The sequence below is a fragment of the Ensifer adhaerens genome (assembly GCF_028993555.1).
GTDB classification, from domain to species: Bacteria; Pseudomonadota; Alphaproteobacteria; order Rhizobiales; family Rhizobiaceae; genus Ensifer; species Ensifer adhaerens_I.
In genome coordinates, this window is the sequence record NZ_CP118610.1 from 1,913,590 (window position 1) to 2,136,166 (window position 222,577).

The following is a 222,577-nucleotide window of genomic DNA, read 5'->3' on the forward strand; positions in this document are numbered from 1 at the left end:
ATCTCGGTCACCGCGCGGAGGCCGAGACGGCAATCGCCCGCTATGACGCGCTTCGCGTCAGCCGTGGCGGAACCGCCGTCTGCATTTCGGAGCATCCACCGCTGGACCTGGCACAGCCGCATGCCAGCGAGAGGTTCTATGAGGGACTGCGCCTGGCGGGCGTGCCCGAAACCGTGCTGAACACCGAAGTCGGCATCCGCAACAGGCTGTCGGCCCACGAAGCCCGTGCGTTGCTTTTCGGGCACCGGCTGCGTGGACGCATGCTGGATTCAGGGGAAGAACACGAAGCCGTCGTTTCGCCCGAGGGCATTGCCACCTTGACGGGAGGCTGGGCCTCGCTTGGCGCCGGGCGGATGAGCAACGTCGAGGTCCGGTTTGAGAAGGATGAAGTTTGCTTCCTCTGGCTGCAGACGACGAACCTTTGTGGGGTGCTGTTGCGAAATCCCGGAGGACTGAGCGCCCGGGAAAACGAATTCTTCTGGTACCACGGCGACAGAGCCTTCACCTTCTCGCAGGTGCGCTAGAGCCTTTGCGCAACAGGCTACCCCACCCGCTCCAGCACGCTGAACTGGAAAGCCTGTGTCGAGTTCCACGGCGTCGTGTGCTGGTGCATTAATTGTTCAACCAGCCGGAACGACGGTCCGATCATCTCGGCCAGTGCCGCAGGGTCGTAGCGCACCACCGGCAGGCCGCTGCAGCGCTCCGGCCCGTCGGGGGCGAAGGTGGCGATGACCGCGTGCCCGCCAAGCGCCACGGCTGCCGTCAACCGCTCGATATAGGCGGCTCTGTCTTCCGGATCGGTCAGGAAATGAAAGGCGGCGCGATCGTGCCAGATGTCGTAGCTTTGATCCGGCTCCCACTCTGTCACATCGGCGGCAATCCACTGCACGTCATCAGCCCGTAACCCAAGCCTCGCCTTGGCCGCCTCAAGTGCCGACGGAGACAGATCGAGCACCGTGACCATCTTCACGCCCTCGTCAAGCAACGCGTCCACCAGCCGCGAGGCGCCACCACCGACATCGATCAGCGACGTCGAAGCAATTGTCGCATGCTTGCGGATCAGCTCGAGCGAAATTGCCGGCGTATCCTCGAACCAGCTGACCCCCGCCTCGCCCTTGGTTTGATAGGCATTGTCCCACTGAGCCTGCCTGTTTTTGTTCTGCATTGAAGCATCCGCTCTGTTCGCGCCCGGCCTCTGCCTTAAAGGAAACAGTCTAGAGCAGAACGGCCAAAACCGCGTGTGGTTTCGACTTGCACGCCCTGCACCGGTTTCGGCGAAAAGGTCGTCTTATCGCCCCAACAGCCCATCCAGCCAGCGCCGGTCAAGCACCGTCTCCAGTTCGTTCGCGACATCGTCGAGCGCCGCATCGACCGACTGGCGATAGTTGCCGGCGCCGCCTTCGATGCCGAAACTTTCGAGCAGTGCCGTGCGATAGGCATCGCTCGAAAACAGACCATGCAGATAGGTGCCCATCACCCGGCCATCCGCGGAAAGCGCGCCGTCCGGACGATTGTCGATGCGGACCGAAGGACGGTCGCAGTCAGCACCTTGCGTCTTGCCCAGATGGATCTCGTAGCCCTCGAGCGCCACGTCGTGCTCCAGCGACCAGGCGCGGCTGTTGCGCACCGTCTTTTCCGGCGCCATTTCGGTTTCAACATCGAGCAGGCCGAGGCCTTCGACCGCACGCTCGCCACCTTCGATGCCGAGCGGATCGGTCACGCGGCGGCCGAGCATCTGGTAGCCGCCGCAAATGCCGATGACCCGGCCGCCGCGGCGCACATGGCGCTCAAGATCGCGGTCCCAGCCCTGCGCCCGGAAATCGATGAGGTCGCCGATGGTCGATTTCGACCCGGGGATGACGACGAGGCCGGCGTCAGCGGGGATCGGGCTTCCCGGCCGGACGAAGACGAGATCGACCTCGGGCTCAGTGGCCAGCGGATCGAGATCGTCGAAGTTGGCGATGCGTGACAGCACGGGGACGGCAACCTTCAGCGCCCGCCCCTCGCCACGTGTCAGCTTCTCCAGAACGACGGAATCTTCGGCCGGCAGCCGTGCCGCCGCCTTCAGCCACGGCACGACGCCGAAACAGGGCCAGCCGGTGTAGCGATTGACGGCGGCAATGCCATCGTCAAACAGCGTGACGTCTCCACGGAACTTGTTGATGAGATAGCCGGTCACCATGCGCCGGTCTTCGTCCGGCAGGATCGCATGGGTGCCGACGAGCGAGGCGATCACCCCGCCGCGATCGATGTCGCCGACAAGCACGACCGGCACGTCGGCGCGTGTCGCAAAACCCATATTGGCGATATCGCCGGCCCGGAGGTTGATTTCCGCCGGCGAGCCGGCGCCTTCCACCACCACGAGATCAGCGCCGGCCGAGATCTGCTCGAAGCTTTCCATCACGGCGCCAAGAAGTTTCGGCTTCAATGCCTGGTATTCCCGCCCCTTGGCCTGCCCCGCCACCTTGCCCTGGACGACGATCTGGCTGCCGACATCGGATTGCGGCTTCAGCAATACCGGGTTCATGTGCACCGACGACGGCACGCGGGCCGCGAGCGCCTGCAGCCATTGCGCGCGGCCGATCTCGCCGCCGTCATCGGAAACGGCGGCGTTGTTCGACATGTTCTGCGGCTTGAACGGCCGGACCCTCAAGCCCTGATTGGAAGCGAGCCGGCAGAGCCCCGCCACCAGTACCGATTTTCCGACATCCGAGCCGGTTCCCTGCAACATGATCCTGCGTGTCATGGGACAACCGGTAACACTGAAACGGTCAGCGGCAAAGGTCTGTTTCGACACGATTTCGCCGCAATTGAGCGAGGCTTCTCACGCATTGTTTCGACCTTTCGCAAGGCTTGTCGAAAATGCCGCGGCTGGTAGCCAAAATGCGACATGGCGTGGCGAGTTTGGTATTCAGTTTTTCGCAGTGCACACCTATATCAGCGCCATAGCAACAAGCCCGGAGCAAAGGCCTCCGGCCTCTCAAGGTTTACGTCCATGCTGTACATCTTCAGCAAGCCCAATTTCGTCCAGATCGCCTGGAACTCCAAGGTTCCGTCCAGCCAGTCGCGCGTGCGCAACCTCGTCGTCGACGCGCCCTTCGGCCCGCTCGGCGTCATCCGTACGTCGAACGTCGGCTAAGTCTGCGATCGGGGCGGAATGCCCCTTCGAGCTCTCCTCCCAGAGCCTCTCCACCGCCCCCATCCGGGGCGGTTTTTTTATGGCGACGACGAATGGCACCGAAACGCCGAGTGCCGCAGTGGCTCGCCGTTTTCCGCAACCGGTCTGCTCAGGATAGGACAAACCCATGCGATGGGGTCGACCATCGGTAGGGCAACTGCGTCTCTCCAACGCTCCCGCCAACGCCTGCACGGTCGACGGCCGGAAAGCCTCATTCAGGTGAAGTTGCCGATCGGGGTACGGCAACTCGCTGAAGTGCACCCTCAGGCTGGAGAGCGTTCCGACTGCGTCAGCGTCCAGGAGGCGGCTTAAGCCGACGGCGTCAGCGGCAAAGATAGCTACCAGTCTCCGCTCCATCGAGACCCCCTCCCGAATTGCGGCAACGAGAGTGCGATAAAAGGCTTGGATGCGGCCCGAAAGAGCGGGCGGCGTTGTTGGCGGATGCCCTGAAATGCGAAGGCCGCATCAACCTCGAAACGAGGGATGCGGCCGCCAAAAAAACGCCTGGTCACTTCGGGGTAACGCACCGAAGGTTCGCGTGAGATCCGGGACGCACAACCTGATCCGGATCTGCGGCAGTCCCCCGCCGCGAGAAGAACAATTAGCCGGACATCGTTACCGGATGGTTATTGAGGATTTAACCAAAGATGAATTTCGGCTTTTTTTGAATTTTTTTCGCGACATGCGTGGCAATCGCCGTGGCGCAATCACGACAGGAAACTTCAGGATCTCGACAGGGATCCGAGCGACGTGGCGCATAGCGCCATTTTTTGCGGCAGGAATTGTCGTTATTGCTTAAATTCGGCCTTTCTGATGCTCGAAAAACGCGCGCCGAAGATGTCGCAGACAGAATGCGCGCCGCGCGGCGGCGACCCGACCTTCCGATTGAAGAGGTTGATTTCTCAACAAGAATACTTAGGCTTGGCTGGCGGTATAAGAGGAGATTGGCTGGCGACAGGGTTCCGCGGCCAGGGCTGAAAACGAACTCCCGCACCGTCCGCAGCAAGGGTGAACCTTGGCTTGTTTGATGCCGAAACCCAGGCTGCATAGTTGCTCCGGGCGACGGAGGATGCTCGGCATCCGCCGGAGGTTCCCGTTTGGATATTGGCTGCAAATAAAGACTGGGAGGTCTTGCAACATGAAGAAACTCCTCGCTTCCACCATTCTCGCCGCGGGCCTCTACGCTCTGGCGGGTTCCGCGCAGGCTGCGGAATGCGGTGAAGTCAGCATTGCCGAAATGAACTGGGCTTCCGCCGGCGTTGCCGCCCAGGTGGACAAGTTCATTCTCGAAAACGGTTACGGCTGCACCGTGACGCTGGTCACCGGCGACACCATGCCGACCTTCGCTTCGATGAACGAGAAGGCGCAGCCCGACATGGCGCCGGAACTCTGGGTCAACGCGGTGCGCACGCCGCTCGACGCAGCGATCAAGGAAGGCCGACTGATCGAAGCGGCCAAGATCCTGAGCGAAGGCGGTGTCGAGGGATGGTGGATCCCGAAATTCCTCGCCGACGCGCATCCGGACATCAAGACGGTGCAGGACGCGCTGAAGCACCCGGAACTCTTCCCGGCACCGGAAGACTCGAGCAAGGCTGCGGTTCACAACTGCCCGTCCGGCTGGAACTGCCAGGTCTCGACCGCCAATCTCTACAAGGCGCTGAACGCGGAGAAGGACGGCTTCCTTTTGGTTGATACCGGCTCGGCCGCCGGCCTCGACGGCTCGATCGCCAACGCCTTTGAAAAGAAGACCGGCTGGCTCGGTTACTACTGGGCACCGACCGCCATCCTCGGCAAATACGAGATGACCCGCCTCTCCTTCGGCGTCGATCACGACAAGGCCGACTGGGATGCCTGCACCGCCGTTCCGGATTGCCCGAACCCGAAGGTCAACTCCTATCCGGTCTCCGACGTCTACACGGTCGTGACCAAGTCCTTCGCCGACAAGGCGAGTGTTGCCATGGACTACGTCAAGGCACGCAAGTGGGACAACGGCACGGTCAACAAGGTTCTCGCCTGGATGGACCAGAACCAGGGCACCAACGAGGATGGTGCCAAGCACTTCCTCGCCGAGTTCCCGGACATGTGGACACAGTGGGTGAGCCCGGAAGTGGCCGAGAAGGTCAAGGCCGCACTCTGATTGAGCGGATGGCAGGCGGTGATTCAAGATCGCCGCCTGCCAGCTCCGGTCGGCTTGTGCCGGAGTACGAACAAGAAGGCAGCCTCGTGGCGGTTGCGCCTGGCGTCTATCGTTCAAGAGGCGGCGAACCGTGGCCCTGAGCGTCGCAATCAGTAAAGCGGACGCCACATTTCGCTGACACAGTTTACGTGCCGGGGCCCGAAGAGGTCACCCAAATGTGCGCCGTCCTCGACACGATCGATGACGAGACGCAGCCGGCTTCATAAAACTTCCGGCCAAGAAGGGGAAACATATGGCATCCATCTGCAGTGTCTTGCCAGCTTTGCTCTGCAAGTTCCCTGCCATTGACGAGAGCACGATCCGCTTGGCGCGCAAGGCCGTCGACGATAGCTTCAAGGGTTTCGTTCGATCGTACGGTAACGCCATCGACACGGTGGTCCAGCCGCTTCAATGGTTTTTGAATTACCTGGAGAGTCTGTTCGTCAGCTCGCCCTGGGTCGTCATCCTGGCTTTGATGATCGCGGTCGTCTATTTCAGCAGCCGCAACATCAACGTCACCATCGGAACCGCGCTGTCGATGATCGCCATCGGGCTCGTCGGCCTCTGGAACGACACGATGATCACGCTTGCGATGGTCACCGTCTGTACGTTGATATCGATCCTGATCGGCATTCCGATCGGCATCCTGATGGCGCGCTCGGACCGGGTGCAGGCTTTCGTCAATCCGATCCTCGACGTCATGCAGACGATGCCGAGCTTCGTGTACCTGATCCCAGTCGTCATGATCTTCGGCATCGGCAAGGTGCCCGGCCTCATCGCCGTCGTCATTTACGCCGTTCCGCCGATGATCCGTCTTACCAATCTCGGCATCCGCCTCGTCGACAAGGAAGTGCTGGAAGCGGCCGACGCCTTCGGCTCGTCCACCTGGCAGAAACTGAAGAACGTGCAGATGCCGCTGGCGCTGCCGACCATCATGGCCGGCATCAACCAGACCATCATGATGTCGCTGGCGATGGTGGTGGTCGCGTCGATGATCGGCGTCGGCGGCCTCGGCAAGAACGTTCTGCAGGCGATCGCCAACCAGTTCTTCACCGTCGGCTTCCTCAACGGCTTTGCCCTTGTCGGCATCGCCATCATTTTCGACCGTACCAGCCAGGCTTTCGGCAAGCGGCTGCAAAAGCACTCGGAGGTTATCCATGGCTAGTCACGCGATCGAGGTGAAGAACCTCTACAAGATCTTCGGACCCCGCGGCGGCGACTTTGTCGACGCCGTCAAGAAGGGCATGGGCAAGGCCGAGCTCAACGAGAAGCACGGCCACGTGCTCGGCCTGCAGGACATCAACATCTCCATGCCCCCCGGTGGCGTCATGGTGGTCATGGGTCTTTCCGGCTCCGGCAAGTCGACGCTCATCCGCCACATCAACCGGCTGATCGACCCGACCTCGGGCGAAGTGCTCTATGACGGCGTCGACGTCTGCAAGATGAACGACGCCGCGCTCAGGGAATTCCGCCGCCACAAGACGGCGATGGTCTTCCAGAAGTTCGCGCTGCTGCCGCACCGCACCGTGCTCGACAACACCGTCTACGGCCTCGAGATCCAGGGCGTGGAGCCCAAGGAGAGCGAGAAGCGCGCGCGTGGCTGGATCGAGCGTGTCGGCTTGAAGGGCTTTGAGAACCACTATCCGAACCAGCTTTCGGGCGGCATGCAGCAGCGCGTCGGCCTTGCCCGCGCGCTCACCAACGATGCCGACATCCTGTTGATGGACGAAGCCTATTCGGCGCTCGATCCGCTGATCCGCGTCGACATGCAGACCGTGCTTCTCGACCTGCAGAAGGAACTGAAGAAGACCGTCGTCTTCATTACCCACGACCTCGACGAGGCACTGCGCCTCGGCGACAAGATCGCCATCCTGCGCGATGGCCGCGTGGTGCAGCAGGGCACCGGCCAGGAGATCGTGCTGTCGCCTGCCGACGACTACATCACCGCCTTCGTCAAGGAAGTGAACCGTGGCCGGGTGATCAATGTCGAGACGATCATGCGACCGCTCTCAGGGAACGCCGAAGGCGTGCCGCTCGTGAGCGGTACGGTCCTGGAAGCGGCAGCCCGCACCATGACCGCCGCCCGCGTCGCAAGCGCTCATGTGGTCGATGCGAATGGCCGCCCGATCGGCGCCCTCGACCTGTCCTCCGTCATCGCCGCCATGGTGACGCCGGTAAGCCATGAGGATCGCGCAGCCGCGTAATCAAAAGGGCAATCGAGGAGGTCCGTCCTCATCGGCGCGGTCAAGGAAATAGCCCCTCATCCGCCTGCCCGCACCTTCTCCCCGTTCTGACGGGGAGAAGGGACTCGTGGCGGCATCTGCAATCCCCCGCAAGACTTTATGAATAGCCAGCCCAAAATCCGGCCGCCCGCAGCAGTCCTCGTCCCCTCGCCCCGTCTGCGGGGAGAGGGTTAGGGTGAGGGCAGGCTCAGAGGATACAGTCAGGCGATCAGTTCGTCGTGGTGGTCGCCGTCGCCGCAGCGACCGGCTCGGCAACGCTTGCGGCGCTCGCGTCCTGCTTCGGCGGCAGGAACTTGTCGAGCAGGCCGATCATCTCGTCGTCACGCGCTTGCGCTGTCTTGCCGCCCATGACGACGGCGACGAGCCGGGTGCCACCGCGCTTGGCCGACGTGACGAGGTTGTAGCCGGACGCGTCGGTATAGCCGGTCTTGATGCCGTCGACGCCTTCGTAGCGCTTCATCACGCCGTTGTGGCCGCGCAGCTTCATGCCGCGAAACTCGATCGTCTTGTTGGCGAAAAGCTGGAACTCGGTCGGAAAGTCGCGCATCAGCGCGAGGCCCAGCGTCGCCATGTCGCGCGCCGTCGTCACCTGGACCGGGTCCGGCAGACCGTTGGCGTTCTTGAACACCGTGCGGCTCATGCCGAGCGCCTTGGCCTTCTGCGTCATCATCTCGCCGAAAGCGGGCTCGTTGCCGGCAAGCGTCTCGCCGATGACGACCGCCGCGTCATTGGCGGAAAGCACGACCATGCCCATGACGGCTTCGCGCACGGTGATCTGGCGACCGGCGCCGACGGCCAGCTTGAACGGCTCGAGGCCGTTGGCATGTTCGGAAACCGTCAGCTTCTGATCCCACTTGAGCGTGCCGTTCTTCAGCGCTTCGAAAGCGAGATAGATCGTCATCATCTTCGTCAGCGAGGCCGGAAAGTTCAGCTCGTCGGCATTCTCGGCTTCGAGGATCGAGCCGGTCTCGGCATTGACGACAAAATGCGCCTGCCCGGCTGCGGCATAGGATGCGCTGCCAAGGAGCAGGCTCAGGGAGACCGCGGTGGACGCGACCAAACGGTATAGGGACTGCATATCGTGTTTTCTCGTTTCGACGCTCTCGAACGATCTCGGGAGGAGGATCGTGATCGCATAATGGAAGACATGCCGCAGATTACGGCAACGGCCCGGTTTTCGCGGCCGACACACCCCCGTCTTTTTACGGGCGGGAGCGCCAGGCGGCAAGCACCTGCGGCAATCGGCGCGCATTTATCGACGCCTGGGACATAAAGGACACGGGAGCCGGCGGAGGGTGAAGCGCCCACGCCTCGCCTGCCGGTTTCACCGAGACTTAACCTCATTGCGCCAAGGTGACATCGCATCCCTGCCCGGCCAGTGCCCGCACGGTCACCGGACGGGGCCCGCAATCGACGCCGCCCGGGATCGCGGCAAACTTGCTCAACCCGTTTCGGCACGCCATGCACTCGAACCCAGCCACGGCAAACCTATCCACCGCGCGTCAGCGGGTGCCTGCCGCCTTCGATGCCGGACTGGCGGAGCTCGTGAATGGCCTTGCCGCACTGCTCTCGGGCCTTGGCCTGTTTCTCATCGTCTTCACGCTGATCCCGTTTCAGGGCGCAGTAACCACGGACCCCAACGCCGCCAACGAAGGCAACATCATCAACCAGGTCGGCTACCTGGTACTCGGCGCGATCTATCTGTTCGCCATGTTCCTTACCGTCGACCGGCGGATATTGACGCGCCTCGTCTCGCCAAGCTGGATCGCGATCTTCGCGATCGCTTATCTCTCGTGCCTGCAATCCTATGACCCTGCCGCATCTGCCCGCGGCCTGACGCTGAGCCTGATCGCGATGATCATGGTGGCGGGCGTGCTGGTGCTGCCGAGGAGCGAACGGGATTTCGTCAATGCCGGCGCCAACGCCATCCTGCTTCTGATCCTGATCGACTATGCCGCGCTCTTCGTGGCCCCGGATCGCGCCATCCATTCCGCCTTCGGCGACGAGCCCTGGCACGCGGGTTTCTGGCGCGGACATCTGCTGCACAAGAACGTCTCGGCGCCGGTCTTTTCCATCCTCTGCATGTTCGGCATCTATTGCCTGCGCGCGGGAGCGCCGCTGCGAGGTTGGGCGATCACGCTTCTTGCCGCCAATTTCGTGCTTCATACCGGCTCGAAGACGACGATCGGCTTTCTGCCGATTGCGATCGGTCTGGTCTTTGCCGGGCGCGCCGTGCGCAGCCCCGGCCTGATGATCCTTGCCCATCTGGCCATGTCGGTTCTGGTCTTCGGCCTGACCCTCGGCAGCATCTATTTCGACACGCTGCTGTCCATTACCAAGGCGCTGATCGACGATCCGACATTTACCGGCCGCGACGACATCTGGAAATTCGCCAGTGCCAGCATCGCCGAACGCCCCTGGCTCGGCCAAGGCTATGCCAGCTTCTGGCTGTCGCCGGTGATCATGGGCATGGAAGCGAATTTCGAGGCGAGCTGGGACGTGCGCGGCATCGTCACCGGCCACAACAGCTACCTCGACGCGGTGCTGATGTTCGGCGTGCCGGGCGGCATCCTGATGACGGCCCTGCTCTTCATCAAGCCGCTCTTCGACTATAGGCGGGCCTATCGCCGCCCGCAGGCGCGCATCTTTGCCGACTTCTGCGTGATGGTGGTGATCTTCATGACCTATAACGCCATGCTCGAAAGCTTCTTCCTCAACCGCGCCGACCCGATGTGGCTGCTGACCGCGCTTGTCGTCTTCGGGCTCGGGCTTGCGGGTCGCATGGGCATGCGCGCACAAGCAACAACCTCCCGCCGCTGAACCCTTGCCAAGACATAAAGATATCTTTATATCTTGCTGCACTCTATTCTAGCCGGGAAAAACCGATGACAGCAGCATCCAATGTCCTCTCCGCTCTGCTTGCCGAAAAAGGCATCCTTCTCGCCGATGGCGCCACGGGCACCTCGCTCTTCGCCATGGGCCTGGAAGCCGGCGAAGCGCCGGAACTCTGGAACGAGAGCAAGCCGGACAACATCACCAAGCTGCACCAGGATTTCGTCGACGCCGGCGCCGACATCATCCTCACCAACACCTTCGGCGGCACCCGCCATCGCCTGAAGCTGCATCAGGCGGACGACCGCGTGCATGCGCTGAACAAGCGCGCCGCCGAGATCGCCCGCGCCGTTGCCGACAAGGCACCGCGCAAGGTCATCACCGCGGGCTCGGTCGGTCCGACCGGCGAACTGCTGATCCCGCTTGGCGCGCTTTCCTATGAGAATGCGGTTGCCGCCTTCGTCGAGCAGATCGAGGGCCTGAAGGCCGGCGGCGCCGAAGTCGCCTGGATCGAGACCATGTCCTCGCCCGACGAAATCCGCGCAGCAGCCGAAGCTGCCGCCAAGGTCGGCCTTCCCTACGTCTACACCGGCTCCTTCGACACCGCCGGCAAGACGATGATGGGCCTGCATCCGAAGGATATCCACGGTGTTGCCAGTGATCTCGGCAACGGCCCGGTTGCCGTTGGCGCCAATTGCGGCGTCGGCGCTTCCGACATCCTTTCCTCGCTGCTCGACATGACCGAAGCCGCCCCCGAGGCGACCGTCATCGTCAAGGGCAATTGCGGCATTCCGGAATTCCGCGGCTCGGAGATCCACTATTCCGGCACGCCGCCGCTGATGGCCGAATATGTTCGGCTTGCGGCCGATGCCGGCGCCAGGATCATCGGCGGCTGCTGCGGCACCACCTGTGGCCACCTCGCCGCCATGCGCGTGGCGCTGGACGAACACGTGCGCCGCGAGCGCCCGACCCTGGATCTGATCATCGAGAAGATCGGTCCCTTGCGCAACAAGACGGCCAACGAAACGGCAGCCGCGCCGACCCGCGAGCGCCGCAGCCGCCGCGCCTGACGCAGCGATAACAGACCGACAAGAAAACGCCCCGGCATCCTATGATCCGGGGCGTTTTCCATTGGGGTTCGTGTATGGCGCCCGGCAGCCACGCCCCTTTAAAGATCGGCGCTCTCGAAGCCCGGCAGGCTGTCAGGCTTGCGCCATGAAAGGACATCGCGCTCTGCTGCATCAATAAAGGAACGGTAGAAGTTGAAGGCGCGTCCCATCTGGCGAGACCCCTGCTCGGAGAAATGCCCGAAGTCTTCGAAGAGCGAGACGCCCTTGTCCGCGACCTTGCAGCTGTCCGCGTCACAGAGATAGTTCATGAAGCTGACGACCGGGTACTCGTCGGCGATATCGGCGACCACCTTCAGCACGTCCTGGTCATACTTGCGCACGTCCTTCAGCGCCGGCTCGCAGCGCTGATCCGGTTCGCCGAGCAATCGTGCCCTGGCAACGCAGAGCCCCGTGTCGCGGCCGTCATGCGGCGTCGGCGCCACGAAGACGGCTTCGAAGCCATTGGCCTCCAGCCAGGCGAGCGTCGCCCGCAGGCCATCGCTGAGAAGACTGACTTCCGACGGCATTTCCCTGCGGCCGTCGACGAGTACGGTCTCCTGCTGCAGATACTGGCTGAGCTGCGAGGAGAGAACGACGTAGCGGATCGACCGGTTGGCGAGCAGAAAGCGGCGAACGTCTTCATTGTAGCGTGCGCAGTCCTGCGGCCAGTTGCGGCCGAGCCGGGGAACGACGGGCGAAAGGTTCAGGAACGGCCCGCAATTGTTCTTGGCAAGCTGTACCAGCCGCACATCCGGCTTCGAGGCGATGACGCCATCGACGAGGTGGCGGGCAAAGGAATCGCCCCATATCGCGACTTCCGGCTTCGGATTGGTGGCGCATCTGAGATCGGCAACGGCATCGCACTTCTTGCCAAGGCCAACGCTCGGCTGTGTCAACTGCGCGAGCTCGCGGTTCCTTGCAACCAAACCGTCCGAACCGTCAAATCCGAAGCCAAGCGCAATCGCCGCCGATCCGGCGGCAAGCGTCGCACCGAAGACCGCGCCGCGGCCGAAGCGTTTTGGTTTGCGAAAGGGCTGCTCGACGAAACGCCAGCTGAGATAGGCGAGCACGAAGCACAGCACGATCAACAGCGCATAGCCCTCGGCCGGGATGCCGTCGATCGCCCTCAGCCGCGCGAAGGCGAACACCGGCTGGTGCCAGAGGTAAAGGCTGTAGCTGATGAGGCCGATCGCCACCAGCGGCCTCAGCGACAGCAGCCGGCCAACGGCGGTGTCGCTGTGCGCAAAGGCAAGGACGAGTGCCGTTCCGAGCACCACGGGCACCGTCGTAAAGCCGGGATAGAAGGCGGATTCCGGAACGAAGAAATAGGTTGCGATGATCGCTGCCAGACCGAGTGCCGAAAGCAGTTCGCGGCGGCCTCTTGCCAGGTCGAGCCTGTCGGGGCCAACAAGCGCAAGGGCTGCGCCGATGCCGAGCTCCCAGAGGCGGCTGGGCAGAAGATAGAAATTCGCCGCCGGATCGACCCGCGCCAGAAGCTGCGTCATGGCGAAACTCAGGGCGACCAGCGCCAGCACCACCTTCAGGGCCGTTGCCGCAGACAGGCGGCGCAAGCCAAGCAGGAGCAGCGGAAAGACGAGATAGAACTGCTCCTCGACCGCCAGTGACCAGGTGTGCAGCAGCGGCATCAGATCGGTGCTCGGCTCGAAATAACCGGTCTGATCCCAGAACAGGAAATTCGAGGCGAAGAAGTTCACCGCATAGAGGCTCTTGCCGAACGCGTTGAGCTCCTGCGGCAGCATCCACATCAGCGCAAACGGGATGGACACGGCGCAAACCAAAAGGAGCGCGGGCGCGAGCCGGCGGGCCCGCCGCTCGTAGAAGCCGACGATGCTGAAGTTTCCATCGCGGATTTCGCGGTGGATGATCGAGGTGATCAGAAAGCCGCTGATGACGAAGAAGACATCAACCCCGGCAAAACCGCCGGCAACGAGGCCGTACCCGGCATGGAACAGGAGGACTGGCACCACGGCAAGCGCGCGCAGTCCATCGATTTCGGGTCTGTAATGCATCAGCTGGGGAGAAACACTCGGTGGCAGGGGCCGCTGGTTAACACGGCCCTGACGACAGGACCATTGCCGCCCGGTCTATATCCACATTCGCGCGATTTCTGGGCACGGCCGCCAATCGACCCCGCGGCGACCGGACGTCGCCGCGGGAAAACACGAGATATCCGCCAATCTGCGGGCAGCCTCAGGCCAGTGCACGCAGCCCTTTGAGATACCGGCGCCAGGCTTCGAGCCCGATCTCGATGTCCTTGCGGCCGAAGCCGACACGGAAGCGATCGGTCGCGACCGGAAGAAGATCGGAAACGAAGAGGCTCGAAGGCAGGAGGAGCACGCCCGCCTCCTCCACCAGCCGCCGGCAATGGGTCTCGACGCCGTCGGCGCCCAGATAGCGGGCAAAGCCGACGCAGCCTCCATCCGGCGCCTGCCATTCATAAAGATCGGGAAATTCCGCAAAGAAGGCACCGAGCTTTTCAAGGTTGGCGGCGACCAGCGCCCGGTTGCGATCGAGGATAACAGAGCGCGCCTTGAGCGCGATCGTCGCCAGCACTTCCGACGGGCGCGAATTGCAGATCGACAGGTAGTGCTTCATCTTCTCCATGCGCTCGAGCAGCGCGTGATCGCGGCAGGCGATCCAACCGATGCGCAGACCGGGCAGCCCATAGGCCTTGGACATGACGTTCAGCGAGATGCCGCGCTCGAAGCAATCGGCTGCCTGCGGCAGGCGCAGCGCAGGATCGCGCTCAAGGCCGCGATAGACCTCGTCGCTGAAGAGATGGATGCCGCGTTCGGCGCAGAGCGCCACCAGAGCCCGGAACGTCTCCTGGTCGGCAATGGCACCGGTCGGGTTGTTGGGGAAGTTGACGCAAATCAGCTTCGTGTTGGGCCTCAAAGCAGCGCGCACGTCGGCGATATCGAGCCGCCAGTTGTTTACCGGCCGGAGCGGCACGCCGGTGACAGCGCCGGCGATCGTCACCGGCAAAGTTTCCATCGACTGGTAGTTCGGCACCGTCACGATCGCGTGGTCATCGGGCCCGAGCAGGGCCAGCATGGCACAGTAAAGCCCCTCTTCAGCGCCGGCAAAGCAGAGGATGTCTGCGGCCGAAAGCCCCTCATAGGTGGCGGCGATTGCCGCTCTTAGCGCCGGCGCGCCATAGGTCTCGGTATAGCCGAGCGTCACGCTCTCCCAGGCGGCGCGATCCTCATCGTCGGCCAGTGCCAGCAGGTCGCTCATGCTGGTCGTCTGGCTGTCGCTTGCGGTCATATGGTAGCGGGCGCTGAACTCCCAGCGGGAGAAATGGGTTTCCAGGCGGAAATCGGGCAAGGTCGTCATGGAAGGCTCCTCCTCTCGGGCGCCTGGCGGCACGCGAAACGGTTATGGGTCAGGCAAGCCCGGGAAAGCGCGGTCTTCGTCCGGAATTGCGCGTGTTTCAATCAGGGTGCCTCGCCGCGCGCTGCAGCGAGGTAATTGTAGATCGAGGCGCGCGATGCGCCGATGAGGCTTGCAAGGTGATCGACGGCATTGCGCGTCTGGAACAGCCCGCGCGCGTCGAGTGCCGCCGCCAAGGCGACGCGATCGCTCCGCTTCAACGCCGAAAGCGCGAGCCCCCGCTCTTTCAGCCAGCCGTGCAGCGTCGCGTTGATCTCCTCACGCCAGTCGCGCGCAAAAAGCGCCTGCGGCCTCGGCTGCTCGGCGCCGGCGAAAGCCGAAAGCAGCTTCACCGCCGTATCGATCATCGACATATCCAAATTGATGCAGAGCAGCCCTACCGCTTCGCCCGTTCCATCACGCAGCACGGCGGAGATCGACTTGAAGCGACGACCATCCGCGCCGGTCTTCTCGTAAGGACCGAGCACGGCGTCGGCACCGCCCACCGCGGCAAACTCTTCCTCGATCAGCGAATCCTCGCCGACCGCGCGGCCGGAAAAGCAGTTCCAGATCCCCGCAATCGTCCCCGTCCTGAGATCATGCAGCACGACCTCGCCATGCGGATAGAGCAAGGCGCTGATCGCTGCGGCCGTCGGTGCATGCATGGCGAGAATCGAGGTGAAGCCGGGTGCAATGGTCATGCCCGTTTATTTCCGAATTTGGACTTATTGTCAATATTGGATGATTTGTTGAAATTCGGCATATGCGCTGGCGCTTGCGCACCGATGGCCGCTGGCCTATCCCCGATGACAGGAAGATTCGCTGCTTGCGTGTTCGTGCCGGAAACGGACGAAACCATGCGGCATTAGTGCTACAGCGGCCCGTGCGCGTTTCGCAAAGCGCGCGGCGCGGCCGGAGACGCAGACGGGAGTCACACATGAACGCCGGCCCAGCCTCCTTTCCCGACCGGGATACAGTCGCCGAAAAGCTCGGGGCTTTCGGCGAGGCGGACCAGTCGTTCCTCCGACTCCTGATGGAAAACCCCGAACAGGACGAGCGCCTGATGGATGGCCTCTATCGCCATCTCGACCTCGCCTCCGAGGCCAAGTTCCTCAACTCGCTGAAGCTGGAAAAGCTCGGCCAATGGCTGGGCAACGAAGCCCCGGCCCGCCTGCAGATGCGGCTGATGGAAGCCGGCCGTTCCAGCCAGCACGCTGCCTATCAGGCGTTCAAGGCGGGGCTTTCTAAATCGGATGGATTGGGGCGCGCGTTTCCGAAGGCGTGAACGTTCACCTCGAAGCATGGCGCGAGAACAGCCCTCACGCTCTCCGCGCAGGCTTTGAGATGGAACGAGCGCGACGGGCACATGAGGCGGCGCGAAGCCCGCGCCCGACGAATGCCCCTCACTGTCGTGCCTGTCATCTCTCCCCGCAAGCGGGGAGAGCCGCTGGGTGCACCCTCCGGTGCCAAACCTCAGGCATCCTTAATCTCAGTCTTCGCGATGGGCGAAACCGCCGCCACCTGCTCCCTTCTCCCCGCTTGGCGGCGAGAAGGTGCCGGCAGGCGGATGAGGGGCTCCCTCACCGCGGGATGAGGGGCAAGACCGCCTGACCAGGCCTCAGTTGCGCGAACCGTCAAGCCCCTTGGCGAGCCGCACCAGATTGACGAACTCGCTACGATAGCCGAACGGATCAGCACCCTTGGCGGCCGATGCAAGGTTGATGACGGCGTCGTAGGAATAGTCGTTGAGAGCCGTCACGCCCGAGAGCTTCTGCCCGAAGGACGCAACCGCGACGGAGAAGCGCACGTCGCCCGATGCCTGATCGAGCGTCGGCACCGCATTGGCCTCGGTCACCGGCGTGGTGATCAGTTCGCTTTTGTCTCCGTCAGGCTTCTTGTAGCGGATCTTGAGGAAGGCAAGCTCGCCGCCACGCGGGCTTGCATCGGCTGCCGGTTTCTGTGCCTCCGCGTAACGCAGGTCGTCGTTGAGCACCGCGGGGCTACCCTTCGGCGTCACCTCATAGATTGCCGTCACGCTATGGCCGGAGCCGATGTCGCCGGCGTCCACCTTGTCGTTGTTGAAATCTTCGCGCTTCAAGGCACGCGTCTCATAGCCGATCAGCCGGTATTCGGCGATCGCTGCCGGGTTGAATTCCACCTGCAGCTTGACATCCTTGGCGATCGGGAACAGCGACGAGCCCGCCTCCTCCACCAGCGTCTTCTGCGCTTCGGCAAGTGTGTCGATATAGGCGGCCGAACCATTGCCGTTCTGGGCGATCGTCTGCATCAGCGCGTCGTTGTAATTGCCGCGGCCGAAGCCGAGCACCGACAGAAAGATGCCGCTCTTGCGCTTGTCCTCGATCAGCCGCTTCAGATCCTCGTCGCTCGACGGGCCGACATTGAAATCGCCATCCGTCGCCAGCATGACCCGATTGACGCCGCCCTTGACGAAGGCCTTTTCAGCGAGGCCATAGGCCGCGTCGATGCCTTCCGCACCGGCGGTCGAGCCGCCCGGCTGCAGCGTGTCGATCGCAGCAAGGATCTTCGCCTTATCTTTCACCGCCGTCGGTTCCAGCACCGTTCCGGCATTGCCGGCATAGGTGACGATCGAGACCGTATCCTCCGGCTTCAATCTCTCGATCAGCAGCCGGAAGGCGCCCTTGAGCAGCGGCAGCTTGTCCGGCTCGTCCATGGAACCGGAAACGTCGATCAGGAAGACGAGGTTTGCCTTCGGCGCCTGCGCCGGCACGACGTCATACCCCTTGATCGCCACATGCATCAGCCGCGTGCCACCGTTCCAGGGCGTCGGCATCACCGTCACCGTCGCCTTGAACGGCGCCGCGGTGGTTTCGGGCCGCGGCCAGTCATAGGGGAAGTAGTTGACCATTTCCTCGACGCGCACGGCGTCGCGCTCCGGCATCTGTCCTTCCATCAGCGAACGACGGACAAAGGCGTAAGACGCCGTGTCGACATCGACCGAGAAGGTCGAGACCGGGTCGGTCACAACGCTCTTGACGGGATTGCTGTCGGCCTTGCCGAAGCGCTCGCGGTTTTCTTCAGGCGCGATGAGCATTTCGTCCTGGACGACCGGCGCCGGCATGGCAGCCTCGCGCTTGGCCCCTCCGGCTGAAGATTGACGGCTCAACAACCCAGCTATTTCGTCGGCATTAAATTTCTCAGCTTCCCCCTCAGCGGCCGCAGCGGACCGTTGTTCCGCGGCCTTCGCCTCCTGCTGGTGCGCCGACAGCGCATCAGGAGCAAGCTGCGACGGCGCCGGCTTCTTCGTATCCTGCACCACCGTTGCCGGGAGAGCGGGTTTGGGGGTCGGCTGCGGCACCACTTCACGCTTGCGGGCAGCGTTCTCGGCATCCACCCGTGCGGCCGATGCTTCGGGCTCTGCCTTCTGCTTCTGGTCCCTCAGCGCGATCTCCTCAGCCCGCTCGCCGAAAGGCGCACTGTTGCGCGTCAGTTCGAGCGTCAGGAAGGCGGCAGCGGGCACGACCAAGAGAGTGGCCAATGCCGATCCGGCAAGCAGTTTCCGGTTCATGATGGGGCTCCATATCCGGTTGAAGATGGAGCTTGGACGAACCGGCTGGACCGATCCTTGGGTGGCCGTCGAATTTTTCTCGGCCTCGTCGAAAGACTGCATGGCGGCAGCGAGCGCGCGGGCGCGCGCTTCCGGAGAAGCCTTCGGCGGGGTAAGCCGGCCAAGCTTTTCGAAATCGTCGCTCATGATCGCACTGCCTCCTTGCCGAGCAATGTTTTCAGGCGCTTGCGCGCCTCGTGCACATGCCAGGATATGGTTGCTTCCGAGCAGCCGAGCACGTCAGCGGCCGCCGCATGGCTCAGTCCCTCGGCGTAAACGAGCAGCACCGCGTCGCACTGTTTTTCCGGCAGTTCCCGCACCGACGCCCATAGCGCCTCGCGCTGCTCGTCATCGGGATCGTCGGGCGGTGCGATCGTCGCCTGCTCGCTGGCATAGGCCTGCATGCGCCGGCCGTCCCGCGCCTGCCGCCGGCGGTGGTCCCGCGCGGCATTCAAAGTCAGCGTATAGAGCCAGGTGCGAAACCGGCTGGTGCCGCGAAAACCGCGGATCGCCGCACCCAGGCGCAGGCAGACGTCCTGGGCGATATCCTCGGCATCCGACGCGTTGCCGGACCAGCGCCAGGCGACCGCATGGACAAAATCATAGTGGCGTTCGACCAGCTGGCCGAAAGCCTGCCGGTCTCCACCTACCGCCTTTTCGACGAGTTCAGCGTCCAAATCCGTGCCCGCCCTCACCTCATTTGAACCTTAGACGTTCAAGGCCGCTCATTCCTTGGGTGGTCGGCATATTTTTTTTGCGGGATGAGGAAAAGTGCGCGCGGTTTTCCGCCCGCATCTCGCGCCCAAAGAAAGTCAGCGTGGAAATTTTCCGACGACGGCGATCATCGGCCCCATCGGAAACAGCCGGTCGTGGCGGTTGATGTCGGGCGAATAGACGCTCGAAATCGTGCCGTCGAGGAAGAGCGCGTTAGGGCAATCGAGTGCATCACGAAACAGCGTCGCGAAATCGTGGAAACGCACCGGGCGTTTCGAGATTGCGAAGACCACCTCGCCTTCCGATGTCACGCCGACGCCGTTGCGGGTTTTCAGGCTTGTGCTATCGGGCAGGAAGCGCGGATGCAGCTTGCCGTCGATCACCAGCATCGGCCCGGATTGGGTGGCGAAGCGCGGTGTGAGCTTGGCGTCGCGATAGGCCTCCGCCGCCATCACTCCCGCCTTGCCGTCGTCGACGTAGAACACTCCGTTCGGAAGTAGATGGAAATTGCCCCAGCCGGTATTGGTGTTGAGCGGCGCCTGCTCCTGGCCCTCCTCGATGTGAAGCCCCACCGGCGACAGGTCGTCGTGATACATGCCGCCGTTCATGGCAAAGGCCATGTATTCCTCGCGGTGGCGCAGTTCGAGCGACAGCGCCCGGAACGAGCGGAAAGGCACGCCCGCCTGATCCTTGTTGTAGAGGCGGATATCGCTTGTCGCCGGATCGAACGTGCAGGCGATGTAGTCCTGCCCGAGATGGCTGACATCGCGGCAGGCGCCGAGTGCAGGCCCGGCAAGACCGGCCGACAGGACAGCACCAACGAGAAAGGGTTTTGGAAAAAGCGGCATGGCAAAAGGTCCAATCGAATCAGACACCAAGCATGACCGAGATTGCGGCGGTTGTGGCGCAGGATCGGGAAGAATGCCATTCGATCAATGCGTGATGGAGCGTGCTGGGTCAGTGAAACCGTCCGGATATGCGCCTGGAAGCTGGAGAAATATTCCAGCGCGCGACGGGTGGAGATGCAGCATCAACCTGCGGCAAGCCGCCCCATGGTGATCACAAGCCCGTAGCATCCGGCCACAGCCGCCAGTCCGAAGATCACGCAAAGGCAGGCAAAACCGCCGACGCCGGAAAGCACATAGGACGTGGGATCGCGATCGAACACATTCTGCGACAGCGACGGGAGCAGCCGCTTTTCGCGCAGCGTCGTCGCCAGCTTCAACGCGTGGCGCCTCGTCTCTTTTCTCACCTCGCGGTAGTTGTTGCCGATGGCCCAGACGGTCAGGAGCAGGCCAAGCGTGCTGACGGCGAGTGCGAATTTTCTCAGGATGTCGATCGCATCGGGAACGAGGCCTCCGGCGAAAACCGAGCGATCAATCAGCGCGTCGAAGCCGGTGATGCAGGCAGCAATCACCGCAACATGGCCGGCGCCGATCGCCAGCAGGCGTTTATAGGCCTCGTTCAAAATCTGGCTGTTGGCGGCGTGGATGCTGTCGAGACGAGAGATCTGCGCTTCTACGTCCTCGCGCGAAAGCTGCGGAGGATAGTTACTCACGGATACGACTGGGCTGCCTCTCATACGATGGACTCCAACGCCACGCGGTCCAGATCGGTGTAAATTCGATAATATTATCTTTCCAAGACATCTCCAATTTTAGTCATTTTGGAGATTTCCACCATCTTTGCAGACAGGAAGGCCAGCCGGGCCGCCGAGACCACTGTGATTTGCGGGGCGTCGCCCCGCAATCATAAACGCCATCGATTTTCGTGGGTTAGCACGATGCGGCCTGAAACCCGGGGACACTTTCCTCGTCCCGCGCTAAAGGCTGAGCGCCGCCATGTGGAAGCGAAGCTGCCCCTCAGAATATCGAGAGTCGCTGCCGACGGGACAGGCAGCGCGCGAGAGGCAGCCGGCCGACAGGCAGCCGGCCCTGCCCGCCTCGCTGCGCAGATGGCCGCGACAGAGGCCGACCTCGAAGCGCTCTTCGGCGAGCGCATTTGCCGGACAGGCCGACATGCAGGGCTTTGCGGTACAGCGATCGCAAGGATGCTCCGCTGCGCGCTCGCCGGTTTCAGGAAGCGGCCTGTCGAAGCCAAGGGCGCCGCGATAGCCGTGCCACAGGCCAAAGCGCGGGTGGATGAGGATGCCGAGCGGCGAAGGCTTGAGGCCTTCTGCCTGCATCGCCCATTGCTGGAACGGCTGCCAGGGCGGATCGGACGGAAAAAAGCACGTTGCGCCAACGCTCTCGGCAACCGGCTGGATCACCGTCTTCGACCAGGTGTCGAGCGGATCGGCACCGCCGCGATCAGGCATGCCATCCCGCCAGGCGCCGAAGGGCGGCCAGAGCGAGCCGCCGATATTGCCTGTCAGCACCACGCTTGCCGCCGGCCGCCCATCGGCCAGCAGCGGTGCTGCCTCTGCGGAAGGGAAGTTCACCGTTCCGCGCAAAAAAAGTCCGTGCGGCGCCAGGGCCGCACGGATCATCTCGACAATCTTGTCCGCTGTCGCGGCAGGCGCCGTCATTTCGGTTTCGGCCCCTGGTGTTCGTAATGCGGGCGCCAGACCTCCTTCTGGATCATGTCGGCCACCTGCGCCGCGCCGCCTTGCTCCCTGGCTCGCTCGGGACCCTTTCAGGTGAAAGCGTCCGGCATCGAGTCCTTGCGCATGGCGATATAGGCCTTGAGCTTTTCGTCGATTTCAGGATCGAGGTAAGGCGCTTCGTAGTGCTCCAGCCAGCTGCGGCAGAGTGCATTGGCGCGCTGCTCGATCCGCTTTTCGCCTTCCACTTCCCACTGTTCGAAGGAATTGTTGTCGGCGAGCGGCGAACGGTAGAAGGCGGTCTGGAAGTTGGCCTGGGTGTGGGCGCAGCCGAGATAGTGGCTGCCCGGACCCACTTCGCGGATCGCGTCGAGCGCCTGGGCGTTTTCCGAAAGATCCACGCCTTCGGCCATCTTCTGCATCATGCCGAGCTGGTCCTGGTCGATCATGAACTTCTCGTAGGACGAGATCAGACCGCCTTCGAGCCAGCCGGCGGCATGCAGCACGAAATTGGTGCCGGCAAGCAGCGTCATGTTCAGCGTATTGGCCGATTCGTGCGCTGCCTGCGCGTCCGGAACCTTGGAGCCGCAGAGCGAGCCACCGGTACGGAACGGCAACTTGAGGCGACGCGCCAGCTGGGCAGCGCCGTAGGAAACGAGCGACGGCTCCGGCGTACCGAAGGTCGGCGCACCCGACTGCATCGAGATCGAGGCGGCAAAGGTCCCGAACAGAACCGGCGCGCCCTTGCGGATGAGCTGGGTGAAGGAGGCACCGGCGAGAACTTCGGCCAGAATCTGCGTCAAGGTGCCGGCAACCGTCACCGGGCTCATGGCGCCCGAGAGGATGAAGGGCGAAAGCACGCAGGCCTGGTTGTGCCGGGCATAGACCTTCAGCGCCCCCACCATGGTCTCGTCGAAGACCATCGGCGAGTTGGCGTTGATGAGGTTGAGTGTCACGCAATTGTTTTCGACGAAGTCGTCACCGAAGACGATCTTCGCCATGGCGATCGTGTCTTCCGCGCGTTCCGGCGCCGTGACCGAGCCCATGAAGGGTTTGTCGGAGTATTTGATATGGCTGTAGACCATATCGAGGTGGCGCTTGTTCACCGGGATATCGACCGGCTCGCAGACCGTGCCGCCGGACGAATGCATCGACGGCGCCATATAGGCGAGCTTCACGAAATTGCGGAAATCCTCGATCGTCGCATAGCGGCGGTTGCCTTCCAGATCCCGCACGAAGGGCGGGCCGTAGACCGGCGCGAAGATCGTCGCCTTGCCACCGACCTGAGCGCTGCGCTCGGGGTTGCGAGCGTGCCAGGTGAATTCCGAGGGCGCCGTCTTCAGGAGTTCGCGGCAGAGGCCCTTGGGGAAATGCACGCGCTGGCCACGCACGTCGGCGCCGGCTTGCTTCCAAAGTTCGAGTGCCTCGGCGTCGTCGCGAAACTCGATGCCGATTTCCTCGAGAATCGTGTCGGCATTGCGCTCGATGAGCTGCAGGCCTTCCTCGTCGAGGACCTCGTATTCGCGAATCTTGCGCTGGATATAGGGCAGAGACGGTCCCGGACCGCCACCGGTGCGCGATGCACGCCGTGCCGCCGCTCCCCGTCCCTCGCCACGCGCGCGGCGACCGCCGCCTTCACCCGCGCCCTGATCTGTCACGTCGCTCATTCGCTTTTCCTCTCCCGCGCATCACTTTTTGCGCCTTCAAGCATCAATTGGCCCTAATGCTACCAAGCATCGGGGGCCTTGCGGGTCTCAATGCGCCAAGGAGTGGCGCAACTCGAACACTACCGAGAAGCGACCACAAGGCGCTAAAAACCGCGTGGCGCGAATATATTGTTTTTGTTAAGAATATGCAGGCGTCAAAAGAAGCTGCCCTCCCGTCGCTTTTTGTCATATGCGACGTCGCTTTCGAAAACAGATTTTTAGAAATCGAACGCTATGGATTGATGGACGCGCCCGGAATTTTTGCGCGGCCGTGCCAGGAACCGAGGAACCCCAATATGGCAGACGATGAAATCATTCTCGAGGACCTTTCCGACGAAGAACTCGTGCAGCAGATGCACGACGACCTCTATGACGGCCTGAAGGAGGAAATCGAGGACGGAACCCACATCCTGCTCAAGCGTGGCTGGACGCCCTATGACGTGCTCACCCAGGCGCTGGTCGAGGGCATGCGCATCGTCGGCATCGACTTCCGCGATGGCATTCTTTTCGTGCCGGAAGTGCTGTTGTCGGCCAACGCCATGAAGGCCGGCATGACCATCCTGCGCCCGCTGCTCGCCGAAACCGGCGCGCCGAAGCTCGGCAAGATGGTGATCGGCACCGTCAAGGGCGACATTCACGACATCGGCAAGAACCTCGTCGGCATGATGATGGAAGGTGCGGGCTTCGATGTCGTCGACCTCGGCATCAACAACCCGGTCGAAAACTACCTCGAAGCCATCGAGCGCGAGCAGCCGGACATTCTCGGCATGTCGGCGCTTCTGACCACCACCATGCCCTACATGAAGGTCGTGATCGACACGATGAAGGAAAAGGGCATGCGCGACGACTACGTCGTTCTCGTCGGCGGTGCACCGCTGAACGAGGAATTCGGCAAGGCCGTCGGCGCCGATGCCTATTGCCGCGACGCGGCGATCGCGGTTGAAACCGCCAAGGACTTCATGAAGCGCAAGCACAACCGCCTGGCGGCCGGCTGAGCTTCGAAGACCGTGAAATGAAGAAGCCGGCCGCAGGGATGAAATCCGCGGCCGGCTTTCTTATGTGTGGTCGGACTGCTTTCGGCGGGTCGGTCAAACACTTGGGGGCAGACCGGTCCATCGTTTCATTGAAACGCTGAAGCGATCCGGCTCTCCGATCTGACGCAATCCGAGACAGCGCTAGTTGACGGAGTGTGCCACCTTCTTGCCGGCCGCCTGTGTCGCGTTGACCGTGTTTGCGGTATCTTGCCCAATGCCGCGGATGGTGTTGCCGCAGGCAGTGAGCGTTGACAGGGCGACGAGGACGGCGCCGACGATCGCAAGACTCTTAACTTTCATGGTCAGGGTTCCTTCCCGCTAATTGCCAAGTGGAATCAAGATGGAAAAAGTATCGTCCGCAATAGAACGTGCACAACCGAAAAAAGTTCACGTGATCGGTTGTGGCGCCATCGCGCGCGAAATCCTGGCGATCTGCGAGGCAAACGGGCTCGCGCATATCGACCTCAACTGTCTGCCCGCCATCTGGCACAACACGCCCGAAAAGATCACGCCCGGCATCCGTGACGCGATCGCCAGGGCGCGGGCTGATGGATTCGAGCGCATCTTCGTCGCCTATGCCGATTGCGGCACCGGCGGTCATCTCGACCGGTTGTGCGAGGAGGAAAAGGTCGAGCGCATCCCCGGCCCGCACTGCTATTCCTTCTTTGCCGGCAACGAGGATTTCGCCCGCCGCTGGGACGACGACATCACCGCCTTTTTCCTCACCGACTTCCTCGCCCGCCAGTTCGAAGCCTTCGTCATCGAACCGCTCGGCCTCAACCGCCATCCGGAGCTGCGGGACATGTATTTTGGCCACTACCGCAAGCTGGTCTACCTCTCGCAACAGGAAGATCTGGCGTTGCAGGAAAGAGCGAAGAAGGCGGCGGACTATCTCGGCCTCGAATACGAGTACCGCTTCACCGGCTATGGTGACCTGACGACGTCGCTACTAAGGGCGTGAGGCGGAGGCGCGCGGTGTCGCAGGTTGAGCCATCAGACGCCGACCTTGCTAGCGCGCATTTACTCTGTCGGCCGAATGGGCGTCGCTACCGGCCCGCACGCCCTGATCGGCCTTCCCGCGCATAAAAGAACGCTGCACAACCTGCTGGCTACAACTTCCCCCTTGGCCACAGGATTGCCCCTCATGAGCGCACTGCTTCCCGCCGAACTCGCCTGGTATGTCACCGGCCGCTTCTACGAGGCGAACGACGGCACCTTGGCCGACTACGGCTATTTCCTGCATCTGCCCTTGCTGGATGCCCGCATGTTTGACGGTGAACCGGGCGAAACGACCGCCCATTTCACCTTCGCCGCCAAGCCGTTCAAAGCGCAAGCGGCGGCAAACGGCGCGCTGTCCCTGGGGCTCGACCCGGTCGGCGAGTTTTCGCTCTATCTTCAGCGCAAGCCGGTTGGAACCTTCGATGACCCCGCCTCCTTCGCCGAGGGAGAATGCATCGCCACGTTCCGGCGGACCAGCCTGGTGGTGGGAACCACCGTATCCGACACCACGGGCGGGACGACGACTGCGTTGCTCGGCACCAATGTGTTTTCGGCCCGGCTGATAGCAAGCGCTACGTTTGATTTCGGCGGACGCCGCCACGATGTGGCACACTATCTCGGCCCGGGCATCACGCAGTTCGGTACGTCCGCCGGCACGCAGATCGAGCCGACGCCGGTGGCATACAAGCGGGTCCTGCCGTTTACGGGCTCGGCCATCGCGCTCGGGAGAGCCGGCCAGGACCGTCCTGGAACCTGACGCCGCCAGCGCTCTTTGCCGTTGGCAATGACAATTGCCCGGGGCGCTCATCGGCATGAGCGCTCATCGGCATGAGCAACCATCGATACGACCACATACCACAGGCATTCGCACAACGCCGGGCGCGTGCTGGCGGCGCGCCATGATCATGTCTTCCTCGGCGGCAATCACGAGCGCAACGAGCGGCGGACCTGGATCGTCATCGCGGTCACCGCAACGATGATGGTGATCGAGATCGCGGCCGGTCAGGTCTTCGGGTCGATGGCGCTCGTTGCTGATGGCTGGCACATGTCGACCCATGCCGCCGCGATGCTGATTGCAGCACTCGCTTATCTCTATGCCCGCAGGCACTCGAACAATCGCCGCTTCACCTTCGGCACCGGAAAGCTTGGCGACCTCGCCGGTTTCTCCAGCGCCATCGTGCTGGCCCTCATCGCGCTCTTGATCGGCTGGGAAAGCCTGAAGCGCCTGAGCGCACCTGTCAGCATCGACTTCAGCGAAGCCATTCTCGTGGCCGTCGCGGGCCTCGTGGTCAACCTCGTCTGCGCCTGGCTGTTGAAGGACGATCACAGCCATCACCACCATGATCACCACGGGCATCATCATGGAGGTGGAACCACGGGCCGCCTAGCGACGACGCCAGAAACCGGAGTAGCCGATGACCCATACCATCCGCGAGAAGCAGAAACTCATCAACCGGGTCCGTCGGCTCCGGGGGCAGATGGAGGCGGTCGAGCGGATGCTGGAGGAGGAAAAGGGCTGCGCCGAGGTGATGCAGGTGATCGCCGGCATCCGCGGCGCCGTTAACGGCCTGATGGCGGAAGTTGTCGAAGACCATATCCACATGCATCTGGCCGCAGCCGACCTGTCGCAGAAGGATCGGGACAAAGGGGCGGCAGAACTGGTGGACGTGGTGCGCGCCTATATGAAATAGGCCGGGCGACGCCCAGGCGGCAGCGGCCGTCCACGGCGGCACTCTCGAGCCGCCTGCGCAGACCTGATTCCCGCCGCAGCAGCAAAGGATTGTGGGCAAGCGGACCACCACGGCTTGCCGCCGGGGCACCGGACACTATTGTTCGACCGCAACGCACCAATGCTACAGGACATCCCATGAAACTCGGCTTCATCGGCACCGGCGCTCTCTCTTCCGCGATCGTCACCGGGCTCAAATCGCTTCCGGGCGAAAAGACCTCGGTCGTGCTGTCACCACGCAACGAAGAGATCGCCGCAGGCCTTGCCGCCGAGTTTCCTGATGTGCGCGTTGCGGTCGACAACCAGGCGGTGCTCGACGATTGCGACACGGTCATGCTGGGCGTCCGGCCACAGATCGCCCATGACGTGCTACCGCAGTTGCGCTTCCGGCCGGATCACCATGTCGTCAGCCTGATCGCGACCTTTTCCCGCGACGAAATCGCCGCGATGATCGGCCCGGTGAAACGGGTGACCAAGGCCTTGCCGATGCCGATGATCGCGATCCGAATGGGACCGACGATCATCTTCCCGCCGGACGCTGACATGGCGGCGTTTTTCGGAAGGCTCGGCACCGCGATCGAGGTCGCAAGCGAGAGCGAGTTCGATGCGCTGAGCGTGGCGACCGCCACCTATGCCAGCTACTTCAAATATCTCGAAACGATCCATGGATGGCTGAAAGACAATGGCGTCGACGACGCCAAGGGCCGCGACTATGTGGCCTCGCTGTTTGCAGCACTCGGTCAGGCACCGGAAACGACCCCGGATTCAAGCTTCGCGCATCTGGCGGCGGACTATGCGACACGCGGCGGCATCAATGAACAGGTGTTGCGAGAGCTGACTGAGCACGGAACGTTCGACCAGTTCAGGGAAAGCCTGAACGGCATCCACAGGCGCATCACCGCAGTGTCGTGACGTCGGCTGCGGCGCGGCCTCAGACGCGAAGCTCGATCACATCAGGCGGGTTCCTGGTGTAATCGGAGTAACGGATCCAACGGGGCTCGACCCGAAAGACCACGGCGCCCTTCTCGACGAACTCCCTCTCCGCCGGGACGCTTTTGACATGCGCCTCCTGATATCGCTCGAGATCACCGGCGGGGACCTTCGTCGCGTCGCCCTCATATTGCACGGTGATGTTGTCGTCCCAGCCGATGACGAGCGCGACGCGGCTCTGCGCCAGGAGGTTTGCGAATTTACGGGTGTGTTCGAACGTATCGAACACGATTTCCAGGTCGTCTCTCACCGAGAAATCGATGGCCGCGGCTTCAGGCCTGCCGTCCCGGCCACAGGTCGCGATCACCGCCAACGTGTGCTGCCGCAAAAATTCAAGGATCATGTGTCTGGCTTGAATGTCGCCCATTGCTGCATCCTCCTGGATGGCTGGGTGCGTTGCCGGTGGAAGCGAATTCGGTCCGTGCTGCCAACCTCAGCTTGACAAGGCGGTGGGGCGAGTCAAGGTGATTGCATGGCTATCGGCAACCATGCGGCGAACCGGCGGCAGCGCGGCGCCCTTGCCGTGAGGCCAGGCGGAAGAAGATCACCACGCCTGTCGGAGGAGACAGCAGTGAAAATCCTCGACTATGTGCCCTACGCCCTGGGATGCGCGGCCGGGCTGCTTCTGGCTCTGCTGATCGGTGCGATCTGCAACCTGACGGAAGACGTCGCACTGGTCGAATCCGTGGCTCTCGTCGTTCTCGGCGGCGGTGTGGCCGAATGGTACTGGAACCAGTTAAGCCGGCGGTAACGGGCAAGCCCGCATATCTGTGGCCCTGTTCACCCTGGGGCCGCCATGACCGACATCGCAAGTCCGAATCAAGCCGCCGGTAAAAGCCCCGGCCGGATCGTCGTGGTCACGGCCGGCGGCGAAAACCCGTGGATCATGGTCAATGCGCTCGCGGCGCGCTTTGCCGATGTCACCGTTTTGGAGGAACAGCCGGAATCAAAAGGCCTGTTCCTGCGCCGCCGCGCCCGCAAGCTCGGCTGGCTGACGGCGCTGGGGCAGCTCGCCACCATGATCGCGTCGCGCTTCGGCAAGCGCTTCACACGAAAACGGGCCGCGGAGATTCTGGAGACCTACCAGGTCTCGGGTACACCCGATGCGTCCGTCCCGGTGAGGCCAGTCAACTCGATCAACGATGCCGACGCCATCAGGCAGATCCGGGCGCTCGACCCCGATGTCGTCTTCCTCATCAGCTGCCGCATGCTGACGTCCGGCACCCTTGCGGCCATCCCCTGCCCGGTCCTCAATTTTCATGCCGGCATCAACCCCGCCTATCGCGGCCTGATGGGCGGCTACTGGGCGCTGGTCAATCGCGACGTCGAAAACTTCGGCGCGACCGTGCATCTGGTCGATGCCGGCGTCGATACCGGCGGCGTGCTCTACCAGTCACGCCAGACGCCGGCCAGAAGCGACACGATGCACACCTATCCGCTGCTGCAGACGGCCGCCTCCACAGATATTGCGATCGCGGGCGTCGCGGATGCGCTTGCCGGGACCCTGCGGCCCGTCGATGTCGCAGGCCCGTCACGGCAATGGTACCACCCGCCCATCTGGACCTGGGTCTGGAACGGTCTCAGACGCGGCATCTGGTAGGCGGAGCAAAGGGTTATCGGCCTCCTCACATGCGCGCTAAAAGCCTGAAACTGCGGGCAATCCGCTCCGATCGGCATTGGCACCACGGACCACCCGGCCGACGCTCGTACATCGAAAAAAGCACGCCCGCGACGGCTCGTCGCCACGCGTCGTTTTTGGACATATCCGACGTCGTGTCGAGATGAGCCCGCAAGCCCGCACATGCGCATTGTCGCATTACAGCGCCGCACGTCTTTTCAGACGCGCAAAGGTCGCTGTAGCGCTTTAGAGTGCTGCATGTTTTTGATCTTTGATCGGCACCGATTGAGGGAAACATGCAGGGGGAGGAGAACAACACCCGATGGCAGATCGCATTATCGTCTACTGGCGCGACATTCCGGCCCAGGTCATCATCAAGAAGGGCCGCACGACGGCGAAACGCGAGCTGTCGCTGCGCTTCACCGAGGCGATCGACATGTGCGCCATGCGCACCGGTGCTGCCGAAACCGACGATTATCTCGCTGAATGGCGCAAGGCCGATCCGGTGCCGGTCTCTGACGACCTGGAAGCCGAAGCCGATAGCGCTGCAGCCGAGCTCGAAGCCGCCTACGACCGCGAGCGTCTGGTGACACTGGTCAAGGCCGGAGGCCGCGACAATGGCTGACGCCAAGCCGCCAAGCGAACAGAAGATCATGAAGGGCAACGCGGCACCTGCGGCCAAGGCCGCGACTGGCGCATTTACGCCATCCGGCGTCTCGCCGAGCCGTCGCTCGCGTCACAAATACACCGTCCGGCTCTGGGCGGTGCGCAACTCGCGCTTCCTCGAATGGTTCTACCACCGCTTCGCCGACCTGTTCCTGCTGCTTCATCCGCTGTGGAATGCCATCGGCTATGGCCGGGTGGAGCGGCCGGTGACCTTCGTCGAGCGCCACGTCAAGGGTTTCCTCTTCGACTGTCGCATGTGCGGCCAGTGTGCACTGTCTTCAACCGGCATGTCCTGCCCGATGAACTGTCCGAAGCAGCTTCGCAACGGTCCCTGCGGTGGCGTTCGGGCCAACGGCAATTGCGAGGTCGAACCGGATATGCCCTGCGTCTGGGTGCAGGCCTGGAAGGGCTCGCAGAATATGGAAAAGGGCAACGCCATCATGAACGTGCAGAAACCGGTCAACCAGTCGCTGCGCGAAACCTCGTCCTGGCTGCGTGTAACGGCGGAAGCCGCAGCGCGCCGTGACGCGGCATCCAAGGAAGGCCAGGCATGAGCCCCGACATCAATCCATTCGATCCCGGTGCACCGCTCGAGCCCCTGCCCGGCCATTCCTCCCGCGGCCGCCTTGAGCGCGTGCTGCGCCGTGGCGAGTTCGCCGTCACCGCCGAGCTCAACCCGCCCGACAGCGCCAACCCGCAGGACGTCTACGAGCGCGCCGCAATCTTTGACGGCTGGGTCGACGGTATCAACGCGGTCGACGCCTCGGGCGCCAATTGCCACATGTCCTCGGTTGGCATCTGCGCGCTTCTGACCCGCATGGGCTACGCGCCGATCATGCAGATCGCCTGCCGCGACAAGAACCGCATCGCCATCCAGGGCGACGTGCTCGGCGCTTCGGCCATGGGCGTGCAGAACATCATGTGCCTGACCGGCGACGGCGTGCAGGCGGGCGACCAGCCCGGCGCCAAGCCGGTCTTCGACCTCGACTGCATGTCGCTGCTCGAAACCGTGCGCATCATGCGCGACAATTCGAAGTTCCTCTCCGGTCGCAAGCTGACGACGCCGCCGCAGGTGTTCCTCGGTGCTGCGATCAACCCCTTTGCTCCGCCTTACGACTTCCGCCCCTATCGTCTCGCCAAGAAGATCGAGGCCGGCGCACAGTTCGTGCAGAGCCAGTACTGCTTCGACGTGCCGATGTTCCGCGAATACATGAAGAAGGTGCGCGACCTCGGCCTGCACGAGAAATGCTACATCCTCGTCGGCGTCGGGCCGATGGCATCGGCCAAGACCGCCCGCTGGATCCGCTCCAACGTGCCGGGCATCCATATTCCCGATAGCGTGATCACGCGGCTGGAAGGCGCGCAGGACCAGAAGAAGGAAGGCAAGCAGCTCTGCATCGACATCATCAACGAGGTGAAGGAGATCGAAGGTGTCTCCGGCATCCACGTCATGGCCTATCGCCAGGAAGAATATGTCGCAGAAATCGTACATGAATCGGGCGTCTTGAAGGGCCGCAAGCCCTGGAAGCACGAGACGCTGCCCGCAGATGCGATGGTGGCCGAGCGGCTGGAACATATTCGCGAGGGCAAGGAAGAAAACCAGCAGCAGATGGCCGAAGCCGCGGCCCATCACCCGCTCCATCATTCACATTGAAACAACCGGCGCCGATCAAAAGGCGCCTATCATCGACTTCAAGGGCGTGATTACATAGCCCCCGCCAAGACAAAGGACCCTGCATGACCCGGACCATCGTCGCTTCCGCCACCCGCGAGATCATCATCGGCTTTGACCAGCCGTTCTGCGTCATCGGCGAACGCATCAACCCGACCGGCCGCAAGAAGCTTGCCGCCGAGATGATCGAGGGCAACTTCGACACGGTGATCAAGGACGCGCTGGAGCAGGTTGCCGCCGGTGCAACGATGCTCGACGTCAATGCTGGTGTGACCGCCGTCAACCCGAACGAGACCGAGCCGCCGCTGCTCGTCAAGACGCTCGAAATCGTCCAGGGCCTCGTCGACGTGCCGCTGTCGATCGACAGTTCGGTGACGGCCGCAATCGAGGCGGCGCTGCGCGTCGCCAAGGGCCGCCCGCTCGTCAACTCCGTCACCGGCGAAGAAGAAAAGCTCGAGGCGATCCTGCCGCTTTGCAAGAAGTACGACGTGCCTGTTGTTGCCATCTCCAACGACGAGACCGGCATTTCCGAGGATCCGGACGTGCGCTTTGCCGTTGCCAAGAAGATCGTCGAGCGGGCCGCCGACTACGGCATCAAGCCGCACGACATCGTCGTCGACCCGCTGGTCATGCCGATCGGCGCCATGGGCACCGCCGGCCAGCAGGTCTTCGCGCTTCTGCGTCGTCTGCGCGAAGAGCTGAAGGTCAACACCACCTGCGGCCTCTCCAACATCTCCTTCGGCCTGCCGCACCGCCACGGCATCAATGCCGGCTTCATCCCCATGGTCATCGGCGCCGGCATGACCTCGGCGATCATGAACCCCTGCCGCCCGCAGGAAATGGAAGCGGTGCGCGCCGCCAACGTCTTGAACGGCACCGACCCGAACTGCACCCACTGGATCAAGACCTACCGCGACCACAAACCGGCCGAAGGCGGCCACGTCGTGGCTGCTGCTCCGGCGGCAGCCGGCGGTGGACGCCGCGGCGGTCGCGCCGCCCGCACCGGCGGTGCGGCTGCGAGCGAATAGGACCCTGCTCCCACGCTGAAGCTGAACTTTAAAGGGAGAACGACATTGAGAAGCCATCTGCGCTTCTTGCTGTCTTCTCCCTTTAACCGTCGAAAAACAGGCCATCAGGACACAATAGCGACAGACTTCAAGACTTCCGTCCGGCAACGCAAACGTGGAGACCTCAGATGACACGCCGCCTTCGCCTCGATGCCGCTACCCTCTGGTTCGAAGCCCCTTTCGTGATTGCGCTCCGGCTGCAGGAAATGCAGATGGCCGCACTCACCGGCAAGACGCAGGACGTGACCGAGCTTCACCGCATGGTCTCCGAGAAGATCGCCGCGACCGCCGAAAGCGTCATGGCCGTGAACATGGCGCTCTGGAAAGCCGCCTTCGACAACACCATGCGGCTGATGACCGGCGGCACCGCGTCGGGCCACGGAACAGCGATTGCGTCGGCCGCACTCAGGCCCTATGGCAAACGGGTGCGCAGCAACGCCCGGCGCCTCGCGCGTAAGTGATCCTGTCTGCCGCAACCTAACTGTTTGAAACAGATCGGCCCATGTCGGGATTGGACAACTATCGGGCGGCGTTCCGGTGCAGTCTGAAACCGTTTACCCGTGCTTCGCTTGCCCTAGTGAAGCGACCTGATGAAAGACACCAAGCATGCGCATCGAAGGCACCTCCGAGATCGAGACCAACATGACCGAAGCCGCGCAAAAAGAACCTCTGGTGCTGTTCATGCCTTCGGGCAAGCGCGGCCGCTTCCCGGTCGGAACACCGGTTCTTGATGCGGCGCGCAAGCTCGGCGTCTATGTCGAAAGCGTCTGCGGCGGGCGCGCCACCTGCGGGCGCTGTCAGATCGAGGTGCAGGAAGGCAACTTCGCCAAGCACAAGATCGTCTCGTCCAACGAGCACATTTCTGAAAAGGGCGCCAAGGAAGAGCGCTACGAGAAGATCCGCGGCCTGCCCGACCGCCGCCGCCTCTCCTGCTCCGCCCAGATCCTCGGCGATCTCGTCATCGACGTGCCGCAGGACACCGTCATCAATGCGCAAGTGGTGCGCAAGGCTGCGACCGACCGGGTGATCGAACGCAATGCCGCCGTCCAGCTCTGCTATGTCGAGGTCGACGAGCCCGACATGCACAAGCCGCTCGGTGACCTCGATCGCCTGAAGGTGATGCTGGAGAAGGATTGGGGCTGGAAGGACCTGCTGATCGCGCCGCACCTGATCCCGCAGGTGCAGAGCATCCTGCGCAAGGGCAACTGGGCCGTCACCGCCGCCATCCACCGCGACATGGATTCGTCGCGCCCGTTCATCGTCGGCCTCTGGCCGGGGCTGAAGAACGAAGCCTATGGCGTTGCCTGCGACATCGGCTCGACCACCATCGCCATGCACCTGGTCTCGCTGCTTTCCGGCCGCATCGTCGGCTCCTCGGGCGCCTCCAACCCGCAGATCCGCTTCGGCGAAGACCTGATGAGCCGCGTCTCCTACGTGATGATGAACCCGGATGGCCGCGAGGCCATGACCAAGGCGGTGCGCGAGGCAGTCAATGGTCTCATCGGCAAGGTCTGTGCCGAAGGCGAGGTCGACCGCCACGACATTCTGGACATGGTCTTCGTCGGCAATCCGATCATGCACCACCTGTTCCTCGGCATCGACCCGACGGAACTCGGCCAGGCGCCGTTCGCGCTCGCCGTTTCCGGCGCGCTGCAGTACTGGGCGCATGAGCTCGACATCGACGTCAACCGTGGCGCCAGGCTCTACATGCTGCCCTGTATCGCCGGCCATGTCGGCGCCGATGCCGCGGGTGCAACCTTGTCCGAAGGCCCCTACCGCCAGGACAAGATGATGTTGCTCGTCGATGTCGGCACCAATGCCGAGATCGTGCTTGGCAACAAGGACCGCGTCGTCGCCGCCTCCTCGCCCACAGGCCCCGCCTTCGAGGGTGCCGAAATCTCCTCCGGTCAGCGCGCTGCCCCGGGCGCCATCGAGCGCGTGCGCATCGATCCCGTCACCCTCGAGCCGCGCTTCCGGGTGATCGGCGTCGACAAGTGGTCGGACGAGGACGGCTTTGCCGAGGCTGCCGCCTCCGTCGGCGTCACCGGCATCTGCGGCTCGGCAATCATCGAGATCGTCGCCGAAATGTACCTCTCCGGCATCATCTCACAGGACGGCGTCGTCGATGGCGCGATGGCGGAAAAGAGCCCGCGCATCATCCCGAACGGCCGCACCTTCTCCTACCTGCTGCATGACGGCGAACCGCGCATCACCGTGACGCAGAACGATATCCGCGCCATCCAGCTTGCAAAGGCCGCGCTTTACGCCGGCATCAAGCTGCTCATGGAAAAGCTCGATATCGAGCATGTCGACACCATCCGCTTTGCCGGCGCCTTCGGCTCGTTCATCGATCCGAAATACGCCATGGTCCTGGGCCTGATACCGGACTGCGACCTCGACGAGGTCAAGGCCGTCGGCAATGCCGCCGGTACCGGCGCGCTGATGGCGCTGCTTAACCGCGGCCACCGCCGCGAGATCGAGCAAACCGTAAGCAAAATCGAGAAGATAGAGACGGCGCTTGAATCAAAGTTTCAGGAGCACTTCGTCAACGCCATGGCAATGCCGAACAAGGTCGACGCCTTCCCGAAGCTCGCGACGGTGGTGACCTTGCCGGAGCGCAAGGTGGGCAGCGATGATGGCGAGGGTGGTGGACGCCGGCGGCGGCGCAGCCGGGAGTAGGACCAAACAAACGCGGCCCTGCGCTCGAAGGCGCGCCTTCTGCCCGTCATCCCAAGGCGCCCACCAGCGACCGGCGCAATGGCCCGCCTCGACGGTCATGAATGACGAGTGAGACGGTCTCGAACAGGACTTCAATGGTTATGTCGTTGAAGGAAATGAGCCAGAATCTGGGATTGAGCCCCGTCCATTTGGCAGCCTCGTCGCCGCCCGCGACTTCATTGAACTCCCACGGCTGGATCGGATATCTGCATCCCGGCAGACCATCGACATTCATCGGCGTAACTTGAAGGTTGATAACGTCATCAAACCTGAGGACGACGTTGCCACCGCCGCTGCGGGGCTTCATAGCAAATGAGAGCGCTATTTCCGTCATAGAACACGAGGGGATTTGCAACTGTTCCCAATTCCGGAAAAGCCTCGGGCGGTATTGATACTTGCATGATTTGATGGCGCGCTCAACTTCGGGTAACGACGAGATCGTTCCGGTCAGCCGCCCCTTTGTCAATGCCTTCGGCCGCCCCGGTTACGGCAGCCTGAGGCGGCCTTGCCGCATCCTGCTCTTCGGCGATGTGGACGCATGGAGATTTCAGCTTGCCTTAATCCCGATGGCGGGCGAACGTCACCCGACCTGTATTTTCGCGAACTGGCATCCAACACCGATGAACAACAAGATTCTCGACACCCTGACCGGCATGTATTTCACCGTCGACGACCCGGATGGCACCTACGGCACCGGCCAGGTCATTCGCCTCGCCGCCGAAGGCATCTATTTCATCCGCTACGACGGCAACGAGGTGGAACTGCCGATGGAGTTGGTCTCGATCGGCGAGATGCTGCAGACCACCGAAGAGGACTACAAACTCTGGAGGTTCTTCGATACGACCGAGGAACGAGACAAGTGGATCGAGTGGCTGGATGCACCGTCGAAGCCAAGGGTGATCTCGCTGGTGCGACCGACGCCAAACAAGTAACGAGCGCTCAGACGCCGGGCCAATTGCTCCGAGCGCGTGCGATCGGACTTTTGCAGCCCGGTCGCCTCATGAAGACGGCCACCGGGGTTCAAGCCGATGGCCGTCGTAGATCAGGAGCGCCGCTCAATAATAGGGCGACACGCATTCCTGGCGCGGCCCGTAGTAGGGCTGGAAGGTATTGTCGTAGGCGTTGTACGAGCGGTAACGGTCGTAGCACCATTCGACATGCGCAGACGGCGCGTTGGAATAGACCCTGCGGGGTGGCTGCGCGATTGCGCCGCCGATGACCACGCCGGCCCCGAATGCGGCCAGCGGATACCACCAGCCATCGCTGTGCCGACGGTAGCCGTCACGACGGTAACGGTAGCCCTCGTAGCCATTGTAATAGCCGTAACGTGGGCCCGCATTGTAACGGTTGCCGCCGTAACGGTAGCCGTTATACCCGCGCTTGTGCGGCGGGCCGCCGTAGTGACCGGGCTTGTGGTGGACCAGCTCGACCGGTTGCGAAGCTGACTGCCCCACTGAAACGGGGGACATGGGCACGGCCTGCGCAGAGACCGCCGACAGTGCCGTAGCCGCGGCTACGAGGACTGCACCTATTCTCTTCATGACATCATCCATCAGTTTTTCGTCGGGCCATTTTCGGGAATCCGCCATGAACCTGAGATGAACGTGCGCGGCCAGCCCCGGCAGTGGGCCTTAAAGCGCAGGTAACCATGGCAAGATTTCACGTCCTCGATCACCGCCGAAATACGGCAGCTGCCGTATGTCGCTGGAGCGGTGCCGGTTCTATGTCGAGGCTCTCGCGCCTGTTGCGCGTGGCTTGAACCGAGGAGACACCCCATGAGGATCATCATTGCCGCAACGGCATCGCTCGCACTTGCGAGCGCTGCCTTCGCTGCCATTTCGCCTGTGCCCGCCGAAAAGCAGCCCGTCGCCAAGACCGTCGGAACATTGGAACTTGCCGACGGGGGCAAGAAGCACACGAACCCCACGAGTGGCAAGACCAATCAAAATCGCCAAACCGGCAAGCGGTCTTACTACGACTGACATCATGAAGGGCGGCTGCGGCCGCCCTTTATGCTTGACGGCCGTCACCAGCACGACGGGCCCGAATTCACGACAGACGAACTGCCGTCGACCGACAGCCTCTCATCCCGCCTTCGCGACAAACGCGGCCAGCAGCCCCGCCCAACCGCCTTCGGAATCGAGCGACGCACGGGCCTCTTCCGCCTTCGCCCCGTAGTTCGAGAGGTTTCGGTGCTCCAGCCGCACGGTGGTGCCGCCGTCCGTCGCAGGTTCGAACGTGACTTCCACCTCGGTCCGGAAGCCCGGATCGAAGGTCCATTCGGCATTGAGCTGCCAGGCAAAGAGGATGCGGTTCGGCGGCTCGCAGGCGAGCACCCTGCCCCACTCCTTCTCCTCGCCCGACATGCCGATCTCATACCAGCGCCCGCCGGCCCGAGGCTCGACGACAACGGTCTTCTGGCCGCTTGTGGTCAGGCTGTGGGTCTTCAGCCACCAGTCGCCCATATGGGCCGTGAAGATCTCGAAGGCGCGCTCCGCCGGAGCGCTGACGAGCACCGATTTCCGCACCGGGACCGGCTCGATCACTTGCATGTGCTGCCTCCCATTGATCGTCACAGGTCGCAAGGCCGCAGGTCGCGCTGTTATGGCCGGCTGCCATCCTCTGGACGAAACAGTTGATGGTCATCGATCATCGAGCAAGCGGCAAGCTTTCGCCAGCAGAACCGGTCGAGCCCTTTCCGCAAGCGTCAGGTCGATTGGGTCTTTGGAGCAATTACGCCTCTGGACGACAGGCCCGTTGGCTCCCAGCCCGCTTGCTGCACCGACGGCGGCGCATGCCAGTGAAGTGGGCCGATCGGCATCAGGCCGGAAGCACCACGTAGACAACAAAAAAGGCCGGGGCGAAACCGCACCGACCTTCCTCATCATCGCTCTTACACCAGTGCCAGTACATCCGTGGTCAAAAGTCTGAAGCGACGCGGCGATTGCGAGCGGCGAGAATTTTCAGCGCTCATAAGCAATACCGATGGCCGGGTGTATACGGGCCGATTGTGTTCGAAACAAGTTCGGAAATGACAAAAGCGCCGCGCATTCGAGGAACGCGCGGCGCTTGAGTGATGGCGGTGGCGGCTGCAGCTTATTGCGGCGTCAGGTCGAAGCCGAACCACTTTTCCGACAGGCGCTTGATCGTGCCATCGGCCTTGGCGGCGGCAATGGCGTCGTCGAACAGTGCCTTCAGTTCCGGGTCGGTCTTGCGCAGGCCGACGGAGCTGCCGGCGCCGAGGAAGCCGCCCTGGAAGCGCGGGCCGGTGATGACCATGTCGCTGTTGGCCGGCTTTGCGACCGTGGTCTTCAGGTAGCCCATCGAGGCCATAACGAAATCGACGCGGCCGGCGACGAGATCGAGGTCGTGCTGCTCGGTCGTCTTGTATTCGCGCACCTCGACGACGTCCTTCAGGTATTCGTCGATGAAGCGTGCCGCGATCGAGGCGGTCTGGACACCGATGGTCTTTCCTTCGATCAAGGGCTTCAATTCATCGACCGCCTTGCGCGCGCCCGCCTCGTTGGAAGCGAGCGAGAACAGTTCGCCCTTCATCGGCAGCGTTTCCAGATCGCCGCCCTTCAGCGTGGCGAAGGCCTGGCCGGTGCTGCCATAGGAAACCGAGAAGTCGATGACTTCCTTGCGCTTTTCGGTTGCCGACATGCCGGCCATGATGGCGTCGAACTTGCCGGCGTTGAGCGCCGGGATCAGGCCGTCGAAGGACTGGGCGATGACGGTGCACTCGACCTTCATGTGGTCGCAGAGAATCTTGCTGAGCTCGATCTCATAGCCGTCGAGTGTGCCGTCCGCCTTGGTCAGGTTATAGGGCGGAAAGGCGCCTTCGGTGGCAATCGTGACCTTCGTCCACTTCTTGTCCTCGGCCTGAGCCGGCATGGACATCAGCCCCGCGGCAACGGCAAGCGCCGAAGCCATGATTGCGGTCGTCTTCTTCATTACAGCATTCCCCTTTTTGTGGATGTTGATTGGTGGTTTCGTAGCGATTGCCCAGCCGCAGCCGGCGCAATCAACTCTTGATGAACTGGCGGAAGCGTTCGGACTTCGAACGGGTGAAGACCTCGTGCGGCGGCCCCTCCTCCTCGATCGTGCCCTTGTGCACGAACACGACGCGGCTCGAGACATCGCGGGCAAAGCCCATCTCGTGGGTCACGACCAGCATGGTGCGCCCCTCCTCGGCAAGGCCACGCATGACGCGCAGCACCTCGCCGACGAGCTCCGGATCGAGTGCCGAGGTCGGCTCGTCAAACAGCATCGCCTTTGGCCGCATGGCAAGCGCCCGGGCGATCGCGGCGCGCTGCTGCTGGCCGCCGGAGAGATGCGAGGGATAGTGGTTGCGCTTGTCGGCGATGCCGACCTTGGCAAGCAGCGCCTCGGCCTCCTCGATCGCCTCTGTGCGCGGACGCTTCAGCACATGCACCGGCGCCTCGATGACGTTTTCGAGCACGGTCTTGTGGGACCAGAGATTGAAGCTCTGGAACACCATGCCGAGTTCGGAGCGAATGCGGTCCACCTGCCTTTGGTCGGCCGGGCGGCTGCGCCCATCGCTTGAGCTCTTCAGCCGGATCGCCTCGCCGGCGACCTCGATCGTGCCCGAATTCGGCACTTCCAGCATGTTGATGCAGCGAAGCAGCGTCGACTTGCCGGAGCCCGAGGATCCGAGAATGGAAATCACCTCGCCCTCGCGCGCATCGAGCGACACGCCTTTGAGCACCTCGACTGGGCCGAAGCTCTTGTGAAGATCGTGCACGCGGATGGCAACCGGTGCGGTGAAGGCAGCGGACATGTTCAATGGGCTTCTCCCTTGAGTTGGGCAGAGATCGCCAGCGGCGCGCGCAGTTGCGGGTTCAGCCTGTGTTCGGCGAAAGCGACAAGCCGGGTCAGTGCGAAATTGATGGCGAGATAGATGAACCCCGCGACGACGAAGACCTCGATCACCCGGTAGCTCTCCGAAATCAGCTTGGCAGCAACGCCGGTGATCTCCATCAGCGTGATGATCGAGGCGAGCGAGGTCGCCTTGACCATGGAGATCATCTCGTTGCCATAACCGGGCAGCGCCTGGCGAAGGGCCTGCGGCATGACGATGCGACGGAAGATCATGAAGCGTCCCATGCCGCAGGCCCTTGCTGCCTCGACCTGGCCGTGCGGCACCGAGATGAGCCCGCCGCGGATGATCTCGCTGGCATAGGCGGCCGTGTTCAGCATCAGCGCCAGCACCGCGCACCAGTAGGGCTCCCTGAGGAGCGGCCAGAAAATGCTGTGGCGCACGGCCGGAAACTGGCTGAGACCGTAATAGATCAGGAAGATCTGCACGAGCAGCGGCGTTCCGCGGAACAGGAACACGTAAGTGCGGGCAAAGAGATCGAGCGCGAGAATGCCCGACAGACGCGCAAGCGCCAGCCCGAGAGCCAGGACCGAACCCAGCGCAATCGACGTCGCGGCGAGCTCCAGCGTCAGCGGCAGCGCCGCAAGCAGGCTCCAGAAGGTTTCAAGCGCGAATTTGATATCCATCAGCCCCTCCTGACGCCGCGCGAGAACCGGCGCTCCGTGGCCTGAAGAACGAGGCCCGAGACCGTGGAAATGGCGAGATAGATCATTGCCGCGATGAAGAAGAAGTCGAACGGACGGCTGGTCGATCCGGCGCCGATCTGCGCCTGGCGCAAGAGTTCGACGACGCCCGTAACCGAGACCAGCGCCGATTCCTTCAGCACCACCTGCCAGACATTGCCGAGCCCCGGTAGCGCATAGCGCAGTGTCAGCGGCGCGGTGATGCGGCGGAACTTGAGGAGCCGCCCCATGCCGCAGGCGGTCGCCGCCTCGAGTTCGCCCGGATGCACGGCGCGAAAGGCGCCGCGATAGACCTCGGTCTGCTGGGCGCCCGAGGTGATGCCGACCGCAAGCGCACCGGCAATGAAGCCCGGGAAGCTGACGAACCCCTCCGCGCCAAACAATTGGCCGATCGCGGTCACCACGGCGCTGCCGCCGAAATAGAAGAGGTAGATGACCAATAGGTCAGGGATGCCGCGAAGGACGGTGGTATAGGTCTCGGCGCACCTGCGCACGATCGGGCCGCCGGAGATCTTCGCCCAGGCACCGAAGGTGCCGATGACGCCGCCGATCACAAAACCTGCGATCGCGATCAGGATCGTCATCCACGCGCCGGCCGCAAGCGCCGGCCCCCAGCCGTCCGCCCCGAAGCTGATGATGTCAAGGAAACCGGGCTCAGTCATCGCAGCGCCTCCCTTCGCTCGTCGATCGATGACTTAACCATGGCTCACCCCGGGGATCGGCGGGTCGACATCGTCAGGGATGGGATTGACGAAGGGCGTGCCCTCCAGCCTTGCCGCATGGTCGGCCTTGGCGGCGGCAATCAGCGCCGGATCGAGGATCAGTTCGACCGCGGTGCTCGCCATCACCTTGGCCGCATGCTCCATGCCCTTGTGGGCGGCCGGCAGCTTGCCCTGCGCGACCAGCTGCCAGGAATGACCGGGCGTGCCGATCGCGTAGGTGGCGCCACGCATCTGCACCGTCGGCACCACCCAGCTGACCGTCCCGACATCGGTGGAGCCGACCAGCGTTCCGGCGCCGTTCTCGGGCGGGAAAATCGTGTCGCAGAGCGCGACGCCCCGGCGCAGTTTCAGGCCAAACCGCTCGAAAGCAGACGCGATGTCCTCGCCGGTAAAGGTCTCCTGGAACTTTGCCGCCATGTTGCGGTCGTCCGCATCGAACGCGGGCGGCCCCAAGTGCTCGAGCTGGCGATGCATCAGCGCCTCGAGCGGCGTGTTGCCGACAAGGTTGGCGTCGCCGCTGACGATCTCGTCCGTGACCGTTGTTCCTGTCATCAGCGCTGCGCCCTTCGCCACGCTGCGGACCCGTTCGACGAGGTCCAGCAGTTCCGGCAGGCTGCGGGCGCGAACAAGATAGCGCGCCTTCGCCCGTGCCTGGACCACGTTCGGCGCATTGCCGCCCGTGTCCGTCACTGCATAGTGGATGCGGGCCGAAGACGGCATGTGCTCACGCAGATAGTTGACCCCGACATTCATCAGTTCAAGCGCATCGAGCGCGCTGCGGCCGAGATGGGGTGCGGCCGACGCATGCGACGCCCGGCCGCTGAAGCGGAAGTCGAGCTCGTTGCAGGCGAGCGAAATCGGGTTGTTGACGCCGGCAAAGGGTGCCGGATGCCAGGAGATCGCGATATCGACATCGTCGAACACGCCGGCGCGCACCATGAAGCCCTTGGACGAGCCGCCCTCTTCCGCCGGGCAGCCGTAATAGCGGACCCGCCCCTTGATGCCGTTCAAGGCGAGATAGTCCTTGACGGCGGTCGCCGCCATCATCGAGCCGGCACCGAGCAGATTGTGCCCGCAGCCATGGCCGTTGCCGCCTTCGGTGAGCGGCCGCTCCTCGGCAACACCCGCCGCCTGGCTCAGCCCCGGCAGCGCGTCGAACTCGCCGAGGATGGCGATCACCGGCCCGCCCTCGCCCGCCTCGCCCATCACTGCCGTCGGCATGCCGGCGATGCCGCGCGACACGCGAAAGCCCTCGGCCTCCAGCAGACGCGCATGCTCGGCCGACGAGGAAAACTCCTCATAGTTGGTTTCGGGCGTATCCCAGACCCGATCGCTGAGCACGAAAAACCGCTCGCGCTTGGCTTCGAGGAGATCCCAGACGGCATCGGCATTTTTCATCGTTTACTAACTTCCGCAACAATAGTAACCAGAATTGGCGCCAATTTATGATGTCATTTTTGGATACACAAGAGGGTCATGAAACATTTCGGCCGATGTGCACAACAGCGAAACGCGGACAAGGAAAGCCACTCTCACGCATTGAATTGTCCGGGACAGCATCATAGTTTCTCCAAAAATGGAGCCAATTTCGCTGCGGCAGGCGACGTGCGAGACGCGCTGGCGACGTGCGAGACGCGCCGGCGACGTGCAAGACGCGCCGGCGACGTGAGCCACGCGGCAGACATAGTGCGACAAGAGAGTGTATGGCAGGAATGAGCGACGATCTGACGGAAATGCTGGCGCCCGAGGAAAAGCCCGAGGAGCGGAAGGATGTCACCGATCTCCTGCTGCACGACATCCTGACCGGGACCTTGCCGGCCGGCACCTGGCTGAAGCAGATCGACCTGGAGCGCCGCTACGATTGCACCCGGCCCGAAGTGCGGCGCGCGCTCGACCGGCTGTCGCAGAAACGCCTGGTGCAGCACAATCCCAACCGCGGCTACCAGGTCTATGAGCTCGACGACCAGCGCACGCGCGAGATCAGCGACATCCGCGTGATCCTTGAGACCGGCATCGCCGACCGGATGATCGCCAACGTGACACCGGAATCCGTCAGGGAGTTGCGCAACCTCGCCAAGGCCTTCGACGAGATGTCGTTTCGCGGCTCGATCATGGAGCACTACGACGCCAACCTCGCCTTCCACCGCGCCCTGCTGATGCTGGCCGGCAACACCGAGCTCGTGAACATCATCGCCGAAATCCGCCAGCGGACGGCCTCGGCCCCGGTCTCGCAATGGCGCACCCGCGCCCGCATCGAGCAGTCGGCCCGCGAACATCATCTGATGGTCGATGCGCTGGAGGCTCGCGACCTCGAAGAACTGAAGCGCCTGATCGAGGTCCACATCCGCCAGGCGCCGATCAAGGCGTGAGGCCCGGGCCTCTCGGCGCTTTGCCGGTCAGGTGGCTACGCAGGGCCGAGGACAGCGCAAGGACCGTAACTTTGCGCCACTTGCAGTCATGCCGTACTGCCGTTGTTTGATGGTCTGTTGCGAGCGACGTAATTATGGATTTGCCGGCTGCGCTGATTGCCGAGGATCGCTGAGTTTTTGAGATGATGCAGACGTTGGCCGGCAGGACAATAGAGGAATTTCGCAGACGCGCGTTCTACATGGATGGAGAACTGCTGGCTGAACATGTCCTGCTGTTTTTCAAGATCGAGGGCTCTTGGTACTCCATTTCGTTTTCCGATGGCGACATGACGTTTCGGCGAGAACAGGAAGAGCCGCAACTGAGTGAACGCGATGGCTTTGACAAGGATTTTTCCTACCCGGTTTTCGCCGTAGATCTGCTCAGCAAATATGCGGGCAGAGAAATACGTTCTACCTCTCTCTATGTCGCTAAGATCCCCACCAGGGATTTACTCGGAATCTATGTATCCTACGGCGACAACGGGTTCAGCTTTCTCGATGAAGCGAATGGCGACTATTGCTATCTTCAGGATGGTGCGCTCGATACGACTGATGACCGCTTTGAACTCCTGAACCGGGATCTCTACCTGGAGATCTGAGGCGATATCAGTGTCCGCTTCGCTGGCGTTCGACGGGCGCCTCGCCAACGCGACATTGTCAGTCAAGATAAAGGGAATGGTCGGCGGCAGCGTCGGGATGGCGACCAGCAGGAAGATGGCGAAAGCCGCCTTCAAGTCGCGGCCCGTGACGGCCTTGTGCCTTGGATCGTGGCCGAGCGCCCTCACCCTTAAGAGCAGCGCCTCGGCTTCCTTGGGCAGGGATATCCGGCACACGTCGTCCGCTAGGTTATCGAATAACCTCTCGCGGGCAGCGACGGCGATCATGTCGGCCGTCATGCTGCCCCCGGTTGGACGTCACCGGACGCTTCACTCGGCCGCGAACTTCACCGTCACGCCGCGCTGGCGAAAATATGCCTGCATCAGCTTCCGGCCAGAACGGTTGTTCTGCACGAGCCTCGCCGGGTCGAATACAGCTTCCTTCAAACCCGCCCGCGTCAACGCTGCCTTGAGGGTCGCAATATGCACGTCGATGTCGGCATTGTCCGCCTGCAGCGATTCATAAATGCGGTTGGTTGCCTCTGCTACGGTCGGTTCGCTCACGATGACACTCCTGTTGCTGTGTGGCTGGCGCTCGCCACATTCATCGGCCTGACCCTATTGTGAAGAAAAATGCCGACGTCAATGGGTGGCGATGGATTGCAGCACCGCGTCCGCTTTCGAAACTGCGGCACGGAAGCAGACCAGCAACCAGGTCCTTTCGATCGAGACGGCACGGCCGCTTCTCTCCGGAAGCATTGATCTCCTCGGCCCTTCTCAGGCCTGCTCAAGCTCGAGAATGTTCCCCTCGGGGTCGCGTGCATAAGCAATGAGATACGGCTGATCCTTCGTCCCGAAGTCCGTGATGTCGCCAATCTGGCGCCCACCTGCCTGAACGATCTCTGACAGCACAGCGCGAATATCGTCCATCTGGAATGACAGGTGCCCAAAGCCAGGCTCGTTCACCCTTGGCTGGCCCCGATCATGCACGACCTTGTGCTCATGAATTTCCAGGAAGGGTCGGTCGAGTGCGGGAAATTTGAGCCAGATCGAGTAAATCTCGCAGTTCTCAATCCCGTTGCCTCTCCCCACTTTTTCTCCGGACAACATCCTGGGTTCCCGAAGGGGTTCGCATTTCAAGACGTTCACGTAAAACGCGGCGAGCGCTTCCGCCTCGCGGGCGACCAAGTTGATGTGAGCAAGCTTCATGCAGCTATCCTGGTGAGGCAGCAAACTTAGGGATCGGCAAGGAAATCGAAAGAAATTCTGAAAAGCAAGCAAACTCAGGCACTTCGAAATATGTGGGTCAAAAAACCGGCGTCTGGCAACGTTATTCTTTTCCCTCAGATTGTCCCACGCTGACACAGCCCGCAGGGCATGCGAGGCGGCTTCGTAACTGTTACAACATTGCCTAATTTTAGCATTCTGTAATTCTCTTCGTTTCACCGGAGGAGAAGCGACATGCTAAGACTTGGAACGCTATTTCTTGCCACCTTGAGCTTGACGGCAACTTCTGGTTTCAATGCCAATGCGCAGGAAACCACGGGTGAATTGGGTTCGCCCAGCGCAACAACGACGATCGACGGTCGATATCTGCCGAACCCGCCGGCCGCCTTCGGCGGAGAAATCAATCTCGACGCGAAAACCTCAAGACCCTATTGGCCACCACGGATTGTCCCCCGAAAGGGCGCCCCGAACATCCTTCTGATCATGACCGATGACGCTGGATACGGCGTTGCGGGCACTTTCGGAGGCGTTATCCCCACGCCGGCACTCGACCGAGTTGCAAACGCGGGGTTGCGCTTTACGCAGTTCCATTCCACCGCGCTCTGCTCGCCGTCCCGCGCCGCACTTATCACCGGCCGCAATCACCATTCAGCGGGTTTCGGGGTCATCTCCGAGCAGGCAACCGGCTATCCCGGCTATGACTCGATCATCGGCATAGAGAACGCTACGATCGGCGAGATCCTGAAGCAGAACGGCTACGCCACGTCCTGGTTCGGAAAGAACCACAACACGCCCGCTTTTCAGTACAGCGCCGCTGGCCCGTTCGATCAATGGCCGACGGGGATGGGCTTCGACTATTTCTATGGTTTCATGGGTGGCGATAGCAATCAATGGGAGCCGTACCTGTTCCAGAACACGACCCAGATTTTCCCCTGGGTCGGTAAGCCCGGCTACAATCTCATAACGGACGCGGCCGACAACGCCATTGATCATATAAAGCAGCTAAACGCAGCAGCACCTGACAAGCCGTTCTTCGTTTACTACGTGCCCGGTGCCACTCATGCCCCCCACCATCCGACCAAGGAGTGGATCGACAAGTTCAAGGGCAAGTTTGACATGGGGTGGAACGAGCTGCGTGAACAGATTTTCGCCAATCAGAAAAAACTCGGCGTCATTCCCGCCAACACGCAGCTAACGGAATGGCCAGATAGCCTGCCGAAATGGGATTCGCTTGACGCAGAAAGCAAGAAGCTGTTTGCGCACCAGGCCGAAGTATTTGCCGCCTACGTTGCTTACTCGGACCATGAGATCGGGCGGGTTATCCAGGCCGTCGATGATCTGGGAAAGCTCGATAATACCCTTGTCATCTACATTGAAGGTGACAACGGAACCAGCGCCGAAGGAAGCGCGCTTGGAACCCCAAACGAACTGATCACGATCGAAGGCATGCAGATGCCGGTCGCAGAGCAGATGAAATTCTATGATAAATGGGGCTCCAACCAAACCTATCCGCATATGTCGGTTGCCTGGTCATGGGCGTTTGACACCCCGTTCAAGTGGACGAAGCAGGTTGCCTCACACTTCGGCGGTACGCGCCAGGGCATGGCGATGTCCTGGCCAGCACGGATCAAGGAAGCCGGTGGAATTCGCACTCAGTTCCACCACATGATCGATATCGTACCTACGATCCTCGAAGCAACAGGCATAACGGCCCCGGTGATGGTCGATGGTGTTGCCCAAAAGCCGATCGAAGGCGTCAGCATGGTCTACAGCTGGGACAACGCTCAAGCTCCATCTGCCCGCAAGACCCAATACTTCGAAATGTTCGGCAATCGCGGCATCTACAGCGACGGATGGTATGCCTGCACGACACCGCCCGCAGCGCCGTGGTTGATGGGCACGACAGCGATGCCCGACGTCGTCGACGGCTATAAGTGGGAGCTGTACAATCTCACGGAGGACTATTCCCAGAACAACGACCTTGCCGCAAAAATGCCCGAGAAGCTGCACCAGATGCAGGAATTGTTTCTTATGGAAGCGGCGAAGTACGACGTCTTCCCATTGGACAACTCGATCCTGGAACGTCTTGCCACGGCACGGCCGAGCGCCACCGCCGGACGGAAGGAGTTCAGCTACACCGGCGTGATGCCAGGTATTCCGACAAGCAATGCACCCAGCGTCATCAACAAGTCCTACACGATCACCGCAGAGGTCACCGTTCCTGAAAACGGCGGCGAAGGTATGCTCGTCACCACCGGGGGACGCTTCGGTGGATACGGGTTCTATCTCCTCAAGGGCAAACCCGTATTTCTGTACAACTTCGTCAATATGGAGCGCTTCCGTTGGGAGGGGCAGGACACCCTTTCATCCGGCAAGCACACGCTGGTGTTCGATTTCAAATCTGACGGACCCGGCATGGGCAAGGGCGGCACTGGCGTCCTGACGGTGGACGGCAAGGAAGTCGCGAACGCGAAAATACCACACACGATCCCGGCGCTCATGCCTTGGGATGAGACTTTCGATGTGGGCGTCGATACTCGCACAGGTGTAGAAGAAACTGATTATCAGGTCCCGTTCGCCTTTAACGGTGAAATCGCAAAGCTTACCGTCAATCTGCAGCCGTAGACCCTGATTTGCGGGCTTTGGGGATTTGCGTCCCAGAGCCCGCAGTTTCAGACCGCAGACTTTGCCATGCTGTATGAGGACCCGGAGGTCGACCGACGGGGATCTTTAGGCAGGCTTGGACACACACGCGAAGTCGTTCCGGCCCCTCAATCCGACGCCATCGACCGGCGGTGCGGACCCCTGAGTTGGAACGCCGGTTGCGATTGACCCGAGCGCGGCCTGAAGCGAAGGCTAACCGCCAAACAGGATCGTCACCGCCACCAGCACCGCGCCGATCGCGGTCATCGCAAAGGCCATAGGCCAGGGGCTGCGGCCCATATATTGCCCAAGGCGCGCGCCGACGACGAAGAGCATGACGAGCGCGATCCCGTTGGAGACGCGCATCGCCAGGGCGACATTGTCGATCAAGAGGAAGGGAATGCTGGGCGGCAGCGTCGAGGTGACGACGAGCAGGAAGATGGCGAGAGCCGCTTTCAGGTCATGCCCGGTGACCGCCCTGTGCCTGGGATCGGAGGCAAGCGCCCTCACCCTGAGAAGCAGCGCCTCGGTCTCCTTTGGCGAAGACACGCGGCCCACGTCGTCCGGCAGGCTTTCCAGGAACATTTCGCGGGCGCGATCGATCGGCTCGCGCCGAAGAGCGTCAAGAAAGCCGCGGCGGCGCACCCTCTCGACCGCCGTCGTCAGCACATACATGACGCCATCGACGATGCCCCAGGCGATGTTGCAGCCGAGAGCGGCAACGAGCACAGCATTGACCCCACCTTCGCTGCCCGTGACGGTGCTCATCGTTCCCGTGAAGGAAAGCGCCATCAGCAGCCCGAAGATGATCTCCGAGAGACGGTCGATCGGATCGAGAACGGAACGCGGACGGTCGCTCAAGGTTGTTCGCCCCGCGAGAAGAACCGAAGGGTGGCAGGCAGGGGGCGGACGGCGGCGAACCGCATGCGGCCTCCCTATTGCATCTGCAGGTCCGCGAAAGCGTCACGCACGTGGTCGGCGACCGCCAGCACCGGCGCCGGCGCGTCCGTGATCACCTGCAGGCCGATATTGTAGTGGCCGAGATCCGGCAAGCCGTCGCGTTCGCCGAGTTGCACCATCTCACCCTGCACGAGGTAACGCGGCAGCGGCGCGATCGCGAGGCCGGCGAGAACGGCGGCGCGCTGGCCGGTCGTATAGGCGCTCAGGAAAGCGATGCGGAACTTGCGGCCGGCGCGCGACAGCTTCTCCACCGCATCGGCACGCCAGACGCAGCCATCCTCCCACATCGATACCGGCAGCGGGTCCTTCAGATGCGCGTTGCCACACTTGGCGCCGGCCCAGACCAGCTTCTCCTGCATCAGGATTTCGCCGTTTCTCGGGGTTCCCGCGGTGAGGCTGTTGAAGATGGCAATGTCGAGCCGGTGCTCGTCGACCTTCTTGCGCATGGCGTTGCTCATGCCGATCGAAACGTCGATCGTCACGTTCGGATAGGACTCGGCAAAACGCTTCAGCACTTCGGGCAGGATGCGTTCGCCCACGTCCTCGGGCGCACCGACGCGAACGACACCATTCATATCCGGCAGCAGGAAGCGCGAGACCGTTTCGTTGTTGAGCGACAGCAGCCGGCGGGCATAGCCAAGCAGCAACTCCCCCTTCGGCGTCAGCGTTACCGAACGCGCATCGCGCAGGAAGAGCGTGCAGCCGAGCATCTCCTCGAGCTTCTTGATCTGCATCGAGACGGCAGAGGGTGTGCGGTAGACGGTTTCGGCCGCGGTGGTGAAATTTCCGGTCTCTGCAATGGCCACAAAGGTCTTCAGCACGTCCATTTCAAGAAGCGGAAGCGCGTGGCGCATCATCATGTTCATGGCGACAACCTCATTCAAAAAAACTGAAAGAATGCTTCACTTCATTTCGTTTGATTGAACATCAGCGATGACCGATAGTCAAGCTCAAGGACGAGAAAGGAAGGAGAAGCCCATGTCCACCGCCGCGCTTTTTATCGCCGCTTCGAAGAGTTCCCTCTGTAACAGCCCCGTGTCGCCGGTAGTGGTACAAATTGAGCATCGAAGGAGCAACGACATGGTCCTCAACGCCCTTACCCAAATGATCGCCGTGCTTGACGGTGTTGCCAGGCAGCGACGCGAAAAACAGATCGCGCGAAACCGGGTGGAAGCCCGCCGCGAACTCGCCAGACTGCCGAAGAGAGTCCGTGACGATGTGATGTTTGCGGACCCGCTAATCAATCACCATGTTTGATGGAAAGCATCAAACATATTCGTTGGAATGATAGATCAGGTTGCGGCATAAGTACCATCGTGGTCGCGACCTGCTGAGACACTCAGAAGGAGCCATGAAATGTCCAACACTCAGTTTTCATCGGCCTCGGAACGGGCATCCTCCCACTCGTCCCTCCCGGGTCTCTTCAATCTGCAGGTTCGTGCCTGGGCAGCGTGGAAGCGCCATCGCCAGGAACGGGCACTGGAAAACCTGTCCTATGACACCCTGAAGGACATCGGCTTCCCGTCGGTGGACGATGCGGTGCATAAGACCGAACAATGAACGACGGCGTGACCTGCCTCTTCTGAGCGTCACGTTGCGGATCGATCGAAGGGCATCGCCGAGGAGGCGGTGCCTTTTTTCTTTGCGCTCGAACGTGCCGTCTCGCAATCCGAAACGCAAAGCGGCCTAAGTCAGGAACTGAGCGAGAAACGACGGCCGGCTGAGGAAGCAGCCGGCGACAAGCCCCACGAACCCGAGCGCCAACGCCCCCACGATGCCGTGGCCCACCCACCCGGCGTGGGCACCGATGGCGGTTGCTGCGATGATGACCGAAACCGTCCACAGGACTTTCACCAGCGAGGCCATGCGCCCCAGAATTGTTGGCTGATTCTGCCCCACGCAAAGTACCCTTCCAAAGAGACTGCCGCTTCGCATGTAATGTCGAAAGCACACGCCGCCAATGGTGTGTGATCATCGGCCGATTTGGCTCGCACCTTTCCTCGCTGTGCCGTGAATCAGACTAGCCGGTGATCGCAAGAGGTTCACTTGTCTCTTACCGACACCCGCGCCAGCCGTCTGAGCGTCGCAATCGGGAAACACAACCCTGGCGGGTTCTTTGTGATTGTTGCGTATCTCTGGCGGTTCTTGTCAGATAACGTCAATGGCCCCGGCAAAACTGTCGCTTTCCTTACAAAAGCCTCAAAGGCCGGCCGAACCGCCTTTTGCCGCGCGATGTCGCAATGCGAAATCCCTTTGCGGTCGCTGCTTTCCATGCGAATGTCGCAAACAGACAAGCCGAAGAGTATCTTCCAAGCGACGAATATACCCGCATCGCCAAGCATGGGAAGCCTCATGAACAAGCCACTGACCAAAAAGCGTTCTCTCGTCTTCTTCCTGGTGCCGAACTTTTCCATGCTGCCGTTTTCGGCCGCGATCGAAACGCTCCGCATCGCCAACCGCATGCTCGGCTACGAGGCCTACAGTTGGCGCCTCGCTTCGTCGGACGGCGAAAAGGTTTTCTCTTCCAGCGGCATCGCACTCGAGGTCAACTCGTCGCTGACCGACGAACGCAAATTCCTCGGCGGCGAAAACCGTCCGTCGATGGTGCTGGTCTGTTCCGGCATCTATGTCGAGGATTTCAACAACAAGTCGGTCAATGCGTGGCTGCGCGAAGTTTATAACCGCGGCGTCGCCGTCGGCAGCCTCTGTACCGGCGCCCATGTGCTGGCGTCTGCCGGCCTTTTGACGGGCAAGCGCTGCGCCATCCACTGGGAAAACCTGCCGGGCTTCTCCGAAAGCTTCCCGCAGGTCGACGTCTATGCCGACCTCTACGAAATCGACAGCAACATCTACACCTGCGCCGGCGGCACCGCCTCGCTCGACATGATGCTGAACCTGATCGACCAAGATTTTGGCGAGAACCTCGTCAACCGTGTCTGCGAACAGGCGCTGACCGACCGGGTTCGCGGGCCCCATGACCGCCAGCGCCTGCCGCTGCGCGCCCGCCTCGGCGTGCAGAACGCCAAGGTGCTGTCGATCATCGAACTGATGGAGGCCAACCTCGCTGAGCCGCTTTCGCTGCTCGAAATCGCCGAAGGCGCCGATCTGTCGCGCCGCCAGATCGAACGGTTGTTCCGCCAGGAAATGGGCCGGTCGCCCGCCCGCTACTATCTGGAGATCCGTCTCGACCGCGCCCGCCATCTGCTCATCCAGTCGTCGATGCCGGTCGTCGAAGTGGCGGTTGCCTGCGGCTTCGTCTCCGCCTCGCATTTCTCCAAGTGTTATCGCGAACTCTACAACCGCTCGCCGCAGCAGGAGCGCGCCGACCGCAAGCTGACGCTGCAGATGGCGCGGTAAAGAGCAAGAGAGCGACAACGGAAGGGCGGGGTTTCTCCGCCCTTTTTTTTCTAGCGGTCGCTATTGGAACAGCGCCTGTTCCTCTTCTTCATCTTCGGGCTTGAACCGAGCATCCAGGCTCCACGCCTCCGTGCGACATGCGGTCAAGCCCGGGGATGACGGAGCCGGGTGATGGCGCCTTCACCCCGTTGCACGCACCGCCATTTTCGGTTGAATGGTCGCCGTTTCAGCAGCTTGGAGCAATGCGTCTATGGCACCGGTCGAAATCAATCCCGCCAATGTCCGCGAATTCAGGGATTTCCAGAGCTTTTACGACTGGCTCAGCGCCCATCATCAAAGCGAAAACGAAGTCTGGATCAAGACCCACAAGGTAAACTCCGGCCTCGCCTCGATCACGCCGAAGGAGGCGATCGATGTGGTGCTCTGCTGGGGCTGGATCGACGGCGTGCGCAAGGGGCTCAACGACAAGAGCTTCCTGCAGCGTTATTCGCCGCGCGGCAAGAAGAGCATCTGGAGCCAGATCAACGTCGACAACGTCGCACGGCTGATTGCCGAAGGCCGCATGACCGAGCACGGTCTGCGCCAGGTTGAAGCGGCCAAGGCCGACGGACGCTGGGACCGGGCATATGCCAGCGGCAAGGACATGAAGATCCCCGACGACCTGCAGGCCGCGATCGATGCCGAACCCGCGGCCCGCGAAATGCTGGGCAAGCTCAGCGCCCAGAACCGCTTTGCGCTCGCCTTCCGCACCCACAACATGAAGACCGAGGCCGGCCGCAAGAAGAAGATCGCGACCTTCGTCGAGATGCTGAAACGCGGCGAGACGATCTACCCGCAAGTGCGGAAATAGACCGGGCGCCCGCGCCGCATCCGCATCACTGGCCGGCGCGACCGAAGCGCTGGACCGCACCTGCCATATTGCGAATGACCGGTGGGCCGAACCGGTTGTTGCCCTCTTCGCCCGCAAGGAAACCCAGCATGACGAGGCCCAACAGCGGCCCGACGACCGGAACGAAAAGCGCAAGGTTCCACCATCCGGAACGACCATGGTCGTGCCAGCGCTTGGTGTTGACGGTGAAGCTGAAATAGAGGTTTGCGATGAGGATGACGAAAACAAGCAAATGCATGAGGCTGAAGCCCGCCGCATAGTTATCGACGCCAGAAAGCGCCAACAGCGCCGCTCCGGCAAACACCGCAGCCGCCGTCGCAATCCAGACAACGATCTGCGCCAACCACCAGGTCTGGCGCCCGATGCGGCCATCAAAACTCGTAAACGTCTGCGAATTCATGTCGTCCCCTCCCCATCCGCCTGCCCGCTTCCAAGCGCGCCCGCGCTGAGCGGCCGTCATCGTCATATAGAAGGTCCGTTAATAAACGGGTAGATGTCATGATGTCAGAAAGCGCCTCATGGTTGTGCCAACAAGTTGCCTTTGACCTGACCGTCTTGATAGTCGTCGGAGGCGGGGCAAAGCTCGCTTGCCGCGCCCTCCGCTCACGAACGAGCCAGACCCTAACCGTTGAAGGCCCGCTCCAGTGCAGCTATGTCGGGCTTGATCATGCCGAGCATCGCCTCCGTCGCGCGCTTGGCGCGCGCGCGATCCGAATGGGCGACCATGTCGCCGAGGACCCGCGGCGCGATCTGCCAGCAGAGGCCCCAGCGATCCCGGATCCAGCCGCATTGCTCGGGCTCGCCGCCGCTATCGAGGATCGCACTCCACAGCCGGTCGATCTCCTCCTGGCTGTCGCACTGGATCATGATCGAGAAGGCGTGGTTGAACGGATCGAGGGGGCCGGCTTCGAGCGCCATGAACTGCTGATTGCCAAGCATGAACTCGATGATCGTCACGCTGTCGGGCGGCCCGCTCGGGCTTTCGGCCGGAAGCGTGCTGATGCGGGTGATTGCCGAGTTGGGAACGAGGGAAATATAGAAGTCGACGGCCTCGCGCGCCTCCTTCGCAAACCAGAGATTTGAAACGACAGTCGTCATGCGTCGGCTCCTTCTTCATACCGCTTGATCATGTGTGGCAACCGAAGGACGTTCGACTCCGTTCCAAGTCGACACGTGGCGCATCTTTTTCGGAAGGCGAACCTGCGGCTCGGGCCCGGGAGCTTACGAGGCCAGCGCGTCGAGCAGGGCCAGTTCCGAGATCACCCGGTTCCGGCCGGCGTGTTTGGCCATATAGAGGAACTGATCTGCGGCGTGCAGGTAGTTCTCGAAGGACTCGGAGCTTTCGATGGTGGCAAGGCCGATCGAGACGGTGATCGTCAGTTCCTCGTCGTCGGCGACGATGCGCGATTTCGCCAGTTCGAGCCTCAGTGCATCGCAGAAGGCAAAGGCGCGGCGGACATCGCAGCCGTTGAAGAGGATGCCGAATTCCTCGCCGCCGAGCCGGGCAAGCAGGTGCTCTTCGCCCACCAGCACCGAAAGCCGCTTGGCGACGTGTTTCAGCACGATGTCGCCGATCTCGTGACCATAGGTGTCGTTGAGCCGCTTGAAATGATCGATGTCGAGCACGGCGATCGCCGTCGGCTCGCCGCGCCTCAGGCACTGGTCCACCAGGCGCGGACCGGCGAGGAAGAAGTGACGACGATTGTAGAGATCGGTGAGATAGTCGCTTGCCGCCTGGCGCTGCAGGGTCTGAAGGCGCTTCTGCACGCCGGCGGCCTGCGCGATGCGGCCGTTGAACTCGGCTTCGAGGAAAGGTTTCTGGATGAAATCGGTGCCGCCCGCCTCCAGGAAACGGGCGCCGGCCCTTCGATCGCCGCTGTCGGAAAGCCCGATGACCGGCAGTGCGCCGTCGCCCTGCCGGCGCTCCACTTCGGCAAGCAGAGCGGCACCGGTCATGTCGGTGAGATCGAGATCGGTGACGACGAGATCGACCGCCTCGCCGCAGTCGAGCACCTGCAGCGCATCGGCAGCCGACGCGACTTCGCAGACGGAAATCCGCTGCCTTCTGAGGATCCCGGCAAGCTCGTTGCGCGAGGCGGCATCGGAATCGGCAAGCAGCACCGTCGTCTTGCCATTGGTGAGCGCGCGGTCGACGGCGCCGATCAACAGATTGATCGATTCCGGCTGATGCTTGATGACGCAATCGAGCACGCCCCGTCCGAGGATTTCTTCGCGCGTCTGGTCGTTGAAGGCCGCGGTGAAGACGACGGCCGGTACCTGGTGGTCGAGGACGAATTCGAGCGCCTCACAATTGGGCGCATCCGGCAGGTTGAGGTCGAGCACGGCGAGCGAGAAGCTTTCCGGCGCCTGTTCCAGCGTCTCCCGGAGCGCGGCGAGCGAGTTGCAATGGGTGACGCGGATGCCGTGGACGGACTCGAGTCCGTATTTCAGCGCCGTCGCGAACATCCGGGAATCTTCGACAAGGAGCATGCGCTTGTCGCTGTGTTTTTGCACAGAATTCACCCGGCCTGGCGTGCGGCGCAATCTCACGTCCCTGCAACCCCTCTCGAGCCGCAGGCGTGCTTCCCTCAAAGGGGTGACGCTGGCTCCGAAAAATATGAATGAACCCTGCCACTGACCGCGCCGACCTATTGGCCGGCGTGGTCTGGTGTGACCGGGCTCCCCGCTCCTGCTGGGGCGGATTGAAGACCGATCGGATTGCAATTTCGTTAATAGAGCAACCTGGGCGCGGCATTTTTGATGCACGTGCCCAATAAATTTTAGGGGTTTTTCCCGCCTTGGCGAAATGGCCTACGCGGGAACCCTAACTTTTTCACTGAGCGTGCGGATCTTCGTCAACGTGTCCAGGTTCTGGTTGACGCGGCAGTAGAATTCCTCGTTGACGAAGGGGCGAACAACAAAGTCGTTGCCGCCCGCTTTCAGGAAACGCGCCGAGAGCAGCCGGTTGGTGGAGGACGAAACACCGATGATACGCAGCTGATGCGGCCCGTAGGAACCGCGGATACGCCGCGTCAGCTCGAAGCCGTCGATATCGGGCATGTTGTAGTCGGTGATGACAAGACCGATGTCGGGATTGTTCTTGAGAAGTTCGAGCGCCATCGCACCGTTTTCCGCCGAGCTGGTGCGGAAGTTGTAGCGCTTGAGCTGCGTCGTCAGAAGCGCGCGCGCCGTCGGGCTATCGTCGACAATCAACACATGGTGCTTGTGGTTGGTGAGGAAGCGGCAGACGGATTCCGCCAGCATGTCGACCGCAAAGACGCTGTCCTTGATCACGTAGTCGACGATCTCCTTGGCGAGGATCTTCTCGCGCGTCGACTCCTGGAACGAACCGGTAAACACGACGGTCGGCACGCTCATGTCGATCAGGTAGTTGAGCGCCTCACCGTTCTCCGCCCCCGGAAGGTTGATGTTGGAGATGGCGAGCGACGCCGGAAAAGTCGCGTTTTCGACGGCGAACTGCAGGTCATCATAGTCGCGGCAGACGATGACATCGATGTCGAACAGCTCTTTCAGCCGCTTCGAAACCATCGACGAGAAGAGGTTGGAGTCCTCGGCAAGCACGATACGGTGCTCGGCAAGGGATTCGCCGGAATAGTACATTCCGGAAACGCCAAAAAACGACATTGAACGCCTATGTAAAAGAGTGTCCCCCAACAGCGCCCAAGCGTTCTTCATGCCCGCAAAGTCACTGTAACTTGCAGCCGCCATGCTAGAGGACAAAGGCTTTCTCTGGTGTTAATGAGCGACCGCCGAAATGACGAGGTCGCGTGCGGACATGGCAGTTTCCGCACGCTGCCATCGCCAACGGCCGTCAATGCCGGGGCGCCACCCCGCGCCGCTCGTCGGCCGTCTTGCGAATGACGTCGGCGATCTCCGGATTGCTGCTCGACAGCATCTGGAAATCCTCCGAGTAGAGCGACAGCAGCGACACCTCTGTGGCGGCGCTGACGGTCGCCGAGCGCGGCTCGCCTGAAATCAGCGCCATCTCGCCGAAGAAACTGCCGGGGCCGAGCTCGATGGGGGTCGGCGAAGAGGTCGCGATGGCGACGCGTCCCTCGACGATGAAGAACATCTGGTCACCCGCCTCGCCCTTGCGGCAGATGATGGCGCCGGCTGGAACCACCCGGGGCCTGAGCGCCCGCACGATCTCCACGAAGGCGGCTGAACCGAGTTTCTGGAACAGCGGCACCGCCGCCACCAGCTGCCAATTGCGCACGAAATCCTGGCGGCGCACTTCTTCGAAAAATCCGGTGGCAAGAATGCCGGCCCAGAGCGCAAAGATGCCGATGCCGCTCATCATCACCAGACCGGCGAGCACCCGGCCGGCCAAAGTCTGCGGGATCTCGTCGCCATAGCCGGTGGTCGAAAGCGTCACCACTGCCCACCACATCGCCTGGGGAACGCTGCCGAACTTGTCGGGCTGGACATCGCGCTCGATGAGATAGGCGATCAGCGAGGCACCGAAGAGGACGATGCCGAACAGCGAGGTCACACCGATGAGATTGGGGGCAGCCCGTGACACGACGCGGCCGAGCAGCCGGAAGAAGGTCGATTCACGCAAGGGCTTCAACAGCCAGATGCCGCAAAAGAGACTTTGATCGCGGCTATCGACAAGCAGGAATGCGGCAAGCGGAACGAACACCGCGGCCGCATCGATAAGGAGTTCCGCGATCGGCGTGCGGCGGTCGGCGGCTTGCCACAGGACGAGCGTGTCGGCCAGCTGGACGACGTAAAAAAGCCAGAGGCCGCCGAGCAGAAGCTCGAGCGAAAGCCTCGCCGTCGCGCCGATGTTGCGTGTCGTCAGAGCCGCTACGGCCGCGAGCCCGAGCGCTGCGAGCAGCCCGTTGACCGGTGTGGATATTCTCAGGAAAGGCCGTGCCGACATTCACTCCCCCAGCGGCCGCTCGCCTTGCGGCGACATCTCGCGGCCGCACGTGCCACCAGCGCAGTAACGCTTTGATCTAGAGCACAATTCTAGTCCTGAATCGATGCTCATTTAAGGGGATGTGAATGGAGCACGATCCAATTTCTAATAGCGCATGTCGGCCGGGCTCGCATCGCCCGCCGGTCGTCGATCCTCCTGGTACTGCTCGGCCCCTTCCACCGGCCTCAGCCACGGCTCGCGGCGCTTGATCCAGAGCTCGTAGCTCGGCTTCAGCGATGTCGGCGCTTCCGAGAGAATACCCAGCTTGACCTCCGCCTCGACCTCATCGACCGAGAACACCCGCGACCCGCAATGCGGGCAGAAGCATCGCCCCTGAAACGCCGAGGTTTCACCGCTGTGTTCGAACCGGTCTGCGGGCCAGATGCCATAGAAGGTGAAGGCGGAGCCGCTTTCCTTCCGGCAGTCCATGCAATGGCAGATTCCGACGCGACTTGGTTCGCCGCGAACCGAAACCTCAACCTGCCCGCAGAGGCATTTTCCCGAGAGACGCGTCATGGCTTTGTCCTGACCTGCAACTGTTGACGGCATGACGAAAACGGTGTCGCGCGTATTCGGTTCCCCGGCGTCGGTCTGTGCCGAAGCGTCACCGCACCTCTTCAACGACCGGCGGCACCCAGCGCCCTTCCTTCACGACGTCCTTCGGCACATAGGTGCGGAAGGTCAGCGAGAACGGCTTTCCCTCCGGCGCCGGCAACCAGTTGGCCTCGGCCACTCCCGTGACCGGCTTTGGGCCGATGGCGATCTTCAGCGAACCGTCTGCCTCCGCCGTCAGCTTCGAATTGCTATTGAAGTTGTATCGCTTGAGGTCGTTCGGAACGACGCGGTAATCCGGCACGCCGACGAGGATGACCGACCAATAGGCGTTGACGACGGCTGACGGCAGGTCGTTGGCCGGGAAGTGGATGACGTAGCTGTTGGAGCCATTGACCGGCTTTCCGGCTGCATCGCTCACCAGCGAGAAATAGACCACCTCGGTGGGAGAATTCCCCCAGATGCCGGCATAGTTGGTCACCGTGCGCTGAAGATAGTTGGAGCCGTAGATCCCAATATGGGTACCGACACCCCAGCCATTCTTGACCTCGACGGTCCTGGCTATGCCATGCTGGACAAAGTCCGGCGCGATCTTGTCCCGCAGTGCCTTGTCGACAGCCGCGCGCGCCTCCGGATTGCTGGCGACGTAAGCCGCAACGAAACGCACCTGCTGCTGCATTTGCGCCGCGATCGGGGAGACGTCGAGCGCGCTGCCGAGGATCGCGTCGACGTTGTCGAACGCTTCGGCGCCGATAAGCGTCTGGTTGTCGAAGTTCGGCACTTCAGGGGCCGGCACCGGCGTCACCTCGCCGAGCGGCGTCGCCTTGAACTGCTTCTGCAGCGCCAGTGCACCCTCGGGATCACCCTTGATCTCGACCCGGGCCAGCATCTTCGCCTTGGCGGAGTGCAACTCGATCCGAGCGGCATCGGCGGGGATCGCCACCGTCGAGCCCGGCCTCACCAGCGCGAACTTGCCGAACGGCTTCGACGGGAAGGTCCGTTCGTTGATGTTGACGATGACCTCGCCCCATTCGTCGAGGATCTGCGCGGTGTAGTAACGCCCCTTGATCTCGGGCACTTCGAGCAGCACGCCACCGTCGTCATCGCTGGCAAACCAGGCTTCGAGATAGGCAACGTCGAAGTTTGGGTTGACGAAATCGGCCGACCCGAGCGGATTGTACTTGATGGTGTTCCAGGCGAAGCCCTTACCCTTGGTATCGGTCTGCTCCTGACGGATCACGAGCAGCCGCCCAAGAAGATAGATATAGGCGTCCTCAATCGTCTTTTCGTCGGGTGCGGTCTGTCCTGAGGTTTGCGCCAGCGTCATCGAGGGCAGCGGCAGCGAGAGCGCTATTGCGCCGGCAAGCACGTACTTGCAAAGGGTGTTCATCGGGCACCTCATTGTGTTTGCAACGACTACATGGCCGATTTACTTGGCCACCGCGACAGCCGGCGGCGTCCAGGAGCCGTCGGTCACGGCGACCTTTGGCCAATAGGCGCGGACATAAAGCGAGAAATCGGCGCCTTTCGGCGATGGCAGCCAGTTCGCCTCCTTGTCCTTTCCCGGGCTTTCGGACTGGACATAGATGGTGAGCGAACCGTCGGCATTGTGCTTCAGCGTCTTGTTCTTGGTGCCCAACGAATAGCGGTTCAGTTCGTTCGGCTCGAAGAAATGGTGCTGGTTGTAAAGCGTCAGCGACCAGAAGCCGTTGACGGGCGGCGTCTCGTCCTTTGCGAAGGTGACCGTGTAGCGCTTGCCGCCGTTCAGCCGCGTCCCGGCCTCGTCGAAATCCTGATAGAAGTACTTCGTCTCGTTCGGCGAATTGACCAGGATGTTGGACTTGGCGACGGCGGTGCGGGTGAAATAGTCCGTGCCGAAGGCCGCTTCGTTGGAGATCGTGCTCCAGTGATGCGGCAACTGCTGGCCGTAGTTGCGGAACTCGAACAGCGGCTTGATCAGCTCTTCTTCCGCGGCCTTCGCCGCCTCGGTCATGACAGCCTTGAGCTTCGGATCGGTCTTCGCCGCTTCCAGCACCGCCAGCACCTGGGCGTAGCGGGCTTCTTCGCCCGGCATCGGCGGCGCATCGGCAAGCACCAGCGGCAGTTCGTCGAAGAACTTTTCCGGCACCACCCATTTGACCTCTTCCGACCCGACGGGCGCGGCCTCGGCCGGACCCGGCAGGTTCGCCCAGTCGGTGGATTTGATCGTGCCGTCGTACTGCGCCAGCGGATACATCATCACCTGCCTCAGCGGCTCCTGGATCGCCTTTCGATCCGCGTCGGTGTCATCCATGAAGAGGCGTGGCGCGACGAAGCCGCTATTGGTCGAGGAGCGGAAGACCTGGGTGATGCCCTTGGGCACCTCGCCCTTCCAGTTCGGTCCGACAATCATGTAGAATCCAGGCGTCGTCGCATACATCTTGCCGAGCCTGACGATGCTGTCGGTTCGCGTATCCACCATCTGGTAGACCCAGAAACGATCGCCGAAATCGGGCACCTGGATGACCACCGGCGACAGATCGAGCGCCAGCGATCCGGCACCGTAGACTACATCCTGGTTCGGACAGGCGACGAGCCGCTCACCCGGGTCGACATAATCCGTCAGCATGGTGACGGTGTTGAGCGGGGCCTGGATGACCGGGCCCGATCGCGCCGGCGCCTTTATCGGGGCAGAGGCGAGCCGGCGATTGTAGACGTTAACGAGCGGCCAGGCCCAGAAATAGGCGTCACGCGCAACGAGTGCCGCATAGGCCTCCGTCACCTTCACGCGCGTGTCCGGGCCGGGAGGAAGGGCCCTTGCCCATTGCGGCGACGATTGCAGGTCCAGGCCGGACGCGCTGCCGGCGCAACCGAACGCGGTCATGAGGGACAGGAATGCGAGCGCGTTCTTGGAAGTCATGGGTTCCTCCACCGTTCTCCAACAGGAGACTTCAGGCACCGCCTCGAAGGAAGTACGTAACGGTTACAAAAAGCGAAACCGGCGCTGGAATCCGGCACTCGGGCCGCCCCGACAAACCGTCTGCCCCACACGCGATTTTCAGTATAAGATACCACCATGAGTGAAGCCCAGCCTCTCTTCGACATGCTGCGCCAAACCGTGCAGCCAGACATCGCCGATGCGTTGGAGCGTTTCATCCGGGAAGCGCCGGACCGCAAGCTTTGCCGTGTCAATGCGCTGGCCTTTGCCGCCGAGCACGGGCTCAACGAGGAAAAGGTGATCGCGGCTTTCCTGCACGCCTCCCGGCTCGGTCTCTTCGAGCTTTCCTGGAACGTGCTCTGCCCCGGTTGCGGCGGCGTTCTTGATTCCAACACCTCGCTGAAGACGGTGCAGAGCGACACCTATACCTGCTCGCTCTGCGCCGCCGGCTACGAGCCGACGCTGGACGAGATGGTGGAGGTGACCTTCACCGTGAACCCGCGCGTCCGGCACATCGAGGCGCACAACCCACATGAGCTGCCGCCGTTTGAATATTTCCGCCAGATCTACTGGGGCTCCGGCATCGAGCTGCCGGAAGAGGACTACGAGGCCCAGATCGACGATTTCGTGCTGGAAGCGCTGGAGTTGCCGCCCGGCGAGAAGGCGGTCATTTCACTGCAACTGCCGGCGGAGTTCATCATCGTCTTCGAGCCGGTGACGCATGCGGCGCAGTTCATCGACGTCAAGGGCGAGCCGACCAAGGAGCGGCGCACGCTGTCGCTGGTCTTCGATCGCGGCCACCGCCATGACGAGGCGCTGACCATGCAACCGGGGCCCTTACGCATCCAGGTGGAAAACCACACGGATGTGCGCACCCTGCCCTCCGTCTGCATCGCCAACGACACGTTGCACGACATTCTCGGCCGAAGGCGCCCGTTCCTCACCGCCAAGCGACTGCTTTCCAACCAGACGTTTCGCGACATATACCGCACCGACACGATCGACGTGGACCAGCGGCTGAAGATCACCAGCCTCACCTTCCTGTTCACCGATCTGCGCGGCTCGACCGAGCTTTACGAGCGGGTCGGCGACCTCGCCGCCTTCGATCTGGTGCGCACCCATTTCACCGTCGTCAACGAGATCGTCGCGGCGGAAGCCGGCGCCGTGGTCAAGACGATCGGCGATGCCGTCATGGCCACCTTCCCGACACCTGACCGGGCAGTCGCCGCCGCCATGCGCATGCGCGATGCGATGCGCGAACTGAACGACGCGCGCGGCGCTGAAGACCTGCTCCTGAAGATCGGTATTCACGAAGGGCCGTGCATCGCCGTCAACCTTAACGAGCGCCAGGACTATTTCGGCCAGACGGTCAACATCGCTTCGCGCGTCCAGCACCTTGCCACCTCGCGCGAGATTTTCGCGACCAGCGCGGTGCTCGAGGACCCGCGCGCATCGAGCCTCTTGAGCGACCGCGGCCTCAATCCGCAGTCGCACAATGTCGCTCTGCGCGGCATCACCAACGAGATCAGCATCTTCTTGATCCCGTAAGCGCGGCTGGCCTTCTGGATTGCCGCAATTCCGGACGGAAAACCGCTTCACACTTTTCCTGGAATTGCCTGAAACGACCGCAATTCCGGACGGAAAACCCTGGAGTTGCTTAGACCACCGGCGGTATCAGCGTCAGCACGTCGCCGTCAGCGGGGATCACCAGCTTCGTCAGGGGTATGCCATGGGCATCGGCTGCTGCCCTGAGCTCGCTCCGGCTGACCGTCGCGTGATCCAGCGCCTCCATGTGCGTTGCAATGACGACGCTGTTCTTCGCCGTCTCGCAAACCTTGATCGTCTGCTCGGCATCCATGACGATGAGATCGCCACTCCATTTCGCGCCGCAGGAATGGGTGACGATGATGTCCGGCTTCGTTTCACGGATCGTGTTCTCGATCGCCGGATAGAAGACCGTGTCGCCGGCCCAGTAGACCGACGGTTCGCCCTTCGCCTCGAGAGTAAAGCCGATGACCGGCCCCATGTCCTGGACGACGGGGCCAAGCCCGTGGCTGCCGTCGCGCCGGGTCAGCTTCAGCCCCTGCCAACGAGCCTCGTCCATCAGCGGCGTGACGTCACGGAAGCCGGCGGCGCGGATCGCCTGCTCGTCGCCCGGCTGGCAGAAGATCGGCAGGCCCTTCGGCACGCGCTCCTTGGCGGTGTCGTCAAAGTGATCCTCATGCAGATGCGAGATGATCACGAGTTCGACGCCGGCGAGGATCGTATCGATATCGACCGGCAGCTCGACCGTCGGATTGGGTGAGCGTCCGGCAAAGGACGGCAGGCTGTCCTTCGGACCGAGAAAGGGATCGATGAGCACGGTGTGGCCGGCATAGTCGAGCTTGAGCGTGGCGTTGCGGATAAGCTGGAGTTTCATGGCGAGTCCTCCCTTGCCGGAACCGGCATTGACCTTTGCGGCGATCCTTGCGCAACCCGCGATGAAATCAAGCCCTGAAATCGCGCCCGCGTCGCTCGTCGTCAGCCAGTATGCGCGCGACATGCGACGGAATGAAAAAGTAATCAAACCGCAACCACTGTTTGAAGGCCGTTCTTAACTTCGCCCATGAAGGATAGCCGCTACCATCAACTCCGTGGAGTTTCCGACGTGGAAGGGACCAATAGCGGCACACGTTACGCGCGGGCATGGGGAACGGCCGTTGGACTGTTCGCGGGCGCCATTGCGGCCTTCTCTTTTGTCGCGCCGACCTTCGCCCGCCTTCTCGGCGCGTCCGGCGAAGCGGAAACCACTGCGCTCGTGGTCATGCTTGCCGCCTGGGCGATACCCGCGGCCTATATTATTCTTGCGGCGTGGCTGGCGAAAATCTCGGCCGCGCGCGCCAAAGCGCTTGGCATGCCCGCCGCGATCGGTGTCTGCATTGCGCTCCTGGCGCTCGCCAACTTCCCCGTCAGCATTGCCACAGGCGCACTTCGCTCCACCGATTTCGCTGCCGGCCTTCTGGGCAAGACGCTCATGCCACATGCGATGATCGGCGCCGTGATCGCGCTCGCCACGCTCAGCCAGCTGCCTGCAGCGCGCAAGCCGCGCACGGGCCACCATGCCGTCGCCTACGTCCTCTGGCATTCCCTGCTCGTCTTTCTGACGGCGATGGGCCTCGGCATTGTCGTTTGCCAGATCTGGCTGCTGGCGCTGGGATTCCACGGACTGATTGTGCTCTGGTCCCTCGTGAGGGCACTCATCTATATGGAGCACGTCACGCTCTATCCGATGCTGCCGCTGGCGTTGTTTTTCGCTGCCTCCATCTATTTCGTATGGAGCAATCGCAATCAATCAAGCGCATCGGCAGACGCGGTTCAAGCGAAGGCCGGCGCAGAGGGCGTGAGCCAGCGCGAATGAAGCCCTAGCGTTGGTCAATCCGCACTCCGCCTTCCTAACCCGGCTCCATCGTCCTTGCCCCTCACCGCCAGCCGCAATCCCATGGCTGCCCCCTTGCCGCCCGGTGACAGGCAAACGCGCGGCCGCAGGCGTGGGTTGCGGCAATCGTCGTGCGGCCGCGGCCCGAGCCGCGAGTAAACATCTGCCGGAAGGCGACGTCCGCATTTGCAGGGCAATTGGCATAGTTCTTTTTCGGCAGCTCGGCGGGCGGGCTGATCGCTCGGGTGCCGGTGTTCTTCGCCGGTATCTTGGCGGTTCCCTGGGTTTCGCTCGGCTCGGGCAGCTTCGCCTCGCGCCGGATCGTCACGCAGCGACCGTCCTTTGCCTCCTGGTTTCGCGCGCAGGAAAGCGGGCATATCCGCGCCTTCTCGGCCTTCAGGCGCTCGAGCACGTCGCTGGAAGGTTCGAGCGTCGCAAGCTCCACCTTGCTGTGCCTGGCGAATGCTTCGAGCGCCTTGCGGCTGCCTGAGCCCCACAGCCCATCCTCGCTGCCCGCCTGGCAGCCGAGCCGGTTCAGCTGCTGCTGGATCGATCGGGTCAGCGCGCGATCGTCGGTACTCGCTGCGGCTGCCGCCAGGTCAACCGCCGCCACGAGCTGGCCGGCCGGCACGTCGGTCACGCCCCCGGGAGCAGAGACCCGCTCGATGATGCGGATCTTGGCCCGCGCAAGCGAAGCGAAGGCCCCATCGGGATATTGCTGCAGATAGGCATCGAACAGATCGCGGTCCGTCGCATCCTTGATCGTTTCCCAATAGGCAAGCTCGGCGGCCTGATTTGTCGCCGGCTCCTGGGCGGCGGCCGGCTGGCTGCCATCGGCAGGCTTCAGCACCACCTCGCCGGTCAGCGAGGAATTGTCCCAGGGCACCTGCTTGCCGCCGGTTGCCGCCAGAACGTCGCGGCGGACCTCGATCAGCTCGCGGGTGATGTCGCGGCCCGGCTCGCCGAGATGCTTGAGAAGCGCCGAGGTAAAGGGCGAATTGCGCCCGCTGCCATCGAGCGCGACATTGCCAGGCTGGGTGGCAAAGGCGATCAGCGTGCCGATGCCGGTGCCGACCTTGGCAAGGCCGCGGCCAACGGACGCCGAGCGCGTGCCCATGGAGCGGGCGAGATTGACCGCGAGCGGATTGTCGCGGCAGGCATCGAGCAGCACAACATTGACCCGCGTGCTCCTTTCCATTGCCGACAGGATCAGGTTCATCGGCACCGCCTCGAAATCGAGATCGACATGGGAAGCGAGCCTGGCGTCGACGGGGGCAAGATAGTTTTCGCCATCCACCTGAAGACCGTGGCCGGCATAGAAGAACAGCGCCAGATCGGCGCCATCGAGCCGGCCGACGAAATCGCGCAATACGCGCCGCACGCCCGAGAGGTCGAGATCGACACCAATCACCACCTCGAAGCCGAGCCCTCCGAGCTTCGCCGCCATGTCGGCAGCGTCGTTGCCGGGATTGGGTAGCGTTGCCACGTGCTGATAGGCGGAGTTGCCGATGACCAGCGCCACGCGCTTCTCGGCAAGGGCCTGCGAGGCGCAAAACACCAACAGAACGGCCAAGGCGGTGCGAAGGAATGGCATGGTTCCCCTCCGGCAATGCGCGAACGACCGTGGCGATCGACGCTGGCCGAACAGCCGAGCGTGCTACCGGGCATGGGTCGTGTCAATGCGCTTCAAAGGGGTGGCAAAGGCCTTCGCCAGCCCCCTGTCTCTCGTCGTAGTGACGGACGGGAGTGCCGGTTCATTCGCCATCCAATGGGATTAGCGCGCCGTGACTAGCGGAGGGTGCGAAGGCACCCTGCTCGCAAATGGAAACACCGAAAGGGGAAAGCTGCTCTCGATTCCGAGAGCCAGAGCGTCTTCTGTGCGGTCCTCTGAACGAACCGCGCTCCAGGGGCGCGGAAGAGGTCCGCGCCCTTCAGTGACCGGTTTTCCGGCTACTTCACCACGACATTGCCGTTGACGATCTCGACATTCTCGTCGCCCTGCAGGCCGATGCGGTCGCCGCTCGGCGCGGTCACGAAACAGCCGCTCGGGCAGATCATTTCCGTTGCTCCGGATGCAATCGCCACTTCCATGCGGCTCTCGCCTTCCACGACGACCAGGACGGCGGTCTCGCTATCCTTGTTGGTGACGGTCGCGGCGGAGGCTGCCTCAGCCACCAATACGCCGGTCACCATGACGCCGGAAAGCAAAGCAATTACAAATTTCTTCATTGCCCATCGGCGCACAGGGCGCCGCCCTCTCGTCGAGCCGGCCGCCCCGTCGGTTTCGCGACGCTGCGCCGGCCACCTCTTCAGCCGATGACAACGTAATCGGTCACCAGGAGAATTGCATGCTTTTTATGGCAGCCTGGCTGAATGGGCGCTGAATGCTCCGTTTATCAGCGGTTTGGGTTGTCAGCGGTCTCCGGTGTCAGCGGTCTGGGCTCGACCTGCGGCTGGCCGTCCGGCGCTTGCCCGCTTCCTCGAGATCGCGCTCCTCGTTAAGCGGTGCCGCGGACGTCTTCTTCTCCGAAACGTCAGCCTTGGCGGACGCTCTTGCCTCGGCCGACGTGGCACCCTTCGGTTCGCCAACTTGTTCCGGATGATGGCTCTCGATGCCCGTCTGGTCCTCGACCGGTACGTCCTCGATCTTGACCGGGAACGGGGCGCCGATGCCCTCGTCGCGGAAACGCTCGTAGATCGACACGCGCAGGTCGTTGCGCACGCCGCCGCCGGTGAGCACGTCAGCGACATAAATCCGGAGCTCGAAGGTCATGCGCTCGTCGCCAAAGGCGGTGAAGCCGACGGTCGGCGACGGGTTCTTCAGCACCATCGGATGCGCGGCGGCAATCTCGGACAGCAGTTCCATGATCCGACGCGGCTCGCTGGCATAGGTAACGGTGACGGCGATTTCGGAGCGGCCGAGCTTGTTGCGATGCGTCCAGTTGCCGACCGAGGCGTTGATGAGCAGCGAGTTCGGCATCATGATCGACTGGTGCTGGAAGGTCTCGATCTCGGTTGCACGGACCGAGATGCGCTTGACGAAACCTTCCGTCGTGCCACTGACGATCCAGTCGCCCACCTTGAACGGTCGCTCGACAAGCAGGATCAGGCCCGAGACGAAATTCGAGACGATGTTCTGCAGACCGAAACCGACGCCGAGTGAGAGGGCACCGGCGACGAGCGCGAGGTTGGACAAATCGATGCCCGCCGCCGACAGGCCGATGAGGCCCGCAAGGCCGACGCCGGTATAGCCGATGCCGGTGCGGATCGAGTTGCGCACGCCGGCATCGACGCGGCTGCGCGCCATGATGTTGCCGTCGATCCAGCGCTGGACGAAGCGGGTGACGACATAGCCGAGCGCAAAGAACAGGATGCCCGCGAGAATGCCGACGAGTGAAATGGTGATCGAGCCGATCCGGATCTCGGTCACCATCCGGTAAGCCCAGGACTCGATGTCGGCGACCTGGAAGCCCCACTGCAAGAGGATCAGCGGGATGAAGACCATCACGACCAGCGCATAGATGCTGAGGCCCGCGGCAAGACCGATCTGGTCGAGCGCCACCTGTTCCAGATTGTAGCGCCGCTCGAGATAGCGCCCGGCGGCCGTCTCGGCGAACGCACCCTGCTTGGCAACGGCTCGGCCGGTGAGAATCCCGATGTACATCGTCACCACGATCGCGCCGGTGATGATGATCTGCGTGGCGATGAAGCGCGCGAGACCGACATAGCCGGAAACGGCTGCGATGATCAGCAGGGCGCCGGTCGCAAGCAGCGCGAAGGACACCACCCGCGGCCAGGCATGGCCATGAGCATCGAAGGACTCGTCCTTCCTGAGTGTCGGCTTGATCCAGGCCGACGCCATGATGATGAGGCCGATGACGATGGAGGCGATGTAGCTCTTGACGACGGTGAGGACCACCGGCGAGCCGAGCGCCTCGCTGACGCCGCCGAACAGGTAGTCAAGACCGTTGACCAGCGCCATGGCGAAGATCGCGATCATCAGCATCCTGGCGCCGCGATCGGAAACCCTGACGAGCCGCCAGCGCGCATCGCGCGGCGACAATACCGCCTGGGCGAGCCTCGTCACGAAGAACACCACAACGGCCACCCCGAGCGTGATGGCAATGATCGGTGCGATGTCGGAGCGCAGCACGTTGAAGCCACGCAGGAACAGGAAGCTTGAAATCGCAAAGGCCGCCGAGGCGATCGTCGGGATCAGCGTCGACCAGAAGGCAACCGAGAGCCGCCGGAAATAGCTCGGCTCCTCATCGGTAATGTCATGCTCGATCAGCGGGCGAAACAGCCTGCGGCTGCCGGAAAGGAACACGAGCGCCGCCAGCAGCGACAGGAACAGCGCCGTCAGGAGCGGCACGCGCTTGTAGTTCCAGGCAAAGCTCAGCCAGCTGCCGACACTGCGCGAAAGCACGCGGGTTTCGTCCGCCGTCGCCGTCAGCGCGTCGTCGAACATGCCGGTCGAGACTTCGGTGTTCTTCAAGAGCGTGTTGGAAAACAGCGCGCGCCTTGTCGCGGTAATGGTGTTGGAAAGCTTCGTCGCCTGGATCGAGAGACCCTCGGCCTCGCCGGTCAGCGCATTGATGGCGCCGCGCTCGGCCATCAGTCGTTTGCGCTCGGCCGTTACAATGTCGGCCTCGGGCGGCTGCCCCTCGGCGGGCGGATCGCCAAGTTCGGTGAGGCGCGCCTTGATTTCGTCGAGGCGCGGACGGGTCGAAACCGAAACGCCGATGATCTGCTTGGCGAGTGCATCGACCTGAACCTTGAGGTCGGCAAGCACGATGTCGTCGTCCTTCGCCTTTTCGACGCGGTCGGTCAGCCCTTTCAGTTCTTCGCCAGCCTTGGCAAGCTGCTCGGCCGCCTGGCTCTGCGCCGGCGGTGTGGCATCCGCCGGCACTGCCTCTTCAGCCGGCGGTGTTGCCGTCTGCGCCGGCTGAGCCGCCGTCGCGGCTGGCTGGGTACCAGCGGCTGGTGTCGCACCGTTGCCAGCGGGCTGCGCACCACCCTCAGCGGGTGCCGCTGCCTTGCCGGCCGGTTGCGTTGCGGTCTGGCCCGATTGAGCCGGTTGCGCCTTCTGCGTCGGCTCGGCTGCGTTCTGAGTTGTGGCTTGTGCCGGTTGCGTTGCCTTTTGCGCCATGACCGGACCGGCGGCGGCGAGCGCCAGCAGGCAGACGAGAATGGCAGGCAATTTTCCGACAGAACGCAATTTCATGATCCTTGCAGGTTGAGACCGTGGTGCGGAATCGCGTCAGCGGTCGTCACAATGCGATGTGAATACGAAAGACGGCGGAAAGATGCAAAACAGGCCGCAAATTAGCTTCCAATGCCGGATTTTTCGTCAGAAACCGGCTCCGGGCTGTGCCAGATAGGCAAGCTCGGCGTCCGTCGAGACGCGCGCCAGGAACGCATTTCGATGCGGGAAGCGGCCGAACTCTTCAATCACCTCGCGGTGGCGGATGGCATAGTTGAGATAGTCGGCATCGCCGAGTTCGGTAAAAAGCTTCACCGACATGGTCTGGTCGGTCAGGTTTTCCGAATGCTCGAACGGCAGATAGACGAAGGCCCGCGCTTCACGCCTGATCGCCATATCGGCGCCAATGCCGACGGCGAGCTTCGCCTCGTGCAGCGCCAGGCAATCGGTCGCAAACGCAAGCGGCGTGCCGCGATACATGTTGCGCGGCATCTGGTCGAGCAGGATGATCGCCGCCAGCCGGTTCTCAGGCGTTGCGCGCCAGATCTCGCTGACCCCACGGGCAAGCGTCAGGTGCGACGCCTGGAAACGCCGAATGCAGGCCTGATCCAGTTCGTGGCTCATCGTGAACCAGTCATCATAGGTGAGCTCGCCGAACCAGAAGTTCAAAACGTCGTCCGGCGTGCAGATTTCAACTTCGCTCATCATGTGGTCCCTCGTGCCGCTCTTCCGCCGGTCCTGCCCCCTTTCGAGGCCTGATCGGCAGCCATGCATGCGCTACAGCGCCGCGCGTCCTATCAGACGCGCAAAGGTCGCTGTAGCACTTTGAATTGCTGCATGTTTTGTCCTTCAATCGGCTACCATCAAAGGAAACATGCAGTAAGACATAGGCGCGGGCCGGCCCATGTCCATGCATGCCCGATGTCGATACACGCCTTACGCGCGCCGCGTGAGGATGGCAACAAAGGCGATGCCGCCGACAATGCCGGTGACGACGCCGATCGGCATGTCCTCCGGTGCCATGATGACGCGGGCCACGAGGTCGGCCATGATCAGCGTCAAGGCGCCAAAGAAAGCCGAGAGCGGGATGACCCGGACATTGTCGCTGCCGGCGAAAAGCCGCACGAAATGCGGCACCATCAGCCCGACGAAGCCGATCGCGCCGGAAAAGGCCACCATCACCCCGGTCAAAAGCGCGGTGACGACGAAGAGCGTCAGACGGAAACGACGCACGGGAATGCCGAGCGTCATCGCCGTCTCGTCACCCATGGCAAGCGCGTTGATCTCGCGCGATCGGATGACCAGCCAGCCGAGCGAGGCTGACAGCACCAGCGCCGGATAGATGAGATGCGGCCATTGTGCCAGGCCAAGGCCGCCGAGCATCCAGAAGATCACCGTGTGGGTCGCCCGCGGATCCCCCAGGAAGATCATGAGATTGCCGATCGACGTCAGCACGAAGGCGACGGCGACGCCGGCAAGCACCAGGCGATCGGCACTGGTACCGAGCACGCGGGACACGAAGGCGACCAGCACGGTTGCGAGCAGCGCGCCGCCAAAGGCAAAGAGCGGCACCGTGAGAAGACCGAGGATCATTCCGGTGTGAAGCAGCGCGACAATCGCCCCGAGCGCGCCGCCCGAGGAGACGCCGAGCAGATGCGGATCGGCGAGCGGATTGCGCGTCACCGACTGCAGCACCGCGCCCGTCAGCGCCAATCCGGCGCCGACGAGCCCCGCCAGCATGACCCGCGGCAGGCGCACGTCCCAGACGATGCTTTCGCGGCCCGCCGACCAGAAGGCCTCGACGCTGCCGGGCGCGAGCTTGCTGGCGACGATCGACCAGACGGTCGTCACCGGGATCGGCGCCGAGCCGAGCGACACGGCCGCAGTCACGGTCAGGAGAAGGAGCAGCAGCGCTGCCAACACCCCGACCCCGCCGCGGATCGCCCGTACGGGAACCACCCGCGAAACGGCAGCGGAACCAGGCGACGTATCCTCGGCCAGCATCGCTTACAGGCCTTCGCCGTGAAAGACCTTGGCGAGCCGGGCAATGGCGTCGATGTTGCGCGGCCCCGGTGTCGCCTCGACATAATCGAGCACCACGAAGCGATCGTTCTTCACCGCATCGATATTGGCGAAGGCCGGATTGTTCTTCATGAAGGCGATCTTGTCCTCGGCCTTCACCTCGCCGTAGTTGACGATGACCACCACTTCCGGATTGCGATCGATCACCGGCTCCCAGGAGACTTCCACCCAGCTCTTGTCGACGTCGTCCATGATGTTGGCGCCGCCGGCAGCCTCGATCATCGCCGTCGGAATGCCGAAGCGCCCTGACGTGAAGGGCTTTTCCTCGCCGGAATCATAGACGAAAACGCGGGTCGGCTTCTCCTGGCTCGCCGAAACCTTGGTGATTTCGGCGAGCTGGGCGCGGTAACCATCGACCAGCGCTTGCGCCCGATCCTCGACGCCGAAGATGCGGCCGAGATTGAGCAGATCGACGAACATGTCGTCCATCGTCGGCTTCTCCCTGGCCATCACGTGGATGCAGGATTCGGTGAGTTCGTAGACGCCGATCTTGAACGGCGCCAGCGTCTCGGGCGTCACCTCGCCGCCGACCTTCATGCCGTAGTTCCAGCCGGCGAAGAAGAAGTCGGCGTCGGCGTTGAGCAAAACTTCCTTGGTCGGATATTTTTCCGAAAGCTCCGGCAGTTCCTTCACGCCCTCGCGCAATCTTTCGTCCAGCGTCTTCCAGCCGGATACGCCGGTGTAGCCGACCATGCGGTCCTGCAGCTTCAGCGCCAGCATCATCTCGACCAGATTGACGTCGTTGGCGATCGCCCGCTTCGGCGCGGCATCGAAGGTCACCTCGCGGTTGCAGCTCTTGACGGTGACCGGATAGGCGAGCGCCGGCGTCGCCGTGGCGATGAGAAGCAGCAAGGCAGAGGAGGCAATGTTGATCTTCATGAAATGGATCCCTGTCGCGGAAGTGAAAACGAAAAACGCGCACTGCCGACGATGGCGGTGCTGTGGGCGGTGGCGGTGACGCCGAAGGCGGAGGAAAGCGCCCGCGGGCTCAGCACCTCATCGGGTGTGCCAAAGGCGGTGAGGCGCCCCGCCGTCACGATCGCCACGTCGGTGGCGAATTCGGCGGCGAGATTGATGTCGTGCAGTGTCGAGACGATCGTCAGCTTCAGCGTCTGCAAGAGCTCGAGGATTTCGAGCTGGTGGCGAATGTCGAGATGATTGGTCGGCTCATCGAGGATGATGATGCGCGGCTCCTGGGCAAGCGCCCGGGCAATCAGCACCCGCTGCTTCTCGCCGCCCGAAAGTGTGGCGAACTGGCGACCGGCGAGATGAACGAGATCGAGATGGGCAAGCGCGTGCTGCACCCGCTCGCGGTCCGTGTCCGTCCAGCCGTTGAGCCCTTCCCGCCGCGGAATGCGCCCCATCATCACCACGTCGCGCACGCTGAAGGGAAAATCGCCGGGCATTTCCTGCAGCACGACGGCAATCGTCTTTGCCGCTTCGCGCGCCGAGATCGACCACAGGTCGACGCCGTTGACCTCGATGCGGCCCGCATTCGGCTGCACCGCGCGGTAGAGGCAGCGCAGCAGCGAGGTCTTGCCGGCCCCATTCGGCCCGAGGATCGCAAGCCGGCTGCCCGCCTCGATCGCGAAGTCCATGTCTTCGACGAGTTTCAGCCCCGGTCGCGGCCCCCAGCAAAGCCCCTCGACACGAAGGGCCGCTCCTGTTGCGGTGCAGGTCATGATCTCATTCCTCCCCGCAATCTCATTGGAAGTGGCCCGCAACGTCTTCGGAGACGAGCATGGCAGCCGGAATGCGGGCAAGTGTCTTGCCCTTGAGACCGCGCGGCCGCTCGGCAGCACGCGTCATGCCGTCGCCGCGCTTCGCATAGGCGGCGGCAAAGCGGACGAGATCGTCGATATCTTCTTCCGGGGCGATATCGCCGAAGAGATAGGTCGCCTTGCCCGTTGCCTGGAAGGCGACGGTGCAGGGTCGGGTGCATGCCGCCATGCAGACCGTGCCGGCAATCGAGAAATCGCGGTCGAGCGGCTCGCCGAGCGCGGCGATGCTGCGGTTGAGACGCTTTATCAGCTCGGCACCCGGCAGGCAGGGGCCGCCGGTGAAGCGGCAATCGGTGCAGACCGTTATCTTGTGCTGTCGGGAAATCGGCTCGGCCATTTTCTCTCTCCGCCGGACTGACGGCAAGAGATGGCGAAGCGGCAGGATGACGGATGACCGTCGTGCGAAAGCCAGTTCTTTTCCATCGGAACACCCCGTCCGTTGTGGTTGATCGGTTCGATGGCAGGTCTCCTGGCTCGCGGGTCGCGGCGCATTCACGTCTTCCCGGCGTGTTGCCAGTGACATGGTGTGAATGCGCTGTCCGCTCACAGTTGCGGGGGCAGCCACGGTTTCGGTCCCGTCAGGGTCGTCCGTTCCGTGTTCCCTTTTCAGCCGCCTCCGCATTGTCGCGGACGCAGCACCATCGCGTCCTTCCTCGCATGAATCGGCGGATGAAACAACCGCTGGGGGCTTGCGCTCGGGATCTATCAACATGCGGCGTTTCGTCATGCGGATTTGTTATAAAATAACATTACAAAGATCAACTTGAAAATGATGCACAGCCGTTCAACTGCTCTCGACGGCGCAAGGGCGTCGCACGCGGGGCACGAACGGCGTATCCTTGATCTTTGGCTTGCGCGGAAAGGAGCTCTGCCATGGCGGCCTATTTGATCGCGGATGTCGATATCGCAGATGCAGCGGCCTTCGAGGAATACAGAAGAGAGGTGCCAGCTACGGAGGTCCGCTTTGGCGGGCGCTATCTCGGCCGCGGTGGCGCAACCCATGTGCTTGAAGGCGACTGGGAACCGCACCGGCTCGTCATCATCGAGTTCCCGGACATGCAGGCCTTGCTCTCCTGGTACCAATCGCCAGAATACCAGCGCCTGAAGGCGATCCGTGAGCGCTGTGCCAAGACACGGATCATAGCACTCGAAGGCGTCGCCATCTGAAGCGGAGCGCAAGACTGGCCGCAATCGCCGGCCTTCCCAGTCACTTCAAGCTTCGCAGCACGCGGATGAAGCCACTGCCGGGGCATGTGCTCCGGATTCATCGACATGGGGCGTTTCGTCAGGACAACAGCATAGCTAAGCCAGAGTTGAGTAGCCGGCGAAATTTGCAGTGACGCGGCCGCGCGTCGATTGTAACCGAAGCCCGTCGTCCTCCCGAAGCTGCCTTCCCACGCCGATCGGCCGACCGAGCGGGCCGACACTTGCAGACCGACGCCGAAGCGCCCCTCCTCGGCCCGCGCTGCGCCCGAAATCCGGCACGTTTAACGTACGTTACGCTCACGTAACCCTATGTCCGTTGAGAAAATCAGCGGCCGAAGCGACAATGGCGAAAGCTAGGATTGGGCATCGACAAGCCAGCGATAAAATCAACTTAGCCGCGCAAGTCCCGAAATGAAGTGATGGCAGTTCAACTCTCTACAGGGGATGGCAGTGAATCCAATTGACTTCTTCGTCGACACGCTTCGGACCTATCCGCCCGTCGCCGTCTTCCTCGCCCTTGGCATCGGTTTCCTGATCGGCCCGATCAAGGTCGCGGGGTTCAATCTCGGGAATGTCACCGCCACGCTTCTGGCGGGCGTCCTCATCGGGCAGCTGGGCATCCAGGTTTCCGGTGACCTGAAATCCACCCTGTTCCTCATCTTCCTGTTTGCCGTCGGCTACGGTGTCGGCCCGCAATTCGTGCGGGGCCTCAGCACCGACGGACCAAAACAGATCGCCTTTGCGCTCTCCGTCCTCGTGCTGTGCCTCATCGTTCCCTATCTCTGCGCGCTGATCGCCGGGCTGCCGCTCGGCTATGGCGCCGGCATGTACGCGGGATCGCAGACGATTTCCGCTGCAATCGGCGTTGCGACCGACCAGATCAATTCGCTCGGGTTGACGCCGGAGCAGGCCAAGACCTTCGCCGACCAGATCCCGATCGCCTATGCGGTGACCTATATCTGGGGCACGATCGGCTCCGCGATCATTCTGGCGCAGCTCGGCCCGAAACTTCTCGGCATCGATCTGCCGGCCGCCTGCAAGGAATATGAGGCCAAGCTCGGCGGCGGCACCGAGAGCAGCGAACCGGGGATTACCCGCGCCTATCACGACTTCGGCCTTCGCGCCTATCGCGTCGATCAGGCAAGCGGGCTGACCGGCAAGCCGGTCAAGGACATCCTTCCCGGCATCCGTGTCTTTGTCGAACGTCTGCGTCGCGGCGACCAGATCATCGAAGCCGACGGCAACACCGTGCTGCAGCCAGGTGACGTCGTTGCCTTTTCGGGCCGGCGTGCCGTGCTCGTCGAAAACCTCGACAGCAAGCTCATCGAGGTCGAGGACAAGGAGCTCCTGAATGCGGAAGCCGAAGTGGTCGACGTCTACGTCACCAGCAAGGCGCTTGCCGGCCAGACGCTCGCCGAAGTGAGCACCATGGACTGGGCGCGCGGCGTCTATGCCCGCAAGATCGTGCGCTCGCTGGTCGAAATCCCGGTCCTTCCCGGCACCACCGTCGAACGCGGCGATATTGTTACCATCGGCGGCGCCAAGAGGCACGTCGAAGCGGCGATCAAGGCGCTCGGCTTTGCCGATCGCCCGGTCGAAACCACCGACATCGCCTTCCTCGGCTGGGGGCTCTTCATCGGCGCGATGATCGGCGCCCTGACGCTGACGATCGGCGGCATCCCGATCGGCCTTTCGACGTCGGGTGGCGCGCTTCTGGCCGGTCTCGTGCTCGGCTGGCTGCGCACCACCTATCCCGCCTTCGGCCGCATCCCCTCGCCGGCCCTCTGGCTGATGAATACGCTCGGCCTCAACATCTTCATCGCCGTCGTCGGCATCGGCGCCGGCCCGGGCTTTGTCGCAGGCCTGCAGGAAGTCGGCATTTCGCTGTTCATCTGGGGTGTTGTCGCCACCTCCATCCCGATGATCGCCTCGGTGCTCCTCGGCCACTACGTCTTCAAATTCCACCCGGCGATCCTGTTTGGCGCCTGCGCCGGCGTCAGAACGACGACGGCAGCGCTCGGCATGATCCAGGAGGCGGCCAAGAGCAAGGTTCCTGCCCTCGGCTACGGCATGCCCTACGCCATCGGCAACACGCTGCTGACCATCTTCGGCCTCGTCATCGTCATAATGCTCGCCTGAGGCGGGCACGCAGAACCAAGGCTTGCACATTGTTCCAAGTTCATAAGATCACAGGGAGTGTGGATCATGTTGGACAGAAAATTCTACGACAGCATTTCCGATCTCAGCCCGTTCGAAATCAAGGACGAACTGATCAAGCTCGCCAGGACGAGCTCGCAGAAATCCGCCAGGGCCTTCCTCAACGCCGGCCGCGGCAACCCCAACTGGACGGCGACACGCGCCCGTGAAGCCTTCTTCCTGCTCGGCCAGTTCGCGCTGACGGAAGCCAAGCGCGCCTATTATGATCCCAAGGCAGGTGTGGCCGGCATGCCGCCAAAGGACGGCGCCCATGCGCGCTTCCAGAAGTGGATCAAGAAACAGTTGCAGAATACGGAAAACGTGGACGAAGAAGACGAAGGCGTGCCGGCGGCCAAGACGCTCGGCGATGCCGTCGCCTACGCCATCAAGACCTTCGGCTTCGATCCTGATGGTTTCCTCCACGAACTGACGGACTCGATCATCGGCGACAACTATCCGGTTCCGGACCGCGCGCTGCACCACAACGAGATCATCACCCATGAGTATCTGATGTGGGCGATGTGCGCCGGCCACCGGCCGAAGGCGAAGTTCGACCTATACCCTGTCGAAGGTGGCACCGCCGCCATGTGCTACATCTTCAAAGCCTTGAAGAACGCGCGCCTGCTCAACGCCGGCGACACGATCGCGCTCGGCACGCCGATCTTCACGCCCTATCTCGAAATGCCGGAGCTGGAGGACTACGACCTCAAGACCATCAATGTCAGCGCCGAACAGGAGGACCGCTTCCAGTTCACCGACGAGGACATCAAGGCGCTGGAAAACCCCAAGGTGAAGGCGCTGTTCCTGGTCAACCCCGGCAACCCGTCCGCCGTTGCGATGGATCCGGATTCGATCAAGCGCCTCGTCGATCTCGTCAACAAAAAGCGCCCTGACCTGATCGTTTTGACCGACGACGTCTACGGCACCTTCGTTCCCGGCTTCCAGTCGCTGCTCGGCCATCTGCCGCGCAACACGATCGGCGTCTATTCCTATTCGAAGTATTTCGGCTGCACCGGCTGGCGCCTCGGCGTGGTCGCGGTGGCGCAGGACAATATCTTCGACGAGAAGATCAAGGCGCATCCGGAGCCGATCCAGAAGGTCCTGGAAAAGCGCTACAAGGCGATGACGCCGAAGCCGCGGGACGTGAAGTTCATCGAACGCATCGTTGCCGACAGCCGTGACGTGGCACTGAACCACACCGCCGGCTTGTCGCTGCCGCAACAGGTGATGATGTCGCTGTTCAGCCTGGTCGAGCTGATGGATGTCGAGAAGCTCTACCAGAAGGCCTGCATCGCCATCTGCACGAAGCGGTTCTGGAACCTCATCGAGGGCATGGGCGTCGAGTCCAACCCGGGCATCTATTTCGACCACTATTACGGCATCATCGATTTCGAGTTCTGGCTGCGCAAATATGTCGGCGAGGATGTCGTCGAATGGGTGAAGGACAACATCCATCCGCTCGACATTCCCTTCCGGCTCGCCGAGGACCACGGCATCGTGCTCCTCAACGGTTCGGGCTTCGATGCACCAAGCTGGTCGGCGCGCGTCTCCTTCGCCAACCTCAATGACGACGCCTATTCGCAGATCGGTCGCGCCGTGCGCTCTGTCGCGCGCGGCTACGTCCAGACCTACCAGGCGGCCAAGGGCCTGAAGATCAGCTAGCCGATCGAGGTGGCCGGCAGACCCCCGGCCGCCTCCCCCTTGCAGCGCCGCGCGTCTTGTTCGACGCGCAAATGTCGCTGTAGCACTTTGAATTGCTGCATGTTTTTGCCCTTCGGTCGACCACGATCAAGGGAAACGTGCAGGAGGGCGAGAGCAGACGTCCTTTTGTCCAGCCACCCAGATCTCCCGGCGGAATTCTACCGGCGAGTAGCAGCGTATTGTCAGGCCGAAGGCGCCCCTTCGGCTGGAGTTGGGAGTAAAGCGGCGTGATCGATCAGCTGTTCGGCATCCTCAGAGCGCATCCGGAGCTTGCCCTGTTTCTCGCGCTCGGCATCGGCTACGCCATCGGCAAGATCACCATCTTCGGAGTGACCATCGGCGCCGTCACCGGCTGCCTTCTGGCAGGCGTGCTGATCGGCCAGACCGGTGCCGTGTTGTCCAACGACGTGAAGCGGGCGTTCTTCCTGCTGTTCCTTTTCGCCATCGGCTACCGCACCGGCCCGCAATTCTTCCAGAGCCTGAATGCCGATGCCCTGCCCCAGATCGCCGTCACCGTGACGCTTTGCGTCGTCGCCCTCGGCGTCGCGATCATTCTCTCGATGCTCTTTGCTTTCGATCTCGGAACGGCGGCCGGCGTGCTGGCAGGCGGAGCGACGGAATCGGCGACCGTCGGCGTCGCCATCGACACCTTCCGCAAGACGGCACCGTCGCCCGAAGCGGCCAACCAGTTCGAATCCGCCGTGGCGACCGGTTTTGCCGTCGCCTACCTCGTCGGTGTCGTCAGCGCCATTCTCGTGCAGTCGCAACTGGCTCCCCGGATGTTCGGCCGCAGCCTGAAGGAGGCCTGCGCCGAACTCGAAGCCGAACTCAACATCACCCCGCAAAACAACGGTGACACCGCCCGCCGCGAGATCGAAGCGCGTGCCTTTGAGATCGCAGACAACCTGGTCGGCCTTACGGTTGCGGAAGCGGAAGCGAGGGTTCCTGAAAACCAGAAGGCCTATATCGAGCAGATCCGCAGGGGCAGCAAGATCATCACACCCACGGGCAAGGAGCGTCTGCAGGCGGGTGACATCATAGCCGTTGCAGGCCTTCGCGGTTTCCTCGTCGAATATTCCAGCCGGATCGGCACCGAGATCGACGACCGCGAGCTTCTCGATATCCCTGTCGAGACCCTCGATGTGGTCGTCACCAACAAGGAAGTGGCCGGCAAACGCCTGTGGCAACTCAGGCAGCAGCCCGAGGCACGCTCGGTCTTCCTGCGCGGTCTCCTGCGCGCCGGCCAGCCGATCCCGATCTTTCCCGGTCTGACGGTGCGCCGCGGCGACGTCATGTCGATTGCCGGCGCGCGCCGCCATGTCGAGGACGCCGCAGCGCGGCTCGGCTATGCCGACCGCGAGACGACGGCAACCGACATGGTCTTTGTCGGCGTCTTCATCTTTCTCGGCGGCCTGATCGGTATTCCCGCGCTGAAACTCGGCGCGCTGGAGATCGGGCTTGGCGTTGCCGTCGGCGTGCTGATTGCGGGTCTCGTCGCAGGCTGGCTGCGCTCGGTCCGGCGCACCTTCGGCTTCGTGCCGGAAGCGACCCTCTGGTTCTTCGACAGCGTCGGGCTCTGCGCCTTCATCGCCTGTGTCGGCATTTCGGCCGGCCCGAGTTTCGTCGCCGGTCTCGTCCAGTCCGGCCCGGCACTGGTCATCGCCAGTGCGCTGATCTGCGTGATTTCGCACTTGGCCGCGCTCGCGCTCGGCCGCTGGGTCTTCCGCATGAACGAAGGCGTGCTCGCCGGCACCTGCTGCGGCGCCGGCACCTCGGCACCCGCGCTCGCCGCCGTGCAGGAGGCGGCGGGAAGCAAGGTCCCGACATTGGGTTATGGCCTCGGCTATGCGATCGGCAATGTGCTCCTGGCACTCTGGGGTGCGGTGCTCGTTACCGTTCTCGGGTAGCGTCTCAACCGCCGGCGTCAGCATGTCCCTTTGCTGGGCCATGCGGTGCCTGACATCAGGTCTGGATACTAACGCAACGGCCACACCAGCATCAGCGTCGGAATACTGACGATGACGATCACCAGCGACAGCGGCAGGCCGAGGCGCGGGTAGTCGCTGAACCTGTAGCCGCCCGGCCCCATCACCAGCGTGTTGCACTGGTGACCGATCGGCGTGAGGAAGTCGCAGCCGGCACCGATCGCGACCGCCATCAGGAAGGCCTCGGGCTTGTAGCCGAGCGCGCCGGCAAAGCTCGCGGCAATCGGCGCCATGACCAGCACGGTGGCGGCATTATTGAGGAACGGCGTCACCGCCATTGCGGCGAGCAGGATCAGCGTCAGCGCGCCGGCAGGTGGCAAGCCGGCAGCGACGCTGCCGAGCCACCCTGCGATGACCTCCGTTCCCCCTGTCGTTCGCAGGGAATCGCTGACCGGGATCAATGCGGCGAGCATCACCAGGATCGGCCCGTCGACGGAGCGGTAGAAATCGCGCAGCGGGATGATGCGCAGCACCACCATCGCAAGGGCGGCCGCAAAAAAGGCGATCGGCACGGGAACGAGGCCAACGGCCGTCGATCCCATCGCCGCGGCGAGAACCAGAAGCGGTAACGGCGCCTTGCGGGTGGTGCCGAGCAGGATCTCGCGCTGGGCGAGAGGAAGACAGCCGAAATCCTGGAGAAAGGAGGTCAACTCCTGCCGCGAGCCCTGCAGCACGACAATATCGCCGGCGCGCAGACGAATGCTGCCGAGCCGCTGCTTCAGTCTCTCGCCCTGCCGGCTGACGGCAAGCAGGTTGATGTTGTGGGTGTTGAACAGCGCCAGGCGCTGGGCCGACATGCCGTCGAGTGGCGAACCGCTGCCGACGACGGCCTCCACCGCCTCGATCTCGGATCCCGGCTTGTCGCGTCCATGGGGCGCGCGGTCGCCGGCAATCTTGAGCCTGGCTTGGGAAACGATGCGATCCAGTGCCGCCGGCCCGCCCTCGAGCAACAGGATATCCTCGGCCTCGAGCGTGACATCGGGCAGCGGCGCCAGGTGCATGCCGCGGCGAAAGACGCCGATGACGACGGCACCGCCGTCACCGAGCTTGACCAGATTGCTGAGCGGCTTGCCGATCGCCGGCGAACCGGCAGCGACCACCGCCTCGGACGTGTAGTCGGTGATCTCGATTGCCTGGTGCACGGAAACCTGCTGGCTGGTGCGCTGCGGCACGAGCTTATAGGCAAAGAGCAGGAAGATGCAGCCGACCAGCGCCAGCGTCGCACCGACGGGCGTGAAGTCGAACATCGTAAAACTCTCGCCGGTCAGCTCCTGGCGGACGCGCGACACGACGATGTTCGGCGACGTCCCGACCTGGGTCATCAGCCCGCCGATCAGCGAGCCGAAGGCCATCGGCATCAGAAAGGTAGAGGGCTGGACATTGGAGCGCCGGGCAAACTGGAAGGCGACCGGCAGCATGATCGCGAGCGCCCCGATGTTCTTGATGAAGGCGGAAAGCACCGTCACCGTGATGACCAGCAGCGCAAGCTGCGCCCGAACCGAAGAGATATTGGGCAGAAACCTCTGGATCGCTGCATCCACCACGCCGGAGCGCGCAACGCCGGCGCTGACGATCAGCGCGCTGCCGACGATGATGACGATATCGTCGCTGAAACCATCGAAGGCATGATCGAAAGGCACGATGCCGACGGCCACCGCCAGCATCAGCGCCGAACAGGCAATCACATCGTACCGAAACCGCCCCCAGATGAAGAACGCCATCATGGCGCCGATGACGAGAAACGCGAGAGACTGTTCGGCGGTCATGCAATACCCGGTTTGGACAGGAAGGGACGGACGGAGACATGCGGAGGGCACGAAGCCGAAACGCATGATCCGCCGGAACGTTCACGAGAGAAGTAACGCATCTTTCCCTGCTCCGGAATTCGACAGCGCGACAAATCTGGGTACGAACGCGAAATTCTCCGGCGCGCGCCAAGGCCCCGCCGCGACGGTGCCGACCCGGAAACACCGTTGCCGCCCTACACTTTGGCAAAGGGTGTTGGAACAACGACGCCGCCGTTTTGCTGCCGGTGCAAGCGGACCGTCCTGCTTCGTCCGCCACGTCGCCCAGGCTTGTTCGGTGCAAGCGCAAGGCTTGCCTCACCAATTACGAGCCCTTGGATTTACATCAGGAAATTGTACAATAGATCAAAGTGTTGCAGCACGTGCCGCTGTCCGTCCGATGATTAAGAAATCCGGCTGCAGCGCCGAGAGCCAAGCGTACCCGTAAACGAGGATCGCCGACATGAAACACGCCCTTGCCGCCCTCTCCGTCGTTCTGCTTCTCAGCGGCTGTACCGCAAGCGGCGGCGGCTCCAGCTACTACGGCTATTCGTCGAACCTCGCACCGATCCCCGGCAGCATCACCTATGGCGGCCAGCCGCGCACCAAGCTCACGAAATCGCCTGTCGGCAGCATCGTGCCGCACCAGTTCATCGACCAGTACGGCCGCAAGGTCTACGAAACCTACATCATCGAGCCGGATCGGTCCTTGCGTCTCACCAGCCGGCGCTGGCAGCCGGACGATTTATTCGACTTCGACGACTAGCGGCACGCCGGGGCGTTACGGGACGGACCGGCAATCGCGGCTGCCGAATTGCGTGACCACCCAATCGCGCAACACCTGCGTCGCCGGCCGGTCGGCCATGCGCGGGCTATAGACAAGATCGTAGCGGTCGCTATCGAGCGCCAGCTCGAAAGGCTGGACGAGAATGCCCGAGGCAAGCTCTTGCGCCACCAATGTCAGGCTGAGGAGCGCGATGCCCTGCCCCGCAACAGCCGCCTGGACGGCGTGGATTTCATCGGTAAAGGAAAGTCGCGCGCTCGCATCGACATCGGAGGCGCCCGCTTGTTCCAGCCATTGCCGCCAGACGGGAGCGCGGTGATCGTTACGACGTGATGGGCCCCAGTCGAAGTGAATGAGTGTTGCCCGTTTGAGATCGGCCACGCTTGCCGGCGCCAGCCGCGGCGTGCAGACCGGGGCGAAACGATCGGCAAACAGCGGCTCGGTGATGAGGCCGGGGTAGTGCCCGCCACCGAAACGGATCGCCGCGTCCGCATCCGTCTCCAGGTCGATCGTCCGGTTGGAAGCGTCGAGCCGCAACGTCCAGTCCGGATAAGCCTCGCGAAACGAGCCGGCGAGCGGCGCCAGACGCTTGGCGACGAAGGCGACGGTGGAGGTCAGCCGCGCCACCTTGGCCCCCTGCTGGCGACGCACGTCGGCAATCGCCTGCTCGAAGCGATCGAGACCATCGCGCAGCACCGGAAACAGGGCCTTGCCGGCAGCCGTCAGATGCACCTGGCGCGTCTCGCGCTCGAAGAGCTTGACCTCCAGCATCTCTTCCAGTTGTCGGATCTGGTGGCTGACGGCGGTCGCTGAAACATTCAGCTCTTCCGCCGCATGCTTGAAGCTCAGGCGGCGGGCAGCCGCTTCGAAGACCCGCAAGGCGCCGAGCGGTGGCAACTTTCTCATCACGTCTCCATGGATGAAGTATACTCATCTATCAGCTGAGAAATCACTCTTTGTCAGCCGGCTATATCCCAAACATATTGGCTTCAACAGGCAAGGCAACAGCGCCGAGCTGAGAAAATCTCACGTATGAAAGGACCAAGCATGTCTCTCGAACAGGTCATCACGAAGCCGGATCCCTACGCGCCCTTCCTGCTTTCCCAGGCGATCAAGGCCAACGGCTTCGTCTTCGTCTCAGGCCAGGCAGCGATCGGCGACGACGGCGAACTCGTCGGCGTCGGCGACTTCGATCGCCAGGCCGAGCAAGCCTTCCGCAACCTCGACCGGGCACTCGAGGCAGCCGGCTCCGGGCTCGACAAGATCGTCAAGGTGACGATCTTCCTGCGCTCCATGAAGAACTTCGAAAAGATCATCGAGCTGCGCCGCAAGTGGTTTTCCGCGCCCTACCCCGCCGACAGCATCATCGAGGTCTCCTCGCTCTACTCGCCGGACGCGCTGATCGAGATCGAAGCGATCGCGCTCGACGCAGGCCGCTGACATGAACGCACCACAAATCCTCCCATCTCCCGTTTTCACTGGCGCCACCCTCAAGGGACTTGATTTTGCCAACCGCCTGTCGGTCGCGCCGATGACCCGCATCAGCGCTTCGGCGGCAGGCGTGCCTGGCGAACGCATGCAGCGCTACTACGAACGCTATGCCCGCGGCGGCTTCAGCCTGATCACGACCGAAGGCATCTACACCGACAAGGCCTATTCCCAGACCTATAAGGACCAGCCGGGCCTGACCGACCGGGAACAGGCCGAGGCCTGGCGAAAGATCGTCGACGCGGTCCATGCCGAAGGCGGGCGCATCTTCGCACAGCTCATGCATGGCGGGGCGCTGGCACAGGGCAATCCGCACCGTCCCGATACGATCGGCCCCTCGGCCGTCCGCCCCAAGGGCAGCCAGATGACCGGCTACCATGGCGACGGCCCCTATGCCCTGCCGCGCGAAATCAGCGAGGCCGAGATCGCCGAAGCGATCGAGGGCTTTGCCAATGCTGCTCGCCTGGCGATCGAGGTCGCCGGCTTCGACGGCATCGAGATCCACGGCGCCAACGGCTATCTGCTCGACCAGTTCTTCACCGACTTCTCCAATCGCCGCACGGATCGCTGGGGTGGAGATATCGTTCAGCGGCTCGGCCTGTCGCTCGAGGTGTTGAAGGCGGTTCGCGCGGCAATCGGCCCCGGCGTCCCGCTCGGCCTGCGCATCTCGCAGGGTAAGGTCAACGACTTCAGGCACAAATGGGTGGAGCGCGAACCAGGGGCAGCGCGTGTGTTCGAGACGCTGGCCGAGAGCCCGGCCGATTTCGTGCACGTGACCGAGTTCGAAGCCTGGCAGCCCGCCTTCGAGGGTGGCGACACCTCGCTCATGGCACTTGCCCGCCGTCATGCGCCGCGCCTGTTCCTCATCGCCAATGGCAGCCTGCATGATCTTGCGCGGGCCGAAGATGTGATGGAAACCGGAGCGGACATGATCGCGCTTGGCCGCGGCGCGCTCGTCAATCCCGACTGGCCGCGACTGACAGCCGAACGCAGCGATTTGCGCCCGTTCGACCTGCCGTTCCTTGCACCGATCCGCGACATCAAGGATAGCGAACTCACCCTCTGACAAAAACGGACCGACGGGCGCGCTCAGAAGGCGCCCGTCGGTCACTCATAGCTGCGCCCTCGAAGGGTGGCAGACCCGAACGGTTACGCCGCTGCGACGAAACGATACGCCGCTCCGTTTCGCTCGGCCCGTCCGATCCCGGGATAGGCCCAGTGATAGCCAAGCAGCGCGAGCCTCTCCGAGGCCGCCCGATCGATCAGAGCCTTGCGGTTCTTCAAGGCCAACTCCGCATCCGTATCGAAGCCGAAATGCCATTCGGGATGTTCGAAGAAGACGACATTGCTGGTCACGGCATCGCCTGTGATCACCAGGCCATCGTGGCCAGCACCATCGCCACCGGCAAGCTGAAGCGAGATGTGGCCGGGCGTATGGCCCCGCGTGTCGAGCACCTGCATGCCGCTGACGATCTCATCGCCGGGCTTGACCAGGGTCAGGCGGTCCTTCACCGAAAAAAGGTCGCGCTGCGCGCCCTTGGCAAAGCCATGCAACGCCTGCGGCATGGTCTTCTCGAAGTTCGGATCGGTCCAGAACTGCCATTCGGCCTCAGATACGAAGTATTGCGCGTTCGGAAAGGTCAACTTGCCATTGGTGCCGAGGGTGCCTCCGGCATGATCGGGATGGGCGTGGGTCAGCACCACCTTCGTCACCTCGCCCGGATCGATGCCGGCGGCCAGCAGATTGGCGCTGAGCTTGCCGGCGCTTTCCTGGAAGTGATTGCCCGAGCCGTCGTCGACCACGATCAGATCGCCGCCAATGCGGATGACAGGGATATTGGTATGAAACGGCGCGCGCTCCGGCGTACCACCGAGCCGGCGCATGATGGCGGGCCGCTCCTGTGCCGTCGCATCCGGCAGCACGATGCTCACCGGCAGCATGATGAAGCCATCACTGACGACGGAAATGTCGAAACTGCCGTGCTGAAGGCGATGGACATCGGCGGCGTAGGCACCTTTCGGCAGGAGTGCGGAAGCGGCAATCGCGCTGGAACCGGCAAGGAACTCGCGGCGGTCGGGGCCGGATGCGTCGGTGGAGGTGCGGGAAGAGGTCATCGTTCTGGTCCTTGGCTGAAGCGTTTGGCGAAGGGTGCCGGTGCGCCCCGTGGGCCGCACCGGCGAGTAGGCGTTAAGCCTTGGCAAAGGCGAGCAGATCGGCGTTGAGCTGGTCCTTGTGCGTATCGGTGATGCCGTGCGGCGCACCGGCATAAACCTTGAGCTCCGCATGCGGGACAAGCGTCTTCGAAGCCCGTGCCGCCGCATCGATCGGCACGATCTGGTCGTCGTCGCCATGAATGATCAGCGTCGGTACGTCGAACTTCTTCAGGTCCTCGGTGAAGTCGGTCTGCGAGAAGGCGACGATCGAGTCATAGGTGTTCTTGTGACCGCCCATCATGCCCTGCAGCCAGAAACTGTCGATCATGCCCTGGGAAGCAACCGCACCCGGGCGGTTGAAGCCGAAGAACGGACCGGACGCGATGTCGCGGTAGAGCTTGGAGCGATCCTTGAGGCTTGCCGCCTGCAGGCCGTCGAACACCTCCTTCGGCAAGCCGCCGGGGTTGTTGTCGGTCTTGACCATCAGCGGTGGCACCGCCGAGATCAGCCCGGCCTTGGCGACGCGGCTGGTGCCATGGCGGCCGATATAGCGGCTGATCTCGCCGCCACCGGTGGAAAAGCCGGCAAGGAAGATGTCCTTCAGATCGAGCGCATTGATGAGATCGGCGAGATCGTCGGCATAGTGATCCATGTCGTTGCCGTCCCAGGGCTGCGACGAGCGGCCATGGCCGCGGCGGTCATGGGTGATGACGCGGAAGCCATTGTTGGCAAGGTGGAACGCCTGCGCCTCCCAGCTGTCCGACGACAGCGGCCAGCCGTGGCTGAGCACGACGACCGGACCATCCTTGCGACCCCAGTCCTTGTAATAGATCTCGACGCCATCGCGGGTGATGATGCGGCTGCCCATGGTGTTTGCTCCCTCAGTACCGGACACGCCGGCGGTTGATGCGTCGGCCGCCTTGGCCGGCTTGCTGACCGTCGAAACGGCGGCAGCGGTCGCCGCCGCGCCAAAGGCGGCCGAAAGGACGTTGCGGCGCGAAAGGCCACTGGAAACGCTTGCGGAAACTGCTTTTGCCTGTGTCATTGTCCTCACCTCTTTGGTCTCTGTTGCCCGGCTTCCATTCCCTGGAAGCGATGGTTGAATTGATAAATCGGCGGGCCTAACCTCTCGACCGGCAAAGCTGACAACGATGGGGGCAGAAGTGACAAAACGACCGGAAAGCGAACCGGCGGAAATCGGCATCGTCGTCTACCCACGCGCGCTGATGTCGGCGATCCATGGGCTGACGGACATGTTCCAGGTGGCGAGCATGCAGTCGGTCGAACAGAGCGGGAGGGACGCTCCGCAGATCCGCATCAGCCATTGGAAGCTGCAGGAAGACGGCTCGGTGTCAAAATCGCGCGACACCCACGAGGGTCCCTCTTCGGGCCTGGTAGCGCTGATCCTGCCGCCGACCCTCTCCGATCTGCCGGTCGGCGATCGCATCGGCACCCTGCCCGCCTTCGTGCGCGAGCAGCATCAACGGGGCTCGACCATCTGTTCGGTCTGCGGCGGCGCCTATCTGCTGGCCGAATCCGGCCTTGCCAACGGGCGCACCATCACCACGCACTGGTCGCACCAGGAACTGATCGCCGACCGCTACGACAACATCCGCGTCGACACCGACAGGTTGCTGATCGATGAGGGCGACATCATCTCCGCCGGTGGCATGATGGCCTGGATCGACCTCGGACTGAAACTCGTCGACCGGTTCCTCGGAACCGACGTCATGCTGGCAACGGCACGGTACATGATCATCGATCCCGGCGCGCGCGAGCAGAGCTACTACAGCGTCTTCGCGCCGAAACTCGACCATGGAGACAACATCATCCTGAAGGTCCAGCACTGGCTGCACGGCACCAGCACCAAGGGCGTGACGCTGCAGATGATGGCCGAGCGCGCCGGACTTGGCGACCGCACGTTCCTGCGCCGTTTCCAGAAGGCGACCGGCTTCAACCCGACCGAATATTGCCAGCGGCTGCGGATTGCCAAGTCACGCGATCTCCTGGAGCGCTCGCATCTCTCGATCGAACAGGTCGCCTGGCAGAGCGGCTATGACGACACCAACGCCTACCGCAAGATCTTCCGCAAGATCCTCGGCCTCTCGCCAAAGGAATATCGCCTTCGCTTCTCGGTTTCGGACGGTGCCAGGCGAATGGCTGCAGCAGCGCCGGGTGCGATTCCGGCCCTGTGACCAGCGAATGAAGGTACATCTGATAACATCGACAAGAATCTGCATCCGCTCAAGGCCCACCCGACGCGGCAGTCGGATGCGCATGTCCGGGCATGATCTGCGCGCTGACGCCGTCCGCGCAAGACATCAGCGAGCCGACCCGGACCGCGGCAATGTCGCCTTGGTGCCCTGACGGGAAAACGAAAAAAGACGCCGCGCGCCCGTTGGGGCGCGCGGCGTGCATCGATTTTAGAGGTTTGGACCGGTCCTCTCAGGGCGATCGCGCAGTCCGGATCTCAGATGTGTCGGAACATTGCCGACACATCGCGTCGCCCCACGGGCGCTGCCGGCGCCGCCGACTTGGGCGGCCCCGTTAGCCCTTGGCCATGACGACAAAGACGACGCGGCGGATCACCTCGGCGAAGCTGACGCCCAGCGCCATCGCCGCAATGCCGGTGACGCCCAATGCACCGATCCCCATCAGCTTCCAGCGCTTGACGTCGTCGGTCACCGGTTTCATCTCCGCGACATCCGCACCGATCGCCGAGACTGACGCCTCGATTTCGCCCACGCGATCGACCAGTTGCTCCATGCGCAGATGCACGCTGCCATGAATGGCCGCGTACTTGTCCTCGGCACGGCGGCTCCCCTCCTCGATCCGGCGGATGGATTCCTGCAGGCCGCGCATGCCCGCAACCAATTCGCCGAGCTGGCGGTGAACGGCAACATCCATTTCAACTGCCGACATCGGCGCGCTCCCCGTGCCTGGTGCATTCCGCCCGTGTCCAGATTTCCGCCGCGCAGAGGCCAACGGCTGTGCGATCGATCCGGCGTTGATCGGCCACAGTCGCGCCGCGCGCGCCGATGAGATCAGTTCCGACCACGCCCCGCAGACCGGGAACACTGGCCGGTTGCGAAGTTCCACAGCCCGCCTGCATCAAGGCAGGAATCGTAATCAAGGCGCTTTTCGCGAGCGCGGCTCTGAGCGTCATTGTTCTGCCTTTCGATGGCATTGGCGATGGAACGAGCGCCGTCGGCCCGGATCTCGTGGACGAGCCAGATCAGGCCGGCGAGCAACAAGCCGCCGGCCAACAGCTTCGGCCAGGTCAGCATCATCTGGCCCAGCCAAGGCGGCGCGCGAGCATGTACCAGGTTTCGCAGAGGATGCCGGCAACAAGGCCGACGCCAACCTCCAACAGCATCTGGATGTCCGGGTCATCGGCAAGAACGGGACCGGTTTCCGGCGCCAGCAACCCCTTTGCAACAAGCAAGCCGGCGCCATAGCGCAACACGATGCGGATCATCACGGCACTCATCTCGCCCACCTCGCGAAAATTGCGACAATCGCGGTGACGAGGCGCTCGAAGATGCTGCCAGCAGACCGTGCCGCGACGCTGTCGCCCTCGCCTTTTACCCCCACCCCCGACTTTCCCGGCCGAAGCACCACGACGACGCCGGGCTCTGCCGGCGCCGCCTTTTGTTGGCCATTCCGGCCATACCCGGCTTCCCGCAACGCCGCCTCGAATGCCCGGCCATAGGCCTCGATCTTCGGACCATTTTGCCTGATATCCCCGTTGAGGATTGCGCGCGATGCCGCATAACGATAGCCCGTTCCCGCCCCGGATAGGCTCTCGTCCGTGTCGAAGTCGGAAAGCCGTTTCCCGGTAAAGAGCCCTTCCGTCATGCCGTCGAACAAAATGCGCACCGCAGTCGCCATCTCGCAGGCCTTTTCGGGCGCGGCCTCGAGGCCGAACGTCGCATAATTCGCCTTGCCGGTTATCTGAGCCAATCCGCGCCCGCGATAACGCCACCCATCATCCGCCTCGACATTCCCGAGCCGCCCGCCATAGACCCAGTTCGCAAGCTTTCGCGGATCGCCGGCGTAAGGCGCGGCGCTCGCAAGTGTCGGGAATCGAGCGGGCCAAACCTGGGTGAGCCGCTTCGCGGAGTAGCTGAGATTTTCCTCAACCGGCTGCATCGCGCCGCCGGTTTCATGGTAGGCCTGCGCAAGGATCGCGGCGAGATGGCAGAGGCTGACACCGTGGCGGCGCCCATCTTCAAGGATAGCCTCAACGCCCGTCTGCTGCTGTGCAGATGGAGAGATGCCAAACACCGCGCTGCTCCGTCGCCTGAGAGCAGCAAAGAGTACCGATCGGTTCATAGGTCACCTGTATCTCTAGAGATTGACCGCCGCGAGCCATAGGGCATCGACTTGCAGATCTGACAGGCCAAAGCCAATCGCGATCGTAGCGACAAGCGGGTGGATGCGGTGAAACGTGTCGCCATACTCCCATTCGATCTGCGCCCTGTCTCTTTCGGCGCCCAAAGGCATGGCAGCAATCGTGGTTGCCACAGCTTCTGGCGAAACGCCTGCGCCGACGAGACCGAGGCGGAATTGCCGCGCTGAGAGTGACGGCATCACTTGACGGCTCTCCTCATCGGTTGGGGGAACGTAGTCGACGAACGGAAAATCAGAGTTGTCGGTGAGCCACTTGCGGATGGCCGGATTGAGACCAAAGCCATCTTCCGGCCGAGAAACATAGTCGCAATCGTAGACAGCATCTTCCAGGTCGGTAATGTTGCATTTGACCAGCAACACGCCGTCTTCCCTGGTTTTTTGAACGGAGTAGACGTCATTCAACGAAAGAGCCATCACGCTGTCCTTTGCATCTGAACCATCGAGTTGCCGCTGGAATATGTGATCTGCCCGCGCGCACGCCAGGTTCCGCCCAACTGTGCGCTGGCCCCTACATCTAGGGTAAATTGATAAGCGGCAGTGGAGAGGTAAGTTGCGTACCCCTGGTTTCGGTTTCGTGTACCGTTCGAGTAGCTCAACACAGAATGGCCAACGGGCAGGTTGACCTCGTCCTGGTTGGAACCGGTGTAGACGGTGGCACGCGCACTAAGGGCGTCACTTAGGTAGGCACCATATCCAAGCATGCCACCAGAAAACTGCATGTTGCCATCACCAAAAACGGCGGCACTGCCAACGTACATCGTGCCGCCAACGGCATGGTTTCCTGTGTTGGTGATATGACCGCCTCGGGCATCGAAGACGATGCGGCAATTGCCTGAGCTGCTATCATAAATGCCGACTCCATACCAAGTGGAGATGCGGAGATTGTGAGAGGCATACGTCGCGTTGTCGCCATTGCCCGCGACCAAGCCGTTGTTGCTGCCAAGGGCACCAGAGGTAAAGAACCCAGTCGGTGTATAAATACTACCGCCCAGATTCGCGTTGGCTGCAGCGTCCCACCATACCAGGGTCGAGGCGGTTGACCACTCATTGTTGGAATACTGGACGTAGAACGAGCCGCTCGCGTCGCTGAGCAGGCGATGGTCACGGTTGGCGTTGGCGTTGAAGCGGAACTCAGCCGTGCCGACATTGTTACCGACCTCGAACATGTGGCCGCCCCAGAACCCGCCCCCATCTTCTCGAAGGGTCAACGATCGGACAAAGGTGCCAGAGGTGTTGTAGAGAAACGTTTGCATGGCGCCGATCGCATTGTTGTGCACGATGACGCCCCGGTTGTTTCCGGCCGAATTCATGAAATAAAGGTAGCGGTCCCCGTTAGAGCGGATCTGAAAGTCGTTAGAGGCGAGGAAATTCGGCGCCCAAACTGCGCCGGTAAAGCTCGCACCTGCGGTCGTTACCAGGGGTGTTCCGCCGTAAGTGGGGCCGAGAGCGCCGGAGAAATTGTAGCGGAAGCCCACTTCGGCGTTAAGGTCGATGTTGCCGCCACCATTTGTAGCATAGCCGATGTAGCCGGCTCGGTTTCCGTCTGCCTTTCTAAAATCGATGTACCCAGTGTTGGTGGTGTTTCCTGCGCTGAGCACTGCATACCCTGTAACGGAACCATTGTTGACGACTACAGAGCCAACGAATGCTTTGCCCGACATCGTCGCGGGCAGGCGTGCATCTGCAATGGTACCGGTTATAAGAGTGCTTGCATCGTTGGCGCCGATCGTCGCCCGCACGCCCGCCGCATCCACATCGTCGAGAATAGTCCTTGCGAAAGGCGTCAGCGCCGTTGTCGCATAAGCGTCCGTCCCGGTCGTATAGAGCATCTGGTTGGTCGTCGTCGTCAATCCGGCGATCGATTGCAGGCCCGCGTCCTGTGCCTGGACATTGGTGCCGATTTCAAGTCCGAGTGCAGTCCTGGCGCCACTTGCGCTTGTTGCACCCGTGCCGCCCGAGGTCAGCGGGCGCGGCGCGTTGGCATCTGCCGTCAGGTCGTCGATGAGCGTGTTATAGGGCACGCTCTGGATCGTGGTATTGGGCACGCCTTTGGTGCCGGCGGGAGGCGAATAGACGCCACCTGTTCTGGGCATGGCTTGTCTCCATGGAAGTGCGGGGCCGCAAGCTTCCCTGTTGTTCCTGTTTTCGATGGGATGAACGGCCGTCGCACGGGCACGCTCCGAGCAACAGCCGGTAAGTTGGCCTCAGTGGCTACAGAGAACGGCCAAGCAAGCCGGCGACAGAGCGCAGTGAAGTCAAGGGAGGCCGCGAAACCGGCGTTAGCGCTTCTTCCGCCCGGCGGAAAAAAGCCGGCCGTAGTCGACACGGCGCATACCGTCCGGATCGCGGCTGACGGCATCGGGGCGGATCTTCTCCACCTCCTGCGCCATCACGCCCACGTGTTTCGGGTAACGCCCCGGTTCGCCCTTGTAGTGGTATTCGTAAAGCGAATGCCCATCCAGCTTGCCCACCTTCTTGATGTCCTTCTTCAGGCGCCGATCAGAAGGAAGCGCATTGAAAAGACCCGTGACACCGCCGAGAATACTGGAAAGGCCTTCTCGCTTCTGATTGTATGCGGCCACACGGTTCTGATAGTCCTGCTGCACCAGCCCTGCATAGTCCACCGGCTCGATCCGCTGGCCCTGCGTTGGCACGAAGTTCGGGCTGCTCACCTGGGCGCCGGACAGCAGGCTCGAAATCTCGTTGATCGGCTGGTTGCGCTGGGCATACATCTCGTTGAGATATTGCGCCCGCGCCGCGTTCTGCGCCGCTAGTTGAGCCTGCTGGGCGTTGAAGCTCTGGTCCTTCAACGTGTTGTTGGCCGCCGCCGTCGACTGGCTGTTCTGGTGCATCTGCTGCAGAGCGTCGTTGCTGAAGCCGGCTGCGGCGAGTGCCTGGTTGAAGTTTTGCTGCTGCGCGGAATTAGACAATTGCAGGTTGTTGGCGTTCTGAGTGTATTGCTGGCTTTGCGCCTGGTTGGCGAACTGGCCGCTCTGCAACATCTGCCCGTAAGCCTGCTGCTGCGCGGCATTCTCGAAGGCCGCTGCCTGCTGCGAGAGCCCCACGAGCCGGGATTGCTCCTGCCCCGCATTGAGGATGGCGCCGAACCGCGCGTCATTCGCCTGGCGGTTTGCCTGGTCGATCGCCCGGTTATAGGCTTCCGAGCCCGGCTGCAGCCCCTGGTTGGCGAGCTGTGTCTCCAGCGCTGCGCGGTCCCGGTCGAGTTGCGGGTTCATGCGCGCCATCAGCGCATCCTCGTAACGCTTCGTGTCGAAGTTCGTCTCGTAGCTGCGCCTGATGTCACCCGAATTGCCAAGCGAGGTCTGTATCGACCCGGCATTGGCAACCGTTCCTTGAGCACTGCCCGTATTGGGCAGCGTCGTCTGCAGCGTCGGGCCGGGACCGTATTGCTGATACTGCGGCAGGTTGATCGCATTGGGATTGCCGGCCGCCGGCGCGCCGGAAAGGTCGATCGGCCGCCCCAGAAGATCGTTCAGTCGAGACGACTGGTTATTGGCGAGTGTCGCAAGATTCTTCTCCGCAGCATCCGTCTGGTCCTTGATCGCCTGCTGCGCCGGCGAAAGTGTCTGCGTCGCGGTCCAGTTCGGAATGTCGTAGAAAGCGCCGCTTAACGGGTCTTTCCACTTGGTACTGCCTGTCTGTGAATAGGTCAGGCTGCCGTCCGGCGTCATCTGGTTGATGTTGCCGAGCGTTCCATTGGCGATGGCCGTGCCGATATTGGTCGCGGTCTGCGCCGCCGCAGTCTCGCGTGGATCCGGCGGCTTCGGAGCTTTGGATTTTCCCATGGTTCCTACCTCTGGTTGACGGGATGGGCCCGCCAGTCGTTGTCTGTGAGTGTGAAGACGATTTCGGCTTCCTCCCGCCCGCGAAGACGGGGAATTCGGTGTGGCGAAAAGCCGAAACGCTCTGCGATCGCGATCATGCCCGCATTACGCTCGGAAACCCTGAGCACAACCATCTGGCAGCCGATCTCCTGGAATGGATAGGCGAACATGCCCTTGAGCACCGGCCGCGTCAGCCAGCGTTTGCTGGTGGAAGCGGCCGAGAGTTCGATAACGCCAGCCTCCGGCGCATAGTCGTGGAACACCACGCCGGCCAGGAGCCCGCCATCTTCGACAACGCCCATGGTGACAAAGTCGGCAAATCCGCGTTCGCAGCCGGCGATGTGGCTCGCCACGAAATCCGCGATCATGCGGTTCACGGTGGCATTGTTGGCACCACCCCAGATGATCCTCATGCGCTCGCTTCGCCGGCCTCGACCTGCAGCGTCGCGAGGTCGACTTCCAGATCGAGCTTGGCCGCTCCGCCGGAGGTGATGGCGCAGCCGACTGCCAGCATGTCACCGGTCGCCCTCACATTCTGCCGGAAGCTGTAGCGAAGCTGCTGCGTCAGCGCGTCCCAAACCGCCTTGTCCCACAATCCGATATCCCATTCGGAAGAAACGACATCACCAGCAGTTACGCTGACGGCCGCAGGGATCGACCGGTCGAAGTCGGCTCGAGCAAACAGCCGCACGTTCGGCTTGCTTTTCGCCCGGAAGAACATGTGGGCGAGCGTGGCCTGCGCGCGTTGGCCGAACTGACCCGGGGGGGCAAACTGCGAGAGATAGGCGGCCGTAAAAGTCAGTCCGTCGTCTGTCCCCGTCGTATCGCCCTGCCAGCAGAAGCCACTGTCGCCACCAAAGAACAGCCCGCCCTGCAGCGTCTCGTAGCAGGTCGCCCGCCAATTGCTGATCGTCGACCAGCGACCGCTGAGCACATTGAGCACAAATGTCGTATCGGCAACGACGCTGTTGCCGGGAAAGGCGATGAACACCAGATTCTGCTCCGGCCACTGTTTCACCACCCAGCCCACGCCGGTCGCATTCGCCGCCCGCCGCCAATCGTCCTCGATCGGGCGCGAAACCGAAACCTGGCTCAGCGCCTGGCGATCGCGCTGGAACACCTGAGAGATCGGTGTCAGCCCGTCGCTGGTGGCGATCAGAATATCGCCTCCGGCGCGGATCCAGGCGTTCTTGCCGAGCGGCCGGCCGATCTGATAGACGCCCTTCAGCGCAAAGCTGTTGGCGTCACTCGGGTCGGAGCCGGCATATACCGCCACCTCGCCTTCGGTCGAAACGAAGACGCACAGATCGGATAGGCCGTCGCCGCTTTCGAGCGACCAGGAAAAGCCGATCAGCAGCGAGCCACCCTTCTTCATCACGCCGCCCAGCGGAAACAGCAAGGCCGCCCCGCCGACGACGTTGACCGGCAGATAGTAGGCGTCGAGCGTTGCATTCTTCAGAAAGAACTGCCGGTTCTTGAACAGCCAGCCATAGTTGAGCTGCGCCATGGTCGTCGCGTCGGGAAAGGTGATCGCCGGCGTCGTCGCCCAGGTGCTGCCGTTATAGACCCGGCGCTGATCGGCGCCGTTGAGGCAGATGAGAAAGGAATTGCCCGCATTGGTGTGCTGGAAGGTGCACCAGTCGCCGCCCGAAAGTCCGCTGACGGCAGCGGCCGTCGTTGCAGGCGGTGCTGCCGGGGATGTCATGTCGTAGATTGCCGTATCCGTCGCCATGAACAGCTTCTCCATGGCGCCATACTTGTACTTGAAGGCACTGCGGATCGTACCGCCGTCGGCCACCCGGCCCCGCTTTTGCGAACCGCCACGAATGCGGCAGCCGACGAGCGTCGGCAAGAAGTTGCGCAATACGGTCGCCGATCCCGGCTGTTGCGCCGCCATGTCGGCGGTCGTCACGAGCCCGTTTTTCGGCGCCGGGAACGTGATCGGCTGCGAGGTCTGTTGCCGGCCGATGCTGGTTGCACCGCGATTGCTCTGGCCAAGGCGCCCTGGCCTTATGTCCACTCTCATGATGCCCCCCGGTCGGCGTTCAGTTCCTGCAGCAGGTCCGCCTCGAATTCCGCGAGACTGTCGTCGAAGGGCAGCCCCTTTTGCCGCTTCCAGCGCCAGAGGATGCCCTTGCCCAGCAGCCGCTCTGGAAAGAGCATCGTGTCGTCATCCGCCTTGAGCGTGTCACGTTCCTGGTAGGGGTCTCCCAGCACCCAGTTCTTCGAGACGTAGTCGACAACGGCTCCGACGCCAGCTGATGCCGGGGAAAACAGCATCTGGCTCCCCCGCAGGAAAAAATAGGGCTGTGCGGATGCGGTGCCGGTCGCGGTCGCCCATTGCGAACTGTTGGTGATCGGGCGAAAGAAGGCGCCGGATGCCGTGCGCACCGCGCCCCCCGGCGTCAGCCGTTGGTAGTCCGCCGGCAAGGTCAGTGGCGAGAGGATTGCCACATGCTGCTTCAGCAACCGCCGCCAGTCACCGCGTCGGGAAATCTCCTCGCCCGCCTCTTGCGCCAGCGCCACCATGGTCTGCGCGTTCGGATCGTTGGAGCCGTAGATGCTGTCGAAACGATCGAGCGAAACGATGTCGCAAACCTCGTTGATTACGGAAAGCAAGGTCATGGTGTCGCCCCTCCCACCGTCATCTGGGCATCGCCCCAGCGGGCGCGTTCGTCGGCAATACCGAGCCCGGCAAGCGCCGACATCTTCAGCTGTTGCGCGGCCCCAACCTTTCCGGCGTCGCGCTCCCAGATGGCGATCTCCTCGACCAGTCCGTAGAGATAGGCGTCGGGGGCCTGCTCCAGCAGCCAGTTCGTCGGGTTCAAGGCCGAAAGCGGCGGGATCTTGCGGTAGTAGGTCATGGTCAGTCCGTAGCTGCCGGCCGGAAACGATTTGATCCGGTTGCCGACGATCGCATAGCCGAGTGGCGTGCCGCCACCCACCGGACCCGTGTCGGAAAATTGCTGCAAGGCCCCCGCGCGGATCGGCCGGCCGCTTGCCGTCAAGACCTGCCGTGCTTCGAGAAAGTTCGCGGGCAGAGGCGCGTCGCCGTCGACGACGTCGATCGCCGCGGTTGCTTCCATCTCGCTCACACGCAGCGCCCTGTTGAGTTTCAGTTCGGCCAGACCGACGAAGCGCGGAAAGAGGTGGGCGATATCGTTGCGCCCGCTGTATTCGCCCGCATCGACCAGCAGCGCGGCATAATCGGCAATGCTCATAGCCTGCCCTCCTTTGTGCGCCAGGCGCGGTTGTCGCCATCGTTGAGGAAGCGCTTGACGAAGCGGTCGTCGCCTTCGGAGTGCGCCGTCACCAGGCCCGAGGCATGCGCGATGTTGAGCGGAACCGAGGCAACGCGATGCCAATCGCCCCGCCAGATCCTTTCAGCGCTGTTGCGCACCTCCTGGTTTTCACTCACCAGGTTGTCGACGGGATAATCGACGCGGTAGACGTCCTTCTCCCCGTCGAAGTGGTGCCAGACGGAGCGGCCGCTCATCCTGTCATGATCGTAGAGCGTCCAGGCTCCATCACGGATCACCATGGCTCACTCCCCCGGCAGCGGGTCGGCGCGCTCCGCCTTGGCTGCCGCGATCAGTGCCTTCGCCTCTTCAAGGCTGACGGACACGACAGCACCAGCGGGTGTGCGTTCATCGTCACACAGCCAGACGTCGTAGACGAGACGAACAGGCACGGGCTTCTTTGCTTCGGACATTGATGTCTCCATGAAAAAAGGCGGCTCCGGAGAGCCGCCTTGGCAAGAGTTGTTCATTTGGAAGGGAAACGGGCACGGGTCAGGCGCCCGCATCCGATGTCTGGTGTCATGCAATCAATATTGGCTGCGCCCGCGCCGGGTCCCAAAGCGGCAACAGCGGGTATCCGACAAAGTACCGCCAGCAAAGCGGCTACTGAACGACATGACCAGCGGATGCCTCGACGATCGTCGATAGGATCTTTCTATCGCCCAAATTCCGATACGGTCTTCATCGCCGACGCAACGAAGAGATCGAACTTATCGGAGAGTGCCGTACTAATATCTCGAGACAGGAACAGGTCGTAAACCGAAGGCGAGGCCTCGACGCCGGAGGACCCAGCCCCGGCAACGCGACAACCAAGCCGTGTTCCAGGAAAATCAGGATTATCGGATGCCGTTATCACGAACGCGCTGGCCCGTGGCTTCGCTGCCAACGCGTCGTTGCGGGCCGTTTCCAGCACACGCTCGACGTCTTCCGACTGCTCGGATGCATAAAACCCCCACGCGTAGTCGCTCTTTCCCGGCGCGGCCCGTTGAGCGTAACCGGTGAGGTGAAGTCCATAAGCCTCGACAGGCTTAGAGAACGTGACGACGGAAGTCCGCGGCTCGCCTGTGTCGAGAAGGTTGTAAGGGTGAGCCACGATATCCGCCCTGTTGAAAACAGCCTTCTCCGCGTCAAGGACCTTGAAGAATTGGGCGTCACACGCCAACAACGCAGCCAACACCTTCTCGGCGCTTTCAGGCGGCATCGTGCATTCGGGCGCTACATAGCCGCCACTTCGTTCGCAAATTGCGCCGCGGCTCATGTCTTCAAACGAATACGGATCGATTGTCGCAAATACCAGCCCAACCAGCACGACGGACAGCCCGAAGAGGGTGACAACGGTATAGACCATTGCCTTTTGCCACTTTTTCATGCCGCCTCCTTGTCTGCAGAGCATATCTCGATCTGATCCCCATTAGAACATTTCATGAACGAATGCAAGGTTGCGATCGAACTCGCACTACAGCTTATGCGGAAGGTTATTCACCCCATGACTTCATCATCTGCTTGAGCGTGCCGCGACCGGGAAATAGCCCGCTCCAGAACCCTTCTTCCTGTATCGGGGGCTTCGACTGCCAGTTGTCTGCGTTGGCCTGCATTCTCTGCAGGTCCCTCTTTTCGTGCAGTGCCTCCAGAGGTGGCAAGTCGCGTGGGGGTGGTCCTGACCAGGATGGACGCTCGGACGACTCCGAATAGCTTTGGAGACGTGGGTCGGGCACTTTGTCGCTGATCGAACGGATCAGGTCGCCGTTCCGCCGGGCATAATCCACCAGCCCCATGACATCCGCTTCGCCAAGATCGCGCTCCTTGGCGTAGCGTCCTATCTGCCGTCCGACATCATTGTTCCACTCATCACGCAGGTGGTCCTTGGTGTTGTCATTCCCGCTCCACTTGTCGGAAAGCCAGGATTGCCACTCTCGGGCGGTGCCGAGAGACTTGGCCAATCCCGGAAAGTTCTCGCGCTCTATCATGGCGCTCACATAGGCATGCGCATTCGCGTTTCTAATACCGCTCAGTTCTCGCAGCCTTTCAGGCGATAGGTGACTGAGCTCCGGATAGTTTTGGCCGTTGAAAGCCTCGACAGCCTTGTTGTGCCTGCCACAGTTCACGTATTTGGCAATTGGATTGGCCAAGTGCTTTCACCTTGATGAATGGGTATTCGGAGGCGATCCGGTAGGTGGCACCCGCGAGGCACGGCAACGAAACGGCAAAGGGCGGGCAAAACGCCCGCCCCACGCGTCGCGCTCGTCAGATCAGCTCGCAGCGCTCAAACCAAAAAGATCGGCCGCAACGCCGAGGCCCTTTTCGTTGTGCACCTTCAGCGTGCCCTCGCCGATGATCACGCCCTTGTCGGCATCGCCGGTCTTGGCCACCGCCTTGTCCTCCTGGATGTTGCGCAGCCAGAGGAAGGAGAGCATGTCGGTGTCGAGGAGAAGGCGTTGCGTGCGAGTTTCGCGTTGCCCGCCTGCACCCGGTTCGGGCGGATCATCACGGTGCCGAACGGGCCCTCGTAATAGTCGGCGGTCGCCACGATCGTATTGCGCTCGCCGCCTTGCGAGACAGCGTAGCGGAACGGCGCCACGTTGGCGTCGGACATGAAGGTGACGAACACCGATTTCACGTAAGGCGAGACCGAGACGTGACGGAAATTGGCGCCGTTCTGGTAGCCCGTCTGGCATCATCTGATCGAGGATCGCCTTGGTAAACGGGCGCTGGGTGCCGTCAGTCGGCGGCCTAAGGATATCCCCTGGTCGCTACTTCCCATGTTCGTTCCGAAAGAGGTCGGCCGGCACCGGCGGCGTCTTGCCGGAAGCGAGAGGTGTGGTGCAACCGATGAAACCGTCAGCGAAGCCGAGTGCCTCGGAGGGCGTATAGCCGGTTGCTTCGGCTGCCAGGTCAAGCGACCAGCCTTCGTTCCGGGCATAGCTGCTTCCCGTAACCGAACCTGCCCGATCGGCGCGCGGCAGAAAGCGCCCGGTCTTCGGGTCCTTGGCGGATTTGCTTGTCATGGGATTTGCTCCGCGCAGGCTCAGCCGCTGCGCCTGTTGGCAGCCGCGGCTTTGAGGGAGAAGGCACGCGGCCCTGGCTTCGGCCCGTCACCCGCCTTCGCTCCAAGGGCGCAGCACAGCTACCAATCGTCAGTGCCGTCACCGCGGATGGCGCAACGCGCGCCAAGCGTGACAGCCGGTCACAGAAATTTGCAGGTGTCACGCCCGATGTCACGCCGGCAAACTTGACTTCAGGTTGTATTCGGTCATCAATAGTTCGCGTCGGATCGCCCTGCCTCGGGCCGTAGCGGCGGAAATGCATGACATGTGCGGCTGCTCGCAGGCGGCCGCCAGGAAAGACCCAAAGTAGTTCAAATTTTTGAATAATTTATCAGTCTAGCAGGCCCGCTGCGGGAACCATGCGATGGATGCGATAGGTGTCAGATGATCCGCAACACGATTAGCAGGTTGAAGACCATTTTCACCCCAGCACCGTCCGCAGCGAATATCTCGCCCAGGTTGCTTGAACTCGCGACCTCGGGGAACGTCGATGCCCAGGCAAAACTGGGCGAAATCTATTTCAACGATGGCGGCGAGGAACACTACGCTGCGTCGCTGCACTGGAACCGGCAGGCCGCCCGCCAGGGACATCCGACCGCTCAGGCCCGTCTCGTCACCATCTATCAAAGGGGCCTCGGCGTCGATCGCGACACAAGGGAAGCATCGCGCTGGCTTCGCAGCATCGGGCAGCCCCGCCCTCGCGGTGAGCCCATCCGCGCCGTTTCCGGCAAGATCGCCAAACAGGAAGCTTAGCGCGCCGGCCGCGGTCTCGAAGCAGCGCAACGCCCCGTAGAGCCGCCAGACGGCCTTGCGCCAGGCACCGCTCGTCCCAAGCTGTCCCCGGAATCAAAAAGGCCGCTTCAATGAAGAAACGGCCAGCCTGTAATATCCTTAGCCCGCTTCCGGCCACTTGGCAAGCCCTCTCGCCTAAATTTGTTTCCGTTTTGTTCGTTTTTTTTGCCAGGCGTCCACATCGCTCGCCGCACGCTGATCGCGCGCCACGTCCGCCCGCTCTGTTTGGTGATATGATTGCGCCCGGCATGCGGCGCTGCCGGTGGCCAGCAATCTCCTCGACGAGCGACCGCTTGCCAGGGCGACGCGCCCGATGTCCGGATCGATGGTGCGGCGGCCAAAGGCCGTTCCCACGACGGGAGGATTTCATGACCCTACGATATCTGATTGCCGTGACCGTCGCGGCGCTTGTCGCGCTCGTCGGCTGTACCACCGACCAGGCCAGCCGCAACACCGCCCCTGCCCCAAGCCAGGGAAACCAGGGCATGCAAGGCGCCCAGGGCATGAGCCAGGGCGGCGGAAGCTCCGGTTACTAAGCATCCCGCGCACGTGCGCAGCAGCCTTGCGACAAAGACGTGCGACAGAACAAAAACGTGAGCGCGAATCCGAAAGATTGCGACACGGTTTGGCAGCGCCAGAAACGGCGACCCCTGAAAAGAGTAACGCCGCCCGCAGGTCGCGTATACCGCAGCCGCGGATGACAGGGCAAAGCACCGGCCAGGCGTGGTGCCTTCCGGGGCGGTTTGCCTCGCATCGGCGTTGGCGGATTGAACTTCCGGCGCCGAAACGCGTTAGGTAACCATGACGCGCATTCTCGGTGCCGCGCCATTTGTTTGCGCGCATTCTGTGTTAAGCTTCCCCTCGGGAGGAAAATGCCATGGAGAATTTCTTCGCACTCGCCGCCATCGTCGTCGGCTCTGCCATCCTGGGGCTTGCGCTCGCCTACGGCTTCCGCCGCAAGGACGCCCACCGTCCTCCCGATCATGACGACGCCCGGTTGAAATTCTAGAGCGTCACCATTCCCAGACGTTGGCCCACCCACTCGCGCTTCCTCTCGGCCGGTCGTTCGCGGCTGCCCGTATCACAACCGGCGCCGATGCGCGGGAGCGGCGGGGCCTTTGCAATTCCTGCGCGAATCGATGAGACAGGCCGCTGGCGTCCCGGCATCGCGAGCAGCACCACCCCCTGGGGAATGAGGAAAAATGTGACCGTCGCGTCCACGGTCAGGGTTTTGCGCCACAGCAGCCGGCGCGAGCGGCCGTGCCACAGGTTGGCGGTCCACACCTGGCCCAGCGAACCGCTTCCTGTTCCCGCGCTACCGCTTCGATGACTTGCCAGTCGAAATGCGTGTCGTGCGACTACCGGTCCGGGGCCGGAAAACCCTTCACAGGAAGCAGCCCTTCAGGAAAAGTCCGCCAGCTCTTGATGCCGGCGGACCAACGTTCCGGTGCGTTTCGCCTCAGTAATAGGGCGAATAGCACTGCTGGCGCGGGCCGCCATAGGGCTGGAACGAATTGTCCCAGGCGCGATATGAGCGATAGCGGGCATAGCACCAGTCCACATGACGCGGGTTCACGCCCGCATCCGCCCGGCGTGGCGGAGCGGCAATGGCACCGCCGATGACGACGCCGGTGCCGAAGGCTGCCAGCGGATACCACCAACCGTCATTGTGGCGGCGATAGCCGTAGCGCTCGTAGCGATAGCCGCGGTAGCCGTTATGGTAGCCATAGCGATAGCCGCCGTCCCAACCCGGGCGCGGACGATAGCCGCCATGCCAGCCTGGCCGTGGGCGGTAGCCGCCGTCCCAACCGGGCCGCGGGCGATAGCCGCCATGCCACCCCGGCGGACGCCGGCGATAGTGGCCGCCGTTCCATTCCCGGTGCTGCACCAGTTCGACGTCGCTCTTCTGCACCCGCTCGATGGCAACAGCCGGCACGGCGTTCGCCGGCGTGATGCCCGAAAGAGCCGTAACCGCCGCCATGACGACGATGGCAATCTTCTTCATCTCATCACCTGTCCGTTTGGAAACAGGCGCCAGTTTCGCGGAAGGACGTGAACCCACAATGAATGCGATATTTCTAAAACGAAATGCAACCCAGAGGCAGCATCCGGGGCCCATGTCTCAGGCGCGCGCGGCTCTCTCCCCACGCAGCGTGAGCGCATGCGCAATCAGCGTTTCCACCGCCTGGCCATAGGTGATGCCGTCCGCCGCAAGTGCCTTGGCATACATGCTGATATTGGTGAAGCCGGGAATGGTATTGATCTCGTTGATGACGAGGCTTCCATCCGGCCGCAGGAAGAAATCGACGCGCGCCATGCCGGCGCAGGCCAGCGCCCGGAAGGCCCGCTCGGCCATCTCCCGCGCCTGCCCGCCAACCTCTTCGGCAAGATCCGCCGGCGCCTTCACGATGGCACCGCCGGCGTCGACATATTTGGCGTCGTAGCTGTAGAAGCCATGGCTTTCGGCGGGAATGATCTCGCCCGGCCGCGATACCGTGAGGCGGCCACTGGCGTCTTCCAGCACCGAGCATTCGATCTCCCGGGCCCGCACGAACTCTTCGATCAGCACCTTGTCGTCGTGGCGAAACGCCTCGTCGAGCGCCACCGCAAGTCCTTTGAGGCTATCGACGCGGCTGACGCCGACGGACGAGCCCTGCCGCGCCGGTTTGACGAAGACCGGCAGCCCCAGCGTTTCCAGGATGGCTTCGCCGGAATAGGCGTCGTCCTGATGAAGCGCGATGGCACGGGCGACCGGCAGCCCCTCGGCCGCAAGCAGGCGCTTGGCAAGCACCTTGTCCATCGCCGCCGCCGAAGCCGCAACGCCGCAGCCGACATAGGCGACATCGGCGGTCTCGGCATAGCCCTGCACCGTCCCGTCCTCGCCGAACGGCCCGTGCAGCACCGGAAAGATCAGGTCGACGGCCGGCAACAGCCCTTGCGTTCCATCGGCGGCAATGGTGACCGCCCGCCCCTTGCCGCCCGGGATCAGCGCCACCTGCGTTCCGATAGCCGGAATGGCCCGCGGCAGCTCGCCGTTTTCAAGCTCGAGCAACAGCCAACGCCCGTCCTTGGCAATGCCGATCGGCACGATCTCGTAGCGGCTGCGGTCGAGCGCGGCGACGACATTGCGCGCCGACATCAGCGAAACCTCGTGCTCTGCCGAGCGGCCGCCAAACAGAACGGCAATGCGCAACTTTCTCGTCATGTGAACTCTCTCCAGAATCGCAAGCAAATGGAGATCGGAAGGAAGCGGCTGAAAATGGCAACAAGAGGTCAAGGACGCGCGCGATTGATCATCTTACGCTTCCTTCAACTTTTTGGTGCAAACTGAAGGAGAATTTGCCACGCGTGCTGCGCTGCTCGGCCGATCTTCCTCCATTGACCGCACAAGCAGACGGCATGATGAAAACTGGGAGTACGGCATGCCGGATACCGTCTGGGTCAGCAGCGTGATGAGCGATTACAGCATCGGAAACAGGCAAGGCATTCGCGAAAAGTTCTATGGCGGCGACTGGGCGCCTCCGACCTTTCAGCTAGGCGTTGCCCCGCAGCACGTACTTCAGGCGCTCTTTCGCTACAACCGCGGCGAGACCCTCGAGCGAACCGATTTTCCCGAGGCAATGTATGTGTTTGCCGAAAACAACTGGAAACGGGTGGGCGAACTCTCTTGTGCCGGCCCCTTCTACGCGGTGAAGGGCAGACTGGCCGAGGTGCTGAAGAATTTCGATCTCGGCAAGGGAGGCTTGATCGAGTTTCCGATCTATGCGGCCGACAAGACCACCCGGCTTCCGGGCCCCTTTTATCTGCTCAACTTTGGCGCGGTAAAAGACAGTTTCGTGGCGAGCGAAAGTCGCAAGCTTCGTCCGCGCAGAACGATCGACAAGGACGGATACGAGTTGTGGGCGACATACGATCTCGAAGACGGCGATCTGGCGCTGACGGCAGCGGCTTTCGAAGGCGCCGACCTCTGGCACGAGCGCAAGGTTGGAACCGGCTTTTCATGAGCAGCCGGCTCCATGACGCCATCCTCGCGGCAAAGGTGAAGGTCAAGTTTCAGTTCGCGCAAGCACGGATCGCCGGTTGACGGAAACGCGCGCCTCGCCATCGGCAAATGACTGCCGTACGCGCCGCGCACCCATGGGTTCCTCCGCCTTCGACTGATTCCACTTGAAGCGGAATATGCCAGCGCCAAATGTCGCCATGGTTGCTGACTAAATGATGCGGTACTTGAGGCACGAGACGAGATTTCAGGGAGAACGACCGATGGCCGAGATTCTGCTGTTCCACCACGCCCAGGGGCTGACACCGGGAATGTTTGCCTTCACCGACGAACTCCGCGCCGCCGGCCACACCGTGCACATGCCTGATCTCTTCGAGGGGCAAACCTTCGCAAGCATCGCCGACGGCCTCGCTCATATCGAGACGGTCGGCTTCGAGGCGATGCGCGAGCGCGGCATTCGCCTCGCCGATGCACTTCCCCAGGGCCTCGTCTATGCCGGCTTCTCCTTCGGCGTTCTGCCGGCACAGAAGCTCGCCCAGACCCGGCCCGGTGCCCGTGGCGCGCTTCTGTTTTATTCCTGCATCCCGATCAGCGGTGAGTGGTCCTTCGGTCCCTGGCCGGAGGGCGTGCCGGTTCAGATCCACGGCATGGACAACGACCCGATCTTCGTCGGCGAAGGCGACATCGACGCCGCCCGCGAGATCGTCGAGAAGGCCGATGATGCCGAGCTGTTTCTCTATCCCGGCGACCAGCACTATTTCGCCGACAGCTCGCTGCCGTCCTATGACGCGGCGGCAACGGCGCTGCTGACGAAACGGGTGCTCGCCTTCCTCGAGCGGGTCTGACCGACGCCAGGACAAGCCCAAAGGTCGGACGGCGCTGTCGTGATCAGACAGCGCCGCTCCTCATTTGCCGGATCAGTTGCCGGTCGGCATCGAGAGACTGAAGCCGTCCTTGCTCAGCTCATCGCGCAGCCACTGGAACTGCTGGTATTTCGATATTTCGATCGGACCGGTGTAGGTCCCGCTTTGAAGCTTGCGCGGCGGATATTTGACGTAGGTGGTCATCAATTGCTTGATGGAGTCACTGATGGTCACCATCGTCCAGGTGCGCTCGGTGTAGTTGTTCATGAAGATGTCGTAGCGCTCCTGCGGGTCCTGCCAGAGGTCGAAGACTTGCGGGACCGTTGCGACGTACTTGTCCGGGCCCTTCCAGCCCAGATTGCTGTCGACGGCGAGACCGCCCGTCGGCTGTCCATTGTCACCACGCAGGTTGAACACCGCCTTGTAGTTGCCGACGCGGGCAGCGCCGGGAGACAGTTCATTCTCGGTGAAATAGAACCATGAGGTGCGTTCCGACTTGCCGGTTCCAAGCAGGATTGGCGACATGTCGAAGCTGTCGAAGATGATCGGTTGGCCCTCGCGGTCCTTGTCCGGCAGAGCAACGCCGGCAACCGAAGCAAATGTGGCCATCAGATCGAGGCCGCCGACGATGTCATGGTTCTTGGAGCCGGCCTTGATCTTGCCCGGCCAGACGGCGATGGCGGGAACGCGGTTGCCGCCCTCGCGCACCGTGCCCTTGGTGCCACGGAACGGCGTATAGCCGGCATCGGGATAGACGTCCTGCCAGGCGCCGTTGTCGGTCGTGTAGAAGACCAGCGTATTCTTGTCGAGGCCGGTCTCGCGCAGCTTGTCCATGATGCGGCCGATGCGGGTATCCAGTTCGACGATACTGTCGGCATATTTCGATTTCGACAGCGATTTATGCTCGAACTCCGGGGCCGGCATGTTCGGCTGGTGCACCTTCATGAAGTTGACGTCGATGAAGAACGGCTTGTCGGTTTTTGCCGCGTCGTCAAGAAACTCCAGAGCCGCCTTTTCGACGTAACTGTCGAAATAGGGGATGCCGACGACCCCAGCCGCGCCATTGACCGTGGGCGTGTCGACATACTGGCCATTGATCTTGAAGTCCTCGACTGCCGTTTCGCCGGCCTTACCGGAGAGCGAGCCCTTGGTTACCTTCTGGAACATGGCCCTGAGCTTCGGGTCCATATCCGGAAACCAGGTCGGATCGGCGTAGGTGTAGGCGTTGAGGTGGTAAAGGCCGCAATACTTCATGACGTCGAAGCCATGGGCGTTCGGCAAGGCGTAGTCCGCCTCGCCGAGATGCCATTTGCCGGTGAAATAGGTCTGGTACCCGCCGAGTTTCAAGACGGAGGCCAGCGTCCACTCGGCGGCCGGAAGACCGCCGCCTTCACCCTGGAATGCCACCGTCGTCATGCCACTGCGGTTGGGAATGCGCCCGGTGATCATCGCGGCGCGACCGGGCGTGCAGCTCGGCTGGGCATAGAAATCGTAGAACAGCATGCCCTGTTCGGCCAGCTTGTCGATGTTGGGCGTCGGCATTCCCCGTCCTTCACCGCCGCCATAGGGGCCAAGGTCCCCATAGCCGGTGTCATCGGAAACGATGAGAAGGATGTTGGGTTTTGGCGTCGCCTGCTGCGCATGCGCCGGGGCCGACAGGCCAGCGACAAGGCTCAGCCCTGCCACGCACGACGCCAGAAGTTTCATCGGAAAAGTCCTCGACACGGTGCGTGACGAATTTGATCGATCAGGTTCCTTTATCACTGTCAGGTTCCTTCCTGCGACGAGCCGTCGCGCGAAAAAAATTGATCTGAAAAGTATCGCGTCTCCATTGAGGTCCGACGCGCAAATCCATGCCTGAATGTTCAAACAGATCCCGGCTGCCGAAACGGCGAGATCACTACCAGGCGGCGATGGCGAAAAACCATTGTTACCTGCGCGGGAAATCTGCTCCTTTGACGCGTGAGCAATCAAGTACGTAACTGTAACGACAGCCGTAACGTATCGCGCGCGCCGGCGGGCCCAGTGCGCGCACCAGGCCAAAAACTGGCGGAAGCGACCGTTCGCCTGGACCGCCAACGCCAATGAACACCGGCTTTCCCCTGAAGAAAATCCAGGCACTGGAAATCTGATACAAATACGCAATACTGAAGTAATCTGGGATTACCGCAAATCATTCGCGGAGTTTCAAAGAATATTACTGCAAGAATTGAACTTGTTTTGGAGTAACGGTGCTTATATATTCGGACGAAAACCTTGAAGTCATCCATCGCCCGGGCTCATCCCCCTATCTGCTGGTGACCTTCAACGAGATGGAAATCCAGGCGAACGGCAGCCGCTATTGGGGCCAGCGCTTCTGCGAGAAGGCGGATCTCTCGGCGCTTGGCTTCATCAGCCGCCGCCCCAACTGGTTTCCGGCGGCAAGCGTGGTGAAGGCGGTCGAGGCGGCCGCGCCCATCCTCAAGGCTGCGCCCGAGCGCATCCTCTACGGCCACTCCCAGGGTGGTTATGCAGCCCTTCGCTACCGCCGGCGCTTCAACGCCACCACCGCGATCGCCTTCTGCCCGCAGGTCTCGATCGATCCCCGCTCCGTGCCCTACGACAACCGCTTCCTCAGGCATTTTTCGCCCGAGCTGCACGCCAATATGGGGATCTCGCCCGACCAGGCCTCAGGCCGCGCCTTCATCTTCTACGATCCCTTCCACGCGATCGACCGCCGCCACGCCGAGCGCATCGCCGCATTGCAGGCCGAAACCCATCTCGTGCCCGTGCATATGACCGGCCACGGCACCGTACGCGTCTTCACCGGCACCGAGCGCGCCCTTTCCCTCATCGCGGCCTGCCGCAGCAACGATCGCGCCGGCCTCGGCGCCCTTGCCCGCGCCGCCCGCACGGATGCGCCGATGCGCCCCTACCAGATCGCCGTTGCCGCCATGCCCCGCCACCCCGCCTGGGCCGACCGGATCAACGCCCGCTTTGGCGAGCGTTTCGCGCCGATGGAGCGGGTCAACTTTCTCTACCACCGCGCCAACCGCCACATCGGCGACGGCGATATCCTGGCCGCCCGCGACCTGCTCGAAGCCGCCCTGTCGCTACTTCCCGGCGATCCCGCCATCAAGCATCGCCTCAAGGAGCTCGACGCCCGCATCCTTCGCGAACGCAAGGTTGCGAGCGCGTCCTGAGGCGCAGCGTCAAGACGCGCGCGTCTCTTCCAGCGGCAGAACCACCTCGGCCGTGACTCCTGGCCGGTTGTCGCGGATGCTGACGTCGCCTGAATGCAGGTCGGCGATTGCGCGAACGAGGCTTAAGCCCAGACCGCTTCCCGCCGTCGTCCTGCTCTTGTCGAGCCGATAGAGCCGGCGGAACACCTTTTCCCGCTCGCCGGCGGGAATGCCGGGGCCGTCGTCGCTCACGGCCACCACGGCCTTTTCGCCCTGTCGGGCGAGCGAGATCGAGATTGCAGCGCCGGGCGGACAATGGCGGATGGCGTTTTCGACGAGGTTGACGAACATCTGCGTCAGCAGTTCCCGGTCGCCGCGGATCGTCAGCGCCGGTGCCGTGTCGATCGATGCGGTGAGCACATGGCCGCTGTCCTCGGCAACGTCGCCGTAGATTTCAGCGACCGAGGCAACGACATCGCTGAGGTCGATATCCTGAAAGCGGGTCCGGCGCGCGCCCGCCTCGATCTGCGAAATCCTGAGCAGCGCTTCGAATGTTTCGTTGATCTGGTTGGCCTCGGCACGGGCGTCCGAAAGCGCCTCGCTCACGGGCTCGCCGCGTTCGTCGCCGGCGATAGCCGTCTCGATCTGCATCTTCAGCCGGTTCAGCGGCGTCTTGAGTTCGTGGGCGATGTCGGAACTCACCTGCCGCATCGTCTCCATCAGCGCCGACAGCCGGTCGAGCGCCTCGTTGATCTGGCCGGAGACGGCGTCGATGTCGTCGCCGTTACCTCTGAGCGGCACGCGTGTGCCGAAGGCGCCGTGGGAGACTGCCGCCATCGCGCCTGCGATGCCGTCCAGCCGCCGTTGCGCCTTTCGTGCCAGTAGCGCACCGCCGAAAATCGCCCCGGCCATGGCGACCAGGGTTGCCCAAAGGAAGCTCAGGAACGCGATATGTTCGAGCCTGTCCGTCGCCGCAAAGCTGCGCCCGACGATCAGCCGATTGTTCCCGACCATGCCCGAAAACGTGCGATAGCCGGTACCGCCGTGCAAACCCAGCGCCTCGGGCCTTACGGTCGAAAAGCCGTCCGGCAGCGGTGCCGTCGAGACATCGCCGGCGATCTGCCGGCCGTCCCCGCCGATGACGCAGAAGACCCATTCACGCGCCCGGTTCACGCGCGAATAGGCGTCGACCATCGCGATCAGGTCCTCCAGATCGTCGGTGGAGGCGATCACCGCATGCAGTTCCGTCACCGAATTGTCGAGCGACTGTTGAAGCTCCTGCCGCAGGAACTGATAGGTGCCGAAGCCGGCCGCAACGAAGGTGAGGAAGAACACGAGCCCGAACGTCACCGCCAGACGAAACGGGGTGGAGCGCCACAGGCTAGCCGGGTGCATGAAGGCTGTACCCGATGTTGCGCACCGTATGGATGAGCGGCACCTCGAAAGGCTTGTCGACCTTGGCGCGCAGGCGGCTGACATGGGTCTCGACGACGCTCGTCTTCGGATCGAAGTGAAAGTCCCAGACCTTTTCCAGAAGCATGGTCCGGGTCAGCACCCGGCCCTCGCCGCGCATCAGCACCTCGAGCAGGGTAAATTCCCGTGGCTGCAGCTCGATCCGTTCGCCCGCCCGCGTGACCGAGCGCCGGACGAGGTCCAGTTCCAGGTCGGCGACGGCGAGCACCGTCCTTTGCTCCAATACCGGCGGCCGGCGCGCCAGCGCATTCACCCGCGCCATCAGCTCGGAAAAGGCAAAGGGCTTGACCAGATAGTCGTCGGCCCCGGCCTCAAGGCCCTCCACCCGGTCGTCGACGCCGCCGATCGCGGTCAAGAACAGCGCCGGCACCTTGATCCGCGCCGCGCGGATCGCTTTCACCACCGAAAGGCCGTCGAGCCCCGGCAGCATCCGGTCGACGACCAGCACGTCGTAGGTCTCGCGGGTCGCCTGGTATAGGCCGTCACGGCCGTCGGCCACCAGGTCGCAGACGTGCCCCGCCTCCAGCATGCCGCGATGCACGAACTCGGCAGTCTTGCGGTCATCTTCAATCAGCAGAATTCGCATCGGATAAGCCCGGATTGTGCCTGCGCCGGCGCCGCCAGTATTGCTGCACCGCGGCTTTCGGTCCAGTTGCAGCTGTGCGGCCGGCGCATTTGCCTGCGCCATTTCGGGCACAGATGCGCACCGCTGTCACCTTACGAATTGGTATGGTTGCGGCAAAGCGGAGGCAAACTCCACCGGCCAGTTTCAGCCCTGCACTCTCGCAAGGTCAACCAGCCGATGGAGACACCCCGTGAAGCATCTCATCAACTGCGCCCTGGTCGGCGCATTCGCCATCGCCGTGCATTCGGCGGCCCTCGCCAAGGTCCCGTGCGAAGACACGCTGAGGGACGTGCGCGGCGCCCGGTCGGGCGCAAAGCTCAGCGACACCGATGCCGCCAAGGTCGACGCGCTGATCGACAAGGGCATCGACCGCTGCAATGCCGACGATGACGACAGGGCAAACGGCTTCTTCAAGCAAGCCATGACCGCGATGGGCAAGTGACCCGAAACCGGAGCGATAGCCATGCGTCCCCAGTCTCTCGACATGTCCAACATCAACCGTGTTCCCCGCGTCACGGCGGATTTCTGGCTGATCAAGCTGATGGCCGTCACCATGGGCGAAACCGCAGCGGACTATCTCGCGGTCAACATGGGCCTCGGGCTCACCGCCACATCGCTGATCATGAGCGCGGTCCTCATCGCCACGCTCGGCCTGCAATTCGCCCAGAAGCGCTACGTGCCCTGGGCCTATTGGCTGGCGGTTGTGCTGATCAGCATCGTCGGAACACTGCTTACCGACAACCTCACCGACAATCTGGGCGTCCCGCTCGAAACTTCCACGGTGGTCTTCACGCTGGCGCTCATCGCCACATTCGCGGTCTGGTATGCCAGCGAACGAACACTGTCGATCCATTCGATCTACACGACCAGGCGCGAAGCCTTCTATTGGCTGACGATCCTGTTCACCTTCGCGCTCGGAACGGCAGCGGGCGACCTCGTCGCCGAGCGGTTCGAGTTCGGCTACCTGGCGACGGCCGTGATTTTCGCTGCGGTCATCGCGGTGATCGCCTTCGGCTACTATGCGTTCAAACTGAATGCCGTTGCCGCTTTCTGGCTGGCCTATATCTTCACCCGGCCCGCCGGCGCATCGATCGGCGACCTCCTGGCGCAACCGATCGAATATGGCGGCCTGGGGCTCGGAACCATCGTCACCAGCACCGTGTTTCTGGCGGTCATCCTGCTCACGGTCACCTATATGATGTTCTCCTACGAGCCCGAAACCGCCGCTACGACTGAGAGGCAGGCCGCCAAAGGGTGATGCCGCGCTCAGCGTAAGGCCGGCGCGAACCCGCAACCGAAAACCGCCTCCCCCCTCCGGTTGTCGCCCGGTTTGCCGGTCGCATTGAACGCCGTGCGTTCCCATCAACGCACGGCGTTCAATGAAATCCGCGCTTGAAGACGGTTGGCATCGCTGCATCAGTCGCGTGAAAGCGGCCGCAAAGCGGCGTACGGCCGCCCCGGCACCGTCAGGGTCGGCCTCAGATGGCCGTCAGCGACACCCGCTTTTCGAGCCTGGCTGCATCTTCCTTGCGCTCGCTGTAGCGGTCGACGAGATAGGCCGAAGCGTCCCGGGTCAAAAGCGTGAACTTCACCAGTTCCTCGCACACGTCGACGACGCGGTCGTAGTAGGAGGATGGCTTCATGCGGCCGTTCGCATCGAACTCCTGGTAGGCCTTGGCGACCGACGACTGGTTCGGGATCGTGATCATGCGCATCCAGCGCCCGAGCAGACGCAGCGTGTTGATGGCATTGAAGGACTGCGAGCCGCCCGAGACCTGGCAGACCGCAAGCGTCTTTCCCTGCGTCGGACGGATCGCCCCGATCGACAACGGAATCCAGTCGATCTGCGCCTTCATGATCCCGGTGATCGTCCCGTGCCGTTCCGGGCTCACCCAGAGCTGGCCTTCCGACCAGGCCGAAAGCTCCCGCAATTCCTGGACTTTCGGATGGCTCACGGGGGCATCATCCGGAAGCGGCAACCCGGAGGGGTCGAAGAAGCGCACTTCGGCGCCGAAGTGTTCCAGCAGCCGCCCGGCCTCCTGCGCCAAAAGCCGGGAATAGGAGACCTGACGGACCGAACCGTAGAGGATCAGGATGCGCGGCGGATGGCTTGAGAAAGGTGGCCGAAGCGCGTCGAGGTCGGGCTTGCGCAGATGGCTGAGATCGGCGGCGGGAAGATCAGACAATGCGACGCCCCTCCTCGTCGAGAACCTTCTCGCCGTCTTCCTTGACGAACGCGCCCTTGAATGCGTCCGCCGGGAGGATATCGAGAACGGCTTCGGACGGCCGGGCCAGTCGCGTGCCGACAGGGGTGACGACGAAGGGGCGGTTGATGAGGACAGGATGCTCGAGCATCGCCGTCAGCAGCGCGTCGTCGGAGAGTGCAGGGTCGTCGAGACCGAGTTCGGCATAGGGCGTTCCCTTCTCGCGGATCGCCTCGCGCACCGTAAGTCCGGCGTCGCGGATCATTTCGGCAAGCTGCTCCCGGCTCGGCGGCGCCTTCAGATATTCGACCACCGTCGGCTCGATCCCGGCGTGGCGGATGAGCGCCAGCGTGTTGCGTGAAGTCCCGCATTGGGGGTTGTGGTAGATGGTGACGTCCATGGTCATTCGGTTCCCTTGACCGTTGTTGTCGAAGTTGCGGTGTTCCGTTCGGCCAGCATCCAGCCGGTAAGTGTCGCGGCGACGAGCGCGCCGATCACTTCGGCGACGATAAAGCCCGGCACGTCCGTCGGCCGGATGCCCGAGAAGGTATTGGAGAGGGCGCGGGCGACGGCGACGGCGGGGTTGGCAAAAGAGGTCGAGGCGGTGAACCAGTAGGCGGCGGTGATGTAGAGCCCGACCAGCGAAGGAATGGCCTCCGTGCGGAAGCGCAGTGCCATGAGGATCGTCAAGACCAGGCCAAACGTCGCCACCGCTTCAGCCAGCCATTGGCCCGCGCCTGTGCGCACCGTCTCGGACACCTGCAACAGCGGCAGGTCGAACATCGCATGAGCCATCAGGGTGCCCGCCACGCCTCCGGCGATCTGTGCCGCGGCGTAAAGCATCGCCGCGAATGCCTCGATCTTACGCCCTGCCGCAAACACCATCGTCACCACAGGATTGAAGTGCGCCCCGGAGATCGGACCGAAGATGGTGATCAGAACCACCAGGATTGCGCCGGTCGCCACCGTGTTGCCGAGCAGCGAAACCGCTCCATCATCGGAAAGTCGGTCGGCCATGATGCCGGAGCCGACGACGGTCGCGACCAACAGGGCCGTGCCGAGGGCTTCCGCAGCAAGGCGGCGTTTCAGATCGAATGTCATGTTTCGGCTCGCTTTATGGAACGTTCCGGCCGATCTCGTGCAGCCGTGTTTGCAGCGCGAGCCTGTCGAGGCTCGTCATCGGCAGGCTGGCGAAGATCGAGATGCGGCTGCTCAGCATCCGGTAGGCCTCGGCAAAGGCGAAGTGCCGTTCGGCCTCGCTGCCTTCGGCGGCCGCCGGATCGGGCACGCCCCAGTGCGCTGTCATCGGGTTGCCGGGCCACACCGGACAGGCCTCGCCGGCGGCGGCGTCGCAGACGGTGAAGACGAAGTCCATCTGTGGTGCGCCGGCAACGGCGAATTCGTCCCAGGGCTTCGATCGGGCAAAGGACGTGTCGTAGTTCAGCCCCTTGAGGAGCTGCACCGTAAACGGATGCACCGCGCCCTTTGGCTGCGATCCGGCCGAGTATGCCTTGAACTTGCCGAGGCCCAGCCGGTTGAGCACTGCCTCGGCAATGATCGAGCGGGCGGAGTTGCCTGTGCAGAGAAAGAGAACATTGTAGGGTTTGTCGCTCATGTAGCTCTCCCGGCTTGCCTCATCGAGTTTGCGCCTCGTCTTTGCAGCGCCGCACGCCCATGAGACGCCCCAGGACACCTGCAATGCCTTGAATTGATTTATGCTTTTACCTCAAGAAATCCCTGTTCGAGGCACTGTGCAGTCGGAGCGCAGCAGGGGCTCAGATCGGCAATGAGGGGGGCGCAGAGGCTCGCATTCCCACCGCAGCAGTCCTTGAGCAGATAGAGCACCACGGCGCGCAGGCGTTCGAGATCGGCGCGATAGAGGATCGAGCGGCTTTGCCGTTCGCTGCGCACCAGACCGGCCTGCGAAAGCGTCGAAAGATGCGCCGACATGGTGTTCTGCGGCACGTCTGCCAGCCTGGCGAGTTCGCCGGCGGCAACGCCATCCGGTTCGCGCTCCACCAGCAGCTTGAAGGTTCTGAGGCGGGTGGGCTGCGCCAGGGCCGCCAGGGCGGCGATCGTTTGATTCTCATCCATATATCCAGAATAATGGATACATAGAACGAGTCAACAGGCCGGAGCACACTTTGGAGGCATTGCCGGCCGCACGCGACTCGCAGTGGCCTCGATGTTCAGCTCTTATGCTTTCAGGATCGCATCATATGCTGCCGAGAGGCCCGCCCAGAGACGGGGCGCCCGATCCCCTCCAAATTCTACGCCTGCCCCCAAATTCTTGCAGCGCTCGCCCTGTAGTTGTTCTATGCAAATAGGCGCAACGATCCTTTGAAGACGTCTTCGCCGGAAACCGACTGCCTGAAAAGTGGATGCCTGCATGGCGAAGAAACCGCGCATCAAAGACCTACGCAACAAAGCTGAGGCAGTCGCAGTGCCAGCAGCACTGCTGGTTGCTTCGTTCGCCATGGCGCATTTTGAATCCGCGTCTATCATTGGAAGAACCGGCGCCATATATTTTGCGATATTCTTCGTCTCGCTATACAAATACTATCGTACATACCGGCGCGGCAGGAGTAAGAAATACCTTTTCAACAGCGAGTTAGGCTATTACTGGGGAATGCTTCTTTCCCCAAGCTTTTCGTTGCTCGTGACGTTCCTGTTTATGAGTGCGTATGACCCTTTTTGGCGCATACATGCGGGATACGCGCTGGTGGTGCTCACGTCAGGAATGATTGCGTGTGATGCGATAATGCGCAAACGCGTCCGCCATGTCGTAGAGTACAATCGCTACACGGTAGTGTACGGGTTTCTATTTTTATGTATCTGGTACTATTTAAACTGGATCTTCTCAGTCAGTCAGTCGTTCATATGCGACAAAAGATGCCTTCATCAATCGCATTTACTTGGATACCAGGACAGCATTAACATCATAACATTCATATCCTACGGCTTGCTTTCTGCCCTTATCATTCTATGGGCTTTCATGATTGCCGCATGGAAGAGTGGCGATGACCGCCCTCGTGCGAGTATCAGCGAAGGCTAAGCCTGCATCTCGGCCCGCAACTCGCGCACGCCGCGGCCGAGATGGCGGCGCAGCAGCGTCCTGAGTGTCGCCGCATCGGCATAGCCGACCTCGCTCGCCACGGTCTCGAGATCGACCCCGATCGAGACCAGATGCTGGGCGCGCTGAACCCTTAAGTCCTGCACGAAGGCAAGCGGCGACTTGCCGAGCACCGCCTCGGTCCGGCGCTGCAGCGTCCTCGGGCCGACGGACAGGGCCTTGGCCGCCACAGGCAGCGAGAAGCCCGTCGCCAGATTGGCCCTCACCCAACGCTCGAAGCGGTCGACGAGCGGATCTGTCTGCGCCAGGTAGCTCGGGACGATGTAGCGCGCCTGTGACGACCGCTTGTCGACCAGCATGAAGCGGGCGGCGAGCGACGCGATCTCCGGGCTTGCCTGGGCCACCAGAAAGAGTGCGAGGTCGAGATGCCCCATCATCGCGCCCGCCGTCACCAGCCGGCCCGACACCGTGATCATCTGGCTGTCGTCGAGCCTGATCTTCGGATAGCGCTTGCGAAACAGTGGCGCCATCGGCCAGCTGGTCGTCGCCTCCGCATCATCGAGAAGCCCCGTTTCTGCCAGCAGGAAAGTGCCGAGACAGGCGCTGGCGAGACCCGCTCCCGCACCGTGACTATCCCTCAGGTAGCCGATTGCTTCGCAGACATCCGGACGCGCCAGCGCCTGTTGCAACTGTTCCGGCTGCCGCGTGTTCAGCGCCGGCACCGCCACCCAGTCCGGCCGGGGCCCCCCGATCGCCTCGACGGCAGCGGTCATGCCGAGCGCGGTGCGAACCTCGCGCCGCACCCCCACCACCTTCACGGTGAGCAGCGGGCTCTGCATCCCCTCGCCTGCCGCAAGGTCGTTGGCGACCGAGAACGTGTCCAGCAGCACGGCGAGGCCGCTGTCGAACACACCATCGAGCGCAAGAACCGAAAGCTTCATGACGCAATCACCACTAAAATTGTCATTTACGACTGTAGCCCGGTGCGCGGCTGCGATCTAGCCTCCGGGCCAGTTCAACAGTGAGGTTGTCATGACCAGCTCCCCGAAAACGATCCTTGATACAATCGGCAACACGCCGCTTATCGACCTGCGCACCATCCGGCCCGCCAACGGCGCACGCATCCGCCTCAAGCTCGAAAGCCAGAACCCGACCGGAAGCATGAAGGACCGCATGGCGTTGGCGATGATCGAAGCTCCTGCGGCCGACGGGCGACTGAAGCCCGGCGGTGCGGTGGTGGAATATACCGGCGGCAGCACCGGCGTGTCGCTCGCGCTCGTCTGCGGCGTGAAGAAGCATCCACTGCACCTCGTGACGTCGGACGCTTTCTCGAAGGAGAAGCTCGACCATATGCGCCTCCTCGGCGCGAAGCTGACGATCATTCCGAGCGACGGCGGCAAACAGACGGAGAAGCTGACCAGGGACATGATCCGCGAGGCGCACCGGATCGCCGAAGAAACCGGCGCTTACATCACCGCCCAGATGGAGAATACCGATCAGCTCCAGGCCTACACGAAAATGGCAGACGAGATCTGGGACCAGACCGGTGGCCGGATCGACGCCTTCGTCCAGGCTGTCGGAAGCGGCGCCTCGCTCCGCGGGATCTCGGAGCGAATGCGCCGGCATGACCATCGCATCCGCATGGTCGCGGTCGAGCCGGCCGAATCCGCGGTTCTCTCCGGCGGCCCCTCCGGCGCCCACAAGATCGATGGAGTCGGCGCCGGCTACATCGTTCCGCTCTGGCAAAAGGAGATCGCCGACGCGATCGAGCCGGTCTCGACCGCCGACGCGAAAGCGATGGCCTTTCGCCTGGCTACCGAGGAAGGCCTCTTCTGCGGCACCTCCACCGGCGCCAACGTGACCGCAGCGCTCCGGGTCGCCGAACGTCTGGGACCTGAGGCAACGGTCGTCACCACCCTGTGCGATACCGGCATGAAATATCTCTCGACGTTCGCGAGAGATCTCGGTGAAAGGCTGTCCTGACGGCTTCAGTGGTCCTTGGTCGCAGAATGGGCTAACTGTGCTTCTTCATGCGTCCCGCACAGAGAAGGCCAAGAACCGTACCGACGATGACGCACACCCTGCCCGATCTCGCCCACATCCGCGCGCTCGAAGAGGCGCTCCACCGCCCCGCGGTGCGCCGCTCGCGTGCAGCACTTGAGGACCTGCTTGCCGAAGGCTTTGTCGAGTTCGGCGCCTCCGGCAGTGTCTATCACCGCGCCGAAATCATCGACCTCCTCGTTGAGGAGAACGGCGAGGACACCGCCGAACTTCGCACCGGCGACTACCGGCTTACGCCCATCTCGCCCGATGCCGTGTTGCTCACCTACCGAACGCACCGCATCGAGGCCGACGGGTCGCAGCGCCATGCGCTCAGAAGCTCGATCTGGAAATGGGACGGCTCGAAATGGCAGATGCTGTTTCATCAGGGTACGATCACGAAACCTTTCGCCTACGACTGACGCCACCGCCCCATTGGCGGCAACACGATGTGCGCGCGTCTCGGCCCTGATCGGACAATTGCTGCCCGAGGTGCCGGGTTGTGTCGGGTTCTCAGGCAGCCGATCGTCCTTGAGACAGACCAAGCGATGGAGGACATGATGACGATTACGATCACCGCCTTTGAACGCTCGCCCGATCGCGGCCGGGGGCTGGCGCGGGACATGCGCGTTCGCTGGGCGCTTGAGGAGGTCGGCGAGCCATACGACGTCTGCCTCGTCTCGTTCAAGGAAATGAAAGAGCCCGCCCATCTGGCGATCCAGCCCTTCGGGCAGATCCCGACCTATGAGGACGGCGATCTCGCCCTGTTCGAATCCGGCGCGATCGTGTTCCACATCGCCGAAGAGCACCAGGGCCTGTTGCCGGATGGCAGAAATGCCCGGGCGCGGGCCCTTGCCTGGATGTTTGCAGCCCTCAACACGGTGGAGCCGCCGATCTTCGATCGCAGCCTCGCCACGATCCTGGAACGAGACCAGCCCTGGTACGCACACCGCCTGCGCGCCCTTGAAGACGTCATCCGCATGCGGCTCGCCAGCCTCTCCAAGCACCTTGGCGATGCCGACTGGCTCGATGGACCTTTTAGCGCCGGCGACCTCCTGATGGTGACGGTGCTGCGCCGGCTGCATGGGTCCGGGATTCTCGAGGAGTATCCGAACCTCGCCGCCTACGTCGCCCGCGGCGAAGCACGCCCCGCCTACAAGCGCGCCTTCGAAGCCCAACTCGCCGTCGCTGCCGCCGCCTCGGCAGGCTGACAGATTGTCCGCCGCAAGAAGGTCCCGGCGCGCCCGGGCTTCGCTCTGGAGCGCTCGTCGTGGAGGGATCGTGGCTCGCCCGCTATCAACGCCTCCCAAGCGTCTCGCCCGACGCGATGTTCTAAGCTCGCTCGAACATCGACTGCCTCGGGTCGAGCGGCATCAGCATCTCGGTGCGGAAATGGCAAGCGTTCGGCCCGTCACACGAACCGCCGCACCAGCGCAAGCGTCAGCATCAACGCCGAGACGGAAACGACGAGGCTCGTCAGCAGATAGGCGACGGAAGCGGTCGGCTGCCCGCGCTCCCACAGCGACACCACATCGAGAGAGAAGGTCGAGAACGTGGTGAAGCCGCCGATGATGCCGGTCGCCAGGAACAGCCGGACATCATGGGCCGAGGGGTCAAGTGCTGCAAACAGCCCGGCGATCAGCCCCATCAGGGCCGAGCCGATCACGTTGATCGCAAGCGTGCCATAGGGAAAGCCGGCCCCCAGCATCCGCACGGCGAGAAGCCCAACGCCGTGGCGAAGCACGCCACCGATACCGGAACCAAGAAAAACAAGAAGAAACCGCATTCAGGCCTCCTGCGCGCCCGCCAGGGGCGATCGTCAGCAGGCGTCATCAGCATCAGTGCGGTTGTAGGGGAAACGCCATTCCCGTGCATGGATATATAGGCCGAAACCGCTCGCCGATCAACGTCTGGGCCGCGAGACCGACGCGATCGGCCGCCCGCCCGCTTGCGAATGCAGCGGCGGACGTGTCCGGCAAAGGCCGGGCAACGCCAATTCCGGCCATTCGATTTCCGGGTTATAGTCGCCTGACAAAGCCCGTTCCAGTCGTCTTCCCCGACCTTTGAGGAGCAACCGGCATGACCCGCGATCAGATGCTCGCCCACCTTCGCGCCGCCGACGAAGTCGCGCGCGAGGCAGCCCAGCATGGCCATCATCCGTTCGGCGCGGTCCTGGTCGGCCCCGACGATCGCATCCTGATGCGCCAGGGCAACCTCGACACCGTGCGCCACGCCGAGACCGAACTTGCTCGGCGCGCCGCGGCCGCCTATCCGGCTAAATTCCTGTGGTCCTGCACGCTGGTTTCGACCGGCGAGCCCTGCGCCATGTGCACCGGCACGCTCTACTGGGCCAATATCGGCCGTCTGGTCTATGGCTACGAGGAGGAGAAACTCCTTGCCGAAACCGGCGACCACCCCGAAAACCCGACCATGAACCTCGCGTCACGCACCGTCCTTGCCTCCGGCCAGAAGCCGATCGAGGTCGTTGGCCCCTTCCCCGAGATCGAGGACGAACTGCTCTCCCCCCACCGCAGCTTCTGGAAACGCTGACGCGGCTCACCCGACAGCGGAAAGTGCGGCCATATCCGCAAACACCGGAGCGACCCCGCTGGCATTTTCAAGAACGGCCGCACCGGTATCCGCCTTACTGCACGTTTCCTTTGATCGTAATCGATTAATGGACAAAAACATGCAGAAATTCAAAGTGCTAGAGCGCTGCGAGTCTGACAAGACACGCAGCGCTGCAGGGCGTCAGTTCATGTACCTGGCCAGATAGGACAGCACCTTCTCGGGGTGGCGGCCAAACCAGTTGTAGCCGTCCTCGAAGCGCTTGGTCGTACCCTCGATCCAGTAGAGTTCCTTGTCATTGCTCGCCAGCGCGTCGAAGGTGCTCTCGGCGTCACTCGGATTGTTGATGACGGCATCGTCGAGCACCTGCCACATGAAGACCGGCAGCTTGACGTTCGGAGCCCACAATCTGCCCGACATGTCAGCGGCAGCAAATCCGCCGAGCTTCAGAATCTCCAGGTCGATCAGTTCCTGGTACTGAGCAATGCCCTGATAGCCCGAGAGTTTGGTGAAGACCGACGTCATGTTCGGGACGAGCGGGCTCAGCAGGCACTTGACGTTCTCGAACAGCTCGGGGTGCTTGGTGATCGCCGCATATTGCGAAACGCCGCCCAGGCACTGGCTGAACAGGGCAACGTCCATTTTGCCCAGGCGCGGATGGGCGTCGACGAATTTCTTCACGCCGACGCAGTCACGCCATTCCCACTGGCCGACGCCGCAGACGCCGCCATTGGCAGCCCCGCTCTGCCCGTGATTGCGGAAGTCGTAGGTCAGCACGTTGTAGCCGGCGTCGGTCAGATGCTTGTACTGGATGACGAAGTCGATCTCGACCGGCTCGATGAAGTTGCCCCACGGCGCGCCCATGTGGCCGGGATAGCCGGCGCGGCACATGGGAAGGGCGTGGTTGAAGATGACAAGCTTGTTGCTCTCGCCGCCCTTGGCCGGAATGTACCAGGCTTCAAGCGGCGTGCCGTCGTCCGACGGGATCGACAGGTCGTGCCAGCCTTCCATGCCGTATGTGTCGGGGTTCTTGAAGATGAAGCTGCGCGGCATCTTGACCATGCCGGCGAGCGCCTTGACCTTGGCGTGATCGTCCGCGGAGATGGTCTTTTCCTGCTCCAGGGCCTTCTGCATTCTTTCCTTTGAAATTCCGGTCATGACGAGGCTCCTTTGCCTGTTCGAAGATGCCGCAACCCGAGACCATGCGCTTTATGCCAGACAGGATCTCGGTGGGTATGGGCTACATTTTACGTGGGCGAATGGGTCGAATAAACCGTCTGGACATGACATCAGTGTTAAGTGATAACTGACAATATGCCGCTAGATCCGTCTCTGCTTCCCGCCATGGCGTGGTTCGTGCACGTCGCCCGCCGCCGCAGCTTCACCAAGGCCGCCTTGGAAATGGAGGTGACGCGTGCAACCGTGTCGCAGCACCTGAAATCCCTTGAGCGGCACCTGAACGTGCGGCTCTTGAACCGCACGACGCGCGACATGTCGTTGACCGAGGAAGGCCAGCGTCTGTTCGACGTGCTGCAGCCCGCACTCGCCGCGATCGAGGGCGCGGTCACGGACCTCGGAGAGGCCGGCACGGAACCGTCGGGCACAATCCGCCTGTCCGTCTCACGCGTCGCGGCGCGCTCGTTGATCGAGCCGCATATGGCAGCGTTCCTGGCGCGCTACCCGAAGCTGCGGCTGGAGCTGGTGACTGACGACGGCTTCTCCAACATCGTGGCTGAAGGGCTCGACGCCGGCATCCGCTTGGGTGAGAGCCTGGACGAGCACATGATTGCGGTGCCCATCACGCCACCGCTGGAGATGGCGATCGTCGGTGCGCCGCAGTATTTCGAACGCCATGGCGTCCCCGAGACTCCTCTGGAGCTGAAACACCACAACTGCCTGTCCTATCGCTTCACCTCAAGCGGCACCATCGACCGCTGGACGTTCCTTACGCCCGGCGAGGAAGCACGCACCGTGGTCTTTGAGCCCCAGGGTAATGCCGTCTTCAACGACGACGGCAGCATGTTGCAGGCGGCACTCGAGGGCCTCGGTCTGGTGCAGCACCTTGACCTCTGCGTTCGTCAGCATTTGCAGGACGGCACGCTGATGCGTGTCCTTCTCCCGTGGGCTCATCCCCGTCCCGCTTTCTATCTCTACGTGCCGTCGCGTGCCCAGATGCCCGCCAAGACCCGTGCGCTCGTCGACTTTCTTGTCGAACAGCGCAAAACGCTCGCACGGCAAACCGCGCCATAGCGCTTGACGATGGTTCCATGCGCTTGAGCTGCAATCAGCTTGGGTCGCGCCCTTGGGCACCGGACGACCGATGAGATCGCGGCCAGCCCCGGCCAAATCTGGGAGCTGTGAAGGGGAGCGAACGGGTACTGCGACGTTCCTTCTCCCCGCCATGCGGGGAGAAGGTGCCGGCAGGCGGATGAGGGGCGGACTTCATCTGCCTCACGCCTCCTTCTCCCGCGACAGTCCCAGGTGCCAGTGCAGTTCCTTCAGCCCACGCTTCAACCAGAGAAGTTGCGGCTCGGGCATGGTGCGCAGCATCTCGTAGTCCATGATGCAGACGTTGAAGACGGTGGTTTTCACCTGCGGTCCGTCCTGCAGCTTCAGGAGCACGCCTTCGAGCTCCATCATCCGGTTGGCGGCCCGTCGGGCGCTGCGGGCGCGCTCGGCGCTGGTCTCGCCGGCAAAGCCCTTGACGCTGAAGAGCGACTGCGCCCGGACACTCGGAAAGGGAATGCCGGTGAGGCTGTAGTAGCGCGCCATTTGCCGGGCGTACTCGTCGCCGGCCTCGCGCTCATGCGCCGTCAGCTTGCCGTCGAGGAACATGCGGCCGAGCGTGTAGCCGGCAAAGGGGCTCGCCACATCGACGTCGCGCTTGCCGGAAAAATGCATGCGCTTGCGCGCATCGAGCGCCACCGAACGCACCTCCCGTTCGGTTTCGCCGTGCTTGATCTGCCCACCGGGATAGCGCGCCACATTGGCCTTGCGCGGCCGGCCGGCCCGGCTGGCGCGCTTGATGCGGATGCGTTCTGCCTTGGATGTCATCGTACCGTTTCCTCGTTTCATTCATACGTCATCGCTCTGCCGGAACCGCGGGCTCCGGCTGCGCGCAGGCAAAAAAATCACACAAAAAATCAGAAGCTTGCCGTCACCTGCTGGCACCGCGCCTGTTCACCGCATGCAGCACCGACGTGTGGTCGCGGTGGAAGATGCGGCCGAGCGCCGGCAGCGACAGATCCTTGCGCTCCTCGTAGACGGCGGCCATGCAGCGGTGGCGCGGTTCGACCAGGCGGCGCTCGCGGCCAACGCCGATGATCTCCTCCCAGCTGATGCCGGGATAGGCACCGAGCACGTCCTCGATGATCTCGCGCACCGGCCGTCGGCTGAAAAGATCGCCGCCCGCTGCATCCGCCGCGCCGCAGATCACCCGCGCCTGCGATAAAAGCCGCGCCTCCGCATCGGCGAGCGCCAGTTCCAGCTCCGCGATCCGCCGCGTCTGCGTGCGCACCTGAACCGCAACCATGCCCGCCAGATCCTCCAGCGTCGCGGCGGGCGCCGTCTCGCCGTCAGCCACGGCCTGCCCGAAAGAACCATCGGCCCGGGCGTGACCTGACGCCACCACGTTCTGCTCCGCCCCATTGCCTGCCGTCATCCGCGTCGCCATAACCTCTGCACTGCCGTCCCTGCGCGCCTCTCCACCACGTCGCCGGTGGCCACTCCCCGTATCGTCACCGCCAGCCCCGGGCACGGTCCTCGCCCGCGCGCCAACGCCGCTTGTCCCGGCGCCTGCTGGCGTCTGTCCCGTCGTGCGTTCCGTTGCCTCAGGCTGCATGGTGGATCACCCGCGGTGCAAGCGCGCCTGTGGTCTCGGCGGCCGCCTTGGCAGCTGCGTGTGTCTGGCGAAACGCTTCGAGCCTTGCGCGAACGCGGGCGCGGCTGGCGTCCGAACGGGCGCCATCGCAGGGTTTCAGAGCGGCGATCGTCTCGCGCTTGCGGGCAAGCTCGGCCCGCATGCCCAGCGCCTCCGCCTTTGCCAGTGCTGCCAGCACCGGCGGTTTCGGGATCGTGCCCAGAAGCACGTTGGCGTTGGCCGCATAGTCACCGCGGATCAGCTTCTGCGTCGCCGCCGCCAGGCCGCAGCCCGGCACGCCGGACAGCGCATAGTGGTAGACGGTGAGGATCTTCTTCGGCTCGATCCCCTGCGGCATCGTCATGCCGGCCGTCTGCATCGCATCGAGGCTGCGCAGCACCGCCGCCTCGTTTGCCGGCGCCAGCCGTTCAGTGAGCGCGGTAATCTCCCGGCTCAAGGTCGAAAGCCGGGCCTGCGCCGGCAAGGTCATCATTTCCAAAAGGGTCATTGTTTCGGTTTCCTTTGATTTCGTTCTCAATCGCTTGTCTGCATTCCCGCTGGTGGCGGGCAAAGGCGGTCTCGTGCGGCGGCGCCTGCTGGCGGTGCCCGCGTCGCTGTGTTCTGGCGTCACCGGCCCGGCTCCCCGCCCTCGGTCGGCCGGCAGTGCTGGATCCACCCGCCCTCTTCGGCGGGCCGGCATTGCGCATCCAGTTCCGCCAGGTGGCCGCCCAGTCGAGCTTGGTGGCGTTGCGGCCGGATTTGGCGGTCCAGTAGTCGCGAAACTTGTCGAATTCGACTGTCGCCTCGGCCGGCCCGAAGCCGAGCCCGGCGGCAAACGCCCAATCCGGCTCGAAGGCCGCGGGCAGCCGGCTGGCCCTGCGGCCGTGCCCCGACCGCGCCGCATCGTCCGCCCCCAGCTGGAGATCGAACTGAGAGCCGCCCCCGGCCGGAGTCGTGTCGGGAGAGTTAGTTTCTTTAGGGGGTGCGGGGGAGCTTTCTTTATCAGAGAGGACACCCACCGCTGTCGCCGTGACATCGCGTGACGTCACGCGCGCCCGGTGACGCTGCTGTCGTTCGCGATCGCCTGCCCGGCGCCGCTCGAGCTCCGACTGCTGCCCGGCTTCGGCGGCCCGCACGGCGCACAGGATCATCTCCGGCGACGCACCGGATTGAACCAGAGCCTCGACGATCGCGGTGATGCGCATGGCCGCTACTCCCCGTCCGGCCGGGATGCGGCAAAGGCCTTGCCGGCCACCGCCGCAAAAACGCCGCCGCCGATGCGCACCGAAGGCGGCCGAACACCCGCGCCCTTGCTTTCCAGGGATCGTCCATCCCGCTCTCTAGAGCGACGTGCGTAAAACGGTACGCACAAAGGGCGCTCCAGCACTTTGATTCCGGAGCATCTTTCCGCCGCCAGTGTTTCCACTTGAGAGCGGGATACCCCAGACTTTCCTGTCAGACTGTCCTGCGCCATGCCTTTTTCCCATGCCTTCGCCTTTGGCCGCCCCGTCTGGCACGGCCATCCCATCGCGCACATCGCGCGCCAATTCCGGTTGTCTCCCCACCGTGCCGGCAAGCCGCCTCCGGGATCGGCCCCGAATGGGCGGACCGGTCGGGCCCTTCGGTCCCTCGCGCCGTGCATCCGGAAGGAAGGCACGCAGGGACGACGGATGCCACGTCGGGCTGGCGAGCCGGCAAAGCACCCGCAAGGGGCGCAGCCGCCTGCTCCCGGCGCCCGGACCGCGCACGCCGCCAGCCGCAACCATTGCCGGTTCGGCAGACGAGGCATGCGCCAGTGACGGCTTGCCGGCGCCGAATTGAAGCTTGAGGAGGACACTGCGCGCGGCTTCCCGTCCGCATCCCGCTCGAGCCAATTTCGATGGCGCTCGTGATGCTGGGTCGAACCGACCCAAACATCGTCATCGAAGGGCGAGAGGCTCCGGGGAGGAAACGGAACCTCTCGCCGGCTGCAAGCCTCCGAAATCGTCGCCGATCGGGAAAACAGGCAGCCGTTCTTAAAAATGCTCGCCGCACTCGCTGCGGCGACCGATCCGTGGGCCATGACAAAGCCGCGCGCCCGTCAAGGCGCTGGCAAAGCCAGCTTCATCGGAAACATCGGGTGATTTGCACCGCTCATTTCCGTTGACATCCTATTCATAGTAGGATTTCCTACCCTCATCAAGAGGAAATTTCCTATTGGACGTAAGAAACGGAATCTGGGATGCCAGTGCCATGGACGAGTTGCGCCGCCTTATCCGGGAAGCAGTCGACGCGAAAAGGACGACCTACAAGGATCTGTCGATCGCGATCGCGAAGAACCATGCCTATATCCAGCAGTTCGTCGAGCGCGAGACGCCGCGCGAACTGCGTGAGCGCGACGCCCGCACGATCGTCGACCTGATCCAGGGCGCACCCGCCGCCGGCGAAGCGCCGCTCAGGCGCGCGCCCGGCTTTGCGCCGCAGATCGTGCCGGGCGAACAGCTCGTCGGCCATCGCGACCTGCCGATCTTCGCCGCAGCGCAAGGCGGCGACGGCCACGTCATCGTCACCTTCGATGCGGTCGAATATGTCAAGCGCCCGTCGGTGCTCGAGGGCGTCAAGGGCGCCTACGGCATCTATCTCACCGGCAGTTCGATGATCCCGGCCTATGAGCCCGGCGACATGGCGCTCGTCCATCCGCATCTGCCGCCGGCGCGTGACAAGGACGTGGTGCTCTATCACGTGCCGCCCGCCAACGATGCCGAAGCGATCATCAAGCGGCTGGTCTCCTTCAACGACCGCGAATGGACGCTGCGGCAGTACAACCCTTTCCTCGAATTCACCGAGAGCCGGGTCGAGTGGTCCTTCTGCCACCGGGTCGTCGGCAAATACAGCGCCCGCTAAGGCCCGCAAGGACAAAGCGGAAATATCCCCGTATATTCAATAGTCTATACCGCTTCCCTGATTCAATTCGTGCAGCGCCGCCTGGCTGGTTACGCGCTCAACCGTCGAGCGATGGGCGCCGGCTTGCCGCGGCGATCGCCCCGGCAAGGTCCAGGACTTATGGCCTTGCCGCTGATGCCTTGAATTTGCTGCCGCTTTCGGCGGCATGGCGGACTTGGCCGAACCTGCCACAGGCCCGACCCGGTCGCCAACGACTCCTGGCAGACATGACGCGTAGCAGCCCGACTTCGCTCTGGGACAACTGGTTACCGACCGGCGCGGCTGTGCTATCGTGTCATCAACCGGACTCTGCAAGCGAGCCTACTGCATGTTTCCTTTAATCGTAGCCGATTGAAGCACAAAAACATGCAGCAATTCAAAGTGCTACAGCGACCTTTGCGCGTCTGACAAGACGCGCGGCGCTGTAGGTGACCAACAGGGACACTACCGCGTGGTTGAGAGGTCCGTTCAGCGCCGTCTGGCTGCCATCCTTGCCGCCGATGTAGTCGGTTACAGTCGCCTCATGGGCGTGGACGAGGACGGCACCTTGACGGCCGTGCAGAACCTCCGCGCCGAAGTGATCGAAACCAGGATCGCCGAGCATCAGGGTCGGCTGTTCAAGTCGATGGGGGATGGCTTCCTTGCGGAGTTCCCCAGCGTGGTGAAGGCGGTGGCCTGCGCAGTTGCGTTACAGAAGGATATGGCAGCACGGAGCGCAGAGCTGTCAGGGGACCGAGCCATCCAGCTGCGCATTGGCGTCAACCTGGGGGATGTGATTGCTGAGGATGGCGATGTTTTCGGGGAAGGCGTGAACGTCGCTGTGCGGATCGAGGGACTTGCCCCGGCGGGCGGCATTACGGTCACCGGCATGGTTCATGACAACATAGGAAGTCGCCTTGATCTCTCGTTTGAAGACATGGGTGAGCAGCAACTCAAGAACATCGCCCAGCCGGTCCGGGTCTATAGCCTGGGCGCTCCCTCAGGAACATCGGTGCGAGCAACAGCGGTCGAACGAATCAAACCGTCCATAGCAGTACTGCCATTTACCAACATGAGTGGTGATCCCGGGCAGGAGTACATTTCCGATGGGATCACCGAGGATCTCATTACAGAACTCGCCCGCTTTCGCGGCCTGTCCGTCGTCGCTCGCCACGCATCGTTTCATTTTGCCAACAAGGGAAAAAGTCCTATCGAAGTAGCGCGCGAACTGGGCGTTGCCTATGTCGTTGAGGGTAGTCTGCGCAAACTGGGCGACCGAATTCGCATCACAGCCCAGTTGGTCGATGCCACGACCGGCACGCACGTCTGGGCCGACCGCTACGATCGCGATGCGCAGGATATCTTCGCTGTCCAGGACCTTGTCGTTGCCGCAATCGTAACAATGCTGGAGGGCCGTATGGCCGCTGCAGAAGCAGCAAAGGCCCGCGCAAAACCAACGACCAGCTGGTCTGCATATGACTGCCTGTTACAAGGCCGCAATCTATGTGACCATCAGCGTGATGCCGAAGCCGTACCACTGCTTGAGCGGGCAATTGCCATCGATCCGCATTTTGCACTTGCGCATGCCTGGCTGGCGATAGCTCTTACCATCAGCAATATCATTGTGCTCCATGACGATCAGATGGCCAAGGCTGAGAGCGCTTCGAAACAAGCGCTGGAGCTAGATGCCAACGACGCCACGTCTCACTGGGCAAGAGCGCTCTACTACCTTTGGACAGGCGACCATGACCATTCACGCGTCCATTTTGACAGGGCGCTGACACTCAATCCGGCCGATATACAGATCAAGGGCGACTACGCGAACTGGCAGCGTGCCAGTGGCAGGCCGGCCAATGCGTTGGCCACAATCGATGCCGCCATAGGCTTGGGTCCCTTCGTGCCCGATTGGTTTGCAGCGGTTCGCGGCCTGACGCTCTTTGACCTTGCTCGGTATGCTGAGGCAGTCGAAGCGCTCGAGAGTGCCCCTGTACAACGCTCCTGCGGCCTCTTGTACCTGGCCGCCGCGCGCGCGCAACTGGGCGACTTGACGGGTGCAAGTGAGGTGATCGCCAAGGTGAAGCTGATGAAACCGGATTTATCGCTTCGGAATGTGATCCAGGTACTGCACTACGCACTCCCTGAAGCTCAGCAACACTTGATTGATGCCCTGCGGAAGGCGGGGCTGCCGGAGCAGTATGTGCGCCCCTTGCGAGCAGTTTGAGTTAACTTCTGCCTGTGGCCCCTTGCTTCTTTTAGCTGCGCTACAAACATCGGTCGCTTTTGGTGCATGGCGGACGCCGGCAAGTCGTCCGCCCGGCTGATTTATGGGTTCACGGCCTAGCAAGGCAAGCGCCCGCCGCCCATGCCGCCGCCAGTCGTTCCGTCCGTTGCGTCCCGCATGTCGACACTCAGGCCGCCATCTCCTCCTCGATCTCCATCGGCAGATCGCCCGCCATGAAGAGCACCGTGGCATCCTCGAACTCTCCCGTCGCAAGATCGCCCGCGCGGCTGAAGGCCACGACGCCCACCTTGGTCGCTGCCAGCCTTTCGGCCAGCCGCACCGCATGTTCGGCCCCGGTCGCCTGCACCGGATTGTCGGCAAGCAGCGCCCCGCGGCTTCCCAGCGTGAAGCTCTGAACGACGAAGTAGGTGATCATCCCATGCTCCTTTTCCGCCACCTGGAATGGCGGCCCCAAGGTGGCGCAATCAATCGAACAAAACAAGAACAAATAATCGCCTATCGACAACTCAAAGCGGAGCCGCGAAGAAAATTCCTGCCGACGGCGCCTTTCCTATTGACGGATAAATAGGAAATTTCCTATAATTCAACCTCAACAAAACCGGAGGGACCGATGGCACCCGAAAGGCGCCAGCGCGCACCTCGAACAGGCCGAGGTGAACGATGCCCGACGTGCTGATCGCGGATGCTGTTGCGGGCCCTGCCCCGTTCCTTCACGGACGTGAGGTCATTCTCGCCGTCATGACGCTCGGCACCGGCTATTTCTGCGAGGAGACCGATACGGTCGGCACCACCTACAGGACCGCTGCCGACTGGCTTCGGGTCCATGATGGCGAGCATGTCGCAAGGTTGATCCGCTTCGATCTCGACGCCCTTCACGGCGAGGACGTGACCGAGGCAGTCGCCGACGCCTGGCTCGAAGGCTACGACCAGGGCCCGGAAGAGGAACACAAGCTTCCGGCCTTTGTCCGCACCTCCGACGCCTGGGAGCGTTGGTGCGCGGACTTCGACGCGGACCGCGCGCCCTATAGCCAGGCCGTCCACGGCACCCTCAACCACCGCCAGCAGTTCGGTGCCGATCTCAGATGACCGTGACGCTCGACAAATCCGCCCTCTTTGCCGCCATGGAAGCCTTCTGGGAATCCGAAGGCGGCAATGAGCGCGGTGTGGAGGCAGCGATTGCGGCCTATCTGCAGCGCCAGGACCTCACCGCTTTCAACGACATGGCCACGCGCAAGCGCGCCGCATTGGCCACGGCAACCGCCCGGTTCGGGACATCCGCCCGCGGACGTGACGACGATGCAAAGTGCCCAATTTTGGCAATCTTTATTAATTTGCAAAAATGCTAATAAAATGAGCGGGGAGCATCAAGAGGAGAGATTCGATGCCGCGCCTTGCTCATCTCTATTTCAAGACCGCAATCATTTTCCTGATCATCGGCCTCGTTATCGGCCTGCACATGGCAATCAGCCAGGATCATGCCGCGACGCCCGCGCATGCCCACACAAACCTGCTCGGCTGGGTCACGATGGCGATCTTCGGCATCTATTATGCGCTCAACCCCGCCAAGGCCGAGCGCCGGCTCGCCATGATCCAGTATTACGTCTACACCTCCGGCGTCGCCGTGCTGGTGCCGTCGCTCTATCTGATGGTCACCGGCAGGCCGGAGATCGAGCCCATCGTCGCCGCAGCCTCGATCGTCGCCTTCGTCGGCGTTCTGCTGTTTGCGGTCGTGATCTTTTCGAGCAGCGAAACGGCCGCTCAACCAAACGCATTGCGGCCGCGCTAGCGCCGGTCGAAGCGCCAGGCGCCGACCGCGCCACCACGGAACACGAACACAGGAAAGGCAGAAGTGCCTTTCCTCGTCCGCGTCGGTGCGCCCGCTACTTCGATGTCGACTTCAGCACTCGGTGCGTCGCGTTGTCGAGTGCGTGGCCGGTCTCGACACTATCCTGTCGAAAGCCGCGCGCCGTGTTGCCACAGGCCGAAAGGGCAAGAAGCGCCAGGCAGAGCACCATGAGCATCGCCTTTGCATCATCGTCTCCGTCCGTTTCTCCTCTCGGAAATGCGACCGATCGCGGCAAAGTCAATCGGCCGCTCTCAAAACCGGATACCGCCAAAGACGGTTGCCGCGGCGCTTGCCCACCGCCCGCTCCTTCTCGGGAATTATTTTAGCAAGCGTACCGGAATCGCCGAATCAGCCCTTCCCCCGGCAGCCGGATGCGCGTTAGCTTCCGTACCGCGCAGTACGTTCTTTCTGGACTGCGCTTCCCCGCACCCCGAGCCATTTTGGGTGCCTGCTTGCCCCGCCCTCGTGCGGGGCTCTTTCTTTCTCCGCCGCCTTTCTCCGCCGCGTGCAGCGACGCGTCAGTCGACCTTGAATACGGCGTCGCCGACAAAGACGATCACATATTGCCCGCCTTCGTCCGCGTGCGCCCAGCGCTGCAGCGTCTCGGCATAGGGCGTCTGCCTCCAGATCTCCGGAAAGTCCGGATCGACGAGAACGGTAATCTGGGGGCCTTGCCGATAGATCATCATGCGCGAGCGCGCCGGATCCCAGGCATCGTCCAGCCCCTCGTCCGTGCGCCAGAGACAGAGGAAGTCGCGACAGAGCTGCGGCCGCTGCGCATAGATCCGGCACCCCTCACCGGCAATGCAATGCCGGCACCAGTCGTTCGCCGCTTTTGCCAAGGCGTCGATATCCGGCAGCCGGCAGCAAAGGGTGCAGGTGCCGCAGGCGCGCTCGCGAAGCGGTGTGGATGTCGAAGGGGCCGGAATGATCATCGGCGGAGCCTATATCACATCGCCCTTCCTCGAGGGAACGCATCGGCAGCACGCACACATCTCCGCCTGTCGCCGAGCCAGGCGCGGGCATCATGCGGCGACATCACGTGGAAAAGCGTTTGCGCACAGCGTATTGCCTGTGCTCGACATGCAATGCTGCGACGCCCGACACACCGGATCGATGGCACGCCGCAACGTCGTGACCGGTGTTTTTCATCCGGACCGTCCTATATCATGCCTGAAGAATCCATATCGGAATTGGAATGAAAGACATTGCCTATCCCTTCAGGGATCACTCCGAGGCCGAGATGATCTCTGACCGAAACCTCTTCGATCGCCTCATCACCTGGTACGAATCCGCCAGGGCCGAGCGTCGCGAACGGACGAAGAGCCGCGAGGTTGATTTGCGCTGCGTCAGCCCGCAGGGGCAAACGTCGCTCTACCCTGATGATCTCCCCCTGGTTTTCCTCACCCGCAACAATGTCAACCTGATGCCAGGCTTTCTGGCGCATTACCGGTCGCTGGGCGTTACCCGCTTCATCTGCGTGGATGATGCCTCGACCGATGGAACGCGGGAATATCTGCTCGGCCAGCCCGATGTCGACCTGTGGGCGTCTGCGCTGCGCTACGGGGAAGCCCGGCGCGGCAGCCTCTGGCGCGAGGCGCTGTTTGCGCGTTATGGCGGCGACCGCTGGTACGTGAACGTCGATTCCGACGAGTTCCTGATTTACGACGATTGCGAGAGCCGCACGCTTTGGTCGGTGATCCATGCGCTCGAGGATCTGAAGATTTCACGGCTGCCCGCACCGAAGCTGGACATGTATCCGGTCAATCTGCGCACGGTAGACGTCGATCGGCTGAATACCCGCGCCCCCTGGGAGGTCGCCGATCATTTCGACAGTCGCGGCTATTTACTGGCAACGGACGCCCGCGCCATCACCGTCAAGGGCGGCGCGCGCCACCGCGAGTTCGAATCCGATCTGGAACTGATCAAATATCCGCTGATCTTCTGGGACGAGGACTGTCGCTTCGGCGCCAGCATCCATCAGCCGCTGCCCTATCAACGCAACTTCGCTTCGGTGCTCGGCGCCCTCCTGCATTTCAAGTTCTTCGCCGACTATGAGGAACTCATCGAGGACGCCGTCGCCGACAGGCAGCATGTTCGTGGCTCGGCTGCCTCAGCCAGGGTGACGGAAGCGCTCACCGGCACCGGTGCGCTGCAGCTCTTTTCCTATTCCTCGGTGAAATTCGGCGGTTCGAAGCAATTGCTGCGGCTCGGCTTCATCACCCCCATTCCCAAGGGCGCCGCTGGCGGCAAGCGCTAGCCTCGGGGCCACTCGCCCGCGCCAGTCGGCCCGCGCCGCAACAAAGCGCGCGCGCTCCGGCAGGATGACCCCATCACCGTGCCGCTTCCGGCCATATCTCCAGGCCAACGATGAGCGGCATGCCCGGTTACCGCGCGGCCGATGGACCGTTTTTCAACCGACCCGCGAGCTTGGCCGTTGATAATTCGACCGACCGCTCCATTTACACCTCAGAGGCACTTAACCTGAGGAGAAGCCTGCATGAATCGAAACACAGTCATCGGCATCCTGGTTGTGATCGTGCTCATCGTCCTGGGCGTCGTGTACCTGAAACCGGGGGCCAAGCAGGCCGCCGAGACGGCACCGGCGACGACGACAACGACGCAGCCCGCAACGACCGAGCAGCCAGCAACGACGCAGCAGCCGGCAACGACTGACCAGTCGACGACGCAGCCCGCGACCACTCAGCCGTCGACGAGCGAACCGGCAACGACGCAGCCGTCAACGCAACCGGCAACGACCCAGCCGTCGACGACCCCGTAACGGCGACGAAACGCGACCACCCCTGCCGCACCGGCGGCCAGCGGGTGGTCGCATGAAACAGGGGGCAATCAGGCAGCCCCCGGAACAAGCACGTGTTTTCTTTCGGTTCGCTGATGATATGAATCCGGCAACCGCAAAGGAGCCCTGAATGCGCGTCGCGTTGCTATGCTTGCTGCTTCTGACGTCCTGTATCCCGCACATCCCCGAAGAGGTTCTCGACGCCAACTGGTGCAGGGACATGGCGGCGGCAAAGGCCAAGGCCACCGGTACCGGGCGAGCGAACCTTGCCGCAGCGATGATAAGACACGACTGCGCCGCCAAGTTCGCCGCCGAACAGCGATCCGCAGCCGCCCCGACGGATCAGGGTGATCCCCCTTCCAGACGACCCAAATCGTGAAGCCGATCGAGGGAAAGGAAGAGGCCCGCTGACGCGGGCCTCAGTTGTGTCTCGTAACCGGATAGCCGACCGGCATTTGCCAGAGCGATATGTCGGCGATCGCAGGCTTCCTCATGCCCTCCTCCACGCCGATATCGCGGAGCATGCGATCGGACAGATGGCTGACATGGTCGAGCGTCCGGCGACGCCTCCAGGCAGCAAGAAGGAAGGCACCGACGATCCGCCGGAAGCCGAACGTTTGAAACAGGTCGTCCATGATCGCTGGCAGGGTGCCGGCGGAGGTAAGTCGCAATTCGCGCATGATTGATCCCGCCGCCGCGAGCGGCCGGGTCCTCTAGATTATGGATGCGCGCGGACACGGAAACGCGTTCCGGGAGCCGGTCACATCAAGTCAAAATGGAAAATACGAAAAGGCGGAACTCGGGTCGCGTTTACGCGCCGAAGTAATTCACAGAATTGTGACCCACTCGTCGTGACGAGCAAGCCATTCCACCAGAGGTGAGCATCTGAACAAGATTATGATTCATCGTATGCCTCCTCTAGTTTGAGCTCCGATTTGATGAAATTTACACGAGTTTACTTCTGCGGCAAGAGGACAATCGCAAACTGTCCGAATGACGAAGTGCCTGTTGCACGGGAGCAACAGGTGATGGTTGCGGAACAGAAACCAGGGACCACCACTGCGACCCGCCGGCGCACGGCCTGGCAAGCCGGAATCAGACGCATGTTTTCGGGACCACGTGAACATGTTTGCCGACGCGGCTGAAGCGAAAGACGAAAACATCAAGCTGTTGGTAGATTTCAAAAGACTGTCGACAAGCGGCTTCCGCACGGCGAGCACGCTACTCCACACGCCGGAAGCGCGGATTGCCGCCGCCGCGCCTGCCGGACTGCGGATAGTCCCGAGCTCAAGCGAGTCGCGGTGGCTTCGTCGATGAAGTGCTCAACCCGGCTTTCGGAATGCGTGACTGCGCGACGAAGCTTCGGCGCACGTTCGACTGCCGCCTGCCCCGCAAAATCAGAATGCTCGTCCACCGCGTTCACGGTTCGGCGCCACAAGGCATAAACCTGAGGAAGTTGAATTCAATCAGCGTTTTAGGAGAAGTTTTGGTGGGTGATCACGGGCTCGAACCGTGGACCCGCTGATTAAGAGTCAGCTGCTCTACCAACTGAGCTAATCACCCATCCGCGACCGCTTCGGAGTGTCCCGTCGCTGTCGTGAGGGGGCGTATAAAGGCGTTCGGTTGGGTTGTCCAGCGCCTTTGTGAAAATCTTTTGAAAAATCTCATCGGGCCAAGGCAAACCCTGTGGAGAACGCCCGCATCCCTCCATGGATGCAGGAAACAAGGGAGGCGCGACGAAAACGTGTGTGACAGCGGCCGGTTTGATCCGGGTGGCCGCGTCATCGGCGTGCGCTGATCGCGCGGCCCGGGGAAAGCAAACGCAATCAAATCGAGGCCAGATGGAAACGCTGTGAGTTTATGATCGTGTAATGCAAATATCCTCTTGAGTGTCATCGGGTCGTGCGTTAAAGCGACGCCATGGATGGGTGATTAGCTCAGTTGGTAGAGCAGCTGACTCTTAATCAGCGGGTCCACGGTTCGAGCCCGTGATCACCCACCAAACTTCTCCTAAGACGCTGATTAAGCTGAATTTTCCAAAAACGTTATCTCCGCCTCACACGTAGAGTTCGCCGGCGGCGATCTTCACCGCGTGGCCGCCGATGCGGGCATTGCTGATCTCTCCGCCCGAGATATCCAGATGCAGGTGAATGAAGGACGGCCGCCCCATCTCCACCCCCTGCTCGACGAGCACCGGGTGATGGCCGTCGACGAACTGGTCAAAAAAATGGATGGCGCCGGAGAGAGCGGCCACGGCCGAGCCGGTCGCCGGGTCCTCGAGGCTGCCGGCACCGGGACCGAACTTGCGGGCGTGGAAGCGCGCCGTGTGGTTCACGCCGCCGCGGCAATAGACATAGGCCGAGGCCAGCCGTCCCTCGGCCATCGGCGTCAGCTGCTCCCAACGCAGCGAATCGAACTCGATCGAAGAAACCGCAGCAACATCGTGCACCGGCACCATGACGAAGGGCGCGCCGGCACTCCAGAACGAAGGCACGTGGTTCTCGAAGCCGATCTGCGATTGTTTCAGGCTCAATGCGTCGGCGATCGCCTGCCGGTCGAAGCGCGCATCGAGCCGTACCGATTTGCGCGGCAGGTCGAACTCGGCAAAGCTTGCAGCCCCCGACTTGAGGCGGACGGCACAGCGCACCGGGCCCACCTTTTCCTCCAGCACCTGCACCACGTCGATCCCCTCTTCGATCGCGCCTTGCTGCGCCTCGGCGATGGCGATCGCCGCGCCGACGGTCGGATGTCCGGCAAAGGGCAACTCCTGGGCGGGGGTGAAGATCCGGAGCTTTGCCGTATGGGCCGCACCGCCCGGCCTGCGGATGAACACCGTCTCCGACAGGTTGAACTCCTGCGCGATCGCCTGCATCGCCTCGTCGTCCAGCCAATCGGCGCCGAAGACCACAGCCAGTGGATTGCCTTCGAGTTGCCTGTCGGTAAAGACGTCGTAGATCGCGTAGCTCAGCGCCATTCATGTCCCCTTGCGAATAGACCTCGAAACTTTGCAGTGTCGGGACGCATGCGGCAAGGCTTAAAAGCACCGGTACACAGCTCGGCACGGATCACGTTTTCTTTAGCTGTTGGGCGCCGTACCCGGGCGGTGTCATATGTTCGCAATCAAATGCCCGCTATTGCGGCACTGCGAAGGAACGGCGCGGGGCGCCAGCGTTGGGAGAAGCAAGATGGTGATGCTGATCTGCCTGCACGGAAGCAGCGGCAGGCCGGCGGACTGGGGCAGCTTCCCCGAGGAAGTGGCGCCGACCATCAGGAGCCACCGGCTGCAAGGCGGCATCCCGTCGAACGACGGCCATACCTTCTTCACGAAATTGCCGGATGGGACGATAGACCCGGCGGAGATCGCCACTCGCGCCGATGCGCTTGCGGCACATATCGCAACATTCGAACCCGGCGCGGCGCCGCTCCTGATGGGCTATTCGAGTGGCGCCACCATCGCCGCTGCCATTCTGCTGCGGCATCCTTCCGCCAGCGCCGGCGCCGTCCTGCTTCGCCCTCAGCCGCCCTTTCCCGATGCTTCCTTTCCGCCCCTTGGCTGCCCGCCAGCGCTAATCCTTGCCGGAAGGCATGATGCCCGCCGCGTGCCGGGCGCGGCCGAAACGCTCGCCCGCCAGCTTCGCTCCGCCGGCAGCGACGTCGAAATGCACATGCTCGACACCGGACATGGCCTTGATCCGGCCGGGCAGGACCGTCAACTCGCCAAAGCCTGGCTGGCGCGCTTCGCCGCTCCGGCGAAGGACGGAAATTCCCAGGCATAAGCGTGCAAGTTCAAAGCGCTAGATCAGCCGGTTGACTCAAAATCAGAGCGATGTTTCTCGCCGAAACAGCCACTCGAGAATGGGCGGAATGAACGGCGGATAGTTGTGAGCCCGAGGGTCCGGGCCAAAGATCGCGATCGCCTCGTCGATTTCCGGTTCGGGATCACCAGCGATATGTGCCGCCACACGGGCAACGAGCGCGGCTGCCGTTTCAGGATGGCGGTAGACGCGCAGAACCGTCACGGCGCGGTCCATGTGCAGGAGGTGGTAGCCGGACTCGGCGACGGCAAGCGCCAGATCGATACCGGTTTCTTCCAGCGCCTCACGGCGGATGTTGCCGGCGACGTCGCAGCGGCCATCGACGATATCCTCGGGCTCCAGCGAGCCAGAAGGGCTGTAGACGCGGGCCGGATTGGCCGTGTGCGAACCCATGCGCACCAGGATCAACGCACCGTCGCAGGAAAGGATCGCCGGCATGGCAAAGAGATGGAAGGCGCCTTCGACCCGCGTCCTCCGCCACCAGAGAAAGGTCGAATAGGGCACCACATGCCCCTCGCCCCGGACCCGCCCGTCTTCGATCCTCAGCGCCCGCTGCAGCACCATGCGGCCGTCGAAGAGATGCGGGTTGGCTGCAATTTCCCGCTGCCAGTTCTCCTGCGCCCGTTCGACCTCTTCGAGGTGAAACGGATGCGCCGCGCCGTTGACGCGGATCTCGACGTCGTCGATCGGAATGATGACGCCTTCGGCCGGCCACAGCGCCGTATTGCTTTCAAGAGCGCCCATGGTCACACATCCAGCGTTATGGCGACGGGGCAATGGTCCGACGCTTTCGGCCGGTCCCAGCCGGTGCGCGGATAGCGCTCCACTTCAAGCCCCGGCGGAAAGATCGTGCGGAACGGCTGGCCGCCGCGGATGACCTCGGGCACCTGGGAATGGTTGCGCTTGGCAAGTGCCGGCGACAGCCAGATATAGTCGAGCTGGCAGAGATGCCGCTCCTGCGGCCCGCGGCTGTGAAACAGCGTCCAGCGGTCCATCACCGGGCGGCGCAGCATCGGGTTTTCAACAAAGCCGTCATGGCTGAAAACGTCGAGCGCACTTTCCTCCTCCTCATGCGGCACGAACTGGTAGCCGTTGCGCCGGTCGCCGAGGATGTTCACCTTCTCCTGGTAGTCGTTCATGTCGCCGCAGATCGCAAACATCTTGTCGGCCGTCTTCCCGCGGCCGAACCGGCTTTCGATGATGTGGCGCACGGCGCTGGCCTCGGCCACCCGCAGCGGCATCGTCGCCTGCCGGCCGTCGAGCCCCTCGCGCGCCGGCCCCATCGACTTGAAGTGCACCACATAGAGCGTCAGCGGCCGTCCGCCGATGCGAAGGTCGAGCTCCAGGCAATCGCGCTTGAAGATCCGGTCGGCCGGCCGGTTGGTCAGCGCTATTCTGTCGTTGAAAAGGTCGAGATCCTCATAGGTCAGCCCCGCATGGCTCTTCACGTCCAGGCACTCGATCGGCTGGCCGTCGCGGGTCTCCTCGCGCATCATCACCGCGACATCGATGCCACGCGAATCATTGCCCTCGATCAGGTATTTCTGCCGGTAGCCGTTGCCGACCATCCGGAAGAGGTAGTTGTATTCGAAGGCCTGCAGCGAGGCCATGTTGTCGGCTTCCTGCAGGCAGAGGATATCCGCATCGCAGTCGGCAATCGCCAGCGCCGACATCTGCCTGGTATCATCGGTATGCGCGATGGTGCGCGCCTCCTCCAGCCGCTGGTACTCCGCCTCGCTCTTGACGTCGAAGAGCCTGAGCACCCGGTCCTGTTTCAGCTGGTTGCGAAAGCCGGAGAAATCGAAGCGGCTCAAGAGGTTTTCGATATTGAAGGTAGCAAGGCGAAGCGACATTTATCAATTCCGTGGCATGAAATGCCGGGAGCTTAGAGCAATTTCAGGAAAAGTGCGAAGCGGTTTTCCGCTTCGAAATGCGGCACTACAAAGAGCAATTCCAGGAAAAGTGTGAAACGGTTTTCCGTCCGGAACTGCGCCCATTACAAAGCGTTAGATCGAGCGGCGAATGTCGCCCCAACACCGCACCCGCGTCTGCCGCCTCCAGATTGATCCATGTCATCCAGAACGCGAACCAATGTGCTCAAATGGCGTTGGCGAAGTGCCCCTGCGCTCATGGAGGATGGTTTGAAAACGGAAATCGAACTCAAGCTCGAGCTCTCTCCTGAAGATCTTGACCGTTTTGCCGCATCGGGCCTCCTCGGTGAGCCGGCACGCAGAGAGCAGCAGCGCTCCGTCTATTTCGATACCCGCGGCCGTGATCTCCACCAGTCGGGCTTCACGCTCCGCATCCGCACGGTCGGCGCGGCGCGGACCCAGACGATCAAGGTGACCGGCCCCGGCGCATCGGTCTTTGCCCGTCCGGAATGGGAGCAACCGCTCACCGCCGATGTGCCGGTCGTCGATCACACCACCCCGCTTGCCGCCACGTTCGACCTTGAGCCCGATGATCTGGAACCGCATTTCACCGTCGAGGTCGAACGCAGCACCTGGGAGGTGGACCAGGACGGCACGCGGATCGAAGTGGCGCTCGACCGCGGCATGGTCACCTCAGGCAATCGCCAGACCGCCGTCGGCGAGATCGAACTCGAGCTGAAGGACGGCGACCCGAAGGCGCTTTTCACCCTCGCCCGCCGTATCGAGGCGGTCGTTCCCATCCGCTTCGGCATTCTCTCCAAGGCCGAGCGCGGCTTCCACCTGATCGACGCCCTGCCGATCGTATTCAAGGCGGAGCCGGTCGTGCTCGGCCGCGAGATGCGGGTGACGAAGAGCTTCCGCGCCATCGCGCTCGCCTGTCTAAGGCACTACCGCCTGAACGAGGACGTGCTGCGTGAACGAAAGAACCCGGAGGCGCTGCACCAGGCCCGCGTCGCCCTTCGCCGCCTGCGCTCGGCCTTCTCGCTCTACAGGGGTATTCTTGGCGATGCGGAAAGCGAGCGCCTCAAGGCCGAGCTGAAATGGCTGGCCGGCGTCTTCGGCAAGGCCCGCGACGTTGACGTTCTCTTGACGCGCGAGCCCGAGCCGGAATTGCGAGGTCGCTTGAAGACCGCGCGCGCCGGCCGCTACGCCGAGGTTTTCGAGGCCCTCGACGGCGCACGCGGCCGCGCCCTCCTCTTCGATGTCAACGAGTGGCTTCACTGCGGCGACTATCAAGCGAACGAACCCACCGAGCTTCGCGACCAGTCGGCGGTCGATTTCGCCGAAGCCGTTCTCGACCGGGCGCGCCGCAAGCTCAAGAAGCACGGTCGCTCACTTGCCGAGGTGAGCGACGAAGAGCGGCATGAGGCCCGCAAGGACGCCAAGAAGCTGCGCTATGCCGCCGAGTTCTTTGCAGCCCTGTTTGACGACAAGCGGGGCGCGAGACGCCACAAGCGGTTCATCGATGCCATGACCGGGCTGCAGGACCGGCTCGGCACGCTCAACGACCTCGTATCCGGGCCGCATGTTCTGGAAGCGATCGGCCTTGAGGACCACCCGGACGCCGAAACGCTTGTCGTTCACGCCGACAAGGACAAACTGATCGACCAGGCGCAAAGCGCGCTCGACGACGTAACCGATACGAAGCGGTTCTGGCGCTGAGTGGCACCGCGCTTTCAGAAGAACGCGCAAGGGCGCTCGATAGCTTTGATTCCAGGCCAATTTCCAGAAAATACATGAAGCGGTATCCCTGGGATTGCGCGGCTTTAAAGCGTCAGACCGTCGCCCCGTGCCAGTTCAGCAAGAGGTGTGACGCGGTTTCAGCAACGGCTTCGCCGGTCCCGCCCCTATTTCGGAAACAGCAAGACGACCGCGGCGCGCACGCCAAAACCCTCGGGGCCGTTTTCCGGCGCGGTCGCCCAGTAGCGCGCGCCGAGCTGCAGGCTCACCGGCTGCTCGCCGAACTTGGTGAGCTTGGCGACGGTAAAGTTGATCGGCACGCTCCAGTCGTCGTGCTTCCAGTCATAGGTGCTTTCGGTGTTGAGCGTGAAAGTCCAGGCATCCGGCGTGGTGTAGGACAGGAACGGCTGCAGGAAGGTCGAGCTCACATCGTCGCGATCGTCGTTGCCGGCGACCGACCAGACGTGGTTGGCAAGCACGCCGTAAGTCCAGTGCCCCTCCTGTTTCAAAAGCACAGCCGTCGGGCCGAGCCCCCATTTCTCGCCGCCAAGCAGATCGTCCGTTGCCGTCGGCAACAGGAAAACCGGGCCAGCGCCCCAGATGAGGCCGCCTGCCGTCGGCTCTTTCGGCGAGAAGAAGAAGCTCTGCAGCGTATCGCCAAGACCGAACTGGTGGCCGCTGTCGCCGGCAATGTCGTTCTGGTTGACGACGGGCAGGATGGTTCGCGAAATCACGTTCCAGTCGTCGTTGAGCGAGATCGGGATGACCGGCTGGATGTTCAGCGTCACCTTGTTACCGTCACTAGGCCCAAAGCCGCGATCATAGTTGAACTGGAAGGGCACGCTGATCAGCGACGCCACCGGGTTCGACAGCTGCTTGGCAAGGTCGGCGTCCTGGGCATTTACGGACGAAGCGGGTGTAAGCGTTGCCGCCAGTCCGAACAAAGCTATGCGCGCATGCATCGGCTACCTCCAGTGCGAATCGGTAACTGCCCCTCTCTGGCATGGCCAACAGTAACACGGGCCTGCTGGTGCGAGGCCTGCCGCCCGATCGGACATGAAGCCCGGCGCGCAAGCGCTGCGGCCGCCACAGACCTGCCGAGGCAACCGGAGCGCCACATTGTCCTTGCCACGAAACGACTGAACGATTCTTCGCGCTTTCGCCCCAGCCTTGGAGGTCGCGCGATGAGTTCCACGCCCCGCCGACGGGCGATACTCCCCCAGGAAATGAAGCAGATCGAGATTACCTTCAACGACATCCTGCGCGAGCAGGCTCTGTCACGCCGCAGCGAAGCGGCCGAATGGATCGCCAAACGGCTTCTGGCGCTCTACGACAGCGGCGTGCATGACAACAGCACGCTGAAGGTCCTGGTCGACCCCGCGCATTGATTGTGTGCGGCTAGCCCCGTCTCGATGACGGGACCAGCCTGTTTGCCTTACGCCGCCGTGATCTTCGGTGGCTGCCAGGAACCGTCGATGATCCCCTGCTTGCCCCAGTAGGCGCGGATGTACAGCGAGAAATTGCCGTCCGGCGCTGGCAGCCAATTGCTCTCCTTGTCGCCGCCGGGATTCTTGGCGCCGGCATAGAGTGTCAGCGAGCCGTCGGCGTTGCGCTTCAGGGTCTTGTTCTTGGTGCCGAGCGAGTATCGCTTGAGTTCGTTCGGGTGGAAGAAGTGCTCTTCGGTATAGAGCGTCATCGACCAGAAGCCATCGACCGGCGGCTCCTGGCCCGCGGCAAAGGTGATGGAATAGGTTTTCGTGCCCTGGAGTTGCGCGCCCGTGGCGTCGTTGTCCGTATAGAAATACTGGGTCTCGTTCGGCTTGTTGTCGAACATGTTGGATTTCGATGTGCCGGTGCGGTTGAAGTAGTCGACGCCCCACCTGGCGTTGTTCAGCGACCGGTTCCAGCCGTTACCGGCCGGCACGCCGTTGTGCTCCCAGCGGTGGAAAAGCTGGATGACATCCTTTTCGGTCGCAACGGCTTCTTCGACGATCCGTTTCTTGAGTTCCGGGTCCTTGGCCGCCGCATCAATCAATTGCCGGAACTGGGCATACATCGCCTCTTCGCCCGGTTGCGGCGATACGGTGTCGAGAACCTCGGGAAACTGATCGAAGAATTTCTCGGGGATCACCCATTTCGTCTCGGCCTTGCCCTCCGACTTGGGGCCCTGAATATCCGGCGCCTCGCTCCAGTCCACCGTCTTCATCTTGCCGTCGAAATTGCTGAGCGGATAAAACACGACCTGGTCGATCTTTTCCTGGATCGCACTCTTGTCCTCCGCCGTGTCATCCTGGAAGACGCGCGGGATGCCATTGGCAAGCGACGTCGGCGACCGAAACACGCCGCTGATGCCGCTGGGGGTGTCGCCCTTCCAGTTCGGGCCGACCAGAAGGTAGAAGCCGGGCTTGCTGCCATAGGGCTTGCCGAGATCGGCGAACTGGTCGGTCCTTGCGTCATAGAGGGCGTAAACCCAGAAGCGGTCACCGAAATCCGGCACCTGCGCGACGACAGGCTCCTTGTCGAGATCGAAGAAGCCGAGGCCATAGACCACGTCCTGGTTCGGGCAGGCAATGAAGGTTTGGGCCGGGTCGATATAGTCACTCAGCATCGCCACTTCGCTGAGCGGCGCAGCAGGCAAAACGCCGTTGAGCTTGCCGGCGTGTGGTGCCTTGGTGATCGCCGTCCGGCGGTTGATCATGTTGACCATCGGCCAACCCCAGATATACGCCTGCCGCGCCACACTGACGGCATATCCCGGCTGCATCTTGACGTCACTCGAAGGGAGCGCGAGCTGCACCGCGGATCCCGCTGCCTCCTGCGCCAGCACGGGCACTGCGGAGGCAACCAGCGAGGCCACAGTCGTCGCGGCAGGAATTGTTGCGCCCGCTCCGATCGCCGCCAGCGAGGCTGCGCCGAGGCCGCCTTTCATCACGTCGCGACGGGAGATTTCCAAGAGCGTGTTGGATGTCGTTGTCATCGTCGATCCCTATGTGTCCATCGGTTGATGTGTAAGAGGGAGCGCCCGGAGAGGACGCTCCCGACGTCAGGTCGCCGTCACTCCACCTTCACCAGGTCATCCGGCTTCCAGGTCTGGTCGTAGAACTCGGTCCCGGTGCCGTAGAGGCGCAATGTCGCGATGAAGTTGCGATTGGGCGCCGTCTGGATCCAGTTGTTGTCGGCGGCATCGGCCGGCTTGCTCGGCCCGAAATAGAGATTGACCGAGCCGTCGGCGTTCGCCTTGACCTTGTTGAAGGCGTTGATCGACGGCAGGAGCTGCGGCGTTTCCACCATCGTCCCGTCGGTAACGTTGTAGGCCGTCACCGCCCAGAAGAGCTTGGCCGGCGGGTTTGGCGGCAGGTGCAGCTTGTAGGCTTTCGCGCCATCGAGGAAGTCGCCATCGGCGTCGCGAACGGCGGTTGGATATTTCGAGCCGGAATCGAGCGTGTGCATGGCCATGGCAGGTGCCGAGGAATAGGCCACCTGGAAGAAACCCGCCCGCTGGTTCACGTCGAGATAGCTCTCCTGGAACCATTCCGCCGTGGCGCCGGCCCAGACGTTTTCGTACTGCCGGTCGGTGTAATAGAGATTGCGCTTGTCGGAACGGCCGGTCTGGCGCAGCGCCATGATCATCCTCGGCGCCGTCTCCACCGCCTTCTTCAGCAGTTCCTTCTGCTTCGCGCTCGGTTCGAACGGTTGGCCCTTGATGATGCCGATCGAGGCAAGGACGCCGCGAAGCTCGGGGGTAATGGCGGACACCGGCTCGTAGTCGACAAAGGCCTTCAGCTTGGTCCAGTAGCTGTTGTCGACCGGATACATCATGTTGATGCGTTTTCCCGAGCCGTTCGGAAACTCCATCGGCTTGGCGTCCTTCTCGGTCGCAAAGAGCGGATAGATCCGGGTCCGCTCGGCATTGGCGACGGCCGGTGCCGGGTCGGGCCCGTTTTCGCCCTTGCCCATAACGGTGCGGAAGAACAGGAAGACGTTGTAGGTCGAGGATGTGAAGGTGTAATAGCCCTTCGGCACTTCGCCGTCGTAACCCGGCGGCAACAAGAGATAGAGCCCGCCGCGCGCTTCGTCCGGCCCGATCGCACCCACATCGGTAATCGTGCGCTGGAAGAAGTCGGTGAACATGCCGATGACGTTCGGCGGCGCTGCGATGACGAGCGGCCCGGTCTCCTTCAGGTCCAGGTAGTTCATCGAATAGATGACGTCGGCATTGGGTGTGGGCACCCAGGCGCGCGCATCCATGCGGTCCTTCCAGATCGGCAGCACATTGTAGCCCTTGCCGAACGCAGCCTCCGAGCCGTCGCGCATGCCGATGACGTTCAGCGCCGGCAGCATGGTCATGTAGGTGTGGACGGCACGCTGGTAGTAGAGCTCGTCAAGCAGGCTATCGGCCTCGGCCTTTTCCAGCCACTTGCCACCGTTGATCTGCTCGACGAGTGGCGGTGCCGCACCTTCCTGCGCAAAGGACGGCGATACAAAGATCATCGTGGTCAGCGCGGTCGCGGCCGCAAATGCGAGACCTCGGGTCATGCCTTCTCTCCTCAAATCTCTTTTGAGGGCTGCATGCGAACCGGCTCTGGGGAGCGACCGCTTCTGACAGCAACCCTGGTTTCACAGCGGAATTAAACGCGGCACCTGAACCTGCGGCTATGCAGATCGTGCCAAAATGACAAAAGACAAAGGCGCCGAAGTCGGGCCGTTGCTTCCGGCTCAGCCAAGCTGTTTCTGCCCTTTTCCTCCTTGCAGGCTGGCGCCTGTCCACGAGAACCCATTGCGTTCAAGGACCTCGCCCGACGCCTCAATGTCGTGTGCTGCTGGTCTTCGGCGCGCCCCGCAAGGCAAGCGCCAGCGTCGCGCTCGGTCGCTCGCCGAAGAGTTCGTTGTACCAGCCGGCCATGCGGCCAAGCTCGCTGATGCCCCATCGGTTGGCGATGAGCGCAATCGTGCAGGCAGCCTCCTCCCGGTCTGCCAGGTCGTGGCGGATGCGGTGCAGGCGCAGCCGTCGCACGTAGCCCTGCGGCGTATCGTCAAGCAGATCGGCGAAGGCGCGAAACAGCGTGCGGCGCGACGTGTTCGCGGCGCGCGCGATCTCGTTGGGCGAAATCGGCTGGGCGAGATTGGCTGCGATGTAGGCACGCGCGCGCTCGACGATCCTTGCATGCGCCTGCGCGCTGCTGCGCCGGTTGAGCCCCATCGGCTCCCGTCCGACGAGATCGACGATCGCATCGAGCAGCGCATTGCCGACATTGCCCTCACCGAAGCGTGGCACGCTGTGGCCGGCATGAATGCGCTCGAAGGCTTGTTTCAGCCGCATATTGATCGCCGCCGGCATCGGCCGATGGTAGAGACCGGTGCCGCCCAGGACAGGCCTGTCGAGCACGAGTTCCTCATCTGCGGCGATTTCTTCCAACCGTTCGATCGAGAGCGACGCCGTCGCATAGAGCGAACCGGGCGTGTAGAAGGCATCGTGCTCGTCGCCGGCGTGAAACACGCCCACCGCGCCGCTTACCGTTTCGTTCAGCCAGTGCCGCGTGCCCGCGCCCATGCGCAAGCCGACGCCGACCGTCAGGAGGTCCCGTGACAACGGTCCGCGGAGCGCGATCTGGCCGTTGATCAGGCCGCTGCTGTAAAGGATGTCATCCTGCTGCGAGAAGACGAGGCTTCCCGACAGGGGCAATCTCGACATCTGCGTCACGTCGAGGCCGGCACCATAGACCCCATCGCTCAGATCTTCGATCCGGGCGATGGGTAACCTGACCCAGGCTCGCGAAAGCTCGTTCATGGGGCGCCCCAAAGGGTGGACCGTACACCGCCACCCTGCCGAAATCCGCCGGCTCCCGTAAGTACGTAACTGTTAATGTTGGCACCGGGCAGCCTCGAAGCGTACATGGCAAGCGACCGCTTCGAGGCTGCCGCAAGCCCTCAGCCTTCCCTGCCCTGGCTCTTGATGGCCTGGTCGATCCGTGCTGCCAGTTCGTCGCTCACAGGCACCATCGGCAGGCGCATTTCCGGGCTGTCGATCAGCCCTTCGCGCCAGAGCCAGTGCTTGATCGGCCCCGGGCTCGGCTCGGCAAAAAGCAGCCTGGGCAGATCGGCAAGACGCTGCCAGTCGGTAAGAGCGCCCGGTTGATCGCCGGCGATGAGCCGGTTGCGAATGGCTGCAAAGGCGGCGGTGTGGACATGCGCCGAAGCCGTGATCCCGCCTTCGGCCCCTTGCGTCAATGCCGTGTAGAACAGCGGATCCTCGCCGGTCAGCACCGCGAAACCCCGGGGCTTGTGCCTCAAGAGATCGAAGGACTGCGTCGCATCCGCCGAGCAATCCTTGACGCCGACGATGTTTGCCCGCTCCGCCAGCCTCAGCATCGTCTCGTTGCCGAGGTTTGCCCCGGTCCGGTAGGGAATGTTGTAGATCAGGATCGGCCGTGCCGTGGCATCGGCAAGTGCCGAGAAATGGGCGAAGAGCCCGCGCTGCGACGGCCTGGTGTAATAGGGGCAGGCAATCAGATAACCGCTGATGTCCCAAGTCGAGGTTCGCTCCAGCGCCTTGACCGTCTTCCGCGTATCGCTACCGGAAAGGCCGAAATAGACAGGCATGGACTTGCCCGCCGCAGCCAGGGTCTCGTTGGTGATCGCAATGAGCCGCTCGCATTCCGCCTCGTCGAGCGCCATGCCCTCGCCGGTGGTGGCCCCCAGGATGAAGCCGTCGATCGTTTCTGCGGCGTAGTGCTTCACGAGCCGGCTGAGCGAGCGCTCGTCGAGTTCGCCATCACGAAACGGCGTGATCAGCGGCAGCCAGAGACCGCCGAGCGTTGAATGTGTGGCTTCCATGAAATTCCATCTCCTTCAAGAAACCGGAGACGGAGCGCAAGCGAAAACCCCGTCCGAACCGGCGGGGTCGATCTGATCCTTGTGCTTGCTATGCTCTGCGCGCAACGACCGATAGCCCCGGGTGCGGGGCTTTTTTCACGGTCGTCAGTTTGGCGAGACGGCAGGTCATGGCGGGAAGGTCGAACAGTCCTCGATCTTTGTCAAGCCGCAACCGAAGGCATCGGCCCGGTCGGCGACACCTTCTCGGCAAGATGGGAGCCGTGCCGCGCGCCGACACACCATGCCGAGAAATGCCTCCGCGATTTCAGACGCCTGTCAAAGAGGACATGAGCTGCCGCTCAGTCCGGACATTCCGCACCCGTATCCACCCAGGCGGCAATCAGCGCGGCGAGCTCCGGTTGCGAGCCGGGCGGTGCGCTGCGGCCCTCGCCCGGATGCCAGGCCCAGCCGACCAGATGATCCTCGCCCATGTGCTTGACGAGATCCGCATGGGAACGGTTGCCGTTGCGCTCCGTGTCCTTCACCTGCCGGCAGATCTCGCCAACACTCAGGCCCTGCCAGGCCATGCTTTCGGGTGCCAGCTGCCAATGGGCATTGCCGGGAATCGATTTGAGCCGGCTGCCAACGATCTGGCGGTTCTCAGGCCCGTGGCAGGTGCTGCAGGCAAGGCCGGCCGGCCCCATCGAACTGTCGGCCGCAATCATCAGCGGCACATGCGGGTGCATGTCCTCGCCCTGCGTCGGGCTGCGTGTCGCCGGATGGCAATTGATGCAGCGTGGGTGCGTGAGCACGCGGCTTGCTTCCGCGAAGATCGCCTTCGAGCGCGCACTCGCATCGGCGATCGATGCGAACTCGGCGACCGGCTTCAGCGCGCCGCCCGAGGTTTCGGCATGACCTCGGATCGGCTCGAGGGCGGCGATAAGACCGACCGCAGCGAGCGCCGCGGCAAGCGAAAGGACAAGGGTTCGCTTGGCCACGGTCACACCCTCCTCAGATCGGTCTGGTCGATCGGCAGGGTCCTGAGCCGCTTGCCGGTCACCGCGAAGATCGCGTTGAGCAGTGCCGGCGCCACGCCCGGCGTGCCGACCTCGCCGATGCCACCGGGCGCCTCCGCGCTCGGCACGATAAACACCTCGATCGGCGGGGTCTCGTGAATGCGCAGCACCGGGGCATCGTCGAAGTTACTCTCGACGACGGCGCCGTTTGCGACGGTGATACGCCCGTAGAGCGCCGCACTCAGGCCATAGACGACACCGCTCTGGATCTGCGCCACCACCGTGTCCGGATTGATCACCTGGCCGCAATCGACCGCACAGACGATCCGCTCCGTCTTGAGCTTGCCGTCCGTGCCAATGCTGACTTCGGCGATCATCGCGGCAAAGCTGCCGAAATCGTCCGAAAGGGCGATGCCCCTTCCCCTGCCTTCGGGAAGCGCCGTCGACCACCCGGCCTTCTCGGCAACGAGGTTCAGCGTCGCGAGCAGCCGGGGTTTGTGCTGAAGCAGTCGTCTTCGATATTCGAGCGGATCGATGCCGGCAGCACTCGCCAGTTCGTCGATGGCGCATTCGATCGGCGGGATGTTGCGCGTGGCGCCGACGCCGCGCCAGTTGCCCGTCAGCATGCCGTCCGGCGCCTCGTGGCGGGCGAAGTCCGTGTAGCGGTTGGGGATCTGATAGGGTGATTCCGCCCCCGCCATCTGGTCGAGGTCGACGCCGTCCTTGGTGAAGCCAGGGAACCAGCGCGCCATGACCGAGGGGCCGATCACCCGGTGCCGCCAGGAAACGGGCAAACCGTCGGCCCCGAGCGTCGCCGTGACCTTGCTGTAGTTGAGGTAGCGATAACAGTCGTGGCGGATGTCTTCCTCGCGGCTCCAGGTTACCTTGACCGGACCCTTGACTTGCTTGGCGATCTTGGTTGCGAGGATCACGCCATCGACATCGAGCCGCCGGCCGAAGCCGCCGCCGAGCAGATGGTTGTGCACCTCCACCTTTTCGATCGGCAGGCCGGTGACGTCGGCAGCCGCCTGCCGCGCCCGCCCCATGATCTGGGTCCCGACCCAGACGTCGCAGCCATTGGCCCGCGCATGCACGGTGCAGTTCATCGGCTCCATGGCCGAATGGGTGAGGATCGGCATGCGGTAGACAAATTCATGCACCGGCCCGTGCTCGGCCTCGGCCTTCGCCACGTCGCCTTCGTTCACATGCGGCAGCGCCTTGCCGACGATTGCCTCGTCCATTTGACGCTCGAGATCGGCTTGCGAGACCGCAGCACTCGGCCCCGGATCCCATTCGATCGCAAGTGCCGCCAGCCCTTTTCGCGCAGCTCCGGTGTTGTCGGCGATCACCGCAACCGCCTCGTCGATGCGAACGACCTGGGATACGCCCTTGATCGCCATCGCCGGTGCCTCGTCGGCCGAACGGAGCTTGCCGTTGAAATGCGGACAGATGGCGATCGCGGCATAGGACACACCCTCCGGCCGGGCATCGATGCCGAATTTCGCCGTGCCGTTGACCTTTTCCGGGCTGTCGAGACGGTGTACCGGCTTTCCGATCACCCGGTAGCTGGATGCCGGTTTCAGCGGCACCTCCTGGGGCACGGCCTGCGTTGCCGCCGCCGCGATCAGGCTGCCATAGGCGGCCCGGCGGCTTCCGGCCGCCTCGACCACGTGCCCCGCCTCGGCCTTGCAGGCGTCAGGTGAAACGCCCCAGTCCGCGGCCGCAGCGCCGACCAGCATGATGCGGGCGGCAGCACCCGCCTTGCGCATCTGCTCATAGACGCCGCGAATGGCGAAGGAGCCGCCGGTGATCTGGTCGCCGAGCAGCGGATTGGCATATTGCTTGGGATCGGCGGGCGCATGTTCCAGCGTCACCTGGTCGAGGCCGACCTCCAGCTCTTCGGCGAGCATCATGGCAACCGCGGTGTAGATGCCCTGCCCCATCTCCACCGACGGCATGACGAAGGCGATCTTGCCTTCCGGCGGGATGCGGATGAAGGCATTCGGCGCGAAGGGTTGGACTTGAGCGGCCGATGGCTGCGGCCTGAAGCCGATCATCAGGCCTGCCCCGGTGAGCGTTGCGCCGATCAGTAGCTGGCGGCGCGAGACGGCAAGGTTGGTCCTGTCGAAAATGGACATCGCATCACCCCTGTGCTGCCAGCTTGATGGCGGCGCGAATGCGCGGGTAAGTGCCGCATCGACAGATGTTCCCGGCCATGACCGCGTCGATGTCGTCGTCACTGGGTTTGGGATTGGCGGCAAGAAGGGCCGTCGCGGACATGATCTGCCCGGATTGACAGTAGCCGCACTGGACCACGTCGATCTCCAGCCAGGCCTGCTGCACCCGCTTGCCTTCGGGCGTGTCGCCGATCGCCTCGATCGTGGTGATCGGCTTTTCGGCCGCTTCCGCAACCGGCAGGATGCAGGAGCGGACCGGCAGCCCGTCGACATGCACCGTGCAGGCGCCGCACATGGCGATGCCGCAACCGAACTTGGTTCCGGTAAGGCCTATCGTGTCGCGCAGGATCCAAAGAAGCGGGATATCGCCGTCCACGTCGACGGCATAGTTCTGACCATTCACAGTGAGATTGTAAGGCATGACACCATCGGCCGGAGCCGTCCCCTGTACATGCGAAGGCGCGAAAATACCAACGAGGGCGGCGATCGGCCAAATTACATTTCCGTGAGGTCGCGGTTTCGAAAGGCGTCGATCCGACGTCGGTGGCCCATCTTTATCCGGTCGCGGTTCGAGCGAACCCCGGGGAACGGCTAGCCTGAAGTGCCGTGTATCGCATTGGATTAAAGGCAGATTTCGGCGATTGCCCCATCATCCACGCGGCCTGCTGTGATCCGAGGATCGCTGCCGATCGCTGGGCGCCAGACGTGGCAGAGATATCCGAAAGCTGCTGTCAGGCCTCACGGAGCCAGGGTGTTCTTGTGGATCACCCCGTCCTTCATGATGATCTTGAAGTTGGTCTCGGGATCGGCAACGAGCGCGATGTTTTCGAGCGGATTGCCCTCGACGAGCAGGAGGTCGGCAAGCGCCCCCTCCTCGACGACGCCGAGTTTGCCCGGATAGGGGTTGCGCGGACCGGAGAGCGCCAACAACTGCGCATTGGTTCCGGTCGCCATGACCAACGCCTCGGCGGGCGTGTACCAGCGGGTCAGCGACGCGAGAATGGCGCCCTGCTGCTTGGCGAGATCAGCGGAAAACAGCACGTCGGTACCCCAGGCGGTCTTGATCTTGTATTTCTTCGCAAGCTGGTAGGTCCGGTCGATGCCGGGCCAGACCTCCTCGGCCTTTTCGCGCTGCACGGAGCCCTCGGGCAAGCCCAGCCGCATCATTTCCGGTAGCGGTTGCAGGCTCAGCCACACGTCACGTTCGGCCAACAGCCGGGCGGTGTCCTCGTCCATGAGGAACCCGTGCTCGATGCATTTTACGCCGGACAGGACCGCCAGCCTGACGGCGTCCGAGGTGAACGCGTGTGCCGCGACGTAAGTGTGCCAGTTCTCGGCAATTTCGACGGCAGCGCGTAGTTCCGCCTCGGTGAAGGTCGTCACGTCGAGCGGGCTGTGCGGCGAGGAGACGCCGCCGCCGGCAGTGATCTTGGCTTGCGTCGCGCCTTGCATGAACTGCTCGCGAACGCGCATGCGCACTTCGTCGGGGCCGTCGACGATGATGCTGCCGCCGATCACTTCCATGCGGGTGAGCGGGCCTCCGCTCCGGCGTGGCAGGTCGGTGAACGAGCGGAAATCCCCGTGTCCGCTCGTCACGGTGATCATGGCGCCGGAGGGATAGATGCGTGGGCCCGGAATGACGCCCTCATCGATCGCCCGCTTCAGGCCGAAGGCGGGACCGCCAACGTCGCGCACGGTCGTGAAGCCGCGCATCAGGGTGTCCGTGGCCTCGGCCCCTGCCAGAAGCGTGGTGTAGCCGACATCGCCAAAAGCCTCGGCGGGGGTGACGCGAATGAGCATGGCATGCCAATGGGCATCGATCAGCCCCGGCATCAGCGTTCGGCCGTTACCGGCAATCCTGAGCGCACCTTCGGCCGCGATGGGGTCCGTCGAAATTCGCTTAATCAGCTTGCCTTCGACCAGCACGTTGGACGGAGCCGAAAGTGCTGCCCCCTTCCCGTCGAAAATCCGCACGCCCTCAAACAGGATGTCCTCGGCTGCGGCGATCTGACAGGAGGCGAGCAGAAAGGCCGCGGCCAGCCACCTGGCTGCGGCGGGTATGGCTGAGAGAGATCGCGACCGCGTCGAGCGCGTAGACCGGTCACAATCGGACCGGACGTGTCCATGCCGTTCCATAGATCCGCCAAACATGGCCGCATTCCTGCTTCAGGAGGGAAACCGGGCGAAGGAAGTGTCGGCCCACACGTTCTGGCTGTCAAGACGCGATGCTTTGGCGAGCGTCGCGGAAACAACGCTCAAGCAGGAACGCGCATCGTCGCTACACCCCTCCCCGGGAAGAACTGGCTTGAAACGACTGGGGATGCGCGGCACAGGCCGGCGCATCCCCGAAAAAACACTGTCGCTGACGCCGGATTGCCCCAAAGCGTCTGATGGCGGCCTTAGACCAGATTGGTCTCGACATTGATGTTGCCGCGGGTCGCCTTGGAGTACGGGCAGATCTCGTGGGCGGCGTGGATCAGCTCGTGGGCAACGTCGCGATCGAGGCCGGCCAGGCTGACGTTGAGGCGTGCGCTGAGGAAGTAGGAACCGTCATCGACGCTGAGATTGATGTCGGTCTCGACTTCGGGGCCGGCCGGGAGCTTCACCTTGCGCTGCAGTGCGGCAAGCTCGATCGCGCCGATGTAACAGGCCGACCATGCGGCGCCGAACAGGTTTTCCGCGGCCGGATGCGGCTGCGACAGCTTGAGCTCAAGCGTACCGTCGCTGCTGCGGGTGCCGCCATTGCGGCCGCCGGTGTTGTGGGTCTTGCCGGTGAATACGAGCTTTGCGGTCATGTCATTTCCTCTCTGTTTGATTTTTAATCGTATCCGCTTCAATCGGATGCGATGTATATAGATGAAGTGGAATGCGCCGTCAACACCATTGCGATTTAATCGGATACGATTTATATTAAGTACAGATACGGAAAGAGAAAAAAAAGGAGATCCCATGCCCACCTCCAAGACTGCGAGCCCTGAGACCACGCCTGCAAAGGGCGGCAAGAAGCTCTCCAACTTCCTGTGCTTTGCGATCTATTCCGCAAACCTCGCCTTCGGCCGCGCCTACAAGCCCCTGCTCGACAAGCTGGGCCTGACCTATACCCAGTACGTGACCCTGGTGGCACTCTCGGAAGAAGACGACCAGACGGTCAGCATGCTCGGTGAAAAGCTGTTCCTGGAATCGAACACGCTGACGCCGATCCTCAAGAAGCTCGAGGCCGACGGCTACCTGCAGCGCCGGCGCGATCCCTCGGACGAGCGGCAGGTACGCCTGACGTTGACGCCGGCCGGCCGCGAGCTGGTGGATGCCGATCCCGGTTCGGCACTCCTTGATGCCACCGGCCTCGGCGACGACTTTCCGGTCGTGCAGCAATCGGTTGCGACCCTGCGTGACAACCTGCTGCGCTCCACCCAGCCTGGATCCCGCAAGGAATAGCTTCGCCCCACTCCGGGAGACGTCACCGAAAGGGCGGCCGGTGGCCGCCCTTTTCATTTTACCGATCGAGTCACCATCGGCGCTAGGCCACCTGGCGCTTGCGCGGCTCCATCATCTCGGCCGCCTTGGCATAGCCGCCGTCCATGCCATCCAGAAAATGCAAGTGCGCATCCGGCCGGGCTGATGGAACCAGGCAGGTCATCAGCGCATGCGATTGCCGGTGCAGCCCGAAATTGACCTCACCCCTTGCCCTTGCCGCAAGGAGGATCGCTTCGGCCCGATCGATCTGCCCGACAGCGGCGTCCACCGTCAGGCGAAGACCGTCGTCGTATTTGCGGAAGTCCGAATTGGCGGCAACGCCCAGCCAGCGCTCCGGCGCGATATGGACCCGCTCATCCTTCGGCACGCCCATTTCCGTGGGCAGCGGATGCGACTGCCGCGGCGCCTCGTCAAAGACGGCCATCACATCTCTCGCAAGCTCCGCAAAGCGCTCGGGCGCCACAGCGTCCGTCGGCTCGACCAGCAGCGACAGGATCTGCCCGTGCCGGCTCGGAAACGGCCGCCACTCGCAGGCAAGCCCCGTCAGATCCGGTTCGGTGCCGTCCCGGTCCGGCTCGAGCTGGTAGCGCCCGTTCTTCAGCTGCTGCTCCGCCCATTTGAGCCCGCCGCCGGCAAACATCGCGTAAGTGGCGTCTTGCGAAGCGGCGTAGCGTGCGATCTTCACGTCCTGCCCGTTGGCGCGGATTTCCCGGACCGTCAGAAGGCCGACGCGAAGGTCGAGGCGAAATCGATCCTTCACGAAGGCCGCAATCTGCCTGAGCGCCGCGGTTGCCGTCATCTCCCCCTCGGGCGGCAGCGCCAAGGCGGCGCCATCGCCACGAAAGACGAAGGGGAAATCGAAATTTCCCCAGGCATTGCCGATCGCCGCGATGGCCGAGGCGCCGGTATAGTTGACGTCCTCGTAGCGCCCGGACCTGATTGCCCCGGTGGAGTCGACGACATCGGTGATCCCCACCAGCCAATCGTCGGGCAACGGCTGATAGGCATCCAGGTCCAGCACCAGCGAAAACTCGCTATAGGCCTGCACGCGTTGGGGTTCGAACTGCATCAGCTTCCTCCAGTCGACGGACTGATCGCCACAGCCGGGGCGCTTCGCCAGGGATGCCGGAGCGCCTGCGGGCACAACGCCATCCATGGGCTGCTGCCCCACATTAAGTCGGATGCGATATAAATACCGGAACACGCAATGTCAATACAATGCGATTTAATCGGATACGATAATAGTCGCGGGGAAGATAGCTATACCAAAGCGTGGGTATCCTGGCGGATTGCCGCGGGGCTCTGGTGTCGCCCGATGGTTTCGAAGAACGCGCTCACGCGATCGCGGTGATTTCCAGCTCCTGCTCGCCGACGCTCATGACATCGCCGACCGCCTTGCCCATGAGGATTCTCGCCACGGGCGAGACATAGGAGATCGATCCCGCCTTGGGATCGGCCTCATCCTCGCCGACGATCCGGTATGTCTGCACCCGTCCGTCGTCGCGGCTGAAGGTGACCGTGCTGCCGAAGGCGACGGTATCGGTCGATGCGGGATCGGGCATGAGCTGCGCGCTGCGCAACCGTTCGGAAAGGTAGCGCACGTCGCGCAGCGGCCCCGCCTGCTGGCGGCGCTTTTCGTTGACGTCGTCGATCGTGGCCGCCGCTTCGTAGGCGACACGCGCCTCCTGCATCTGGGCCTCCAGCGCCTTCAGCCCGGCTTGCGTCACCAGGTTCGGATGCGGCGAAATCGGACGATCCGGCAACAGTGTTTCGGCGGCCGTTTCGGCACTTTCTTCCTTGGTGAAGGCAACGCTCAATCTTCAGAACTCCGTCCAACTGCAATAGCTTTCGGCGCCGGGTCCATTATCGGCCCGTCGCTTGCCAATCAACACTATAGCCGCCGAAGGCAGGCGCCGGCCACCGGAATGTCCACACTGCGGTGCGAACCAACCGCGGCCCTGCCGCGTCCCGCCGCCTGATCGTCATGGCGCTCGTGCTCTCGATCGAGTGGACCCCGAAGGCGAGCCGATCTCAAGGATGATCAACCGGTCGGCCCGGTTTCCGCGGCTCCGGCCGCCACCACCAGCTTTTCCTTCGCGCCGGAACCGGAGCGCTCGATCGCGTCCACCACCCTCACCCGCAGGTCTTTCGGCTCCGCACCGACAGCCGCGAGCGCCGCGCGCACGGCCCGCTCCACCGCCGCGCTGACGACGGCAGGGTCCGCTTCGGCAAACACGGAGATGGTGATTTCCAACCCACATGGCAGCGGGGTGAACTGGTACTGCCGCACCCCGGCAGCGCCCACCAGCGGCGAGCGCAGCCGGTGCGCATGCACATCGACGCTACCACCGCCACGCTTTGCAAAGCGCAGCATCTCTTCCCGCCGCCCGGCGATTGATCCCAGCCGCCAGAACGGCAGGCCGCATCGACAGGGCTCGCGCGCCATCGCCACGATGTCGGAAATCTCATAGCGCACCAGCGGCAGCGTGCGATTGGTCAGGCTGGTGACCAGCAGTTTCGCACCCTCCACCCCTTCGGGCACCGGGCGATTGTTTTCGTCCACCACCTCGAAGACGAAGGAATCTTCGGCCAGATGCATCCCGTCGCCCAGCATGCATTCATGGCCCATCGGCCCTGCCTCGGTGCAGACATAGCTGTTGGCGACGATCGCCTGCCAGGTCTTGGACGCAATGTCGCGCACGTCCTCGGTCAGCGTCTCGGCGCTCGTGCGGATCAGTCGCGGCTTGATCTTCAGGCGGCCGGCGCGCTGTTCGCCGGCGAGAACCCGCACGAACGAGGGATAGGTGGAAATGACCTCCGGCTGGCTGGCGTTCAGCGCGCCGACGATCTCTTCGATCGGCATCAGCACGTTGAGCCGTGGCCCCGCCGGCCGGATCGCGCGAAGTTCCGCGCCGATATGATAGGAAATATGCACGGGAGACGAGGCGAAGATGGCAGCCGCCTGCGTCTTCTCGTCGATGCCGACGATCGCCTGGAAGCGCACCATGTTGGCAATTGCGGCAAGCCAGGCCCTTCCGTCATAGACCGCGACGCCACGTTCGCCCGTCGTGCCTCCCGTTGCAAAGGTCCTGTATTCCCCAAGCAGCAGCGAGCCCGAAGCCGCCCCGTCGATATGCTGCTCGACCTGATGCCGGCTGAGCCTTGAATCGGTGACGAGCCGGTCGAAATTTTCCATGAGCAGCCGTTTCGTCAGCACCGGCAACGCCGAAAGCGGCGCATCCGATGCCACCAGATCGCCGATCGTCTCGCGGTAATAGGCCGACGCGCCGACCGCGTGGCGCAGCGCCGATCGCAGTTCGCGCTCTTGAAACGACAGCAATCTGCCTCTCGACCATTGGCAACGCAAAAGCCGCTCGTGCGAATGCCTGAGAAGTTGCTGGGTATCCAGGTTTGCAGATGCTGCAGTCATCGATGCGATCCCTGCGACTGGCCGCTCGCATGCCGGGCGCGCTGCCGAGTTCCACTCTCGACTGAGGCGATAATGAGTGTAGCGCGAAAGCTGTGATCCGTGCGACAACCGCGCGAAATCGGTTCCACCTCTGGTGGAGACCGCAGCCCTGAGCCGCGCGGCGGCACCATGCGATGGAGAGAAAGTTGGCTGAACCATTTGTCGTCTATGGCGCATCAGGCTCGGGATCCGTTCCGATCGAGGCGGCCCTCAGCCTTCTCGAATTGCCCCATCGCGTCGTGGATTTCGCCCCCTGGGACGGACAGGAGGCGGCGGACAAGCTTGCCCGCATCAATCCGCTTCGGCAGGTTCCAGCCCTTGCGCTGCCGATGGGTGAACTGATGACCGAAAGTGCGGCGATCCTGATCTGGCTCGCCGATGCCCACCCCGACGGGCGGCTTGCGCCGGGATTGACCGACCCGGCACGACCGGCCTTCCTCAGATGGATGACCTTCGTATCGGCGGCCATATACGCCCTCTACTGGATTGCCGACGACCCATCCCGCGTCGTCGAACGGGAAGAGGACCGCGCGGCCGCCAAGGCGCGCGTGTTCGAGCGCATCGCCCACTGCTGGCAGCGGATGGGAACGGAACTACGCCCGGGAAAATACCTTCTGGGCGAGGAACTGTCGGTTCTCGACCTCTACGTCGCCACGGCGTCGCGCTGGTCACCCGGGCGCCGGCGCTTCTATGAGGTCGCACCTTCCCTCGCCGAACCGATCCGCCGCGTCGACACCGATCCTCGCCTGGCGACGCTCTGGGCCGAACGCTTTCCATTCACCGAGGGCTGGGAGCGCTAGAGCGGCGGGAACAAGTTCGACAGCCAGCTGGGGGACATCAAAGCCGAGCAAGGTGAGATCAATCAGCGCCTTAGCGCGGAGATTTTCGCCTGAAGCTCTGCTGCGTTGGCAGCTGCGAGGTTTGCTCCGCGGAAGAAGGGGTCTTCGGTAACTTCCAACCCGCCCCAAGGCGGGGGAGCCAAGGCCGCCAGCGCTTCGGACGAACTGGCCTCGACCTCGGACATGATCAGCCCGCAGAGCGCATTCTCGAAGACGTCGATACAGTAGAGCGATCCTTCGAAGTCGAGGCGATAGCGGCGCTTGCGAACCGCTTTTCCCGGCAGCTGTGACAGGAGTTCGTACTCTTCAGCCGTAAGATACATGTTTACGATCGGGGCAGACGTGATCCTGTCCGATGGGTATTTCTTGCAGAACTTGAACTCAGGCGGTCGGGCATCGCTGAAGGCAATTGCACGAGCTCTCAGCCGGCTCCCGTCTACGTAGAGGTCCTCGATCATCCGATAGGGACGCTGCGACAGATCAGGGCAGCGATCGACGAGAAAGCGTCGCTCGTGCTCGAGCTGAGCATACTTGGGAATCTCAATTTTGGCAGGCATCGACATTCATTTCATCTCATCGTCCGGCGCGGCACGCACACAATAGGTCTGGTTCGGATGACTGCAAGCTCCACCATCGCAGCCGGCAGCAAGGCGGTGGTTGCGGCGTGCCGGCCTTCCATGCAAGGAACCGCGACGATGACCGCCGAGACCACGCCACCGCTGCTCACCGAAGACGACCTGCGCCACATCACGCGCTGGGCGGTCGATTGCGCCGCGCGGGCCCTGCCGGTTTTCGAGGCCGTCGCGCCGGCCGATCTGCGTCCGCGCCAGGCAATCGCCGAGGCAGGCGTCTTTGCCGGAGGGGGGCCGCGCACCGCGCAACTGCGCAAGGCCGCGTGGGGCGCCCAGGCAGCCGCCAGCGAAGTGGCGGATCCCGCGGCCAAGGCTGCCGCCCGCGCAGCGATAGCCGCCGCCGGTGCGCCCTATACCCACCCGATCGAGACGCCGCACCAGATCAACCATGTGCTCGGCCCCGCCCCCTATGCCATCCAGGCGCTCGCATTTGGCGCAAGTGACGAGGCCGGCGCCATCGAAGCGGAGCTGCTCGGCGCAATCGCTCGAGCCTCGCCGGAGATCCGGCGCATCGTCGAAAAGATGCCCGGGCGCAAGCCCAGCAAGGGCGCCTTCCACGCTTTGCTTTTCGAGCTCGACCAGCGCTTGCGCCGCTGACCCGGCCACGCCTTGTTGCCGCAAGCGGTCAATCGGCGGCACGTCCCCGCTCGTTCTTCGCCTCCTCGCCGATCCAGGCGATGACGGTTTGCAACGCGGCGGATTTTCGGTACCGCGGCCAGACGAGATAGAAATCCGAGGGTCCGGTCATCGACCCCTCGAAGATGCGGATAAGCCGCCCCTCGGCGAGATCGCGCGCCACGAAATCCCGGTTCGCCAGCACGATCCCCTGACCGGCCGTCGCCGCCTCGATCGCGTGCGAGGTCTGGTTGAAGCTGATGCCCTTGAACGGGGCCTGCCGGCGTTCGCCGAACTGCCGCTCGATGAACTCCGGCCAGAAATTGTGCGCGTCGTGCAGCAGCGTGTAGTGGCCAAGCTCCTCGGCGGTGCGAGGCGCCTCCCCGCCGTTGAGCAGCATCGGGCTGCAGACGGCGATGATCTCCTGCTCGAACAAAAGCTCCACCGCCAGCCCCGGCCCGAAGGGCGGCCGCCCGTAGCGCACCGCGAGATCCACGCCATCGGCCTGGAAGCTCGACATGCGGTCGGTCGCGAGAATGTGCAGGTCGAGATCGGGATGACGCGCGGTGAAATCCGGCAGCCGCGGGATCAGCCATCGCGACGCGAAGGATGGCGTCGTGCTGATCGTCAGCCGCACCGGCTGCGGCTTCAGCCCGTCGGTTGCCCGCGCGATGATTTCGAGCGCGCGCCTCACATCGGCTATGTAGCGGCGCCCCTCGCCCGTCAGCGCCAGCATGCGCGGCAACCGTTCGAAAAGCTTCACGCCGAGCTCGGCCTCGAGCCCACGGATCTGCTGGGCGACCGCCCCTTGCGTCACGCCAAGCTCCTCGGCCGCCAGCCGAAAGTTCAGATGGCGGGCCGCCACCTCGAACACTTTCAGCCCATTCAGCGAAGGGAGCTTTCCCGGTGCGTCACTCATCCAATAGTTTTTCTACTGCCATATGAAAGCGAAACTTCCTCGTCGTCGCATGAAGGAGATGCTATTTCAATCACGAGAGCCGCAAAATCCGGCATCATCCTGAATGCGACGAGGAGAATGGACACATGGCAGTAGAAAAAGTAGCCGTTATCACCGCCGGCGGCAGCGGCATGGGCGCCGAGAGCGCGAAGCGTCTGGCCGCCGATGGCTACAAGGTCGCGATCCTCTCCTCCTCCGGCAAGGGCGAGGCGCTGGCCGCCGAACTCGGCGGCATCGGCGTCACCGGTTCCAACCAGTCGAATGACGACCTCAAGCGTCTGATCAACGCCACCATGGAAAAATGGGGCCGGATCGATGTGCTGGTCAACAGCGCCGGCCACGGCCCGCGCGCCCAGATCCTCGAGATCACCGACGAACAGTGGCACACCGGCCTCGACGTCTACCTGATGAACGTCATCCGCCCGGTCCGCCTCGTCGCCCCGATCATGCAAAAACAGAAGTCCGGCGCCATCATCAACATCTCCACCGCCTGGGCATTCGAGCCTTCGGCGATGTTCCCGACCTCGGCCGTCTTCCGCGCCGGCCTTGCCTCCTACACCAAGATCTTCGCCGACACCTATGCGGGCGACAACGTGCGCATGAACAACGTGCTGCCCGGCTGGATCGACAGCCTGCCGGCAACCGAAGAGCGCCGCGACGCCGTGCCGATGAAGCGCTACGGCACCAGCGCCGAGGTCGCCGCCACCGTCGCCTTCCTCGCCTCGGACGGCGCCGGCTACATCACCGGCCAGAACCTCAAGGTCGACGGCGGCCTGACGCGCTCGGTCTGAGCGAAAGCGACATCCGTCCAACGGCTGACGCGCGTCAGCCGTTGGCACCTTCCTCCGGCTGCGTCCGGCAGTCTCTCAGAAGTTAGGGCTTGCTCTCGGCCACCGCGGCCCTGCTCATGCCCTCACGCCCCCAATGCCCTCACGCCCTCAAGCCCTCAAGGGCGTCGCTCGCGGCATCGGCAAGTCGGCCCGCCACAGGCGTCCTCAACGGCATGGTGAGCGTTGCGCGAAAATGAGCCTCGGAAACCTGCCCCGCGACAAGCGAGCCTCCCTCCGGAAAGCGGGCCCTGACGCGCTGCTCGACATTGGCGAGCCCGACGCCAAGGCCGGGCCGACTGCTTCCGGGGAAGGTCTCGCCAGCGGCAGACACGTTGTCGACCGAAAGCTGCAGCCGGTTCTCCTCCTGCGACGCGCTGATCGTGATCTTCAGATCTCCGGATGAGCGCCCCAGGCCATGCTTGACGGCATTTTCGATAAGCGGCTGCAGGATCAGGCTCGGGACCAGCGCAGCCCGGAGTTCCTCGGGAACGTCGAGCGTGACGCTGATGCGATCCGAGAACCGCTCCTTCTCGATCGCCAGATATTCCGATTGCAGCGCCAGTTCCTCCGAAAGCGCCAGATCCCGCAAGGGGTCCATCTCCAGCGTCTTGCGCAGGAAGGACGAAAGCGAAATCACCACCCGGCTTGCCTGCGACGAAGCGCCCTCTTCGATCAGACCGACGATGGAGTTCAGCGTGTTGAACAGGAAGTGCGGATTGATCTGGTAGTAGAGCGCCTGCATCTTGGCCGCCAGCGCCTCTTCGCGCGAGATCGCCAGCCTGCGTTCCTGCGCCCGAACCTTGAGATTGTACATGTAGGCGATGAAGAAGCAGGACCAGCCGAAGAACAGGGACACGCCGTAAAACAGCGTGTAGCAAAAGTTCTCGATCGTGTATTCGACACCCACGGACGGCTTCACATAGGTGAAGAGCTGATAATCCACGGTGGTTGCAGCCGTCGACGCCAGTATGGACAACACGGCCGCCACGAACACCTGTGCGGCGATGTTCCTTGCCCGCATCATCGCCACGATATGGGAAATCACCAGCGTGATGACCACCGAGACGAGCGAGACCACCAGCTTGATGGGGGCGTAGTCGATCGGATTGACGCCGAGCATCACCCAGAGCGAGCCGGTTATGAAAAACTCGACCGCCCAGAAGCCCAGCACCAGCTTGACCACCCTGGAGAAGAACTCGGCGGCGCTCGTGTCCGAGTGATCCATGTCGAACGTGTTTCGATAGAAACTTCCGAGCACCGTCATTGAGGCCACCATCCGCATTCAACCGTTAGTCGTCATGCCGGTTATTTGCCTCAATTGGCCGAAAATCAACCAGAGCCCGCTGAAACAGGCGCAAGTGCGCGAACTTCCCTGCGGACGAACTTCCGGTGCGGTCCATTGACCATGGTAAGGGTTTGAACCTATACCGACCCCCGCTCGCCTGAATTGCGCAGAGGAATTGTCGATGCTGGAGCTTGTGCTGAACCACTAACGTCTCGCCCCGAGACGTTCATCCGTGCCGCCGGCGAACGATATCTTTCGTTCGCGGTCATTGGCACGCGACCACGGTTTCAAGAACAGGTTCATCATGACCACCATCGAATTACGTTCCGAACGAGCGACTGACGTCGCAACCATCCGCCAGATCACCAAGGCCGCCTTCGCGCCGATGCCATACAGCAGCCAGACGGAGGCCGAGATCATCGACGCCTTGCGTGCAGCCGGCGCCCTGACCCTCTCTCTGGTCGCCGTCGAAAACGGCGAGATCGTCGGCCACGTCGCCTTCTCACCCGTCGCGATAGATGGAGAGGATATGGGCTGGTACGGGCTCGGTCCGATCTCGGTCCGGCCCGACCGCCAGCAAGGCGGCATCGGCGGCAGGCTGATCCGCGAAGGTCTCCAACGCCTTGCCACAACCGGCGCCAAAGGCTGCGTCCTTCTTGGCGATCCCGGCTACTACAAGCGCTTCGGCTTCGAGAACCACGAGGGCCTGCGCTTCGAAGGCCCGCCAGCCGAGTATTTCATGGCCCTGGCCTTCAATGGTCCGGTGCCGTCAGGCCGGGTCAGCTTCCACGACGGCTTTGATGCCAGCTGATTGATCGCAAGTCGCAGGAATGGAGCGGGATGGGAAACTCATCCCGCTCCAAACCGCGTCAACGCCCACCAGAAATTCACGCCCCCTGCTCCCAACCAGCCGCAAAAACGGCTGTCCTGTGGCCCCGCCGCACAGGCGCAGCACCCGTGAATATCGCGCTATCCCGTTGTCTTTCTTGCGGAAGCTCCTAACTCCCTAGCGGAAACCCAACACAGGAGTTCTGCATGAACCGAAACGGCCTCTATCTCGTCATCGCTTTGCTCGCCATCGCTGTTGTTGGCCTCGGCCTCTACATCTACCAGGAGGAGACGAAGCCGGGCGTCGAGATCAAGATCGGCCAGGACGGCGTTTCGGTTCAGGAAAACTAGGGTTCAGGCAAAGCGCCTCAACGATGAGGATGAACTCAGCGCAAAGCTGAACCACGCCTGTCGCTGTGATCGCGAAGGCAGCCCAAAACCTTCAAGGCGAGCCTCTGCCTCTTCGGCGCTTGCACGCTTGCCTGTTTCCCCGTCGCAGAAAGGGCCGCCTGTTCAGTGACCGCAACATCAGGACCGCCCCGGCAAACGGCCGCTGAGCATCCTGATTTTGCACCTCGAATGCCCGCCCATGACGACAACAGGCGCAAACACGGTCAATCATCGCACCGGCGGGTGCGCTCGTCGCCGCCCACTTCGACGCAGCCGCCAAGACCGGTTATACTGCCGGCCTCGCTGCCCGGGGGCGCAACGTGGAACCGGAGAGCCTCTCTCGAAGGGAGTTCGTGGCACTCGTGGCCGCCCTCATGGCCATCGAGGCGCTGGCGCTCGATATCATGCTGCCGGCGCTGCCGGATATCGGCGCCGCCTTTCAGGTGGCCGACCCGAACGACCGCTCGCTCGTGCTTACCGTGTTTCTGATCGGCTTCGGCCTGCCGCAGGTGGTGTTCGGGCCGCTCAGCGATCGTTTCGGCCGCCGGCCGCCGATCCTGATCGGTCTCGCCGTCTATATCGTCTGCGCGCTGGCTTCGCCGGCCATGAGCCACTTCCCGGCCCTGCTTTGGCTGCGCTTCGCTCAAGGGGTGGCGGCCGCTGCCATTCGCGTCGGCATTCTCTCCGCCGTGCGCGATCGCTACCATGGCGCCGCCATGTCCGAGGTCATGTCGGTCGCCATGTCGATCTTCCTGCTCGTGCCGCTTCTGATGCCCGGTGGCGGACAGATCATCCTGCTCGCGGGTCCCTGGCAACTCATCTTCGTTGCCATGGGCGCGCTTGCGGCAATGGTGGGGCTTTGGACCGTGCTGCGCCTGCCCGAGACGCTTGCGGCCGGCAATCGCCGCTTGCTCGACTTCGCCAGCGTTGCGGATGGTTTTGCCCTGGTGATCCGCAACCGCGCGGCCTTCAGCTACGGCCTGTCGGGCGCTTTCCTGCTCGGCATCATCCTGGCGCTGATCAATACGTCGCAACAGATCTATGTCGATATCTATCGCCTGGGCCCCTATTATCCGCTCGCCTTCGCGGCCATGCCGGCGGCTGCAATCCTCGGCTTCCTCACCAATTCGCGCCTGGTCGCAAGGTTCGGCATGCGCCGGCTGGCCCATGGCGCCATGCTCACCTTCCTCGCCGGCAGCCTCCTCTGGCTTGCGCTGGTCCAGTTGGCCACGCCGCCGCTCTGGCTGTACCTGCTGATGGTCGTGCTGGTCACACCCATGGTCACCTTCGGCTTTCCCAATACGGGCGCGCTCGCGATGGAGCCGCTCGGTGCGATCGCCGGCACCGCGTCTGCCATCTTCGGCGCAACCCAGACCGTCGGCGGCGCCATCCTCGGCTTTGCCGTGGCGCAGTCTTTCGATGGCACGCTGTCGCCGGTCATGGCGAGCCTCTGCCTCTTCGGCACCTGCGTCCTCATTTGTTTCCTCGTCGCCGAGAAGGGCCGCCTGTTCGGCGATGGAAGCATGACGACCGCTCCGGCACCGGACGCATGAGCAGCTTGATTTTGCCCCTGCAATCGTCGCCCATGGCAGCAGCCATCCCGACTCGTCGTCGCATGACGATCGCGACACGAGAAAACCGCAACTTGCCCGACAGACCAAAGGTGCCTCGTTGACAACAAGCCTTGCACGGATCGCCGCAACCCTGCTCGCAACCTCGATCGCATCTGCCGCCGCGGCGGGCGAGACGATCCGCGCGCCCTCGGGCACCTATTGCGGCGCGCTTTCCTCCGCCGGCGTCCTGTCGGATGCGCAAACGCACTTCGAGACCGATGCCAGCGGCACGATCATTGGGAAATACGTCTTCTCCGACCAGGGCCAGCCCGTTCCCGGAGAGCTTGCCGAGACCGGCGACGACGGCGACGGCAGCGATCTGACCCGGACCTTCATGTGGCGCGACAAATATGGCTACGGCCAGCTGATCGTGACATTCACGCCGAACTTTTCCGAATTCGAAGGCAAATGGAACGCCGGCGGATCGGAATTCCTGCCGTGGAACGGCCGGTGGTGCCAGCAGACGATCAGCTAGGGTGTCCACCGTTCCCCAGACCGGCGCACGGTCGCCAGCGGGCTCCACCAATGCCCGCTATCTTATCCTGAGGATCGTGCTCCATCCCGGTTTCAACCCCATCGCCGCCAACTTTTCACCAAGCGTCATGATCGACTGCATCAGTTGATCTGGGCCCTCAACGACTTTGTTGTCGATCTTGGCGACCAAGCTGCAGCCCGTGTGCTGCTGGAACATCGCGACCGCGCGAAGCATTTGCTCCAGAACGTGCAGTGGTGACGGTGTGCGTGGGGGCGTGAAGGAGAAGCGCACCTCATGAAAATTCTGCTCGCCCGTTGCTACCATCTCAGGAAGCACATAGCCCAGCTTTCCGTCATCGGCTTCGACCCAAACCAGATAGTCGGTCTGGTCGGTGGGATCCGCCCATTGAAAACAATCCATGTCGCCCCACCGAAATCCGATGGAGTGCAACAGGTTCCAAACTTGCCTGCCGTCAAATTTTTGACCGCCCCTGTGATAGGCGGTGACGCTAACGGAGTCTGGTTCGAGCTCGAGAATAGCCTTCACACGATCGAACGTTGACGAGATTCTCGCTATATCCAAAGGCGTGCAGTCAAAGCGAAATGGCAATCCGGCAAGCTGTGCGGCCAGGCGTTGGTGCGCCCGAACAATTGTTTCTGAGTCGTACTCGTTGCCTCGACCAACCGACCAGGCGGCGATCAACTCGCACCCTTCGTCAGGCGCGTCCGTGGAACTGAGAAACGTCGTGCGTCCGGACGGCGTTACCACATAGTAGGTCGGGCAAAGTACGGCCTTGTGCACGTCGCCGTAAAGTGCGTCCTCAATCGCCTTGCGCGAGAAAGTTTCACCGGCGGGAAAGCGTGCCACAACGTCAACATCCGGATCCGGCCCATAATCCCGGTCTTCCGAAGGCCCTGTTTCGCCATCCGGATCGTCAGTTAGGGGCGGAGGAACCAGCTCCAGCAAACGTTCGAGCCTCGCTGTCCCCGGCATGGCCGCCTCCGCTCTGGAGAGAGACACGCCCGAGGGCACAAGCTGCAGATCGCCAATTCTGACCACAACCGGCCCCGGGTCCGGACGCGCCTCGCTGGAAAAGAGATTCCTCAACCACTTCATACTTTTAAATGCCAATTTTCTTCTCTCGCAATCGGAGGATTATGTTTCATTGCTGCTGCCTTTGTTGGCTCCGAAGTTCAAGCGAAATCAGCCACCGGCTTTAAGGCCACGTCTTCCTCACGCCGCGATCACCCCGCGCATCAGCCCTTCCAGCCAGTCGGCAAACACCTTCAGCCGGCGCGACAGGTGCTGGCGGTGCGGGTAGAGCAGCGCCATCGGCATGGGAGCAGCGTTGTGCTCGGGCATCACCTCGACCAAACTTCCGTCCCGCAGATGGTCGAGCACGTCGAAGGCCGGGATCTGGATGAGGCCGAGGCCAGCGAGGCAGCAGGCGATGCTGCCTTCGGCGCTGTTGACGCTGATGCGGCCCGGCACCTGCGCCGTGCGCGCCTCGCCGGCTTCCATCCACTCCCAGTCCTCCACCCGGCCGCTCGATGGCGAGGCATAGTTGACCGCGAAATGATCTTGGAGATCGGCCGGCGTCCTGGGCGTGCCATGGCGCGCAAGGTAGTCGGGGCTTGCTACATTGATCAGCCTGAGCGTGCCGAACGGCCGGGCAATGAGGCTCGAATCCTCGAGCGGCCCGACCCTGAGCGCACAGTCGACGCTTTCCTCGATCAGGTGTACCGCCCGGTCGGTCATGCCGAGATCGATGTCGATGCCCGGGTAGCGTGACAGGAACTCCGGCAGCGCCGGCGCCACGATCAGCCGGCCGATGCGGCTCGGCAGGTCGACCCGCAGCCGCCCGCTCGGGCCGGAAGCGCCGCGGCGAAACAGGTTCTCCGCCTCGTCCATGTCGGAGATCAGTCGCAGGCAGCGTTCGTAGAAGGCGGCGCCATCCTGCGTCGGCGCCACCTTGCGGGTCGTGCGGTGCAAGAGCCGTGTGCCGAGCCTTGTTTCAAGCGTCTGCACCGCCGCCGAGACCGATGAGCGCGGCAGCCCCAATGTGTCGGCGGCGCGGGTAAAGCTCGCGCATTCGACGACGCGGGTGAAGATGCGGAAAAGCTCGATCCTGTCCATGCTGTGCCACGTCCATTGTTCGTCAATCCTGACAAGTCATGTCATGACCGGGTGCTTTATGCTAGCCGCGCCGACGATATTCTCAACCCTGCGATGCCTGTCGCTCCGCTGACCTCTCGCGTTGGCGGTGGTAAGGCCCGCGCTATTTGAAACGCGGCGTGCGGCGTTCGGGACGGTCAACGTGCTCAGGACGGGCCGTCAGCGCCGGGGCAAACCGGAAAACTGCGCGCGCTTGCGCCGTAATTCCCACGAGCATTCCCGCTCGCCGCAAACCGGCCGCAGCTGGCGGCCGACAAAAGGAGACGACCATGGCAGACCACAGCATCACTGGAAAATCCGTTCTGATCGCCGGCGGCGCGAAGAACCTCGGCGGCCTGCTTGCGCGCGATCTCGCCGAACACGGCGCCCGCGGTGTCGCGATCCACTACAACAGCGCCGCTACCCGGGCGGCCGCCGAAGAGACCGCGGCCGCGATCAGGGCGACCGGCGCCGCAGCGCACGCCTTTGCCGGCGATCTCACCAGCGCGGCCAATGTCGAGAAGCTCTTTGCCGATGCGAAATCCGCGCTCGGCGGCATCGACATCGCCGTCAACACCGTCGGCAAGGTCTTGAAGAAGCCCTTCGTCGAGATCACCGAGGCCGAATATGACGACATGAGCGCCGTCAATTCCAAGTCCGCCTTCTTCTTCCTGCGCGAGGCCGGCAGACATGTCAGCGACAACGGCAAGGTCTGCACCCTCGTCACCTCGCTGCTCGGCGCCTTCACGCCCTACTATGCGGCCTACGCCGGCACCAAGGCGCCGGTCGAGCATTTCACCCGCGCAGCCGCCAAGGAATTCGGCGCACGCGGCATCTCGGTCACGGCCATCGGCCCCGGCCCGATGGATACGCCGTTCTTCTACCCGGCCGAAGGGGCCGACGCCGTCGCCTACCACAAGACGGCATCCGCCCTCTCCGGCTTCTCCAGGACCGGCCTTACCGACATCGAGGACATCGTCCCCCATATCCGCTTCCTCGTCTCCGACGGCTGGTGGATGACCGGCCAGACGATCCTCGTCAACGGCGGCTACACGACGAAGTAGGTCCGCCGCGGGTCTCGCCTCTCGTGTGCCCGGTGAGGCCTCTCATCCGCACGGTGAGGAGACGCTCCTCATCCGCACGGTGAGCAGACGCTCCTCTCATCCGCCTGCCGACACCTTCTCCCTGCGGGCGGGGAGAAGGCACGTGCGGCATGCTTTGCGACCCACGTTCAGGGCGGCTCGAGGCGTCATGTGCTTGCTCAATCCCCCGCCCCCACGAATGGGACACGGGTTAGCGTGAAGGGAGAGCAACGAATGGCGCGTTGCAGCAAGGCCCGCACCTGCGACGCAAAATACGATTGGAATTTTAGACCGTTGTGTAATGTGATGCGGATGAGCGCATGGCGCGCGACGGGGCTCGATGGGTGAAGTTCATGGCGTATAACTGCTTTTTCTGCCGCCACCTGCTGGCGAGCATGGCGCTGCTTCTGGCAGTCGCCCTGCCCGCCTTTGCCCAGACGACGCCAGCGCCGATCACCGTCATTCTCACGCCCGGCCAAAGTGCTGCCGACATCGAGCAAACCCTGCGCGCCGCCACAAAGATCGGTGGGCCGGTCACCATCGAATGGCACGACGCGACAAGTAAGTCTGCAGCGCCGGCCAGCGCAGTGACACCTGACAACGGCCACACCGCGACACCGGCCGTCGCCGCCACGCCGGCAGCCGCCACGTCGCAGCAAGCCGCTCCAGCCGTCGACCCGGAGGATTCCTTCGACACCCTTTCTGCCCGCTTTCTCAATGGTTTGCAGATGGGCCTTGCGGGCATGTCCGGCATTGCCGGCGTGATGGCTGACGTCGCGGCAGGCATCCGCGCCGAAGGCTGGTCGGTGGTCTCGGTTGCTGCCATCGCCATGCTGGCCATTGCCGCGGGGCTCGCCGCCGCCTTCGCCAGCCGCGCCCTTATCCATCGGCTGTTCGGCGCCAACTTCGAGGTGGTCGACCTCTTGCACCGCATGCGCGCCTCGGTGATCCGGCTCGGCTTCGACATCGCCTATCTCGTGATCTTCGCCACCGTTGCCCACACGATTGCGCCTCTGCTCCTGACGCGCGGCACGGCCTCTTCCGAGCTTGCCCATGCCCTGATCACCATCGCCGTCGTCTCCGCCGTCTATGCCGTCGGCGCCCGTTTCCTTTTCGCGCCGACGCGGCCCGAGATCCGCCTGCTCGATATTCCCCACCCGCGCTTTCACGCCAACATGCTTGCCGCCTATGGCGCGATCGGCGCCGTCGTCGGCGCCAGCGTGCGTTTTGCCCACCAGCGCGGGCTGGAGCTTGCCGCCACCGATGGCTGGCTGCTGATCGGCGTCAGCATCCTCACGCTGGTCAAGCTCCATTGGTTCATTGCAGGCAGCGGTGATATCCGCGCGCTCTTTGCCGGCGAGAACCCCGGCCCCGTGCGCCGCGCCATCGCCTTCGGCGTGCCGGAGTTTTACGCGCTGAGCGCCATCGTGCTCTGGCTGATGAGCGTCATCGTCGCCGGCAGCCCCAACAGCGCCGCCTGGAGCTTTGCCGGCGGAACCACGCAGATCATCCTGCTCGCGCTGCCGATCCTCGCCTTCGGCATCCATTCGCTGGCCGGCGCCGCCGCCGAGCGCCGTCGCACGCCCGCCTCCTCCAGGCTGCATGCGGCGATCTCGGGCAGCATCCAGACGGCGCTTGCCGGCGCCACCTGGCTGATCGGCCTGCACATCATCATCGAGCTCTGGCGGCCGATCATGGTCCAGGACGACACCGCCGCCGCCGTCGGCTGGATCGTCGTTCTCGAGCGCATCAGCCTTGCGGTCGTCGCCGCCTGGGTGATCTGCAGCTTCCTCTGGCGCAGCTTCGAGGCCTTCTCGCCATCTGCCCGCGTCGCCATGCCCGGCGACAGCGAAGACGAAACGGTGATCCATCAGGCAAGCCGGCTGTCGACCATCCTGCCGCTCGTGCGCAACCTGATCTTCGGCGGCATCTTCGCCGTCACCAGCCTCGTCGTCCTCTCCGCGCTCGGCATCAACATCGCGCCGCTGCTGGCCGGCTTCGGCGTGCTCGGCCTTGCGCTTTCCTTCGGCTCGCAGACGCTGGTGAAGGACGTCGTCTCCGGCATCTTCTTCATCGCCGACGATGCCTTCCGCGTCGGCGAATATGTCGATACCGGCAAGCTCAAGGGCACGGTCGAGCGCATCTCTTTGCGTTCGCTCCGGCTGCGTCACCAGAACGGCCAGATCCACACCGTCCCCTACGGCCAGCTGCAGGCGGTGACCAACTTCAGCCGCGACTGGAGCACGGTGAAGTTCGAGCTGAAATTCGAACGCGACGCGGACCCTGAAAAGATCCGCAAGACCATCAAGAAGGTCGGCCTTTCCATGCTGGAGGATCCGGAGATCGGCGGCGAATTCCTGGTGCCCTTGAAGATGCAGGGCATTCAGGACGTCACCGAAAACTCCCTCGTCGTGCGGCTGAAATTCACCGCGCGGCCCGGCAACCCCAGCATCCTCCAGCGCGAGGCGATGAAGCGCCTGCTGCCGGCACTGCGCGAAGCCGGCCTCGACCTCGCCTCCAACGCCGTCACCGTGCGCTCGGGCGCTGCCGGTGCCGCAGAAGCGGAGGCTGCGGCCGCAAACCTGGCGCTGGCCAGGAAGCCGGTGGCACCGGAAGCAGCAGACGCGGAAGGGTAACCGTCAATCCGGCGCGACGCGGCGACGGACGTCCTGCGTTCGTCGCGGGTCATCTCGCTCGTCAAGCCGACCAAGTAAGGCCGACCAAGTAAGGCCGACCAAGTAAGGCCGATCAGGCCAAGCAAGGCCGCGCAAGTAAAAGGCGCGGCCGGCAGCCAATACCCGCTACAGTTTTGACATCATTGTTGCATTACCTCAAATGCACAGACGAGGCTCAGGCGCTGCAGCACCCTGCCGACGCTGCCATGTTGCCGCTAGCACCGAGGATGTTGTCTGATGCGATCCATGCGCCTCGCCCCGTCTGCACTTGCCCCGTCTGCACTTGCCCTGTCTGTTCTTGCCCTTTCGCTTCTGCCCTTGGCCACCGTCCACGCCGAACCGCCCACCTACGCGCTGCACTATGCGCTGATGCTGGACGGTGAGGATCCCGTGGCGGGCGAGGTCGCCTGTTTCGTCGGGAAGCCCTGTGAATTCACACCGTCCCCGGCCAGCAAGATGACGTTCAAGTTCAGCAGGCGTCAAAACGAAATTGAGATCACCTGCCCCGAGCGTGAATGTTCGCTTGCCTATGGCGAAAGCCGAACATATTGCGGCACCTGCGAGGAAGTCGGCGTCTTCGAGGGTCGCGACAATGGCGGCGTCGAAAAGCTGTTGGTGCTGCGCAGCTACCCGCAGCTCGGCACGCTGCTGTTGCGCTACCGGACACCGTAACGACCGTCGCAACGACGGTTGCGCGTCGGATAGGACGCGCGGCGCTGTAGGAGATAGCACCAGGCCCTCGCGGCCACGGATCACCACGCGCCTTATGGTCGTCCCTTCAACCCTCCCGTAACCATCCCGAAAATTCGCGGGTCGCGCTCCTCACGAACTACGGCAAGTGCCGTATGTCGCGCGGTCGCCAATACATCTAGGCCCAAGCGGTCCCGCGCGTGCTGCGTGGATCGAACTGAGGAGACTGCCCATGAAAACCATCCTTGCCGCTGCGGCATCATTCGCGTTCGCAACGTCCGCCTTCGCGGCCATGCCCCAGGCCGGCTCTGCCGTGCCCCAGCCCGGCTTTGCCGCGCCGACCGAAAAGATGACCGTTCTGAAGACGGAGCAAATGATCGAACTGGCCTGGGGGCCAGGCCGCAACCTCGGCGTCAGCACGAACAGGAACGGCGGACCGACCAAGGGAAAGACGTATACCGGCTAATGCGCTGCGCTCAGGGCGGCCTGGCCGCCCTGAGTTTTCACCCCGCCTCCTCGCGTGAGGCGCGACCGCTCCTCCTCGCTCCATCGCGGCAGATCACAAGCGCGTCCAGCGGCAGGGCGTTGCCGTCCCTTGCCCCCTGTCCCCGCGGGAACAACATGGGCCCGGTTCCGTTGCTAAAACGAATGCACAAAGGCCGAAGGCCTTTCAATCGGGGCATGAGTTCCGGTTCGGTCAACGCCCGGCCCAGCGAAGGATCATGGTCAGGCAGAAAGCACTCGGAGCGCCCCAATGCGTATCATCCTGGTAGCACTTTTCGCATCGGTCATGAGCATACTGGCGTTCAAGTATGCCGACCACTCACTCGGCAACCACCAGATCGTCGCAACGGCAGACGAGCTCGCCGCGCTCTGAGCGGCCTTTGAAAATAGCCCGGTTCCTCCCGCCCCGGGGGCGGCACCGTCACACGGACCGGCTCAGTCGATGCTCGCAGAAGTCGCCAAGCCCCTCGCGCATAGGTTTCATTTCGCCTTGCAACGATTTCGGTCTTCTGCAATCATCGCCGCATGCAATCGTCTCGCGCCATCATTGCTGCCAAACCTCTGACCGCTCCGGCGGCCGCATTCCCTATTTGCGTCTCTGGATAGCAGCGGGAACGGCTTGGCCGACCTTCTCGCCCCAGGGGCGGGAAGATCAGGCCGATCCTTCCAACTGATATCGAGACGTTCCCGATGCGACATACGCGCCTTCGAAGCCCGGTGACCCTGCCATGAGCCGATCATCCGGTGCTTCCTTCACCTTTCTCCTGCTTGTCATCTGCACAGCACTTTCCCTTGCCGGCACGGATCTGATCCTGCCGGCGGTTCCTGTCCTGCCGGCCGTGTTTTCCACCAGCGAAGCGACGGCGCAGATGGTGCTTGCCGCCTATGTCGGCGGCAGTGCGCTCGGCCTGCTGCTCTTCGGCCGCCTCGCGGATCACTTCGACCGCAAGACGTTGATGGTCGCAGCGCTTGCCGCCTTTGCCGCCACGTCCCTTGCCGGTGCCTTTGCGCCTGATATGGCCGTCCTGATCGGCCTGCGGTTCCTGCAGGGTATCGCTGCCAGCGCCGCACCCGTGTTTGCGCCTGGCGTCATCCGGCAATTGTTCAGCGAGAAGAAAGCCGTGCGCGCCGTCGGCTTTCTCGGAAGCGTCGAGTCGCTAGTTCCGGCCCTGGTGCCGATCGCCGGCGTCGCACTTCTTGCGCATTTCGGCTGGCAATCGTCGTTCGAGCTTCTCGGTGCGGCCGGCGCGATCGTCTTCGTCCTGATGCTGGCGATCGGCCTTCCGCGCCAGGAGCGAGCCACCGGCAGGCAGGGAACCTATCTGCAACTGCTGACCGATCCCGTCTTCATGCGCTACGCCCTGAGCCAGGCGATGACACTCGGCGGCCTTTTGACCTTCGTGTTCGGTATTCCCATGGTGATCGTCGAGACGATGGGCGGCACGCTCAACGATTTCATCGTCGTGCAGATCGTCAACGTCGCCGGCTTCATCGTCGCCGCTAATCTGACCGCGAGGATCGCCGAGCGCTTCGGCACCGAAGAAGTCATCATGGCCGGCAGCGCGATGGCCGCCGCGAGCGCGCTCGCCCTCCTCGCCTACGGTCTTGCAGGCGGAACCAACCCGCTTCTCGTACCCGTTCTCTTCCTGCCCATGGGCATCGGCCTGGGCTTGCGCGGCCCCATCGGCTTCTATCGCGGCATCGTCGCTTCCGGCAGCAATGATGCCCGCGGCTCGGCGCTGATCGTCTTCTTCGTCTTCATGACGACGACATTGGGCACGGTGGCGGCAGCACCCGTTATCACCAAGGGTCTGCCGGCGCTTTCCCTCGTCGTCAGCGCAATCCACCTGCTTTCGGTCGCCATCCTCTGCGCACTTCCGAAGCTGAAGGGGGCTCCCTCTGCATAGCCGGATCGCGACAGACGACCGCGCCCCCTGAGCGCGCGGTTTCGTCCCATCGGCAGGAACTCTCCCGGGGACCCCGCAAACCTGGCCAGCCGGGGCGCCCCCCGGCTGCCGCGCGCCCGCCTGGCGCGTCCGCTTTGCGCTTCCATCCCGGAGCGGTTCTGGTAAGACCGGAACACGCAAAACGGAGTGCTGCACCATGAAGAATGACAACCTCTGGTACTGTCTTGTCGGCACGAATGACACCAACACCGGCATGCTGCGGTTCCTCGGCGCTGTGGTCGCCTTCATCCTCGTGTTCGGCGCGTTTTTCTGGCTGCTGGGCATGTAAGCCCCGCAGCTTGCCGACGACGCGGGCCGCCGTCGCAGGGGGGGCCCCGCCTGCCCAACCGCAGCTCCGTCGATCGGTCCGCCACCCGGGAATTGGTCGCGCCCACTTGCGCAATGACTAATACGCGACGAACGATGAGAGAACGCTCCAAGCACGAAAGCGGTCTCGCTCTAACCGTTTCCCCCAATTGGGTGAGGAACAATTCGTGAAAGCGAACCGCACCGGGTTAGAGCGCCGGCCGTTCGCCGTTCTCGGTTCCTCGGTGTTGTCTCACGATCCTCCGGCGCGGCTCCAAACGGACAAGTTGCGATTGATGATCGAGCAATTTATACGATTACAATCATGAACCTTCGTTTCGTCGCCGCCGGCATGTGTGCCGCGCTTTTGTGCGCAATCGCCATTGTTCTGTTCGCACCTCGAACGGAACCGCTGACGATAAGCTATTATAAATACGAGTGGGGGCTGCCGGCCTTGCGAAAGCGCCCGGATGCCGCACGGGAATTCATCGCCATTTGCGCTCCGGAAATCCAATCCGAACTCAAGGAGACGGACCTCAAGGAAACGTCCTACGCCAATCGAGCCGAGATGGCGCAAGATCTCTGCCGGCGCTATTTCGCCGTGGTGATTGATGGCAGGCTTACGCTTGCGGAGATCAACCTCACCGGCCCCTTTCCGCTCTCCTTGCTTGAGGAGGCTGAACGCCGGCAACCGCGCTTCCCGCGATGACGGAAGCTCGCAGCAACTGCGCCGGCGGGCTGCACGTTGCGTACCCGCCCCAACAAAAAGGCCGGAGCGCGCGGCTCCGGCCCTTCTTTTCTTTCGCTCTCAAAACTCGTGCCAGTACATCCGTGGTCAAGGTCGAAAGCAACGCGCAACTGCGAGCGTGATGCTCAACAGTTTGCTTGTATTAACTTTATAGGACCGGGCGCATTTGTGGACAACCTGTCCCTTTGGGCTACGGCACACGCCAGGGATTAGTTTTGGCGACGCATCGCGGTCGCAAGGCCGGTCCGGTTTCCAGCTTTTGACGCCGAGACAATCAGCGATTACTTAATTATAGTCGTCCTGGAGCGCCATGCGTTCATCCGAACGCAAGAATGTCGTTCCAGTATGTTGTTTCTAGGTATCTTTCCGCTTTCAAGTGAACCCACTTGAAGCGAGGTGCTCTAGAATAGGAGCCGCAGGGGCCGGCACTTGGCGGATTCCATCCGCAGCGTGCCCCCTTTCGCGGTTGTCGTCAGGGTCGTTCGGCGCGCCTGGGGAGGCACATGTCGGGGTTCGATCACAGGCACATGAATGGCGCGATCCTCGCGGCGATCCTGGTGCTGGCCGCCCTGTTCCGCCTGCATGACGTTCAGCAGCCGCTCGTCGATGCCTTCAGCTGGCGCGAAGCGAGCACGGCAATGATGGCCGACAACTTCTTCCTGCGCAGCTGGAACATCTTCTTCCCGGAGGTGAGCTGGACCGGTCCGGATCCCTCCTATCAGGGCCGCGAACTGCAGGTCATCTCCTATATCACCGCCCTTCTCTATGCCGTCTTCGGCTGGGACGAGACCTGGGGCCGGCTCGTCGCCATTGCCTTCGGAATCCTTGGCGTCTTCGCGCTGCATCGGCTGATCGCGCGGCTCTGGGACGAGGCCCACGCCCATGCCGGCGCCTTCCTGCTGGCGATCATGCCGGGCGCGGTGATGATCGACCGCTCGTTCCTGCCGGATCCGGCCATGCTGGCGCTGGTGACGACGGGCGCCTGGGCCTATGTCGCCTATCTGCAGAACGATCGCCTGCCCCTTCTTATCGTGGCCGGCCTGCTGACCACGACCGGCGTGCTGGCCAAACTGCCGGGCATCGCGGTCGTCGTGCCGATGACCTATGCGACCTTCGCCATCCTGCACCAGCGCGACCGGCTCAGCCTCGGCCGGCTCCTGGCAATCCTGCCCGTCGCGCTCGTCGCCGGTGCACTCATCCTTGGCTATTACTGGTGGGCGCATTATCTCGGCACCAACTATCCGCCTTACCATGTCGCCGGCAGCGGCTATCTCTGGAGCGACGGGCTTTCCCGGTTCCTCGACGAAGCCTTCTACATTCCCGCCACCTGGAGGATCGCCAGCAGCTGGCTCTTCACCCTGCCGGTGGTGGTGCTGACCGGCATCGCGCTCCTGACCGCCCCGCCGGCGGCCGGCGACGCGGGGGCGCAGGCAAGGCCCGGTGGCGCGCCCTGGTTCTTCCATGTCTGGTTCCTGGGGGCGGCGATCGTCTATGTCTTCGCCGCCCGCGAGATCAAGACCAACCCCTGGAACTTCCATATCTTCAACGTGCCGATGGCCGCACTTGCCGGGCGCGGGCTGATCCTGCTGGTCGGCATCGGCCGCGAACAGGGGCTGCCCACGCGTGCGCTGCGGCTTGCGGCAATCGCCGCCGTCGTCGTCATCGGCGGCAGCATCCCCGGCCTGTCGCTGATGAAAACACCCTATGCCGACCACGGCGAAAAGCTCGGCACGAAGCTCAGCGAACTCAGCCAGCCCGGCGAGCTCGTCATCACCGCGACGCCGACGATCGGCGATCCCGTAGCGATCTACTACAGCCGCCGCCGCGGCTGGGTCTTCCCGCCCGGCGGCGGCGAGACCGAATGGTCGATGCTGATGGAGGACGACGACGCGATCGAGGCGCTGGAGGAACTGCGCGCCCGGAACGCCACCTGGTTCGGCATCGCCAAGAACGCCCGCGACATGCAGCGGCGCAAATTCCTCGAATACAACAGAGGGCTGATCGAGCATCTGGACAAGACAGCCGAGCGCGTCTTCGACAACGACACGATGCTGATCTATCGGCTCGCGCCGCCCGGCAACGGCGGCAAGGCTGGCCGCGTGCGCGCGGCGCGCATGCTCGCATCGGGTCATGACGGCCAGAGCGCCCTGCCCGACCCAGCCCCTTGAACGTTGCCGCTTGCCGCCAGCCGGTCTCCTTGAGCCGACGCAGCAGATCAAACTGCGACAGCGTTCTGACAGGACCGGTGGGCGCTATCCAAGACGATGCGGCCGTCTCACCCGATCAGGCTTCCGGCGCGCCGGGCGCTTGCTGGCGCCACCCGCCGGTCACCGTCGAACAGCAGCCCGCCGTGGCGTTCCAGCTCCTCTTCGGCGAGCCGGATCAAATCCGCCGCCCGCCCTTCGGCCGCCTGCCGGAACGCCGCATCGAAGCGCTCGGCGAGCCCTTCGTCCATGCGCGAAATCAGCCGCGGCAGCCACTTTCCGCGGCCCGACCAGCGCCCTCGGCCACGAAGCATCAGGTCGGCGAGCGGCGTCATCAGCTCAGCGGCGATGGCACGTGTCTCGGCAGCCGCGCGCGGATCGCGAAGGTCGTCGACAAGGTCGGTGATCTGATAACGAAGCGCGTCGCGCTGCTCCGGCGTCAGCGGTACTGGCCCCGCGCCGAGACGATGCCGCGCCTCGGCCTGAAGGGCTGCAGCGCGCGCCAGGCCAGGGCCGATCGCGACGCCATCCGCCAGCATATCCAGAAGCACGGGCCGGCCGCCTGCGGCATCCTGATCGACGAACCAGTTGAGCGTCTCGGCATCGTGCACGAAGGCTTCCACCGGAAACCCATGGGAATGGAAGCTCTCACGCCAGGCGGCGGGCACGGTTTCGTGCAGGACCACAAGGTCGATATCGGACGATGCCGTGCCTTCACCGCGCAGGATCGAGCCGGCGACTATGGCAAAGCTCGCCTTCGGGAAGCGCGCAGCGAGAACCGCCTCGGCCGCTGCCAGCGCCTCGTCCACGCGATCGTCATTTTCTGTCGCCATTCAGGCCTCCAAACGCAAGGATCCTCCCGATATGGCGTTCACATCGGGAGGATCCTTGAAGGAAGCGATGGACGCGTGAACCTATTGCAGCGTGCGGACCGGTGCCGGTGCCGGCTGGCCGGCGGCTGCACCCGCGGCATTGTTGGCCGAACGCCCGGAGTCGAGGCCGGTCGCGACGACCGAGACACGGAACGTGCCGTCGAGCGTGCGGTCGAAGATCGAACCGACGACGATATCGGCCTCGTCATAGACCTCTTCGCGGATGCGGGTGGCTGCTTCGTCCACCTCGAACAGCGTCATGTCCATGCCGCCGGAGATCGAAATCAGCACGCCCTTGGCGCCGCGCATCGACACTTCGTCGAGCAGCGGGTTGGCGATCGCAGCTTCGGCAGCCTTCAGCGCCCGGCCCTCGCCGGTCGCCTCGCCGGTGCCCATCATCGCGCGGCCCATGCCCTTCATCACCGACTTCACGTCGGCGAAGTCGAGGTTGATCAGGCCCTCCTTGACGATCAGGTCGGTGATGCAGCCGACGCCGGAGTAAAGCACCCGGTCGGCGATCACGAAGGCATCGGCAAAGGTGGTCTTGGCATCGGCGATGCGGAAGAGGTTCTGGTTGGGGATGACGATCACGGTATCGGCCGCCTCTCGCAGCCGTTCGATGCCGAGCTCCGCCGTTTCCATGCGGCGCTTGCCCTCGAAGCTGAAGGGCTTGGTGACGACGCCGACCGTGAGGATGCCGGCTTTCCGCGCCGCTGCCGCAATCACCGGAGCAGCGCCTGTGCCCGTACCGCCGCCCATGCCGGCGGTGACGAAGCACATATGCGTGCCGCCGAGATGATCCATGATCTCGTCGATCGATTCTTCCGCCGCCGCCCGGCCGACATCCGGCAACGAGCCGGCGCCGAGGCCTTCGGTGACGGCCGCGCCCAGCTGGATGATGCGCGACGACTTCGACATGGCGAGCGCCTGCGCGTCGGTGTTCGCCACCACGAATTCGACGCCCTGAAGCCCTTCGTTGATCATGTTGTTGATGGCGTTGCCGCCACCGCCGCCGACCCCGATGACGGTGATCTTCGGGCGCATTTCGGTGATCGTGGGCTTCTTGAAATCGTTCATGGCTTGTCTCCTAGAGCCGGCACCTTGCGGGGCGCCGGCAGCGGCGAATCGGGCAGCTGTTATTTTAGGAATTGAAAAAAGCCATGGAGAAGGCAAGGAAAAAGGACGGAACGGCTATCCACATATGAATTTTAGCGGGGCCTTTCGGTGGCAACCTGGCGGACTGCCCTGCGCGGCGCCAGAGCAAAAATCGACCGTCAGATCAGTATCTTGCCCTGGTCCAAAGCGTGGAGAGTTGCCCCTCACCCGAACCCTCTCCCCGCCTGCGGGAAGAAGGGACGAGGACGACGGCCGCCTCACGATCTGACGTTGTCCGTCAAAGAAGCGGCTACGGAGACTGGCCGAGGCGGGACGAGCGGCTGCGGCGTGTCTCCTTCTCCCCGCTTGGCGGACAGAAGGTGGCCGGCGGGCCGGATGAGGGGCTGATCCATGGCCCACAGGCTACGAAATTCACCCCTGCCCCTGTTGGCCCTAAGCCTCGAAGCTCGGGCGCGAGCGCACCCGCTCCAGCCAGCCCTGGACGTTCTTTGCCGAAGCCGGGATCTCCATGCCGAAGACATCGCAGAGCCAGGCGGTAACGCCGGCGGTGATGTCGGCGATCGAGAACTCGTCGCCGGCGAGGAACGGCCGCCCATCCGAAAGCTCGTCGTCGAGCCAGCCCCATTTCGTCGGCACCGCCGCCCGTTCTGTCTCGGCGAAGGCCGGAAACTGCGTCAGCCGCTCGGCGAAGAAGGCATCCGAATGCAGCGCCACATTGCCGACGGTGCCGAGGATCACCAGTTCGGCGCGCCGGTTCCACATCTCCACCTTGGCGCGGCTGACTGCATCATGGCCGAAGAGCTGCGGCTCGCGCTTCGTCTCCTCCAGATAGCGGCAGATCGCGACGCTCTCGGTGATGATCGTGCCGTCGTCGAGTTCCAGCACCGGAATCTGCCCGAGTGAATTGACCGCCAGAAACTCCGGCGCCCTGTGGTCGCCCTTGCCGAAATCGACATCCACCATCGGCAATGAAATGCCCTTCTCCGCCATGAAGATGCGCACGCGATACGAGTTCGGCCCCATGCCCTGATAGAGTTTCATCTTGTCCTCCTGTCGATGAGGCAGTTCGCCTCGTTCCTCCTCAACCGCTCCTAAGCGGGATACCGGTTGTTTATAGCAACCAGTTTCATTTAACTCAATGGTTTATTTCAAAACACCACCGAAGCATCGGCCCACCCTCGGCACACCGAGCGCCGCTACGCAAGGTTCAGCGACAACAACGCCCTATGGCGCCCGAACGCTTGCCGTTCCCGCTGCCAATGATCGAGATGGCCATCCCGTTTCAGCCGCTCGGTCGCCACCGCTCCGATCATCGCCCGCATCGCCGCCTCATCGCCCATATGGCCAAGCACCTCGGCCACCATCGCGAGCAGCGCTTCGTCCAAGGCAAGGCCATAGGTCGCGCACAGGCGTTTCAGCCGCCGGCTGCCGTCGCGCAGATCCGTCAGCGCCGCCGCCTTCAATTCATCGGAATGGAAGGAAAGCGGCACCATCCAATAGGCGAGATAGGCAAGATCGCGCAGCCGCGGCCCGGGCCCGGCGAGATCGAAGTCGATGATCCCTGCCGGTTCGCCGCCGCGAAAAATGAGATTGTACGGCGCAAAATCATTGTGGCAGACGACCTCTAAGCGGCTTTGATCCGGATACCGGAAGGCCCAGCGATCAGCCGCCGTGAACGTAAAATCGGCAGTCGCGTCATGATAGGCCCTGAGCAACGCGGCAGCGGCAGCCAGCGCATTCTCAGAGAGCCAGATCTCGGACGACACGTCGGCTTTGCCCTCGAGGAAACTCAGGACCTCGCGCCCATGATCATCGAGGCCCAGGAAGCGCGGCGATGCCTGAAAGCCCTTTGCCTCCAGATGAAGGAGCAGCCGGTGGACGCTCGCACTTTGCGGCGCGGTTGCGCGGCGCACCGTATCGCCCACACGCACGACGCCCGCGTTGACGTTGCCGCCGGCAAGCGGCGTTTCCTGTGACGAGCTTTCGGATGTCATCAGACCGTTCGATGGGCTGGAGGCAAAGTCGGGCTGAGGATCGGCCTCGGGCTGGCCGCTGTCAACCGACCGCGCCCTCGGCGGGCCTATCAACCGGATATCCTTGAACTTGCCGAGCCATCATGCTTGCCTCTGCCAAACAGGAGTTTTGCCATGTTCGCCCGATCGGCCGTCTGCTGCCTCGCCCTGCTTCTTGCCGCCAGTCAGGCGGCGGCTGCTCTTGCGCCAAACTATCAGCGCGCTCGTGAACTGAACGCCGTCGTCAACGCAGTTGCCGTGGCTGTGCCCAAATATCCGATCGAGAAGATCATCAGCCAGGGCCGAGACCGCTATGCGGTCATTGCCGGCAAATGCACCGTGATCGCAAGGATCGTCGGCCTGCCGTCGAAGCCCGGGCTGGTCGGCCCGCGCCAGTTCGAGGTCCAGCTCGACAAGCCCGACTGCGATTGAGACCGGAGCGGAGACGGCCTTAAAGCCGCCAGCCCCGGCTCATCACGAAGCGCGCCGTTTCCCCCGGCATCAGCGCGCTGTCGCCATAGGCTTTCAGCACCTGGCCATCGGGCAGCGCCAGCGTCAGCGCGAAACGCTCGCCCTCGAACACGCAGGCGATGACTCGAAACGCCATGCCCTCGCCGTTGCTGTGCACATGCTCCGGCCGCACGAGCACATCGCGGACAGGCTGATCCTCGCCCGCCTCGCCGATGCCGGCGAGCGCAGCGCGCAGCGTCGACCACTCCAGCGCCCTCGGCGCCCCCTCCGGCAGCCCCAGTCTCAGCACTGAGCCGCGACCGATCAGACCGCCGACGACGGCGCCTTCGGGCCTTGCGTAGATCTCGGCGGGCGGCGCCATCTGCATCAGCCGCCCCTCGGACATGACGGCGACATCGGTTGCGAGCGCCATCGCCTCGGCCTGGTCGTGGGTCACATAGATCATCGTCGCGCCCGACCGTTCATGGAAGATGCGGAAGGTCTCCTCCATCGACTTGCGCAGATGCTGGTCGAGATTGGCGAGCGGTTCGTCGAGCAGAACCACATCGGGCGAGGTCACCAGGCAGCGCGCCAGGGCGACCCGCTGGCGCTGGCCGCCGGAAAGCGCTGCCGGCCGGCGATCGGCACAATCGGTCAGCTTCACCAGCGAAAGCGCATCGCCAACACTTCTGCGCCAGGCCTCGCCGGAAATGCCGCGCACCTTCAGCGGATAGCCGACATTCTCGGCCACCGTCATATGCGGCCACAGCGCATAGGACTGGAACACCATCGCCATGTTTCGCCTTTCCGGCGGTAGCGCCAGCGCGGCGTCGGAAAGCCGGCGCTCGCCGAAGTCGATCGAGCCGTCGCTCGGGCGCTCGAAGCCGGCGATCATCCTGAGCACCGTCGTCTTGCCGCAGCCGGAAGGCCCGAGCAGCGCCAGGAAGCCGCCCGGACGCACCGTGAGCGACACGTCCGACACCGCTGGCCGCCCGCCGCCAAAGTGCTTGGAGAGATGGTTGAGGATCAGTTGCGCCACGGCAGCACGCCTTCCGGTAGATGTTTCGCGAGCGCCTCGAGCGCGGCCATCAATAGAACGACCATGACCACGACAAGCACGGAGAGCGCTGCGGCAAGGTCGGACGAACCGCTGTCGTCGAGATTGAAGATGGCGACGCCGAGCGTCTGGGTGCTGGCCGACCAAAGCAGCGCCGAGACCGTCAGCTCGTTGGCGGCAATCAGGAACACGAGGATGATCGCAGCCCCTGCCGCGGGAGCCACCAGCGGCAGGATTACATCGCGCATTCGTCTCAGAAAACCGGCACCCGAGAGACGCGCGGCCTCCTCGAGCGAAGGGTCCATCTGCAGGAAGGCACTCATGACCGGCTTCAGGCTGACAGCGAGAAACGACGAGAAATAGGCGATCAGGATGATCCAGATCGTGCCGTAGAGCGAGACGTTGAGCACCGGCAGCGGCGCTGCGAAGGTCAGGATGAAGGCGACGGCAAGCACGATACCGGGCAGCGCATAGGGGATCTCGATGAGGATGCCGAGCGTATTGGCAAGCACGCCCTTGCGTCGGGTCATCAGGTAGGCGGCCGGCACCGAAACGGCGAGCAAGCCGAGCGCGGCCGAGGTGGCAAGGAACATCGAATTGCCAAGCGCCTTCAGCGTCATGGCCTGGCGAAAGAGGATCTCTTCGTAAGCGCGAAGCGACACGGTCTGAAGGTTGAGCGGCACGCCATAGGCCGGCACCAGCGAGCTTGCGACGAGGGCTGTGAGCGGCGCCACCAGCACGACGAACAGGATCACCACCAGCACCAGTTCGACGACCGAACGCAAGCGCCCGAGCGAAAAGGCGGCATTCGCGCCTGAGAGCCCGATGATGCGGTAATCCCTCCCCGCAAGCGCCCGCTGCTGCAGGACCAAGCCCGCGGCGGCAATCACGGCAATGAGGCTGGAAAGAAGCGCGATCTCGCCGAAGGTTCCGGCGCCGAAGCTTGCGAGCCGGGTGTAGATCAGGGTCGGCAGCACCTCGATCCCCGCGGGAATGCCGAGGATCGCCGGAATGCCGAAATTGCCGACGCCGGAAACAAACGCGATCGCGGCACCTGCAATCAGCCCCGGCAGCGACAGCGGCGCGATGATATCGCAAAAGACCCGGAAAGGCGTGGCACCGGCAAGCCGAGCCGCCTCCACACCGTCGCGCGGCGAGGCCGAGAGCCCCGCTTTCAGCGCCAGAAAGACGAGCGGCGCGTGCTGCACGCCGAGAAGCAGCGAAATGCCCGCGAGCGAATAGAGCGGCTGTGGACTGCCGAGCGGCGGCGCGATCCCGAGCGTCTTTAGAAGCGGACTTGCCGGCCCGGTCATCTCCACCCAGGCAAGTGCCGTCACCTGCGGCGGGATCATCATCGGCAGCATGAAGGCAAAGCTTAAAGCCAGCTTGCCGCGCACATCCGTCAGCGTCACCGAGAAGGCAAAGAGCGCGCCGATGACGACGGAGACGACCATGCCGCCGGTCGCGGTTATCAGCGTATTGCGGATCGCCGCAAAGGTCGCGGGCTCGGTGAGCACGCCGATCGACTGGCCGGAAACGAGCCCGGCGAAACCGGCCTTTGCCAGGCTGAAGAGCGGCAGCAGGCAGAGCAGAAACAGGCAGGCGAGAACGAAGGGCATCAGCCAGCGCGGCTCCGCGGCGGGCCTGGCACCCACCCTTGCCTGCGGCGGGCCCTTTGTCCCGCCTCGAGAGGGAAAGCGCAGCCAGCGGGGCCGGCTGCGCAGGTCATTGCATTCAAGCATTCGAAGGGATCAGTTCGTGCCGAAGATGCCGGAGAAGGTTTTCAGATCGGCGTCGGAATTCTTCACCGCTTCGGTGGCATTGACCGGCAGCACCTTGATGGTCTCGCGCGCCGGATAGCCCTCGGGCAGAGCCACGCCGTTGCGGGCCGGAATATAGCCCATCTTCACCGCCACCTTCTGGCCTTCCTCCGACAGCAGGAAGTCGACGAACTTCTTCGCCGCATCGGCGTTCTTCGCGGTCTTCAGGATACCGACCGGTTCGGTCACCGCAGAAACGCCCTCGGCCGGGAAGACGAACTCCACCGGTGCGCCCTTGGCCTTCTCGCGGATCGCCATGAAGTCGACCAACATGCCATAGGCCTTTTCGCCGGTTGCGACCGCCTTCAGCACGCCACCATTGCCGCCGGCCGCCATCGCACCATTTTCGGCGAGCGCCTTGTAATAGTCCCAGCCGAGACCATCGATGCCGGTCAGCGTTTGCGCGTGGATGAGAGCGGCACCCGAGGTCAGCGGGCTCGGCATGGTCACGAGACCCTTGGCGTCCGGCTTTGTCAGATCCTGCCAACCTTCAGGCTTCATGGCGGCCGAGGTGTTGTAGACGATGCCGGTCGTGATCATCTTGGTGGAATAATAGGCGCCGTCGGCATCATAGAGCGAGGCGTCGTAGTTTGCCGCTTCCGGCGACGTGTAGTTTGCCAGATGGCCTGCTTCCTTCAGCCGCTGCATCGTCACGGTGTCGGCAATCAATAGCACGTCGGCAACCGGATTGCCGGCCTCGATCTCGGCCATCAGCTTGGCCATGATCTTCGTCGTGCCCTCGCGCACCCATTCGACCTCGATGCCGGGATTGGCCGCCTCAAACGCATCGACGGTCGCCTGCGCGTCCTCGTTCGGCTGGCTGGTATAGAGTACCAGGTTTTCAGCGTAGGCGGCGGTCGAAAGCAGGCCTGCGAGGACAGCGCCGGCAAGCACAGAGACAAAGGACTTCATGAATATACCCTCGTGTTGAAACTGGCGCCGAGGGATAGAGCGGCCCTTTTACAGGGGTGTGACAAACCAGAACAGCAAGCCCCCCTGTCGCGCTCCCGCACCGGGAGAACGCGCGCTCCCTTGACAAGACGTGCAGACCAAGAAAGCTTGCACGGAATGCGAGTGGAGGAACTACCATGGACGCGTTTCTGAAAATTGCCGGGGCGGTGGTCACTGTCGTATCGCTGGCGATCTCGCTGCAGGCAACCGTGCCGTCGTTCGGCTGGTTGGGCATAATCCTTGCCTTGCAGTCGGCAGCACCCACCATCGGCGCAGGCATCGCGCTTGCGGCCTTCGGCTCATTGCTCGGACAGCTGAAGAAAATTCGCCTCGCCACCGAGCGCCAGGCCGATCTGTTTCAGTCCCTATTGGAACGCCGCAGCCAACCAGCCGCCGAATAGGCGCTGCCGGCGGCAATCTGGCGGCACCCACGGCTGCGGCTGATCATCTGCTCGTCGTGGCCGGCAGGCAGGTAGCGTGACAAGTCAGCCTTCAAATGCGGCATCACGCAGATCGCCGGCGAGTCCGCCGCAAGGAATTCCGTAAAAAAAACGCGGGTGATGTCACACCGGGCAAACCTGTCTCGTCATGGTATCGGAACCAACGAAAGGAAACGGAACCATGACTGCCAAGGTTGATCTCTTTGCCGCCGCTCCCGCCCTGATGAAGAACTGGATGGGCACCTCCGTCGCCGTTGCCGCAAGCCTCGATCAGACCATCATCGAACTCGTGAAGATCCGCGCCTCGCAGATCAACGGCTGCGCCAACTGCATCAACATGCACACCCAGGAAGCCCGCGCCAAGGGCGAGACCGAGCAGCGCATCTATCTGCTTTCGGCCTGGCGCGAAGCCCCCTGCTATTCCGATCGCGAGCGCGCCGCGCTAGGCTGGACCGAATCCCTGACCCGGCTTTCGGAAGGCCACACCCACGAGCAAGCCTATGCGGCGCTGAAGGATCATTTCACCGAGGAGGAACAGGTGAAGCTCACGCTGATGATCAACGTCATCAACGGCTGGAACCGTCTCGCCGTCGGCTTCGGCCTGTGGATCGACCCGGCCGCCGCCAAGGCCGCGCAGGCCGCCGCCTGATGGCGACAAGCACCAACGAGGACGCAGCGGCGGCTTTCGATCCGCTGCGTCCGAAGCTGATCCGCGTCGCCTACCGCATGCTCGGCTCGGTCGCCGATGCGGAGGACATGGTGCAGGAGGCCTTCATCCGCTGGATGGGGGCCGACCGCTCCGCCGTGCGCGAGCCCGAGGCCTTCCTGCGCCGCACCGTCACCAGGCTCTGCCTCGACCAGCTGAAATCCGCGCGCCTCAAGCGCGAGACCTATGTCGGCCCCTGGCTTCCCGACCCCGTCGTCGAGGAGGAACCGGAGGATGACGTCACCCTCCCCCTGATGCTCGCACTCGAACGGCTGTCACCGCTGGAGCGCGCCGCCTTCCTGCTGCACGACGTCTTCGGCCTGAGTTTCGACGAAGTCGCAGCGACGATCGAGCGCGACGCCGCCGCCTGCCGCCAGCTTGCGGCCCGCGCCCGCACCCATGTGCGCGAGGAGCGCCCCCGCTTTGAGATCGAGCAGCAGCGCGGCCTGGAACTCGCCAACGCCTTCTTCGCCGCATCGAGAAGCGGCGACATGAAAACGCTCGGCGCCATGCTCGCCGCCGATGTCAGCGTGCATTCCGACGGCGGCGGCAAGCGCCCGGCCGCCATGCAGCCGATCCTCGGCTACGAGGCCGTCATGAAGGTCCACGCGCAACTGGCGGCGCTCTTTGCCAAACACGGATCGACACTGGTGCGCGCCGGCTTCGTCAACGGCCTCCCCGGCTTCGTGACCCGCGAAGCCGATGGCGAGCTGCAGACGACGGCGCTTGAGATCGACGACGGCAAGGTGGTGGCGATCTACGTGGTACGCAACCCGGACAAGCTCACGCATCTGCATTAGGGTCGGCATTGCCCGTCGAAGCTCTCATCCGCTTCGGCTCAAGGCGGCCGTCTCAATCGGCCCGCCGAAGGCCCTCTGCATAGAGGCCTAGGCCGGTGCCGCGACCAAGGACCATGATGCGCCCACCCGGTTCGAGACCTCGCCTGAGCTCGTCGGGCACACGGCAAAGGCTGTTGAAGAGAAACGGCACGTCTCGCAATTCGACCGGTGAACGGCATTCGCTGGTGCCGTAGCGGCCCGGGTCCACCACCGTATACGGGAGTTCGACCTGATGCCCCGCGACAATGGCAAGAATCATCGGCCCCGCGAACACCACCATGTTGTTTCCAAAGAAGTAGCCAATAAACGGCCATCCCAGGAGCGCCGCGGCTTTCTTTATTTCACTGCCTCGAATCCTGTACTTGCTTTTGCAGGTGAGCCACAGCATTCCCGCCGCAAATGCCACGCCCCCGACAATTCCGGGAATGGTTGTCGTTGCTACCCAATCTACCGATGGCAAAAATTGATAGCCAACCATTTTCGCAAGAACAGGCAGTGCGCCGAGTGTCAGCAGGACTGTGCCCAGGAAGCGGGCCGTACCTGGCAGCTTCTGCTGCACCATCTCGTCGTTCGCCAAAGCCATTAGCAGGACCGCATTTCTCAAGGGGGTTTCATCGCCCCTTCGCATGCCAAGGGTTGTGACTTCAAGGCCAACAACCATCAGCAAGACCTTTCTGCCGATCTGGTTGGTGGGCCAACTTCGCGAAGCAGGTGGTCGCCACATGGAATGCGACGCCACACTGCTTCAGAGCCAAAGATCAGGCCGCTTGCTCGGCCCCGGCACCCACCGGAATCCGCGCGATCACCTTGATCTCGAAATCAAAACCGGCGAGCCAGTTGACGCCGATCGCGGTCCAGTTCGGGTAGGGTTTTTCCGGGAAGATCCGGTTCTTGATCGCCATGATCGTTTCGAACTGGTTTTCCGGATCGGTGTGGAAGGTGGTGACATCGACGATGTCGTCGTAAGTGCAGCCGGCCGCCTTCAGTGTTGCCTCGAGATTGGCGAAGGCGCGCTCGACCTGGCGGGCGAAGTCCGGTTCGGGCGATCCGTCCTCGCGGCTGCCAACCTGGCCGGAAACGAACAGCAGATCCTGAGAGCGGATCGCCGCCGAATAGCCGTGGGCCTCGTAAAGCGCATGCCTGTTTGCGGGAAAGATTGCATCGCGTGTCATCTGTCTGGTCCTTTTCTTAAAATCCAGGGCGCAGAAACGGGCGAGCGCTGCCCGATCAGGCAGAACTTCACAAAACCCGCTTCATTTGATATACGCCGCGTATATGAACTAACCAAATACGACGTGTATGTCAAATCCATATACGTATCGTATATGAAACTCGAGGACAGCATGGCCAGAACGCGTCAGGAAACGATGGAAGAAAACCGCGTGAAGCTGATTGCGGCGGGCCGCAAGGCCTTTGCCGAAAAGGGCTACGCCGCCGCTTCCATGGATGAACTCACCGCCGATGTCGGCCTGACGCGCGGCGCGCTCTACCATAATTTCGGCGACAAGCGCGGGCTGCTTGCCGCCGTGGTCACCGAAATCGACGGCGAGATGGCTGCGCGCGCCAAGGCGATCGGCGGCGGCAGCAGCGGCGACGCCTGGCAAGGCATGCTTGCCGAAGGGGCCGCCTATATCGAAATGGCGCTCGATCCCGAGGTCCAGCGCATCGTGCTGCTCGATGGACCGGCCGTGCTCGGCGATCCCTCGAAATGGCCGAGCCAGAACAGTTGCCTTCAGGCGACGCAGCGCTCGGTGGAAAAGTTGCTGGAGGAAGGCGTGCTGAAGCCGGTCGACGCAGAGGCAGCCGCCAGGCTCTTGAGCGGTGCAGCACTCAACGCCGCCCTCTGGGTCGCCGCCAGCGACAACCCCAACGATGTGCTGCCAAAGGCGATCGATGCCTTCCAGACCCTGGCGTCGGGCCTGTTGGCGGAACATTGAAGCCGGCGCACGCCTCTCACGCTATCCCGCCCTTTCCCGAACCAACTCCCAAAGGTCGATCTTTGCTGCGCGCCCCTTCACCTGCACCAGCCCGATCGCGCGGAAATCGAAACGGTCGGCGACCGCCTGATGGACGTCGCCGCTGACGAGGATCGAAGTGTTGTATTCCTTGTTCAGCCCTTCGAGCCTCGAGGCAACGTTGATGGTGTCGCCCATCGCCGTATATTGCTGGCGCGAGACCGCGCCGATGCTGCCGACGACGGCAGGTCCCGTGTGCAGCCCGAAGCGGGTAAAAAGCTCCGGCCGGCCTGCCTCGCGATTGCTGGCGTTCAGGCGGTCCACACCCGCCTTCATTGCCAGTGCGCAATGACAGCCGTTTTCGACGTGCCTTAAATCCTCGACCGGCGCATTCCAGACGACGAAGATGGAATCGCCGAGATACTGCACCACGGTGCCACCGTGCTCTTCGGCAATCGCATTCAAAAGCTCGAAATAGGCCGAGAGAATATTGACCACGTCCTCGGGAGAATGCTGTTCCGATATGGTGGTGAAGTCGCGGATGTCGGTGAAAAGGGCCGTCACCTCCTGCCGCCTGCCCTTGACCACGGCCCCGCCCTCAGGATCGATGATGCGCCGTACCACCTCGCGCGGCACATAGAGTGCGAACTGCACGATGGCGCGGCGGCTGGCGGCTAGCGCGCCGCCGAGCGTATTGATCTCGGTGATCCAGGAATGCGCCACGCCCTTGCCGGCAAAGTTCAGGTCGCCGATCCGGCGGGCCTCGTCGGCGAGCCGGTAGAGCTTCTGGCTGACCACCCGTGACAGCATCAGCGAGCCGAGCACGCCGGCCACCAGAAAGCCGGCGGCAATCACCAGGTTGCGCACGAGCAGCCGGTTGGCCTGCGCTACGAGATCGTCGAGCGGCACGACGATCGCGACCGAGCTTCCCCCGAACAGCCCGTCGACACTGACCGGGGCGACCTGCGCCAGATAGCTCTCGCCGCCAAGATCAAGCTCGGCAAGGCCACCATTGGCGTAGCGTGGATCCTTTCGCAGGCGCGCCACGGCCTCTACGCCCGGGTCCAGGCTGCCTGTGTCGATGGCGCGACCGCCAGACCATGTCCCGAGGATCCGGCCCATGATCGACGGATCGGAATGGGCAACCAGCACATCGCCTTCGCCGATGATGAAGGACCGGGCGCGCGGCGAGATCTCCCGCGGATCGAGCAGCCGGCTGACGGTCTGCAGGTGGATGTTGACGCCGACCACCACCGCGTGGTCGTCCTTCATCGGCGCGGCCAAGGCGAGCGTCGGAACCTTGAGCGTTCCCGTGACGAAGGGGCCGACGGAGACCGGCTCGCCGCTTTGTAGAGCGGTCTGATACCACGGCCGCTGGCGCGGATCGAAGGATGTCGGCTCGGACTTCGGCTCGCCGATCGGCCTTGTCTCGCGGTCCAGGAACTGAAGGGTCGACAGCGCCTGCGAACCCTGCCTCGGCGTGATCGTCCTGATGGCAAAGTTCGCCTCTGCCGGCGCTGAAAGGCTCTGGCGGACATAATCCCTGCCGGTATTGATGAGTTGCAGGTAGGAACCATCGGGATAGCCGGCATAGATGCTCGTCGCGTTGGACACGCTGCGCAGCACCTCCAGGAAGAATTGCTGTTTTTCCGTCAGCTCCGCGGGCGGCGCGGGAATGAGCTGGGGCACCGTCGATGCGAGCCCCACGGCCTCGTGCCCGCCTTCGAGCGCGTTTCTATAGCCCTCGATCAGCCGGAAGCTCATCTCGCGCATGTGCTTGGCGCCGGCCAGAACCGCCGCATCCCGGCCCTGGCTGAACGCCATCCAGATGATCGGCATCGCCGTGCTGAGAAGCAGCGCCACGACGAGAACGCTGAGATGCACTCTGAGGGGCCTGGACCACTGCACTGGGTATCCCCGACATTCAGACCATATTTCGGAAAACTTATCACCGGACCCGGCCGGCAGGAATGCGCAATCTTTCAAAGAAATAGGCCATTTCATTGAATCGACGAGACAATGAAATGGCCAGGGATGGCAGGTGGTTTCGGCAGGCTCAGTTCAGCGGAATGGCGTTACCGTCCTTGCTGTCCTGGTAGGCGGAGGAGAGTTCGTCGTATTTCGCCCGGATGGCATCGGCACGCGCCTTCAGTTCCTTGCGCTGTCCCTCGGGCAGACCGTCGATCAGCGCATGGATCGACTGGCCCTTCCAGAAGGCGTTGGTGCGGTTGTAGCCGCCCGGCTCCAGCGTGAAGACCTCCTTGAGGATCTTCAGGTCATGCGGGATGGAGAACGAGTCACGGGAATCCTCGTGGCTGAAGAAGTAGAAGAAATTATCGAAGCCCGCCCAGGTGATCGCCGACAGGCACATCGAGCACGGCTCATGCGTGGAGAGGAAGATGAGATCACGGCTATCCGGCCGCTCGGTTCCCGTAATCTCGTAGAAGCGCTTCAGCGTGTGCACTTCGCCGTGCCAGAGCGGATTTTCCGTTTCGTTGTTGGTTTCGACGAGAACGGTCGAAAGATCGGATTTGCGCATCAGCGCGGCGCCGAAGATCTTGTTGCCGGCGGCAACGCCCTTTTCCGTCGCCGGAATGATGCCGTGCTCCATGGTGCCGAGCAGCGCATCGAGGAGTTGATAAGTGTCGGTCTCTGTTGTCATTCCCAATATCCTTTTGTTGGGTTTTTCAATCAACGCCAGGAAAAACAGGAAACGGCTCCCTGCCCGGAATGGCGAAACTTCAAATCACTTCCGGAAGGAGCCTCAAGCGGCTCCCGCCCGGAACTGCATATTGTTCGAACTGGCCTAGTGCGCCTCCGCCGCAATCAACGGCACCTCGGTGCCCTTGGCATCGTAGAGCTTGCCATTGAGGAAATAGTCGCCGTCGTGAAGCCGAGCGATGTCCTGATAGCGGATCGTGCGTTCCGTTGCAGCCACGAACACCGACTGCTGGTCGGAATTGCCTGCCGTGAAGTGGTTGAACAGAAGATTGAGCAGGATCGCCATGACGGCGGCCGACGAGATGCCCGAATGGAAGATCGTTGCGACCCAGGCCGGGAAGTGCTCGTAGAAGCCGGGAGCTGCAATCGGGATCATGCCGAAGCCGATCGAGGTGGCGACGATCACCAGGTTCATGTTGTTGTTGTACTCGACCTTGGACAGCGTACGGATGCCGCTGGCTGCCACCGTGCCGAAGAGCACGAGGCCGGCGCCGCCGAGAACCGAGGTCGGGACGGAAGCAACGACGCGCCCCATGATCGGCAGAAGCCCGAGCGTCACCAGGAACAGGCCGCCGGTTGCCACCACATAGCGGCTCTTCACGCCCGTCACCGCCACGAGACCCACGTTCTGGGCGAATGCGCTCTGGGTGAACGAGCCGACGATCGGCGCGAGAATGCTCGACAGCATGTCGGCGCGAAGCCCGTCGCCGAGCCGGCGCGAGTCCACCTTGGTCTCGACGATCTCACCGACGGCGAGAATGTCGGCCGAGGTTTCGACCAGCGTCACCATGATGACGATCAGCATCGAGATGATGGCGGCAAGCTCGAAGGTCGGGTAACCGAAGTGGAAAATCTTCGGCAGCGCGAAGACCGGGCCGTTGGCGACCTGCGAGAAATCGGTCATGCCGGCGACATAGGCAATGCCGGTGCCGATCACGATCGAAAGCAGGATCGAGAGCCGCGAGATCGAAGCACTTCCGAGCTTGCTGAGCAGCAACACGATGATCAGCGTGACCGCCGCGAGCTGGATGTTGGCGGTGCTGCCGAAGTCCGGCGATGCCTTGTTGCCGCCCATGGCCCAGAATGCCGCCACCGGCATCAGCGTGAGGCCGATGGTGGTAATCACGATGCCGGTCACGAGCGGCGGGAAGAAGCGGGTGATGCGCGAAAAGATCGGCGTGATCAGAAGGCCGATCAGCGATGCGGCGATGACAGCGCCAAGGATCGCCGGAATGCCGCCATTGCCTGAGATCGCGATCATCGTCGCGACACCCGAGAATGAAACACCCTGCACCAGCGGCAGGCGGCTGCCGAAGAAAGGCACACCGATCGTCTGCAGGATGGTGGCGAGGCCACCGGCAAAAAGCGATGCCGTGACGAGCAGGCCGACATCGCTGGAATTCAAGCCCGCCGCCTGGCCGAGGATCAGGGGAACGGCGACGATGCCGCCATACATGGTCAGGACGTGCTGCAGGCCATAGGCGAGGTTCGCCCCGATGCTCAGCCGTTCGTCTTCGGGATTCTGGACCGGATTCTGAGCTGAATTCTGGGTATGCGTAGTGTCCTCTGAAATGCTTGCCAAGGGTATCTCCTCCATACCATTGCGATATGTCCCGTCTCCAGCGGGACAACCAAAAGGTAGCTGAAGGGCGGCAAATCTCGCTTTCCTAAAAAACGCGAAACACCTTTCAGATTTTGTGCGGGAATGGCGGGAGGGGAAACAAACGCCGCAAAGAGCGGTTTTTGCGCGGTTTCGGCGGTCGCAAGCGCAAAACTGCGTTCGACGGGAGCCAATGTGGTGCTCTCAGACGGCAGTTTCAGGAGAGCAGAGATGCTCGTCCGGCGCAACGGCCCCGCTCGCTCAAAAATCCGACAGATACCAGGTAACGCCCGGCAGCTAGAGGCTGCAGCCCGGGTGCTTGTAGAGATCGGCCTGCGACAGGTCCGGCGGACATGCCGTGGTCCTGCCGCCCTGCTGGCCGCAGGCCGACGGCTTGATCTGCGAGATGGCGGAGTAGTGCCCCTGCGACACGTGCACCCGCACGCAAACCTTGGTCCCGGCGTTCCACCAGGTATTGTTTCCGCCGACGTCGACATAGCCCCGCGACTGCATCTCGCTTTCCGCACCGGGTGCGCGCGCACCGACGAGGTCGGCAATATCGGCCGGCGATTTGGCAAGGGCGGCAGCTGGAAGGGAAATCAGGGCTGCTGCTGTGATCGCTAGTCTGAACCGCATGGGACGGCGTCCTTCTGAGCAGGACCGGCATCTGAATGCGGCTGTTTTAGCAGAAGATAAGATGAATGGCGAGATGTCTGCCACTTGCGGCTGCACCGTGCCGGCAAGTGTAGCGACGCAACAGGATGCACCGTCATTCCGCCGGCCAAGCAAGATAGACCCAAAGATGGTACGGCAGCGATCTTCAGATCGGCCTCGAGTTCAGCTAAAGAATTTCCGCGGTACTTCGCAAATAACATATTCCAACAGGTTGAAAACATGAAAAAAATTCACTTCGCCTTCTTGGCGTCGGCGGTCGTGCTTTGTGCATCGACCACCGCCCATGCCGAGGATCTCGTCTTCACGCTGAAGAACGGCACGAACTCGGTCCTGAACAATTTCTACGCCTCTCCGACCGGCGTCGACAGCTGGGAAGATGACATCTTCGGCCGTCAGGCTCTCGGCCCCGGCGAGGAGATGGAAATCACCATCGCCGACGGCCGCAGCGTCTGCCGCTACGATATGCGCTTCGAGTTCCAGGGCGACGATCTCGACACGACGACCGACACCCAGGACCTCTGCGAGATGGGTTCCTATACGATCCATGAGTGAATGATCCCGGCGGGAAGCTCGATGGTTTCCCGCCGCACGCGCCTCAGGCGGCCACTACAGCGCCGCGCGTCTTATTGGACGCGCAAAGATCGCTGTAGCACTTTGAATTGCTGCATGTTTTTGTCCTTCAATCGGCTACGGTTAAAGGAACCATGCAGTAGAGCACCACTCGCAAGGCAGGCTTCGGCAAAGGAAGGACCTCCAGACTATCGGGGACCAGATACCATTTCCAGTAGCATCGAGCTGCGTCGACACCGTGAAGCCACAGCCCTCCCGGTCGTCAGGCATTCCCGCATGGCGACCGGAAAGCCCCCCGCTCCCGGGCGGAACCCGGGCGGAAGCTTGGTAGAGTTCAGCCAGGAATCGGCGGCAACTCCGGGGCGGTGAGCCCGCGAAAGGGATCACGCCAGGCTTCGATCTCCTCAAGCTGCTCCGCCCAGCGTTTCAGCGACGGATAGTCCTCGATCGGCAGCCGTGCGGCGTCATTGTAGGGCAGGAAAGTCGCCATGCGAAAATCGGCAAAGGAGACCGCGTCACCCACCAGCCAGGCGCGACCCGAAAGTTCCGCTTCAAGGATTTTGGCAGCCTTGCGAAATGCCGTCAGGCCCTCCTCCACCATCTCCTCCTCGCACGGCCCGATGCCGTAGCGAAGCTTCGTGCCCCGCTCCCAGTGCACCGTGTCGCAGGCCCTGACGAAATTCTCCTTGCCCCAGCTGATCCAGCGGATCATTTCGGGCTCGTCGTCATCCGTGCGCCAGAAATTGTCGCCGGCACGGCGAGAGAGGAAGCAGGCGATCGCGTCGGCCTCCCAAAGCGAGCGGCCGGGGCGCTCCAGGATCGGCAGGAGCAGGTTCGGGTTCAGCGGACGAAAGCGCTCCGCCTCACCAAAAGACTGCGGCGACGCATATTCGAAGACAACCTCGGCCTTCAGGTATCTGGCGACGGCCACCGCCAGGCGAGGATTGGGATTGCGGCTGAAATAGAGCTTCATGGACGAGCCTCCGTTCGTGACGGTCGCAGGACGAACGAAGAAATCGCGTGCCGACAGGTGAGATGAGAATCACATAAAAACATCACCGCGTGCGCTGGAGGCGGCATCGCCCGGTGAACGTCCACATCCGGGTCGCCAGACCCGCGTCTTTCGTGGCGCGAACAATTCCGTTCGGGCTGCGTTCATAAACAGAAGTGTTAGATAGGCTACCGATTCGGAGGTATGTCCATGAGAAAGTTTGTTACAATCGGCCTGCTGCTCGGGTCCTTGATACCCGGCGCAGCACTGATGCCGGGCCCAGCACTGGCCCAGGGCGTAGAGCTCTATATCGATGGCGGGGGGCCAAGATATGACGACGGCCGGCGCTACTACGACGACGAGGACTACGGCGACGACTATTATCGCGACCGCTCCTATCGCGACCGCCAGTATCGCGATCGCCGCGCCCAGCGCCGCATTTGCACACCGCAACGCGCTTTGGCGATAGCGCGGGCCGAGGGCCTGCAGAACGCCAGGGTCGGTCGAACCACCAACCAATGGATCGAAATCAGAGGGTCGCATCGTCGGACGATCGTCTTCGGCCTTCAGCCCAATTGCCCGGTCCGCGGTTACAACAACTGGTAAAAGGCATTGCGGGATTTTCCGTCGACGGTTGGGGCGATCTTCGCCCCAACCCCGGCAGATGGGCCCATCTCGGGCCTCTCCCCCAAATGAGAACGCCCCCCGCTGAGAACGGCGGGTTCGGCCGGCACGGTGAACCTCGTCGTGCAAGCAGCAAGAGGATCGCAGCGGCTGGAGCCGCTGCTTCTCCCTGTGCAATCAAACCGCAAGGTGCTGATCTAAAAAGCCTTTCAGCCTTTCGAACGGGGTGAGGTCTACGCGATCGTGGAGATCCACGTGACCGGCGCCCTTCACCCAGACCAGTTCCTTGGGCTCTGCCGCCCGCCTGTAGGCGTCCTCGCTGAACTCGCGGGAATGCGCCTGATCACCGGATATGAACAGCATCGGCCGCGGAGAGATCGTCTCGATGTCGTTGAACGGGTAGAAGTTCATGAACCTCATCCTGACTTTCATCGTCGCAGGCTCCCAGCTCCCCGGCTCATCGCCTTTCTGCGCCCTTGCAAGAGACGGGATACAGGCGTCGAGGAACGTTTTGACGCCGGCGTACGCCTGGGCGAAAGCCTGGACAACGATATGATCGCAGTCCGGATCGGACCGGACTGGCGGCTGGTGGCCGTCGGATCGCGCGAATACTTCGCCCGACACCCGGCACCCAAGACGCCGCAGGAACTGGCCGGGCACAATTGCATCAACCATCGCCAGGCTGGTTCCGGCGGCCTTTACGCCTGGGAGTTCGCCAAGGACGACCGCGAGCTTCGGGTTCGCGTCGAGGGACAGCTCACCTTCAACACCTCCTATGCCATGGTCGATGCCGCCATTGCCGGTTACGGCATCGCCTACGTGCCGGAGGATTTGGTGACGGCAGAGATACGCTCGGGAAGCCTGGTGCAGGTGCTCGAGGACTGGTCACCCAGCTTTGCAGGCTACTATCTCCATTACCCGAGCCGGCGGCAGAACTCGCCTGCCTTCAAGATCGTGGTCGACGCGCTTCGCTTTTGAGCTAAAGTCTGGCGCCGAATATCCGCATGGAACAGCCCGATGACGCCGCCTCCCTGGCCCCGCGGCATCTGTGAATTTGCTTCCCATATCCTGCGAAACCGACCCAGCTACCGGCTCTTCGGGTCCTGACTTATTTCTTTGTCCAACGGCGATGCGAACAAACCATCATCGCCTGAGCATTCCCGACGCAGGCAGAGCCTGCCCCGTTGATCAGCAAAGGACAGTACAATGGCACTCAAGGACATTCTCCCCAGCAAGCTCGGCTTCGGCGCCGCCCCGCTCGGCAACATGTTCCGCGAAATCCCGGAACAGGAAGCGCTTGGCACCGTCGAAGCCGCGTGGAACGACGGCATCCGCTACTTCGACAATGCCCCCTTCTATGGCGCCGGCCTTGCCGAAATCCGCATGGGCGAAGCGCTTGCCGGCCGCCCGCGCGATCAATACGTCATCAGCACCAAGGTCGGCCGGGTCATCCTCGACGAGATCGAGGATGTCAGCGCCCGCGATCTCGGTGAAAAGGGCGACGTCTTCCGCTATGGCCGCCCCAACAAGATCGTCAACGACTACACGGCAGACGCAACGCTGCGCTCGATCGAGGACAGCCTGAAGCGGCTGAAGACCGACCATATCGAGATCGCCTTCGTCCACGACGTCGCGCAGGACTTCTATGGCGATGAGTGGCTCGATGTCTTCGAGACCGCCCGCAAGGGCGCTTTCAAGGCGCTCGATCGCCTGCGCGATGAGGGCGTCATCAAGGCTTGGGGTCTCGGCGTCAACCGCGTCGAGCCGATCGAACTGCTCCTGGCGCTGGAAGGCCCCCGCCCCGATGGTTTCCTTCTGGCCGGCCGCTACACGCTGCTTGACCATGACCGCGCCCTCCAGCGCGTCATGCCTGCGGTCGCCGAACGCGGCCTCGGCATCATCGTCGGCGGCCCTTACAGCTCGGGCGCGCTCGTTGGCGGGCCGAACTTCGAATATGCCCCGGCGACGCCAGCAATCCTGCAGAAGGTGGCAAATATCAAGGCGATCGCCGACCGCCACGGCATCTCGATGAAGGCGGCAGGCCTGCAGTTCGCGCTTGCCAATCCCGCCGTCGCCGCCGTCATCCCCGGCGCCAGCCAGCCGAGCCGCATCGCCGAGGATCGCGCAGCGCTGAACGAGGTCATTCCCGCCGCCTTCTGGCGAGAACTCCGCGAAGCCGGTCTCGTCAACCCGGCCGCTCCGCTGCCGATCGGCTAAGCAAATCGGAGCCGGCCTTGCGTGCCTAAGAACCGCCAGCCCCGCCCGTCATGTGACGGGCGGGGCAATCGCTGTCGGCTCCTCCGCCAGAAAACGCTGCAGGCGCGGCACCGCAAAATCAAGGAAAGCGCGGACACGCGCGGGCAGTAGCTGGGCGCCACGAAACAGCGCATGGATCTCGTCGGCCTCGGTGATCGCGCTGTCGGCGAGCACCTCGACCAGTTCGCCGCGGGCAATCGGTCCGCGCACGTGATAGTCGGCAATCCGCCCGATGCCGACGCCGGCGACCGCCATCCGGCGGATGGTTTCGCCGTTGTTGGTCAGCAGCGAGCCGCTCAGCATCCGCTCGACGATCCGCCCGCCCTCGCGCATCGGCCAGACCGGATTGGCCCGGCGAAAATTGAAGCCGATGCAATTGTGATTAAGCAGGTCTTCCGGCGTTTGCGGCGCGCCCCGCCTTTCCAGATAGGCGGGCGACGCCACGATGCGGCGCTTGGTCTCGCCGATCTTGCGCGCCACCAGGTTGGAATCCGGCAGCCGCCCCACCCGGATCGCCACATCCGTCCGCTCGAGATAGAGATCGACGACTTCATCCGACAGCGAAAGGTCGATGACGATCTTCGGATAGGCCTCCCAGAAGGCTGGCAGGATCGGCTCCAGCGCCGCCGCGCCGAAGCTGACGGAGGAGTTCACCCGGATCAGCCCCTCGGGCTCGGCACCCCCGTGCGCGATCTGCTGCTCGGTCTCGTCGAGATCGGCAAGCAGCCGTTGGCTGCGCTCATAGTAGAACTCGCCTTCCCGGGTCAAAAGCAGCCGCCGCGTCGAGCGTTCGACGAGCCTGATGCCGAGCCGGCTCTCCAGCCGCGCGATCAGCTTCGACACGGTCGAGGGCGTCATCATCAACTGCCGCGCTGCTTCCGAAAAACTGCCGGCCTCCACCACCTGGACGAAAACCATCATCTCGCCTGCCCGGTTGTCCATGACGCCACCTGATTTGATTCATGAGATCGGCTGCCACGCTATCGCGGAAACCGCGCGCTGTCGCCGCGCATCTCTCTTCAGCCGCATCGCGCATTCGATCGCAATTTAACAGTTACGTACTTCCGAAAACGCGCTCACTCGTGTTCCCTCGATGATGTTGGACCTCGTCCGGACGAGGTTCCGATGTCGAAGGGAGAGGCTCCGATGCGCAGCAACGATGTTACCGGCTGGCACGTCAATCGCCGCGATGTTCTGAAACAAGGCGTAGCCACCGTCTCAGTCGCGGCCCTGGCGGCAGCACTCCCGGCCCTGGCCGCACCGAGACCGGCATTGGCCCAGGATGGTCAGGATCCCCTGGGTGGCCAACCGGCCAAGGGGTCGACGCCCTCCGTCAAGGATTTCGATTATCAGATCAAGTACCAGCGCGCCTTCGAGGCGGTGCTCTGGAACATGCCAGCGATCGCGATCTATTCCTTCCGCCGCGCCGCCATCTCCGATCTCGGCATGAAGGACAACGACATCATTGCCTATTCGGCGGTGGCGACGCCCAATGTGGAGGCGATCACCGCCAACAGCACGACACCCTATATTTCCGCCTTCACCGATCTGCAGAAGGGGCCGGTGGTTCTGGAATTGCCGGTGGCGGGTGCTGACGGCAGTCTTTACGGACAGGTCGTCGACGCCTGGCAATTGACGATTGCCGATGTCGGGCCAGCCGGCGTGGATCAGGGCAAAGGCGCCAAACTGCTCTTCACACCCCCCGGCTACGCCGAAGCGATGCCTGAGGGTTACATCCACATCGCCTCTCCGAACTATCGCATCGCCCTTGCCTTCCGTTCGATACCGGCGGCCGGAAAATCGGCGGCGGACGCCTATGCCTACGCCAAGCGCCTGCGCATGTACTATCTGAGCGAGGCGAGCAATCCGCCGGAGCAGAAGTTCGTCGATCCGATCAACGAGCGCTACCCGACCTTGCCCTTCTACGACGAGCGCCACTTCGAGGACATGCATGCGGTCATAAGCGTCGAACCCATCAGGGAACATGACAAGGTGATGATGGGCATGCTGAAATCGCTCGGCATCGAGAAGGGAAAGCCGTTTACTCCGGACGAAACCGCCAAGCGGGCCATGAGCCAAGCGGCGATCGATGTCTGGTTCTACCTGCAGGACTGGTTCGACCACACGCCGGAGACGATGCGCTATTGGCCGGATCGCCACTATGTCTCGCTGCTTCAGGCCGACGACAACAAGACGTTTTCGTTCATCTACGACGACTACATCGATCTCATTCCGCGCGCCGCCGAGTATTTTTGGTGCACCTACATGCCGAAGGTCCTCTCCGACACGCCGGCCACCCAATACATGATGGCGATGGCCGACAGCCAAGGGAAGCTGCTCGAATCCGGCAAGCTCTACAAGCTCGACATTCCGGCAGAAATGCCGGTCAAGCAGTTCTGGGCGCTGACGGTCTATGATCGGGCCACCATGTCCTTCATCTACAGCGATCTCAACCGGACAACCCTGTCGTCCTATGACCTCGAGAAGATGACGAAGAACGCCGACGGCGGCGTCAGCATTTATGTCGGCCCCAAGGCGCCGGACGGACTTGAGGCAAACTGGATCCCGACATCAGGAAAACGCCCGCTTCCGGCCGTTCGCTTCTACGGCCCGACCGACGCGTTCAACAACAGGTCGTTCAAGCTGCCCGATTTCGAGCTTGTTTCCTGAAGCGACTCCATAGGGGTCGCCGCACGACCTCAAGGACGGGTCCCTGCAATGCCGCCGCGGAAGTGTTTCCGACGACACCCGGGCGCGCGAACGCTTGCGCACTTCTCCGTCGCGCCACCTGATTTGAATTCATAGATCTGCCGCCAGATTGGCGCGGAAATCCCGCCTTGTCGCAAGCGCTGCAGTGCCTCCACGGCCCATCTGTGAATTTGCTTATCAGATCCTGGGAACCCTCGCCGTCTACTGCCTGGCCGCCCGTCGTGAGATCTCTTGTCTCAAGCGGACGGTCCATCAAGCGACGGTCCAGCACCAACGAGAGAAGGGATCACCGAGATGTCTCAGACCGCCGAAGCCACCCTCGCCCCGCAGACCGCCATTTTCGATGTCGCCAGCCTGCGCCAGCGTATCGGTGGCGCGCCGATCGCGACCCGCAAGCGCGCAGCACGGCCGGTCGTCGAGGCCCCGACCCCGCAGAACAACCGCCTGACGCTGCTGGCGCTGGCGCTCGGCAGCTTTGCGATCGGCACCTCGGAATTTGCCAGCATGGGCATCATCCAGCTTTTCTCTGAAGCGATGAACATCGGCGTGCCGGAGGCAACCAGCGCGATTACGGCTTACGCCTTCGGCGTCGTCATCGGCGCGCCGCTGGTGACACTGGCCGCCGCAAGGGCGAACCGGCGCACGCTGCTTCTGGCGCTGATGGCGCTCTTCGTCCTCGGCAACGTGCTTTCGGCGATCGCCGCCAACATGGGCATGCTGATGGCCGCGCGCTTCATCAGCGGTTTGCCGCAAGGCGCCTATTTCGGCGCCGGCGCTGTGGTCGCATCCTATGTCGTCGGCCCCGGCCAGGCCGGCAAGGCCTTTGCCATCGTCATGACCGGGCTGACGGTCGCGACCATCGTCGGCTCGCCGCTTGCCACCTTCCTCGGCCAGACGCTCGGGTGGCGCGAAACCTATCTGGCGATCGCCGCCTTTGCCGTCCTTGCGTTCCTCGCAATCTGGGCCTGGGTGCCGCGCACGAAAGCACTTGACGGCGTCCCGGTCGTGCAGGAGCTCTCGTCGCTGCGCAAGCCGCGTGTCTGGGGCGTGATGCTGGTCGCAGCCACCGGTATCGCCAGCATCTTTGCGGTCTATACCTTCATCGCCCCGATCGTAACGGATGTCGCTACCCTCTCGCCCGCCATGATCCCGGTGGCGCTCGCGCTGTTCGGCATGGGCATGACGGCTGGCAACCTCGTCGGCGGCAAGCTTGCCGATCTCTACCCCGCCCGCGGCATCGCGCTTGGCTTTGCAGCCGCGCTTGTCACGCTGGCTGTGCTCGCACTCGGCGCGGCAACCCCCTGGGTGCTCTTGTCCGCCCTCTTCGGTGTCGGTGCAGCAACCATGGCCGCCATCCCGACGATCCAGGTTCGCCTCACCCGCTTCGCCCCGGAAGCCCCGAGCCTGATGGGCGCCATGAACCTTGCAGCGCTCAACGTCGCCAACGCCGTCGGCGCCGAGGCCGGAGGTGCCGCGATAGCCGCCGGCCATGGCCTGCTCTCGGCCGTCTGGGCAGGCTTCACCCTGACCGCTGCCGGCCTCATCCTCTTCGGCCTCACGCTGTTGTCGAAGAAGGCGCGGCAGTAAGCGCACACACGAGATGGCGAGCCGGCGGCCTGATCTTCAGCCCGCCGGCACAAACGGCCGAAGCGCCAGGGCGAGATCGGTTTTACCCCGACGTACCTCGCCCCGGCCCGGCTCGACGTCGATCAGCCCGCCCCGCTCGTGGGCGTCGTAAATACCGACCAGCAGGGTGGCAACGCTTCCGCTCACCACCCGCTCCAGGCTCTGCCGCCAATCGGCCCGCGGCACGGCCCGCGCCGTGATCGGACGGCCGAGCAAGGCGCTCAAGGCGTCAGCGACATCGGCGGCACCGTAGCGGCGCGGTCCCTCCACATGCACGATCCTTTCGGCAGTTCCGGTCGCCGGCTCACGAAGCAGATCGGCGGCGATCCGGCCTACGTCCACGGCTGAAACATTGGCAAAGGTCCGCTCGGGCTGCTGATGCAGGGTCGGCAGGATGCCCGTTGCAGCCGCCACGGATAAAGCGCGAGCCCAGCCCTCCATATGCTCGGCCGAGCGCAGCAACACCTTGGGCATATCGAGCGAACGAAGGTGCTCCTCGAAAAGCCGGTACATCGTGGGCATGCCGATATCCTCGGGCACGTGGGCGCCGTAGTCGGAGATTGCCAGCACGCGGTCCGGCCCTGCACGCGCAATCGCCTCGGCCATGGTCTGCGTCATCAGGCGCATCTCGGCCACGGCATCCTCGGCCCCAAGCGGCGGCGGCAGGATGAGCTGCACGGCTTGCGCGCCCGCGACCGCCAGGCGGAGTGCGGCCGGGTCCTTGAGATCGGCAAGCGCGACATCGCAACCGATCGCACGCAATCTCTCCGCCTTGGCCGTATCGCGCAGCACTGCCCTCACCGGCAGGCCCGCCGCGCGCAGTGTCGATGCCGTTGAAAACCCCACCTTTCCGGCAGCCCCGAGAATGACAAACATGATCTTTTCCTTGCTGAAGATGGTCTTGCTGAAGACGGGCAAGGACTAGGGGTCGCGACGCCCAGCGTCGCGCAGATTCGGCCAGGATCTTGCAGCTTCGGTCAGATTTCGGCTGCGCGCCGCATGATCTCGCCGGGCGTCGCGCCCAGAAGCCGGCGCATCGTCGCGGCCATGTGGCTTTGATGGGCGAAGCCTGCGGCGACGGCAATCTCGCTCGCCGCCATCGTCGTCGTGGTCATCAGCGCACGGGCATATTCGACACGGCGGCGAATGACATACTGATGCACCGGCAGACCGGTGCTGTTGCGAAAGAGCGTCTTCAGCCGCGTGGCGCTCAGGCCCGCGACCGCGGCCAGATCGGCAAGATGAAGCCGCTTGTCCAGATGGGTCTCGATGAACTCGGTCAGAACCCGCAATTGCCGCGCCGAGAGTTTCGGTTCGCTGTGCCCTTCCGCCTGACGCAGTCCGCCGGTCGCCGTCTCGATCAGCCGCACGGCCAGCGCATTGGCAAGCAGGTCGATATAGAGCGGATCGGATGGCGTGTCGGCCTCCAGATCCGCCTTGATCGCCCAGCCGATCGCTTCGAGCCTGGTGTCGCGCACCTGCAATCGCGGCAACAACTCCACCCCGTCTCCATGCCGCCCCAGATCCGTGGCGACCCGGTCGAGCAGCGAGCGCGAGAAACTGAGCCGCAGGATCCGGCAGTCGGCATCATCCTCCCAGGAACCCTCGACCCCGGCCGGAATGATGTCGATATCACCCGGCTTCTGCACCCGCCGCATGCGCCGGCCGCCGCATTGGCAATCGGCATTGACGGGCGGCCCGAAATGCATGCCCAGCCGATGCATGTCGCCGCCCGGCACTTGCACCCGCCCGCGCGGAATATGGATGAAATCGGCCGAAAGCCCGTTCCACGCCCGTCCGGCGCTGGTGAGCAGAATCTGCGGTGCGGGTTGAGTGGAAGAAAGGGTCATGACCGGTTGGCTCGGGTCCGAGGTTGCAGAGCGCGATGCTACGACCGGAGCGCGGGTTTAACAACCGCGTGCCTGCCCGAATGCGTCTGAAGGCGTGGCGATCAACTCCGCGTCTGATCCGACGCGGAGAACCGCGCGACGATCTGTCCTTGGACACCGCCCGTGCCGGGCCCCCAGCGCCTGGGGCGCTATCCTGGACGCTCCGCCCAAATCAGAACGGGTTGATGTAGTTGGTGATCGCGATCTGGCGCAGAAGTACCCGGCGGATCACATGTGCGGCCTTCACCCGGTCGGTGAAGATGGCGGCATCCCCCGCAGCGCCCGCGGGCAGCCTGGCGGCAAAGGCCTCGTCATCGAGCTTGATGCGCACGATGAAGGGGGCGGCCGAGACCGCCTCCGGTGTCACCGCCGTGCCGGAGACCCTCGCCTGTCCGGAGGCGATCGCCTGCAGCACGCTTTCGACCTTGCCGGTATAGGTCTCGCCGGGGGCGAACTTGAAGGTCGCTTCCACCATCTGGCCGGGCTGAATGTATCGCGCGTCGATCTGGTTGATCTCCACGCCGATGATCGTCTCGGACGTATCGATGAAGGCCATGGCCGGCGACAGCGGCAGGGTCGCAACACGCGCGCCTTTCCGAAGTGCCAGATTGGTGACGTAACCGTCGGCCGGCGCCCGCACGGTCGTCTTGCCAAGCTCCCATTCGGCATTGCTGATCTGTGCCTTCAGATTGTCGACGTCCGCCTGGCGCTGCTGCACATCGAATTCGGTCGCGGCATCGCGCGATGCCAGCTTCGTCATCTGCGAAAGCCTGAGCTCCTGCAGGGAAAGCTGCGCCTGCAGCGCATCCACCTTCGCCTGGTAGGGCACGGGATCGATGCGGAAGAGCACGTCGCCGGCCTTGAGCGGGCTGTTGGAGGCGACCGGCACGTCCATGACCTCACCCGCGACATCGGGCACGATCGCAACGGAGTTGCGCACCACCAGCGCCTTGCCCTGCGGCGCGCCCCAGTTCATCGGAATGAACAGGCCGACGAGGAGCAGCAGGAAGACGATCGCCGGCGAGATCTTCCAGAAGAGGTTGAAAGGCACAATCCTGAATTTGACCAGGCAGAAGAGGATGGCCAGATAGACATTGAGCAGGACGACGATCATGGCTGGCCCACCTCACCTGGACGGGATGCGTTCGGGCGCGGCACGTCCACATAGGCCCAGACGAGCGCGATCGGCCAAAGTGCAAAGCCGAGGAACAGCGTCACCCAACCGGCAATATTGACGGCTTCTGCCCACGGATGGTTGCGGCGCCTCGCGATAGACCCCGGCAGCATGGCGAGAAAGATCAGGACCGCGACCGTGCTGGCAACCAGCACGATCAACACGATCCAGGCGAAAAGATCGATGAAGCTCATCGGAGGGTTCTCATCTTCCACCAGTTGTAAACGACGGCACCGAGTGCCCACATCCGGCGGCAACGACAGGTCGCCTGAACGTCGGCCTCAGCCCGTGCCCTACCGCACTTCTTCGAAATCCGCCGGCTTCCAGCTACCGTCGAAGGCCGGGCCTTCCGGGCCGTAGATGCGGATATAGGCAAACCAGCCGCGGCCGGGCACGGTCTTGATCCAGCGTCCCTCCTGCCCTTCAGGCGCCCTTGGACCGAAGTAGAGATCGACCGGATCGCTGCCCTTGACGTCCTTCAACTCGAACAGCGAGCGCAGCGCCGCCTTGTCCTGGTCGGTCTGAACCTCCGAACGCGTCTGGGCATCATAGGCCGTCACCGACCAGAAGAGCTTGCCCGGAACAGGCTGGGGTATGGTGAGCTTGTAGGTCTTGCCGCCATCGAGATAGGCACCCGTGCCGTCGCGCGCCGCAAGCCAGTAGAGCGAGCCGGCGCCGGGAGTGCGCCGGAACATCGCCGGCGAGGTCACGATCGCCTGGGCAAACCAGCGGTCGCGGGCCTCCAGATCGATGCCGCCCGTCGGCGTTTCGAACTGCACGCTGCCGGGCACCAGGCCAACCCACTCCCATTTGCGATCGGGCCAGGCGAAGCGGTCGGACCGGGTGCTGTCGAAGGCCGAGACATGCAATTGATCCCGCCCCTCGCGGGCCGCCTTTTCGAGGATCGCCGCCATCCGCGCGTCGGGTTCGAACGCCTTTCCCTTCTCAATGCCGAGTTCAGCAAGAAGCCCATACATCGGCAAGTATTTCTCGATTACGGGTTCTTGCTCAATGATCTCCGACAGCTTCTGCCAGAACTGGATGTTGTCCTCCCACTTCAAGGAAGTGCTGTCGATCGCCATCTCGGTGGTGTTGACGACCTTCGCCGGCTTTGGGTCGGCCGCGTCGGCAAGCGGATAGATCTTGACCGCCTGCAAGGCTGCAAGCGCCTTGGGCTGGTCGCCGCCGACAGGCAGCGCGCGAACGGCAAGAAGGTTCTTGTAGGTCGGGGTGTGGCCGACGAGATAGCCTTCCGGCACCGCGCCCTTGTAGTCCGGCCCGATGACCAGGTGCTTGCCGCCCTTGCCGGCATCCGGACCCGGCAGGCCCATGTCGAGCACCCAGCCCTGATTGTGGTCGTTGACGAGGCCGATATAGGCGCCCGGCGGCAGTTCCACCACCATTGGCCCTTTGGAGACGTCGATCGTCGCCGAGCCGTAAGGCGTATCCGAATTCAGCGTGAAGCCCACCTGGCGCGGACCGGCTGCTGCCGCCCCCATCGCCTCGTTGTCCTTGATGCCGATCGAGCGATTGCCGTTGAAAATGCCCTCGACGGAGACCGTCGGGTACCAGAAGCGATAGGCGGTGATCGCACGCTGCAGATCGGCGTCGTCATAGGCCTTGGCGCTGGTCTCGGCCGTCGGGTAGCCCTGGTTGAACGTGTAGGCCGATGTGCCGTTGGCCGTTGCCGGGCCGACATGGATCAGGCTGACGGAAGCCATGGCGGCAAGGAACAACAGGCTTCTCAATCTGCGATGCGTCATGCTTGTCTCCGAATGTTTGCTTATGCGCTGTTTCTGCGGCAGTGCCCGGGGCGACAACCGCCATGGTCATTGCTGGTCGGGAGCCTCAAAATGGCTGAGCCACCGACTCCTTTCGAACCCGCCTCATTTGACCTCGACGAAATCCTCGAGCTTCCACGACTGGTCGAACCAGGGCGTAAGCGGTCCATAGAGCCGGAAGATCGTGAACCAGCTCTTGCCCGGGATCGTCTGGATCCAGTTCGGGTTGTCGGCGGGTTTCGTCGGCGAGAAGATGATGTCGGTGGAGCCGTCGGCGTTCGGCTTCAGATTCTTCTGGCTCGACAGGCTCGGAAACTGCTGGTCCGTCTGCAGCATCGAGCGCGTCTGCGGGTCATAGACCACCACCGACCAGAAATCCTTGGCCGGCACATTGGCCGGCACGTGCAGCCGGTAGGTCTTGGCGCCGTCGAACGGCTTGCCGTCCTTGTCGAAATTGGTCGCCGCATATTGCGAGCCGATGCCGGGCATGGCGACGGCCATCGCCGGCGTGTTGATGGTCGCGGCATAGTAAAACAGCGTGCGCGCATCGAAATTGCGGCCGCCATCCTTCAGCCATTCATAGCTGCCGCCAATGAAGGGCGTCGTCCACTTGCGGTCGGGGTAGATCATGACTTGCGGGTCGCGCGGCCGGAAATCGATGGCGCGCGCCGTCGCATTGCCGACGGCCACCGCATCGGTCAGGATTTTCGTCATGCGCTCGTCCGGCTGAAACGGCTTTCCCTTCTCCATGCCGATCGCTGAGAAGATGCCGGTCATGTCGGGGCCGTAAGCGCCGGCCGGCTCCTCCTGGATGATCTGGTTCACCTCCTCGAAGAACTTGATGGTGTTGGCGTGAACGGTGTTCATCGCCTTGCCGGAGAGATCGAGGAATTTCGTTTCGGGCGGCGCGTCCTTCTTGTCATAGGGATAGACGCGCAGGTTCTTCTTCAGGCTTGCGACACCCGGCGCCGGATCGCCATCCTTCATGAAGGCACGGCCGAAGAGCAGGTTGCCGTAGGTCGGGGATTCGAAGACGAAGTAGCCTTCGGGCCTCTCGCCCTTCCAGCCTGGCGGCACGAAGAGATACTTGCCGCCCTTGCCCTTGTCCGGTCCGGCATTGCCGAGGTCCGTGACATAACGGAACCAGAAATCGTCGACGACGCCGAGAATGCCGGGCGGGCTTTCGACGACCACCGGCCCATCCTTCAGGTCCATCCAGTTCCAGAAATAGATTGTCTCGGTGTTGGCCGTCAGAAACAACGACTTCGAGTCCATCAGCGTCTCGAAGACGCCGATCGTGCTCTTCTCGGCGCCCACTTCGCGAAGACCGGTGCGGATCGCCACCATCGAGGCGCCGGGAATGCCGTTGAGGAAGGCTTCGATCCCACGGCTGAAATCGAGCTGGTCCCAGACCTTCTGCGCGGTCTCGGCCGTCGGAACGCCGTCGTTGAACTGAAGCGTACCGATGCGTGTCTCGACGCTATCGGGCGTCAGGATTTCCTGCGGTATCGGCGTCGTCATCTTGAAGGTGTCAGCAAGGACCGGACCTACAGCCAGCAATACGGCGCTGCTAAAAAGGATGGCGCGCATGGCAAGGGTCATAAATCGCTCCAGCATTCGTTCAATTCGGGCGGCGTGCAGACGCAGGCCGCTCTCTGGCTTGGAGCAAAGTCATCACGGGCGCGGGCGTCAAGTTACGTAACGGTTACCACACGCGGCGCCGGCCCGATCGTCGCCGGGGCGAATGGCGCGTGTGTCGACCGTGTCCAGGGAACGGCAATCAGCCGGCCGCATCGCGATCCAGCGGATAGACAGGCCGCCGCACGCGCTGAAAATTCCGCGCGCCGATGTTGGCGCTGCTCAAGCCCGTGCCGTCGATCTCGACGATGGCCGAGGCAATCGGACCGAAGGCGGCGCGGAAGTGTTGCTGCGATTTGACGACGACGATTGTGTAGTCGGACGGCTCGATGCCGACGGCGCGGAAGAGATTGCGGTCGAGCATCTGCTGGCGCTCGCTGCAAATGAGGATGTCGATGCCATCGACATGGAAGCGAACGCTCGGTCCCATGGTTGCCGGCAGGCCCTGAAACATCGGCCCCTCGAAGACGATCCTGCCGTCGGAGATCGCCTCCACCCGGCCCGTGACCGTGACCGGCCCGCCGCCGATGGCGGGGTCGATCTTGCAGCCGAGCGTCACCTGACGCTCTGCACCGATGCCTGCGGCAACGAGTTCGGCCGCCACGTCAGGGTCGCAGAGCGCGCCGAAGGCCGCATGATTGACACCGATCTCAAGGAGCTTGGCAAGCACGCAGGTGGAATCGCTATAGGCGCCGCAGCCGGGGTTGTCGGAGAAATCGGCGATGACAAGCGGACCATGCCGCTCCCCGCCCAGATGCTCAGCGACGATGCCAGGCAGCGCATCGAGCGGCAGTTGCTCGTCCTGATGCTCGCGCCGGTCCCAGATCTCGCGGCAAAGCCGCTCTGCCTCGGCTTCCGCCTGCGCAGGCTGAACCCGGTTGCGGTCGTAGCAGATCACCGCCGATGGCCCGGTGTTGAAGATATCGGCATCATAGAAACCGGCATTGATCGAGGTCGCGAGCATGCCGTCGCGCGCTGCGATTGCGTCGGCGATCTCGAGCAGTTCGGTCATGGCGCAGGCATGGGTCGTGCGCCCGTCATTGCAGCCGTTCAACATCGGCGGCTGGCGGATAGCGATCGCCGGGCGGATCACGCCGCGCATGGCGCGCTCCAGAAGCGCGCCGGCTTTGTGGGCGCATTCGGCCATGTCGACATGCGGATAGGTGCGGAAGGAAACAGCGATATCGAGCAGCCCGGCCATCTCGGGTGCGGAATTGGCGTGCAGGTCGAAGGTCGCGGCAATGGGCATGTCAGGCCCGACGAGGCCGCGCACCACCTCCAGAAGCTGCATCTGCGCGTCATCCGCCGTCTCCGTGCACATGGCGCCGTGGAAGACGATGAAGACGCCATCGAGTTTTTGCCCCTCAAGCGCGCTTGTGAGGTCGGCAACGAAGCGCTGGCGCATGGCCTCCTCCACCCGGCCGCCGGGCTCGGCCCGCGCCGCCACGGTATAGACCGGCTGCCAGCCATACTTGTCGCAGCAATCGATGAAACCGCCGATCTCCGAATTGGTCCCTCGGCAATGGGTCTCGATCTCCTGGCCCAGGAAATAGTGGCAGGCTTCGAAATCCCTGAAGCCTGTCTTGAGCTTCGAGAACGTGTTGGTTTCCTGGTTGAATTCGAGAACGGCGACACGGAAGCTCATCGCATGCACTTTCATTTTGCTGACTGGGAAAATCGAGGAGACGGGCGCCGGGGAAAACGCGAAACCCCGGCGCCGCGCCTGTCCGCCTGCCGCGCCCTGCGTCGAAAGCAGCGCGCGGCAGGCGAATGCTGTGTGGGCGTTCTGGCCATTGCCGTTAGCCGGGTTTGGGTTTGCCCTTCCCCAATTCCGGGTCTGGGCTGCCCCTCACCGTTTCGGGGTCCGGCTTGCCCCTCACGCATTCCGGTCCGGGCTGCCCCTCACCCTGACCCTCTCCCCGCACGCGGGGAGAGGGAGCGCGGTCGCGCGTGCGGTCATCGGAGAAAACCGCGGGCGTGGGAGGTTACGGGCGGGCGGTTGCTGCGCGTCTCCTTCGCCGCGCCTGCGGGGAGAAGGTGACCGGCGGGCCGGATGAGGGGCAGAACCGCAAGCCTCAGCGGGCGCGCCTCCCTTCACCCACTCAGCGGAAGTACTCGCTGGTGGTCTTCGGCTTGGCCATGATGTCGAAGTCGAAATACTGCTTGCGGATCCGGTCGTAGGTGCCGTTTTCCATGATCGTCTTCAGCCCGGCATTGAGCTTGGCGAGCAGCGCCTCGTCACCCTTGCGCACCGCCATGGCGTTGCCCTCGGCCGTGTCGAGCACGAAGCTGTCGCCGACGAAGGCGCAGCAGCCGCTCTCGTCCTTGGCCAGCCACTCGGTAAAGGCCATCTGCCCCTCGAGGATCAGGTCGAGCCGGCCGTTCTCCATGTCGAGGAACACTTCGCTGAGCGTCGGATAGAGCTTCACCTCGCTGTCGGGAAAGAACTGCTGCAGCGCCTCGACCGCGACCGAGCCCGATTGCGTGCCGATCACCTTGCCCTTCAGCGCCTCGGGTGAGATCTCCTTCAGATCCAGATCCTTGCGCGCGACGAAGCGCATGGCGTTGAAATAATAGGGGTTGGTGAAGTCCACTTTCGTCTTGCGGTCCGGATTGATCGCCATGGAGGCGATCATCACGTCGAACTTCTTGGCCTGCAGCGCCGGGATGATGCCCGACCATTCATTGGTGCTCCAGACGCATTCCACCTTGATTTCGGCGCAGACCGCCTGGCCGATATCGTAGTCGAAGCCTTTGATCTCGCCGGCCGACGTCACATAGTTGAACGGCGCGTAGTCGCCCTCCGTGCCGATCGAAAGCGTCTCGGCCCGGGCGCTCCCGGCCGCCATCAGAAGCAACAATACCGATGCGGTCATGAACTTCTTTTTCATCTGGTTCCCTTTGTTTTCCTGTCGGCCAGCCACGAAATTCCGATCGCAAGCAGGTCATCGGGCCTTCCCCCAATGTGCCTATCGCGCGAAACTGCCTGGATTTTCGGCCGATTTCAGTTTTCGTTTTGCTTTATTATGGATCGACAATGCGGGAGGCAGCGGCCCTGCGCAATGTGAAAGAAATCATTCCAGCCATCGAAAAAATTCATATAGGCTGCAGGAGATCCAGAACCCGGAGAAACGGATGCGTGACCTGCCGAGCCTCAAATCCCTGCGTGCCTTCGAGGCGGCCGCACGCAACGGCAGCCTGACAGCCGCCGCCGACGAGCTCTGCATCGGCCAGGGCGCCATCAGCCACCAGATCAGGATCCTTGAGGAACATCTCGGCCTGCGCGTCTTCGTGCGCAAGCAGCATGGCGTCGAGCTGACGCCCGAGGGCGGGCTGCTCTATGCCTCCTGCCAGCGCGCCTTCGACGATCTCGAAGGCGTCGTCCAGCACATCCGCCCGCGCGTCAGCGGCAAGATCCTGCGCGTGCGGGTCGGGCCGTTCTTTTCGATGAAGGTGATCGCGCCGCGCATCTCGGAGTTCCTCGCCGCCAATCCCGGCGTGCAGCTCCACCTCTCCCACCTCGAAACCATCACCGCCGGCACCGGCCCGGCCGATGTGACCATCGCCTATTGCCTGCAGCCGCCGGCCGGGCGCTTCGCCCGCAAGCTGCTGCGCGAACGGCTGGTGCCCGTCTGCGGCCGCGAGCTCTTTCAGAAGGCCGAAGACAAGCAGGCGCTGCTTTCCGGCAACCGCCTGCACTATCGTGGCCTTCAGGAATGGCAGAGCTGGATCGCCTCCTCGGGCCTCGCGCTGCCGCGCAGCCACCAGGACCTGATCTTCGACGACCAGCACATCATCCTCGAAGCAGTGAAGGAGGGCCAGGGCGTGGCGCTGATCGACCGCACCATGGTCGAGCACGAACTGAAGACCGGCCAGATCTGCCTGGTCCACGACCATTTCTACGAACCGGCCGAAACCTACCAGTTCGTCTGCCAAGAGGAACTGTTGCGCACCAAGCCGGTGACGAAGAGTTTTCTCAACTGGCTGATCGCGGAGATTGAGGAACGCGAGCGTCGTAGCGCCGGGCCTGGTGGCTGATCCCTCTCGGAATCCGGAGCCGTACATCCTCGATTTGCCGGTCCAGCGGGCAGGCCAACCGACGATCAACAAATCGGAATTGGGTAAAATTCTCCTGGCCAAGTGCGCAATTGATTGAGCCTTCATCGGTAAAGCTCAATGCAACCGAGGGAGGTATCATGAACACAGCCTTCATTCTGATTTTTGAATCTGATCATGTGGCCATTTGAGAACGACGAGTATCCCGAAGGCTACGTGTTGTCGGAGGCCCCGGGCCAGCCAAAATATCGCTGGAGCGATTACGGCCAGCGACACGGAGCAGCCGTTCTCCACCATCGCTTTGGAAGGCCTTATGCCGCCGACAATGTCCGCCTGCCGGACGGATCGCGCGGCCGGGCTCATGCCGCGCATATCGACCGCCAAGACTGGCGGCGTCCGCTCAACGACCATGAGCGCGCCTGGTCCAGCGCGGCGACAGCAATTCCGATCCGCTGGCGTTGGGGTACCTTGGTTGTCACACCGGACGATCTGGTTTTCGAGGACGATCAATCGCCGCCATCATTCGAGCTGGCTGGACACAACGCACAACTGAACGACGACCTCTGTCAAAGCGTGGAAATCAAGCAACTGGCCTTGACGATGGAAGGCTGCAACGCGCTTTACGGGTCGCTGCTGCTAGGACTTTGGGGGCGGAGCCGCGACGCTGAGGAAGGCACGTCGTACTCGCGCAAGGAAGCAGCAAAATTGTTGGCAAAAGTTCGCGGCCTCGGCGAGACCCACTACGACATCAAGGGTGCGAGATGGCTGAATTACCGAGCATATCCGTCCGAGCTTCAGTCGGTGTCTCACTACTTCGAACGGCTCGGCTGGTACGACCTGACGGAAAAGCCTGCGGGCAATACTGCTGCCGACGAGCGACCCTACGAGCCTGATGGCCTCCGTGAACTGATGCGGAGGCTGACGCTTTTTCTCGTCGCTTCGATGGTGGCTCTTTTCATCCTCCTGGCCGCAATGGCCGTCACGACCAAATAGCGCCGCTCACACTCTCCTCTTCCCAAGCGACACCACGCGCCGGCGCACCCGCTGGCAAGCGCGTGCGCGCCGTCACTGGCGCTGCTGACATCGTCACCGTCAGTTTGGCGTGCCGGTCTTGACTACCCCGCCTGCTGCGCCCCATGCGCGTGGACCACCGCGTCCGCTTCCTTGCCGTAGAGTTCCTCGAAATGGTCGAAGCTCTTGGAGAAGTAGCCGATCCCCTGCGTCGCCGCCCGCAAGGCGCGGGCGAGATCGTCGAGCGCCGATCCCGGCACCAGGGCGCGGAAGATGTCCCAGCCCTTGGCGGTCTCGTCCCGGTCGAAGCCGAGCACCTGACCCTTGTAGGTGGAGACGATCGGCACCAGGCTGCCGGAATAGATCGAGGGGATGTGGATCTCGATGCGGATGACCGGCTGCATGAGGACGGCAGAGGCCTGTGACAGTGCCTGGCGCACGCCCATCTTGGCGGCCGCGCGGAAGGCGAAGTCGTTGCTGTCGACCGAATGGTGCTGGCCGTCCGTCAGCGTCACGCCGACATCGATCACCTGAAAGCCGAGTGGGCCCTTCTCCATCGCCTCGCGGGCGCCCGCCTCGATCGCCGGAATGAAGTTGCGCGGCACCGCCCCGCCCTTCACCGTCTCGGCGAAGGAGAAGCCGGCGCCGCGCTCGTTCGGGTGCACGCTGAGCTTGACGTCGGCAAATTGCCCGGCGCCGCCCGTCTGCTTGCGGTGGCGGTAGTGGACATCGGAGGGTTTCAGCACCGTCTCGCGGTAGGTCGGGCTCGGCGACTTGTCGGTGACGCCGACATGGAAGACGTCGGCAAGCGTCTTGCAGAGATCGCGCAGGTGCATCGGCCCCTGCACGCAGACGAGCTGGGCGCCGGTTCCCTCCTCCTGCATGACCACGAGCCCGCGGTCCGTCTCGGCAAGTTTGGCGAGCGTGCCGGAAAGCTTGGTTTCGTCGCGCTCGCTGTCGGGCACCAGGATACGCTCCAGCATCGGCGTCGGCGGCACCGTCCAGTCCGGCGCCTCGGCGGTGGTATTGGCGGCAAGCAACGCCGGCACCGGCAGGTGCTCGGATTTGACCGCCGCGATGATCGCGCCGGCTTCCGGCGTGGCGTTTGGCAGCGGTTTGCCGGTCGCCGGATCCTGCAGCGAGCCGAGGCTGCCGCCGCCGAGCGTGCTGCCCTGCTTGATGCCCGATGTCAGCGCCCTGACCAGCACGGTCTTGCCGACATTGGCGCGGTGGTAGGCATGGAAGCTGACGGCGGAAAGCGCCGTTTCGGTAATCGTGCCGGCCGCAGCCAGCCGATTGCGCAGCGCATCCACAGCCGGCGCCTCGTGGCGCAGTGCCTTCATCAGCCGCATGATGCCATTGGCATGGCTCGCCGAACCCACCAGCACCGGAATGATCCGGTTTTCCTTCAGGAGCCGTGTGGAGATCGCGTAGATCGTGTCGCTGGCCGGCGCCCGGTCTTCGATCAGCTCTTCGAGCAGCCAGTCGTCGAACTCGGAGAAATGTTCGAGAAGCTCGGCGCGCGCCTCCTTCTCGCGCTCCATCACCGTATCGGGGATCTCGATCAGGGCCGAGGTCTGCCCTTCGCGGTAGCGCCAGGCGCGCTCGGAGATCAGGTCGCAGCTACCGACGATCTGGTCGCCCTCGCGGATCGGCACCTGGCGCAGGAGCAGCATGTGGCCGGAATAGTCCTGAAGGGCGGCGATCACGTCGCGCAACCGCGCCCGTGGCTCGTCCATGCGGTTGATGAAGAGAATGCAGGGCGTGCCCGAGGCCTCGATCACCTTGAGATAGGGGGCGGCCAGCACCGCCTCCTCCGGCGCCGGCGAGACGCAGAGCACACAGGCGTCGCTGGCGATCAGCGCATGCTGCGCGTGGCCAAGCGCCTCGGTTCCGCCGGGTGCATCCAGCGCACACCAGGGCTCGCCGCCAAACTCGAATTCCGTGAGGTTCAGTCCATAGGGTGAAGCAGCCTTTCTGGAGGCCCCCTCCAGACCGGCCAGCTTGTCTACCAGCGTGGTTTTCCCGGTCTGTGAGGGCCCAAGTACCGTGAAGCAGCGCATCGGCGATCCTCCCCTGTCGCGTTTGCCCGAGGGCGCCGAGCGTTGCGACGCCGTTACTCTATTAATTCTAGGGCAGCTTTTGCGCTTTCAATGGCTGTGCGCAAATTCGATACGGTTCGTGTGCCGGCTGCGCTGACCATGCAGCCTCGTCCGGCACCACAATCTGCTTGCAAGTTTATACCGGTTGAGAAATTATATCAGTACTGCCGTAGACAACCGAAAGTGTAG

The 222,577-nt window shown here is 63.0% G+C and carries 229 protein-coding genes, 2 tRNA genes, 3 pseudogenes and 2 riboswitches (1 of these 236 cut by a window edge); of the genes and pseudogenes, 97 read left to right on the plus strand and 137 right to left on the minus strand.

All coding sequences use genetic code 11. From position 1 onward, the window contains the following. A protein-coding gene (locus PWG15_RS09280) for an adenylate/guanylate cyclase domain-containing protein (RefSeq protein ID WP_275024133.1) crosses the window boundary here: on the plus strand, nt 1-524 show its 3' end. 1,708 nt of this gene lie to the left of the window's left edge; the window shows 524 of its 2,232 coding nt (coding positions 1,709-2,232); the start codon falls outside the window, past its left edge; the stop codon is at nt 522-524. A 17-nt stretch (nt 525-541) separates the two neighbouring features. On the opposite strand, the gene PWG15_RS09285 is transcribed toward PWG15_RS09280, so the two are convergent. Continuing rightward, entirely contained in the window at nt 542-1,165 is a 624-nt protein-coding gene (locus tag PWG15_RS09285; protein ID WP_275024134.1) for a class I SAM-dependent methyltransferase, read from the minus strand. Between the two features lie 123 nt (nt 1,166-1,288). Beyond that, nucleotides 1,289-2,746 carry a cobyric acid synthase gene (locus PWG15_RS09290; protein WP_275024135.1) on the minus strand — a complete coding sequence of 486 codons (1,458 nt, stop codon included), beginning with the start codon at nt 2,744-2,746 and terminating at the stop codon, nt 1,289-1,291. Nucleotides 2,747-2,995: 249 nt separating this feature from the next. Here PWG15_RS09290 and PWG15_RS09295 point away from each other — a divergent pair, with 249 nt between their 5' ends. The 4 genes from PWG15_RS09295 to PWG15_RS09310 all read left to right on the plus strand — a co-directional run bounded on the left by PWG15_RS09295 (nt 2,996) and on the right by PWG15_RS09310 (nt 7,558). After that, complete coding sequence (locus tag PWG15_RS09295) at nt 2,996-3,139, plus strand: hypothetical protein (RefSeq protein WP_089044242.1); 144 nt, start codon at nt 2,996-2,998, stop codon at nt 3,137-3,139. Between the two features lie 1,177 nt (nt 3,140-4,316). Next, on the plus strand, nt 4,317-5,315 hold the full coding sequence (locus PWG15_RS09300; RefSeq protein WP_275024136.1) for an ABC transporter substrate-binding protein: 999 nt from the start codon (nt 4,317-4,319) through the stop codon (nt 5,313-5,315). 292 nt (nt 5,316-5,607) lie between these two features. Further along, nucleotides 5,608-6,519 (plus strand): ABC transporter permease, encoded by a 912-nt coding sequence (locus PWG15_RS09305; RefSeq protein ID WP_275024137.1) that lies wholly within the window; start codon nt 5,608-5,610, stop codon nt 6,517-6,519. Continuing rightward, a complete protein-coding gene (locus PWG15_RS09310; RefSeq protein ID WP_275024138.1) occupies nt 6,512-7,558 on the plus strand; it encodes a quaternary amine ABC transporter ATP-binding protein in 1,047 nt (348 codons plus the stop codon). Before PWG15_RS09305 ends, PWG15_RS09310 begins: the two co-directional genes overlap by 8 nt. Nucleotides 7,559-7,805: 247 nt before the next feature. Here the strand turns inward: PWG15_RS09310 and PWG15_RS09315 are convergent, their stop codons facing one another. After that, the gene (locus PWG15_RS09315; protein WP_275024139.1) at nt 7,806-8,675 is read right to left on the minus strand and encodes a D-alanyl-D-alanine carboxypeptidase family protein; all 870 of its coding nucleotides are present in this window, start codon (nt 8,673-8,675) and stop codon (nt 7,806-7,808) included. A 383-nt stretch (nt 8,676-9,058) separates the two neighbouring features. Between PWG15_RS09315 and PWG15_RS09320 the strand changes: the two genes are divergently transcribed. Both PWG15_RS09320 and bmt read left to right on the plus strand, forming a co-directional pair. Next, nucleotides 9,059-10,417 (plus strand): O-antigen ligase family protein, encoded by a 1,359-nt coding sequence (locus PWG15_RS09320; RefSeq protein WP_275024140.1) that lies wholly within the window; start codon nt 9,059-9,061, stop codon nt 10,415-10,417. Between the two features lie 65 nt (nt 10,418-10,482). Beyond that, nucleotides 10,483-11,499 (plus strand): betaine--homocysteine S-methyltransferase, encoded by a 1,017-nt coding sequence (gene bmt / locus PWG15_RS09325; protein ID WP_275024141.1) that lies wholly within the window; start codon nt 10,483-10,485, stop codon nt 11,497-11,499. 98 nt (nt 11,500-11,597) lie between these two features. Here bmt and PWG15_RS09330 read toward each other — a convergent pair whose 3' ends face one another. The 3 genes from PWG15_RS09330 to PWG15_RS09340 all read right to left on the minus strand — a co-directional run bounded on the left by PWG15_RS09330 (nt 11,598) and on the right by PWG15_RS09340 (nt 15,632). Next, nucleotides 11,598-13,568 carry an acyltransferase family protein gene (locus PWG15_RS09330; protein WP_275024142.1) on the minus strand — a complete coding sequence of 657 codons (1,971 nt, stop codon included), beginning with the start codon at nt 13,566-13,568 and terminating at the stop codon, nt 11,598-11,600. A gap of 181 nt (nt 13,569-13,749) precedes the next feature. Further along, a complete protein-coding gene (locus tag PWG15_RS09335; RefSeq protein ID WP_275024143.1) occupies nt 13,750-14,895 on the minus strand; it encodes an aminotransferase class I/II-fold pyridoxal phosphate-dependent enzyme in 1,146 nt (381 codons plus the stop codon). A 101-nt stretch (nt 14,896-14,996) separates the two neighbouring features. Next, complete coding sequence (locus tag PWG15_RS09340) at nt 14,997-15,632, minus strand: helix-turn-helix transcriptional regulator (protein ID WP_275024144.1); 636 nt, start codon at nt 15,630-15,632, stop codon at nt 14,997-14,999. A 236-nt stretch (nt 15,633-15,868) separates the two neighbouring features. On the opposite strand from PWG15_RS09340, the gene PWG15_RS09345 reads away from it, so the two are divergent. Continuing rightward, entirely contained in the window at nt 15,869-16,216 is a 348-nt protein-coding gene (locus PWG15_RS09345) for a hypothetical protein (RefSeq protein ID WP_275024145.1), read from the plus strand. Nucleotides 16,217-16,549: 333 nt separating this feature from the next. Here PWG15_RS09345 and PWG15_RS09350 read toward each other — a convergent pair whose 3' ends face one another. From PWG15_RS09350 to PWG15_RS09375, 6 genes are all read right to left on the minus strand, one after another. Next, nucleotides 16,550-18,664, minus strand: coding sequence for a vWA domain-containing protein (locus tag PWG15_RS09350; protein WP_275024146.1), 2,115 nt, complete (start codon nt 18,662-18,664; stop codon nt 16,550-16,552). Further along, nucleotides 18,661-19,194, minus strand: a complete 534-nt coding sequence (locus PWG15_RS09355; RefSeq protein ID WP_275024147.1) for an RNA polymerase sigma factor — start codon at nt 19,192-19,194, stop codon at nt 18,661-18,663. The genes PWG15_RS09350 and PWG15_RS09355 overlap by 4 nt, the downstream gene beginning before the upstream one ends. A 135-nt stretch (nt 19,195-19,329) precedes the next feature. Next, the gene (locus PWG15_RS09360; RefSeq protein ID WP_275024148.1) at nt 19,330-20,079 is read right to left on the minus strand and encodes a phosphodiester glycosidase family protein; all 750 of its coding nucleotides are present in this window, start codon (nt 20,077-20,079) and stop codon (nt 19,330-19,332) included. Nucleotides 20,080-20,261: 182 nt separating this feature from the next. Further along, on the minus strand, nt 20,262-20,813 hold the full coding sequence (locus PWG15_RS09365; RefSeq protein ID WP_275024149.1) for a hypothetical protein: 552 nt from the start codon (nt 20,811-20,813) through the stop codon (nt 20,262-20,264). Between the two features lie 240 nt (nt 20,814-21,053). Then, a complete protein-coding gene (locus PWG15_RS09370) occupies nt 21,054-21,758 on the minus strand; it encodes a ferredoxin (RefSeq protein WP_275024150.1) in 705 nt (234 codons plus the stop codon). Between the two features lie 107 nt (nt 21,759-21,865). Further along, on the minus strand, nt 21,866-23,440 hold the full coding sequence (locus PWG15_RS09375) for a trimethylamine methyltransferase family protein (RefSeq protein ID WP_275024151.1): 1,575 nt from the start codon (nt 23,438-23,440) through the stop codon (nt 21,866-21,868). 335 nt (nt 23,441-23,775) lie between these two features. Here PWG15_RS09375 and PWG15_RS09380 point away from each other — a divergent pair, with 335 nt between their 5' ends. Further along, nucleotides 23,776-24,474: a cobalamin B12-binding domain-containing protein gene (locus PWG15_RS09380; protein ID WP_275024152.1), complete on the plus strand. Its 699-nt coding sequence runs from the start codon at nt 23,776-23,778 to the stop codon at nt 24,472-24,474. Between the two features lie 180 nt (nt 24,475-24,654). On the opposite strand, the gene PWG15_RS09385 is transcribed toward PWG15_RS09380, so the two are convergent. Then, complete coding sequence (locus PWG15_RS09385; protein WP_223727657.1) at nt 24,655-24,813, minus strand: entericidin domain-containing protein; 159 nt, start codon at nt 24,811-24,813, stop codon at nt 24,655-24,657. Between the two features lie 40 nt (nt 24,814-24,853). On the opposite strand from PWG15_RS09385, the gene PWG15_RS09390 reads away from it, so the two are divergent. From PWG15_RS09390 to PWG15_RS09410, 5 genes and pseudogenes are all read left to right on the plus strand, one after another. Continuing rightward, complete coding sequence (locus PWG15_RS09390; protein WP_275024153.1) at nt 24,854-25,474, plus strand: DUF1638 domain-containing protein; 621 nt, start codon at nt 24,854-24,856, stop codon at nt 25,472-25,474. A 183-nt stretch (nt 25,475-25,657) separates the two neighbouring features. Beyond that, a complete protein-coding gene (locus PWG15_RS09395; RefSeq protein ID WP_275024154.1) occupies nt 25,658-26,269 on the plus strand; it encodes a hypothetical protein in 612 nt (203 codons plus the stop codon). Between the two features lie 81 nt (nt 26,270-26,350). Then, nucleotides 26,351-26,878, plus strand: a pseudogene (dmeF, locus tag PWG15_RS09400) (CDF family Co(II)/Ni(II) efflux transporter DmeF); the annotation flags it as partial. A 49-nt stretch (nt 26,879-26,927) separates the two neighbouring features. Further along, nucleotides 26,928-27,203: a metal/formaldehyde-sensitive transcriptional repressor gene (locus PWG15_RS09405; protein ID WP_275024155.1), complete on the plus strand. Its 276-nt coding sequence runs from the start codon at nt 26,928-26,930 to the stop codon at nt 27,201-27,203. Between the two features lie 176 nt (nt 27,204-27,379). Beyond that, on the plus strand, nt 27,380-28,153 hold the full coding sequence (locus PWG15_RS09410) for a pyrroline-5-carboxylate reductase (RefSeq protein WP_275024156.1): 774 nt from the start codon (nt 27,380-27,382) through the stop codon (nt 28,151-28,153). A gap of 19 nt (nt 28,154-28,172) precedes the next feature. Here the strand turns inward: PWG15_RS09410 and PWG15_RS09415 are convergent, their stop codons facing one another. After that, entirely contained in the window at nt 28,173-28,598 is a 426-nt protein-coding gene (locus PWG15_RS09415) for a pyridoxamine 5'-phosphate oxidase family protein (RefSeq protein ID WP_275024157.1), read from the minus strand. Between the two features lie 105 nt (nt 28,599-28,703). On the opposite strand from PWG15_RS09415, the gene PWG15_RS09420 reads away from it, so the two are divergent. The 8 genes from PWG15_RS09420 (at nt 28,704) to PWG15_RS09455 (ending at nt 35,933) form a co-directional block, all read left to right on the plus strand. Beyond that, entirely contained in the window at nt 28,704-28,982 is a 279-nt protein-coding gene (locus PWG15_RS09420; RefSeq protein WP_275024158.1) for a hypothetical protein, read from the plus strand. Nucleotides 28,983-29,027: 45 nt separating this feature from the next. Continuing rightward, nucleotides 29,028-29,831, plus strand: coding sequence for a formyl transferase (locus PWG15_RS09425; protein ID WP_275024159.1), 804 nt, complete (start codon nt 29,028-29,030; stop codon nt 29,829-29,831). A gap of 340 nt (nt 29,832-30,171) precedes the next feature. Beyond that, nucleotides 30,172-30,474 carry a virulence factor gene (locus PWG15_RS09430; RefSeq protein ID WP_275024160.1) on the plus strand — a complete coding sequence of 101 codons (303 nt, stop codon included), beginning with the start codon at nt 30,172-30,174 and terminating at the stop codon, nt 30,472-30,474. Beyond that, complete coding sequence (locus tag PWG15_RS09435; protein ID WP_275024161.1) at nt 30,467-31,069, plus strand: methylenetetrahydrofolate reductase C-terminal domain-containing protein; 603 nt, start codon at nt 30,467-30,469, stop codon at nt 31,067-31,069. The genes PWG15_RS09430 and PWG15_RS09435 overlap by 8 nt, the downstream gene beginning before the upstream one ends. Continuing rightward, nucleotides 31,066-32,169: a methylenetetrahydrofolate reductase gene (locus PWG15_RS09440; protein WP_275024162.1), complete on the plus strand. Its 1,104-nt coding sequence runs from the start codon at nt 31,066-31,068 to the stop codon at nt 32,167-32,169. The genes PWG15_RS09435 and PWG15_RS09440 overlap by 4 nt, the downstream gene beginning before the upstream one ends. Nucleotides 32,170-32,252: 83 nt before the next feature. Further along, nucleotides 32,253-33,215 (plus strand): methyltetrahydrofolate cobalamin methyltransferase, encoded by a 963-nt coding sequence (locus PWG15_RS09445; protein WP_275024163.1) that lies wholly within the window; start codon nt 32,253-32,255, stop codon nt 33,213-33,215. A 167-nt stretch (nt 33,216-33,382) separates the two neighbouring features. Then, nucleotides 33,383-33,715, plus strand: a complete 333-nt coding sequence (locus PWG15_RS09450; RefSeq protein ID WP_275024164.1) for a hypothetical protein — start codon at nt 33,383-33,385, stop codon at nt 33,713-33,715. 145 nt (nt 33,716-33,860) lie between these two features. After that, the gene (locus PWG15_RS09455; RefSeq protein WP_275024165.1) at nt 33,861-35,933 is read left to right on the plus strand and encodes an ASKHA domain-containing protein; all 2,073 of its coding nucleotides are present in this window, start codon (nt 33,861-33,863) and stop codon (nt 35,931-35,933) included. 46 nt (nt 35,934-35,979) lie between these two features. Here the strand turns inward: PWG15_RS09455 and PWG15_RS09460 are convergent, their stop codons facing one another. Next, a complete protein-coding gene (locus PWG15_RS09460; protein ID WP_275024166.1) occupies nt 35,980-36,438 on the minus strand; it encodes a hypothetical protein in 459 nt (152 codons plus the stop codon). Between the two features lie 154 nt (nt 36,439-36,592). Here PWG15_RS09460 and PWG15_RS09465 point away from each other — a divergent pair, with 154 nt between their 5' ends. Then, nucleotides 36,593-36,904, plus strand: coding sequence for a hypothetical protein (locus tag PWG15_RS09465; protein ID WP_275024167.1), 312 nt, complete (start codon nt 36,593-36,595; stop codon nt 36,902-36,904). Between the two features lie 123 nt (nt 36,905-37,027). On the opposite strand, the gene PWG15_RS09470 is transcribed toward PWG15_RS09465, so the two are convergent. Beyond that, nucleotides 37,028-37,513, minus strand: a complete 486-nt coding sequence (locus PWG15_RS09470; protein WP_275024168.1) for a BA14K family protein — start codon at nt 37,511-37,513, stop codon at nt 37,028-37,030. Nucleotides 37,514-37,747: 234 nt separating this feature from the next. Here PWG15_RS09470 and PWG15_RS09475 point away from each other — a divergent pair, with 234 nt between their 5' ends. After that, nucleotides 37,748-37,954 carry a hypothetical protein gene (locus PWG15_RS09475; protein ID WP_275024169.1) on the plus strand — a complete coding sequence of 69 codons (207 nt, stop codon included), beginning with the start codon at nt 37,748-37,750 and terminating at the stop codon, nt 37,952-37,954. Nucleotides 37,955-38,056: 102 nt separating this feature from the next. On the opposite strand, the gene PWG15_RS09480 is transcribed toward PWG15_RS09475, so the two are convergent. The 6 genes from PWG15_RS09480 to PWG15_RS09505 form a co-directional block, all read right to left on the minus strand. Continuing rightward, entirely contained in the window at nt 38,057-38,524 is a 468-nt protein-coding gene (locus PWG15_RS09480) for an SRPBCC family protein (RefSeq protein ID WP_275024170.1), read from the minus strand. 544 nt (nt 38,525-39,068) lie between these two features. Continuing rightward, entirely contained in the window at nt 39,069-39,926 is an 858-nt protein-coding gene (locus PWG15_RS09485) for a transporter substrate-binding domain-containing protein (protein ID WP_275024171.1), read from the minus strand. Nucleotides 39,927-39,996: 70 nt separating this feature from the next. Further along, nucleotides 39,997-40,773: an ABC transporter ATP-binding protein gene (locus PWG15_RS09490; protein ID WP_275024388.1), complete on the minus strand. Its 777-nt coding sequence runs from the start codon at nt 40,771-40,773 to the stop codon at nt 39,997-39,999. Between the two features lie 2 nt (nt 40,774-40,775). After that, the gene (locus tag PWG15_RS09495) at nt 40,776-41,498 is read right to left on the minus strand and encodes an ABC transporter permease (protein ID WP_275024172.1); all 723 of its coding nucleotides are present in this window, start codon (nt 41,496-41,498) and stop codon (nt 40,776-40,778) included. After that, nucleotides 41,498-42,217 carry an ABC transporter permease gene (locus tag PWG15_RS09500; protein WP_275024173.1) on the minus strand — a complete coding sequence of 240 codons (720 nt, stop codon included), beginning with the start codon at nt 42,215-42,217 and terminating at the stop codon, nt 41,498-41,500. The genes PWG15_RS09495 and PWG15_RS09500 overlap by 1 nt, the downstream gene beginning before the upstream one ends. Nucleotides 42,218-42,250: 33 nt before the next feature. Next, on the minus strand, nt 42,251-43,675 hold the full coding sequence (locus tag PWG15_RS09505; protein WP_275024174.1) for a M20 family metallopeptidase: 1,425 nt from the start codon (nt 43,673-43,675) through the stop codon (nt 42,251-42,253). Between the two features lie 314 nt (nt 43,676-43,989). Between PWG15_RS09505 and PWG15_RS09510 the strand changes: the two genes are divergently transcribed. Next, the gene (locus PWG15_RS09510; protein WP_275024389.1) at nt 43,990-44,646 is read left to right on the plus strand and encodes a GntR family transcriptional regulator; all 657 of its coding nucleotides are present in this window, start codon (nt 43,990-43,992) and stop codon (nt 44,644-44,646) included. 488 nt (nt 44,647-45,134) lie between these two features. On the opposite strand, the gene PWG15_RS09515 is transcribed toward PWG15_RS09510, so the two are convergent. The 3 genes from PWG15_RS09515 to PWG15_RS09525 all read right to left on the minus strand — a co-directional run bounded on the left by PWG15_RS09515 (nt 45,135) and on the right by PWG15_RS09525 (nt 46,490). Further along, entirely contained in the window at nt 45,135-45,581 is a 447-nt protein-coding gene (locus PWG15_RS09515) for a hypothetical protein (protein ID WP_275024175.1), read from the minus strand. Nucleotides 45,582-45,611: 30 nt separating this feature from the next. Then, nucleotides 45,612-45,848: a hypothetical protein gene (locus tag PWG15_RS09520; RefSeq protein WP_275024390.1), complete on the minus strand. Its 237-nt coding sequence runs from the start codon at nt 45,846-45,848 to the stop codon at nt 45,612-45,614. 210 nt (nt 45,849-46,058) lie between these two features. After that, on the minus strand, nt 46,059-46,490 hold the full coding sequence (locus PWG15_RS09525; protein ID WP_275024176.1) for a VOC family protein: 432 nt from the start codon (nt 46,488-46,490) through the stop codon (nt 46,059-46,061). Between the two features lie 252 nt (nt 46,491-46,742). Between PWG15_RS09525 and PWG15_RS09530 the strand changes: the two genes are divergently transcribed. Further along, nucleotides 46,743-49,133 carry an arylsulfatase gene (locus PWG15_RS09530; RefSeq protein ID WP_275024177.1) on the plus strand — a complete coding sequence of 797 codons (2,391 nt, stop codon included), beginning with the start codon at nt 46,743-46,745 and terminating at the stop codon, nt 49,131-49,133. A gap of 231 nt (nt 49,134-49,364) precedes the next feature. Here PWG15_RS09530 and PWG15_RS09535 read toward each other — a convergent pair whose 3' ends face one another. Next, nucleotides 49,365-50,012 carry a VIT1/CCC1 transporter family protein gene (locus PWG15_RS09535; protein ID WP_275024178.1) on the minus strand — a complete coding sequence of 216 codons (648 nt, stop codon included), beginning with the start codon at nt 50,010-50,012 and terminating at the stop codon, nt 49,365-49,367. 74 nt (nt 50,013-50,086) lie between these two features. Further along, entirely contained in the window at nt 50,087-50,977 is an 891-nt protein-coding gene (locus PWG15_RS09540) for a LysR substrate-binding domain-containing protein (protein ID WP_275024179.1), read from the minus strand. A 112-nt stretch (nt 50,978-51,089) separates the two neighbouring features. On the opposite strand from PWG15_RS09540, the gene PWG15_RS09545 reads away from it, so the two are divergent. Next, entirely contained in the window at nt 51,090-51,368 is a 279-nt protein-coding gene (locus PWG15_RS09545) for a hypothetical protein (protein ID WP_275024180.1), read from the plus strand. A gap of 99 nt (nt 51,369-51,467) precedes the next feature. Beyond that, nucleotides 51,468-51,671 carry a hypothetical protein gene (locus PWG15_RS09550; RefSeq protein ID WP_275024181.1) on the plus strand — a complete coding sequence of 68 codons (204 nt, stop codon included), beginning with the start codon at nt 51,468-51,470 and terminating at the stop codon, nt 51,669-51,671. Between the two features lie 126 nt (nt 51,672-51,797). Here PWG15_RS09550 and PWG15_RS09555 read toward each other — a convergent pair whose 3' ends face one another. Together PWG15_RS09555 and PWG15_RS09560 are read right to left on the minus strand one after the other, a co-directional pair. Further along, nucleotides 51,798-52,010, minus strand: a complete 213-nt coding sequence (locus PWG15_RS09555; RefSeq protein ID WP_275024182.1) for a hypothetical protein — start codon at nt 52,008-52,010, stop codon at nt 51,798-51,800. Between the two features lie 143 nt (nt 52,011-52,153). Then, on the minus strand, nt 52,154-52,453 hold the full coding sequence (locus PWG15_RS09560; RefSeq protein WP_275024183.1) for a hypothetical protein: 300 nt from the start codon (nt 52,451-52,453) through the stop codon (nt 52,154-52,156). A 10-nt stretch (nt 52,454-52,463) separates the two neighbouring features. Here PWG15_RS09560 and PWG15_RS09565 point away from each other — a divergent pair, with 10 nt between their 5' ends. Beyond that, on the plus strand, nt 52,464-53,468 hold the full coding sequence (locus tag PWG15_RS09565) for a GlxA family transcriptional regulator (protein ID WP_275024184.1): 1,005 nt from the start codon (nt 52,464-52,466) through the stop codon (nt 53,466-53,468). Nucleotides 53,469-53,718: 250 nt separating this feature from the next. Then, the gene (locus tag PWG15_RS09570) at nt 53,719-54,318 is read left to right on the plus strand and encodes a YdeI/OmpD-associated family protein (protein ID WP_275024185.1); all 600 of its coding nucleotides are present in this window, start codon (nt 53,719-53,721) and stop codon (nt 54,316-54,318) included. Nucleotides 54,319-54,343: 25 nt separating this feature from the next. Here the strand turns inward: PWG15_RS09570 and PWG15_RS09575 are convergent, their stop codons facing one another. The 8 genes from PWG15_RS09575 to PWG15_RS09610 all read right to left on the minus strand — a co-directional run bounded on the left by PWG15_RS09575 (nt 54,344) and on the right by PWG15_RS09610 (nt 62,753). Next, complete coding sequence (locus tag PWG15_RS09575; protein ID WP_275024186.1) at nt 54,344-54,757, minus strand: DUF805 domain-containing protein; 414 nt, start codon at nt 54,755-54,757, stop codon at nt 54,344-54,346. Between the two features lie 221 nt (nt 54,758-54,978). After that, on the minus strand, nt 54,979-55,455 hold the full coding sequence (locus PWG15_RS09580) for a VOC family protein (RefSeq protein ID WP_275024187.1): 477 nt from the start codon (nt 55,453-55,455) through the stop codon (nt 54,979-54,981). Between the two features lie 123 nt (nt 55,456-55,578). Then, entirely contained in the window at nt 55,579-56,847 is a 1,269-nt protein-coding gene (locus PWG15_RS09585) for a GGDEF domain-containing protein (RefSeq protein WP_275024188.1), read from the minus strand. Between the two features lie 321 nt (nt 56,848-57,168). Then, a complete protein-coding gene (locus tag PWG15_RS09590; protein WP_043619742.1) occupies nt 57,169-58,002 on the minus strand; it encodes a response regulator in 834 nt (277 codons plus the stop codon). 187 nt (nt 58,003-58,189) lie between these two features. After that, nucleotides 58,190-59,263 (minus strand): cyclic nucleotide-gated ion channel, encoded by a 1,074-nt coding sequence (locus PWG15_RS09595; protein ID WP_275024189.1) that lies wholly within the window; start codon nt 59,261-59,263, stop codon nt 58,190-58,192. Between the two features lie 144 nt (nt 59,264-59,407). Continuing rightward, entirely contained in the window at nt 59,408-59,818 is a 411-nt protein-coding gene (locus PWG15_RS09600; RefSeq protein ID WP_275024190.1) for a GFA family protein, read from the minus strand. An 88-nt stretch (nt 59,819-59,906) separates the two neighbouring features. Next, a complete protein-coding gene (locus tag PWG15_RS09605; RefSeq protein ID WP_275024191.1) occupies nt 59,907-61,244 on the minus strand; it encodes a DUF1214 domain-containing protein in 1,338 nt (445 codons plus the stop codon). A 39-nt stretch (nt 61,245-61,283) separates the two neighbouring features. Next, nucleotides 61,284-62,753, minus strand: a complete 1,470-nt coding sequence (locus PWG15_RS09610) for a DUF1254 domain-containing protein (RefSeq protein WP_275024192.1) — start codon at nt 62,751-62,753, stop codon at nt 61,284-61,286. 156 nt (nt 62,754-62,909) lie between these two features. Here PWG15_RS09610 and PWG15_RS09615 point away from each other — a divergent pair, with 156 nt between their 5' ends. Beyond that, on the plus strand, nt 62,910-64,319 hold the full coding sequence (locus tag PWG15_RS09615; RefSeq protein WP_275024193.1) for an adenylate/guanylate cyclase domain-containing protein: 1,410 nt from the start codon (nt 62,910-62,912) through the stop codon (nt 64,317-64,319). Nucleotides 64,320-64,428: 109 nt separating this feature from the next. Here the strand turns inward: PWG15_RS09615 and PWG15_RS09620 are convergent, their stop codons facing one another. Further along, entirely contained in the window at nt 64,429-65,190 is a 762-nt protein-coding gene (locus PWG15_RS09620; protein WP_275024194.1) for an MBL fold metallo-hydrolase, read from the minus strand. Between the two features lie 13 nt (nt 65,191-65,203). Here PWG15_RS09620 and PWG15_RS09625 point away from each other — a divergent pair, with 13 nt between their 5' ends. Together PWG15_RS09625 and PWG15_RS09630 are read left to right on the plus strand one after the other, a co-directional pair. Then, complete coding sequence (locus tag PWG15_RS09625; RefSeq protein ID WP_275024195.1) at nt 65,204-65,368, plus strand: hypothetical protein; 165 nt, start codon at nt 65,204-65,206, stop codon at nt 65,366-65,368. Between the two features lie 50 nt (nt 65,369-65,418). Further along, nucleotides 65,419-66,168 carry a hypothetical protein gene (locus PWG15_RS09630; protein WP_275024196.1) on the plus strand — a complete coding sequence of 250 codons (750 nt, stop codon included), beginning with the start codon at nt 65,419-65,421 and terminating at the stop codon, nt 66,166-66,168. A gap of 61 nt (nt 66,169-66,229) precedes the next feature. Here PWG15_RS09630 and PWG15_RS09635 read toward each other — a convergent pair whose 3' ends face one another. From PWG15_RS09635 to PWG15_RS09670, 8 genes are all read right to left on the minus strand, one after another. Next, complete coding sequence (locus PWG15_RS09635) at nt 66,230-67,780, minus strand: caspase family protein (RefSeq protein WP_275024197.1); 1,551 nt, start codon at nt 67,778-67,780, stop codon at nt 66,230-66,232. 356 nt (nt 67,781-68,136) lie between these two features. Next, nucleotides 68,137-68,415, minus strand: coding sequence for a hypothetical protein (locus PWG15_RS09640; protein WP_275024198.1), 279 nt, complete (start codon nt 68,413-68,415; stop codon nt 68,137-68,139). Nucleotides 68,416-68,614: 199 nt separating this feature from the next. After that, nucleotides 68,615-71,410, minus strand: coding sequence for a mechanosensitive ion channel domain-containing protein (locus PWG15_RS09645; RefSeq protein WP_275024199.1), 2,796 nt, complete (start codon nt 71,408-71,410; stop codon nt 68,615-68,617). Between the two features lie 126 nt (nt 71,411-71,536). Continuing rightward, on the minus strand, nt 71,537-72,097 hold the full coding sequence (locus PWG15_RS09650; RefSeq protein WP_275024200.1) for a DUF924 family protein: 561 nt from the start codon (nt 72,095-72,097) through the stop codon (nt 71,537-71,539). A 228-nt stretch (nt 72,098-72,325) separates the two neighbouring features. Continuing rightward, complete coding sequence (locus PWG15_RS09655) at nt 72,326-73,393, minus strand: FecCD family ABC transporter permease (RefSeq protein ID WP_275024201.1); 1,068 nt, start codon at nt 73,391-73,393, stop codon at nt 72,326-72,328. Between the two features lie 3 nt (nt 73,394-73,396). Further along, nucleotides 73,397-74,350, minus strand: coding sequence for an ABC transporter substrate-binding protein (locus tag PWG15_RS09660; RefSeq protein WP_275024202.1), 954 nt, complete (start codon nt 74,348-74,350; stop codon nt 73,397-73,399). Continuing rightward, nucleotides 74,347-75,153, minus strand: coding sequence for an ABC transporter ATP-binding protein (locus tag PWG15_RS09665; protein ID WP_275024203.1), 807 nt, complete (start codon nt 75,151-75,153; stop codon nt 74,347-74,349). The genes PWG15_RS09660 and PWG15_RS09665 overlap by 4 nt, the downstream gene beginning before the upstream one ends. 22 nt (nt 75,154-75,175) lie before the next feature. Beyond that, a complete protein-coding gene (locus PWG15_RS09670) occupies nt 75,176-75,589 on the minus strand; it encodes a DUF1636 family protein (protein WP_275024204.1) in 414 nt (137 codons plus the stop codon). A gap of 105 nt (nt 75,590-75,694) precedes the next feature. Continuing rightward, a riboswitch (cobalamin riboswitch) is annotated at nt 75,695-75,910 on the minus strand. Nucleotides 75,911-76,125: 215 nt separating this feature from the next. Between PWG15_RS09670 and PWG15_RS09675 the strand changes: the two genes are divergently transcribed. From PWG15_RS09675 to aspT (PWG15_RS09690), 4 genes are all read left to right on the plus strand, one after another. Continuing rightward, complete coding sequence (locus tag PWG15_RS09675) at nt 76,126-76,419, plus strand: DUF1330 domain-containing protein (RefSeq protein WP_275024205.1); 294 nt, start codon at nt 76,126-76,128, stop codon at nt 76,417-76,419. Nucleotides 76,420-76,908: 489 nt separating this feature from the next. Further along, nucleotides 76,909-78,597 (plus strand): aspartate-alanine antiporter, encoded by a 1,689-nt coding sequence (gene aspT / locus PWG15_RS09680; protein WP_275024206.1) that lies wholly within the window; start codon nt 76,909-76,911, stop codon nt 78,595-78,597. 66 nt (nt 78,598-78,663) lie between these two features. After that, nucleotides 78,664-80,316 (plus strand): bifunctional aspartate transaminase/aspartate 4-decarboxylase, encoded by a 1,653-nt coding sequence (locus PWG15_RS09685; RefSeq protein ID WP_275024207.1) that lies wholly within the window; start codon nt 78,664-78,666, stop codon nt 80,314-80,316. A gap of 266 nt (nt 80,317-80,582) precedes the next feature. Next, the gene (aspT, locus tag PWG15_RS09690) at nt 80,583-82,262 is read left to right on the plus strand and encodes an aspartate-alanine antiporter (protein WP_275024208.1); all 1,680 of its coding nucleotides are present in this window, start codon (nt 80,583-80,585) and stop codon (nt 82,260-82,262) included. 68 nt (nt 82,263-82,330) lie between these two features. On the opposite strand, the gene PWG15_RS09695 is transcribed toward aspT (PWG15_RS09690), so the two are convergent. Continuing rightward, nucleotides 82,331-84,106, minus strand: a complete 1,776-nt coding sequence (locus tag PWG15_RS09695) for an SLC13 family permease (RefSeq protein WP_275024209.1) — start codon at nt 84,104-84,106, stop codon at nt 82,331-82,333. A gap of 481 nt (nt 84,107-84,587) precedes the next feature. Between PWG15_RS09695 and PWG15_RS09700 the strand changes: the two genes are divergently transcribed. Beyond that, nucleotides 84,588-84,890: a hypothetical protein gene (locus PWG15_RS09700; RefSeq protein ID WP_275024210.1), complete on the plus strand. Its 303-nt coding sequence runs from the start codon at nt 84,588-84,590 to the stop codon at nt 84,888-84,890. Nucleotides 84,891-84,905: 15 nt separating this feature from the next. On the opposite strand, the gene PWG15_RS09705 is transcribed toward PWG15_RS09700, so the two are convergent. After that, nucleotides 84,906-85,829 (minus strand): LysR substrate-binding domain-containing protein, encoded by a 924-nt coding sequence (locus tag PWG15_RS09705; RefSeq protein ID WP_275024391.1) that lies wholly within the window; start codon nt 85,827-85,829, stop codon nt 84,906-84,908. A gap of 126 nt (nt 85,830-85,955) precedes the next feature. Here PWG15_RS09705 and PWG15_RS09710 point away from each other — a divergent pair, with 126 nt between their 5' ends. After that, entirely contained in the window at nt 85,956-86,348 is a 393-nt protein-coding gene (locus PWG15_RS09710) for a RidA family protein (protein ID WP_275024211.1), read from the plus strand. A 1-nt stretch (nt 86,349) separates the two neighbouring features. Further along, on the plus strand, nt 86,350-87,462 hold the full coding sequence (locus PWG15_RS09715; protein WP_275024212.1) for an NADH:flavin oxidoreductase: 1,113 nt from the start codon (nt 86,350-86,352) through the stop codon (nt 87,460-87,462). An 83-nt stretch (nt 87,463-87,545) separates the two neighbouring features. Here PWG15_RS09715 and PWG15_RS09720 read toward each other — a convergent pair whose 3' ends face one another. Both PWG15_RS09720 and PWG15_RS09725 read right to left on the minus strand, forming a co-directional pair. After that, nucleotides 87,546-88,511: an MBL fold metallo-hydrolase gene (locus tag PWG15_RS09720; protein WP_275024213.1), complete on the minus strand. Its 966-nt coding sequence runs from the start codon at nt 88,509-88,511 to the stop codon at nt 87,546-87,548. Nucleotides 88,512-88,584: 73 nt separating this feature from the next. Further along, entirely contained in the window at nt 88,585-89,595 is a 1,011-nt protein-coding gene (locus PWG15_RS09725; RefSeq protein WP_275024214.1) for an alpha/beta fold hydrolase, read from the minus strand. Between the two features lie 118 nt (nt 89,596-89,713). Here PWG15_RS09725 and PWG15_RS09730 point away from each other — a divergent pair, with 118 nt between their 5' ends. Then, the gene (locus PWG15_RS09730) at nt 89,714-90,745 is read left to right on the plus strand and encodes a GlxA family transcriptional regulator (RefSeq protein ID WP_275024215.1); all 1,032 of its coding nucleotides are present in this window, start codon (nt 89,714-89,716) and stop codon (nt 90,743-90,745) included. Between the two features lie 352 nt (nt 90,746-91,097). Here PWG15_RS09730 and PWG15_RS09735 read toward each other — a convergent pair whose 3' ends face one another. The 18 genes and pseudogenes from PWG15_RS09735 to PWG15_RS09820 form a co-directional block, all read right to left on the minus strand. Further along, entirely contained in the window at nt 91,098-91,472 is a 375-nt protein-coding gene (locus tag PWG15_RS09735) for a DUF1515 family protein (RefSeq protein ID WP_275024216.1), read from the minus strand. Next, entirely contained in the window at nt 91,459-91,662 is a 204-nt protein-coding gene (locus tag PWG15_RS09740; protein ID WP_275024392.1) for a hypothetical protein, read from the minus strand. The genes PWG15_RS09735 and PWG15_RS09740 overlap by 14 nt, the downstream gene beginning before the upstream one ends. Then, a complete protein-coding gene (locus PWG15_RS09745) occupies nt 91,595-91,837 on the minus strand; it encodes a hypothetical protein (protein ID WP_275024217.1) in 243 nt (80 codons plus the stop codon). The genes PWG15_RS09740 and PWG15_RS09745 overlap by 68 nt, the downstream gene beginning before the upstream one ends. After that, the gene (locus PWG15_RS09750) at nt 91,837-92,040 is read right to left on the minus strand and encodes a hypothetical protein (RefSeq protein WP_275024218.1); all 204 of its coding nucleotides are present in this window, start codon (nt 92,038-92,040) and stop codon (nt 91,837-91,839) included. The genes PWG15_RS09745 and PWG15_RS09750 overlap by 1 nt, the downstream gene beginning before the upstream one ends. After that, entirely contained in the window at nt 92,037-92,837 is an 801-nt protein-coding gene (locus PWG15_RS09755; RefSeq protein ID WP_275024219.1) for a hypothetical protein, read from the minus strand. Before PWG15_RS09755 ends, PWG15_RS09750 begins: the two co-directional genes overlap by 4 nt. A gap of 63 nt (nt 92,838-92,900) precedes the next feature. Beyond that, nucleotides 92,901-93,377: a hypothetical protein gene (locus PWG15_RS09760; protein WP_275024220.1), complete on the minus strand. Its 477-nt coding sequence runs from the start codon at nt 93,375-93,377 to the stop codon at nt 92,901-92,903. Then, the gene (locus PWG15_RS09765; protein ID WP_275024221.1) at nt 93,377-95,056 is read right to left on the minus strand and encodes a tail fiber protein; all 1,680 of its coding nucleotides are present in this window, start codon (nt 95,054-95,056) and stop codon (nt 93,377-93,379) included. The genes PWG15_RS09760 and PWG15_RS09765 overlap by 1 nt, the downstream gene beginning before the upstream one ends. A gap of 186 nt (nt 95,057-95,242) precedes the next feature. Then, nucleotides 95,243-96,769 carry a tail fiber domain-containing protein gene (locus PWG15_RS09770; protein ID WP_275024222.1) on the minus strand — a complete coding sequence of 509 codons (1,527 nt, stop codon included), beginning with the start codon at nt 96,767-96,769 and terminating at the stop codon, nt 95,243-95,245. A 5-nt stretch (nt 96,770-96,774) separates the two neighbouring features. Beyond that, a complete protein-coding gene (locus PWG15_RS09775; protein ID WP_275024223.1) occupies nt 96,775-97,221 on the minus strand; it encodes a GNAT family N-acetyltransferase in 447 nt (148 codons plus the stop codon). Further along, entirely contained in the window at nt 97,218-98,834 is a 1,617-nt protein-coding gene (locus PWG15_RS09780) for a hypothetical protein (protein ID WP_275024224.1), read from the minus strand. The genes PWG15_RS09775 and PWG15_RS09780 overlap by 4 nt, the downstream gene beginning before the upstream one ends. After that, nucleotides 98,831-99,433, minus strand: a complete 603-nt coding sequence (locus PWG15_RS09785) for a phage adaptor protein (protein WP_275024225.1) — start codon at nt 99,431-99,433, stop codon at nt 98,831-98,833. The genes PWG15_RS09780 and PWG15_RS09785 overlap by 4 nt, the downstream gene beginning before the upstream one ends. Further along, nucleotides 99,430-100,029 carry a phage adaptor protein gene (locus PWG15_RS09790; protein WP_275024226.1) on the minus strand — a complete coding sequence of 200 codons (600 nt, stop codon included), beginning with the start codon at nt 100,027-100,029 and terminating at the stop codon, nt 99,430-99,432. The genes PWG15_RS09785 and PWG15_RS09790 overlap by 4 nt, the downstream gene beginning before the upstream one ends. Continuing rightward, complete coding sequence (locus PWG15_RS09795) at nt 100,026-100,349, minus strand: hypothetical protein (RefSeq protein ID WP_275024227.1); 324 nt, start codon at nt 100,347-100,349, stop codon at nt 100,026-100,028. Before PWG15_RS09795 ends, PWG15_RS09790 begins: the two co-directional genes overlap by 4 nt. A 3-nt stretch (nt 100,350-100,352) precedes the next feature. Further along, nucleotides 100,353-100,520: a hypothetical protein gene (locus PWG15_RS09800; RefSeq protein WP_275024228.1), complete on the minus strand. Its 168-nt coding sequence runs from the start codon at nt 100,518-100,520 to the stop codon at nt 100,353-100,355. 242 nt (nt 100,521-100,762) lie between these two features. Next, nucleotides 100,763-101,476 (minus strand): hypothetical protein, encoded by a 714-nt coding sequence (locus PWG15_RS09805; protein ID WP_275024229.1) that lies wholly within the window; start codon nt 101,474-101,476, stop codon nt 100,763-100,765. 106 nt (nt 101,477-101,582) lie between these two features. Further along, on the minus strand, nt 101,583-102,236 hold the full coding sequence (locus PWG15_RS09810) for a hypothetical protein (protein ID WP_275024230.1): 654 nt from the start codon (nt 102,234-102,236) through the stop codon (nt 101,583-101,585). A 120-nt stretch (nt 102,237-102,356) separates the two neighbouring features. After that, nucleotides 102,357-102,833: pseudogene (locus tag PWG15_RS09815) on the minus strand (SU10 major capsid protein); the annotation flags it as partial. Between the two features lie 24 nt (nt 102,834-102,857). Continuing rightward, on the minus strand, nt 102,858-103,112 hold the full coding sequence (locus tag PWG15_RS09820) for a hypothetical protein (protein WP_275024231.1): 255 nt from the start codon (nt 103,110-103,112) through the stop codon (nt 102,858-102,860). 423 nt (nt 103,113-103,535) lie between these two features. Here PWG15_RS09820 and PWG15_RS09825 point away from each other — a divergent pair, with 423 nt between their 5' ends. Then, nucleotides 103,536-103,904 carry a tetratricopeptide repeat protein gene (locus PWG15_RS09825; protein ID WP_275024232.1) on the plus strand — a complete coding sequence of 123 codons (369 nt, stop codon included), beginning with the start codon at nt 103,536-103,538 and terminating at the stop codon, nt 103,902-103,904. A 174-nt stretch (nt 103,905-104,078) separates the two neighbouring features. Here PWG15_RS09825 and PWG15_RS09830 read toward each other — a convergent pair whose 3' ends face one another. Next, entirely contained in the window at nt 104,079-104,297 is a 219-nt protein-coding gene (locus tag PWG15_RS09830; protein WP_275024233.1) for a hypothetical protein, read from the minus strand. 14 nt (nt 104,298-104,311) lie between these two features. Here PWG15_RS09830 and PWG15_RS09835 point away from each other — a divergent pair, with 14 nt between their 5' ends. Together PWG15_RS09835 and PWG15_RS09840 are read left to right on the plus strand one after the other, a co-directional pair. Further along, entirely contained in the window at nt 104,312-104,479 is a 168-nt protein-coding gene (locus PWG15_RS09835; protein WP_275024234.1) for a hypothetical protein, read from the plus strand. A gap of 341 nt (nt 104,480-104,820) precedes the next feature. Continuing rightward, nucleotides 104,821-104,952, plus strand: coding sequence for a hypothetical protein (locus PWG15_RS09840; RefSeq protein WP_256364286.1), 132 nt, complete (start codon nt 104,821-104,823; stop codon nt 104,950-104,952). Nucleotides 104,953-105,402: 450 nt separating this feature from the next. Here PWG15_RS09840 and PWG15_RS09845 read toward each other — a convergent pair whose 3' ends face one another. Together PWG15_RS09845 and PWG15_RS09850 are read right to left on the minus strand one after the other, a co-directional pair. Then, entirely contained in the window at nt 105,403-105,948 is a 546-nt protein-coding gene (locus PWG15_RS09845) for a BA14K family protein (RefSeq protein WP_275024235.1), read from the minus strand. A gap of 117 nt (nt 105,949-106,065) precedes the next feature. Next, nucleotides 106,066-107,148, minus strand: coding sequence for a D-alanine--D-alanine ligase family protein (locus PWG15_RS09850; RefSeq protein WP_275024236.1), 1,083 nt, complete (start codon nt 107,146-107,148; stop codon nt 106,066-106,068). 217 nt (nt 107,149-107,365) lie between these two features. On the opposite strand from PWG15_RS09850, the gene PWG15_RS09855 reads away from it, so the two are divergent. Then, nucleotides 107,366-107,947 (plus strand): hypothetical protein, encoded by a 582-nt coding sequence (locus PWG15_RS09855; protein WP_275024237.1) that lies wholly within the window; start codon nt 107,366-107,368, stop codon nt 107,945-107,947. Between the two features lie 259 nt (nt 107,948-108,206). Continuing rightward, nucleotides 108,207-108,788 carry a dienelactone hydrolase family protein gene (locus tag PWG15_RS09860; protein ID WP_275024238.1) on the plus strand — a complete coding sequence of 194 codons (582 nt, stop codon included), beginning with the start codon at nt 108,207-108,209 and terminating at the stop codon, nt 108,786-108,788. A gap of 72 nt (nt 108,789-108,860) precedes the next feature. On the opposite strand, the gene PWG15_RS09865 is transcribed toward PWG15_RS09860, so the two are convergent. Next, the gene (locus PWG15_RS09865; protein ID WP_275024239.1) at nt 108,861-110,513 is read right to left on the minus strand and encodes an arylsulfatase; all 1,653 of its coding nucleotides are present in this window, start codon (nt 110,511-110,513) and stop codon (nt 108,861-108,863) included. A gap of 524 nt (nt 110,514-111,037) precedes the next feature. Between PWG15_RS09865 and PWG15_RS09870 the strand changes: the two genes are divergently transcribed. Continuing rightward, nucleotides 111,038-111,988 carry an alpha/beta fold hydrolase domain-containing protein gene (locus tag PWG15_RS09870; RefSeq protein ID WP_275024240.1) on the plus strand — a complete coding sequence of 317 codons (951 nt, stop codon included), beginning with the start codon at nt 111,038-111,040 and terminating at the stop codon, nt 111,986-111,988. Nucleotides 111,989-111,997: 9 nt separating this feature from the next. Here PWG15_RS09870 and PWG15_RS09875 read toward each other — a convergent pair whose 3' ends face one another. Both PWG15_RS09875 and PWG15_RS09880 read right to left on the minus strand, forming a co-directional pair. Further along, nucleotides 111,998-113,362 carry a HAMP domain-containing sensor histidine kinase gene (locus tag PWG15_RS09875; protein WP_275024241.1) on the minus strand — a complete coding sequence of 455 codons (1,365 nt, stop codon included), beginning with the start codon at nt 113,360-113,362 and terminating at the stop codon, nt 111,998-112,000. Next, the gene (locus tag PWG15_RS09880; protein WP_275024393.1) at nt 113,349-114,026 is read right to left on the minus strand and encodes a winged helix-turn-helix domain-containing protein; all 678 of its coding nucleotides are present in this window, start codon (nt 114,024-114,026) and stop codon (nt 113,349-113,351) included. Before PWG15_RS09880 ends, PWG15_RS09875 begins: the two co-directional genes overlap by 14 nt. A 229-nt stretch (nt 114,027-114,255) precedes the next feature. Here PWG15_RS09880 and PWG15_RS09885 point away from each other — a divergent pair, with 229 nt between their 5' ends. Both PWG15_RS09885 and PWG15_RS09890 read left to right on the plus strand, forming a co-directional pair. Then, nucleotides 114,256-114,507 carry a hypothetical protein gene (locus PWG15_RS09885; RefSeq protein WP_275024242.1) on the plus strand — a complete coding sequence of 84 codons (252 nt, stop codon included), beginning with the start codon at nt 114,256-114,258 and terminating at the stop codon, nt 114,505-114,507. A 21-nt stretch (nt 114,508-114,528) separates the two neighbouring features. Next, a complete protein-coding gene (locus PWG15_RS09890) occupies nt 114,529-115,323 on the plus strand; it encodes a COG4705 family protein (RefSeq protein ID WP_275024243.1) in 795 nt (264 codons plus the stop codon). Between the two features lie 220 nt (nt 115,324-115,543). On the opposite strand, the gene arsH is transcribed toward PWG15_RS09890, so the two are convergent. The 5 genes from arsH to PWG15_RS09915 form a co-directional block, all read right to left on the minus strand. After that, nucleotides 115,544-116,251: an arsenical resistance protein ArsH gene (gene arsH / locus PWG15_RS09895; protein ID WP_275024244.1), complete on the minus strand. Its 708-nt coding sequence runs from the start codon at nt 116,249-116,251 to the stop codon at nt 115,544-115,546. Continuing rightward, nucleotides 116,244-116,669 (minus strand): arsenate reductase (glutaredoxin), encoded by a 426-nt coding sequence (arsC, locus tag PWG15_RS09900; RefSeq protein WP_275024394.1) that lies wholly within the window; start codon nt 116,667-116,669, stop codon nt 116,244-116,246. The genes arsH and arsC overlap by 8 nt, the downstream gene beginning before the upstream one ends. 2 nt (nt 116,670-116,671) lie before the next feature. After that, on the minus strand, nt 116,672-117,370 hold the full coding sequence (locus tag PWG15_RS09905; protein ID WP_275024245.1) for an aquaporin: 699 nt from the start codon (nt 117,368-117,370) through the stop codon (nt 116,672-116,674). A 13-nt stretch (nt 117,371-117,383) separates the two neighbouring features. Further along, nucleotides 117,384-117,884: an arsenate reductase ArsC gene (locus PWG15_RS09910; protein ID WP_275024246.1), complete on the minus strand. Its 501-nt coding sequence runs from the start codon at nt 117,882-117,884 to the stop codon at nt 117,384-117,386. A gap of 98 nt (nt 117,885-117,982) precedes the next feature. Continuing rightward, nucleotides 117,983-118,363 carry an ArsR/SmtB family transcription factor gene (locus tag PWG15_RS09915; RefSeq protein ID WP_275024247.1) on the minus strand — a complete coding sequence of 127 codons (381 nt, stop codon included), beginning with the start codon at nt 118,361-118,363 and terminating at the stop codon, nt 117,983-117,985. 295 nt (nt 118,364-118,658) lie between these two features. Here PWG15_RS09915 and PWG15_RS09920 point away from each other — a divergent pair, with 295 nt between their 5' ends. Continuing rightward, nucleotides 118,659-119,324, plus strand: coding sequence for a hypothetical protein (locus PWG15_RS09920; protein WP_275024248.1), 666 nt, complete (start codon nt 118,659-118,661; stop codon nt 119,322-119,324). Here the strand turns inward: PWG15_RS09920 and PWG15_RS09925 are convergent. After that, on the minus strand, nt 119,321-120,283 hold the full coding sequence (locus PWG15_RS09925) for a GlxA family transcriptional regulator (RefSeq protein WP_275024249.1): 963 nt from the start codon (nt 120,281-120,283) through the stop codon (nt 119,321-119,323). The genes PWG15_RS09920 and PWG15_RS09925 overlap by 4 nt on opposite strands. Before the next feature lie 91 nt (nt 120,284-120,374). On the opposite strand from PWG15_RS09925, the gene PWG15_RS09930 reads away from it, so the two are divergent. The 3 genes from PWG15_RS09930 to PWG15_RS09940 all read left to right on the plus strand — a co-directional run bounded on the left by PWG15_RS09930 (nt 120,375) and on the right by PWG15_RS09940 (nt 122,593). Beyond that, entirely contained in the window at nt 120,375-121,325 is a 951-nt protein-coding gene (locus PWG15_RS09930; protein ID WP_275024250.1) for a PLP-dependent cysteine synthase family protein, read from the plus strand. A gap of 86 nt (nt 121,326-121,411) precedes the next feature. Further along, nucleotides 121,412-121,804 carry a nuclear transport factor 2 family protein gene (locus PWG15_RS09935; protein ID WP_275024251.1) on the plus strand — a complete coding sequence of 131 codons (393 nt, stop codon included), beginning with the start codon at nt 121,412-121,414 and terminating at the stop codon, nt 121,802-121,804. A gap of 138 nt (nt 121,805-121,942) precedes the next feature. Beyond that, nucleotides 121,943-122,593, plus strand: a complete 651-nt coding sequence (locus PWG15_RS09940; protein WP_275024252.1) for a glutathione S-transferase family protein — start codon at nt 121,943-121,945, stop codon at nt 122,591-122,593. A gap of 200 nt (nt 122,594-122,793) precedes the next feature. On the opposite strand, the gene crcB is transcribed toward PWG15_RS09940, so the two are convergent. Beyond that, nucleotides 122,794-123,168, minus strand: coding sequence for a fluoride efflux transporter CrcB (gene crcB / locus PWG15_RS09945; RefSeq protein WP_275024253.1), 375 nt, complete (start codon nt 123,166-123,168; stop codon nt 122,794-122,796). A 30-nt stretch (nt 123,169-123,198) separates the two neighbouring features. Then, nucleotides 123,199-123,260, minus strand: a riboswitch (Fluoride riboswitch). Between the two features lie 201 nt (nt 123,261-123,461). Between crcB and PWG15_RS09950 the strand changes: the two genes are divergently transcribed. After that, a complete protein-coding gene (locus PWG15_RS09950) occupies nt 123,462-123,932 on the plus strand; it encodes a nucleoside deaminase (RefSeq protein WP_275024254.1) in 471 nt (156 codons plus the stop codon). A 201-nt stretch (nt 123,933-124,133) separates the two neighbouring features. On the opposite strand, the gene PWG15_RS09955 is transcribed toward PWG15_RS09950, so the two are convergent. After that, on the minus strand, nt 124,134-125,108 hold the full coding sequence (locus tag PWG15_RS09955) for an alpha/beta hydrolase family protein (RefSeq protein ID WP_275024255.1): 975 nt from the start codon (nt 125,106-125,108) through the stop codon (nt 124,134-124,136). A gap of 186 nt (nt 125,109-125,294) precedes the next feature. Here PWG15_RS09955 and PWG15_RS09960 point away from each other — a divergent pair, with 186 nt between their 5' ends. Continuing rightward, nucleotides 125,295-126,200, plus strand: coding sequence for a LysR family transcriptional regulator (locus tag PWG15_RS09960; RefSeq protein WP_275024256.1), 906 nt, complete (start codon nt 125,295-125,297; stop codon nt 126,198-126,200). Between the two features lie 201 nt (nt 126,201-126,401). Here the strand turns inward: PWG15_RS09960 and PWG15_RS09965 are convergent, their stop codons facing one another. From PWG15_RS09965 to PWG15_RS09980, 4 genes are all read right to left on the minus strand, one after another. Further along, nucleotides 126,402-127,004: a hypothetical protein gene (locus PWG15_RS09965; RefSeq protein ID WP_275024257.1), complete on the minus strand. Its 603-nt coding sequence runs from the start codon at nt 127,002-127,004 to the stop codon at nt 126,402-126,404. Between the two features lie 103 nt (nt 127,005-127,107). Beyond that, nucleotides 127,108-127,611, minus strand: coding sequence for a helix-turn-helix domain-containing protein (locus tag PWG15_RS09970; protein ID WP_275024258.1), 504 nt, complete (start codon nt 127,609-127,611; stop codon nt 127,108-127,110). 169 nt (nt 127,612-127,780) lie between these two features. Beyond that, nucleotides 127,781-128,317 carry a hypothetical protein gene (locus PWG15_RS09975; RefSeq protein WP_275024259.1) on the minus strand — a complete coding sequence of 179 codons (537 nt, stop codon included), beginning with the start codon at nt 128,315-128,317 and terminating at the stop codon, nt 127,781-127,783. Further along, nucleotides 128,238-129,014, minus strand: coding sequence for a hypothetical protein (locus PWG15_RS09980; RefSeq protein ID WP_275024491.1), 777 nt, complete (start codon nt 129,012-129,014; stop codon nt 128,238-128,240). Before PWG15_RS09980 ends, PWG15_RS09975 begins: the two co-directional genes overlap by 80 nt. 1,027 nt (nt 129,015-130,041) lie before the next feature. Between PWG15_RS09980 and PWG15_RS09985 the strand changes: the two genes are divergently transcribed. Then, a complete protein-coding gene (locus PWG15_RS09985; protein WP_275024260.1) occupies nt 130,042-130,692 on the plus strand; it encodes a S24 family peptidase in 651 nt (216 codons plus the stop codon). Nucleotides 130,693-131,182: 490 nt separating this feature from the next. Further along, nucleotides 131,183-132,931, plus strand: a complete 1,749-nt coding sequence (locus PWG15_RS09990; protein ID WP_275024261.1) for an adenylate/guanylate cyclase domain-containing protein — start codon at nt 131,183-131,185, stop codon at nt 132,929-132,931. A gap of 187 nt (nt 132,932-133,118) precedes the next feature. On the opposite strand, the gene PWG15_RS09995 is transcribed toward PWG15_RS09990, so the two are convergent. Continuing rightward, nucleotides 133,119-133,367, minus strand: a complete 249-nt coding sequence (locus PWG15_RS09995) for a hypothetical protein (protein ID WP_275024262.1) — start codon at nt 133,365-133,367, stop codon at nt 133,119-133,121. Nucleotides 133,368-133,612: 245 nt separating this feature from the next. On the opposite strand from PWG15_RS09995, the gene PWG15_RS10000 reads away from it, so the two are divergent. The 3 genes from PWG15_RS10000 to PWG15_RS10010 are packed head-to-tail and all read left to right on the plus strand — an operon-like array spanning nt 133,613 to nt 134,738. Further along, the gene (locus PWG15_RS10000; protein ID WP_275024263.1) at nt 133,613-134,038 is read left to right on the plus strand and encodes a hypothetical protein; all 426 of its coding nucleotides are present in this window, start codon (nt 133,613-133,615) and stop codon (nt 134,036-134,038) included. After that, entirely contained in the window at nt 134,035-134,298 is a 264-nt protein-coding gene (locus PWG15_RS10005) for a hypothetical protein (protein ID WP_275024264.1), read from the plus strand. Before PWG15_RS10000 ends, PWG15_RS10005 begins: the two co-directional genes overlap by 4 nt. Before the next feature lie 35 nt (nt 134,299-134,333). Further along, entirely contained in the window at nt 134,334-134,738 is a 405-nt protein-coding gene (locus PWG15_RS10010; protein WP_275024265.1) for a heme-copper oxidase family protein, read from the plus strand. A gap of 94 nt (nt 134,739-134,832) precedes the next feature. Here the strand turns inward: PWG15_RS10010 and PWG15_RS10015 are convergent, their stop codons facing one another. Both PWG15_RS10015 and PWG15_RS10020 read right to left on the minus strand, forming a co-directional pair. Further along, complete coding sequence (locus PWG15_RS10015) at nt 134,833-134,973, minus strand: entericidin (protein ID WP_275024266.1); 141 nt, start codon at nt 134,971-134,973, stop codon at nt 134,833-134,835. A 343-nt stretch (nt 134,974-135,316) separates the two neighbouring features. Next, nucleotides 135,317-135,733 carry a hypothetical protein gene (locus PWG15_RS10020; RefSeq protein ID WP_275024267.1) on the minus strand — a complete coding sequence of 139 codons (417 nt, stop codon included), beginning with the start codon at nt 135,731-135,733 and terminating at the stop codon, nt 135,317-135,319. A 308-nt stretch (nt 135,734-136,041) separates the two neighbouring features. Between PWG15_RS10020 and PWG15_RS10025 the strand changes: the two genes are divergently transcribed. The 3 genes from PWG15_RS10025 (at nt 136,042) to PWG15_RS10035 (ending at nt 137,977) form a co-directional block, all read left to right on the plus strand. Beyond that, complete coding sequence (locus tag PWG15_RS10025; protein ID WP_275024395.1) at nt 136,042-137,058, plus strand: glycosyltransferase family 2 protein; 1,017 nt, start codon at nt 136,042-136,044, stop codon at nt 137,056-137,058. A gap of 240 nt (nt 137,059-137,298) precedes the next feature. After that, nucleotides 137,299-137,580 (plus strand): hypothetical protein, encoded by a 282-nt coding sequence (locus tag PWG15_RS10030; protein ID WP_275024268.1) that lies wholly within the window; start codon nt 137,299-137,301, stop codon nt 137,578-137,580. Between the two features lie 148 nt (nt 137,581-137,728). Beyond that, entirely contained in the window at nt 137,729-137,977 is a 249-nt protein-coding gene (locus PWG15_RS10035; RefSeq protein WP_275024269.1) for a hypothetical protein, read from the plus strand. A 40-nt stretch (nt 137,978-138,017) separates the two neighbouring features. Here PWG15_RS10035 and PWG15_RS10040 read toward each other — a convergent pair whose 3' ends face one another. Together PWG15_RS10040 and PWG15_RS10045 are read right to left on the minus strand one after the other, a co-directional pair. Next, complete coding sequence (locus PWG15_RS10040; protein WP_275024270.1) at nt 138,018-138,278, minus strand: DUF1127 domain-containing protein; 261 nt, start codon at nt 138,276-138,278, stop codon at nt 138,018-138,020. Between the two features lie 807 nt (nt 138,279-139,085). Further along, a tRNA-Lys gene (locus PWG15_RS10045) sits at nt 139,086-139,161 on the minus strand. 363 nt (nt 139,162-139,524) lie between these two features. Between PWG15_RS10045 and PWG15_RS10050 the strand changes: the two genes are divergently transcribed. Next, a tRNA-Lys gene (locus PWG15_RS10050) sits at nt 139,525-139,600 on the plus strand. A gap of 54 nt (nt 139,601-139,654) precedes the next feature. Here the strand turns inward: PWG15_RS10050 and PWG15_RS10055 are convergent. Continuing rightward, a complete protein-coding gene (locus PWG15_RS10055; RefSeq protein ID WP_275024271.1) occupies nt 139,655-140,572 on the minus strand; it encodes a PhzF family protein in 918 nt (305 codons plus the stop codon). Between the two features lie 211 nt (nt 140,573-140,783). On the opposite strand from PWG15_RS10055, the gene PWG15_RS10060 reads away from it, so the two are divergent. Beyond that, nucleotides 140,784-141,374 carry an alpha/beta hydrolase gene (locus PWG15_RS10060; protein WP_275024272.1) on the plus strand — a complete coding sequence of 197 codons (591 nt, stop codon included), beginning with the start codon at nt 140,784-140,786 and terminating at the stop codon, nt 141,372-141,374. Nucleotides 141,375-141,416: 42 nt separating this feature from the next. Here the strand turns inward: PWG15_RS10060 and PWG15_RS10065 are convergent, their stop codons facing one another. Both PWG15_RS10065 and PWG15_RS10070 read right to left on the minus strand, forming a co-directional pair. Further along, on the minus strand, nt 141,417-142,157 hold the full coding sequence (locus tag PWG15_RS10065) for an NUDIX hydrolase (RefSeq protein WP_275024273.1): 741 nt from the start codon (nt 142,155-142,157) through the stop codon (nt 141,417-141,419). Nucleotides 142,158-142,159: 2 nt separating this feature from the next. Next, complete coding sequence (locus PWG15_RS10070) at nt 142,160-143,266, minus strand: endonuclease/exonuclease/phosphatase family protein (RefSeq protein WP_275024274.1); 1,107 nt, start codon at nt 143,264-143,266, stop codon at nt 142,160-142,162. Nucleotides 143,267-143,554: 288 nt separating this feature from the next. On the opposite strand from PWG15_RS10070, the gene PWG15_RS10075 reads away from it, so the two are divergent. Continuing rightward, the gene (locus PWG15_RS10075) at nt 143,555-145,006 is read left to right on the plus strand and encodes a CYTH and CHAD domain-containing protein (RefSeq protein WP_275024275.1); all 1,452 of its coding nucleotides are present in this window, start codon (nt 143,555-143,557) and stop codon (nt 145,004-145,006) included. A gap of 185 nt (nt 145,007-145,191) precedes the next feature. Here the strand turns inward: PWG15_RS10075 and PWG15_RS10080 are convergent, their stop codons facing one another. Then, nucleotides 145,192-145,986, minus strand: a complete 795-nt coding sequence (locus tag PWG15_RS10080) for a transporter (protein ID WP_275024276.1) — start codon at nt 145,984-145,986, stop codon at nt 145,192-145,194. A gap of 222 nt (nt 145,987-146,208) precedes the next feature. Here PWG15_RS10080 and PWG15_RS10085 point away from each other — a divergent pair, with 222 nt between their 5' ends. Next, nucleotides 146,209-146,412, plus strand: coding sequence for a hypothetical protein (locus tag PWG15_RS10085; RefSeq protein ID WP_275024277.1), 204 nt, complete (start codon nt 146,209-146,211; stop codon nt 146,410-146,412). Nucleotides 146,413-146,459: 47 nt separating this feature from the next. On the opposite strand, the gene PWG15_RS10090 is transcribed toward PWG15_RS10085, so the two are convergent. From PWG15_RS10090 to PWG15_RS10130, 9 genes are all read right to left on the minus strand, one after another. Further along, entirely contained in the window at nt 146,460-148,001 is a 1,542-nt protein-coding gene (locus PWG15_RS10090; RefSeq protein ID WP_275024278.1) for a DUF1254 domain-containing protein, read from the minus strand. A gap of 77 nt (nt 148,002-148,078) precedes the next feature. Further along, entirely contained in the window at nt 148,079-149,560 is a 1,482-nt protein-coding gene (locus PWG15_RS10095; protein WP_425536745.1) for a DUF1254 domain-containing protein, read from the minus strand. Nucleotides 149,561-149,828: 268 nt separating this feature from the next. Next, entirely contained in the window at nt 149,829-150,812 is a 984-nt protein-coding gene (locus tag PWG15_RS10100) for a helix-turn-helix domain-containing protein (protein ID WP_275024279.1), read from the minus strand. Nucleotides 150,813-150,952: 140 nt separating this feature from the next. Continuing rightward, on the minus strand, nt 150,953-151,858 hold the full coding sequence (gene dapA, locus PWG15_RS10105) for a 4-hydroxy-tetrahydrodipicolinate synthase (protein WP_275024280.1): 906 nt from the start codon (nt 151,856-151,858) through the stop codon (nt 150,953-150,955). Between the two features lie 338 nt (nt 151,859-152,196). Next, nucleotides 152,197-152,835 carry an Isoquinoline 1-oxidoreductase subunit gene (locus tag PWG15_RS10110; RefSeq protein WP_275024281.1) on the minus strand — a complete coding sequence of 213 codons (639 nt, stop codon included), beginning with the start codon at nt 152,833-152,835 and terminating at the stop codon, nt 152,197-152,199. Nucleotides 152,836-152,837: 2 nt separating this feature from the next. Continuing rightward, a complete protein-coding gene (locus tag PWG15_RS10115; RefSeq protein WP_275024282.1) occupies nt 152,838-154,991 on the minus strand; it encodes a xanthine dehydrogenase family protein molybdopterin-binding subunit in 2,154 nt (717 codons plus the stop codon). 4 nt (nt 154,992-154,995) lie between these two features. Then, nucleotides 154,996-155,451, minus strand: a complete 456-nt coding sequence (locus PWG15_RS10120; RefSeq protein ID WP_275024283.1) for a (2Fe-2S)-binding protein — start codon at nt 155,449-155,451, stop codon at nt 154,996-154,998. A 317-nt stretch (nt 155,452-155,768) separates the two neighbouring features. Further along, complete coding sequence (locus tag PWG15_RS10125; protein ID WP_275024284.1) at nt 155,769-157,181, minus strand: metal-dependent hydrolase family protein; 1,413 nt, start codon at nt 157,179-157,181, stop codon at nt 155,769-155,771. A gap of 248 nt (nt 157,182-157,429) precedes the next feature. Next, complete coding sequence (locus PWG15_RS10130; protein WP_275024285.1) at nt 157,430-157,825, minus strand: Ohr family peroxiredoxin; 396 nt, start codon at nt 157,823-157,825, stop codon at nt 157,430-157,432. A gap of 154 nt (nt 157,826-157,979) precedes the next feature. Here PWG15_RS10130 and PWG15_RS10135 point away from each other — a divergent pair, with 154 nt between their 5' ends. After that, nucleotides 157,980-158,465 (plus strand): MarR family winged helix-turn-helix transcriptional regulator, encoded by a 486-nt coding sequence (locus PWG15_RS10135; RefSeq protein WP_275024286.1) that lies wholly within the window; start codon nt 157,980-157,982, stop codon nt 158,463-158,465. Between the two features lie 82 nt (nt 158,466-158,547). Here the strand turns inward: PWG15_RS10135 and PWG15_RS10140 are convergent, their stop codons facing one another. The 3 genes from PWG15_RS10140 to PWG15_RS10150 form a co-directional block, all read right to left on the minus strand. Beyond that, nucleotides 158,548-159,573 carry a DUF3095 family protein gene (locus tag PWG15_RS10140; protein WP_275024287.1) on the minus strand — a complete coding sequence of 342 codons (1,026 nt, stop codon included), beginning with the start codon at nt 159,571-159,573 and terminating at the stop codon, nt 158,548-158,550. 265 nt (nt 159,574-159,838) lie between these two features. Further along, a complete protein-coding gene (gene greA, locus PWG15_RS10145; protein ID WP_275024288.1) occupies nt 159,839-160,321 on the minus strand; it encodes a transcription elongation factor GreA in 483 nt (160 codons plus the stop codon). Nucleotides 160,322-160,545: 224 nt separating this feature from the next. Beyond that, nucleotides 160,546-161,844 (minus strand): phenylacetate--CoA ligase family protein, encoded by a 1,299-nt coding sequence (locus PWG15_RS10150; RefSeq protein WP_275024289.1) that lies wholly within the window; start codon nt 161,842-161,844, stop codon nt 160,546-160,548. 275 nt (nt 161,845-162,119) lie between these two features. Here PWG15_RS10150 and PWG15_RS10155 point away from each other — a divergent pair, with 275 nt between their 5' ends. Continuing rightward, entirely contained in the window at nt 162,120-162,773 is a 654-nt protein-coding gene (locus PWG15_RS10155) for a glutathione S-transferase family protein (protein ID WP_275024290.1), read from the plus strand. Nucleotides 162,774-162,835: 62 nt separating this feature from the next. Here the strand turns inward: PWG15_RS10155 and PWG15_RS10160 are convergent, their stop codons facing one another. Beyond that, nucleotides 162,836-163,369: a CYTH domain-containing protein gene (locus PWG15_RS10160; protein WP_275024291.1), complete on the minus strand. Its 534-nt coding sequence runs from the start codon at nt 163,367-163,369 to the stop codon at nt 162,836-162,838. A 138-nt stretch (nt 163,370-163,507) separates the two neighbouring features. On the opposite strand from PWG15_RS10160, the gene PWG15_RS10165 reads away from it, so the two are divergent. Next, on the plus strand, nt 163,508-164,041 hold the full coding sequence (locus PWG15_RS10165) for a putative immunity protein (protein WP_275024292.1): 534 nt from the start codon (nt 163,508-163,510) through the stop codon (nt 164,039-164,041). A gap of 28 nt (nt 164,042-164,069) precedes the next feature. On the opposite strand, the gene gcvA is transcribed toward PWG15_RS10165, so the two are convergent. After that, nucleotides 164,070-164,978: a transcriptional regulator GcvA gene (gene gcvA / locus PWG15_RS10170; protein WP_275024293.1), complete on the minus strand. Its 909-nt coding sequence runs from the start codon at nt 164,976-164,978 to the stop codon at nt 164,070-164,072. A 125-nt stretch (nt 164,979-165,103) separates the two neighbouring features. Here gcvA and PWG15_RS10175 point away from each other — a divergent pair, with 125 nt between their 5' ends. Continuing rightward, nucleotides 165,104-165,808 carry an SDR family oxidoreductase gene (locus PWG15_RS10175; protein WP_275024294.1) on the plus strand — a complete coding sequence of 235 codons (705 nt, stop codon included), beginning with the start codon at nt 165,104-165,106 and terminating at the stop codon, nt 165,806-165,808. Between the two features lie 139 nt (nt 165,809-165,947). Here the strand turns inward: PWG15_RS10175 and PWG15_RS10180 are convergent, their stop codons facing one another. Beyond that, nucleotides 165,948-167,111 (minus strand): sensor histidine kinase, encoded by a 1,164-nt coding sequence (locus PWG15_RS10180; RefSeq protein WP_275024295.1) that lies wholly within the window; start codon nt 167,109-167,111, stop codon nt 165,948-165,950. 334 nt (nt 167,112-167,445) lie between these two features. Between PWG15_RS10180 and PWG15_RS10185 the strand changes: the two genes are divergently transcribed. The 4 genes from PWG15_RS10185 to PWG15_RS10200 all read left to right on the plus strand — a co-directional run bounded on the left by PWG15_RS10185 (nt 167,446) and on the right by PWG15_RS10200 (nt 170,438). Then, nucleotides 167,446-167,943 (plus strand): GNAT family N-acetyltransferase, encoded by a 498-nt coding sequence (locus tag PWG15_RS10185; RefSeq protein WP_275024397.1) that lies wholly within the window; start codon nt 167,446-167,448, stop codon nt 167,941-167,943. Between the two features lie 224 nt (nt 167,944-168,167). Next, nucleotides 168,168-168,311 (plus strand): hypothetical protein, encoded by a 144-nt coding sequence (locus tag PWG15_RS10190; protein WP_275024296.1) that lies wholly within the window; start codon nt 168,168-168,170, stop codon nt 168,309-168,311. Between the two features lie 392 nt (nt 168,312-168,703). After that, nucleotides 168,704-169,903, plus strand: a complete 1,200-nt coding sequence (locus tag PWG15_RS10195) for a multidrug effflux MFS transporter (RefSeq protein ID WP_275024297.1) — start codon at nt 168,704-168,706, stop codon at nt 169,901-169,903. A 118-nt stretch (nt 169,904-170,021) separates the two neighbouring features. Beyond that, nucleotides 170,022-170,438, plus strand: a complete 417-nt coding sequence (locus PWG15_RS10200; RefSeq protein ID WP_275024298.1) for a hypothetical protein — start codon at nt 170,022-170,024, stop codon at nt 170,436-170,438. A 57-nt stretch (nt 170,439-170,495) separates the two neighbouring features. Here the strand turns inward: PWG15_RS10200 and PWG15_RS10205 are convergent, their stop codons facing one another. Continuing rightward, nucleotides 170,496-171,431, minus strand: a complete 936-nt coding sequence (locus tag PWG15_RS10205; RefSeq protein WP_275024299.1) for a cell division protein ZipA C-terminal FtsZ-binding domain-containing protein — start codon at nt 171,429-171,431, stop codon at nt 170,496-170,498. Nucleotides 171,432-171,671: 240 nt separating this feature from the next. Continuing rightward, nucleotides 171,672-172,574 (minus strand): LysR family transcriptional regulator, encoded by a 903-nt coding sequence (locus tag PWG15_RS10210; RefSeq protein ID WP_275024300.1) that lies wholly within the window; start codon nt 172,572-172,574, stop codon nt 171,672-171,674. Between the two features lie 308 nt (nt 172,575-172,882). Here PWG15_RS10210 and PWG15_RS10215 point away from each other — a divergent pair, with 308 nt between their 5' ends. The 9 genes from PWG15_RS10215 (at nt 172,883) to PWG15_RS10255 (ending at nt 182,711) form a co-directional block, all read left to right on the plus strand. Further along, on the plus strand, nt 172,883-173,656 hold the full coding sequence (locus PWG15_RS10215; protein ID WP_275024301.1) for an SDR family oxidoreductase: 774 nt from the start codon (nt 172,883-172,885) through the stop codon (nt 173,654-173,656). A gap of 371 nt (nt 173,657-174,027) precedes the next feature. Further along, complete coding sequence (locus PWG15_RS10220; protein WP_275024302.1) at nt 174,028-176,310, plus strand: mechanosensitive ion channel family protein; 2,283 nt, start codon at nt 174,028-174,030, stop codon at nt 176,308-176,310. Nucleotides 176,311-176,586: 276 nt separating this feature from the next. After that, nucleotides 176,587-177,021 (plus strand): hypothetical protein, encoded by a 435-nt coding sequence (locus PWG15_RS10225; RefSeq protein WP_275024303.1) that lies wholly within the window; start codon nt 176,587-176,589, stop codon nt 177,019-177,021. A 250-nt stretch (nt 177,022-177,271) separates the two neighbouring features. Then, nucleotides 177,272-177,505: a hypothetical protein gene (locus tag PWG15_RS10230; protein WP_275024304.1), complete on the plus strand. Its 234-nt coding sequence runs from the start codon at nt 177,272-177,274 to the stop codon at nt 177,503-177,505. A gap of 288 nt (nt 177,506-177,793) precedes the next feature. Further along, complete coding sequence (locus PWG15_RS10235) at nt 177,794-177,916, plus strand: hypothetical protein (RefSeq protein ID WP_275024305.1); 123 nt, start codon at nt 177,794-177,796, stop codon at nt 177,914-177,916. A gap of 355 nt (nt 177,917-178,271) precedes the next feature. Continuing rightward, the gene (locus tag PWG15_RS10240) at nt 178,272-179,450 is read left to right on the plus strand and encodes an MFS transporter (RefSeq protein ID WP_275024306.1); all 1,179 of its coding nucleotides are present in this window, start codon (nt 178,272-178,274) and stop codon (nt 179,448-179,450) included. Between the two features lie 196 nt (nt 179,451-179,646). Further along, entirely contained in the window at nt 179,647-179,778 is a 132-nt protein-coding gene (locus tag PWG15_RS10245; protein WP_275024307.1) for a hypothetical protein, read from the plus strand. 342 nt (nt 179,779-180,120) lie between these two features. Next, nucleotides 180,121-180,504 carry a hypothetical protein gene (locus tag PWG15_RS10250; RefSeq protein ID WP_275024308.1) on the plus strand — a complete coding sequence of 128 codons (384 nt, stop codon included), beginning with the start codon at nt 180,121-180,123 and terminating at the stop codon, nt 180,502-180,504. A gap of 542 nt (nt 180,505-181,046) precedes the next feature. Further along, the gene (locus PWG15_RS10255) at nt 181,047-182,711 is read left to right on the plus strand and encodes an ArnT family glycosyltransferase (RefSeq protein ID WP_275024309.1); all 1,665 of its coding nucleotides are present in this window, start codon (nt 181,047-181,049) and stop codon (nt 182,709-182,711) included. A 107-nt stretch (nt 182,712-182,818) separates the two neighbouring features. On the opposite strand, the gene PWG15_RS10260 is transcribed toward PWG15_RS10255, so the two are convergent. The 4 genes from PWG15_RS10260 to PWG15_RS10275 form a co-directional block, all read right to left on the minus strand. Next, on the minus strand, nt 182,819-183,580 hold the full coding sequence (locus PWG15_RS10260; protein WP_275024310.1) for a nucleotidyltransferase domain-containing protein: 762 nt from the start codon (nt 183,578-183,580) through the stop codon (nt 182,819-182,821). An 81-nt stretch (nt 183,581-183,661) separates the two neighbouring features. Continuing rightward, the gene (ftsZ, locus tag PWG15_RS10265; RefSeq protein ID WP_223724718.1) at nt 183,662-184,696 is read right to left on the minus strand and encodes a cell division protein FtsZ; all 1,035 of its coding nucleotides are present in this window, start codon (nt 184,694-184,696) and stop codon (nt 183,662-183,664) included. 471 nt (nt 184,697-185,167) lie between these two features. Then, complete coding sequence (locus PWG15_RS10270) at nt 185,168-185,776, minus strand: glutathione S-transferase family protein (protein ID WP_275024311.1); 609 nt, start codon at nt 185,774-185,776, stop codon at nt 185,168-185,170. 155 nt (nt 185,777-185,931) lie between these two features. Next, nucleotides 185,932-186,729 (minus strand): phosphotransferase, encoded by a 798-nt coding sequence (locus PWG15_RS10275; RefSeq protein WP_275024312.1) that lies wholly within the window; start codon nt 186,727-186,729, stop codon nt 185,932-185,934. A 153-nt stretch (nt 186,730-186,882) separates the two neighbouring features. On the opposite strand from PWG15_RS10275, the gene PWG15_RS10280 reads away from it, so the two are divergent. Continuing rightward, nucleotides 186,883-187,179 carry a hypothetical protein gene (locus tag PWG15_RS10280; RefSeq protein WP_275024313.1) on the plus strand — a complete coding sequence of 99 codons (297 nt, stop codon included), beginning with the start codon at nt 186,883-186,885 and terminating at the stop codon, nt 187,177-187,179. 19 nt (nt 187,180-187,198) lie between these two features. Here the strand turns inward: PWG15_RS10280 and PWG15_RS10285 are convergent, their stop codons facing one another. From PWG15_RS10285 to PWG15_RS10295, 3 genes are all read right to left on the minus strand, one after another. Continuing rightward, nucleotides 187,199-188,236 carry an ABC transporter ATP-binding protein gene (locus PWG15_RS10285; RefSeq protein ID WP_275024314.1) on the minus strand — a complete coding sequence of 346 codons (1,038 nt, stop codon included), beginning with the start codon at nt 188,234-188,236 and terminating at the stop codon, nt 187,199-187,201. Continuing rightward, nucleotides 188,224-189,873 carry an ABC transporter permease gene (locus PWG15_RS10290; protein WP_275024315.1) on the minus strand — a complete coding sequence of 550 codons (1,650 nt, stop codon included), beginning with the start codon at nt 189,871-189,873 and terminating at the stop codon, nt 188,224-188,226. Before PWG15_RS10290 ends, PWG15_RS10285 begins: the two co-directional genes overlap by 13 nt. 132 nt (nt 189,874-190,005) lie before the next feature. Then, nucleotides 190,006-190,986 (minus strand): ABC transporter substrate-binding protein, encoded by a 981-nt coding sequence (locus tag PWG15_RS10295; protein ID WP_275024316.1) that lies wholly within the window; start codon nt 190,984-190,986, stop codon nt 190,006-190,008. Nucleotides 190,987-191,162: 176 nt separating this feature from the next. On the opposite strand from PWG15_RS10295, the gene PWG15_RS10300 reads away from it, so the two are divergent. From PWG15_RS10300 to PWG15_RS10310, 3 genes are all read left to right on the plus strand, one after another. Then, nucleotides 191,163-191,426, plus strand: a complete 264-nt coding sequence (locus PWG15_RS10300; RefSeq protein ID WP_275024317.1) for a hypothetical protein — start codon at nt 191,163-191,165, stop codon at nt 191,424-191,426. Nucleotides 191,427-191,646: 220 nt separating this feature from the next. Beyond that, nucleotides 191,647-192,114, plus strand: a complete 468-nt coding sequence (locus tag PWG15_RS10305) for a carboxymuconolactone decarboxylase family protein (protein WP_275024318.1) — start codon at nt 191,647-191,649, stop codon at nt 192,112-192,114. Further along, on the plus strand, nt 192,114-192,971 hold the full coding sequence (locus tag PWG15_RS10310; RefSeq protein ID WP_275024319.1) for a sigma-70 family RNA polymerase sigma factor: 858 nt from the start codon (nt 192,114-192,116) through the stop codon (nt 192,969-192,971). The genes PWG15_RS10305 and PWG15_RS10310 overlap by 1 nt, the downstream gene beginning before the upstream one ends. Nucleotides 192,972-193,023: 52 nt before the next feature. Here the strand turns inward: PWG15_RS10310 and PWG15_RS10315 are convergent, their stop codons facing one another. Beyond that, nucleotides 193,024-193,677: a hypothetical protein gene (locus PWG15_RS10315; RefSeq protein WP_275024320.1), complete on the minus strand. Its 654-nt coding sequence runs from the start codon at nt 193,675-193,677 to the stop codon at nt 193,024-193,026. Nucleotides 193,678-193,768: 91 nt separating this feature from the next. Then, the gene (locus PWG15_RS10320; protein WP_275024321.1) at nt 193,769-194,182 is read right to left on the minus strand and encodes a RidA family protein; all 414 of its coding nucleotides are present in this window, start codon (nt 194,180-194,182) and stop codon (nt 193,769-193,771) included. Between the two features lie 171 nt (nt 194,183-194,353). Here PWG15_RS10320 and PWG15_RS10325 point away from each other — a divergent pair, with 171 nt between their 5' ends. Then, a complete protein-coding gene (locus PWG15_RS10325) occupies nt 194,354-194,947 on the plus strand; it encodes a TetR/AcrR family transcriptional regulator (RefSeq protein ID WP_275024322.1) in 594 nt (197 codons plus the stop codon). 21 nt (nt 194,948-194,968) lie between these two features. Here the strand turns inward: PWG15_RS10325 and PWG15_RS10330 are convergent, their stop codons facing one another. The 4 genes from PWG15_RS10330 to PWG15_RS10345 form a co-directional block, all read right to left on the minus strand. Then, nucleotides 194,969-196,873: an adenylate/guanylate cyclase domain-containing protein gene (locus PWG15_RS10330; protein ID WP_275024323.1), complete on the minus strand. Its 1,905-nt coding sequence runs from the start codon at nt 196,871-196,873 to the stop codon at nt 194,969-194,971. Nucleotides 196,874-197,021: 148 nt separating this feature from the next. Beyond that, on the minus strand, nt 197,022-197,627 hold the full coding sequence (locus tag PWG15_RS10335) for a deaminase (protein WP_275024324.1): 606 nt from the start codon (nt 197,625-197,627) through the stop codon (nt 197,022-197,024). A gap of 144 nt (nt 197,628-197,771) precedes the next feature. Beyond that, entirely contained in the window at nt 197,772-199,283 is a 1,512-nt protein-coding gene (locus PWG15_RS10340; RefSeq protein ID WP_275024325.1) for a nucleobase:cation symporter-2 family protein, read from the minus strand. A gap of 300 nt (nt 199,284-199,583) precedes the next feature. Further along, the gene (locus tag PWG15_RS10345) at nt 199,584-199,922 is read right to left on the minus strand and encodes a hypothetical protein (RefSeq protein ID WP_275024326.1); all 339 of its coding nucleotides are present in this window, start codon (nt 199,920-199,922) and stop codon (nt 199,584-199,586) included. Nucleotides 199,923-200,180: 258 nt separating this feature from the next. Between PWG15_RS10345 and PWG15_RS10350 the strand changes: the two genes are divergently transcribed. Next, complete coding sequence (locus PWG15_RS10350) at nt 200,181-200,513, plus strand: hypothetical protein (RefSeq protein WP_275024327.1); 333 nt, start codon at nt 200,181-200,183, stop codon at nt 200,511-200,513. A 352-nt stretch (nt 200,514-200,865) separates the two neighbouring features. On the opposite strand, the gene PWG15_RS10355 is transcribed toward PWG15_RS10350, so the two are convergent. Further along, nucleotides 200,866-201,504 (minus strand): glutathione S-transferase family protein, encoded by a 639-nt coding sequence (locus tag PWG15_RS10355; RefSeq protein WP_275024328.1) that lies wholly within the window; start codon nt 201,502-201,504, stop codon nt 200,866-200,868. Between the two features lie 228 nt (nt 201,505-201,732). On the opposite strand from PWG15_RS10355, the gene PWG15_RS10360 reads away from it, so the two are divergent. Then, on the plus strand, nt 201,733-202,128 hold the full coding sequence (locus PWG15_RS10360) for a hypothetical protein (protein ID WP_275024329.1): 396 nt from the start codon (nt 201,733-201,735) through the stop codon (nt 202,126-202,128). A gap of 195 nt (nt 202,129-202,323) precedes the next feature. On the opposite strand, the gene PWG15_RS10365 is transcribed toward PWG15_RS10360, so the two are convergent. Next, entirely contained in the window at nt 202,324-202,557 is a 234-nt protein-coding gene (locus PWG15_RS10365) for an alpha/beta hydrolase (protein ID WP_275024492.1), read from the minus strand. Between the two features lie 87 nt (nt 202,558-202,644). Between PWG15_RS10365 and PWG15_RS10370 the strand changes: the two are divergent. Together PWG15_RS10370 and PWG15_RS10375 are read left to right on the plus strand one after the other, a co-directional pair. Beyond that, nucleotides 202,645-203,124: pseudogene (locus PWG15_RS10370) on the plus strand (LysR substrate-binding domain-containing protein); the annotation flags it as partial. A 228-nt stretch (nt 203,125-203,352) separates the two neighbouring features. Continuing rightward, nucleotides 203,353-204,363: an aldo/keto reductase gene (locus PWG15_RS10375; protein ID WP_275024330.1), complete on the plus strand. Its 1,011-nt coding sequence runs from the start codon at nt 203,353-203,355 to the stop codon at nt 204,361-204,363. A gap of 48 nt (nt 204,364-204,411) precedes the next feature. On the opposite strand, the gene PWG15_RS10380 is transcribed toward PWG15_RS10375, so the two are convergent. Beyond that, a complete protein-coding gene (locus PWG15_RS10380) occupies nt 204,412-205,344 on the minus strand; it encodes a LysR family transcriptional regulator (RefSeq protein ID WP_275024331.1) in 933 nt (310 codons plus the stop codon). A 204-nt stretch (nt 205,345-205,548) separates the two neighbouring features. Between PWG15_RS10380 and PWG15_RS10385 the strand changes: the two genes are divergently transcribed. Further along, on the plus strand, nt 205,549-207,072 hold the full coding sequence (locus PWG15_RS10385; RefSeq protein ID WP_275024332.1) for a DUF1254 domain-containing protein: 1,524 nt from the start codon (nt 205,549-205,551) through the stop codon (nt 207,070-207,072). A gap of 333 nt (nt 207,073-207,405) precedes the next feature. Further along, on the plus strand, nt 207,406-208,698 hold the full coding sequence (locus PWG15_RS10390; RefSeq protein ID WP_275024333.1) for an MFS transporter: 1,293 nt from the start codon (nt 207,406-207,408) through the stop codon (nt 208,696-208,698). Nucleotides 208,699-208,734: 36 nt separating this feature from the next. Here the strand turns inward: PWG15_RS10390 and PWG15_RS10395 are convergent, their stop codons facing one another. From PWG15_RS10395 to PWG15_RS10430, 8 genes are all read right to left on the minus strand, one after another. Then, entirely contained in the window at nt 208,735-209,613 is an 879-nt protein-coding gene (locus tag PWG15_RS10395) for an NAD(P)H-binding protein (RefSeq protein ID WP_275024334.1), read from the minus strand. A 101-nt stretch (nt 209,614-209,714) separates the two neighbouring features. Further along, nucleotides 209,715-210,587, minus strand: a complete 873-nt coding sequence (locus PWG15_RS10400) for a helix-turn-helix domain-containing protein (RefSeq protein WP_275019685.1) — start codon at nt 210,585-210,587, stop codon at nt 209,715-209,717. Nucleotides 210,588-210,798: 211 nt separating this feature from the next. Continuing rightward, a complete protein-coding gene (locus tag PWG15_RS10405) occupies nt 210,799-211,740 on the minus strand; it encodes an HlyD family secretion protein (protein WP_275019686.1) in 942 nt (313 codons plus the stop codon). After that, entirely contained in the window at nt 211,737-211,994 is a 258-nt protein-coding gene (locus PWG15_RS10410) for a DUF3302 domain-containing protein (RefSeq protein WP_275019687.1), read from the minus strand. The genes PWG15_RS10405 and PWG15_RS10410 overlap by 4 nt, the downstream gene beginning before the upstream one ends. A gap of 99 nt (nt 211,995-212,093) precedes the next feature. Continuing rightward, the gene (locus PWG15_RS10415) at nt 212,094-213,563 is read right to left on the minus strand and encodes a DUF1254 domain-containing protein (RefSeq protein ID WP_275019688.1); all 1,470 of its coding nucleotides are present in this window, start codon (nt 213,561-213,563) and stop codon (nt 212,094-212,096) included. 123 nt (nt 213,564-213,686) lie between these two features. Next, the gene (locus PWG15_RS10420) at nt 213,687-215,183 is read right to left on the minus strand and encodes a DUF1254 domain-containing protein (protein WP_275019689.1); all 1,497 of its coding nucleotides are present in this window, start codon (nt 215,181-215,183) and stop codon (nt 213,687-213,689) included. A 178-nt stretch (nt 215,184-215,361) separates the two neighbouring features. After that, nucleotides 215,362-216,864: a M81 family metallopeptidase gene (locus PWG15_RS10425; RefSeq protein WP_275019691.1), complete on the minus strand. Its 1,503-nt coding sequence runs from the start codon at nt 216,862-216,864 to the stop codon at nt 215,362-215,364. A gap of 457 nt (nt 216,865-217,321) precedes the next feature. Further along, nucleotides 217,322-218,110, minus strand: coding sequence for a transporter substrate-binding domain-containing protein (locus tag PWG15_RS10430; RefSeq protein WP_275019692.1), 789 nt, complete (start codon nt 218,108-218,110; stop codon nt 217,322-217,324). 244 nt (nt 218,111-218,354) lie between these two features. Between PWG15_RS10430 and PWG15_RS10435 the strand changes: the two genes are divergently transcribed. Next, nucleotides 218,355-219,257 (plus strand): LysR family transcriptional regulator, encoded by a 903-nt coding sequence (locus PWG15_RS10435; protein ID WP_275019693.1) that lies wholly within the window; start codon nt 218,355-218,357, stop codon nt 219,255-219,257. 195 nt (nt 219,258-219,452) lie between these two features. After that, on the plus strand, nt 219,453-220,268 hold the full coding sequence (locus PWG15_RS10440; RefSeq protein ID WP_275019694.1) for a hypothetical protein: 816 nt from the start codon (nt 219,453-219,455) through the stop codon (nt 220,266-220,268). A gap of 122 nt (nt 220,269-220,390) precedes the next feature. Here PWG15_RS10440 and PWG15_RS10445 read toward each other — a convergent pair whose 3' ends face one another. Continuing rightward, the gene (locus PWG15_RS10445) at nt 220,391-222,349 is read right to left on the minus strand and encodes an elongation factor G (protein ID WP_275019695.1); all 1,959 of its coding nucleotides are present in this window, start codon (nt 222,347-222,349) and stop codon (nt 220,391-220,393) included. Nucleotides 222,350-222,577 lie beyond the last annotated feature (228 nt).

Bases quoted from the DNA above. Each gene is read 5' to 3' on its own strand.
- PWG15_RS09565 (WP_275024184.1), top strand. From the start codon at position 52,464: ATGAACAAGCCACTGACCAAAAAGCGTTCTCTCGTCTTCTTCCTGGTG.
- PWG15_RS09525 (WP_275024176.1), bottom strand. From the start codon at position 46,490: ATGAAGCTTGCTCACATCAACTTGGTCGCCCGCGAGGCGGAAGCGCTC.
- PWG15_RS09825 (WP_275024232.1), top strand. From the start codon at position 103,536: ATGATCCGCAACACGATTAGCAGGTTGAAGACCATTTTCACCCCAGCA.
- PWG15_RS09570 (WP_275024185.1), top strand. From the start codon at position 53,719: ATGGCACCGGTCGAAATCAATCCCGCCAATGTCCGCGAATTCAGGGAT.
- PWG15_RS09575 (WP_275024186.1), bottom strand. From the start codon at position 54,757: ATGAATTCGCAGACGTTTACGAGTTTTGATGGCCGCATCGGGCGCCAG.
- PWG15_RS09835 (WP_275024234.1), top strand. From the start codon at position 104,312: ATGACCCTACGATATCTGATTGCCGTGACCGTCGCGGCGCTTGTCGCG.
- PWG15_RS09300 (WP_275024136.1), top strand. From the start codon at position 4,317: ATGAAGAAACTCCTCGCTTCCACCATTCTCGCCGCGGGCCTCTACGCT.
- arsC (WP_275024394.1), bottom strand. From the start codon at position 116,669: ATGGACGTCACCATCTACCACAACCCCCAATGCGGGACTTCACGCAAC.
- PWG15_RS10420 (WP_275019689.1), bottom strand. From the start codon at position 215,183: ATGACCCTTGCCATGCGCGCCATCCTTTTTAGCAGCGCCGTATTGCTG.
- PWG15_RS10255 (WP_275024309.1), top strand. From the start codon at position 181,047: ATGTCGGGGTTCGATCACAGGCACATGAATGGCGCGATCCTCGCGGCG.
- PWG15_RS10080 (WP_275024276.1), bottom strand. From the start codon at position 145,986: ATGCATGCGCGCATAGCTTTGTTCGGACTGGCGGCAACGCTTACACCC.
- PWG15_RS09875 (WP_275024241.1), bottom strand. From the start codon at position 113,362: ATGCACCCGGCTAGCCTGTGGCGCTCCACCCCGTTTCGTCTGGCGGTG.
- PWG15_RS09710 (WP_275024211.1), top strand. From the start codon at position 85,956: ATGTCTCTCGAACAGGTCATCACGAAGCCGGATCCCTACGCGCCCTTC.
- PWG15_RS09330 (WP_275024142.1), bottom strand. From the start codon at position 13,568: ATGCATTACAGACCCGAAATCGATGGACTGCGCGCGCTTGCCGTGGTG.
- PWG15_RS10320 (WP_275024321.1), bottom strand. From the start codon at position 194,182: ATGACACGCGATGCAATCTTTCCCGCAAACAGGCATGCGCTTTACGAG.
- PWG15_RS09675 (WP_275024205.1), top strand. From the start codon at position 76,126: ATGGCGGCCTATTTGATCGCGGATGTCGATATCGCAGATGCAGCGGCC.
- bmt (WP_275024141.1), top strand. From the start codon at position 10,483: ATGACAGCAGCATCCAATGTCCTCTCCGCTCTGCTTGCCGAAAAAGGC.
- PWG15_RS09935 (WP_275024251.1), top strand. From the start codon at position 121,412: ATGACGCACACCCTGCCCGATCTCGCCCACATCCGCGCGCTCGAAGAG.
- PWG15_RS09610 (WP_275024192.1), bottom strand. From the start codon at position 62,753: ATGACTTCCAAGAACGCGCTCGCATTCCTGTCCCTCATGACCGCGTTC.
- PWG15_RS09515 (WP_275024175.1), bottom strand. From the start codon at position 45,581: ATGACGGCCGACATGATCGCCGTCGCTGCCCGCGAGAGGTTATTCGAT.
- PWG15_RS10440 (WP_275019694.1), top strand. From the start codon at position 219,453: ATGTGGCCATTTGAGAACGACGAGTATCCCGAAGGCTACGTGTTGTCG.
- PWG15_RS09720 (WP_275024213.1), bottom strand. From the start codon at position 88,511: ATGACCTCTTCCCGCACCTCCACCGACGCATCCGGCCCCGACCGCCGC.
- PWG15_RS09370 (WP_275024150.1), bottom strand. From the start codon at position 21,758: ATGACGGCGCCTGCCGCGACAGCGGACAAGATTGTCGAGATGATCCGT.
- PWG15_RS09975 (WP_275024259.1), bottom strand. From the start codon at position 128,317: ATGACCCTTTTGGAAATGATGACCTTGCCGGCGCAGGCCCGGCTTTCG.
- PWG15_RS10165 (WP_275024292.1), top strand. From the start codon at position 163,508: ATGACCGCCGAGACCACGCCACCGCTGCTCACCGAAGACGACCTGCGC.
- PWG15_RS10325 (WP_275024322.1), top strand. From the start codon at position 194,354: ATGGCCAGAACGCGTCAGGAAACGATGGAAGAAAACCGCGTGAAGCTG.
- PWG15_RS09545 (WP_275024180.1), top strand. From the start codon at position 51,090: ATGTCCACCGCCGCGCTTTTTATCGCCGCTTCGAAGAGTTCCCTCTGT.
- PWG15_RS09785 (WP_275024225.1), bottom strand. From the start codon at position 99,433: ATGACCTTGCTTTCCGTAATCAACGAGGTTTGCGACATCGTTTCGCTC.
- PWG15_RS10175 (WP_275024294.1), top strand. From the start codon at position 165,104: ATGGCAGTAGAAAAAGTAGCCGTTATCACCGCCGGCGGCAGCGGCATG.
- PWG15_RS10375 (WP_275024330.1), top strand. From the start codon at position 203,353: ATGGCACTCAAGGACATTCTCCCCAGCAAGCTCGGCTTCGGCGCCGCC.
- dapA (WP_275024280.1), bottom strand. From the start codon at position 151,858: ATGGAAGCCACACATTCAACGCTCGGCGGTCTCTGGCTGCCGCTGATC.
- PWG15_RS10095 (WP_425536745.1), bottom strand. From the start codon at position 149,560: ATGACCCGAGGTCTCGCATTTGCGGCCGCGACCGCGCTGACCACGATG.
- PWG15_RS10085 (WP_275024277.1), top strand. From the start codon at position 146,209: ATGAGTTCCACGCCCCGCCGACGGGCGATACTCCCCCAGGAAATGAAG.
- PWG15_RS09620 (WP_275024194.1), bottom strand. From the start codon at position 65,190: ATGAAACTCCAGCTTATCCGCAACGCCACGCTCAAGCTCGACTATGCC.
- PWG15_RS10270 (WP_275024311.1), bottom strand. From the start codon at position 185,776: ATGAAACTCTATCAGGGCATGGGGCCGAACTCGTATCGCGTGCGCATC.
- PWG15_RS10180 (WP_275024295.1), bottom strand. From the start codon at position 167,111: ATGACGGTGCTCGGAAGTTTCTATCGAAACACGTTCGACATGGATCAC.
- PWG15_RS09965 (WP_275024257.1), bottom strand. From the start codon at position 127,004: ATGACATCCAAGGCAGAACGCATCCGCATCAAGCGCGCCAGCCGGGCC.
- PWG15_RS09450 (WP_275024164.1), top strand. From the start codon at position 33,383: ATGACACGCCGCCTTCGCCTCGATGCCGCTACCCTCTGGTTCGAAGCC.
- PWG15_RS09800 (WP_275024228.1), bottom strand. From the start codon at position 100,520: ATGTCCGAAGCAAAGAAGCCCGTGCCTGTTCGTCTCGTCTACGACGTC.
- PWG15_RS09490 (WP_275024388.1), bottom strand. From the start codon at position 40,773: ATGTCCGCTGCCTTCACCGCACCGGTTGCCATCCGCGTGCACGATCTT.
- PWG15_RS10230 (WP_275024304.1), top strand. From the start codon at position 177,272: ATGAAAACCATCCTTGCCGCTGCGGCATCATTCGCGTTCGCAACGTCC.
- PWG15_RS09335 (WP_275024143.1), bottom strand. From the start codon at position 14,895: ATGACGACCTTGCCCGATTTCCGCCTGGAAACCCATTTCTCCCGCTGG.
- PWG15_RS09465 (WP_275024167.1), top strand. From the start codon at position 36,593: ATGAACAACAAGATTCTCGACACCCTGACCGGCATGTATTTCACCGTC.
- PWG15_RS09725 (WP_275024214.1), bottom strand. From the start codon at position 89,595: ATGACACAGGCAAAAGCAGTTTCCGCAAGCGTTTCCAGTGGCCTTTCG.
- PWG15_RS10240 (WP_275024306.1), top strand. From the start codon at position 178,272: ATGAGCCGATCATCCGGTGCTTCCTTCACCTTTCTCCTGCTTGTCATC.
- PWG15_RS10015 (WP_275024266.1), bottom strand. From the start codon at position 134,973: ATGCTCATGGTGCTCTGCCTGGCGCTTCTTGCCCTTTCGGCCTGTGGC.
- PWG15_RS10260 (WP_275024310.1), bottom strand. From the start codon at position 183,580: ATGGCGACAGAAAATGACGATCGCGTGGACGAGGCGCTGGCAGCGGCC.
- PWG15_RS10310 (WP_275024319.1), top strand. From the start codon at position 192,114: ATGGCGACAAGCACCAACGAGGACGCAGCGGCGGCTTTCGATCCGCTG.
- PWG15_RS09820 (WP_275024231.1), bottom strand. From the start codon at position 103,112: ATGACAAGCAAATCCGCCAAGGACCCGAAGACCGGGCGCTTTCTGCCG.
- PWG15_RS09760 (WP_275024220.1), bottom strand. From the start codon at position 93,377: ATGGCTCTTTCGTTGAATGACGTCTACTCCGTTCAAAAAACCAGGGAA.
- PWG15_RS09305 (WP_275024137.1), top strand. From the start codon at position 5,608: ATGGCATCCATCTGCAGTGTCTTGCCAGCTTTGCTCTGCAAGTTCCCT.
- PWG15_RS09540 (WP_275024179.1), bottom strand. From the start codon at position 50,977: ATGAACATGATGATGCGCCACGCGCTTCCGCTTCTTGAAATGGACGTG.
- PWG15_RS10275 (WP_275024312.1), bottom strand. From the start codon at position 186,729: ATGACATCCGAAAGCTCGTCACAGGAAACGCCGCTTGCCGGCGGCAAC.
- PWG15_RS10140 (WP_275024287.1), bottom strand. From the start codon at position 159,573: ATGCAGTTCGAACCCCAACGCGTGCAGGCCTATAGCGAGTTTTCGCTG.
- PWG15_RS10225 (WP_275024303.1), top strand. From the start codon at position 176,587: ATGCGATCCATGCGCCTCGCCCCGTCTGCACTTGCCCCGTCTGCACTT.
- PWG15_RS09735 (WP_275024216.1), bottom strand. From the start codon at position 91,472: ATGTCGGCAGTTGAAATGGATGTTGCCGTTCACCGCCAGCTCGGCGAA.
- PWG15_RS10365 (WP_275024492.1), bottom strand. From the start codon at position 202,557: ATGAACTTCTACCCGTTCAACGACATCGAGACGATCTCTCCGCGGCCG.
- PWG15_RS09905 (WP_275024245.1), bottom strand. From the start codon at position 117,370: ATGACATTCGATCTGAAACGCCGCCTTGCTGCGGAAGCCCTCGGCACG.
- PWG15_RS09745 (WP_275024217.1), bottom strand. From the start codon at position 91,837: ATGCTGACCTGGCCGAAGCTGTTGGCCGGCGGCTTGTTGCTCGCCGGC.
- PWG15_RS09985 (WP_275024260.1), top strand. From the start codon at position 130,042: ATGGACGAGTTGCGCCGCCTTATCCGGGAAGCAGTCGACGCGAAAAGG.
- PWG15_RS09750 (WP_275024218.1), bottom strand. From the start codon at position 92,040: ATGAGTGCCGTGATGATCCGCATCGTGTTGCGCTATGGCGCCGGCTTG.
- PWG15_RS10345 (WP_275024326.1), bottom strand. From the start codon at position 199,922: ATGCGGTTCAGACTAGCGATCACAGCAGCAGCCCTGATTTCCCTTCCA.
- PWG15_RS10340 (WP_275024325.1), bottom strand. From the start codon at position 199,283: ATGGAGGAGATACCCTTGGCAAGCATTTCAGAGGACACTACGCATACC.
- crcB (WP_275024253.1), bottom strand. From the start codon at position 123,168: ATGCGGTTTCTTCTTGTTTTTCTTGGTTCCGGTATCGGTGGCGTGCTT.
- PWG15_RS09655 (WP_275024201.1), bottom strand. From the start codon at position 73,393: ATGCTGGCCGAGGATACGTCGCCTGGTTCCGCTGCCGTTTCGCGGGTG.
- PWG15_RS09455 (WP_275024165.1), top strand. From the start codon at position 33,861: ATGCGCATCGAAGGCACCTCCGAGATCGAGACCAACATGACCGAAGCC.
- PWG15_RS10400 (WP_275019685.1), bottom strand. From the start codon at position 210,587: ATGACCCTTTCTTCCACTCAACCCGCACCGCAGATTCTGCTCACCAGC.
- PWG15_RS09505 (WP_275024174.1), bottom strand. From the start codon at position 43,675: ATGAAAAATGCCGATGCCGTCTGGGATCTCCTCGAAGCCAAGCGCGAG.
- PWG15_RS10205 (WP_275024299.1), bottom strand. From the start codon at position 171,431: ATGCCGGGGACAGCGAGGCTCGAACGTTTGCTGGAGCTGGTTCCTCCG.
- PWG15_RS09700 (WP_275024210.1), top strand. From the start codon at position 84,588: ATGAAACACGCCCTTGCCGCCCTCTCCGTCGTTCTGCTTCTCAGCGGC.
- PWG15_RS09775 (WP_275024223.1), bottom strand. From the start codon at position 97,221: ATGAGGATCATCTGGGGTGGTGCCAACAATGCCACCGTGAACCGCATG.
- PWG15_RS09850 (WP_275024236.1), bottom strand. From the start codon at position 107,148: ATGACGAGAAAGTTGCGCATTGCCGTTCTGTTTGGCGGCCGCTCGGCA.
- PWG15_RS09380 (WP_275024152.1), top strand. From the start codon at position 23,776: ATGGCAGACGATGAAATCATTCTCGAGGACCTTTCCGACGAAGAACTC.
- PWG15_RS10390 (WP_275024333.1), top strand. From the start codon at position 207,406: ATGTCTCAGACCGCCGAAGCCACCCTCGCCCCGCAGACCGCCATTTTC.
- PWG15_RS09910 (WP_275024246.1), bottom strand. From the start codon at position 117,884: ATGAGCGACAAACCCTACAATGTTCTCTTTCTCTGCACAGGCAACTCC.
- PWG15_RS09360 (WP_275024148.1), bottom strand. From the start codon at position 20,079: ATGCCGCTTTTTCCAAAACCCTTTCTCGTTGGTGCTGTCCTGTCGGCC.
- PWG15_RS10300 (WP_275024317.1), top strand. From the start codon at position 191,163: ATGGACGCGTTTCTGAAAATTGCCGGGGCGGTGGTCACTGTCGTATCG.
- PWG15_RS09790 (WP_275024226.1), bottom strand. From the start codon at position 100,029: ATGAGCATTGCCGATTATGCCGCGCTGCTGGTCGATGCGGGCGAATAC.
- PWG15_RS10290 (WP_275024315.1), bottom strand. From the start codon at position 189,873: ATGCCCTTCGTTCTCGCCTGCCTGTTTCTGCTCTGCCTGCTGCCGCTC.
- PWG15_RS09530 (WP_275024177.1), top strand. From the start codon at position 46,743: ATGCTAAGACTTGGAACGCTATTTCTTGCCACCTTGAGCTTGACGGCA.
- PWG15_RS09475 (WP_275024169.1), top strand. From the start codon at position 37,748: ATGAGGATCATCATTGCCGCAACGGCATCGCTCGCACTTGCGAGCGCT.
- PWG15_RS10060 (WP_275024272.1), top strand. From the start codon at position 140,784: ATGGTGATGCTGATCTGCCTGCACGGAAGCAGCGGCAGGCCGGCGGAC.
- PWG15_RS09930 (WP_275024250.1), top strand. From the start codon at position 120,375: ATGACCAGCTCCCCGAAAACGATCCTTGATACAATCGGCAACACGCCG.
- PWG15_RS10355 (WP_275024328.1), bottom strand. From the start codon at position 201,504: ATGAAGCTCTATTTCAGCCGCAATCCCAATCCTCGCCTGGCGGTGGCC.
- PWG15_RS09955 (WP_275024255.1), bottom strand. From the start codon at position 125,108: ATGACCGGAATTTCAAAGGAAAGAATGCAGAAGGCCCTGGAGCAGGAA.
- PWG15_RS10100 (WP_275024279.1), bottom strand. From the start codon at position 150,812: ATGAACGAGCTTTCGCGAGCCTGGGTCAGGTTACCCATCGCCCGGATC.
- PWG15_RS10160 (WP_275024291.1), bottom strand. From the start codon at position 163,369: ATGCCTGCCAAAATTGAGATTCCCAAGTATGCTCAGCTCGAGCACGAG.
- PWG15_RS09390 (WP_275024153.1), top strand. From the start codon at position 24,854: ATGGAAAAAGTATCGTCCGCAATAGAACGTGCACAACCGAAAAAAGTT.
- PWG15_RS09320 (WP_275024140.1), top strand. From the start codon at position 9,059: ATGCACTCGAACCCAGCCACGGCAAACCTATCCACCGCGCGTCAGCGG.
- PWG15_RS10055 (WP_275024271.1), bottom strand. From the start codon at position 140,572: ATGGCGCTGAGCTACGCGATCTACGACGTCTTTACCGACAGGCAACTC.
- PWG15_RS10435 (WP_275019693.1), top strand. From the start codon at position 218,355: ATGCGTGACCTGCCGAGCCTCAAATCCCTGCGTGCCTTCGAGGCGGCC.
- PWG15_RS09420 (WP_275024158.1), top strand. From the start codon at position 28,704: ATGGCTATCGGCAACCATGCGGCGAACCGGCGGCAGCGCGGCGCCCTT.
- PWG15_RS09590 (WP_043619742.1), bottom strand. From the start codon at position 58,002: ATGTCGTTTTTTGGCGTTTCCGGAATGTACTATTCCGGCGAATCCCTT.
- PWG15_RS10380 (WP_275024331.1), bottom strand. From the start codon at position 205,344: ATGGACAACCGGGCAGGCGAGATGATGGTTTTCGTCCAGGTGGTGGAG.
- PWG15_RS09285 (WP_275024134.1), bottom strand. From the start codon at position 1,165: ATGCAGAACAAAAACAGGCAGGCTCAGTGGGACAATGCCTATCAAACC.
- PWG15_RS09410 (WP_275024156.1), top strand. From the start codon at position 27,380: ATGAAACTCGGCTTCATCGGCACCGGCGCTCTCTCTTCCGCGATCGTC.
- PWG15_RS09695 (WP_275024209.1), bottom strand. From the start codon at position 84,106: ATGACCGCCGAACAGTCTCTCGCGTTTCTCGTCATCGGCGCCATGATG.
- PWG15_RS09740 (WP_275024392.1), bottom strand. From the start codon at position 91,662: ATGCAGGCGGGCTGTGGAACTTCGCAACCGGCCAGTGTTCCCGGTCTG.
- PWG15_RS09290 (WP_275024135.1), bottom strand. From the start codon at position 2,746: ATGACACGCAGGATCATGTTGCAGGGAACCGGCTCGGATGTCGGAAAA.
- PWG15_RS09795 (WP_275024227.1), bottom strand. From the start codon at position 100,349: ATGGTGATCCGTGATGGAGCCTGGACGCTCTACGATCATGACAGGATG.
- PWG15_RS10020 (WP_275024267.1), bottom strand. From the start codon at position 135,733: ATGATCATTCCGGCCCCTTCGACATCCACACCGCTTCGCGAGCGCGCC.
- PWG15_RS09765 (WP_275024221.1), bottom strand. From the start codon at position 95,056: ATGCCCAGAACAGGTGGCGTCTATTCGCCTCCCGCCGGCACCAAAGGC.
- PWG15_RS09960 (WP_275024256.1), top strand. From the start codon at position 125,295: ATGGCGTGGTTCGTGCACGTCGCCCGCCGCCGCAGCTTCACCAAGGCC.
- PWG15_RS10410 (WP_275019687.1), bottom strand. From the start codon at position 211,994: ATGAGCTTCATCGATCTTTTCGCCTGGATCGTGTTGATCGTGCTGGTT.
- PWG15_RS09970 (WP_275024258.1), bottom strand. From the start codon at position 127,611: ATGACGGCAGGCAATGGGGCGGAGCAGAACGTGGTGGCGTCAGGTCAC.
- PWG15_RS10235 (WP_275024305.1), top strand. From the start codon at position 177,794: ATGCGTATCATCCTGGTAGCACTTTTCGCATCGGTCATGAGCATACTG.
- PWG15_RS10425 (WP_275019691.1), bottom strand. From the start codon at position 216,864: ATGAGCTTCCGTGTCGCCGTTCTCGAATTCAACCAGGAAACCAACACG.
- PWG15_RS10070 (WP_275024274.1), bottom strand. From the start codon at position 143,266: ATGTCGCTTCGCCTTGCTACCTTCAATATCGAAAACCTCTTGAGCCGC.
- PWG15_RS10000 (WP_275024263.1), top strand. From the start codon at position 133,613: ATGCCCGACGTGCTGATCGCGGATGCTGTTGCGGGCCCTGCCCCGTTC.
- PWG15_RS10010 (WP_275024265.1), top strand. From the start codon at position 134,334: ATGCCGCGCCTTGCTCATCTCTATTTCAAGACCGCAATCATTTTCCTG.
- PWG15_RS10245 (WP_275024307.1), top strand. From the start codon at position 179,647: ATGAAGAATGACAACCTCTGGTACTGTCTTGTCGGCACGAATGACACC.
- PWG15_RS09665 (WP_275024203.1), bottom strand. From the start codon at position 75,153: ATGACCTGCACCGCAACAGGAGCGGCCCTTCGTGTCGAGGGGCTTTGC.
- PWG15_RS10190 (WP_275024296.1), top strand. From the start codon at position 168,168: ATGAACCGAAACGGCCTCTATCTCGTCATCGCTTTGCTCGCCATCGCT.
- PWG15_RS09805 (WP_275024229.1), bottom strand. From the start codon at position 101,476: ATGAAAAAGTGGCAAAAGGCAATGGTCTATACCGTTGTCACCCTCTTC.
- PWG15_RS09940 (WP_275024252.1), top strand. From the start codon at position 121,943: ATGACGATTACGATCACCGCCTTTGAACGCTCGCCCGATCGCGGCCGG.
- PWG15_RS09670 (WP_275024204.1), bottom strand. From the start codon at position 75,589: ATGGCCGAGCCGATTTCCCGACAGCACAAGATAACGGTCTGCACCGAT.
- PWG15_RS09405 (WP_275024155.1), top strand. From the start codon at position 26,928: ATGACCCATACCATCCGCGAGAAGCAGAAACTCATCAACCGGGTCCGT.
- PWG15_RS09345 (WP_275024145.1), top strand. From the start codon at position 15,869: ATGAACGCCGGCCCAGCCTCCTTTCCCGACCGGGATACAGTCGCCGAA.
- PWG15_RS09295 (WP_089044242.1), top strand. From the start codon at position 2,996: ATGCTGTACATCTTCAGCAAGCCCAATTTCGTCCAGATCGCCTGGAAC.
- PWG15_RS10385 (WP_275024332.1), top strand. From the start codon at position 205,549: ATGCGCAGCAACGATGTTACCGGCTGGCACGTCAATCGCCGCGATGTT.
- PWG15_RS09495 (WP_275024172.1), bottom strand. From the start codon at position 41,498: ATGGATATCAAATTCGCGCTTGAAACCTTCTGGAGCCTGCTTGCGGCG.
- PWG15_RS09340 (WP_275024144.1), bottom strand. From the start codon at position 15,632: ATGACCATTGCACCCGGCTTCACCTCGATTCTCGCCATGCATGCACCG.
- PWG15_RS10090 (WP_275024278.1), bottom strand. From the start codon at position 148,001: ATGACAACGACATCCAACACGCTCTTGGAAATCTCCCGTCGCGACGTG.
- PWG15_RS09365 (WP_275024149.1), bottom strand. From the start codon at position 20,813: ATGAGAGGCAGCCCAGTCGTATCCGTGAGTAACTATCCTCCGCAGCTT.
- PWG15_RS10250 (WP_275024308.1), top strand. From the start codon at position 180,121: ATGAACCTTCGTTTCGTCGCCGCCGGCATGTGTGCCGCGCTTTTGTGC.
- PWG15_RS09470 (WP_275024168.1), bottom strand. From the start codon at position 37,513: ATGAAGAGAATAGGTGCAGTCCTCGTAGCCGCGGCTACGGCACTGTCG.
- PWG15_RS10360 (WP_275024329.1), top strand. From the start codon at position 201,733: ATGAGAAAGTTTGTTACAATCGGCCTGCTGCTCGGGTCCTTGATACCC.
- PWG15_RS09510 (WP_275024389.1), top strand. From the start codon at position 43,990: ATGAGCGACGATCTGACGGAAATGCTGGCGCCCGAGGAAAAGCCCGAG.
- PWG15_RS10305 (WP_275024318.1), top strand. From the start codon at position 191,647: ATGACTGCCAAGGTTGATCTCTTTGCCGCCGCTCCCGCCCTGATGAAG.
- PWG15_RS09600 (WP_275024190.1), bottom strand. From the start codon at position 59,818: ATGACGCGTCTCTCGGGAAAATGCCTCTGCGGGCAGGTTGAGGTTTCG.
- PWG15_RS09560 (WP_275024183.1), bottom strand. From the start codon at position 52,453: ATGCTTGGCGATGCGGGTATATTCGTCGCTTGGAAGATACTCTTCGGC.
- PWG15_RS10210 (WP_275024300.1), bottom strand. From the start codon at position 172,574: ATGGACAGGATCGAGCTTTTCCGCATCTTCACCCGCGTCGTCGAATGC.
- PWG15_RS09395 (WP_275024154.1), top strand. From the start codon at position 25,658: ATGAGCGCACTGCTTCCCGCCGAACTCGCCTGGTATGTCACCGGCCGC.
- PWG15_RS10125 (WP_275024284.1), bottom strand. From the start codon at position 157,181: ATGTTTGGCGGATCTATGGAACGGCATGGACACGTCCGGTCCGATTGT.
- PWG15_RS09595 (WP_275024189.1), bottom strand. From the start codon at position 59,263: ATGTCGGCACGGCCTTTCCTGAGAATATCCACACCGGTCAACGGGCTG.
- PWG15_RS10035 (WP_275024269.1), top strand. From the start codon at position 137,729: ATGCGCGTCGCGTTGCTATGCTTGCTGCTTCTGACGTCCTGTATCCCG.
- PWG15_RS09645 (WP_275024199.1), bottom strand. From the start codon at position 71,410: ATGAAATTGCGTTCTGTCGGAAAATTGCCTGCCATTCTCGTCTGCCTG.
- PWG15_RS09635 (WP_275024197.1), bottom strand. From the start codon at position 67,780: ATGCCATTCCTTCGCACCGCCTTGGCCGTTCTGTTGGTGTTTTGCGCC.
- PWG15_RS09605 (WP_275024191.1), bottom strand. From the start codon at position 61,244: ATGAACACCCTTTGCAAGTACGTGCTTGCCGGCGCAATAGCGCTCTCG.
- ftsZ (WP_223724718.1), bottom strand. From the start codon at position 184,696: ATGAACGATTTCAAGAAGCCCACGATCACCGAAATGCGCCCGAAGATC.
- PWG15_RS10415 (WP_275019688.1), bottom strand. From the start codon at position 213,563: ATGACGCATCGCAGATTGAGAAGCCTGTTGTTCCTTGCCGCCATGGCT.
- PWG15_RS09480 (WP_275024170.1), bottom strand. From the start codon at position 38,524: ATGCAAGTGATCGAGCCGGTCCCGGTGCGGAAATCGGTGCTCGTCAGC.
- PWG15_RS09430 (WP_275024160.1), top strand. From the start codon at position 30,172: ATGGCAGATCGCATTATCGTCTACTGGCGCGACATTCCGGCCCAGGTC.
- PWG15_RS09855 (WP_275024237.1), top strand. From the start codon at position 107,366: ATGCCGGATACCGTCTGGGTCAGCAGCGTGATGAGCGATTACAGCATC.
- PWG15_RS10335 (WP_275024324.1), bottom strand. From the start codon at position 197,627: ATGACAACAGAGACCGACACTTATCAACTCCTCGATGCGCTGCTCGGC.
- PWG15_RS09950 (WP_275024254.1), top strand. From the start codon at position 123,462: ATGACCCGCGATCAGATGCTCGCCCACCTTCGCGCCGCCGACGAAGTC.
- PWG15_RS10445 (WP_275019695.1), bottom strand. From the start codon at position 222,349: ATGCGCTGCTTCACGGTACTTGGGCCCTCACAGACCGGGAAAACCACG.
- PWG15_RS10405 (WP_275019686.1), bottom strand. From the start codon at position 211,740: ATGATCGTCGTCCTGCTCAATGTCTATCTGGCCATCCTCTTCTGCCTG.
- PWG15_RS09500 (WP_275024173.1), bottom strand. From the start codon at position 42,217: ATGACTGAGCCCGGTTTCCTTGACATCATCAGCTTCGGGGCGGACGGC.
- PWG15_RS09865 (WP_275024239.1), bottom strand. From the start codon at position 110,513: ATGAAACTTCTGGCGTCGTGCGTGGCAGGGCTGAGCCTTGTCGCTGGC.
- PWG15_RS10120 (WP_275024283.1), bottom strand. From the start codon at position 155,451: ATGCCTTACAATCTCACTGTGAATGGTCAGAACTATGCCGTCGACGTG.
- PWG15_RS10350 (WP_275024327.1), top strand. From the start codon at position 200,181: ATGAAAAAAATTCACTTCGCCTTCTTGGCGTCGGCGGTCGTGCTTTGT.
- PWG15_RS10030 (WP_275024268.1), top strand. From the start codon at position 137,299: ATGAATCGAAACACAGTCATCGGCATCCTGGTTGTGATCGTGCTCATC.
- PWG15_RS10115 (WP_275024282.1), bottom strand. From the start codon at position 154,991: ATGTCCATTTTCGACAGGACCAACCTTGCCGTCTCGCGCCGCCAGCTA.
- PWG15_RS09615 (WP_275024193.1), top strand. From the start codon at position 62,910: ATGAGTGAAGCCCAGCCTCTCTTCGACATGCTGCGCCAAACCGTGCAG.
- PWG15_RS09920 (WP_275024248.1), top strand. From the start codon at position 118,659: ATGGCGAAGAAACCGCGCATCAAAGACCTACGCAACAAAGCTGAGGCA.
- PWG15_RS09685 (WP_275024207.1), top strand. From the start codon at position 78,664: ATGTTGGACAGAAAATTCTACGACAGCATTTCCGATCTCAGCCCGTTC.
- PWG15_RS09385 (WP_223727657.1), bottom strand. From the start codon at position 24,813: ATGAAAGTTAAGAGTCTTGCGATCGTCGGCGCCGTCCTCGTCGCCCTG.
- PWG15_RS10395 (WP_275024334.1), bottom strand. From the start codon at position 209,613: ATGTTTGTCATTCTCGGGGCTGCCGGAAAGGTGGGGTTTTCAACGGCA.
- PWG15_RS09315 (WP_275024139.1), bottom strand. From the start codon at position 8,675: ATGCAGTCCCTATACCGTTTGGTCGCGTCCACCGCGGTCTCCCTGAGC.
- PWG15_RS09375 (WP_275024151.1), bottom strand. From the start codon at position 23,440: ATGAGCGACGTGACAGATCAGGGCGCGGGTGAAGGCGGCGGTCGCCGC.
- PWG15_RS10430 (WP_275019692.1), bottom strand. From the start codon at position 218,110: ATGAAAAAGAAGTTCATGACCGCATCGGTATTGTTGCTTCTGATGGCG.
- PWG15_RS09660 (WP_275024202.1), bottom strand. From the start codon at position 74,350: ATGAAGATCAACATTGCCTCCTCTGCCTTGCTGCTTCTCATCGCCACG.
- PWG15_RS09580 (WP_275024187.1), bottom strand. From the start codon at position 55,455: ATGACGACTGTCGTTTCAAATCTCTGGTTTGCGAAGGAGGCGCGCGAG.
- PWG15_RS09915 (WP_275024247.1), bottom strand. From the start codon at position 118,363: ATGGATGAGAATCAAACGATCGCCGCCCTGGCGGCCCTGGCGCAGCCC.
- PWG15_RS09860 (WP_275024238.1), top strand. From the start codon at position 108,207: ATGGCCGAGATTCTGCTGTTCCACCACGCCCAGGGGCTGACACCGGGA.
- PWG15_RS09995 (WP_275024262.1), bottom strand. From the start codon at position 133,367: ATGATCACCTACTTCGTCGTTCAGAGCTTCACGCTGGGAAGCCGCGGG.
- PWG15_RS09650 (WP_275024200.1), bottom strand. From the start codon at position 72,097: ATGATGAGCGAAGTTGAAATCTGCACGCCGGACGACGTTTTGAACTTC.
- PWG15_RS09890 (WP_275024243.1), top strand. From the start codon at position 114,529: ATGCGTCCCCAGTCTCTCGACATGTCCAACATCAACCGTGTTCCCCGC.
- PWG15_RS09435 (WP_275024161.1), top strand. From the start codon at position 30,467: ATGGCTGACGCCAAGCCGCCAAGCGAACAGAAGATCATGAAGGGCAAC.
- PWG15_RS09640 (WP_275024198.1), bottom strand. From the start codon at position 68,415: ATGAAGAAATTTGTAATTGCTTTGCTTTCCGGCGTCATGGTGACCGGC.
- PWG15_RS09445 (WP_275024163.1), top strand. From the start codon at position 32,253: ATGACCCGGACCATCGTCGCTTCCGCCACCCGCGAGATCATCATCGGC.
- PWG15_RS09415 (WP_275024157.1), bottom strand. From the start codon at position 28,598: ATGGGCGACATTCAAGCCAGACACATGATCCTTGAATTTTTGCGGCAG.
- PWG15_RS10295 (WP_275024316.1), bottom strand. From the start codon at position 190,986: ATGAAGTCCTTTGTCTCTGTGCTTGCCGGCGCTGTCCTCGCAGGCCTG.
- PWG15_RS09440 (WP_275024162.1), top strand. From the start codon at position 31,066: ATGAGCCCCGACATCAATCCATTCGATCCCGGTGCACCGCTCGAGCCC.
- PWG15_RS09980 (WP_275024491.1), bottom strand. From the start codon at position 129,014: ATGCGCATCACCGCGATCGTCGAGGCTCTGGTTCAATCCGGTGCGTCG.
- PWG15_RS10130 (WP_275024285.1), bottom strand. From the start codon at position 157,825: ATGACCGCAAAGCTCGTATTCACCGGCAAGACCCACAACACCGGCGGC.
- PWG15_RS09925 (WP_275024249.1), bottom strand. From the start codon at position 120,283: ATGAAGCTTTCGGTTCTTGCGCTCGATGGTGTGTTCGACAGCGGCCTC.
- PWG15_RS10135 (WP_275024286.1), top strand. From the start codon at position 157,980: ATGCCCACCTCCAAGACTGCGAGCCCTGAGACCACGCCTGCAAAGGGC.
- PWG15_RS09425 (WP_275024159.1), top strand. From the start codon at position 29,028: ATGACCGACATCGCAAGTCCGAATCAAGCCGCCGGTAAAAGCCCCGGC.
- PWG15_RS09550 (WP_275024181.1), top strand. From the start codon at position 51,468: ATGTCCAACACTCAGTTTTCATCGGCCTCGGAACGGGCATCCTCCCAC.
- PWG15_RS10025 (WP_275024395.1), top strand. From the start codon at position 136,042: ATGATCTCTGACCGAAACCTCTTCGATCGCCTCATCACCTGGTACGAA.
- PWG15_RS10215 (WP_275024301.1), top strand. From the start codon at position 172,883: ATGGCAGACCACAGCATCACTGGAAAATCCGTTCTGATCGCCGGCGGC.
- PWG15_RS10040 (WP_275024270.1), bottom strand. From the start codon at position 138,278: ATGCGCGAATTGCGACTTACCTCCGCCGGCACCCTGCCAGCGATCATG.
- PWG15_RS09845 (WP_275024235.1), bottom strand. From the start codon at position 105,948: ATGAAGAAGATTGCCATCGTCGTCATGGCGGCGGTTACGGCTCTTTCG.
- gcvA (WP_275024293.1), bottom strand. From the start codon at position 164,978: ATGAGTGACGCACCGGGAAAGCTCCCTTCGCTGAATGGGCTGAAAGTG.
- PWG15_RS09310 (WP_275024138.1), top strand. From the start codon at position 6,512: ATGGCTAGTCACGCGATCGAGGTGAAGAACCTCTACAAGATCTTCGGA.
- PWG15_RS09770 (WP_275024222.1), bottom strand. From the start codon at position 96,769: ATGGGAAAATCCAAAGCTCCGAAGCCGCCGGATCCACGCGAGACTGCG.
- PWG15_RS09585 (WP_275024188.1), bottom strand. From the start codon at position 56,847: ATGCTCCTTGTCGAAGATTCCCGGATGTTCGCGACGGCGCTGAAATAC.
- PWG15_RS09880 (WP_275024393.1), bottom strand. From the start codon at position 114,026: ATGCGAATTCTGCTGATTGAAGATGACCGCAAGACTGCCGAGTTCGTG.
- PWG15_RS09840 (WP_256364286.1), top strand. From the start codon at position 104,821: ATGGAGAATTTCTTCGCACTCGCCGCCATCGTCGTCGGCTCTGCCATC.
- PWG15_RS10065 (WP_275024273.1), bottom strand. From the start codon at position 142,157: ATGGGCGCTCTTGAAAGCAATACGGCGCTGTGGCCGGCCGAAGGCGTC.
- PWG15_RS09485 (WP_275024171.1), bottom strand. From the start codon at position 39,926: ATGAAGAAGACGACCGCAATCATGGCTTCGGCGCTTGCCGTTGCCGCG.
- PWG15_RS09780 (WP_275024224.1), bottom strand. From the start codon at position 98,834: ATGAGAGTGGACATAAGGCCAGGGCGCCTTGGCCAGAGCAATCGCGGT.
- PWG15_RS10005 (WP_275024264.1), top strand. From the start codon at position 134,035: ATGACCGTGACGCTCGACAAATCCGCCCTCTTTGCCGCCATGGAAGCC.
- PWG15_RS10220 (WP_275024302.1), top strand. From the start codon at position 174,028: ATGGCGTATAACTGCTTTTTCTGCCGCCACCTGCTGGCGAGCATGGCG.
- PWG15_RS10280 (WP_275024313.1), top strand. From the start codon at position 186,883: ATGTTCGCCCGATCGGCCGTCTGCTGCCTCGCCCTGCTTCTTGCCGCC.
- PWG15_RS09715 (WP_275024212.1), top strand. From the start codon at position 86,350: ATGAACGCACCACAAATCCTCCCATCTCCCGTTTTCACTGGCGCCACC.
- PWG15_RS09350 (WP_275024146.1), bottom strand. From the start codon at position 18,664: ATGAGCGACGATTTCGAAAAGCTTGGCCGGCTTACCCCGCCGAAGGCT.